At 51.7% G+C, this 230686-nt stretch carries 202 protein-coding genes, 1 tRNA gene, 14 pseudogenes, 1 CRISPR repeat array and 1 riboswitch (2 of these 219 cut by a window edge); of the genes and pseudogenes, 29 read left to right on the plus strand and 188 right to left on the minus strand.

Features of this window, described 5'->3' with window-relative positions; genetic code table 11:
• The 9 genes from eno to BJQ97_RS15045 form a co-directional block, all read right to left on the minus strand.
• On the minus strand, positions 1-589 hold the start of the coding sequence (gene eno, locus BJQ97_RS17470; RefSeq protein WP_201451704.1) for a phosphopyruvate hydratase. Its footprint begins 704 nt before the window's first position; 589 of the gene's 1293 nt are visible here — the first part of the coding sequence; it begins with the start codon at positions 587-589; its stop codon lies off the left edge, out of view.
• A gap of 30 nt (positions 590-619) precedes the next feature.
• Positions 620-2155 (minus strand): 2,3-bisphosphoglycerate-independent phosphoglycerate mutase, encoded by a 1536-nt coding sequence (gene gpmI, locus BJQ97_RS17475; protein WP_201451705.1) that lies wholly within the window; start codon positions 2153-2155, stop codon positions 620-622.
• Positions 2148-2909, minus strand: coding sequence for a triose-phosphate isomerase (gene tpiA / locus BJQ97_RS15015; protein WP_160157178.1), 762 nt, complete (start codon positions 2907-2909; stop codon positions 2148-2150). The genes gpmI and tpiA overlap by 8 nt, the downstream gene beginning before the upstream one ends.
• A 61-nt stretch (positions 2910-2970) precedes the next feature.
• Positions 2971-4155 carry a phosphoglycerate kinase gene (locus BJQ97_RS15020; protein WP_160157179.1) on the minus strand — a complete coding sequence of 395 codons (1185 nt, stop codon included), beginning with the start codon at positions 4153-4155 and terminating at the stop codon, positions 2971-2973.
• Between the two features lie 122 nt (positions 4156-4277).
• Positions 4278-5285, minus strand: coding sequence for a type I glyceraldehyde-3-phosphate dehydrogenase (gap, locus tag BJQ97_RS15025; RefSeq protein ID WP_044732591.1), 1008 nt, complete (start codon positions 5283-5285; stop codon positions 4278-4280).
• Positions 5286-5298: 13 nt separating this feature from the next.
• Positions 5299-6348 carry a sugar-binding transcriptional regulator gene (locus BJQ97_RS15030; protein ID WP_160157180.1) on the minus strand — a complete coding sequence of 350 codons (1050 nt, stop codon included), beginning with the start codon at positions 6346-6348 and terminating at the stop codon, positions 5299-5301.
• Between the two features lie 122 nt (positions 6349-6470).
• Complete coding sequence (locus BJQ97_RS15035) at positions 6471-6716, minus strand: glutaredoxin family protein (RefSeq protein ID WP_041468558.1); 246 nt, start codon at positions 6714-6716, stop codon at positions 6471-6473.
• A gap of 29 nt (positions 6717-6745) precedes the next feature.
• Positions 6746-8053 (minus strand): RNA polymerase factor sigma-54, encoded by a 1308-nt coding sequence (rpoN, locus tag BJQ97_RS15040; protein ID WP_160157181.1) that lies wholly within the window; start codon positions 8051-8053, stop codon positions 6746-6748.
• A gap of 157 nt (positions 8054-8210) precedes the next feature.
• Positions 8211-8282: transfer RNA gene (locus BJQ97_RS15045), tRNA-Arg, on the minus strand.
• Between the two features lie 312 nt (positions 8283-8594).
• Here BJQ97_RS15045 and clpP point away from each other — a divergent pair.
• A complete protein-coding gene (gene clpP, locus BJQ97_RS15050) occupies positions 8595-9185 on the plus strand; it encodes an ATP-dependent Clp endopeptidase proteolytic subunit ClpP (RefSeq protein WP_044732602.1) in 591 nt (196 codons plus the stop codon).
• Between the two features lie 79 nt (positions 9186-9264).
• Here clpP and BJQ97_RS15055 read toward each other — a convergent pair whose 3' ends face one another.
• The 27 genes and pseudogenes from BJQ97_RS15055 to BJQ97_RS15185 form a co-directional block, all read right to left on the minus strand.
• Complete coding sequence (locus BJQ97_RS15055) at positions 9265-9522, minus strand: HPr family phosphocarrier protein (RefSeq protein ID WP_011232533.1); 258 nt, start codon at positions 9520-9522, stop codon at positions 9265-9267.
• Positions 9523-9536: 14 nt separating this feature from the next.
• Positions 9537-10499 carry a DNA-binding protein WhiA gene (gene whiA, locus BJQ97_RS15060; RefSeq protein ID WP_160157182.1) on the minus strand — a complete coding sequence of 321 codons (963 nt, stop codon included), beginning with the start codon at positions 10497-10499 and terminating at the stop codon, positions 9537-9539.
• A 112-nt stretch (positions 10500-10611) separates the two neighbouring features.
• Entirely contained in the window at positions 10612-11565 is a 954-nt protein-coding gene (locus BJQ97_RS15065; RefSeq protein WP_160157183.1) for a gluconeogenesis factor YvcK family protein, read from the minus strand.
• Positions 11562-12458, minus strand: a complete 897-nt coding sequence (gene rapZ / locus BJQ97_RS15070) for an RNase adapter RapZ (protein ID WP_160157184.1) — start codon at positions 12456-12458, stop codon at positions 11562-11564. The genes BJQ97_RS15065 and rapZ overlap by 4 nt, the downstream gene beginning before the upstream one ends.
• An 18-nt stretch (positions 12459-12476) precedes the next feature.
• Positions 12477-12953 carry an NUDIX hydrolase gene (locus BJQ97_RS15075; protein ID WP_160157185.1) on the minus strand — a complete coding sequence of 159 codons (477 nt, stop codon included), beginning with the start codon at positions 12951-12953 and terminating at the stop codon, positions 12477-12479.
• Between the two features lie 333 nt (positions 12954-13286).
• The gene (gene trxB, locus BJQ97_RS15080; RefSeq protein ID WP_160157186.1) at positions 13287-14243 is read right to left on the minus strand and encodes a thioredoxin-disulfide reductase; all 957 of its coding nucleotides are present in this window, start codon (positions 14241-14243) and stop codon (positions 13287-13289) included.
• A 75-nt stretch (positions 14244-14318) separates the two neighbouring features.
• Complete coding sequence (locus BJQ97_RS15085; RefSeq protein ID WP_160157187.1) at positions 14319-15791, minus strand: tetratricopeptide repeat protein; 1473 nt, start codon at positions 15789-15791, stop codon at positions 14319-14321.
• A 152-nt stretch (positions 15792-15943) separates the two neighbouring features.
• Entirely contained in the window at positions 15944-16591 is a 648-nt protein-coding gene (gene hisIE / locus BJQ97_RS15090) for a bifunctional phosphoribosyl-AMP cyclohydrolase/phosphoribosyl-ATP diphosphatase HisIE (RefSeq protein ID WP_160157188.1), read from the minus strand.
• Positions 16588-17346 carry an imidazole glycerol phosphate synthase subunit HisF gene (gene hisF / locus BJQ97_RS15095; protein ID WP_160157189.1) on the minus strand — a complete coding sequence of 253 codons (759 nt, stop codon included), beginning with the start codon at positions 17344-17346 and terminating at the stop codon, positions 16588-16590. The genes hisIE and hisF overlap by 4 nt, the downstream gene beginning before the upstream one ends.
• A complete protein-coding gene (hisA, locus tag BJQ97_RS15100; RefSeq protein WP_160157190.1) occupies positions 17343-18080 on the minus strand; it encodes a 1-(5-phosphoribosyl)-5-[(5-phosphoribosylamino)methylideneamino]imidazole-4-carboxamide isomerase in 738 nt (245 codons plus the stop codon). The genes hisF and hisA overlap by 4 nt, the downstream gene beginning before the upstream one ends.
• Entirely contained in the window at positions 18080-18721 is a 642-nt protein-coding gene (gene hisH, locus BJQ97_RS15105) for an imidazole glycerol phosphate synthase subunit HisH (protein ID WP_160157191.1), read from the minus strand. Before hisH ends, hisA begins: the two co-directional genes overlap by 1 nt.
• A 197-nt stretch (positions 18722-18918) precedes the next feature.
• Positions 18919-19506, minus strand: a complete 588-nt coding sequence (gene hisB / locus BJQ97_RS15110) for an imidazoleglycerol-phosphate dehydratase HisB (protein ID WP_160157192.1) — start codon at positions 19504-19506, stop codon at positions 18919-18921.
• Positions 19506-20789: a histidinol dehydrogenase gene (hisD, locus tag BJQ97_RS15115; protein ID WP_160157193.1), complete on the minus strand. Its 1284-nt coding sequence runs from the start codon at positions 20787-20789 to the stop codon at positions 19506-19508. The genes hisB and hisD overlap by 1 nt, the downstream gene beginning before the upstream one ends.
• Positions 20790-20881: 92 nt before the next feature.
• Entirely contained in the window at positions 20882-21505 is a 624-nt protein-coding gene (gene hisG / locus BJQ97_RS15120) for an ATP phosphoribosyltransferase (RefSeq protein ID WP_160157194.1), read from the minus strand.
• A 314-nt stretch (positions 21506-21819) separates the two neighbouring features.
• The gene (locus BJQ97_RS15125; protein ID WP_160157195.1) at positions 21820-22995 is read right to left on the minus strand and encodes an ATP phosphoribosyltransferase regulatory subunit; all 1176 of its coding nucleotides are present in this window, start codon (positions 22993-22995) and stop codon (positions 21820-21822) included.
• A 239-nt stretch (positions 22996-23234) separates the two neighbouring features.
• Positions 23235-23366: pseudogene (locus tag BJQ97_RS18195) on the minus strand (hypothetical protein); the annotation flags it as partial.
• Between the two features lie 454 nt (positions 23367-23820).
• Complete coding sequence (locus tag BJQ97_RS15135) at positions 23821-24318, minus strand: acyltransferase (protein ID WP_160157196.1); 498 nt, start codon at positions 24316-24318, stop codon at positions 23821-23823.
• A gap of 20 nt (positions 24319-24338) precedes the next feature.
• On the minus strand, positions 24339-24983 hold the full coding sequence (gene ppaX, locus BJQ97_RS15140; RefSeq protein WP_160157197.1) for a pyrophosphatase PpaX: 645 nt from the start codon (positions 24981-24983) through the stop codon (positions 24339-24341).
• Positions 24980-25918, minus strand: coding sequence for a nucleoside recognition domain-containing protein (locus BJQ97_RS15145; protein WP_160157198.1), 939 nt, complete (start codon positions 25916-25918; stop codon positions 24980-24982). Before BJQ97_RS15145 ends, ppaX begins: the two co-directional genes overlap by 4 nt.
• Positions 25919-25985: 67 nt before the next feature.
• Positions 25986-26795 (minus strand): prolipoprotein diacylglyceryl transferase, encoded by an 810-nt coding sequence (lgt, locus tag BJQ97_RS15150; RefSeq protein ID WP_160157199.1) that lies wholly within the window; start codon positions 26793-26795, stop codon positions 25986-25988.
• A 68-nt stretch (positions 26796-26863) separates the two neighbouring features.
• Positions 26864-27799: an HPr(Ser) kinase/phosphatase gene (hprK, locus tag BJQ97_RS15155; RefSeq protein WP_011232552.1), complete on the minus strand. Its 936-nt coding sequence runs from the start codon at positions 27797-27799 to the stop codon at positions 26864-26866.
• Between the two features lie 204 nt (positions 27800-28003).
• On the minus strand, positions 28004-28366 hold the full coding sequence (locus tag BJQ97_RS15160) for a phage holin family protein (protein ID WP_160157200.1): 363 nt from the start codon (positions 28364-28366) through the stop codon (positions 28004-28006).
• A gap of 115 nt (positions 28367-28481) precedes the next feature.
• Positions 28482-28808, minus strand: a complete 327-nt coding sequence (locus tag BJQ97_RS15165; protein ID WP_066227764.1) for a magnetosome magnetite crystal formation protein family — start codon at positions 28806-28808, stop codon at positions 28482-28484.
• Between the two features lie 125 nt (positions 28809-28933).
• A complete protein-coding gene (gene uvrA, locus BJQ97_RS15170; RefSeq protein ID WP_160157201.1) occupies positions 28934-31792 on the minus strand; it encodes an excinuclease ABC subunit UvrA in 2859 nt (952 codons plus the stop codon).
• A 5-nt stretch (positions 31793-31797) separates the two neighbouring features.
• A complete protein-coding gene (gene uvrB, locus BJQ97_RS15175; protein WP_160157202.1) occupies positions 31798-33774 on the minus strand; it encodes an excinuclease ABC subunit UvrB in 1977 nt (658 codons plus the stop codon).
• Positions 33775-34015: 241 nt separating this feature from the next.
• A complete protein-coding gene (locus tag BJQ97_RS15180; RefSeq protein WP_044732624.1) occupies positions 34016-34240 on the minus strand; it encodes a CsbA family protein in 225 nt (74 codons plus the stop codon).
• Between the two features lie 13 nt (positions 34241-34253).
• The gene (locus BJQ97_RS15185; protein ID WP_160157203.1) at positions 34254-35426 is read right to left on the minus strand and encodes a PDZ domain-containing protein; all 1173 of its coding nucleotides are present in this window, start codon (positions 35424-35426) and stop codon (positions 34254-34256) included.
• Between the two features lie 218 nt (positions 35427-35644).
• On the opposite strand from BJQ97_RS15185, the gene BJQ97_RS15190 reads away from it, so the two are divergent.
• From BJQ97_RS15190 to BJQ97_RS15200, 3 genes are all read left to right on the plus strand, one after another.
• On the plus strand, positions 35645-36187 hold the full coding sequence (locus tag BJQ97_RS15190; RefSeq protein ID WP_160157204.1) for a MerR family transcriptional regulator: 543 nt from the start codon (positions 35645-35647) through the stop codon (positions 36185-36187).
• Between the two features lie 214 nt (positions 36188-36401).
• The gene (locus tag BJQ97_RS15195) at positions 36402-38075 is read left to right on the plus strand and encodes a DUF6044 family protein (RefSeq protein WP_160157205.1); all 1674 of its coding nucleotides are present in this window, start codon (positions 36402-36404) and stop codon (positions 38073-38075) included.
• Between the two features lie 16 nt (positions 38076-38091).
• Entirely contained in the window at positions 38092-39084 is a 993-nt protein-coding gene (locus BJQ97_RS15200; protein ID WP_160157206.1) for a glycosyltransferase family 2 protein, read from the plus strand.
• Positions 39085-39188: 104 nt separating this feature from the next.
• On the opposite strand, the gene BJQ97_RS15205 is transcribed toward BJQ97_RS15200, so the two are convergent.
• The 3 genes from BJQ97_RS15205 to BJQ97_RS17480 all read right to left on the minus strand — a co-directional run bounded on the left by BJQ97_RS15205 (position 39189) and on the right by BJQ97_RS17480 (position 41542).
• Entirely contained in the window at positions 39189-40637 is a 1449-nt protein-coding gene (locus BJQ97_RS15205) for a S41 family peptidase (RefSeq protein WP_160157207.1), read from the minus strand.
• Between the two features lie 391 nt (positions 40638-41028).
• Complete coding sequence (locus BJQ97_RS15210; RefSeq protein ID WP_236567288.1) at positions 41029-41175, minus strand: hypothetical protein; 147 nt, start codon at positions 41173-41175, stop codon at positions 41029-41031.
• The gene (locus tag BJQ97_RS17480) at positions 41153-41542 is read right to left on the minus strand and encodes a hypothetical protein (RefSeq protein ID WP_201451746.1); all 390 of its coding nucleotides are present in this window, start codon (positions 41540-41542) and stop codon (positions 41153-41155) included. The genes BJQ97_RS15210 and BJQ97_RS17480 overlap by 23 nt, the downstream gene beginning before the upstream one ends.
• On the opposite strand from BJQ97_RS17480, the pseudogene BJQ97_RS18255 reads away from it, so the two are divergent.
• Positions 41505-41813: pseudogene (locus tag BJQ97_RS18255) on the plus strand (IS1634 family transposase); the annotation flags it as partial. The gene BJQ97_RS17480 and the pseudogene BJQ97_RS18255 overlap by 38 nt on opposite strands.
• A 370-nt stretch (positions 41814-42183) precedes the next feature.
• Here the strand turns inward: BJQ97_RS18255 and BJQ97_RS15225 are convergent.
• The 24 genes from BJQ97_RS15225 to hpf all read right to left on the minus strand — a co-directional run bounded on the left by BJQ97_RS15225 (position 42184) and on the right by hpf (position 65745).
• Positions 42184-42801: an FMN-binding negative transcriptional regulator gene (locus tag BJQ97_RS15225; RefSeq protein ID WP_160157208.1), complete on the minus strand. Its 618-nt coding sequence runs from the start codon at positions 42799-42801 to the stop codon at positions 42184-42186.
• A gap of 295 nt (positions 42802-43096) precedes the next feature.
• A complete protein-coding gene (locus tag BJQ97_RS15230) occupies positions 43097-43396 on the minus strand; it encodes a hypothetical protein (protein ID WP_160157209.1) in 300 nt (99 codons plus the stop codon).
• The gene (locus tag BJQ97_RS15235) at positions 43389-44636 is read right to left on the minus strand and encodes an MFS transporter (protein ID WP_160157210.1); all 1248 of its coding nucleotides are present in this window, start codon (positions 44634-44636) and stop codon (positions 43389-43391) included. Before BJQ97_RS15235 ends, BJQ97_RS15230 begins: the two co-directional genes overlap by 8 nt.
• A gap of 166 nt (positions 44637-44802) precedes the next feature.
• The gene (locus BJQ97_RS15240) at positions 44803-46461 is read right to left on the minus strand and encodes an IS1634 family transposase (protein WP_160157211.1); all 1659 of its coding nucleotides are present in this window, start codon (positions 46459-46461) and stop codon (positions 44803-44805) included.
• Between the two features lie 115 nt (positions 46462-46576).
• On the minus strand, positions 46577-46837 hold the full coding sequence (locus BJQ97_RS18200) for a hypothetical protein (RefSeq protein ID WP_160157212.1): 261 nt from the start codon (positions 46835-46837) through the stop codon (positions 46577-46579).
• Between the two features lie 479 nt (positions 46838-47316).
• Entirely contained in the window at positions 47317-48117 is an 801-nt protein-coding gene (locus BJQ97_RS15250) for an ExeA family protein (RefSeq protein ID WP_160157213.1), read from the minus strand.
• The gene (locus BJQ97_RS15255) at positions 48110-49360 is read right to left on the minus strand and encodes an IS481 family transposase (RefSeq protein WP_160155169.1); all 1251 of its coding nucleotides are present in this window, start codon (positions 49358-49360) and stop codon (positions 48110-48112) included. Before BJQ97_RS15255 ends, BJQ97_RS15250 begins: the two co-directional genes overlap by 8 nt.
• Positions 49361-49502: 142 nt before the next feature.
• Positions 49503-50066, minus strand: coding sequence for a DUF6431 domain-containing protein (locus BJQ97_RS17760; RefSeq protein ID WP_236567073.1), 564 nt, complete (start codon positions 50064-50066; stop codon positions 49503-49505).
• Positions 50067-50125: 59 nt separating this feature from the next.
• Positions 50126-50686, minus strand: coding sequence for a cytochrome c biogenesis CcdA family protein (locus BJQ97_RS15260; protein ID WP_160157214.1), 561 nt, complete (start codon positions 50684-50686; stop codon positions 50126-50128).
• 1 nt (position 50687) lies between these two features.
• On the minus strand, positions 50688-51176 hold the full coding sequence (locus BJQ97_RS15265) for a TlpA family protein disulfide reductase (protein ID WP_160157215.1): 489 nt from the start codon (positions 51174-51176) through the stop codon (positions 50688-50690).
• A 308-nt stretch (positions 51177-51484) separates the two neighbouring features.
• Entirely contained in the window at positions 51485-51922 is a 438-nt protein-coding gene (locus tag BJQ97_RS15270) for a MerR family transcriptional regulator (protein WP_160157216.1), read from the minus strand.
• Positions 51923-52128: 206 nt separating this feature from the next.
• Entirely contained in the window at positions 52129-53769 is a 1641-nt protein-coding gene (gene merA / locus BJQ97_RS15275; protein WP_160157217.1) for a mercury(II) reductase, read from the minus strand.
• A gap of 71 nt (positions 53770-53840) precedes the next feature.
• On the minus strand, positions 53841-54131 hold the full coding sequence (locus BJQ97_RS15280; protein WP_160157218.1) for a transporter: 291 nt from the start codon (positions 54129-54131) through the stop codon (positions 53841-53843).
• 157 nt (positions 54132-54288) lie between these two features.
• Entirely contained in the window at positions 54289-55080 is a 792-nt protein-coding gene (gene bioC / locus BJQ97_RS15285; RefSeq protein WP_160157219.1) for a malonyl-ACP O-methyltransferase BioC, read from the minus strand.
• A complete protein-coding gene (locus BJQ97_RS15290; protein WP_160157220.1) occupies positions 55073-55765 on the minus strand; it encodes an alpha/beta fold hydrolase in 693 nt (230 codons plus the stop codon). The genes bioC and BJQ97_RS15290 overlap by 8 nt, the downstream gene beginning before the upstream one ends.
• Before the next feature lie 267 nt (positions 55766-56032).
• Positions 56033-57331, minus strand: a complete 1299-nt coding sequence (locus tag BJQ97_RS15295; RefSeq protein ID WP_160157221.1) for a murein hydrolase activator EnvC family protein — start codon at positions 57329-57331, stop codon at positions 56033-56035.
• A 29-nt stretch (positions 57332-57360) separates the two neighbouring features.
• Entirely contained in the window at positions 57361-58254 is an 894-nt protein-coding gene (gene ftsX, locus BJQ97_RS15300) for a permease-like cell division protein FtsX (protein WP_160157222.1), read from the minus strand.
• On the minus strand, positions 58235-58930 hold the full coding sequence (gene ftsE / locus BJQ97_RS15305) for a cell division ATP-binding protein FtsE (protein ID WP_160157223.1): 696 nt from the start codon (positions 58928-58930) through the stop codon (positions 58235-58237). The genes ftsX and ftsE overlap by 20 nt, the downstream gene beginning before the upstream one ends.
• 492 nt (positions 58931-59422) lie before the next feature.
• The gene (gene cccB, locus BJQ97_RS15310) at positions 59423-59758 is read right to left on the minus strand and encodes a cytochrome c551 (protein WP_160157224.1); all 336 of its coding nucleotides are present in this window, start codon (positions 59756-59758) and stop codon (positions 59423-59425) included.
• Between the two features lie 61 nt (positions 59759-59819).
• Positions 59820-60683: a YitT family protein gene (locus tag BJQ97_RS15315; protein WP_160157225.1), complete on the minus strand. Its 864-nt coding sequence runs from the start codon at positions 60681-60683 to the stop codon at positions 59820-59822.
• 118 nt (positions 60684-60801) lie between these two features.
• Positions 60802-61906, minus strand: a protein-coding gene (prfB, locus tag BJQ97_RS15320; protein WP_128733406.1) for a peptide chain release factor 2 whose coding sequence is annotated in 2 segments (ribosomal slippage) — positions 60802-61830 and positions 61832-61906 — 1104 coding nt in all. Because the reading frame shifts where the segments join, the coding sequence is not laid out codon by codon here.
• 92 nt (positions 61907-61998) lie between these two features.
• Entirely contained in the window at positions 61999-64512 is a 2514-nt protein-coding gene (gene secA, locus BJQ97_RS15325; RefSeq protein ID WP_160157226.1) for a preprotein translocase subunit SecA, read from the minus strand.
• Between the two features lie 107 nt (positions 64513-64619).
• Entirely contained in the window at positions 64620-65114 is a 495-nt protein-coding gene (locus tag BJQ97_RS15330; protein ID WP_160157227.1) for a hypothetical protein, read from the minus strand.
• A gap of 82 nt (positions 65115-65196) precedes the next feature.
• Positions 65197-65745, minus strand: coding sequence for a ribosome hibernation-promoting factor, HPF/YfiA family (gene hpf / locus BJQ97_RS15335; RefSeq protein WP_160157228.1), 549 nt, complete (start codon positions 65743-65745; stop codon positions 65197-65199).
• Between the two features lie 173 nt (positions 65746-65918).
• On the opposite strand from hpf, the gene BJQ97_RS15340 reads away from it, so the two are divergent.
• Positions 65919-66998, plus strand: coding sequence for an HD-GYP domain-containing protein (locus tag BJQ97_RS15340; protein WP_160157229.1), 1080 nt, complete (start codon positions 65919-65921; stop codon positions 66996-66998).
• 36 nt (positions 66999-67034) lie between these two features.
• Here BJQ97_RS15340 and fliT read toward each other — a convergent pair whose 3' ends face one another.
• The 4 genes from fliT to flaG form a co-directional block, all read right to left on the minus strand.
• Positions 67035-67388, minus strand: coding sequence for a flagellar protein FliT (gene fliT / locus BJQ97_RS15345; protein ID WP_160157230.1), 354 nt, complete (start codon positions 67386-67388; stop codon positions 67035-67037).
• Positions 67388-67789, minus strand: a complete 402-nt coding sequence (fliS, locus tag BJQ97_RS15350; protein ID WP_160157231.1) for a flagellar export chaperone FliS — start codon at positions 67787-67789, stop codon at positions 67388-67390. Before fliS (BJQ97_RS15350) ends, fliT begins: the two co-directional genes overlap by 1 nt.
• A gap of 201 nt (positions 67790-67990) precedes the next feature.
• Positions 67991-69502, minus strand: coding sequence for a flagellar hook-associated protein 2 (locus tag BJQ97_RS15355; RefSeq protein WP_160157232.1), 1512 nt, complete (start codon positions 69500-69502; stop codon positions 67991-67993).
• A 15-nt stretch (positions 69503-69517) separates the two neighbouring features.
• Positions 69518-69877: a flagellar protein FlaG gene (gene flaG, locus BJQ97_RS15360; RefSeq protein ID WP_160157233.1), complete on the minus strand. Its 360-nt coding sequence runs from the start codon at positions 69875-69877 to the stop codon at positions 69518-69520.
• A 703-nt stretch (positions 69878-70580) separates the two neighbouring features.
• Here flaG and istA point away from each other — a divergent pair.
• Both istA and istB read left to right on the plus strand, forming a co-directional pair.
• Positions 70581-72086 carry an IS21 family transposase gene (gene istA / locus BJQ97_RS15365; protein WP_160157234.1) on the plus strand — a complete coding sequence of 502 codons (1506 nt, stop codon included), beginning with the start codon at positions 70581-70583 and terminating at the stop codon, positions 72084-72086.
• Positions 72083-72835 carry an IS21-like element helper ATPase IstB gene (gene istB / locus BJQ97_RS15370; protein WP_021322668.1) on the plus strand — a complete coding sequence of 251 codons (753 nt, stop codon included), beginning with the start codon at positions 72083-72085 and terminating at the stop codon, positions 72833-72835. The genes istA and istB overlap by 4 nt, the downstream gene beginning before the upstream one ends.
• Here istB and BJQ97_RS18105 read toward each other — a convergent pair.
• The 37 genes and pseudogenes from BJQ97_RS18105 to BJQ97_RS15555 all read right to left on the minus strand — a co-directional run.
• A pseudogene (locus BJQ97_RS18105) lies at positions 72759-73277 on the minus strand (RNA-guided endonuclease InsQ/TnpB family protein); the annotation flags it as partial. The gene istB and the pseudogene BJQ97_RS18105 overlap by 77 nt on opposite strands.
• Positions 73278-73389: 112 nt before the next feature.
• On the minus strand, positions 73390-74571 hold the full coding sequence (pseC, locus tag BJQ97_RS15380) for a UDP-4-amino-4,6-dideoxy-N-acetyl-beta-L-altrosamine transaminase (RefSeq protein ID WP_160157235.1): 1182 nt from the start codon (positions 74569-74571) through the stop codon (positions 73390-73392).
• 41 nt (positions 74572-74612) lie between these two features.
• Entirely contained in the window at positions 74613-75560 is a 948-nt protein-coding gene (locus BJQ97_RS15385) for a dTDP-glucose 4,6-dehydratase (RefSeq protein WP_160157236.1), read from the minus strand.
• 12 nt (positions 75561-75572) lie between these two features.
• Positions 75573-76628: a pseudaminic acid synthase gene (gene pseI / locus BJQ97_RS15390; protein ID WP_160157237.1), complete on the minus strand. Its 1056-nt coding sequence runs from the start codon at positions 76626-76628 to the stop codon at positions 75573-75575.
• A gap of 4 nt (positions 76629-76632) precedes the next feature.
• The gene (pseG, locus tag BJQ97_RS15395; protein WP_160157238.1) at positions 76633-77682 is read right to left on the minus strand and encodes a UDP-2,4-diacetamido-2,4,6-trideoxy-beta-L-altropyranose hydrolase; all 1050 of its coding nucleotides are present in this window, start codon (positions 77680-77682) and stop codon (positions 76633-76635) included.
• 22 nt (positions 77683-77704) lie between these two features.
• A complete protein-coding gene (locus BJQ97_RS15400; RefSeq protein WP_160157239.1) occupies positions 77705-78892 on the minus strand; it encodes a glycosyltransferase family protein in 1188 nt (395 codons plus the stop codon).
• A 23-nt stretch (positions 78893-78915) separates the two neighbouring features.
• Positions 78916-79641: a cytidylyltransferase domain-containing protein gene (locus tag BJQ97_RS15405; RefSeq protein WP_160157240.1), complete on the minus strand. Its 726-nt coding sequence runs from the start codon at positions 79639-79641 to the stop codon at positions 78916-78918.
• Positions 79642-79653: 12 nt separating this feature from the next.
• The gene (locus tag BJQ97_RS15410) at positions 79654-80610 is read right to left on the minus strand and encodes an ATP-grasp domain-containing protein (RefSeq protein ID WP_328718839.1); all 957 of its coding nucleotides are present in this window, start codon (positions 80608-80610) and stop codon (positions 79654-79656) included.
• Positions 80611-80667: 57 nt separating this feature from the next.
• A complete protein-coding gene (locus BJQ97_RS15415; RefSeq protein ID WP_160157242.1) occupies positions 80668-81336 on the minus strand; it encodes an HAD family hydrolase in 669 nt (222 codons plus the stop codon).
• 20 nt (positions 81337-81356) lie between these two features.
• The gene (glf, locus tag BJQ97_RS15420; protein WP_160157243.1) at positions 81357-82517 is read right to left on the minus strand and encodes a UDP-galactopyranose mutase; all 1161 of its coding nucleotides are present in this window, start codon (positions 82515-82517) and stop codon (positions 81357-81359) included.
• A 4-nt stretch (positions 82518-82521) separates the two neighbouring features.
• A complete protein-coding gene (locus BJQ97_RS15425; protein WP_160157244.1) occupies positions 82522-83013 on the minus strand; it encodes a glycosyltransferase family 9 protein in 492 nt (163 codons plus the stop codon).
• A gap of 61 nt (positions 83014-83074) precedes the next feature.
• Positions 83075-83983: a glycosyltransferase family 2 protein gene (locus tag BJQ97_RS15430; RefSeq protein WP_160157245.1), complete on the minus strand. Its 909-nt coding sequence runs from the start codon at positions 83981-83983 to the stop codon at positions 83075-83077.
• 24 nt (positions 83984-84007) lie between these two features.
• The gene (locus tag BJQ97_RS15435; RefSeq protein WP_160157246.1) at positions 84008-85342 is read right to left on the minus strand and encodes a glycosyltransferase family 2 protein; all 1335 of its coding nucleotides are present in this window, start codon (positions 85340-85342) and stop codon (positions 84008-84010) included.
• A gap of 106 nt (positions 85343-85448) precedes the next feature.
• A pseudogene (locus BJQ97_RS15440) lies at positions 85449-86545 on the minus strand (IS701 family transposase); the annotation flags it as partial.
• A gap of 177 nt (positions 86546-86722) precedes the next feature.
• Positions 86723-87985 (minus strand): hypothetical protein, encoded by a 1263-nt coding sequence (locus tag BJQ97_RS15445; protein WP_160157247.1) that lies wholly within the window; start codon positions 87983-87985, stop codon positions 86723-86725.
• A gap of 141 nt (positions 87986-88126) precedes the next feature.
• Positions 88127-90430 (minus strand): motility associated factor glycosyltransferase family protein, encoded by a 2304-nt coding sequence (locus tag BJQ97_RS15450; protein ID WP_236567289.1) that lies wholly within the window; start codon positions 90428-90430, stop codon positions 88127-88129.
• 30 nt (positions 90431-90460) lie between these two features.
• Positions 90461-91465: a UDP-N-acetylglucosamine 4,6-dehydratase family protein gene (locus BJQ97_RS15455; RefSeq protein ID WP_160157248.1), complete on the minus strand. Its 1005-nt coding sequence runs from the start codon at positions 91463-91465 to the stop codon at positions 90461-90463.
• A gap of 28 nt (positions 91466-91493) precedes the next feature.
• Positions 91494-92078 (minus strand): hypothetical protein, encoded by a 585-nt coding sequence (locus BJQ97_RS15460; protein WP_160157249.1) that lies wholly within the window; start codon positions 92076-92078, stop codon positions 91494-91496.
• A 271-nt stretch (positions 92079-92349) separates the two neighbouring features.
• Positions 92350-93333: a flagellin N-terminal helical domain-containing protein gene (locus BJQ97_RS15465; protein WP_160157250.1), complete on the minus strand. Its 984-nt coding sequence runs from the start codon at positions 93331-93333 to the stop codon at positions 92350-92352.
• A 192-nt stretch (positions 93334-93525) separates the two neighbouring features.
• Positions 93526-93765: a carbon storage regulator CsrA gene (csrA, locus tag BJQ97_RS15470; protein WP_160157251.1), complete on the minus strand. Its 240-nt coding sequence runs from the start codon at positions 93763-93765 to the stop codon at positions 93526-93528.
• Positions 93766-93778: 13 nt separating this feature from the next.
• A complete protein-coding gene (gene fliW, locus BJQ97_RS15475; protein ID WP_160157252.1) occupies positions 93779-94213 on the minus strand; it encodes a flagellar assembly protein FliW in 435 nt (144 codons plus the stop codon).
• Between the two features lie 21 nt (positions 94214-94234).
• On the minus strand, positions 94235-94789 hold the full coding sequence (locus BJQ97_RS15480) for a DUF6470 family protein (protein ID WP_160157253.1): 555 nt from the start codon (positions 94787-94789) through the stop codon (positions 94235-94237).
• A gap of 42 nt (positions 94790-94831) precedes the next feature.
• On the minus strand, positions 94832-95725 hold the full coding sequence (flgL, locus tag BJQ97_RS15485) for a flagellar hook-associated protein FlgL (protein ID WP_160157254.1): 894 nt from the start codon (positions 95723-95725) through the stop codon (positions 94832-94834).
• Positions 95726-95734: 9 nt separating this feature from the next.
• Positions 95735-97330: a flagellar hook-associated protein FlgK gene (gene flgK, locus BJQ97_RS15490; RefSeq protein ID WP_160157255.1), complete on the minus strand. Its 1596-nt coding sequence runs from the start codon at positions 97328-97330 to the stop codon at positions 95735-95737.
• A gap of 11 nt (positions 97331-97341) precedes the next feature.
• Positions 97342-97809, minus strand: coding sequence for a flagellar protein FlgN (locus BJQ97_RS15495; RefSeq protein ID WP_160157641.1), 468 nt, complete (start codon positions 97807-97809; stop codon positions 97342-97344).
• A 15-nt stretch (positions 97810-97824) separates the two neighbouring features.
• Positions 97825-98091, minus strand: a complete 267-nt coding sequence (gene flgM / locus BJQ97_RS15500) for a flagellar biosynthesis anti-sigma factor FlgM (RefSeq protein ID WP_160157256.1) — start codon at positions 98089-98091, stop codon at positions 97825-97827.
• A 71-nt stretch (positions 98092-98162) separates the two neighbouring features.
• Entirely contained in the window at positions 98163-98573 is a 411-nt protein-coding gene (locus BJQ97_RS15505) for a TIGR03826 family flagellar region protein (protein ID WP_160157642.1), read from the minus strand.
• 132 nt (positions 98574-98705) lie between these two features.
• A complete protein-coding gene (locus BJQ97_RS15510; RefSeq protein ID WP_160157257.1) occupies positions 98706-99143 on the minus strand; it encodes a YaaR family protein in 438 nt (145 codons plus the stop codon).
• Between the two features lie 79 nt (positions 99144-99222).
• Positions 99223-100050 (minus strand): flagellin N-terminal helical domain-containing protein, encoded by an 828-nt coding sequence (locus tag BJQ97_RS15515; protein ID WP_160157258.1) that lies wholly within the window; start codon positions 100048-100050, stop codon positions 99223-99225.
• A gap of 22 nt (positions 100051-100072) precedes the next feature.
• Entirely contained in the window at positions 100073-100495 is a 423-nt protein-coding gene (fliS, locus tag BJQ97_RS15520; RefSeq protein ID WP_160157259.1) for a flagellar export chaperone FliS, read from the minus strand.
• A gap of 56 nt (positions 100496-100551) precedes the next feature.
• Positions 100552-100848 carry an EscU/YscU/HrcU family type III secretion system export apparatus switch protein gene (locus tag BJQ97_RS15525; protein WP_160157260.1) on the minus strand — a complete coding sequence of 99 codons (297 nt, stop codon included), beginning with the start codon at positions 100846-100848 and terminating at the stop codon, positions 100552-100554.
• The gene (locus BJQ97_RS15530; protein ID WP_160157261.1) at positions 100845-103055 is read right to left on the minus strand and encodes a hypothetical protein; all 2211 of its coding nucleotides are present in this window, start codon (positions 103053-103055) and stop codon (positions 100845-100847) included. Before BJQ97_RS15530 ends, BJQ97_RS15525 begins: the two co-directional genes overlap by 4 nt.
• 526 nt (positions 103056-103581) lie before the next feature.
• Positions 103582-104274 carry a ComF family protein gene (locus tag BJQ97_RS15535; protein WP_160157262.1) on the minus strand — a complete coding sequence of 231 codons (693 nt, stop codon included), beginning with the start codon at positions 104272-104274 and terminating at the stop codon, positions 103582-103584.
• Positions 104271-105662 (minus strand): ATP-dependent helicase ComFA, encoded by a 1392-nt coding sequence (locus BJQ97_RS15540; protein ID WP_160157263.1) that lies wholly within the window; start codon positions 105660-105662, stop codon positions 104271-104273. Before BJQ97_RS15540 ends, BJQ97_RS15535 begins: the two co-directional genes overlap by 4 nt.
• Positions 105663-106511: 849 nt before the next feature.
• A complete protein-coding gene (locus BJQ97_RS15545; RefSeq protein ID WP_160157264.1) occupies positions 106512-107357 on the minus strand; it encodes a DegV family protein in 846 nt (281 codons plus the stop codon).
• Positions 107358-107612: 255 nt separating this feature from the next.
• Complete coding sequence (locus tag BJQ97_RS15550) at positions 107613-108287, minus strand: response regulator (RefSeq protein WP_160157265.1); 675 nt, start codon at positions 108285-108287, stop codon at positions 107613-107615.
• Positions 108284-109465: a sensor histidine kinase gene (locus BJQ97_RS15555; protein ID WP_160157266.1), complete on the minus strand. Its 1182-nt coding sequence runs from the start codon at positions 109463-109465 to the stop codon at positions 108284-108286. The genes BJQ97_RS15550 and BJQ97_RS15555 overlap by 4 nt, the downstream gene beginning before the upstream one ends.
• 218 nt (positions 109466-109683) lie before the next feature.
• Between BJQ97_RS15555 and BJQ97_RS15560 the strand changes: the two genes are divergently transcribed.
• The 5 genes from BJQ97_RS15560 (at position 109684) to BJQ97_RS15580 (ending at position 116289) form a co-directional block, all read left to right on the plus strand.
• Positions 109684-110325: a YigZ family protein gene (locus BJQ97_RS15560; RefSeq protein WP_160157267.1), complete on the plus strand. Its 642-nt coding sequence runs from the start codon at positions 109684-109686 to the stop codon at positions 110323-110325.
• 226 nt (positions 110326-110551) lie between these two features.
• Positions 110552-111364, plus strand: a complete 813-nt coding sequence (locus BJQ97_RS15565) for an LCP family protein (protein ID WP_236567291.1) — start codon at positions 110552-110554, stop codon at positions 111362-111364.
• 240 nt (positions 111365-111604) lie between these two features.
• Complete coding sequence (locus BJQ97_RS15570; protein WP_160157268.1) at positions 111605-114052, plus strand: SH3 domain-containing protein; 2448 nt, start codon at positions 111605-111607, stop codon at positions 114050-114052.
• Positions 114053-114276: 224 nt separating this feature from the next.
• The gene (locus tag BJQ97_RS15575) at positions 114277-114954 is read left to right on the plus strand and encodes an SH3 domain-containing protein (protein WP_160157269.1); all 678 of its coding nucleotides are present in this window, start codon (positions 114277-114279) and stop codon (positions 114952-114954) included.
• A 3-nt stretch (positions 114955-114957) separates the two neighbouring features.
• Complete coding sequence (locus tag BJQ97_RS15580; RefSeq protein WP_160157270.1) at positions 114958-116289, plus strand: SpoIID/LytB domain-containing protein; 1332 nt, start codon at positions 114958-114960, stop codon at positions 116287-116289.
• Positions 116290-116394: 105 nt separating this feature from the next.
• Here BJQ97_RS15580 and BJQ97_RS15585 read toward each other — a convergent pair whose 3' ends face one another.
• From BJQ97_RS15585 to BJQ97_RS15645, 13 genes are all read right to left on the minus strand, one after another.
• Positions 116395-117651 (minus strand): glycosyltransferase family 4 protein, encoded by a 1257-nt coding sequence (locus BJQ97_RS15585; RefSeq protein ID WP_160157271.1) that lies wholly within the window; start codon positions 117649-117651, stop codon positions 116395-116397.
• A complete protein-coding gene (locus BJQ97_RS15590) occupies positions 117648-117911 on the minus strand; it encodes a hypothetical protein (RefSeq protein WP_160157272.1) in 264 nt (87 codons plus the stop codon). The genes BJQ97_RS15585 and BJQ97_RS15590 overlap by 4 nt, the downstream gene beginning before the upstream one ends.
• Complete coding sequence (locus BJQ97_RS15595; RefSeq protein WP_160157273.1) at positions 117908-118990, minus strand: glycosyltransferase; 1083 nt, start codon at positions 118988-118990, stop codon at positions 117908-117910. Before BJQ97_RS15595 ends, BJQ97_RS15590 begins: the two co-directional genes overlap by 4 nt.
• Positions 118987-120102: a glycosyltransferase gene (locus BJQ97_RS15600; protein WP_160157274.1), complete on the minus strand. Its 1116-nt coding sequence runs from the start codon at positions 120100-120102 to the stop codon at positions 118987-118989. The genes BJQ97_RS15595 and BJQ97_RS15600 overlap by 4 nt, the downstream gene beginning before the upstream one ends.
• On the minus strand, positions 120103-121491 hold the full coding sequence (locus BJQ97_RS15605; RefSeq protein ID WP_160157275.1) for an O-antigen polymerase: 1389 nt from the start codon (positions 121489-121491) through the stop codon (positions 120103-120105).
• Between the two features lie 12 nt (positions 121492-121503).
• Complete coding sequence (gene wecB / locus BJQ97_RS15610) at positions 121504-122562, minus strand: non-hydrolyzing UDP-N-acetylglucosamine 2-epimerase (RefSeq protein ID WP_160157276.1); 1059 nt, start codon at positions 122560-122562, stop codon at positions 121504-121506.
• A gap of 32 nt (positions 122563-122594) precedes the next feature.
• Positions 122595-124043 carry a lipopolysaccharide biosynthesis protein gene (locus BJQ97_RS15615; protein WP_160157277.1) on the minus strand — a complete coding sequence of 483 codons (1449 nt, stop codon included), beginning with the start codon at positions 124041-124043 and terminating at the stop codon, positions 122595-122597.
• Between the two features lies 1 nt (position 124044).
• Entirely contained in the window at positions 124045-124776 is a 732-nt protein-coding gene (locus BJQ97_RS15620; RefSeq protein ID WP_160157278.1) for an acyltransferase, read from the minus strand.
• 17 nt (positions 124777-124793) lie between these two features.
• A complete protein-coding gene (locus BJQ97_RS15625; protein WP_044732695.1) occupies positions 124794-126107 on the minus strand; it encodes a nucleotide sugar dehydrogenase in 1314 nt (437 codons plus the stop codon).
• Between the two features lie 16 nt (positions 126108-126123).
• Entirely contained in the window at positions 126124-127137 is a 1014-nt protein-coding gene (locus BJQ97_RS15630; protein ID WP_160157279.1) for a Gfo/Idh/MocA family protein, read from the minus strand.
• Positions 127134-127871 carry a GumC domain-containing protein gene (locus tag BJQ97_RS15635; protein WP_160157280.1) on the minus strand — a complete coding sequence of 246 codons (738 nt, stop codon included), beginning with the start codon at positions 127869-127871 and terminating at the stop codon, positions 127134-127136. Before BJQ97_RS15635 ends, BJQ97_RS15630 begins: the two co-directional genes overlap by 4 nt.
• A gap of 118 nt (positions 127872-127989) precedes the next feature.
• The gene (locus BJQ97_RS15640; protein WP_160157281.1) at positions 127990-129108 is read right to left on the minus strand and encodes a DegT/DnrJ/EryC1/StrS family aminotransferase; all 1119 of its coding nucleotides are present in this window, start codon (positions 129106-129108) and stop codon (positions 127990-127992) included.
• A gap of 234 nt (positions 129109-129342) precedes the next feature.
• A complete protein-coding gene (locus BJQ97_RS15645; protein WP_160157282.1) occupies positions 129343-130425 on the minus strand; it encodes a glycosyltransferase family 4 protein in 1083 nt (360 codons plus the stop codon).
• 270 nt (positions 130426-130695) lie between these two features.
• Here BJQ97_RS15645 and secA2 point away from each other — a divergent pair, with 270 nt between their 5' ends.
• Entirely contained in the window at positions 130696-133089 is a 2394-nt protein-coding gene (gene secA2 / locus BJQ97_RS15650) for an accessory Sec system translocase SecA2 (RefSeq protein WP_160157283.1), read from the plus strand.
• Between the two features lie 38 nt (positions 133090-133127).
• A complete protein-coding gene (locus BJQ97_RS15655) occupies positions 133128-134030 on the plus strand; it encodes an accessory Sec system S-layer assembly protein (protein WP_160157284.1) in 903 nt (300 codons plus the stop codon).
• Positions 134031-134203: 173 nt separating this feature from the next.
• Here BJQ97_RS15655 and BJQ97_RS15660 read toward each other — a convergent pair whose 3' ends face one another.
• The 5 genes from BJQ97_RS15660 to BJQ97_RS15680 form a co-directional block, all read right to left on the minus strand.
• Complete coding sequence (locus tag BJQ97_RS15660) at positions 134204-135616, minus strand: S41 family peptidase (protein ID WP_160157285.1); 1413 nt, start codon at positions 135614-135616, stop codon at positions 134204-134206.
• 31 nt (positions 135617-135647) lie between these two features.
• Complete coding sequence (locus tag BJQ97_RS15665) at positions 135648-136388, minus strand: hypothetical protein (protein WP_160157286.1); 741 nt, start codon at positions 136386-136388, stop codon at positions 135648-135650.
• 165 nt (positions 136389-136553) lie between these two features.
• Entirely contained in the window at positions 136554-136955 is a 402-nt protein-coding gene (locus BJQ97_RS15670; RefSeq protein WP_044732703.1) for a hypothetical protein, read from the minus strand.
• A 211-nt stretch (positions 136956-137166) separates the two neighbouring features.
• Positions 137167-139125 carry a phosphodiester glycosidase family protein gene (locus BJQ97_RS15675; RefSeq protein ID WP_160157287.1) on the minus strand — a complete coding sequence of 653 codons (1959 nt, stop codon included), beginning with the start codon at positions 139123-139125 and terminating at the stop codon, positions 137167-137169.
• Positions 139126-139382: 257 nt separating this feature from the next.
• Positions 139383-140615, minus strand: a complete 1233-nt coding sequence (locus tag BJQ97_RS15680; protein ID WP_160157288.1) for a CAP domain-containing protein — start codon at positions 140613-140615, stop codon at positions 139383-139385.
• 222 nt (positions 140616-140837) lie between these two features.
• On the opposite strand from BJQ97_RS15680, the gene BJQ97_RS15685 reads away from it, so the two are divergent.
• Positions 140838-141581: a hypothetical protein gene (locus tag BJQ97_RS15685; protein ID WP_160157289.1), complete on the plus strand. Its 744-nt coding sequence runs from the start codon at positions 140838-140840 to the stop codon at positions 141579-141581.
• 51 nt (positions 141582-141632) lie between these two features.
• Here the strand turns inward: BJQ97_RS15685 and BJQ97_RS15690 are convergent.
• The 4 genes and pseudogenes from BJQ97_RS15690 to BJQ97_RS15705 form a co-directional block, all read right to left on the minus strand.
• Positions 141633-141968 (minus strand): annotated as a pseudogene (locus BJQ97_RS15690) (bifunctional 2',3'-cyclic-nucleotide 2'-phosphodiesterase/3'-nucleotidase); the annotation flags it as partial.
• Between the two features lie 144 nt (positions 141969-142112).
• Positions 142113-143024, minus strand: a complete 912-nt coding sequence (locus tag BJQ97_RS15695; protein WP_160157290.1) for a nucleotidyl transferase AbiEii/AbiGii toxin family protein — start codon at positions 143022-143024, stop codon at positions 142113-142115.
• The gene (locus tag BJQ97_RS15700; protein ID WP_160157291.1) at positions 143024-143632 is read right to left on the minus strand and encodes a type IV toxin-antitoxin system AbiEi family antitoxin domain-containing protein; all 609 of its coding nucleotides are present in this window, start codon (positions 143630-143632) and stop codon (positions 143024-143026) included. The genes BJQ97_RS15695 and BJQ97_RS15700 overlap by 1 nt, the downstream gene beginning before the upstream one ends.
• A 674-nt stretch (positions 143633-144306) precedes the next feature.
• Positions 144307-149274: a pullulanase X25 domain-containing protein gene (locus tag BJQ97_RS15705; protein ID WP_160157292.1), complete on the minus strand. Its 4968-nt coding sequence runs from the start codon at positions 149272-149274 to the stop codon at positions 144307-144309.
• 362 nt (positions 149275-149636) lie between these two features.
• On the opposite strand from BJQ97_RS15705, the gene amyS reads away from it, so the two are divergent.
• Positions 149637-151286, plus strand: coding sequence for an alpha-amylase (gene amyS / locus BJQ97_RS15710; protein WP_160157293.1), 1650 nt, complete (start codon positions 149637-149639; stop codon positions 151284-151286).
• Between the two features lie 98 nt (positions 151287-151384).
• Here amyS and BJQ97_RS15715 read toward each other — a convergent pair whose 3' ends face one another.
• The 9 genes and pseudogenes from BJQ97_RS15715 to BJQ97_RS15755 all read right to left on the minus strand — a co-directional run bounded on the left by BJQ97_RS15715 (position 151385) and on the right by BJQ97_RS15755 (position 162710).
• A complete protein-coding gene (locus BJQ97_RS15715; RefSeq protein ID WP_160157294.1) occupies positions 151385-153712 on the minus strand; it encodes a bifunctional 2',3'-cyclic-nucleotide 2'-phosphodiesterase/3'-nucleotidase in 2328 nt (775 codons plus the stop codon).
• A 504-nt stretch (positions 153713-154216) separates the two neighbouring features.
• Positions 154217-154942, minus strand: a complete 726-nt coding sequence (locus BJQ97_RS15720; RefSeq protein WP_160157295.1) for a hypothetical protein — start codon at positions 154940-154942, stop codon at positions 154217-154219.
• A gap of 27 nt (positions 154943-154969) precedes the next feature.
• Positions 154970-155052: riboswitch (cyclic di-GMP riboswitch) on the minus strand.
• Positions 155053-155318: 266 nt separating this feature from the next.
• Positions 155319-155612: a hypothetical protein gene (locus tag BJQ97_RS17765; RefSeq protein WP_236567296.1), complete on the minus strand. Its 294-nt coding sequence runs from the start codon at positions 155610-155612 to the stop codon at positions 155319-155321.
• 81 nt (positions 155613-155693) lie between these two features.
• Complete coding sequence (locus BJQ97_RS15730) at positions 155694-156188, minus strand: hypothetical protein (protein WP_236567299.1); 495 nt, start codon at positions 156186-156188, stop codon at positions 155694-155696.
• A gap of 113 nt (positions 156189-156301) precedes the next feature.
• Positions 156302-156496 (minus strand): annotated as a pseudogene (locus tag BJQ97_RS15735) (JAB domain-containing protein); the annotation flags it as partial.
• Positions 156497-156723: 227 nt separating this feature from the next.
• A complete protein-coding gene (locus tag BJQ97_RS15740; protein ID WP_160157296.1) occupies positions 156724-159507 on the minus strand; it encodes an Ig-like domain-containing protein in 2784 nt (927 codons plus the stop codon).
• Between the two features lie 363 nt (positions 159508-159870).
• Complete coding sequence (locus BJQ97_RS15745) at positions 159871-160650, minus strand: hypothetical protein (RefSeq protein WP_160157297.1); 780 nt, start codon at positions 160648-160650, stop codon at positions 159871-159873.
• A 43-nt stretch (positions 160651-160693) separates the two neighbouring features.
• Positions 160694-162046 (minus strand): C40 family peptidase, encoded by a 1353-nt coding sequence (locus BJQ97_RS15750; protein WP_160157298.1) that lies wholly within the window; start codon positions 162044-162046, stop codon positions 160694-160696.
• A 154-nt stretch (positions 162047-162200) separates the two neighbouring features.
• The gene (locus BJQ97_RS15755; RefSeq protein ID WP_160157299.1) at positions 162201-162710 is read right to left on the minus strand and encodes a hypothetical protein; all 510 of its coding nucleotides are present in this window, start codon (positions 162708-162710) and stop codon (positions 162201-162203) included.
• A 209-nt stretch (positions 162711-162919) separates the two neighbouring features.
• Here BJQ97_RS15755 and BJQ97_RS15760 point away from each other — a divergent pair, with 209 nt between their 5' ends.
• On the plus strand, positions 162920-163327 hold the full coding sequence (locus tag BJQ97_RS15760) for a helix-turn-helix domain-containing protein (protein ID WP_160157300.1): 408 nt from the start codon (positions 162920-162922) through the stop codon (positions 163325-163327).
• A 119-nt stretch (positions 163328-163446) separates the two neighbouring features.
• On the opposite strand, the gene ssb is transcribed toward BJQ97_RS15760, so the two are convergent.
• Entirely contained in the window at positions 163447-163806 is a 360-nt protein-coding gene (gene ssb / locus BJQ97_RS15765; protein WP_201451706.1) for a single-stranded DNA-binding protein, read from the minus strand.
• A gap of 268 nt (positions 163807-164074) precedes the next feature.
• Here ssb and BJQ97_RS15770 point away from each other — a divergent pair, with 268 nt between their 5' ends.
• Complete coding sequence (locus BJQ97_RS15770; RefSeq protein WP_160157301.1) at positions 164075-164515, plus strand: YwpF-like family protein; 441 nt, start codon at positions 164075-164077, stop codon at positions 164513-164515.
• A gap of 56 nt (positions 164516-164571) precedes the next feature.
• Here the strand turns inward: BJQ97_RS15770 and BJQ97_RS15775 are convergent, their stop codons facing one another.
• The 4 genes from BJQ97_RS15775 to BJQ97_RS15790 all read right to left on the minus strand — a co-directional run bounded on the left by BJQ97_RS15775 (position 164572) and on the right by BJQ97_RS15790 (position 168560).
• Positions 164572-165201, minus strand: coding sequence for a class D sortase (locus BJQ97_RS15775; RefSeq protein ID WP_160157302.1), 630 nt, complete (start codon positions 165199-165201; stop codon positions 164572-164574).
• A 6-nt stretch (positions 165202-165207) separates the two neighbouring features.
• Positions 165208-166119: a processed acidic surface protein gene (locus BJQ97_RS15780; RefSeq protein WP_160157303.1), complete on the minus strand. Its 912-nt coding sequence runs from the start codon at positions 166117-166119 to the stop codon at positions 165208-165210.
• A 365-nt stretch (positions 166120-166484) separates the two neighbouring features.
• Complete coding sequence (locus BJQ97_RS15785; protein ID WP_160157304.1) at positions 166485-167861, minus strand: aspartate kinase; 1377 nt, start codon at positions 167859-167861, stop codon at positions 166485-166487.
• A 264-nt stretch (positions 167862-168125) separates the two neighbouring features.
• A complete protein-coding gene (locus BJQ97_RS15790; RefSeq protein ID WP_160157645.1) occupies positions 168126-168560 on the minus strand; it encodes a DUF1284 domain-containing protein in 435 nt (144 codons plus the stop codon).
• Positions 168561-169013: 453 nt separating this feature from the next.
• Here BJQ97_RS15790 and BJQ97_RS15795 point away from each other — a divergent pair, with 453 nt between their 5' ends.
• From BJQ97_RS15795 to BJQ97_RS15805, 3 genes are all read left to right on the plus strand, one after another.
• Positions 169014-169601: a hypothetical protein gene (locus BJQ97_RS15795; RefSeq protein ID WP_160157305.1), complete on the plus strand. Its 588-nt coding sequence runs from the start codon at positions 169014-169016 to the stop codon at positions 169599-169601.
• Positions 169602-169815: 214 nt separating this feature from the next.
• Positions 169816-171336 (plus strand): aldehyde dehydrogenase, encoded by a 1521-nt coding sequence (gene adh, locus BJQ97_RS15800; RefSeq protein ID WP_160157306.1) that lies wholly within the window; start codon positions 169816-169818, stop codon positions 171334-171336.
• A gap of 206 nt (positions 171337-171542) precedes the next feature.
• Positions 171543-171902 carry a DUF779 domain-containing protein gene (locus tag BJQ97_RS15805; RefSeq protein WP_160157307.1) on the plus strand — a complete coding sequence of 120 codons (360 nt, stop codon included), beginning with the start codon at positions 171543-171545 and terminating at the stop codon, positions 171900-171902.
• 235 nt (positions 171903-172137) lie between these two features.
• Here the strand turns inward: BJQ97_RS15805 and BJQ97_RS15810 are convergent, their stop codons facing one another.
• The 12 genes and pseudogenes from BJQ97_RS15810 to BJQ97_RS15860 form a co-directional block, all read right to left on the minus strand.
• Positions 172138-173754 (minus strand): MDR family MFS transporter, encoded by a 1617-nt coding sequence (locus BJQ97_RS15810; protein WP_160157308.1) that lies wholly within the window; start codon positions 173752-173754, stop codon positions 172138-172140.
• A complete protein-coding gene (locus BJQ97_RS15815; RefSeq protein WP_160157309.1) occupies positions 173739-174662 on the minus strand; it encodes a TetR/AcrR family transcriptional regulator in 924 nt (307 codons plus the stop codon). The genes BJQ97_RS15810 and BJQ97_RS15815 overlap by 16 nt, the downstream gene beginning before the upstream one ends.
• Positions 174655-174795, minus strand: a complete 141-nt coding sequence (locus BJQ97_RS17485; protein WP_201451707.1) for a hypothetical protein — start codon at positions 174793-174795, stop codon at positions 174655-174657. The genes BJQ97_RS15815 and BJQ97_RS17485 overlap by 8 nt, the downstream gene beginning before the upstream one ends.
• A 418-nt stretch (positions 174796-175213) precedes the next feature.
• On the minus strand, positions 175214-176086 hold the full coding sequence (locus BJQ97_RS15820) for an ROK family protein (RefSeq protein ID WP_160157310.1): 873 nt from the start codon (positions 176084-176086) through the stop codon (positions 175214-175216).
• A gap of 161 nt (positions 176087-176247) precedes the next feature.
• The gene (locus BJQ97_RS15825) at positions 176248-177069 is read right to left on the minus strand and encodes a carbohydrate ABC transporter permease (protein ID WP_044732732.1); all 822 of its coding nucleotides are present in this window, start codon (positions 177067-177069) and stop codon (positions 176248-176250) included.
• A complete protein-coding gene (locus BJQ97_RS15830) occupies positions 177069-178040 on the minus strand; it encodes a carbohydrate ABC transporter permease (protein WP_160157311.1) in 972 nt (323 codons plus the stop codon). Before BJQ97_RS15830 ends, BJQ97_RS15825 begins: the two co-directional genes overlap by 1 nt.
• Positions 178041-178100: 60 nt before the next feature.
• Positions 178101-179396 carry an ABC transporter substrate-binding protein gene (locus BJQ97_RS15835; RefSeq protein ID WP_160157312.1) on the minus strand — a complete coding sequence of 432 codons (1296 nt, stop codon included), beginning with the start codon at positions 179394-179396 and terminating at the stop codon, positions 178101-178103.
• A gap of 336 nt (positions 179397-179732) precedes the next feature.
• On the minus strand, positions 179733-181274 hold the full coding sequence (locus tag BJQ97_RS15840) for a response regulator transcription factor (RefSeq protein ID WP_160157313.1): 1542 nt from the start codon (positions 181272-181274) through the stop codon (positions 179733-179735).
• Complete coding sequence (locus BJQ97_RS15845) at positions 181249-182721, minus strand: sensor histidine kinase (protein ID WP_160157314.1); 1473 nt, start codon at positions 182719-182721, stop codon at positions 181249-181251. Before BJQ97_RS15845 ends, BJQ97_RS15840 begins: the two co-directional genes overlap by 26 nt.
• A gap of 156 nt (positions 182722-182877) precedes the next feature.
• Entirely contained in the window at positions 182878-183891 is a 1014-nt protein-coding gene (locus BJQ97_RS15850; protein WP_160157315.1) for a sugar-binding protein, read from the minus strand.
• A 486-nt stretch (positions 183892-184377) separates the two neighbouring features.
• Positions 184378-184651, minus strand: a pseudogene (locus tag BJQ97_RS15855) (DUF4351 domain-containing protein); the annotation flags it as partial.
• Between the two features lie 81 nt (positions 184652-184732).
• Entirely contained in the window at positions 184733-186076 is a 1344-nt protein-coding gene (locus BJQ97_RS15860; protein WP_160157316.1) for a 6-phospho-beta-glucosidase, read from the minus strand.
• A 122-nt stretch (positions 186077-186198) separates the two neighbouring features.
• Between BJQ97_RS15860 and BJQ97_RS15865 the strand changes: the two genes are divergently transcribed.
• Positions 186199-186966, plus strand: a complete 768-nt coding sequence (locus BJQ97_RS15865) for a MurR/RpiR family transcriptional regulator (RefSeq protein WP_160157317.1) — start codon at positions 186199-186201, stop codon at positions 186964-186966.
• A gap of 312 nt (positions 186967-187278) precedes the next feature.
• On the opposite strand, the pseudogene BJQ97_RS18260 reads toward BJQ97_RS15865, so the two are convergent.
• The 10 genes and pseudogenes from BJQ97_RS18260 to BJQ97_RS15910 form a co-directional block, all read right to left on the minus strand.
• A pseudogene (locus BJQ97_RS18260) lies at positions 187279-187503 on the minus strand (IS1634 family transposase); the annotation flags it as partial.
• A 336-nt stretch (positions 187504-187839) separates the two neighbouring features.
• Positions 187840-189771 (minus strand): ABC transporter ATP-binding protein/permease, encoded by a 1932-nt coding sequence (locus BJQ97_RS15870; protein ID WP_160157318.1) that lies wholly within the window; start codon positions 189769-189771, stop codon positions 187840-187842.
• Positions 189772-189786: 15 nt separating this feature from the next.
• Complete coding sequence (locus BJQ97_RS15875) at positions 189787-190137, minus strand: hypothetical protein (RefSeq protein ID WP_160157319.1); 351 nt, start codon at positions 190135-190137, stop codon at positions 189787-189789.
• Positions 190138-190610: 473 nt separating this feature from the next.
• On the minus strand, positions 190611-191972 hold the full coding sequence (locus BJQ97_RS15880) for an FAD-binding oxidoreductase (protein ID WP_160157320.1): 1362 nt from the start codon (positions 191970-191972) through the stop codon (positions 190611-190613).
• Between the two features lie 207 nt (positions 191973-192179).
• Positions 192180-193157, minus strand: a complete 978-nt coding sequence (locus BJQ97_RS15885) for an alpha-ketoacid dehydrogenase subunit beta (RefSeq protein ID WP_160157321.1) — start codon at positions 193155-193157, stop codon at positions 192180-192182.
• Complete coding sequence (gene pdhA / locus BJQ97_RS15890; protein ID WP_160157322.1) at positions 193158-194237, minus strand: pyruvate dehydrogenase (acetyl-transferring) E1 component subunit alpha; 1080 nt, start codon at positions 194235-194237, stop codon at positions 193158-193160. It lies immediately after the preceding gene.
• A 101-nt stretch (positions 194238-194338) separates the two neighbouring features.
• A complete protein-coding gene (locus tag BJQ97_RS15895; RefSeq protein ID WP_160157323.1) occupies positions 194339-195631 on the minus strand; it encodes a dihydrolipoamide acetyltransferase family protein in 1293 nt (430 codons plus the stop codon).
• Positions 195632-196153: 522 nt separating this feature from the next.
• A pseudogene (tnpB, locus tag BJQ97_RS15900) lies at positions 196154-197221 on the minus strand (IS200/IS605 family element RNA-guided endonuclease TnpB).
• A gap of 593 nt (positions 197222-197814) precedes the next feature.
• Entirely contained in the window at positions 197815-198195 is a 381-nt protein-coding gene (locus tag BJQ97_RS15905) for a hypothetical protein (RefSeq protein ID WP_156133423.1), read from the minus strand.
• 1 nt (position 198196) lies between these two features.
• Positions 198197-198562, minus strand: a complete 366-nt coding sequence (locus BJQ97_RS15910; protein WP_160157324.1) for a hypothetical protein — start codon at positions 198560-198562, stop codon at positions 198197-198199.
• 129 nt (positions 198563-198691) lie between these two features.
• Here BJQ97_RS15910 and BJQ97_RS15915 point away from each other — a divergent pair, with 129 nt between their 5' ends.
• On the plus strand, positions 198692-199678 hold the full coding sequence (locus BJQ97_RS15915) for a Gfo/Idh/MocA family protein (protein ID WP_160157325.1): 987 nt from the start codon (positions 198692-198694) through the stop codon (positions 199676-199678).
• A 224-nt stretch (positions 199679-199902) separates the two neighbouring features.
• Here the strand turns inward: BJQ97_RS15915 and arsC are convergent, their stop codons facing one another.
• The 13 genes and pseudogenes from arsC to BJQ97_RS15980 all read right to left on the minus strand — a co-directional run bounded on the left by arsC (position 199903) and on the right by BJQ97_RS15980 (position 210892).
• Positions 199903-200322 carry an arsenate reductase (thioredoxin) gene (arsC, locus tag BJQ97_RS15920; RefSeq protein ID WP_160157326.1) on the minus strand — a complete coding sequence of 140 codons (420 nt, stop codon included), beginning with the start codon at positions 200320-200322 and terminating at the stop codon, positions 199903-199905.
• Positions 200323-200337: 15 nt separating this feature from the next.
• Positions 200338-201405 carry an ACR3 family arsenite efflux transporter gene (gene arsB / locus BJQ97_RS15925; RefSeq protein ID WP_160157327.1) on the minus strand — a complete coding sequence of 356 codons (1068 nt, stop codon included), beginning with the start codon at positions 201403-201405 and terminating at the stop codon, positions 200338-200340.
• A gap of 21 nt (positions 201406-201426) precedes the next feature.
• Positions 201427-201774, minus strand: coding sequence for an ArsR/SmtB family transcription factor (locus BJQ97_RS15930; protein ID WP_160157328.1), 348 nt, complete (start codon positions 201772-201774; stop codon positions 201427-201429).
• Positions 201775-202003: 229 nt separating this feature from the next.
• A pseudogene (locus tag BJQ97_RS15935) lies at positions 202004-202291 on the minus strand (DUF1360 domain-containing protein); the annotation flags it as partial.
• A 26-nt stretch (positions 202292-202317) separates the two neighbouring features.
• Positions 202318-203415 carry a hypothetical protein gene (locus tag BJQ97_RS15940; protein WP_160157329.1) on the minus strand — a complete coding sequence of 366 codons (1098 nt, stop codon included), beginning with the start codon at positions 203413-203415 and terminating at the stop codon, positions 202318-202320.
• Between the two features lie 564 nt (positions 203416-203979).
• Positions 203980-204915: a ribose ABC transporter substrate-binding protein RbsB gene (rbsB, locus tag BJQ97_RS15945; RefSeq protein ID WP_160157330.1), complete on the minus strand. Its 936-nt coding sequence runs from the start codon at positions 204913-204915 to the stop codon at positions 203980-203982.
• A 32-nt stretch (positions 204916-204947) separates the two neighbouring features.
• On the minus strand, positions 204948-205892 hold the full coding sequence (gene rbsC, locus BJQ97_RS15950; protein ID WP_160157646.1) for a ribose ABC transporter permease: 945 nt from the start codon (positions 205890-205892) through the stop codon (positions 204948-204950).
• A complete protein-coding gene (locus tag BJQ97_RS15955) occupies positions 205889-207382 on the minus strand; it encodes a sugar ABC transporter ATP-binding protein (protein WP_160157331.1) in 1494 nt (497 codons plus the stop codon). The genes rbsC and BJQ97_RS15955 overlap by 4 nt, the downstream gene beginning before the upstream one ends.
• Positions 207383-207405: 23 nt before the next feature.
• Entirely contained in the window at positions 207406-207804 is a 399-nt protein-coding gene (gene rbsD / locus BJQ97_RS15960) for a D-ribose pyranase (protein WP_160157332.1), read from the minus strand.
• Positions 207804-208697 (minus strand): ribokinase, encoded by an 894-nt coding sequence (rbsK, locus tag BJQ97_RS15965; RefSeq protein ID WP_160157333.1) that lies wholly within the window; start codon positions 208695-208697, stop codon positions 207804-207806. Before rbsK ends, rbsD begins: the two co-directional genes overlap by 1 nt.
• Positions 208694-209683, minus strand: coding sequence for a LacI family DNA-binding transcriptional regulator (locus tag BJQ97_RS15970; protein WP_160157334.1), 990 nt, complete (start codon positions 209681-209683; stop codon positions 208694-208696). Before BJQ97_RS15970 ends, rbsK begins: the two co-directional genes overlap by 4 nt.
• A gap of 155 nt (positions 209684-209838) precedes the next feature.
• The gene (locus tag BJQ97_RS15975) at positions 209839-210069 is read right to left on the minus strand and encodes a putative holin-like toxin (RefSeq protein WP_160157335.1); all 231 of its coding nucleotides are present in this window, start codon (positions 210067-210069) and stop codon (positions 209839-209841) included.
• A 370-nt stretch (positions 210070-210439) separates the two neighbouring features.
• The gene (locus BJQ97_RS15980) at positions 210440-210892 is read right to left on the minus strand and encodes a VanZ family protein (RefSeq protein ID WP_160157647.1); all 453 of its coding nucleotides are present in this window, start codon (positions 210890-210892) and stop codon (positions 210440-210442) included.
• 358 nt (positions 210893-211250) lie between these two features.
• Between BJQ97_RS15980 and BJQ97_RS15985 the strand changes: the two genes are divergently transcribed.
• Together BJQ97_RS15985 and BJQ97_RS17770 are read left to right on the plus strand one after the other, a co-directional pair.
• Complete coding sequence (locus BJQ97_RS15985; protein ID WP_157068373.1) at positions 211251-211421, plus strand: hypothetical protein; 171 nt, start codon at positions 211251-211253, stop codon at positions 211419-211421.
• A gap of 6 nt (positions 211422-211427) precedes the next feature.
• Entirely contained in the window at positions 211428-212150 is a 723-nt protein-coding gene (locus BJQ97_RS17770; RefSeq protein ID WP_236567304.1) for a type II toxin-antitoxin system VapC family toxin, read from the plus strand.
• Positions 212151-212329: 179 nt separating this feature from the next.
• Here the strand turns inward: BJQ97_RS17770 and BJQ97_RS15995 are convergent, their stop codons facing one another.
• The 11 genes and pseudogenes from BJQ97_RS15995 to BJQ97_RS16040 form a co-directional block, all read right to left on the minus strand.
• On the minus strand, positions 212330-213514 hold the full coding sequence (locus BJQ97_RS15995; protein WP_160157336.1) for a M20 family metallopeptidase: 1185 nt from the start codon (positions 213512-213514) through the stop codon (positions 212330-212332).
• 25 nt (positions 213515-213539) lie between these two features.
• On the minus strand, positions 213540-214769 hold the full coding sequence (locus BJQ97_RS16000; protein ID WP_160157337.1) for a hydantoinase/carbamoylase family amidase: 1230 nt from the start codon (positions 214767-214769) through the stop codon (positions 213540-213542).
• A gap of 466 nt (positions 214770-215235) precedes the next feature.
• Positions 215236-216198 (minus strand): annotated as a pseudogene (gene tnpC, locus BJQ97_RS16005) (IS66 family transposase); the annotation flags it as partial.
• 207 nt (positions 216199-216405) lie between these two features.
• A complete protein-coding gene (locus BJQ97_RS16010; RefSeq protein WP_160157338.1) occupies positions 216406-217206 on the minus strand; it encodes an ExeA family protein in 801 nt (266 codons plus the stop codon).
• Positions 217199-218279 (minus strand): annotated as a pseudogene (locus tag BJQ97_RS16015) (transposase). The gene BJQ97_RS16010 and the pseudogene BJQ97_RS16015 overlap by 8 nt, the downstream one beginning before the upstream one ends.
• Positions 218280-218422: 143 nt before the next feature.
• On the minus strand, positions 218423-218968 hold the full coding sequence (locus tag BJQ97_RS17775) for a DUF6431 domain-containing protein (RefSeq protein WP_160157339.1): 546 nt from the start codon (positions 218966-218968) through the stop codon (positions 218423-218425).
• Positions 218969-219123: 155 nt separating this feature from the next.
• Positions 219124-219237: pseudogene (locus BJQ97_RS17780) on the minus strand (hypothetical protein); the annotation flags it as partial.
• A gap of 5 nt (positions 219238-219242) precedes the next feature.
• A CRISPR array of direct repeats spans positions 219243-221016; the repeat unit is 30 nt; unit sequence GTTTCAATCCCTCATAGGTACGATAAAAAC.
• 304 nt (positions 221017-221320) lie between these two features.
• Entirely contained in the window at positions 221321-222670 is a 1350-nt protein-coding gene (locus tag BJQ97_RS16025; protein WP_160157340.1) for a UDP-glucose dehydrogenase family protein, read from the minus strand.
• A 187-nt stretch (positions 222671-222857) separates the two neighbouring features.
• A pseudogene (locus BJQ97_RS16030) lies at positions 222858-223037 on the minus strand (branched-chain amino acid transport system II carrier protein); the annotation flags it as partial.
• An 11-nt stretch (positions 223038-223048) separates the two neighbouring features.
• Positions 223049-224389 (minus strand): N-acetylmuramoyl-L-alanine amidase family protein, encoded by a 1341-nt coding sequence (locus tag BJQ97_RS16035; RefSeq protein ID WP_160157341.1) that lies wholly within the window; start codon positions 224387-224389, stop codon positions 223049-223051.
• A 21-nt stretch (positions 224390-224410) separates the two neighbouring features.
• Positions 224411-224608 carry a hypothetical protein gene (locus BJQ97_RS16040; protein WP_160157342.1) on the minus strand — a complete coding sequence of 66 codons (198 nt, stop codon included), beginning with the start codon at positions 224606-224608 and terminating at the stop codon, positions 224411-224413.
• Between the two features lie 304 nt (positions 224609-224912).
• Between BJQ97_RS16040 and BJQ97_RS16045 the strand changes: the two genes are divergently transcribed.
• Positions 224913-225629 (plus strand): plasmid pRiA4b ORF-3 family protein, encoded by a 717-nt coding sequence (locus BJQ97_RS16045; protein ID WP_160157343.1) that lies wholly within the window; start codon positions 224913-224915, stop codon positions 225627-225629.
• Positions 225630-225749: 120 nt separating this feature from the next.
• Here the strand turns inward: BJQ97_RS16045 and BJQ97_RS16050 are convergent, their stop codons facing one another.
• Positions 225750-226280 carry a hypothetical protein gene (locus BJQ97_RS16050; protein WP_236567306.1) on the minus strand — a complete coding sequence of 177 codons (531 nt, stop codon included), beginning with the start codon at positions 226278-226280 and terminating at the stop codon, positions 225750-225752.
• Positions 226281-226427: 147 nt separating this feature from the next.
• The gene (locus BJQ97_RS16055) at positions 226428-227717 is read right to left on the minus strand and encodes an SEC-C domain-containing protein (protein WP_160157344.1); all 1290 of its coding nucleotides are present in this window, start codon (positions 227715-227717) and stop codon (positions 226428-226430) included.
• 213 nt (positions 227718-227930) lie between these two features.
• Between BJQ97_RS16055 and BJQ97_RS16060 the strand changes: the two genes are divergently transcribed.
• A complete protein-coding gene (locus tag BJQ97_RS16060) occupies positions 227931-229577 on the plus strand; it encodes an SWIM zinc finger family protein (protein WP_160157345.1) in 1647 nt (548 codons plus the stop codon).
• Positions 229574-230686, plus strand: the 5' end (the start) of a protein-coding gene (locus BJQ97_RS16065) for a DEAD/DEAH box helicase (protein ID WP_160157346.1). It continues 1650 nt past the right edge of the window; only the first 1113 of its 2763 coding nucleotides appear in the window; it begins with the start codon at positions 229574-229576; its stop codon lies beyond the right edge, outside the window. The genes BJQ97_RS16060 and BJQ97_RS16065 overlap by 4 nt, the downstream gene beginning before the upstream one ends.

Consider the following 230686-nt stretch of genomic DNA (forward strand, 5'->3'; position numbering starts at 1 on the left):
CTTTCGCTTTCAACACCGCTTTTAAGCTGTGGAAAATTTCCGCCCCCATGCGCAGCGCTTCGCGGAAGCTTTCCGCGCCGACCGGCATGATCATAAATTCTTGAATGTCGACGTTGTTGTCGGCATGCGCGCCGCCGTTTAAAATGTTCATCATCGGCACCGGCAGCGTTTTGGCGTTAAAACCGCCCAAGTATTGGTACAATGGCAAACCAAGTTCATCCGCCGCTGCGCGCGCGACCGCAAGCGATACGCCTAAAATCGCATTCGCGCCAAGCTTGCTTTTGTTTTCCGTGCCGTCGAGTTCAATCAATTTGCGGTCGATCGCCACTTGGTCGGTCACTTCTAGGCCGATGATTTCCGGCGCGATGATTTCGTTCACGTTTTCGACCGCTTTTAACACCCCTTTGCCGAGGTAGCGGTGTTTGTCGCCGTCGCGCAGTTCGACCGCTTCATATTCCCCGGTCGAAGCGCCGCTCGGCACCAAAGCGCGGCCGAAGCCGCCGTCTTCCGTATACACTTCCACTTCCACCGTCGGATTGCCGCGCGAGTCAAGCACTTCGCGGGCGTAGACGTCAATAATCGCAGACATCAACATGCACTCCTTTTCCTTGTATCGTTGTTATTGGACAATGAGCGATTTTCCGGTCATTTCTTTCGGCTGCGGCAAACCGAGCAAATCAAGCATCGTCGGGGCCAAATCGCCCAAAATGCCCCCGTCTCTCAACTTGATGCCTTTTTTCGTCACGATGACCGGCACCGGATTGGTCGTATGCGCCGTTTGCGGCTTGCCGTCGGGCGTCAGCACTTCATCGGCGTTGCCGTGGTCGGCGGTGATGATGGCGACGCCGCCTTTTGCCAAAATGGCATCAACGACTTTGCCGAGGCATTCGTCGACCGCTTCGACCGCTTTGATCGTCGGTTCGAGCTTGCCGGAGTGGCCGACCATATCCGGGTTGGCGTAGTTCAAGATGATCGCATCGTACTTATCGGCTTCAATTTCCTTGAGCAAAGCATCTGTCACTTCATAGGCGCTCATTTCCGGTTTTAAGTCATACGTCGCTACTTTCGGCGAGTTGATTAAAATCCGATCTTCGCCGGGGAACTTCTCCTCGCGGCCGCCGCTCATGAAAAACGTCACGTGCGGGTATTTTTCCGTTTCCGCGATGCGCAGCTGGCGCAAGCCGTGCTGCGACAGCACTTCCCCGAGCGTGTTGTCAAGGTTCGTCGGCTTGAACGCCACGTATCCTTTCACCGTTTCGCTGAAGTGCGTCAAGCAGACGAAGAACAAATGCTTCGGATGTTTCGGGCCGCGGTCAAACTCGCGAAAATCTTCGTTCGTAAACGTGTTCGAAATTTGAATCGCACGGTCGGGGCGGAAGTTGTAGAAAATAATCGCGTCGTTGTCTTGGATCGTCGCCACCGGCGAGCCGTCTTCACGGACGATGACCGACGGCAGGACGAATTCGTCGTAAATGCCATGCTTGTACGAGTCCTCGATGCACTCGAGCGGATCCCGGTACGTCGGACCTTCCCCGTACACCATCGCCCGGTACGCCTTTTCGACCCGGTCCCAACGCTTGTCGCGATCCATCGAGTAGTAGCGGCCGGACAATGTCGCGATTTCGCCGACGCCGTACTCCTTGATTTTTTCTTGCAGCTCTTTGATGTATTGCGGAGCCGTTTGCGGGCCGACGTCACGGCCGTCCAAAAAGCCGTGGATGTACACGCGCTTGACGCCTTCTTTCGCCGCTAAGCGCAAGAGGGCGTACAAATGGTGAATATGGCTGTGCACGCCGCCGTCAGAAAGCAAACCGAACAAGTGAAGGCTCGTTCCGTGCTGCTTCACATGGTTCATCGCCGCCAAAAACGTTTCGTTCCGGTCAAACTCACCTTCGCGGATGGCGATGTTCACTCTCGTTAAGCTTTGGTACACAATGCGGCCGGCGCCGATGTTTAAATGCCCGACTTCCGAGTTGCCCATCTGTCCTTCCGGAAGTCCAACCGCCTCGCCGCACGCCTTGAGCGTTGTGTGTGGGTATTCGTTCCAATAGCGGTCGAAGTTCGGCTTGTTCGCTTGGGCGACCGCATTGCCGTACGTTTCGTCGCGCAGCGCAAACCCGTCCAAAATGATGAGAGCCACTGGTTGTTTACTCATGGCGGCCCGCCTCCACCAATTGCAAGAATGAAGCCGGCTCGAGGCTCGCTCCGCCGACTAAGGCGCCGTCGATATGTTCTTGCGCCAAAAAGTCGCGGATGTTGTCCGGTTTGACGCTGCCGCCGTATTGAATGCGGATCGCTTCCGCCGCTTCCCGGCCAAACAGGCGCGAGACGACCGCGCGAATATGGCCGCACACCTCGTTGGCGTCTTCCGCCGTCGACGATTTGCCCGTTCCGATCGCCCAAATCGGTTCGTAAGCGATGACCGCTTCCTTCACTTGATCGGGCGTCAAGCCGGCGAGCGCTTTTTCCACTTGCAACGCGACAACGGCGTTCGTCTGCCCGGCTTCCCGCTCCTCGATCGTTTCCCCGCAACAAACGATCGGCGTCAAGCCGCGGGTGAAGGCGGCCAACACTTTTTTGTTCACAGTCTCATCTGTTTCGGCGAACATTTGCCGGCGCTCCGAATGGCCGAGGATGACGTACGTGACGCCGAGATCTTTGAGCATGACCGGGCTCACTTCGCCGGTGTACGCCCCTTGGTCGGCAAAATGCATGTTTTGCGCCCCGATTTTTAAATCCGTTCCTGTTGCCGCTTGCACCAACCGATCCAAAAAGAGAAACGGCGCGCAAACGACACAATCGACTTCGTCCGCCGGCGGCACGTGCCCTTTTACTTCCTCGACAAATTGAACAGCTTCCGCCAATGTTTTATGCATTTTCCAGTTGCCTGCAATGATGCGTTTTCTCATCGTTCACCCTTCCTTTCAATCGGCGGCATCAGCCGCCATGCGCCCAATCCGACGCCGTGGGTCATTTGTCTTGCAGCGCGACAACCCCTGGCAGCTGTTTCCCTTCCATAAATTCGAGCGACGCACCGCCGCCGGTGGAGATATGATCCATTTTGTCGGCTAAGCCGAATTTCTCAACCGCCGCCGCCGAATCGCCGCCGCCGATGACCGAATAAGTGTCGGGCGCTTCCGCCAACGCTTGTGCGACCGCTCTTGTCCCATGGGCGAACGCCTCCATTTCAAAGACGCCCATCGGGCCGTTCCAGACGACGAGCTTCGATTGACGAATGACATCGCGGTACAATTCGCGCGTTTTCGGGCCGATGTCAAGCGCCTCCCAGTCGCCCGGAATGGCGTCAATCGGCACGACTTTTGTATTGGCGTCGTTCGCAAACCGGTCGGCGACGACGACGTCCACGGGCATATAAAAACGGACGCCTTTTTCTTTCGCCTTTTCCATAAACGATTTGGCGAGTTCGATTTTGTCCTCCTCAAGCAGCGACTTACCGACATCATGGCCGAGCGCTTTCACAAACGTGTACGCCAGCCCGCCGCCGATGATCAAGTTATCGACTTTTTCAAGCAAATTGTCGATGACGCCGATTTTGTCTTTCACTTTCGCGCCGCCGATGATGGCCGTAAACGGGCGGTCCGGATTCGAGAGCGCTTTGCCGAGCACTTCGAGTTCTTTTTCCATCAAAAACCCGGCCACCGCAGGCAAGTAATGGGCGATGCCTTCCGTCGACGCATGAGCGCGGTGGGCGGCGCCGAACGCATCGTTGACATACAGATCCGCGAGCTCCGCAAACGCTTTGGCCAGCTCTGGATCGTTTTTCTCTTCGCCAGGGTAAAAACGGACGTTCTCAAGCAAGAGCACGTCGCCTTCGTTCAAACGGGCGACCGCCGCTTTCACTTCATCGCCGACCGCTTCATTCGTTTTCGCGACCGGCCGTTCAAGCAGCTCGCCGAGCCGCTTCGCAACGGCATCCAAGCGCAATTCTTCGACCACTTTTCCTTTTGGACGGCCGAGGTGGCTCGCCAAAATGACTTTCGCCCCGTGCTCGATCAAATAGCGGATCGTCGGCAGCGCCGCGCGGATGCGCGTATCATCAGTGATCGCGCCTTCTTCCATCGGAACGTTGAAATCGACGCGGCAAAAGACGCGCTTTCCCCTCACCTCAACGTCGCGGATCGTCTTCTTGTTCATCGTTCGTGCCCCCTTTTGGCTGCAGTTTCGACAAAGGAAAAGGAGTGGGGATCATTTCCCCGCTCCCCTCCATTTCCCTATTATAGACTTGAACGGATGGAAAACTCAACGCCAAGCTAGTTTTACAGCCCTTTCGAGGCGATGTAGGCAGCCAAGTCGACGACGCGGTGCGAGTAGCCCGTTTCATTGTCATACCACGAAACGACTTTCACCATTTTGCCTTCAATGACCATCGTCGAAAGCGCATCGATCGTCGACGAAGCCGGGTTGCCGTTGTAGTCGCGTGACACAAGCGGTTCTTCGCTGTAAGCCAAAATGCCTTTCAGTTCACCTTCCGCCGCGGCTTTCAACGCGGCATTCACTTCTTCGACCGTCACTTCTTTTTCCAGCTCCGCCACCAAGTCGACAACCGATACGTTCGGCGTCGGCACACGCATTGCCATGCCATTCAATTTGCCTTTCAATTCAGGCAGGACAAGCGCAACAGCTTTCGCCGCCCCGGTCGTCGTCGGGATGATCGATTCCGCCGCCGCCCGTGCCCGGCGCAAGTCTTTATGCGGCAAGTCCAAAATTTGTTGGTCGTTCGTGTACGAGTGAACCGTCGTCATCATGCCGCGGACGATGCCGAATTTTTCGTGCAGCACTTTGGCAAACGGCGCCAAGCAGTTCGTCGTGCACGACGCGTTCGAAATGACATGGTGGCTTTTCGGGTCGTATTTGTCATGGTTGACGCCCATGACGATCGTAATATCTTCGTTTTTCGCCGGAGCGGAAATGATCACTTTTTTCGCGCCGGCTTCCAAGTGTTTCGCCGCATCTTCCCGTTTTGTGAAGCGGCCGGTCGACTCGACGACGATCTCAACGCCGATTTCGCCCCACGCCAAATTCGCCGGGTCGCGTTCCGCTTTGACGATGATTTCTTTGCCGTTGACGACCAAGTTGTTGCCGTTCACCGACACTTCCGCGTCAAGCTGGCCATGGACGGAGTCGTATTTCAACAAATGCGCCAGCGTATTCGCATCCGTTAAATCGTTCACCGCCACCACTTCAATGTCCGGGTTTTTCAATGCCGCGCGGAACACGTTGCGCCCGATGCGGCCAAATCCGTTGATCCCGATTTTTACTGCCATCGTTGTTTCCTCCTTATGATTTGGATTGTATCGGCAAGGGACTTGACTCCCCTACTAACGCTTTCGCGGCGCCTTCGTCCGTCACCAACAGCGAACGGGGGGCCTGCTTCATGTAGGCGCGAATGGCTTTCGCTTTCGACGCCCCTCCGGCGACGGCGATGACATGTTCGACATGCGGGAGGTGTTCGAGTTGAATGCCGACCGTTTTCACCTTATGGACAACGTCGCCGCGTTCGTTGAAATAATAGCCGAACGCCTCGGCGACCGCATGGCGGGCGATGATGTTCTCCATCTCTGCAGGCGGCGTCTTCCGCCGCTTCGCCATCGTCACCGCTTCGCCGATGCCGTGGACGACCATGCGGCACGATTGGATGAGCTCAAGCACTTCCTTCACCGCCGGTTCTTCGACGAGCGACGCGTACGCTTCATCGCTTAAGTGATCGGGCACGTGGAGCAAGCGATAGCGGCCCATCGCTTTTTCCGCCATCTTGGCGCAAATCGTGTTCGCCTGGTTCCCGACATCCTCGCCGAGGCCGCCGCGCGCCGGTACGAACAACACATCGCGAATCTTCGAATCCGGCGTCATCATCTCCGCAACCGCCGCCATCGTCGTGCCGCCAGCCACGGCAACGATGTCCCCGGGTTCAAGCAGTTCCTTCATGCAGGCAACACACGCTCTTCCCATTTCTTTTTTTACCCATGGGAAACGATCGCTATCCCCGGCGACGACAATCACGCGCGGAATGCCGAGCTTTCGCTGCAGCGCGGATTCCAGCTCTTTGAGCCCGAGCGCTTCCCGCATCAAATCATTGAGCGCATGAAGGAGCTCTTGGCCTTCCTCCGTCAGCCGCATGCCCGACACATCGGCGGAGAGCAAGTTTTGCCCTTTCAAAAACTCCGTTTCCGACCGGAGCACCCGCTCGCTCATGCCGAGGCTCGCCGCCAGCGCCCGCCGTCCGATCGGCGCCATGAGCGAAATGGAATGCAAGATTTCGTATCGCTTTTGCATAACGTCAAGAAAGTCGGGCGATAATTTTTTTAATGCCTCTAATAACGATTGCATCGATCCTTCTCCTCAGCGGAACATAGGGACATTTTTTGTCCCGGTATGACATATTATGTCCCACAAGTCGATAAAAAATTCCTCCCGCGTCAATTTCATTATAGCAGGAGGAAACAAACGGTTCAACTTTTTCGCGCCTGCCGCAACCGCTTTCTTATCGTTTCTTTTTCAATCATCCCGTATCCGATTTCTTCGCCGTCCAGCTCGACGACCGGAATCATCAATTGGTATTTCTCAAGAAGCGCATCGTCTTGGTAAATGTCGATTTCTTCCATTGTAAACGGATCATCCGCCTGCAGTTCTGCCAAAACCGCTTTTGCTTTGTCGCAAAGCGGGCAGTTTGTTTTCGTGTACAACCGAATGTGCATCACGTTCTCCCTTTCCTTCACCGTCCGCATCAAGCTCCGGTATATTGCTTTCGCTTCGCCGAAGAGGGAATGCGCAGCTGCTCGCGGTATTTGGCGACCGTACGGCGTGAAATGGCGATGTGGTGCCGGTCGCGAAGCAACTCGGCGAGCTGCTGGTCGGAAAGCGGCGCCCGCCGGTCTTCCGCCGCGATCAGCTCTTGGATGATCGCTTTCACCTGGGTCGAGGAAGCCGCCTCGTCTGTTGCAAGGACTGTAGCCGCGCTCGAAAAAAAGCGGCGCAGCTCGATCGTGCCAAACGGCGTTTGCACATATTTATGACGCACCGCGCGGCTCACCGTCGATTCATGCACCCCAAGCTCCTCGGCCACCTCGCGCATCGTCATCGGTTTGAGCGCGGAAAGCCCGAACTCCAAACACAGACGCTGGCGCTCTACGATAACCGCCATAAGCTGAAGCAACGTCTGCTTTCGCTGCTCGAGGCTTTTCGCGAGCCACGTAAACTGCCGGTATTTTTCCTTGATAAACTGTTCGGCATGCCGGTCGCCGGATGCGGCAATGCGCCGCTCGTACTCCCGGTTCCATCCGAGCTCCGGATGGATGTCATCGTTGTAGGCGACCATCCAGTCCCCATCCGCTCCCCGGGTGACGATGACATCCGGCACAACGAAAGGCGGTGTGTCGCTCGAATAGTGAATGCCCGGACGCGGTTCGAGCGAGCGGATGAACTCGAAGACGCGCTGCAGTTCGCCAAGGCCGACGCCAAGCTGCTTGGCCAACGTTTTCCACGACTTTTCCGCAAAGGGAACAAAATGGTCGCGGACGATCGTTTCCGCCAGCTCGTCGCGCTCCGGAAGACGCTCAAGCTGCAACAAAAGGCATTCCGCCAAATCACGGGCGCCGACTCCCGGCGGGTCGAACGACTGGACAAGGCGCAGCCCCCGCTCCATCTCTTGTTCCGATGCGGAAAACCGCGCCGCCAGCTCTGCAAGCGGCACGCGCAAATAGCCGTCCTCATCGAGCGAGGCAATGAGATAGCGGACGATGCGATCTTCCCGATCGGCCAGCTTCAACGAAGGCAGCTGAGAAAGCAAATGGCCAGCAAGCGTCTCTGCGCGGGCGCCGATGTTCTCAAGCCACTGCTTTTGGTCCCGTTTCGCCCGATTGGACCGCTGCCGCACCCGGCTGCGGCGAATTTCCAAAAACGGGTTTTCCAACGACCGTTCATATAAAAACGCTTCCAAATCGACCGCGGAATACTGCAACAGTTCAATCGCCTGCACAAGCTCCTTTGTCAGCGACAACTGCAGCCGCTGCTCTTGCCATAACTCCGCCCTCATCGTCACGCCTCCTTTCTTTCTATTGTACACGACGGCGGGGATGGGGGGTAGGAGAAATTTTTGACGGTGCTTCCGAGATGGTGAAGCTTGGCCGTGCAATGTCGCTCCGAAAAAAAAACGAAAAACGGCTGCCAATGCAACCGTTTCCCATGTGAAGCGCCCTCGGCAGGATTCGAACCCACGCTAAGAGAACCGGAATCTCTCGTGCTATCCACTACACTACGAGGGCATGGCAGTTCATTATTTCTCTGTTTCGTTCCGTCGCATGTTCTATTATAGCAGGATCGTACAAAAATGCAAGGGGAAAATGCAATAAAAAACAGGAAAAATGAGGCCTTTGCTCCTTCCACATCAATGCCACCGCCACAGGCAACTGGTTAAAAAAATGAAAAAGCGGTTATGATGAAAAGAGGGATGTTCCCGCTAGCCGCGAATATGTTATAAAGAATGAGGAAGGTCGTTTTTTTTGACCTTCATTGACCATTCATGTATGATTAAGGCGTACATATTGATCCATAGGATGGAAAAGGAGGCGTTTTTCATGTATTTGATTCCGACTGTCATCGAACAGACGAACCGCGGGGAGCGAGCGTACGACATTTATTCGCGCTTATTGAAGGACCGAATCGTGTTCCTTGGCAGCCCGATCGACGACCAAGTGGCCAACTCGATCGTGTCGCAGCTGTTGTTTTTGGCGGCGGAAGACCCGGACAAAGATATTTCCTTGTACATCAACAGCCCGGGCGGCTCGATCACAGCCGGCCTGGCGATTTACGACACCATGCAGTTCATCAAGCCGGACGTATCGACGATTTGCATCGGCATGGCGGCATCGATGGGCGCGTTTTTGCTTGCCGCCGGTGCGAAAGGAAAACGGTTCGCCTTGCCAAACAGTGAAATCATGATCCACCAACCGCTCGGCGGCGCCCAAGGGCAAGCGACGGAAATCGAAATCGCAGCGAAACGCATTTTGTTCTTGCGAGACAAATTGAACCGCATTTTATCGGAAAACACCGGCCAGCCGATCGAGGTGATCGAGCGCGATACGGACCGCGACAACTTTATGACCGCGCAAAAAGCAAAAGAATACGGCATCATTGACCGCGTGCTGACGCGCGCTGATGAAAAATAAAATGAAAAGCAAAAGGCTGCTTCCGGCAACAACGGAGCAGCCTTTTCCATTCCTTTCCCCGCCAGCCCCACATGCTGCTTTACTTCTCCTTTTGCACATAGGCGGCGAGCTTTTCGATCGCTTCTTGCTCGTCCGGACCGTCGGCAATGAGCGTGATCACCGCTCCATGGCCGATGGCGAGGCTCATTAAGCCCATAATGCTTTTCGCGTTGACCCGTTTTCCGTCTTTCTCCAAAAAGACGTCTGCCGAGAAACGGTTCGCTTCTTGGACGAACAACGCCGCCGGGCGCGCTTGCAGCCCGGTTTTTAATTTCACTTCCACTTGTTTTTCAACCACTCTCCATCTCCCCTTTACAGCGATTTATGGAAATCGACCGGCTTTCCCGCCCGCAGCCGCTCCGCGATTTCGTCGATTTTGCGAAGCCGGTGGTTGATGCCGGATTTGCTGATTTTTCCGCCGGCAACCATCTCGCCGAGCTCTTTCAACGTCACGTCTTGATGCTCGATGCGCAGCTTCGCGATTTCCCGCAGCTTGGCCGGCAGCGAATCAAGACCAATCGTCTCGTCGATGTAGCGGATGTTCTCCACCTGGCGAAGCGCGGCGCCGATCGTCTTGTTTAAATTGGCCGTCTCGCAGTTGACGAGCCGATTGACCGAGTTGCGCATGTCGCGGACGATGCGAATGTCCTCAAAGCGAAGCAGCGCTTGATGGGCCCCGATGATGTTCAAAAACTCGGCGATTTTTTCCGCCTCTTTTAAATACGTAATAAACCCCTTTTTCCGTTCCAACGTTTTCGCATTTAGAAAAAAGTGACTGTTCATCAATTCGCATAACGACCGGTTATGCTCCTCATACAGCGAAAAAATCTCCAAATGGTAGGACGACGTCTCCGGGTTGTTGACCGAACCGCCGGCCAAAAATGCACCTCGCAAATACGAGCGCTTGCAGCATTTTTTCTTGACGAGCTCCGGGGAAATGTCATGGATGAGCGAAAAATCGCCGTTGACAATGTGAAGTTCACGAAGCAAAGAGGCCGCACCGTCGGTCACGCGGACGATGTAGACGTTATTTTTTTTCAGACGCATTTTCTTGCGGACAAACAGCTCAACGGCGACATCGTAGCCCTTTTTCAATAACGTATAAATGCGCCGAGCGATCGCCGCATTTTCTGTCTGGACATCGACCGCCATCCGCCCGCTGGAAAACGACAGCGAACCGTTCATGCGCAAAAGCGCGGACAGCTCCGCGCGCAAGCAACAAGGCTTCACCTCTAAATGGGTCAATTCCTTTTTCGTTTCCGATGCAAAAGACACGATTGCCTCACCTCCATTCGTTCCCCGCATCCGGCCGGTTGGAGGTGCCTAATCTTCGGCGCGGCCATAGGAAGCGGCGCCGCCCCTTGCGCGGCCTGCTCAACCCCTGCCTTTAACCGCGAGGGAGGAGCCCGAGAAGGAGGGCGGCAACTTTCGCCGTATTATGGCGAATCACCCCATCTTCATACGCAACAATATCGTCGCGGATGACTTGCAACGAAAGCCCGCTGCTGTCGTCACGCACCGGCTCGGCCCGTTCCGCCTCGTAGCGGCGGCGGATCGCTTCCGGGATCGCTCCGCTGTTGATGATCACCGCGTCCAAAAACGGGCCGCCAAGATGAGCATGAAGCGCCTCCACATGGTCGCTCACCGTATAGTGCGGCGTCTCGCCGGCCTGAGTCATAATGTTGCATATATATACTTTTTTCGCCTGCGCCTTGCATACTTCCTGCCCGATTTTCGGCACGAGCAAGTTCGGCAAGATGCTTGTGTACAAGCTGCCCGGCCCGATGACGATCAAATCGGCGCGGCGGATGGCATCAACCGTCTCCGGCAGCGGCTCAATGTCTTCCGGCGTTAAAAACACCCTCTTAATTTTTTTTCCCGCACTCGGAATTTTTGACTCGCCGGAGACGATGGAGCCATCTTCCATCTCGGCGTGCAGCACAACACTTTTGTTCGCCGCCGGAAGCACTTGGCCGCGCACGTTCAACACTTTGCTCATCTCGCGGATCGCCTTGACAAAATCGCCGGTAATCGATGTGAGCGCCGCCAAAATCAAATTGCCGAGCGAATGGCCGGATAAGCCGTTACCGTTTTGAAAACGGTGCTGGAACAGCTCGACAATGAGCGGTTCGACGTCAGACAGCGCGGCCAATACGTTGCGGACATCCCCGGGCGGCGGAATGTGCAGCTCATCGCGCAGCCGCCCGGAACTTCCTCCATCATCGGCGACCGTGACAATGGCGGTCAAATCCAATTCATGCTGCTTCAGCCCCCTTAGCAGAACGGGAAGCCCGGTGCCGCCGCCGATGACGACCAGTTTCGCTGCTCGTTCGTTCCTCATCGGTGTATGTCCTTTCTCCTCTCCATGTCCCGGTGCGAGACAACGGTTTTATAGTCATCCGAAAAATGGCGGGCAATGTATTCGGCGAGCGCCACCGAACGGTGCTGCCCGCCCGTGCAGCCGATGGCGATCACCAGCTGGCTTTTTCCTTCGCGCTGGTAATACGGCAGCATAAACGACAACAAGTCAATGAGCTTTTCCAAAAACTTTTGCGTTTCCCCCCACTTGAGCACGTAGGACGATACTTCATCATCCAACCCGGTTTTCGGCCGCATATGTTCAATGTAATGCGGGTTCGGCAAAAAGCGGACGTCAAACACCAAATCTGCATCAATTGGAATGCCGTACTTAAACCCAAACGACATGACGTTGATGGTAAACCCGGATTGAGCATGCGATGAGAACTGGCGGATGATTTTCTCCCGCAGCTCGCGCGGCTTCAGTCCGGTCGTATCGTAAATGATCTGCGCCCGCCCTTTCAGTTCTTCGAGCAGCTTCCGTTCCAAACGGATTCCTTCAAGCGGGGGCTCGTTCGGCGCAAGCGGATGCGTCCGCCGCGTTTCTTTGTAACGGGCCACCAACGTCGAATCTTGAGCGTCCAAGAACAACACCTGGGGGACGACCCACGCCTGCTCAGCCAACTCATCGAGCGCAGCGAACAAATGATCGAAAAAGTCGCGGCTGCGCAAATCCATGACAAGGGCGACTTTGTTCATTTTATTCCCGGACTCTTTGACGAGCTCCAAAAATTTCGGCAGCAGCGTCGGCGGCAAGTTGTCAATACAAAAAAAGCCGAGGTCTTCGAAGCTTTGAATCGCCACCGTCTTTCCCGCGCCGGACATGCCGGTGATAATGACGAGCTGAATCGGCTGCAGCGCCCCGTTTTGCCCCATCTCCTTCCCTCCTCTCCCTCAGCTCGGATCGAGCCGATATGAAAGCAGCTCGAATTCCTCTGTATAGACAAACACCCCGTACATGACCCCTTTTCCTTTCAAGGCGTAGTCCAAAATATGGTAGTCGCCGGGAGCCATCGGCAACGTCGAAAGCGTCTCCACTTTATGCCAGGCGAGCGTCCCCTCTTCGGAAGACGGCACGTTTTCGCCAATGAAATCGTCGGCGAAAAACGTAAACATCATCCACTCGGATGCTGTTTCGTCCCCATTTTTCATCACGATCGTAAAGACGCCTTTCAGCTCCGGATTCTTCAAGTAGATGCCCGTCTCTTCCCGGTATTCGCGAATGCACGCTTCGCGCACCGTCTCGCCGGGCTCCATTTTGCCTCCCGGGGCGACCCACCAGCCGCGCTTCGGTTTTTGCAACAGCAGCACTTGGCCGTCTTTATATAATACGCAGTTTGTCACCCGTTGCAATTCATTCACCCCAACCATCCGCAAACACGCACGTGATCCATTTTTATTTTACCATAAATAGTTAGGCCGCTCCACCTTCAAACCGTTGGAAACCATCCTCTTTCCCGCCTGCAAAAAGCCGCCGGGCCCCAACACTCCCTCCACCCAAAAGACGCCCATCCCCAGCCGTTTTAAGAGCGCGGCGAGATGCAAGCGCAAAACAAAAAAGAGACGCGGACAAACGCCCGCGCCAAAAAGGATCTATATAAAAGGGGGTCAATTACTTACTGATAGCATACGACATTTCTATTGCATTCGTGTTACATCTGGGTTAAATCACCATTACCATTTTGTTGCGATTTCGTTACTGGCTCAGCTGACCCCTTGCTTATGGAGCTTTTCTTTCAGTTCCTCGACGTAATGCTGGGCGCTTTGCGCGGCGATGCTGCCGTCGCCGGTCGCCGTCACGATTTGCCGGAGCGTTTTTTCCCGTACATCGCCGGCGGCGAAAATACCCGGCACTTTCGTCTCCATCTTTTCGTTCGTCACGATATAGCCGTTTTCATTCGTGATGCCAAGATGGACAAATGGCTTCGAGAGCGGCACCATCCCGATGTAAATGAAGACGCCGTCGCACGGAAATTCGCGCTCTTCTCCCGTTTGCGTATGCACAAGCGTCACACTGCCGACTTTTCCGTCCTTCTCGTTGATTTGTTTCACCGTATGGTTCCAGATGAAATCAATTTTTTCATTGGCGAACGCCCGGTCTTGCAAAATTTTTTGCGCCCGCAGCTTGTCGCGGCGATGGACGATCGTCACTTTATTGGCAAAGCGCGTCAAATAGACGCCTTCCTCGACCGCAGAGTCCCCCCCGCCGACGACGACCAAGTCTTTTCCTTTGAAAAACGCCCCGTCGCACACCGCACAGTACGAAACGCCGCGGCCGCCGAGCTCCGCCTCGCCCGGAACGCCAAGCTTTTTGTACTCCGCCCCGGTAGCGATGATGACCGCGCGCGCCTTGTACTGTTTGTCGCCGACGATGACCGTTTTGTACGCCTCGCCGTCGATGATTTCTTTCACGTCGCCATAGGCGTATTCCGCTCCAAATTTTTTCGCATGTTCAAACATTTTCGTCGCCAATTCCGGTCCTAAAATCGTCTCAAATCCCGGATAGTTCTCGACTTCCTCGGTATTGACCATTTGTCCGCCCGGGACGCCGCGTTCAATCATCAGCGTCGACAAATTGGCGCGCGATGTATAGACAGCCGCCGTCAGCCCAGCCGGCCCGGCTCCGGCAATAATGACATCGTAAATTTTTTCCTCTGCCACACCGTCCACTCCCTCGCTTGATAATCCTTTCATTTTCATCGTATAGAAGTCGATTCGCCGTGTCTATTGATTTGCTCATGTATAGAGCCGGCGCGCTTTTTGCACATATTTTCCCACCGTCGCCGCTGAGACGCCGTACTTGGCCGCCATCTCCCTTTGCGTCACACGCTCTCCTTGCTGTCGGCGCCACATGTATTCGATCGCCGCCGCCCATGCCGCCTCATTTGCAAACCGTTCACCGCTGGCGAGCGGATGGACGGCCATCGCGAAGGCGAATCGGCAGAGCGCTTCCTTTTCCTCATTATGCGCCGAAAGCGCATCGACCATGCGGCCGATGTTCGCCGCCCAAGCAGACGGTCCGTCAGTTAAGCCGAACAAAAAGCAGTCGATAAACGGGCGAAGACGGGGATCGGACGGCAAGAGGCGGCATACCGCAAGCGACATCGATGCCTCTTTCGCCTGCGGCGAACGGCTGAACAAGTACAATCCGTACAGACGGTCGGCCAGCTCGTCGCCCTCCAGCCAAGCCATCAAGCGGATGAGCGCCTCATCCACCGGCGCTGAAACGGCCCACGGCTCCTCACCGCGTTTTTCCGGATGAAGCGTGGTGAACATCTCCCACATTTGCCGAGCGAGCGGCTCATGGCCAGTATAGTAAGCAGCGCAAGCGAGCCAATAATAAAATGGCCCATCCCCATCAAAGCCTTGTTTATACAGACGGTGCAGCCAACGGAACGCCAAATCAAATCGCCCGACAAGCGCGAACGTCGCCCCGAGCTTGTATTGGTGCTCGCGAAAAAACGGATACAAACCGGCCAGCGTCTCGCAAAGTGCGGCCGCCTGTTCTTCCTCACGCAAGTAATAAGCGAAGACAAGTGCATTGCAAAGCGCATGCAAATTGCCGGGATCGCACTTGAGCACTTCACGCACTTTCTGTTTCGCTTTGTCGGCATCGCCGCTGTAAAAATAGGCAAGCGCCAAATTGTTATGCGCCGACCAAACGTCCGGATAGCGCGCGACGATCTCCTCGAGCGCCTCAATCGCTTCCGCAAACCGCTCCTCTTCAAGCAAACGGCGGGCGCGATCCTCGAGCGCCATGAGGTCTTCCTGCTCTTCCGTCCATTCCAGGCCATCGAGCCGAAGCAGCTCAAGCAAGTCGGCGGCATCGTCGGCAAACTCCCCGTCCGGCTCATGCGCCAAATAACGCTCCGCGTATTGCCTCGCTTCGCGAAACAAGCCGAGGCAGGCGAAATTATTCGCCAAAAAATACAAACAGTCGTCCATCGTTTCATCTAAATCGTGAATGATTTTAAACAGCCACTGGTTGGAAAATTGATATTCACCAAGCTCCGACAGCACAAGGGCGAGCTGCAAGGCAAACGCGGCATCGCGCTCATCCAAGCGGACGGCGCGCTCAAAATATTTCCTTGCCTTTTCTAAATCGCCTCGGTCGTATGCTTTCATTCCTTTTTTAAAAAAGTAATCCCCGCTTTGGATGAACGGTACAATCGTCGCTTTTCGTGATGATCGCTTCAGTTGTTTTCCCATTCTGTCCTCCGTCGTCCGTAAAATTCGTCGAACAACAGTATACCATATCGGCGGCGAAAACAAGCAAGAAACTTCAGGAATCCGGTTTTTCCGTGCAAAAAAGGAACGCCGGCGCGATGGCAGACGTTCCGTTTTCTCCCCTAACCATCTTATTATTTTTTGTCGCCCGCTCCCGCCTTTTGCGCGTGCCGCTCGGCAAGTGTTTCCAACACCGCATCAAGCGGCAGCTTTTGTTCGCGCAACAAAACGAGCAAATGATACAGCAAGTCAGCCGCTTCCCATTTCAGCTCGTCATGACTCCGGTTTTTCGCCGCGATAATGACTTCCGCCGCTTCTTCGCCGACTTTTTTCAAAATTTTATCGACGCCTTTTTCAAACAAATACGTCGTGTACGCCCCCTCCGGCCGTTCGGCGTCGCGCTTGGCGATGATCTGTTCGAGCTCGTTCAAAATAGCGAATCGGTCAGCCCGCGGTGTGCGCGCCGCGCCGTCCAGCGAGTGCGCAAAACACGAATACGCCCCCGTATGGCACGCTGGACCGGCCGGCTCGACGAGAACGAGCAGCGCATCGGCGTCGCAGTCGTAGCGGATATCGATGACACGCTGGACGTTCCCCGATGTCGCCCCTTTATGCCATAGTTCTTGGCGCGAGCGGCTGTAAAACCATGTTTCACCGGTCTCCAGCGTTTTCTCGAGCGACTCTTTATTCATATAGGCGAGCGTGAGCACTTCCTTGCTTTGCGCATCTTGGACGATTGCGGGCACGAGCCCGTTGTCGTCAAACCGAATGTCCGCCGTCACCGCACGTTCACCCCTTTTTCTTTTAAGTACGCTTTCACTTGTCCAACCGACGTCTCTTTGTAGTGGAAAATCGATGCCGCCAGCGCCGCGTCCGCTTTCCCCTCTTCAAAAGCTTGAAGGAAATGCTCCGCCTTGCCGGCGCCGCCGGACGCAATGACCGGAACGCTGACCGCTTCGCTCACTCTTCGTGTCAACTCAATATCAAAGCCGTTTTTGCCGCCGTCGGCGTCCATGCTCGTTAACAAAATCTCCCCGGCGCCAAGGCGCACCGCTTCCTGCGCCCAAGCGACGACTTCCCATTCCGTCGCGTTGCGGCCGCCGTGCGTATAGACGCGCCATGAGCCAAGCGTTTCATCGTATTTCGCGTCAATGGCGACGACGATGCATTGCGAACCGAAAAAGTCCGCCCCTTCGGTGATCAAGGTTGGACGGAGCACTGCGGCGGTGTTGAGCGACACTTTATCGGCGCCGGCGCGCAACATGCGCTTCATATCGTCGAGCGAATGAATGCCGCCGCCGACCGTAAACGGAATCGCAAGCTCGGCGGCAACGCGCTCGACGACATCGACCATCGTCTTCCGCCCTTCGTGCGAGGCGGAAATATCCAAAAACACGAGCTCGTCCGCCCCTTGTTCATCGTACGCCTTCGCGAGCTCCACCGGGTCGCCGGCATCGCGCAACTGGACAAACTGCACCCCTTTGACGACGCGGCCGTCTTTCACATCGAGGCACGGGATGATGCGCTTCGTGATCATCGCTCGTTCACCGCCTTTAACGCTTCCGCGAGCGTAAATTGGTTGGTGTACAGCGCCTTGCCGACGATCGCGCCGCCGATGCCGCGCTCAGCCTGTTCATGAAGCGCGCGCAAATCATCAAGCGAGCTGACGCCGCCAGACGCGATCACTTCTTTCCCCGTCGCCTCGGCCAACCGGACCGCGGCCGCGATGTTCGGGCCCGACAGCGTGCCGTCGGTCGCAATATCGGTGAAAATAAACGTCTCCGCCCCCGCCTCGGCAAGCATTTGCCCGAGTTCTTCCGCTTTCACGTTTGACGTCGCAATCCACCCTTCTGTCGCCACGAAGCCGTCGCGGGCGTCGATGCCGATGGCGATGCGGCGGCCGTATTTTTTCAGCATCTCTTTCACAAACGGCGGATCGGCAATGGCCGCGCTTCCTAAAATGACGCGGGCGACCCCGTTTTCCAAATAATACACAATATCCTCTTCCGTCCGGATGCCGCCGCCGACTTGCACATAGACGGAAAGCGTCCGCGCCGCTTCGACAACAAACCGGTCGTTGACGCGCCTCCCTTCTTTCGCTCCGTCCAAATCGACCATATGAATCCATTCCGCCCCTTGGGCAGCGAATCGCTCGGCCATCGCGACCGGCGAATCGCCGTACACCGTTTCTTTATTGTAATCGCCTTGAAGCAAACGAACGCACTTGCCGCCGCGCATATCGATCGCCGGATAAATCGTAAACGCCGCCATCAGCCATTCCCCCTTCCCGTGACAATGCCGACATAATTGTTCAAGATGCTCATGCCGACCGCGCCGCTTTTTTCCGGATGAAACTGCGTGCCAAACACATTTCCGCGCCCGACGACCGCCGGAACGTCAACGTCATATTCGCTGCTCGCGAGCACGACATCTTCCTCCCCCGGAACGACATAATACGAATGGACAAAATACACATGCCCTTCCTCAACGCCCCGAAGAAGCGGCGACGGACGATGGAAGCGGAGCCGGTTCCAGCCCATATGCGGCACTTTGTACGGCTCGCCGGTTTTCGTGACGCCCGGAAAGCGGACGACGCGGCCGTGCAGAAGCCCAAGCCCTTTTGTCGGTCCATTTTCCTCGCTTTCGTCAAACAACAGCTGCATCCCTAAGCAAATGCCAAGCAGCGGCATGCCGCCTTGAACCGCTTCGCGAATGAAATCCGCTAATCCTGTCTCGTTCAAACTATGCATCGCATCGCGAAACGAACCGACGCCCGGCAAAATGAGCCCGCGCGCCTGCGCCAACACCTCTTTGTCGCCGCTGACCATATACGGGCAGCCGAGCCGCTCAAGCGCTTTTCGGACGCTGTATAAGTTGCCCATGCCATAGTCGATGATCCCGATCATCGTCATCCCATTCCTTTCATTGCAGTGCGTGTCAACCGATCATTCAGCAAACGCCGTTCATCCTTTTGCCGTCGGCCCACGTTTCGCACGCAGACGCCCCTTGGCGCCAGGTGCATTCCCTTTGCCGCGGAACGTTTTCCGCACAAAGACGCCGTATTCCGGCTCAATTATCCCGTTCCGCCGATCCCGCCGCTCACGGAGCCCTACAGCATCCCTTTCGTCGACGGCACGCCTTTGACGCGCGGGTCGATCATCGTCGCTTCATCCAACGCCCTCCCGAGCGCCTTGAACACCGCCTCGATCATATGGTGCGTATTGCGCCCGTAATGGACGATGACGTGCAAGTTCATGCGCGCTTCAAGCGCCAGCTTCCATAAAAATTCATGCACGAGCTCGACATCAAACGCGCCGACTTTCGATGACGGAAACTCGCCGCGAAACGCAAAATGCGGGCGGTTGCTCAAGTCGATCACGACTTGGGCCAAGGCGTCATCCATCGGCACAAACGCGTTGCCGTACCGCTTGATTCCTTTTTTGTCGCCAAGCGCTTCTTTGATCGCCTGTCCAAGGCAAATGCCGATGTCTTCCGTCGTATGGTGGTCGTCAATATGCGTGTCGCCTTTTGCCTCAATGCGCAAATCGAACTGGCCGTGTTTCGCAAACAAATCGAGCATATGGGTCAAAAACGGCACGCCCGTTTCCAGTTCCGCCTTCCCTTCGCCATCCAACGAAAGCGATAACCGAATGCTTGTCTCGTTCGTCGTTCTTGTGATCGTCGCTCCCCTTGCCATTATCGTTCCCCACTTTCTTTTTTCAGCCGCGCTTCCACCGCTCGTGCGTGCGCCTCAAGCCCCTCGAGGCGGGCGAAGGCGGCGATTTTTTCTCCATGTTGTTTCAATGCGGCTTCACTGTAAACGACCACGCTTGATTTTTTCACAAACTCATCAACGCTCAAGCCGCTTGAGAACCTGGCTGTCCCGTTCGTCGGCAGCACGTGGTTCGGCCCGGCGAAATAGTCGCCGACCGGCTCGGAGCTGAATCGGCCGAAAAACATCGCTCCCGCATGGCGGAGCCGACCAAGCAACTCCATCGGTTCGGCCGTCATCACTTCCAAATGCTCCGGCGCCAGTTCGTTCACGACATCGACCGCTTCCGCAAGCGTCTCGGTGACGTAAATGGCGCCGTAATTCTCAAGCGCCGCTTGGGCGATGTCGCGGCGCGGCAGCGTCTCCAACTGCCGTTCGACTTCACTCGCCACCGCCAAGGCCAGTTTCATCGACGGCGTCACCAAAATGGCCGACGCCCGCACGTCATGCTCGGCTTGGGACAACAAATCGGCCGCAATCTCATCTGCATGGGCCGTTTCATCCGCAAGCACAACGATTTCGCTCGGCCCGGCGATCATGTCGATCGCCACATGCCCGAACACTTCCCGCTTCGCCAGCGCCACATAAATATTGCCCGGCCCGAAAATTTTATCCACCGGCCGAATCGTTTCAGTCCCGTAAGCGAGCGCGGCGATCGCCTGCGCGCCGCCGACTTTGTATAGTTCCGTCACGCCGAGTTCATACGCGGCGGCCAGCACCCCAGCCGGGAGCGTGCCGTCTTTGTTTGGCGGCGACGTAATGACAATCCGCTTCACCCCCGCCACTTGTGCGGGAATGACGTTCATGAGCACGGACGACGGATAGGCGGCCGTCCCGCCCGGCACGTACAACCCGACCGCATCGAGCGGCGTCACCTTTTGCCCGAGAATCGTGCCGTCTTCTTTCGTCATCAACCATGATTGGCGCTTTTGCCGCTCATGGTAGTCGCGAATGTTGGCGGCCGCTTCACGAATGATCTCCAGCATTTCCGCGCTCATGGACGCATGCGCGCGCTTCATTTCCTCTTCCGTCACCTTTAGCGAATCCAAGCGGACACCGTCAAACCGTTCTGTATATTCTTTGAGCGCCGCATCACCGCGGGCGCGCACGGCGGCGATGATATCGAGCACCGCACGCCGCTGTTCCTCCGTTCCGCTTTCAATCGTGCGCCTTAGTGACACACCGCCTCGGACCCGTTCGATTTTCATCGCCTGTTCTCCTTTCCATCGCCATGCTTCTTCGACCTTTTCACCTGTTCGACATGCGAACATCGTTGGGCCTTCCACCGCCCAGCGGCAGCTTACCGCTCAGAAATCACCGCCGCCAATCGGTCGACCAACCGCTCAATTGCCCCGCCATTCAGCCGATAGCTCGCCGGATTGACGATGAGGCGCGATGTCACCTCGGCGATCCGTTCGAGTTCCACAAGCCCGTTTTCTTTAAGCGTGCGTCCGGTCGAAACGATATCGACGATCCGGTCGGCCAATCCGATCAGTGGGGCGAGCTCGATCGAGCCGTTTAGGCGGATGATTTCGACTTGCTCGCCTTGTTCGCGAAAATACGTTGACGCGACATTCGGGTATTTCGTCGCCACCCGCGGCGCGATTTCGTTCATCTTGGCGCCGGGCAGCCCGGCGACCGCCAAATGGCAGCGGCTGATTTGCAAATCAAGCAGTTCGTACACATCCCGTTCTTCTTCCATCAACACGTCTTTTCCAGCAATGCCCAAATCAGCGACCCCATGCTCGACATAGGTAACCACATCCATCGGTTTCGCCAAAATAAAGCGCATCTGTTCCTCCGCCACCTCGATCACGAGCTTGCGCGACTCGGTAAACTCCGGCGGCAGCGTATAATCCGCCCGTCGCAGCAGTTCGACCGCCTCTTCAAAAATGCGCCCTTTTGGCATCGCAATCGTCAGCATCGTTCTTCCTCCTTGCTTCTTGTCATCAGGCGGCCGGGCCGCCACCTGACTTCTCTTTCCTCACAGGCGCCTCGTTCCGAAGCCCGATGGTCTGCATAGATCAACTCCAACCGAACGCGCGGAGCGGTCTTGTCCGCCCATCGGGTTCCAACCTTTCTTTCCTCCATCCTACAGCGTCGGCGGCACACCGTCCAATGTTCCATTCGTTTTCACAAACATGTGCGCATCTTGTCGGACCATTTTCATGCTTGGGTGGAGGGCGAAACTCGTTCATGGAACGTTTCCGTCCTCGTTTTACCCGCCTTTTTCACTCCTCACTGCCCGCTGCGGCCAAGCAAATAGACGATCGACCGATAGCGCTGGCTGTAGGTGTCAATATCGCCAATGCCGGCGATATGCTGCAAGACAACGCGCTTGCCTTCCGCCCGTTTCGCTTCCGCCAGCTCCACCGCTTCCGCAAGCCGCTCCTGACTGAACACGATGCACTCGATATCGCCGCGCACATCCGTTTCCCCGATCGCCTCGATCAACCGGTCGACGCGCAAGCCAAACCCCGTCGCCGGCGCCGGTCGCGAAAACTTCGCCAATAAATCATCATACCGGCCGCCGTTGCCGATCGGGAATCCAACTTGCTCAGCGTACACTTCAAACAAAATGCCCGTGTAGTAGCTCATATGGCTGACCAACGCCATATCGAGCTTCACCGCCTCGGCCACTCCGTACGTACGAAGCGCCGCCATGAGCGCCGCCAGCTCATCGGCCGCCCGCCGTCCTTCCTCGCTCGTCACCAGCATTTTCGCCGTCTCGAGCGACGCCGCACCGCCGCGCAACGAAAGAAGATCCAACAGCCGTTTTTGATCGATCGACGAAAGCGGCAGCGACTTCACGTGTTCGCGGTAGCCGACGTAATTTTTTTCATATAAGAAACGGCGCAATACACTCGCCCGCTCTTCATTCCCTAAAATCTCCAAAAACAGCGCATTGACATAGCCGATATGACCGACCGCCACCGAAAAGCGCCCGAGTCCAGCCCGTTTCAGCAGCGAGACCATCAAACTAATCACTTCGGCATCAGCCGTCACCGTGCCGTCGCCGATCAGCTCGACGCCAATCTGTTCGAACTCCGCCGGCCGACCCCCTTCGCGCTGCTGGGCGCGGAACACATTGGCGTTGTACGCCAGCCGGAGCGGATTGCCGTCTTCATACAACCGCGACGCCGCCACCCGGGCGATCGGCGCCGTCATATCAGGTCGGAGCACGAGCGTATGCCCTTGCTGATCGAGGAGCTTAAACAGCCGATGATCGGCAATCGCCGACGCCGCCCCGACCGTTTCATAATACTCAAGCGTCGGCGTTTCCATAAACTCGTACCCCCAGCGCTCAATTTCTTCCGCCATCACCGAGCGCACTTGCTTTTTCAACTCATATAAAAACGGCAGCGTATCTCGCATGCCCAACGGTTTTTCAAACATGAACAGCTTTTTTGCCATGTCCCCACGCCCTTTATCAAAATACTTTAGTTTGCTAATATGGTAGAGAAGTGAAGTTATTAGTAGTTTACTCCTTTGCGGCCACAGCGTCAAGAGGGAACACGCCATCCACAACAAAACGGACAAGACCGCTTCCAAAACAGGAAGCGCTTGTCCGTTTCGTTCCACACGGCATAGGCGGTGATCTGCACTCTAATGAAAATAGCGGCGATCCATCTTGCCAAAATCCCCAATTCTCCTTATCTAAAAAACAAGATCACTGACCAAAAAGGCAATATAAAATAGCAGAAGAGTAACAACCCTCTATCGAAGTATCCTGTACATATGCATGAAAATTCAATAAGGCATATATGTTGAATTTTTGTTTTACATCCAGCTGATTACCTTCCACGTTATACTATATCTGCTTATATTGAGATGAAAACGGAAATGAAAAATCAGAAATTCTTTATTATACTGTGAAAATATGTGCTTGGAGTGACCATTTCAAGCCGTTCTCGGATAGGAAACCTTTTTCCTGCATCCCTTATTTCATCACTATTCCGGCTGTAGGAATTCTTGAAGGGATTTCTCTGCAAGGAGGTAAAATCAATGTTGAGGCAAAAACATAATCATGTACACCATCCACTTTCTTAATCATCGTATTTCCCTTCCATATGGATATCCAAATCAATGAAAGCCGCTGATCTCCTATCCACCTCTTTTCCAATGAATTATCTCACTTATTATTTTTCTTAATATTAAAAAATAAAAAGATAGTTTGCCAATCATTTTATTACCTTATTAAGGAAATTTTCGTTTTCCCAAAGAAAAACCCGCCTCCGTTCAATCGGAAGGCGGGTCATTCCGGCGGACGATGCGCATCGGGCAACCGGCGGCCATCGCCCCGGCCGGGACGTCTTTATGGACGACGGTGCCGGCGGCGACCACGGCGCGGTCGCCGATCACCACACCGGGCAAAATCGTCGAGTTCGCGCCGATCATCACCTCGTCGCCGATCACCACATCGCCAAGTCGGTATTCGTCCACTAAATATTCGTGGGCGAGAATCGTCGTGTTGTAGCCGATGACGCAATTGCGGCCGATTTGGATTTTTTCCGGGAAGAGAATATCCGGCATGACCATAAAGGCGAGCGCCGTTTGCTCGCCGATTTTCATGCCGAGAAAGGTGCGGTACAGCCAGTTTTTCAGCGGCAAAAACGGCGTGTAGCGCCCGATTTGAATGATGATGACGTTTTTCAGCACTTTCCAAAACGATACGGTGCGGTACAACTGCCAGAGCGAGTTCGCCCCTTGAACGGGGTATTTTGTCGTCCGTCTCACCGGGAGGACGATTCCTCCTTTCATTCGTTGATGCCGACAATGGCCAACAAATCGCTCATTTTTTCCAACATATAGTCCGGTTCATATTGTTCCAAATAGGCGCGGCCTTTAATCGCCCAGGCGACGCCGGCTGTTTTTACCCCGGCGTTTTTGCCGGCCAAAATGTCGTGGTAGTTGTCGCCGACCATGAGCGCTTCCGAAGGCGTTGACTGCAACGCCTCGAGCGCTTTATAAATGGGCTCGGGATCCGGCTTCGGCCGTTCGACGTCGTCCAAGCCAATGACGCATGAAAAAAACGGCTCTAAACGCGTTTTTCGCAAGCCCATCAGCGCGGTGTCGTGCATTTTCGTCGTCACGACGCCGAGGCGGAAGCCGTGGCGATGGAGCGTTTCAATCGTCTCATACACCGTGTCAAACTCGCGGATCAATTCATCATGATGGGCATGGTTGAACGCGCGGTAGGCGGCCACCATCTCCTCGGCTCGTTCTGGGTCAAGCGAGCCGAACGTTTCATACAGCGACGGGCCGATGAACGGCAGAACATCCTCTCGCCCGTAGCGGCCCGGGTAATACATCCCTAGCGTATGCAAAAACGACTGGATGATGAGCTCATTTGTATCAATCAACGTGCCGTCAAGATCAAACAAAATGGTGCGAATCGTCATGAAGCGGCTTCCTTTCTAGTCGGTTGTTCAAAGCGGCGCCAAATGTGCGCCACCGCCATCGTCAACAGCACGGCTGTAATCAAGCGGATCAAAAGCAGCGGCCACACGGGAATACCAAGCGGGACGAAAATGAGTGTATCTTCGACGACCGCATGGCATGACACGAGAAAAATGAACGCCAGCGTCAAGTCGCGCTTCGAGACGCCGTCTTCTTTCGCCGCTTGAATCATGACGCCAGCTCCGTAAGCGAGGCCGAACACAAACCCGGCCGCGAGCGTGAGCGACGTGTTTGCGCTCATGCCGAGCATCTTCATCGCCGGCGCCATCCAGCGCGAAACCGTCTCGATCCAGTGGCGTTCTTTTAAAATTTGAATGACCGTCATGAGCGGAATGACAATCATGACAAGCTGCACGATGCCGGCAGCCGCTTTTTTCAGCGCCGCCAAGATGATCTCTCCCCAACCGGACGGCGGCGCGGCTTCATGCGTGACAAACCCATATTGGGCGATCTCCTTCCCCCCGTCCCATAGATGGGCGATCAACAGTCCCGACACAACAGCCAGTCCGACGCGCACGACGATCATGAGCCAGACGGTCATCCCGGTTCGCGAGGCGACGGATGACTCGACGATCAAGTTATGGGAAAACGAAAGCATGACAGCGAGAATGAATACTTCTTTCACCGTAAACTCAATCGTCAGCATCGCCCCGATCGCCGCGTACAGCCCAAGCAAATTGCCGAGCACAAGCGGCACGGCCGCATCGCCCGATAGGCCGAACCATTTCATGAACGGGGTGACAAAATCAATGAGCCACGAAAACAGCGGCGTCGGCTGCAACAGCGCTAAAATGAGCGTCACCGGAAAAATGATTTTGCCAAGCGCCCATGCGGTCTTCAACCCGGCGAGCACACCGCGCTGCAACGTTCCTGTCATGTTCTCCTCTCTCCTTTGCTCATCTTCATGTTGCGGTGCGGCCGATCAGCGTCGGTAAAAACCACTGTTAATCTTGATACCGCTCCTTGGCCCATCCTTTTGCCCGCCTCACAATCCATAACACAATGGAAAGAACGATGAGCGCCACCGACATCACTTGCGCCGCGCGCAGACTGCCGGCCAGCATCAAGCTGTCGGTCCGCATTCCTTCAATCCAAAAGCGGCCGACGGAATACCAAATCAAATATGACAAAAACAGCTCGCCGCGCCGCAAGTTGACGCGCCGGAGCCAAAGCAAAAGGCAAAAACCGGCCAAATTCCAAACCGATTCGTACAAAAACGTCGGATGCCAATAGCGGCCGTCAATGTACATTTGGTTGATGATCCAATCCGGCAAGTGCAAGCTTTCGAGAAACGCGCGCGACACGGGCCCCCCGTGCGCCTCTTGATTCATAAAATTGCCCCAGCGCCCGATCGCTTGGCCTAAAATAATGCTCGGCGAGGCAATATCAGCGAGCTTCCAAAACGACAGCCCGCGCACGCGGGCGAACACCACGCCTGTTGCCACCGCCCCGATCAAACCGCCGTGAATAGCAAGACCTCCTTGCCAAACTTTTGGAATCTCGGACAAATGCTTTGAATAATAGTGCCATTTAAACAGCACGTAGTACGCCCGCGCGCATACAATGGCGATCGGCACGGCAAACAGTACTAAATCGACAAACGTCTCTTTCGGCAAGCCGCGCCGCACCGCTTCGCGCGTCGCCAGCCATAAGCCGATCAAGACGCCCGTGCCGATAATGACGCCGTACCAATAAATCGTAATCGGACCAAGATGCAAAAACACGCGGTCGAGCGGCTGAATCGTTGACTCCATCGTTTCCACCTCCTATGCTCCGTACAAAACCGAACTTGTTTTTCCAGCTACAAGAACACGGCTGACGATCAATCATAATCATGCGCGCCGTCTTCGATGGCGTCGCTCAGCCGTGCGGAAAACTCCTCGGCCGCGTTGACCCCGAGCCGCTTCAACCGGAAGTTCATCGCCGCCACTTCGACGATCACCGCCAAGTTGCGCCCCGGGCGGACCGGAATCGTTAATTTCGGCAGTTCGGTATCTAAAATTTTTACCTTTTCTTCTTCCAAACCAAGCCGGTCGTACTGCTTCTCCGGGTCCCAAAGCTCCAAGTCGACGACGAGCGAAATGCGCTTATGCGTCCGCACCGCCCCCGCACCGAACAGCGTCATCATATTAATGATGCCAAGGCCGCGAATTTCGAGCAAATGTTCAATCAGTTCGGGCGCGCTGCCGACGAGCGTGTCTTCATCTTCTTGGCGGATTTCCACACAGTCGTCGGCGACAAGACGATGGCCGCGTTTCACGAGTTCGAGCGCCGTTTCGCTTTTGCCGACGCCGCTTTTGCCGGTGATCAATACCCCGACGCCGTACACATCGACAAGCACCCCGTGCACCGCCGTCGTCGGAGCGAGCTTGCTTTCTAAATAGTTTGTCAACCGGCTTGACAGACGGGTCGTTTTCATCGTCGAGCGCATCACCGGCACCGACTGGCGCTCGGACGCTTCGATCAGCTCCGGCGGCACCTCAAGTCCGCGCGAGACGATGATGCCCGGCGTAATGTCCGTGCAAAGCCGCTCCATCCGCGACTTTTTTTCTTCCGGCGTCAACGTTTCGTAAAACGACAGCTCCGTCCGTCCGAGCAGCTGCAGGCGCTCCGCCGGATAGTAGGCGAAATAGCCGGCCATTTCAATCCCCGGCCGCGACAAGTCGCTCGTCGTAATCGGCCGATAAATGCCCTCGGCGCCGCTTACGAGCTCGAGCTGGAACTGTTCAATGATGTCTTTCGTCCGCACTTTCGGCATACGTTGCCTTTCTCCCCTTTCCTCATCTTTTTCCATTGTAGCACGTTTCGTTTCGTCATTGAATGGAAAACATTCGAGGAAACAAAACAGGGACGGCTCCCCCGTCCCGATCAAGCAAAACCGATCGAATGAAACACCGTCGTCATTCCGCTAGTCATAAACGATCAAACACCGCTTCTGCCTATGTTCGAGCATGCGCCCCCATTACGACCGGTTGCGCAACGGCTCGATGATCGCTTTTTGCACGAGCAGATGGAAAAACGACAAGACGATCGAGGCAAGCAGCGCCGTGCCGAAGCCGCCGATTTGAAACGCATCGCCCATCAGCCCTGCGGTCATCATGAGCGTGACGGCGTTAATGACAAACAAAAACAGCCCAAGCGTCAACACCGTCACCGGCAGCGTCAACAAGATGAGCACTGGGCGAACGACGGCATTTAACACCGCCAAAATCACGCTCGCTAAAAACGCTGCGCCGATGCCGCTGAAATGAATATCGTCAAAATAGCCGTCAATCACCATCAACAGCACGGTATTAATAAAGACACCGATCAGCCAATTGAGCATCTCATCACCATCTTTTCTGTAATCTTTCGCCTTGAAACGCCCTCCTCGACATATATTGCCTCGAACCGAACCGTGGCAATCAGTCATCGTCTTTTTTCAGCAGGGCTGTTGTTTTCTATTTTAACACTTGAATCCCCTTAATGACATTCCAAATCACAACAACGAAGTTCACCGCCCCGGCAACGAGGAACCCGAGCCAGACGAGCCCGCCGCCAAAAAGAAGCGATTCCTCGCCCCAATGGCCGAATAGCACCGGCGATGCGGCCAACGCAATGAACAAGAGGATCGTAACGGCCGGAATCAAATGCGACACGAGCGACCGCTTGGCATGGCGTTTGACTTCAAGATCTTCGACAACAAAATAGACGACAATCGGCAAAATGAACGGCGCAAAAAAGACGCTGAAATAACAAAGCGCGGACAACACTTTGTTCGTCGACAATCGGCAATCCCCTTTCCAAGTTTCCTTTACCCTGTATATACGACGGCCGCTAGGAAAAGTTTCCTGCCGTCGGCAAAAAAGGTTCGGCCGCCGGTGCCCAAGCAGCGAAAAAAGCAACAAAAGCGTTACGCCTTCGCCGCTTCATACCGCGCCTGCATGCGCGCCCGGTCGCGCTCGAGAATGGGTTTTAAGTAGCGGCCAGTGTGCGACTCCTCCACCTCGGCCACCTCTTCCGGCGTGCCGGCGGCGACGATTTGTCCGCCGCGGTCGCCCCCTTCCGGACCTAAGTCAATGATATAGTCCGCGGTTTTGATGACGTCCAAGTTATGTTCAATGACAAGCACGGTGTCGCCGTTGTCGACGAGCCGGTGGAGCACGTCGAGAAGCCGGGCGATGTCATCGACATGAAGCCCGGTCGTCGGCTCGTCCAAAATGTAAAGCGTCCGGCCGTTCGAGCGCCGGTGCAGCTCAGCGGCGAGCTTGACGCGCTGCGCCTCGCCGCCCGAGAGCGTCGTCGCCGGCTGGCCGAGCTTCATATAACCGAGGCCGACGTCATAAAGCGTCTCGAGCTTGCGCTTAATTTTTGGGATATGGGCGAAAAAGTCGAGCGCATCTTCGACCGTCATGTCCAGCACCTCGGCGATGTTTTTTCCTTTATACGTCACCTCGAGCGTCTCGCGGTTGTACCGTTTGCCGTGGCACACTTCGCACGGGACGTACACATCGGGCAAAAAGTGCATTTCAATTTTGATGATGCCATCGCCATGGCACGCCTCGCAGCGTCCGCCTTTGACATTGAAGCTGAACCGCCCTTTTTTGTAGCCGCGCACTTTCGCTTCGTTCGTCGCCGCAAACACTTCGCGGATGTCGTCAAACACCCCGGTGTACGTCGCCGGGTTCGAGCGCGGCGTGCGGCCGATCGGCGACTGGTCGATGTCAATGACTTTATCGAGGTGCTCCAGCCCGCGAATGCCGCGGTGCTCGCCCGGCTTTGCTTTCGCCCGGTTGAGCTTTTGCGCGAGCGCCTTATACAACACTTCGTTCACAAGCGTGCTTTTGCCCGAGCCCGACACCCCGGTGACGGCGACAAACGTGCCGAGCGGGATTTTCACCGAGACGTTTTTCAAGTTGTGCTCGCGCGCGCCGATAACCTCAAGCCAACGTCCGTCCGGACGGCGACGCTCGGCCGGAATCGGGATGAATTTTTTCCCCGATAAATACTGGCCGGTGAGCGAATTCGGGTCGTTCATCACTTCTTCCGGCGTGCCGGCGGCGACGACCTCGCCGCCGTGGATGCCCGCCCCCGGTCCGATGTCAATCAAATAATCCGCGGCCAGCATCGTATCCTCATCGTGCTCCACCACAATGAGCGTATTGCCGAGATCGCGCATGCTTTTCAACGTCGCGATCAGCCGGTCGTTGTCGCGCTGATGAAGCCCGATCGACGGCTCGTCGAGCACGTACAACACCCCCGTCAGCCGCGAGCCGATTTGCGTCGCCAAGCGGATGCGCTGCGCCTCGCCACCGGAGAGCGTTCCTGCCGAGCGGCTGAGCGTCAAATAGTCAAGGCCGACGTTTTGCAAAAAACCGAGCCGATCGCGAATTTCGCGCAAAATGAGGCGGGCGATTTGCGCTTCTTTTTCCGTCAGCTCAAGCCCATCAAAAAAGGCGAGCGCCTCGGTCACCGACATGGCGGCGACCTCGCCGATATGCTTGCCGCCGACAAGGACGGCGAGGCTTTCTTTTTTCAGCCGGTAGCCTTGGCATGTCGGACATGGTTGTTCCGCCATATACTTTTCCATCTGCTCGCGGATGTAATCGGAGCTTGTCTCGCGGTAGCGGCGCTCGATGTTTCGAACGACGCCTTCAAATTGGATGTATTGTTCACGCACTTGCCCAAAATCATTCGTATAGCGGAAATAAATCGGCTCTCCGCCGCTGCCGTACAAAATTTTATCGAGCTGCTCTTTCGGCAAATCCTTCACCGGCACGTCCATCGGGATGCCGTAATGGCGGCACACGGCTTCGAGCAGCTGGGGGTAATATTGCGAGCTTTGCGGCTCCCACGGAGCGATGGCGTGTTCTTTTAACGTCAGCTCATCGTTCGGGATGACCAAATCCAGATCCACTTCGAGCTTCGCCCCGAGCCCGTCGCAGTCGGGGCAGGCGCCGAATGGACTGTTGAACGAAAACAGACGCGGTTCAAGCTCCCCGATCGAAAAGCCGCAGTACGGGCAAGCGTGCTTTTCGCTGAACAGCAGCTCCCCCTCGCCGATCACATCGACAATCACTTTGCCATCAGCGAGCTTGAGCGCCGTTTCGAGCGAATCGGCAAGCCTTGCGGAGATGCCGTCTTTGATGACGATGCGGTCGACGACGACGTCAATCGAATGTTTTTTGTTTTTTTCAAGCTCAATGTCTTCCGTCAACTCGCGCATCTCGCCGTCAATGCGGACGCGCACATACCCTTGTTTGCGGATGTCCTCGAGCGTCTTGGCGTGCGTCCCTTTTTTTCCCGAAACGATCGGCGCCAAAATTTGCATTTTCGTCCGCTCTGGGTAAGAGAGCAGCCGGTCGACCATTTGCTCGATCGTCTGCGATTCGATTTCAATGCCGTGCGTCGGGCAGAACGGACGGCCGATGCGGGCGAACAGCAGCCGCAAGTAGTCGTAAATTTCCGTCACCGTGCCGACCGTGGAGCGCGGGTTGCGGCTCGTCGTTTTTTGATCGATCGAAATGGCCGGAGACAATCCTTCAATCGCATCGACGTCGGGCTTTTCCATCTGCCCTAAAAACTGGCGGGCATACGCCGACAGCGATTCGACGTAGCGCCGCTGGCCTTCCGCGTAAATCGTATCAAACGCCAACGACGACTTCCCCGATCCGGACAGCCCGGTCAAGACGACGAGTTTGCCGCGCGGGATTTCGACGTCAATGTTTTTCAAGTTGTGGGCGCGCGCCCCTTTGACGATAATTTTATCCATTCCGTTCACCCTTCCGCTTTCAATTCGAAAATGATATCGCGCAGCTGGGCGGCCCGTTCAAAGTCGAGCGCTTTGGCCGCCTCTTTCATTTCCGCTTCGAGCTTTCGAATCAGCTCTTCCCGCTCTTGTTTCGTCATCGCTGCCGCCGGCTTCGCCTCGTACGTCCCCGTCTCTTCCGCCGCATACGTCGCGCGGATGACGTCGCGAATGCCCTTTTTCACCGTGCGCGGCACGATGCCGTGCTTCCGGTTGTACTCTTCCTGAATGGCGCGGCGCCGCTTCGTCTCTTGAATGGCGATTTCCATCGATTTCGTAATCGCATCGGCGTACATGATCACATGGCCGTTCGCATTGCGCGCCGCACGGCCGATCGTCTGAATGAGCGAGCGCTCCGAGCGCAAAAACCCTTCTTTGTCGGCGTCCAAAATGGCGACAAGCGACACCTCCGGAATGTCCAATCCTTCCCGAAGCAAGTTGATGCCGACCAATACATCGTATTTGCCGAGCCGCAAATCGCGGATGATTTCAATGCGCTCGAGCGTTTTAATTTCCGAATGCAAGTAGGCGACTTTGATGCCGGCTTCCTTCAAATAATCGGTCAAGTCTTCGGCCATTTTTTTCGTCAACGTTGTGACCAACGTCCGCTCGTCCCGCTCGACGCGCTCACGAATTTCGCCGATCAAATCGTCGATTTGCCCTTTCGTCGGGCGGACGTCGATCGTTGGGTCGAGAAGCCCGGTCGGGCGGATGATTTGTTCGACAACGCCCGGGCTGTGTTCGAGCTCGTACGGCCCCGGCGTCGCCGAGACGTAAATAATTTGATTGATTTTTTGCTCGAACTCTTCAAACGTGAGCGGCCGGTTGTCAAGCGCCGACGGCAGGCGGAAGCCGTGGTCGACGAGCACTTGCTTGCGCGCCCGGTCTCCGTTGTACATGCCGCGCAGCTGCGGCAAGGTGACGTGCGACTCATCAATAATGATCAAAAAATCGTCCGGAAAATAGTCAAGCAATGTATACGGCGTCGAACCCGGCGGCCGCAGCGCCAAATGGCGGGAGTAGTTTTCGATTCCGGAACAAAAGCCCATCTCGCGCATCATTTCAAGGTCATAGCGCGTCCGCTGCTCAAGCCGCTGCGCCTCCAGCAGCTTCCCTTGCGCGCGCAGTTCGGCGAGCCGCTCCTCCAGCTCTTGTTCGATGTTTTGAATGGCGAGCCGCATTTTCTCCTCGCGCGTGACAAAGTGCGACGCCGGGAAAATCGCGACATGCTCGCGCTCGCCGAGCACCTCGCCGGTTAACGCATCCACCTCGCGGATGCGCTCGATTTCATCGCCGAAAAATTCGACGCGAATGCAATGTTCATCGCGCGACGCCGGGAAAATTTCGACAACATCGCCGCGGACGCGGAACGTGCCGCGCCGAAAATCGATGTCATTGCGGTCGTATTGGATGTCAACGAGCCGCCGAAGCAACGCGTTCCGCTCGATTTCCATCCCAACGCGCAGCGAGACGACGAGCTCCCGGTATTCTTCCGGCGACCCTAAACCGTAAATGCATGACACGCTTGCAACGATAATCACGTCCCGGCGCTCAAACAAGGCTGATGTCGCCGAGTGCCGCAATTTGTCGATTTCATCGTTGATTTTCGCGTCTTTTTCAATGTACGTATCCGTCTGCGGCACGTACGCTTCCGGCTGATAGTAGTCGTAATAGCTGACAAAATATTCGACGGCGTTGTGCGGAAAAAACTCTTTCAGCTCGCTGTACAATTGGCCAGCGAGCGTTTTGTTGTGAGCGATGACGAGCGTCGGTTTGTTGACTTGGGCGATCACGTTCGAGATCGTAAACGTTTTGCCCGTCCCCGTCGCTCCAAGCAGCGTTTGATGCTTCACTCCCCGGCGCAGGCCGTCAACGAGCTTGGCGATCGCCTGCGGCTGATCGCCTTGCGGTTCGTATGGCGACACTAATTGAAAACGGTCCTCCACCGTTTCGCCTCCTCCTTCGTACCATCTTTCCCCATTGTATCACATCGCTATGATCAATGCATCAAAAACGCGAACTCATATTCGCATCAATCTACACAGCGATTTCCATTCGCTAAGACGCCAAAAAGCGGACCCATTCATGCCCAAGGTCCGCATCTTCGCTCCGTTCCGTTTCGACAATCCGAGGTTCAGCCGGCGATGCCTTTTTCCAAAAACAGACGGTTGAACCGACAACGCCGCTTCATTTTTGCTTCAGATGGTCGAGCATGCGACCGGCCCAAAGAAAGCCGGCGATCGTCGATGCAATGTCAGCAACGATTTCATGCAGCTCGTCCGTATAGCCTTTAAAGTAGGAAGCGACAAGCAGCGCCGTCGTCAACAGCACCGCAATGTACCGATTGTACGTCACCCGCGCAAACAACAGCACCAATAGACACGGAATGATGAGTGCCGCTAAAAACCACATGGTCCATTCTCCTTTACGAAACAGCTTCAGACGCTGAGGCGTTCCGATCACGGACGAACAGCAGCCCGAGTTCATGATGCTCATCCTCATAGAGCGCTCCTTGGACGAAGCGGACTTCGCCGTTATGTCCGACGACATCCAACTTGCAGAACGCACGGTTGCGTTGGAGCGCCTCGTAAAACTCGGTTTCACTCCGCACCGGGACGCCGTTTGTTTTGATGATGACTTCTCCGGTCGAAAGCCCCATTTTTTCCGCTTTTGAGCCGGGAAGCACGCCGACAATCACCAAGCCGTGCGGATGGCGGGCAAAGCGGGGCGGGCGTGCGCGGTCGGCGCGATGCCCGGAAAACGCGATCCATTCGCGGCCGATGATGGCCATAGCCCCCGCCGCCACCGCCAGCGGTGGATACCATATGCCGGAAGCGGCCAATAGGGCGACAACAAACGCCAGCCAGACAACGCGCCGCCCCTCCGCGCGCGCCGTTTCCGCCGGCAGCATGTGCTGGCGGCGCTGGGAAAAGCCGAGAAGAAACGGCACGAGCCAAAATGAATAGCCGTCTCCCGTCGAAACGAACGGCCACCAAGAAGCCGGCGGCAGCGCGCCCCCTGATATAGGCAGCACAACCGGCACAAACCAAAGGCGCTGCGTCCATTGCAGGCCAACCGTCATCCCCCGCTTGCTTTTGGCGAGCTGCGGAGAGGCCGCCTCGTTTCGCGTGCGAATGATGAGCCATCCTTCCGACAGCAAAAGCAACGCAAGCCACACCGCCAAAGCCGGCGCCGCCGCCAGGCCATCGGGAAGCCAGCGGGACAACGCGCTGCTTTGCTCCGCCAAACCGAACACGAGAAGCGCGCCGCCAACCGTATAAGCAGGCGACAACAACCGCACTTCCATCGTCAAACTCAAGAGCACCGTCAGCACCGTCACCGTCCAAACCGCTTCCTGCGGCACCGCGATCCCGATGCCGACGGCCGCCGCCGACAACACCGCTCCCGCCATCCATCCTTTCGTCCAAAGCCCGCGCCATTCGTTCCATAGGTTGTAGACACGTACATGAAAATCTCGGCGCTCCCGCTTCACCCGCCGCCAACCGATGGCCAAAGCGAGCGCAGCGCCATAATAAAGAAGCGGCTGCCGCCAAACCGATGCGACGCCCTCAAACCATTCCAGCCACCATGTTGCCATCCGCTTCACCCCTTGCGTCGTTCATCATTCTTTATTTTCTATTCTACCAAATGGCATGGCCAATTCCCATGCCCACCGCCATCTTTTTTCGCGAATGGCGAATCTTCGCTGTTTTCCACTTTCTTTGCCGAATCAACACTAGTTTTGTCGGCCGGGAAGGATTTTCAAAGATGCAGAGGAAAAAGTATAAACAAGACGAAACAAGGAGGAGTGAAACGATGGAATTGAAAACGTCCGACGTCGCTGTCCGCCTTGGTGTATCGCCGAAAACGATCCAGCGCTGGGTGCGCAAATACGACATTCCGCTGCGGAAAAACGAGGCTGGCCACTACTTGTTTGATGAAAAAACGATCGCCTTGCTCGAACGGGTCAAATTTGAACAAGGCGCCGCCATGGAAGCGCCGCCAAAAGCAACACCTGAAGCGCCGCCGGCCTCTAGCCGTCCTTCGACAACGCCGCCAAACGTTCCCATTCACACTCTGTTCCAAGAATATATCGAGCCGGAAATGGACCGCGTTTCCTCGCGCCTTGACCAACTTGAAAAACAGCTGGAGCAAAAAGCAGATGACGTCGTCTCCATTCAACTGTTGCACCACCGCCGGGAGATGGAGGAAATGACCGCCCGCCTTGCCTCCTTGGAGCAGCTTGTCGCCCGCCTCGAGCAGCAGCTGAATCAACAACCGCCGGCCCCGCGCGATCCGTCAGAACAACCGAAACGGAAACGGCGCGGCTGGGGGCGCGTGATGGGGCTGTTTGCCTAAAGGGTTTAGGCGGGTTGGACCGCCAAAAGCGCCCAATATCGTCTGATGAAAGTGTTTCGCGCGCATGTTGCGGTGATCGCTGCGCGTTGGGGCACTTTCTTTTTTGTTTTTTCCTTCACTACTTCTTTACAATTTTCTTATTCTTTTTTAATCCCAGCGGTTTATAATGGATCACGTTGTGCAATCTTCCCGTATGGGAAAGGAGGCGCGCGAGATGGAACAAAGAGAACGAAAAGCGGTCGCCATCGCGTTCATCGTATTGGCTCTCTACCTTTCTCCGCTTTACATTTTAGGCGAACACGCCCATATTCGCGTGCACGACAATATGGATTCGAACATCGCCTGGTACCGCGTGCTCGTTCGCAGCGGCCAACTATTCGGCCCGCTTGATGCCGTCATCCCGCAAGTGATCAACGGGTTGCCGCGCAACGCGTTTGGCACCGAATTCAGCGGCATCGTTTGGCTGCACGCTTTGTTCCCGTCCATGACGGCGTATGCCATCAGCCAGACGATCACGAGGATATTCGCCTTTCTTGGCATGTATTGGCTGCTAAGACGACATTTTTTGCCTGCTCCCGAATCATGGCTCATTCGCGTCGGGGCGGCGCTTGCTTTTGCGCTGACACCGTTTTGGCCGTCCGGCATGTTAAGCACGCTCGGCATGCCGCTGGCGCTTTGGGCGTTTCTTTCGATCCGCAACGGAGAAGCGACATGGAAGGAATGGCTTGCGATCATCTTGCTTCCGTTTTACGCCAGCTTTGTGCTCGGGTTTTTCTTTTTCTTGGCTGCTATGACAGCTGTTTGGTTGTGGGACGGCTTTGTCCGCAAGCGGTGGAACAAGCGGTTTTTCGCCGCAATTGCCCTGATGACAAGCTTGTTTTTGGCCATCGAGTATCGCCTCGTGTACTCGCTTGTCTTCAGCGGCGAACCGACGAGCCGGAACGAGTTTCTCTCCTCGCGGCTCAGCTTCGTCCATTGCCTTCGGTTGACGTTAAAAAACTATGTGCTCGGCCATACGCACGTAATGACCGTTCATGGGCCGATCATCCTGCCGGTTCTTTGGGCGGCGTTTTTCCTCGTTTTGCGCCGCCGCCAGCGCGGGCCATTGGAGCGGCGCTTCCTTTTGCTGTTTTGGTTGAACATCGCCTTATCGGCTTGGTATGCGTTTTGGTTTTACAAAGGGTGGCAGCCGCTGAAAGAACGGATTTCACTTTTGAATACGTTCAATTTCGCCCGCTTCCATTTTTTGAGGCCGATGGTCATTTACGTCGACTTTGCCTTGGCCTTGCAAATCTTAGCCAAGGAACGGACCGCATGGCGGCGCCTCGTACCGATCGCCTTGGCGCTGCAGCTGCTTTTGCTTGGCGGGTTCAACGAGGAAATCCGCTATCGCCTCGCTGGCACGCCGTCGTTCGAGCAGTTTTATTCCGAACATTTATTTACCAAAATCAAGAAATACATCGGCAAGCCTGTATCGTCCTACCGCGTCGCCAGCGTTGGGCTTCACCCGGCCATCGCTCAATACAACGGGTTTTATACACTCGATACGTACAACAATTTTTACCCGTTATCGTATAAGCGGAAGTTTCGCGGCATCATCGCCAAAGAATTGGACAAAAGCCCGGTGCTGAAAGACTATTTCGACCATTGGGGCAACCGCGTCTATTTGTTTTCGGCAGAGCTCGGGAAACATTACATGTTCACGAAACGCTCGCATAAAGTCATCCGTCATTTCGAGATCGACACAAAGGCGTTCAAACAGCTTGGCGGCAAGTACATTTTTTCCTCCGTCCCGATTCAAAACGCCAGCGACATCCATCTCCGCTTCTTGCGGGCGTTCACTGATCGACAGTCAGTCTGGAAAATTTATGTATACGAAGTGGAGTGAAAGGGAGGCAAGAAACATGGTGGACAAACCGTTGTTAGCCATCGTCGTCCCATGCTACAACGAAGAAGACGTGCTGCCGGAAACGGCCCGGCGCCTGACCGCTTTGCTTGAGCAACTGCTCGAAGAAGGAGCAGTCGCCATCGGCAGCCATATCGTGTTTGTCGACGACGGCAGCCGCGACCGGACGTGGGCGTTCATTGAAGAAGAAAGCGAGCGCAACCCGTTTGTCTCCGGTGTGAAGCTCGCTCGCAACGTCGGCCATCAGCGGGCGCTGTTCGCTGGGCTTGACACCGTCCGCGCGTACGCCGATTGCGCCGTGTCCATTGACGCCGATTTGCAAGACGATGTCGAGGCGATCCGCGAATTTGTGCAAAAATATCGCGAAGGCTATGACATCGTGTATGGCGTGCGGCGGAGCCGAAAGACCGACACGTGGTTCAAGCGTACGACCGCCCAAGCCTTTTATCGGTTCATGCAGGCGCTCGGAATCGAACTGATTTACAACCATGCCGATTTCCGCTTGATGAGCAAGCGGGCGCTCGATGAACTGAGCCGTTACACGGAAGTCAATCTCTTTTTGCGCGGGTTGGTTCCGCTCGTCGGCTTCCGCTCGACGTGCGTCTTTTACGACCGGCATGAGCGGTGGGCTGGACAGTCGAAATATCCGCTCAAAAAGATGCTCGCCTTCGCCTTTGACGGCATCACATCCTTGAGCGTCGCACCGATTCGCGCCATTACGCTCATCGGTTTTTTGGCCTTTCTCATCAGTGGAGCGGCCGGGCTGTACGCGCTGATCGTCAAATTTCTTGGACACGCTGAATCGGGCTGGACGTCGCTCATGATTTCCGTTTGGTTCATCGGCGGGCTCGTGCTCATGAGCCTCGGCCTCATCGGGGAATATATCGGGAAAATTTATCAAGAAGTGAAACGACGGCCGCGGTTTGCGATCGAAAAAACAGTGCAGCTGCCGCTTTCGTCAGAAAGGGAGAAAACGCCAGCCCGCCTGTAGGAAGCCACGGATCATCTACGGGGAATATGATGAAAAGGGCGCCTCGTCTTTTGCAGAGGCACCCTTTTCTTTTTTGTTCCTTTTGCCCGCCATCATTGGTTTGCTTACGACGGAAACAACACGCCAAGCGCTTTTTTCAGCTGCACATCATGCTTCGGATCGCGGACGGCTTCCATGATTTTTGCCTGCAGCACATCCGCCGTCGCTTCGTCGATGCGCCCAGTGACCGGCAGCTGGTTCGCTTTTTGGAACGCTTGGACGGCTTGTTCGGTTTCTTTGCTGAAGTAGCCATCGGTGCGGCCTGGGTTGAAGCCAAGCCCTTTTAACATTTTTTGCGCATTGGCGATTTGCTCGTCGTTCATGTCATACCGAAGCGGTTTTTCCACATGAAGCGGAGCGACATGGAAGTAATCGGGCTGGGCCACAGCCACATCCGGCTTGATCCCTTTTTTATGAATCCAATGCCCGTCCGGTGTCAGCCATTTGTACAGCGTCAATTTAATGTTGCTGCCGTCGCCCATCGGAATTGCCTGCTGCACTGTCCCCTTGCCGAACGTCGTCTCGCCGACAAGCTTGTAGCCGCCCGCTTCCTTCAGCGCTCCCGCCAAAATTTCCGACGCCGATGCGCTTCCTTTGTCAATCAACACCACGATCGGGTACGGCTTTTTCTCCGCTAAATCGGAATAAAATTTTTGCTTGTCGCCGTCGCGCTCTTCAATTTGCACATACGGTTTTCCTTTCGGGATGAGCTGCTTCAAAATTTCCTCAACACTTTGCAAATAGCCGCCCGGGTTGCCGCGCACATCGATGATCAAGCCGTCAATATGCTCGGCTTCCAGCTTCGCCAGTTTCTTTTTGAAATCAGCGGCCGTGTTTTCCGAAAACGACGTAATTTGCAAATAGCCCGCCTTTTTGCCGTTGTACGTTTTGATCGAGTCATACACCGTCTGAATCGGAATTTCGTCGCGGACGACTTTGACTTTCATCACGTTTTTGACGCCGGGGCGCAAAATGTCAAGCTCCACTGTTGTTCCTTTTTTGCCGCGGATTTTCAATACCGCTTCATATAAATCAAGCCCTTCCAGGCTTTCTCCGTTGACGCGCAAAATTTGGTCATTCGGCTTCAGCCCCGCTTTTTCCGCCGGCGAGTTTTTGATCGGGGCGACGATCGTCACCTTGCCGTCAATCATGCTCACTTCCGCGCCGATCCCCTCAAACGACGAGTCAAGCGATTCGTTGAACTGCTCCGTCGTTTCGGCATCCATGTAGACGGAATACGGATCATCGAGCGTGTTGATCATCCCTTGAATGGCGCCTTCCGTCAGTTTTTCTTCATCCACTTTCTCGACGTACCGATTCTTAATGAGCTCATAAGCTTGCCGGATTTTTTTCATCTCTTCGCTTTCGCTCGTCGACTTGGACGGCTCATTCGAAACAATCGTCGAAAGCGAGCCGTCCGTCGGGCGGTCCGCCAGCTGGAGGCCAGCGTACGCCCCCCCCGCCCCAATGAGCATCGATATGGCCATCAATGCGGCCGTCGTCGATTTTTTCACGTTGCTTCCTCCTCACCCTATGCTTGACCTTCCCCACCGCTTGCCTGCAGCGGCGCAAGAAGGGGGCTTTCCTCATTCTTCCTTCGGCGAAGCAAATGGACGCCTCTTCCGCCTAAACGACGGCGGCTTCTACAAAAACGAAAAGGAAAAGCACCGCCTCACGCCGTGCCATGCCTTTATCTCCATCATATGTCAGGCTTGTACCGAGTATGCTAGTGCGTTGTCTATCCTTTACTAGTTTACACGCTCCTTGTTGATTTCTCAACTCATACAGAGCGGAAAAAAGAGGCACCCCTCGCCGTGCCGGCGAACGATGCCCCTTCTTGATCCGTCTTCTTGGCCGGATCGGAAATGGCGGCCAAGCCAAAGAGCCGCACAAAACGAAACGCTTTCACACCTCTTTTGGCAAGTCGATGAGCATCAACCGCGATCCTTTGTTCGTTGCGAGGCGAAGAACCGGCGTTTCTGTGATGCGGGCCGCATCGCGCCGTTCGAGATGAGCCTCGCCGTCGCTGTCAAACGATGAAGTAATCGCCAAAATCCAAACTCTCTTTTCCCTTGACACTCCATTCCGCCTTGAACTCGAGTGGAAATACGGAAGCGGCCGAGCGCGGAAACTTTCTGTCAAACAAGACGAGGACAAAGGAGAAAATGCTGGGCAACCCAGCGATGATCAAGATGACGATGACCAAGGCCATGATCAAAATCACGACCAAGACGATGAGGGCAACAACAGCGAATAATCGCGTCCTGAGCAGACAAGCGGCTGCCGAAAGGCCGGGAAACCGGCTAATGAGGGCAGCCGTATTTTTGTTGGAGCTTCCAACCGCTTTCTTTCCCTCGTTGCCAGCGGAAGGAGGCACAGAACTGAAACGAGCATTGGCCGAGGCCGATTCCGCCCACATCCCGTGGAGCGAACCTTTTGCCTTGGCGGAGAGAAACGGCGCCACGCACCGGGTATGGGAAACGACCTCGACCTATGAAGGCCGCCCCGTACGCTTGATCGTCGTCGAATCGAGCGCGCTCGACCAGCGAAAAGGAAAGCTTGAAAACGGGACAGGCGATTTTTCAGCTGTTTCAATACGTGAATGTCATCCTGTTCAAGCTTCCGGATGGGCGCATCCAACGCGCGTTAGGGAAACCGCTCACCTACGAGCAGCGAAGGATTCTGCAAGGGTTGGGAATGGACGAAAGCATTTACGTGTAACATTATACGGAACGACCATATATAGTAAAAAAAGGATTGCCCTCGCTCGTCGTGTTGGTCGAAAGGTTATTCTGAAAAACGAAATAAAAAATCCTTTCTTTCTACCCTGCTACCCTGTTAGGGTGCGAAATGTGAGGTAAGCTGTTTTGATAACAAATCTTTCTTGCTCTTGCCGTGCTAATTCATAACGGTGATATAACGGTCAATTCGGCACTCTCCAAGTGATAACGTCATTTCCGTCTAACTTTGGTGGTGGCAGCTGTTGGGTATGACTTTGCTATATCCGCTTTTTAGGTTGTGTTTCATTTAATATGCTCAAAAAAGAAGGTTTGGTACCAATTAAGATTTTTTTCTAAGGTTTCTCTTCATCAGAGAGGCAATTTTTTGATTATTTTCATTAGGAATTTGTTCTAATCGCTGAATAATAAGTTTTTGCCGTTCTAATGGATGGTTTTGACTCAACTTTGCCTTACCTTTGATTTTATTAATTTTGATTTTAAATCCTACAATTCCTTTAGCCATACTTTCTAAATATTTAATATCCACCTTATCTAATTTGTATGAACTATTTGGTTCTTCATATTTCAATACCATGTCACACAGAGAATTTATTAATTCTTGTTCATTGTCTACAATCTTCACTCTTCCGCATATATGAACAGCTACATAATTCCATGTTGGAACTGCTATATTTGTCTCGTACCAAGAGGGGGAGATATAGCAATGGGGACCATGAAAAATTGCTAAGACATCTTGATCTTCTATATCCTTCCATTGAGGATTAAGACGTGCAAAATGACCATATAAGTATTCTTTATTCTTATCCAATGTTAACGGTAGATGGGTTGCGAATGGATTTCCATTATGTTGAGAAAATAGTGTAGCAAAACTATTGTTTTCGATAATATTGTAAATAACATCTTCATCTTGTATTTGGAAATATGAAGGAATATACATGTTCTCGCCCCCTATTTTTGATTATAAAACAACTCTCTATCCCTTGTCCGCAGAACACGAATAGTCAACCGTCCCACCTATATAGATGCAACGAAAAAGTTTAACATATCCTTGACGGAAAAGAGGCTTGTCCATTTTTCGACTGTTGAAGGCAAGCCACAGGCTTGCCCCCGTCACGCCTTGGCGTGACGGAAGACCGAACAACCACCCGCTTCACAGACCCATACATGGGTCTGGAAGCGGGGTTGTTCGTTCGCCCCACAGTCGATCAAATGCTCGGTAAAAGCGACAAATGTTAAAGCTTCAAATTGCATCTATATAGTATTGCAGGAACAACATAGTTTGCTCCCGAACATATTTCTGTTATAACCATTCCTGGCTTCACAATTTTATTAAGTAAGTTTTCTAAGAAATAAAAATCACTCCACATATACGGTTGTAAACCATCAAAATCTGGTAGAGGTGAATAATAAAGATCTAATATTCCCTCTTCAAAACCATAAAGAATGAAGCAATTATTACAACCATATTCACCATTTTCCTCTAATTCTAAAGGAGAATGACAACGCGGACATGCGATTAAAGAATCAATCATAAGCCTTGACTTCTCCCCTCTCTACAAACTTTGATTTCATTAGAGGGTTAAAAAAAGCAACAAATCCAATAAGAGCTATTAATCCCCCTGACAACAAAAATGAACTCTTAATATCAATAACTAACAATAATAACGAAGCAGCGAGAGTAGATAAAGGGGTTACTCCCATTCCTATCATTCCGATTAAGCCAAAGATTGATCCTTGTTGAGATATAGGAACTTTTTGTTGGATAGTAGTAACAAAAGAGATTGAAACAATATTAAAAAAGAACCCGCATAAAACGAAACAAATAATAGCTACTATTAATAATGAAGTCATACCCAATATCATGTAGCTAATTCCGCCGAAAAAAATTGCACCTGAAAAAATACGCAAAATTGAAAAACGAGTTACAATCCGTTTTATTGCAATTGCTCCTAGTAGCATACCAAAAGAATAACCTGTAAGCATCGATCCATATCCTAATGAACCTTTATTCAAAATTTTTTCAGAAAGAATTGGTGGAAAGACAACAGAAGTACCATGAAATATTAAATTAACACCCGCATACATTATCAACAGTAGCAGTAGTAAAGGCATTGTGCGCATATATAGAAGCGAACCAATTAAACGCCCTTTAATTGAATGGTCTTTCTCAGACTTCTTATTTTTAGAGTCAAAATTCATATAATAAATCATTAAAGCAGAGATAAAAAAAGTAATTGCATCTACTAAAAATAAATAGTAAGGTGGCCAAGTTACCATTAATAGGCCACCTATTACTGGTGCAGCCAAACGAGCTCCCTGTTGCCAAGATGATAATAAAGAATTTGCGTTAAGTAACTCTTCACTATGAATAAATAGCGGTACTGAAGATTGTTTAGCCGGTTCGAATAATTGAGCTATGCTGCTGCTTAAAAATGTTATAGCGACTAAACACCACAAATTGACCAATTTTATACAGCTGAGTATAAATAATAGTGTGATTAATATTCCTCTTAACAAATCAGCTAAAATCATGACTTTACGCTTATCGAGCGTATCTACGATAGTTCCAGCTATCATCCCAAATAGAAGATAAGGGAGTGCAGTAGCAGTTGCCATCAAACCAACAACTTCCCCGGAATTAGTTAATTGATAAGTAAACCATAGAAGAGCAACTTGGTGTAAACGATCACCGAATTGGGATAGAGTTTGCCCAATAAGCAAAAAGATAAAATTACGATTTGTTAAAGGACCTGTAAAACCCTTTACATTCATAATTTTTCACTCTTTTTCTGTAACTATATATTTTGTAACTCACATTTCGCACCCCAGTAGTGCAGAAACAAAGGATTTTTTATTCATTTTTTTAAAATATTTTTTGAGCCAACACAACAAGCGATGGCAATCCTTTTTTTACCATCTCTCATCGTTCCTTATGAGATTAGACGTAAATGCTTTCGTCCATTCCCAACTCTTGCAGAATCCTTCGCTGCTCGTAGGTGAGCGGTTTCCCTAACGCGCGTTGGATTTGCCCATCCGGCAGCTCCAACAGGACGACTTTCACATACCAGAACAACTGAAAAATCGCCTGCCCGGTCGGACGGGTCAGCTTGCGGCCTCCTGCGCCCTTTAACGGGCACTCCGGCGTAATAAACTGACGCACCCGGCGCTGGAAGACGCGGTAAATGGCCAATGCGAGGAGAAACAAATAGCCCAACACCGCCACTCGTTCCGGTTTTTTCACGTAAATCTCGTCCGTAAAGAACGGATCTTTCAGGAAGGAGAAGTTCATTTCCACCGAGATCTGCCCTTTATACAGCTTCAAGATCTCTTTCGCGTCCATTCGTCGGTCCTTCCATTCCTCCGGCACCGTCGTGACGAGAACAAACCGGGACGCTTTCCGTCTCGCCTGTTCCCACGCGTCTTGGTCGAATTCCACGCTCAGGCGAAGCGTGTACAGCGTCTCCATTTCCGGTTCCGCCCCTTTTTTCGGCCGTCCGCGCCGTTTTTTCGGACGCACGATCTCTTCGACGACGGCCTCCACTCGATGGAACCGGGGACGAAGGGATGCCTTGAGGGATGCCAAGGCTTGTTCGGCGTCTTCCCGGCACGAAAACGGGTGGCGCTCCCAACGGGCTTGTTCCTGCGCAAGAAGCTCCGCTTCTTGTGCTCGTTCTTTTTCGAGCGTCTTTCCTTTCCGTTGGTCGAGGGCACTCGATTCGACGACGACCAGCCGAACCGGATGTCCTTCATACGTCGATGTCGTTTCCCATACCCGATACGTGGCGCCGTTTTTCTCCGCCAGCGAAAATGGATCGCTCCACGTCGTGTCCCTGGCATCGGCTTGCGCCAGCACGGTTTTCACGATCCGGAGCGACGAAGGGCCTCTGGTGATCAAAAAGGCGTTCGCCGCTTTCGTTTGCGCCAGTGTGTCCTTCGTCATCGCGGCGGAATCCGCCACATAAATCCATTCGTCCTCGATCTTCGCTTGCTTCAGCTGCTCATGGACACGGGACAGCACCTCGGGATTCCACGTTTTGTCCGGCAGGTTGCCGTCGTGCACATCTCCATAAAAAGGAACGCCATCCTCGTTGCCGATCAGTCCGAAGCCGATCTGCTTTTGCCAATGGTGTTGCCGGTTGCAGCCATGGGCAATATGCAGGGTATCCGGCGAGGCCGATTCATACGTGCCGTAAACAGATACATCGGTCGTATCGGCATGGAACACCCGAAGGGGGATGCCTTCCTCCTTGTAGATCTGCACAAGGCAAGCCGAAATGACTTGATGGATGTTGGCATCATACAGGCGATCCAGATGGCGGGCGATGGCATCGTCATTGAACCAAGAAGGCTGGAGCCCCGGCCGGATCAGCTTGGGCAAATCGATTTCATGCGCCCATCGTTCCAAATGAACCAGCGCTTGACGGCCGCTCAAGATATCCAGGATGAGCAGCCAGACCACATCGCTGGCTCGGGTTTGGCATTGGGGATCCACCGGAACTAGCCGGTCAATCAGCTGGGGGAGGCCAAGATCCTTGAAGATGGCGCTTATTATATTCAAATAGGAACTTTCATAAATAGCACGAATTCGAACGTCCATGGTGTGGAAACTCCTTTGCATTCCTTGTGTACCAAGGACCTATTCGACATCGGGATGAAAAAATCCTCCCGATTTTCGTCGGGAGGGTGCGAAATGTGAGGTGAACTACCCCCCCTTATACAATATCCCGCATCCAAAACCACATATCATCGACCCTGCTGAACAAGGAAACCGGGCAATGTGGGGTAAGGCATCGAAAGTAATCTTCCCGTTCAATAACCAAGTCCCAACTATCCTTGTTCAAAACTTTTCTCATCTCCCCTTCATCTATTGGCGACCCTGCAGCAGAGCATTTTGGGCAAATCTCCTTGTTCTCAATGAGATCTCGCCAATTGGGAGGCAAGCTACAGCATCCAGCCATGCCTTGCACCCCCATGCTTCCACATTCCCCCTACTAGCTTCAGTCCGCTTGAAGCGCCTTTTCCACATATATCAATTCCAGATTAGCGTTTATAGGACTGTCATGGTTAAGAGAATGGCCAGAACTTCACGATCAAATAGACCCCTGATCCAACCAATAACAAAGACGACGCCTTGTAAAGAAAAGGAGCCACATTTTTTATCACCCTCTCGATCAGTGCCCTCGACATGACAGCCGCCACCGAAATCGCGGTCACAACCAATCCCATGCCTAACGTATATGTAAATTAGCACATTATTTCAGAATCACTTTTTCAAATTATTTCAGATGGATTCTGAAATAATTTGAAAAATTTTTGCGGATTGTTCCGGATTTTGCACATTCTTTCGGAACGTTTGCACGCTCTTTCAAATGAAGATTTCCAGCGCGCCTGATGGACCGATGGAAAATGGAAAAGTGAAAGCACAAAAGAGGCCGATTCGGCCCCTTTCGTCCTAATACCCCATTTCCTCTGCGGCCATGCGCACCACTTCTTCGTCAATGACGTCCTTTTTCAGCTGATGCCCGTATAACAGGCACGTCGTGGCCAACGTGTTGATCACCCGAGGCCATCCCCGCGACTGCAGGGCAATCGCCTCTAACGCCGATGGAGTGAAGATCGGATGCTTCGCCCCGGCCTGTTTCATCCGATGCTCGATGTAGCCCGCTACCTCTTCCTTCTCCAGCGGCCCCATCCGGTATCGCATGATGATCCGCTGATCGAGAGGGCGGTGCTGATTGAGCCGCAGCTTCCCCTGTAAATGGGGCAGCCCGGCCAACATCAAGACAAATGGGTTGGTCGAATCCATCTCAAAGTTGAACAAGATGGCGATGTCCTGTAAAAAGGCATCCTTTGCGAAATGCATCTCGTCCAAAATGAACACCGGCGTAATCCGTCGTTCATGATACAAACGCTCGATCGCCTGCTGGATTTGGCGGAAGAGGTCTACCTTGCGGTACTTCGGTTCCTCTCCTAATCCCAAGGCCAGTCCACGGTAAAAATCCATCACGCCTCCGGTCGATAACGGGAAGTAGACCACATGATACAACGAAGGGGACAACGATTCCTTCCACGCCCGAAGGGCGAACGTCTTGCCCGCCCCCGGCTCTCCGATCAACAGCCCGATCCCCCGGGTTCGCTTCACGTACTCCAGCGCCCGCAACGCTTCCTGAAACGCCGCCCCTTGATACGCCTCGGACGGGTCGGTTTCTTTCGCAAACGGCTCCCGCGAGAGGGAATAAAACGTTTTATACATCCTGTTCGCCCTCCTTCGCCGAAACCGCCGCAAACGGCGACCGGTGGCGCTTCACATAGGCATTGTCCTCCAAACGCACCCGAATGGCTTCCGCCACCCGTTTGCCATCTTCGTACACATAGACGCCTCGTTCGTCATAGCGGAGCTCAATCGATTGCCCAATGAACCGAGGCGGCACTTCGTATAGCTGTTTATTCAGGGTGATCGTGCCATCGGCTTTCACCTTGCGGTGCTCCCGTTTCAGAAAAATCGCATCCAGCCAATCGCCATCTTCGATGAACGACACGAGATGCACTTGCGATTGAAACACCTCATGCGGCGTTTTTCCGTCCAGTGAGGCGTGCGGTTTTCGATGATACTCCTCTTCAAGCCACTTCCAAAAACGCTCGTTCAACTCGTCAAGCGATTTCGGCGGATTCAGCTCCAACAGTGGATAAAACCGTGTCTGTACGGTGCGGAAGAACCGTTCGATTTTTCCCTTGCTTTGCGGGTCATACGGCTGGGTGTGGATGAGTGTAATCCCCATCTCGGCGCACGCATACTGCAGCACCTCGGACCGATCAATTTTCCCGTTGTCCGAGTAAATGCGTTTCGGCTTCCCGCAACGAAGCACCGCTTCCTTCGTGACGATCCGCAGCCCGTCAAACTTCTCCGAAGGGAAAAATTGGGCATATGGCACTAACCGCGAGCAGTCATCGATATACGCGATCAAAAACGTTTTCTGGGTTTTCCCATGGACGCGAATCGTGGGTCCATGGGATAAGTCCCCTTGCCATAGCTCATTGATCTGGTCATACGCAAAACGCTTTCGCTCCGGCATCGGCAAGATTTCTTTTCCCACCAGGTTGTGTTTTTTCAACAATCGGTATATAGTAAAGTATGAGAGGGTGGTGGGAATGTCCCCCTGCTTGGTGAGTTGTTCGTAGAATAGGGTCACGGGCATGGTGGGATGTTCCTTCCTCAATGCTAGAATATGATCCTCATCATCGGGGGACAGACGTCTGGAGCGGCCGCGGTCCGAACGGCGCTTCGGCTTCAAGGCGTCGAAGCCCCCTTTTTTGTATCGGGCGCACCAATCCAGAATCGTCTTCGCCGCAATGGGTTTGTCCCCTTGATGGGGAATCGAGTGCACTCGCCCGCCCACCTCATTCAAATACGCTTTGGGCTCCACCTGGCCATTCACCAACGGAGCGATCAGCCCGTACCGAAACAGCGCGATGTCGTGTCTCATCGATTCATCCATCTGGATCTCCTCCCTGTCTCCCTGTGATGTTGGACCGTCCCGGTCCCCTCTACCCCCTATCTTACGAAACGACTCGAGATTCGTCGAGAGGAAGGGTTTGTGGAAACATCAACCATCTCCATTTTTGGTGTTAAGTAGAAAATCAGGAAGCAATTTGATCCGCAAACGGATGCCACCTCTCGTTTGTCCACAGGTCTTGGATGATCGAGCCCACCCCCCGTCCCTCCAAGGTCTGCATCCACCAAACCGCCCGTTCTGTTCTTGCGTTCCCCACAGGGCCGATGATCCCCCACCTTCTCGCCGCCGCGTGATGCAAGCGAGAGAGATTCCGTAAAAATCGTCGGACATAAAACAAGATGACCTCCTTGGTGGGAAAAACAACCTGTTTGGTCTTCGCTCCTCGCCTTGGCGTTTCGAACCATGCTTTGACCGCTTGCCAAATAACCGATCGTGTATATTGAACATACGGGAGGAGGAAAGAAGGCAGCACACTCACGGTTTTGCGACACTCTTGACAGCGATATCGTGCGATCCAAAGGTGATACTCCCCCTCTGCCGTCAACGCATAGCGTTGGTAGTATCCGTGACGATGCAAGGGGCGGCGGGATGGACAGTGGGGGCATTGGTTCACGTCGGGAAAATCGTTCCCTTTCCCACGATCCGTATACGTTTGAATGTCAATGCCAAAGTCGTGAAACTGGATCACACTTCCTCCCCCTCATTGAAACGAATGGAAATCTTTGTCCGAAACAATTCACAAAAAATTTAGCACATTCCTTCAGAAAAGGGGAGAGGGCTTTCTGAAAGAATGTGCAAAAAATGGGCGTTTTGTGCTGAAATAAAATGATAATTTACAGTATAGGCTGCAAAACGGGTCATTCCCCCTGCCAAGTCTCCCGCAAGCAACGCCGAGGCCACCGTTAAAAAGAACATCGGCAACGTGCAGCCTAAAGAAGTGATCGCATACGCAATGCCATACAGATAAAAAGACCATGCCGGGTGACTTCCTTTTTTCACCCTAAACGGATTGGCCATTCGGAATTCGCGGCCCAACCACATCCATATCCCGGCGAGGATGAGCAACAATCCCATCATGGTTACTGCCGCCGACAAATACCTCCCGATCACCCCCTGAAATAAGGACATCAACAGACCGATGGGAAGAAAAATGCTCAAAAAACCGAGCGTCATCATGATCCCAGCCTGAACCCCCTTCGTCCAATGCGCCTCTTCTCCCCCCATCAAATACACAATAAACGCTGGCAACAAGGCGACGCCGCAAGGATTCAATGCGGCAACGACCCCGGCACTGAACACAATCCCCATGCTAACGTCCATGGCGAATGGCCTCCTTGATCGTTTGTATGTCCGGTCGAATGCTTTTATGGACGACTTTCCCGTCTTTCACAACCACTACCGTATCAAGCGAGTTTACCCCGAATAACTTGACAAGGGAAAGATCGGCATCAAACACATGCGGCCAAGAACCCCCATACGTTCGCTGAAAGGCAGCTAAATGCTCCTTTTTGTCGATCTGCGGATCCACATCAACAGTCACTACTTGAACGTTCTTATCCTTCGCTACTTCCTTTAAACTCTGTTCGATCTCAGCGCACGAGACGCACCAGGCCGCCATAAAAAACAGGACGGTTGGTTTCTCGTCATCGATGTTGACTGTGTTTCCCTCAATATCTTTCACGCGAATGTGGATGGCATCCTCTTCTTTTGCCATCTTGTTTATACTCAACCATCCCACTGCCAAAACCGCAATGAGGAGGAGAGCCCCAGCAAGCCAATAGTATCGCTTACTTCGCATTTCCGTTCCTCCTTCCATATGATCCGTTGATCTGTCTCTCTATGAAGTCATCTGCTCTTGTCGCTAAGTTACCGAAGTTTCCCTTCGTCTTTTAGCGAAAATCTATTTTTCTTGCCCATATATCCCTTCGAGCAACATGTCAATAATCGGACAGTTGTAGAGATTCTCCTCATGGGTGTTTATTGCAAAATAAAAATGCAGAGATCTGCAGAGAATTTGGCTTAGGCCAACTTTACATGGAGTGGGGGGTGTGATAGCCTTTTTAGGCATAGCCAGTCCTTGATATTGCTGGCTTCCTAGTTTTTTAATCACGCCCCCAGAGGCTCCATGTCAAGTTGTAATTCTCTGCACTTTTCCTTGCAAAACTCTGTATTTTTTCTTTGCAGAAAACACTCATGGGGGCAACACGCCTTCAACTCAAGGAGCATCGCCTCTATTTTCATTAAGTCCTGAATCTTCTCCTTGATCTCCTCGATTTTCTGTTCCACAAATTGGTACATGTCTTTGCATCGATCGCGATCCCGATCGACAACGCCAAGCAATTTATCAATTTCCGCCAAGGTGAATCCGAGCCCTTGCAGCCGCTTAATAAACTGAATGCGCCTGACCGTTTCCTCCGTATACAGACGATATCCGCCTTCTGTCCGCTCCGTTTCTGGAATAAGCCCTTTCCGTTCGTAGTACCGGATCGTTTCTTTATTGACATGGCATTTTTCTGCCAGCTCCCCGATGCGGTAATGTTTCACATAACCACCTCATCCAAAAGGATCAACCCTGCACGATCGTACAGGGTCAAGTCGATATGAAAGTTAGGCCGGCATTTCTTCTATGATGCTTAGGGAAGCACGCCGCTAAACGGACTGCTCCCCATTCAGCTTCACCACCATCGCAACAACAATTGGCTCCAACCCCTTCATAACGCTCCACGAAACGGCGGCCTCATTGGAACGCCTCATCCCGCACAGCACGATAACTTCGAGACGTCTTGGTCAAACGTCAGCGCCGCCAGCTTCAACCCCTCCGCCATCGTTAAATACGGGACAAGCGTGTGGCGAAGGTCGTCGATCGTTAATCCGAATTGAATCGCCAACGTTGCGGCGTAAATGACCTCGCCGGCATGATCCGCAACGATGTGGGCGCCTAGCAGCTTGCCCGTATGGGCCTCAGCGACAAGTTTCAACACTCCCGTCGTTTCCCGGTTGACGATCGCGCGCGGCACCGCCTCAAGCGGCAGAACGGACGTTTTCACGTCATACCCGTTTTCTTTCGCCCGTCGCTCGGTCAACCCGACGGTGGCAATGGCCGGATGGGTGAACGTCACCGCCGGAACGACGGCCGTATCCCAGCGCTTGTTCAGCCCGCCGACGGCATTGGCCGCGGCAACGGCTCCCTGATAGGCCGCGACATAGACGAACTGCGGGCCGAGCGTGACATCGCCTGCCGCATAAATCGACGGGTTCGTCGTCCGTGTGTATTCATCGATCAAAATTTCCCCGCGCGCCCCGACTTCCACACCGGCTGCCGGCAAGTTCAACGCCGCCGTATTCGGCGTTCTCCCGGCTGCCACGAGCAGTTCGTCCGCTTCGATGACCCGGGTGCGTCCGTCTACATTCACATACACTTTTTTCGTATTCCCGTCTTGTTCGACCCGTTCAAACGAAGCGCTGGTGATGATGCGGATGCCTTGTTCTGTGAGCGCCCGCTCCACCGCTTCGGAAATTTCCGGGTCATACTCTTTGAAGAGACGCGGGCTTCGCTGCATCAACGTCACCTCCGAGCCGAGATGGTGAAACAGCTGGCCCAACTCCATCCCAATGTAACCGGCGCCGATGACGGCGAGCCGTTTGGGCACCTTTTTCATATCGAGCAGCGTCGTGCTCGTCAAGTAGTCGACATCATGAAGCCCCGGAATATCCGGCACTGCCGGGGAAGCGCCCGTCGCGATCAAAAACCGTTTCGCCGACAGCGTTTGGCCGTTCACTTCAATCGTTTGACGTCCAACAAATCGGGCCCCCCCTTGGATGAAGTCAAACCCATACTCTTTGATCAAGTCCGCATATTTCGCTCGGCGAAGCTGCTCGACCAGTTCATTTTTTTGCCTCACTAACGGCGCCAAATCAACCGGACCAGCGGATGTATGCAGGCCAAGAAACGGATGGTTTCGCGCCAATGCATTGATTTCACCAGCCCGAAGCAATGTCTTTGACGGCACGCAGCCGATATTGACGCACGTCCCCCCTACCGTGCCGCGTTCGACCATCGCCACTTTCGCCCCATATTTCACCGCTTCGATCGCTGAAGAAAACGCCGCCCCGCCGGAACCGATGACGATGTAGTCATACTCTTCTTCGCCAGCGATGACAGGGCTGGCTGTCACGGCGATCTCCTCGATGTCCCCCGGCTCGTAATGGGCGTTTTTGACCGCTTGTCTCGCCATGTCAACGTCCGTGCCCTCAGGCAGCGCGAATACCGCTTCCCCGCGCGGAAAGCTGACATCAATCTTCTCGGCCCCAATCGCCTCCAGCGCTTTGGCGACATGCTGCTCACAACCGGTGCATGTCATGCCATGGATGGTCATTCGATATGTTTTCATGGTAAAAAACACTCCTTATTAACAAATGTTTCTTTCCTATTTTGTTCAGATCCTCGATTACGAAACCGATATCACTCGTCCTCATGATTCATTCGGAAGGGGACGCAGCACGCCCCATGGCCGTTTCCCGTTTTCCCTAGGCCACCGCTTTCCGTTTCACCTGATCCCATTGGCTTTCGCTTTCCCATCATCATCAGCGAACAGAAAAACAAAACCGTAAAAAGGCTGATGGCAAGGCTTTCGTGTCGGATCAAATACGCACCGACCGATGTCCCTGCCAACAACGGCAGAATAACCGCCAGATGGCACGGGCAGCTGAGCAGTGCCAGCACGGCCCAAAACGATTTTTTGGCCATTTCCATCGTTCTCCCTCCTTGCGATGACGGGATGGAGGGTTCCCGTCTTTGCTCAACATTATAAACGATGGACTAAGGTACAGAGTCAAGGGGGAATGTGGTGCGGCCAAACCATTTCCTTGAATCGGCCAAGCAACGTCCGAAACCATAAAAAATCCCCGCCTTAACAGCGGGTCATACGGATCAATAGGCAATGGTAAGTAGCTGTGATCTCCCCGTGCGCCAAAAAGCGCTGTTCGTATTCGTGCATCATGGCTTTGAAGACAGACGGACGCTGGCAATAGCGGCCAACCATGCTATTCGTGGCACCGATATGGCGCAGCGATAGGAAAAAATCACGGACAGATGGAAATCGCTCCGTTTCCACCCATTCAAACCCGTCAATTTGAGCGGCAGGGGCAGCTTGCTGGCAGCGGCCCATCCATTCCGCCAGGGTCGGAAAAGCAGGGCCGATGCGAAACGACTCATGGATGTTCCTAGCTTTCAGCGCCAACGAAAATGAAGTATGCAATTCGTGGAACGTGCGGGCGCCGAAAGTGGAAAACACAAGGCACCCTCCCTCACTTAACGCCCGGTAAAGGCGGGCGATCGTCCTGACAGCGTCATTCAGCCATTGAAATGTTGCATTGGAAATGATCAAATCATATTGCTCATCCCATGTCATATCCTCGATATCGGCGCATATCCATGTCACATCTTCGCCGCTAAGTCGTTCTTTCGCAACGTCGATCATGCCTGGTGCAATGTCGACTGCGGTCATGCGAGCGTGCGGGAACATACGGCACAGTTTTTCAGTGAGATAGCCCGTGCCGCAGCCAACTTCTAAAATGTTGTGGGGGCGTATGCCAATGTGGACAGCCAATAGATCGGCCATTGTTTTTTGGACATTAGCAAACTGGTCATACGTTTTCGCCCGCTCGCTAAACCGTTTTCTCATGAGTTGCTTGTCAATCATCCGTCTCACCAACCCATGTCTGAATAAGATGAGCGCATGTCTCTGCTTGAGTCCAAAACGGAACATGCCCCGCATCAGGCAGCAAAGCCATGATAGCGTTGGGAGCGCGTTCAGCGATATAGCGTGCAGCGGCAGGTGGACAAATCGCATCTTGCTCACCGTGAACGATCAGCATTGGAGCGGAGATGTCCGCCAAAAACGGGCGCGCATCGGCCTCGATCAAATAATCAAGTCCGATCAGCAGATCATCAATCCGATCGCGGTAAAAGAAATCAGAAATATCCCCCTTTTCGCTCTTGGACCATAATGAAGCAAGAAACGCAGCGATCGTGTCAGCCGGCCGTACTTGCAGCTGTGTTTTCATCCGCTTGACGATCCGTGGATGCCATCCAGCTTCATACCCCTCATCGGCAATAAAACGGCTCGTGCCGCCGATCAAAATAAGGCGAGAGACCCGCTCGGGATAAGCATAGGCCAACTCGAGAGCTACAAGCGAACCGAGCGACCAGCCGATGACCGTCGCACGCTCATGAAGCACCTGTTCCGCCCGCTTTCGAAAGCAATGAACCGTTTCAATTTCCTTCCATTCGACGGCTGCCGCATTTCCCCTTAATGATAACGAATCGAGCAACGGTGCAAAAATATCCGCTTTCATTCCCCATCCCGGAATGCAGACAATATTCATGGGATCCCCCCTAACATTTGTAAACCAAAAACAAATAAATGTTTACATTAATCGTATCACAGGCAACGGATGGCCACAATCTTTTTTCATTCCCAACGAGTTGAAGAGGGGCTCCCGCATCCATTACCGCCAAAAATGGATTGAAACAGAATCAAAGTGGAATGGGCATCGAATTTACCTGATGATGATGTCGAATCAATCAAAAAAATACGCAACTTGTCCTGCCAAAAGACAGACAAGTTGCGCAATGCCACCTACTGCTCGAAATTAGAAAGGAATATAGTCAAGCGGATTGACCGCATTTGTTTTCGCTTCGTTCCAGCCGCCGCGGTGCAATTCAAAATGAAGATGCGGACCGGTCGAATTCCCTGTATTGCCCATGTAGCCAATTATTTGTCCTTTGCGGACATGCTGCCCTTCTCCGACAAGACGTGCTTCCAAATGGGCGTACACGGTCGTATATGTTTGCCCATTAATCACATGGCTGATGAAAATGACGTTGCCGTAGCTGCTAGAATAGTAGGAGCGGAATACAATGCCGTCCGCTGCAGCGACAACCGGCACAACGGGAGCTCGCTTGCCGATATCAACGCCTGGATGGAAATCAGTGCCCCCAAACCGGTAGCCAAAGCCCGAGGTGATCGGTCCGTTGGCCGGGCGGGTGAACGCTCCGCTCGATACAGGCGGCGTGCTGCCGCCGGATGGCGTTTCTCCTGATGACGCTCCTCCACCGTTTGGCGAAGCATATGTATGTCCTCTCTGTTTCGCTTCTTCTTCGGCCCGTTTTTGCCGCTCAAGTTCAGCAAGCTGCTGTTTCACCGCCGCTTCTTGCTTGGCGATCAGTTCTTTTTCTTCTTCAAGCGCCATCTTATGATCATGCTCTTCTTCCTCTTTTTGCTTCAAATCGGCCATCAGGCGGTTTTTCTGTTCCAGCTGGCCGGCGAGTTTCGATTGCAGCTGCTTCAATTCTTGCAAGTCCGCTTGCAGCTTGTTCCGCTTTTCCGTCAATTCGCCTTCCTTTTTCTCTTTTAACGCTTTATCGGCTTCCTGCTCCCGAATGATTTGCTGGTCGGCTTCCATGATCGTCGTCACGGCGCTCATCCGGTCGATGAAGTCGCTGAAGCTTTGCGCGCCGAGCAACACTTCCAAGTAGCTGACCGCCCCGCCGTTTTCCTGCAAAGAACGAAGCCGCTCCTTCAAAATTTCATTTCGCTTTTTAATCCGTTCTTGAATTTCGGCAATTTCTTGCTTCAATTGGTCAATGGCTTGCTCCGTTTGGTCAATATCGGCGCTGACGTTGCGGATTTTGCCGCTCGTTTCCTCAATGGCAATGTTCAGCTTTTCAATATCGTTGGCGACTTGTTTTTGTTGCGACTGAAGGGCCTCGATGTTTTTTTGCGCCTCGCTGATCTTGTCTTGCACCTCTGACCGCTTCGAGCGAAGCGAGTCGATTTCGTTTCGCTTTTGTTCGATGTCGCGAGTGCTGACGGCGTCCGCCGCCGGCGGCAGAACGCCAATCCCAAGCGCCGCAGCGACGGCGAGTGCCATCATGTTTTTCTTTTTCATCGTTTTCCCCTCTCCCTATGACTCTTTTTTTACACTTTCAAAAACTTGCGCACCGACATGACGCTTCCCCAAATGCCGATGCCTGCGCCGATCGCCAGCAGCAGTACGCTCAACTGCCATATAAACGGCGAAAACGGAAGAAGTTCGAAAAACGGCAAGGAAACCCGCTGTTCATACACTTGATACACATTGTAGTACACGATCGAAAGCGCCGCGATCGGGAAGAGAGCGCCAAGCACCCCAAGCCATAACCCTTCCAAAAAGAACGGCCAGCGGATGAATCCGTTCGTCGCCCCGACAAGCCGCATAATTTCAATTTCGCGGCGGCGGGCGAAAATCGTAATTTTGATCGTGTTGGAAATGAGAAACATCGCCGTAAACAACAGTCCGAGAATAAGCACGAGCCCGACGTTGCGCGCCACCTTCAACGCGTCAAACAGCTTCTCGACCGTCCCTTGGCCATAGTTGACTTTATGAACGAACGGCAATGTTTCGATTTGCTTCGCGACTTTCACCGTATCTTGCGGATGGGCCGCTTTCACGACGTATACATCGCTCAACGGGTTGTCCTGTTCAAACAATCGGAACGACGAACCCTCGTCCCCCATGCTTTTGATCAGCCGCTTCAGTTCTTCGTCCTTCGATGAATAACGCACTTCCTTCACGTTTGGAATGGCTTCAATTTGTCGGCGCAAAGCGTCTTTTTGCCGGCTGTCAGCCGTCAGCTCGATATGGACGCGAATTTCCACATCATTTTCAACTTTTTGCGCAAAATGGTTGATGTTGAACATGACGACAAAAAAGACACCGACAAGCAACAACGTGACCGTGACGGCGCTCGCGGAAGCAAACGTCATCCAACCGTTGCGGCCAAGGCTTTTGACGCTTTCCCGTACATGGCGCTTAAACGTATGAAGCGTCATAGCCGTATTCCCCCTTCGCCTCGTCGCGGACGATTTTCCCATTTTCGATGGCGATGACGCGCCGCCGGGTCGCGTTGACGATCTCTTTATTATGGGTCGCCATCACAATCGTCGTTCCCCGGTCGTTGATTTTTTCAAACAGCTCCACAATGCCCCATGAGGTTTCCGGGTCTAAGTTTCCTGTTGGTTCGTCGGCAATCACGATCTTCGGGGAGTTGACGATTGAGCGGGCGATCGAGACGCGCTGCTGCTCGCCGCCGGACAATTCGTTCGGATAAGAGCGGATTTTATGCTTGAGGCCGACTAGGTCGAGTACTTCCATCACTTTTTTGCGGATCACTTTCGGCGATTCTTCAATGACTTCCAAGGCAAAGGCGACGTTTTCGTAAACGTTGAGCTTCGGTAGCAGCTTGAAATCTTGGAACACAACACCGATATGGCGGCGCAAAAGAGGGACTTTGCTTTCTTTGAGCTTGGCAAGGTTGACGCCGTTGACCATAATGGTCCCGCTCGTCGGCTTTTCCTCGCGGTACATCATTTTAATAAACGTCGACTTCCCAGCTCCGCTGGGGCCAACGACATAGACGAATTCTCCTTGCTTGATGCGGACGTTGATGCCGTTTAACGCCACAACGCCGTTTGGATATGTCTTGTATACATCTTGCATTTCAATCATCGCAATCACCTATTTTCGACTCGTTTGCTGCCATTTCTCGAGCTGTTTCGAATGAATCTTGCAAAATTCCGCAAAGATTATTATAGCACGATTTTCTATTGTCGAATTTTACATTTATATTTCAAATGAAGGGACACTGGCGAAACTAGGACAAAAGATTCAAAAACAGAAAGCACCGCCCTGTTCTTAAGCGAACAAGGCGGTGCATCTCCTTTGGTTGAAATGTTCACAGCGGTGAACTACCCGCCACCTACACTTCGCTTAGAGGTGGAGGCTTCAAGCGACTTGTGCGTGTTTGCTGAACGGTAAGCCACACACAAGAACCCTTTACGCTTCCCTTCATTCCGAAGGTGTCCGTTCTAACCATAGACTATCATATTCGTTGGCGATTGGCAACCGAAATTCATCTCCCGCCTACTCACTGGGCTGTGCCCTTCACGTTCCTTGAGGCGGGAGACTTCTTTTGGAAATTACGTTAAAAACATATTCCCGTTATTTTTTCGCGGCCAGCCATTCCGCCACTTTGTCGGCGTCTTCCCCTTTAATGATTCCGGCCGGCATCGCTCCGCGGCCGTTGGCGATAATGTTTTTAATTTCATCTTTGGAATACTTGCTCCCAACCTTTTGCAAGTTCGGGCCGACCCCGCCCGACAAGTCTTGTCCATGACAGGACGCACAGTTTTGTTTAAAAATTTGCTCGGCAGCCGCTGCAGTATCCCCTCCGCCGTTGCTGCCGCCGTTGTTCTCCCCGGCCTTGTCCCCGCCACCGCCGCACGCGGCAAGCGCGAGCGAAACGCCAAGGAACATCGCAGCCAACTTCCATTTCATGGCGAACTCCCCCTCAAAACACAAATTTCGTTCTCCTTTATTATAACCGATTCTTTCCGTTTTACGTACGTTGAAATCCTTCGCCGAGCACCTCAGCGGCGTTCGCAACGATGACAAACGCTGTCGGATCAATGGTTCGGACCAATTGTTTCAATTTCGTGAACTCTGATTGCGCGACGACGCACATCAACACCGGCCGCTCATGTTCCGTATAGCCGCCATACGCGGGCAAGCGCGTCACTCCGCGGTCGATTTCGTGCAAAATGGCGCGGCGCACTTTTTCTTCTTCATTCGTAATAATCAGAGCGATTTTCGAATACCCAAGCCCGACTTGGACGAGATCGATCGTTTTGCTTGTCACATACAACGCGATCAACGCATAGAGCGCCCGTTCAATATCAAACACAAACGCCGCGGTCAACACGATCAAGCCATCGATCAAAATGACGCACATGCCAAGCGACAGTCCAGTATATTTATGGATGATCTGCGCTGCCAAATCGGTGCCGCCGGTCGACGCCCGGCCGCGGAAGACAACGCCGAGGCCCAATCCGACGCCGATGCCGCCAAAGATTGCGCCAAGAAGCGGATTGGTCGTCGCCGGCTCCATCCCTTTCGTCAAATAGACGACAAACGGCAAAAACACCGTCCCAACGAACGTTTTCACGCCAAACTGCCGTCCCAAAAGCACAACGCCAGCGATAAAGAGCGGAATGTTGAGCGCCCATTGGACGTAGGCAGGCTCAATGCCAAACAACGCGTGCATAATCGTGCTGATGCCGCTCACTCCGCCCGAGGCGATCCGGTTTGGCAGCAAAAACACGTTAAACGCCACAGCGACGATCGCCGCACCGATCAGAACATACGCATACTCCAAAGCCGCCTCCACCGCCGGAGGCATGGTCTTGTCTCTTCTTTTGCGCATGCTTCCCCACCTTCCTCTGTGAGTATAGCATGCCCGTTTTGGCAAGTAAATGACAGTCGGTTAACGCGATAGCGATCTGCTATGGTAAAGGAAAAAAGGACGATCCGATGATCGCCCTTTACTTCAACTTTGCCCGCAAATAGGCATCAATGAACACATCAATTTCCCCATCCATCACCGCTTGCACATTGCCGACCTCAACGTTCGTCCGATGGTCTTTGACAAGCGAATACGGATGGAAGACGTACGAACGGATTTGGTTGCCCCAGCCGATTTCTTTTTGCTCGCCGCGCAGCTCGGCGAGTTCGGCTTGCTGCTCCTCGAGTTTCTTTTGGTACAATTTCGCCTTCAACATATTCATCGCTTTTTCGCGGTTTTTAATTTGCGAGCGCTCCGATTGGCAGGTCACGACAATGCCCGTCGGCAAGTGGGTGATGCGCACAGCCGAGTCGGTCGTGTTGACGTGCTGCCCGCCCGCGCCGCTTGAGCGGTACGTGTCGATTTTCAGCTCTTCGGGGCGGATTTCAATTTCGATGTTATCGTCCATCTCCGGCACCACTTCGCACGAGACGAACGACGTATGGCGTCGGCCCGAGGCGTCAAACGGGGAGATGCGCACAAGACGGTGCACCCCTTTTTCCGCCTTTAAGTAGCCATAGGCGTTATGCCCTTTAATGAGCAGCGTCACGCTTTTAATCCCCGCTTCCTCGCCCGGTAGGTAATCGAGCGTCTCGACTTTAAACCCTTTTTTCTCCGCCCAGCGCGTGTACATGCGCAACAGCATCGACGCCCAGTCTTGCGACTCCGTGCCGCCCGCGCCCGGGTGAAGCTCCAAAATGGCGTTGTTTTGGTCGTACGGCTCGTTGAGCAGGAGCTGCAGCTCGAACTCGCTGAAGTCTTTCATCAGCTTTTTCGCTTCCTCGACGAGTTCAGCTTGGAGTTCGTCATCCGGCTCTTCCTTGAGCAATTCGTACGTCACTTCCAAGTTGTCAAACCGTTCTTCCAGCGAGGAAAATTCCTCGACGAGATCTTTGAGCGCATTCGCCTCGGAAATGACCGCCTGCGCCGCCTTTTGGTCATCCCAAAAGTTTGGCGCCGCCATCTGCTCTTCTAATTCGCGAATGCGCGCCTGCTTCGCTTCGAGGTCAAAGAGACCCCCTGATTTCCGCTAATCGCTTAGCCATTTTCTCAAGCTCTTGCTTAATTTCCACCAAATCAATCATGTTGTCCTCACCTCATCATCAATATAGTATGCCAACGATGAATGTCTGCCATTCAAAAGGGAGGCTAAGCCTCCCCTTTTATTTATAAACGGTCACACCGCTCTTCCGCAACAATGTTTATATTTTTTCCCGCTCCCGCACGGGCACGGGTCATTGCGGCCGACGCGCACCGCCTTGCGGACCGGTTTTCGCTTCGGTTCTTCTCCGTCTTCTTTCGGGTGGACCGCTTCGCCTTTTGCCACTTCCTGACGCTCGAGATTGTGATGGATTTCCGCCTTCATAATATAGGTGGCGACTTCCTCTTCAATCGAAGCGATCATGTTTTCAAACATCGCATACCCTTCCATTTGATATTCGCGCAACGGGTCGACTTGCCCGTAGGCGCGCAAATGGATGCCTTGGCGAAGCTGCTCCATCGCGTCGATATGGTTCATCCATTTCATATCGACAGCGCGCAAGACGACGACGCGTTCAAACTCGCGCATTTGCTCCGGCGGGATTTGCGCTTCTTTCTCATCATAGCGCGCCTTTACTTTCGCCCAAATGAGCTCGATCATCTCTTCGGGCTCTTTGCCGCGCAAGTCGGCTTCTGTCACATCCCCTTCCGGAAGCAGATGGGCGTTGAGATACTCCACAAGCCCTTTCAAATTCCATTCTTCCGGAACCTCTTCCTTCGGTGTATGAGCGTTGACGACGCGCTCGATCACCGATTGAATCATCTTTTCGATAATGCCGCGCAAGTTGTCGGAATCGAGCACTTCATAGCGCTGGCGGTAAATGATTTCCCGCTGCTCGCGCAGGACGTCGTCATATTGAAGCAGCTGTTTGCGGGCGTCGAAGTTGTTGCCTTCAACCCGCTTTTGCGCCGACTCGACGGCTTTCGTCACCATTTTGCTTTGAATCGGCTGCGAATCGTCCATCCCGAGCCGGTCCATCATCGCCATTAAGCTTTCCGAGCCGAATCGGCGCATCAGCTCATCTTCAAGCGACAAGTAAAACTGCGACACTCCAGGGTCGCCTTGACGCCCTGAGCGGCCGCGCAGCTGGTTGTCAATGCGCCGGCTCTCATGCCGCTCCGTGCCAATGACCGCAAGCCCGCCAAGCTCCTTGACCCCTTCGCCGAGCTTGATATCCGTCCCGCGCCCGGCCATGTTCGTCGCAATCGTCACGGCGCCTTTTTGCCCCGCTTGGGCGATGATCTCCGCCTCTTTCGCATGATTTTTCGCGTTTAAGACATTGTGCGGGATGCCGCGCTTTTTGAGCATCTCTGACAACATCTCGGATGTCTCGATCGCCACCGTGCCGACCAACACCGGCTGCCCTTTCGCATGGCGGGCGGCGATATCCTCGACCACGGCGCGGAACTTCCCTTCCATCGTCCGGTAGATCAAATCCGGACGATCTTCGCGGATGACCGGGCGGTTTGTCGGAATGACGACGACGCGCATGTTGTAAATGTTGCGGAACTCTTCCTCTTCCGTCTTCGCTGTTCCGGTCATCCCCGCCAATTTCTCATACATGCGGAAATAGTTTTGGAACGTAATCGTGGCTAAGGTCATCGACTCGTTTTGAATCTCGAGCCCTTCCTTCGCCTCAATGGCTTGATGAAGCCCATCGCTGTAGCGGCGGCCGTGCATCAAGCGCCCGGTGAACGGGTCGACGATAATCACTTTTCCGTCTTGCACGACGTAGTCGACATCGCGCTGCATCGTCACGTGCGCCCTTAGTGCCAGCTGAATGTGGTGGTTGAGCGTGACGTGTTTCAAATCGAACAAGTTGTCGATGCCAAACGCCCGCTCGGCTTTGTTTATTCCTTCTTCCGTCAGCTGGACGCTTTTCGTCTTTTCATCGTATGTGTAATCGACATCTTTGCGCAACGTGCGGACAAACGCATTCGCCTGCACATACAGCTTCGTCGACTTCTGCGCCGTCCCTGAAATGATGAGCGGCGTCCGCGCCTCATCGATCAAAATCGAGTCGACCTCGTCGATGATCGCATAATAGAGTGGACGCTGCACAATATGTTCTTTGTACAGCACCATGTTGTCGCGCAAATAGTCAAAGCCGAACTCGTTGTTCGTTCCGTACGTAATGTCGGCGTTGTACGCCGCCTGCTTCTCTTCGCGCGACATGCCGCTTAAGTTCAAGCCGACGGTCATGCCCAAAAACTCGTACAGCTTGCCCATCTCCGTCGCGTCGCGCGTCGCCAAGTATTCGTTGACCGTCACAACATGCACCCCGCGCCCCGTCAAGGCGTTCAAATAGACGGGCATCGTCGCCGTCAACGTTTTCCCTTCCCCGGTTTTCATCTCGGCGATGTCGCCTTCATGCAAGACGATGCCGCCCATAATTTGTACTTTATATGGATACAAACCGAGGACGCGCTTCGCCCCTTCGCGCACCACGGCAAACGCCTCAACGAGCAGGTCATCGAGCGATTCGCCTTGTTGATAGCGGGCTTTGAACTCCTCGGTTTTTTGCCGCAACTGATCATCCGTCAGTCTTGCCATCTCCGGACCGAGCGCATCGACTTGATCCGCCATTTTCTCCAATCTTGCCAACTGGCGCTTGTTTGGGTCAAATACTTTTTTTAAGACTCCAAGCATAGGAAACGCTCCTTATTTTTCATGGACTCACTTATTCATCATATCATTTACAGGGATCAGTGACAACTGTTGCACAGGCTTAGAGAGGGGCATGTCCAAGAGAGGGGTCACGCCTTGGACTGAAGCTGCTCAATCGCCGCTTCCGCATGATGAAGACGCCGGTTCAGCGCATAAATTTCAAAACTTTTCTCATCTACTTTTCCATGAATTTTGCGAAGCAATATTTGCACATCATCCACAAGCTGCGTTTCGACTCGATGAAGCGTCTTTTTCACTTCCGCCAATTCAGTTTCCACGCCGTCGAGCCGGGTCTGTACACCATTCAACCGCGTTTCCACACGGTCTAACCGTTCTTTCACCACACCCATTTCCTGTTCGAGGCTGGCGAGGCGTCCGTTCATCTCCGTCAAACGGCCATCGATCTGCACAAAACGCTCATTCATTTGAGCAAAGCATTCGTCAATCTGGGCAAAGCGCTTATCAATCTGGGCAAACCGTTCATCAATCTGCGCAAAACGTTGGCGAGTTTCTTCTTGAAAAGCCAAAAATCCTTTTTCCATGTTATCCAACTTGGACAAGATTTGACGCAGCAGTTCCTCCACCGCTCTCCCCCTTTTTGCTTCTTTCACACATATTATAACATCCCCTGCCAAAAAAAGCAGGGGATGCGCATAGAAGGGTTGTTCAATTCGCCTCAATCAGTCCGTACTTTCCGTCTTTGCGGCGGTAAACGATGTTCGTCCGGTTCGTCTCGGCGTTCGTAAAAATGAAGAAGTTGTGCCCCAACAAATTCATTTGCAAAATCGCCTCTTCGCTGTCCATCGGCTTCAAGCTGAAGTGCTTCGTGCGCACGATTTCAAACTCCTCTTCATTCTCCGCCGCGGAAGCGCCGATCGAGACAGGGGCAGCCAGCTTCGCCTCTTTCTCGCGGTCGCGCAGCTTCCGATTGACTTTCGTTTTATGTTTGCGGATTTGCCGCTCCAATTTATCCGTCACTAAATCGATCGCCGCATACATATCGTCATGCCGCTCCTCGGCGCGCAACAACAGATGCGGCATCGGAATGGTCACCTCGATTTTCCCTTGTCCATCGTTGTAGACTTTTAAATTGACATGGACATTTACGTCATCGGTGCGGTCGAAATAGCGCTCCAATTTGCCGACTTTTTTCTCCACGTACTCGCGCAACGCAGGAGTCACTTCGATGTTTTCCCCGCGAATGTGATACATCATCGCTGACCACTCCTTATCTTCAAACTGTAAATCCCTACACTTTTTTATTACCCATCCAATCCGTGTTTCAATCAAAAATATTTTTGAAGATTTTGTGAAAAACATAGAAAATATGGTAAGATAGACATAGGTGTTTTTTCTTAATGATGTGGAAGGTACGGGGTGTGTGAACAATGCGAAAGGTCCATATTTCCCATGCGAAAAGCGGCGATGTGCTCGCCGTCGACTTATTCGCCGCCAACGGCAGTGTGCTTTTGTCGCGCGGCGTGCGGCTGACAAGCGGCTACATCCGTTCTTTAGCGCAAAAAGGAGTTCAATACATTTATATTGACGACAAGCAAACATATGACATCCGCCCGCTGCCATTGATCAGCGCGACCGTGCGCCAGCAGGCGGTCAAGAAAGTGTACGAGACGATGACCGCTTTGATCGAGCAAAAAAAGCTACTCCGCCGCGCCTCCTCGTTCGATTTAGGAAAAGAGTACGAGAAGGTGTTCAAAGACATTTTGGATTACTTGCTGAAGCAGGAGAACTTGCTCATCAATTTGTCGGATTTGGTCATCTCAAATGGATATTTTTTTCACCATTCGGTCAACGTCGCCACCATCGCCGGCGTCATCGGCATCGCCAAAGGGTACAGCCCCCAACAGCTGCTTGACCTCGGCGTTGGGGCGCTTCTGTTTGACATCGGCATGACCCAGCTGCCCGATGGCCTTTGGCGGAAAAAAGGGGAACTGACCGAAGAAGAAAAGGAAATCGTCCACCGCCACACCTATCTCGGCTTTGAGCTGCTTCGGCGCCAGCGCAACATTTCGCTCTTTTCCGCCCATTGCGCCTTGCAGCACCACGAGCGTTGCGACGGCAGCGGCTACCCGCGCGCCTTATCCGGAAACGAGATTCACGAATACGCCCGCATCGTCGCCATCGCCGACGTCTTTGACGCTTTGACATCCGCGCGCTACCACCGGAAACAATACTCGCCGCACGAAGCGGCCGAGTACTTATCCGCCGCCGGCGGCCTTTTGGACTATGAACTGATCAAGCTGTTTCTCTCCTACATCGCCGTCTACCCGGTCGCCGCGACCGTCAAGCTCAACACCGGGCATATCGGCGTCGTCTCGCAAGTGTTCCCGGGCTTCCCGCTCCGCCCCGTCGTTCGGATTATTAAAAATCCGGCGGGCGAAGAGTTGAAAAGCCCATATGAGATCGACTTGCGAAAAGAGATGAACGTCACAATCGTCAAAGCCGTCTGAAGCGAAAAGGGCAGCGCGCCGCTGTCCTTTTCTTCCCTATCTCCGTTTGTCGTAAAACATCCCATCGAACGAAAGCGGCTGCTCGTATGGATGAACGTAGCGGGCGTTCGCCTGCCGCTTCGCCCCCGCCATTCGCAAGTCGCGGCCAATCTCTTCGCACACCCGCCGCAGCCGTGCTTCAATCTCTTGATTCCAAACGATGATCTCACAGCCAAGCTCCTGTTCTTCCTCGCTGTATGGCGGCCGCAGCTTCGGAAGCAGCGCCTCACGCCGCCTCAACAGCTCATCGACCACTGCCATCCGCGCCTCGCGCTCCTCAGGGGGCCATGGCGCCATCACCGCCTCAAGCAGCTCCTTCGTAACAAGCCAAACGTCGCGCACCACCTCCATTATACTTGCCCGCCTTCCCCGTATTGCCGCTGCCGGTTCAGCTGAATCACTTGCTTCCACGTATCACGAAACTCGACGACATACCCCTCGACCTCGTCCAAAATCGCCGCATCGTTTTTCACATTCGCCTCGACGAGCCGGCGGTAAATGTAGTCGTACATCGTCATCATCGATTTGGCGACATCATACTCCATTTTCAACGTCTTCATCAATTCCAACATGATGTTTTGCGCTTTAATCAAGTTTTCATTGCGCGCCGCAATGTCACCGTTTTCGATCGCCTGGCGCGCAAGTTTGATAAACTTCAAGCAGCCGTTATAGAGCATCAGCGTCAACTCCCCAGGCGACGCTGTCTGCACGGCGTTCGCTTGGTAGTGTTGATACGGATTGTTCGTTGCCATCCCGATCACTCCTTTTCCACGTCAACTGCTGCACACGTTTCAAGACTGATGCAAAAACGTTTTTTCAGCCAAACCGCCCCCTTCAAGAGGCGTCGCTCCGTTTCAGTTGCCTCAACCCAAAATCGCCATCATCGGGAAGCAATCCTCTTCCCACTCATGGCCCCACGCCAACGGCCGCCTGCAGTCCCCATCCGGTGATCGTTATCTTTGCATGCCGCCGCCAAAGGCGTTCATCAAATACATGCTTTGCTGGTTGGCGCGCTGGATCGCTTCTTCCATCGCTGTGAATTGGCGGTAGTAGCGGTCTTCAATTTGTTTCAAGCGGTCTTGGAAGCGGTCAATTTGGTCATTGATTTGAATTAAATCGCGCCCGATCGCAAACTGCTGGTTCGTCCAAATCGTCTTCCCCGCCTTTTGTTCGATTTTCCCGATCGTTTCCTTAATCGTATCGCGCAGGCGGCGGGCGATGCCTTTTTCCGCATCCGTCGCGCCGTTTTGATTGAACAGCTGATACACGGCATCGGGGTTTTCTTTGATTTTCTCCCGCAGCTTCGTCTCGTCAATGATCAGCTTCCCGCCGTCGAGGTAGTTCGACGATGTCGTAATCCCCATTTGCGCCAGCTGCGAAAATCCGCTCGGGATGTTCGCCCCTTCGACTTTTATGTACACGTTCATGCGCATTTTGCTCAAGGCGCTTGACAAAATCGAATCGCCGCGAAGCATGCCGCTTTTTGCCTTCTCTTCCCACAGCTCGATTTGCTTTTCCGTCATCGCCTCTTTTTGCTCGTCGGTAAGCGGCGGATAGTCGCGATAGCGCTCTTCTTTCAGCTTGGCGTTGATTTTGTCGATCGTTTCGTTGTATTTGTCGACAAACCCTTTAATCGCATTGAACATCGCGTCTACATCCGTCGCCACCGACACCGTCGCCGTTCCTGTCCCTTTGACCGTATACGTCACGCCGTTGATTGTAAACGTGTTGGACGAACGGGTCGTTTGCAAACCATTGATCGTGATGTCGGCGTCCGTTCCCGCCGTTTTTCCGGTCAGCTCCTGATTCGCTTGATCCGCCGTCAACTGGGTAAACCCAAGATTCCGGAAAAAGTTCACCGTTGCCGCGTCAGCTAAAACAAGGCTTGCCTGCGCCCCCGTGTCTTTTTTCATGATCGAAATGCGCCCGGTTTGCTCGTCATAGAACGCACTGACGCCAAGGTCTGCGTTGTTATTGAGCTGGGCGATCACCCCATCCAGCGTCGTTCCCTGCTTTACGGTAATGGCTGCCTGTTTCGTGCTCCCATCCCCGTTCGTCACGTTGATTGTGAGCGTCACATCGGCAGCTACGGAGAAAGTCGCTTTGTCCACCCTTGTCGCCGCATCGGACAGCCAAACGGCTGACGTCGCCACTCGATTCACCTGAATCGTCGTCGCCACGTTCGCCGCGCTCGAGCCCGCCGTCGCCGTGATGACGCCCTCATTGGAACTGGAGACGGTTTTTTTCATCATGCCGCTTTGGAGCGTCACATTGGAAAACAAATAGTCGTCAAGCCCTTGCAGCAGCGTGTTCATCGATCGGTAGTCATCGCGCTGCCACTCAAGCAACTGCTTTTTCTGCTTCAATTTATCAAGCGGCGCCCGCTCCACTTTCATCAAATCACTGACGATTTTGTCAATGTCCATCCCGCTCGCGAGACCGCTGATGCGCAACGTGTTCGCCATTTTGACTCACCACCGTTAAATTTTTTTATCCACCAAAAGCCCGACAAACTCCATCATCGCCGCGTACATATCCAACAGCTTTTTCGGAGGAATTTCGCGGATCACCTCATGCGTCTTTTCATCAATCACTTGCACGTAATATTCGTGCAGCTCTTTATGCAGCTCAAACCGAACCGACGTATGGCTCGGCTGCACCAGCTCATTCAAGCCATTGACCACTTTCTCAAGCGTTTCCTCCGATGGCAGCCTCTCAAGAGGAGACGACGCCTCTGCCTCCTGCGGCCGCGCCGCCGAGATCTCGACTTTTGGATTAGCCTGTTCATTTCGCATCGGCTCATATGAAAGGAAAGAAGAAGACACCCGTTCAATCGTCATACGACCCGCTCCTTTGTTTTAGACGCTTTCTACCGTTTATATCGGATGAGAGGCAGGAAGTGTGAAGGGGGGAAGCTGACAAATGCAATGAATAAAAAGAAAAGTGAACTTCCCGAGAAATTCGATGTATAATGAAAGGCAGCGAAAAGCAAAGGAGATGAGTACGTTGGGGGTGGAGCATTTAGAAGGCGGGTGATTTAATGAGAAAAAGCGGTTCAAAACCAGCTCTTCTCAAATTGAGAAGTCTTGTAAAATCGGCTCTTATTTCCCGACGAACTCCATCCATTTGGCAAACATAATCGTTTTTCACCGGCCTTTTAGAGCAGTTTCATAAAAGTCAACAATGATTCGATTGATCTCCCGCACATCGTATGGGATCGATGTTTCCATTTCACGCCCATCTTGATAATGAAATAAAAATATTGATGTTGTTTTCAAAAAGTTCAAACCCCAATTGACACTCCACACGCCTAAAGGGCGTGGGATTCTTGGGTCGTTCGCGTCCTCATCCATTTCTGGTTCAGACAACGCCCAAGTTCAGAGGTGTGTCATCACCCCGTCTGTTTAGTGCAAAATAAAAATACAGAGTTCTGCAACGAAACGTGCAGAGCCTAAGGCAAAGAAAAAAGGCTTGCCAGCCCCTAACATTTCCTCTACTGTGGAAGTTGTGAACACATAAACCAAACAGTGGAGGAGCGAAAGGATGCTGGCAATGCCCGAAATTAATCGTATCAGAAAACTGCGTGAAAAGAAAGGGTTATCGATTGCGGAAATTTCCCGCGAAACGGGATATAACTGGAGAACGGTCAAGAAATACGCGGATGGCGGCATTTCTGTCCAACCAACCATCAAACGCAAAAAGGGGATGATGGAGGAAGAAGGATACGGGCAAATCATTGATGACTGGTTGGAGGAGGATGCCAAGCTGCCGAGAAAACAACGGCGAACGAACAAGACGATGTTTGAAGCGCTTTGTCGTGACCATGGATTTCAAGGCTCGTATCGCACCGTTTGCGCGTACGTGCAAAAACGAAGACCGCAGCTCAAACTCGAGAAAGAACAGCGCTATGAACGACTTGAGCACCCGCCAGGCGAGGCGCAGGTGGATTTCGGGAAGATGACGGTGGTGACGAAGGAGGGGAAGGAAGAAGAACGATCGGTTTTGATCGTAAGCTTCCCGTATAGCAACGCTGCGTTTGCTTATCCGCTGCCGGCGGAAAACAGTGAATGCTTCCTCCATGGGTTGACGCAGCTGTTTCGTCAGGCTGGGGGAGTGCCAAAGGCATTGCGCATTGACAATTTGTCCGCGGCCATCGTGTCGATTCGAAAAGGGGGAGAACGCCAATTCACCGAGGCTTTTGAGAAATTTCAACTCTACTATCGGTTTGATGTACAAGTGTGCAATCCATACAGCGGACATGAGAAAGGAAATGCGGAGCGAAAAGTCTATTACACTCGCAACCTTTGTTTCGTCCCGGCTCCGTTGATCGAGTCGGATCCGGAGCTGGTGGAGTGGCTGCATCGCAAGATGGTCGAGGACCGAAACCGCCCTCATTATGAAAAGGGGCGGTTGATAGAGGAGCTATGGCAGGAAGAGCGGCCGGAGCTGTTGGCGTTGCCGGAACAAGATCTTCCGATCTTCTCCCTCGATCACGCTTACGTGAATAAGTACGGAGAAGTGATGGTGGATGGGAAGGCGTTCGTCGTCCATGGCCTGTCCGTCCCCAACCGGGTATTGGTGAAAAAAGAGTGGGATCGTTTCTTTGTGCTCTCTCCTGACGGAGGCATACATCTTGAGATGCCAAGGCCGTATACGAACGTGAAACGCGAGATCCCTTGGAAAGAGATTTTCGCTGAGTGGGAGACCAAACCCCGGGTTGTCGGGCATTCCCGATACCGGGCGTACTTGCCGGAAGCGATCCGAACGTATCTGGCTGGCACCCCGCCCCAGGTGGCGGCCCGTTTGAAAGGGCTGCGAGCGCTGTTGGATCGTTGCACGCTTTATGAAATCGCCCAGTGGCTCGAGGAGAGTCAGCGATGGGACTTGGCTCCTCATGAAATCGGGGTGTTGATGGAAGCCGAGCAATCCCATTACCCGGCCAAGTGGGAAGAATCGTACACCCCTTCCGTCCTGATCGACTATGAAACGGATTTAACGGTGTATGATCAACGTCTTCACCCCGTTCGGGAAGGGGGTGTCCAGGGATGAGAGCAGAGGTGAAAGAGATTTGTAAAGCGCTGCATTTGGCCTATATCGCGGATCGATTCGAGGAGGTGATGTTCGAAACGAAAGAGCAGTTTTTGCGGGATGTATTGGCGCTGGAGCTGTCGTGCCGCCAGCAGGCGAAACAGGCCCGGCTGATCAAGAAAGCCAAGTTTCGGGAGTTGAAATGGCTGAAGGATTACGAATGGTCGGATCACATCCACTGGCCGACCACGACATCGAAGAAGGAATTGTGTGACCTTCGCTTTTTGGAGCGAAAGCAAAACGTTCTGCTTTTAGGCTCGCCCGGGACAGGAAAAACCCATCTCGCCACAGCGCTCGGCATCCAGGCGTGCCAACAAGGCCATGAGGTTCGGTTTTTCCGCGTCGCGGATCTCGTCGCCCAGCTGGAAGAGGCATTGAAAAATGGCACGCTCGGGCGGCTGAAACGAAGCATCGATGCGTGCGAACTGTTGATATTGGATGAACTCGGCTATGTGCCGTTTCAAAAGCAAGGATCGGAGCTGTTGTTTCATATTATCGCCGACTGTTATGAGCGAAAAAGCGTCATCGTGACGTCGAATCTGGAATTTGGACAGTGGAATCGGGTGTTTGGGGACAACCGCTTGACAGCTGCGCTGGTGGATCGCTTGGTTCACCATGCCCACATCCTGGCCTTTACGGGAGAGAGCTATCGACTGCGGAACGCTCTCTCCGCGATCCAGCCGTCCTCTTCCCCCGGTCTGGAACCTTAAGTCTTGAGCTGGCAAGCCTATGTATTTTTTCTTGCACTTCTCTGCATTTTTTGCTTGCAAAAAACACCCGTCCCATCGGGTTAAGTTGTACCCCAATGGGCGGCGCACCTGTGACCAGTGCGCGAGGTTAGACGGCGAAGCCCGAAATCGCTTTGGCGATGTTGATCGCGCCATTCAAGTCGGCGTGGATGGTGTATCCGCACTTTTGGCATCGGAAGTGGATGCCGTTTCGGTTCGCTTTCTCCCGATGCCCGCATCGGCATGTTTGACTGGTGTAGGTCGGATTCACCCACTCGACCCGAATGCCCGCCATTTCCGCCTTATAGGCAATCATCGTTTGCAGTTGATGGAACGCCCATGAATGAAGACTTCGTCCTGCTTCTTTGGCCGATTTTGCCCGTTTCCGAATCCCCGCCAAATCTTCCATCCGAATCACGCCTAAATCATGAAACCGTATTTTTACTTTCTCCATTCCCATGGCAACTTCCTGCCGTGATCACCAATAAAACTCAGAAAGCTGCTTCCGTAAAATGAAAACGAGGTGGCAAACCTCATTATCTTCGATAAAAGGAGAGCACTTTGTTCACCCCTTCCATAACTGTTCGAATATCATATTCGCTCATTTTCGGAAAAAGGGGAATCGTTAACACCGCTTCATACCACTTTTCGGCAACCGGACAAATTCCTTTCTTATATCCTAATTGTTGATAATAAGGGTGAAAATAAACCGGAATGTAATGAACGTGCACTCCGATATTTTCTGCCCGCAACGCTTCAAATATCTCTTTGCGTCCCACCCGAAAATTCTCTAATTGCAACTGAAGCACGTATAAATGCCAGCTTGAGTCCACATACGGAAGCTGATAAGGAATGCGCACCCCAGGAATGCGAGAAAACGCCTCATGATACATCGCGGCAATTTCCCGCCGTTTCTGCACAAATGCATCAAGCTTTGTCAACTGGCTGAGCCCGAGCGCTGCCTGCACATCCGTCATTCGGTAATTGTAGCCAAGATCCACCATCTCATAATACCAAGGCCCTTCATTCTTCCTTACATTCTCCGTTGTAATCCCATGCGTACGAAAACGTTTTAATTTAAGGTAGTATTCTTCATGATCAGTGACAATAACGCCACCCTCACCCGTCGTAATAGGCTTGACAGGATGAAAGCTGAACATCGTCATATCTGCTAACGAGCCTACTTTTTTTCCTTTATAACAAGCTCCTAAAGAATGAGCGGCATCTTCGATGAAGACGAGACCATATTTTCTGGCAATTTCCCGGATCGGATCTAGATCGGCAGGCTGGCCTGTAAAATCAACGGCAATAATCGCCTTTGTGCGCGGAGTGACGGCCTTCTCAATCAGATTCGGATCGATATTGTACGTTTTTTCATCAATATCCACAAACACAGGCGTGCCGCCAACATACAGCACGCAGTTGGCGCTGGCCGCGAAGGTAATCGGGGTCGTCACGACCTCATCTCCTGGCGAAATGCCAGCGGCAAAGCAAGCGCCATGCAGGGCGGCTGTCCCATTGGCAAACGCCACCGCATATTTCGCCCCGACATAGCGGGCGATTGCTTCTTCAAATTGCTCAATTTTCGGCCCTTGTGTAATGAATGGGCTTCTTAATGTTTCCACCACCGCTTCAATATCTTCTTCATCAATCCATTGCTGTCCGTAAGATAAAAATGATTCTCGTACAGGAGTTCCCCCATTGATCGCTAACTTCATGCTCCATTTCCTCCTTGATATCCTAAAGAAAAGCCACCCGACTACATCAGGCGGCTCGTTTTGATCCATTCTTCCGTCTTTTGAATCCCCTCTTCAAGAGACACTTTCGGCTCCCAGCCTAACAGCCGTTTTGCTTTTTCATAATTGCATAACAACTTTTGAATCTCACTCTGCGGATGAATATGAGGAACATGCTCAATCCGCTTTTCATCGCCCACGATGAGCTTAGCTAAATCATTAATCGAAATATCCCTGCCTAATCCAGCGTTCAAGATTTCCCCGTTCACCTTATTTGAATAACCAGCCTGAACGACAAACCGTGCACAATCGTCGACATACAATAGATCTCGTGTTTGTGTACCATCTCCATAAATTTGCAATGGTTCGCCGGTCAGTTTCTTCCGAATAAAGATTGCGACAACTCCACCTTCACCGCTTGTCTTTTGATAAGGACCATAGGTATTAAACGGCCGTACAACGACAACCGGCAGTTGATAGGCATGAAAATAAGACAGCACCATATTTTCCGCCGCAATCTTCGCCCCTGCATACGGAGAGGCCGGCTTTGTCGGATGAGTTTCGGTGATGCCTGTTTCCTGATAGCAGCGGTCATACACCATGCAGGTGCTCATAAACACCAGTTTTGTTTGATGCGCTCGACATTGTTCAAGGAGATAAAAGGTTCCAATCGTATCGTTGTAAAACGTCGTTCTTGGATCATCAATGGAATCTTGCACATTAATCGACGCCGCTAAATGATAACAAAGCTCATATCTATTTTCATGAAAAAGTTGTGCCAGCAAGTTCTCGTCTTTGATGTCACCGACGATAAACTGCTTTAAATTTGGATGATGGCGAAACTCAGCAATATTTTCTTCTCTCCCGTTGGAAAGATCATCGAGAATCCAAACATCGTGACCGTCCTCAAGCAACTGTTTGGCCACCGCACGACCGATAAACCCCGCGCCGCCTGTCAATAATATTCTCATACGGATCACTCCTTACAATAATAAATCCCATGTCACCGGCGTTCCTTTTTTTACATCACGTTTCACCGTTTTTCCAAGCAGCTGGTCGAAATATTTCGGAGGCAATCCACTTCCAGGACGAATCGCCCGAACGGTTTCCTTCGTCAGCGTCTCTCCTGCTTTCATATCGCGCACAATGTATAACGACCGCCGATGTTTCAGCGAGGCTTCTTCCGTTTTCGTGGGGCCGTATTGAACCCGCCCGATGCTTTGCCATGCCCGTTCCGTTTCGACAACTAAGGAAGCCATTTCATGGGGTTCCATTGAAAACGCCGCGTCCACCCCTCCTTCGGTGCGTGAAAGGGTAAAGTGCTTCTCAATGACAGTGGCCCCTAACGCAACGGCAGCGACACTGACACCGACCCCCATGGTATGGTCAGACAACCCGACTTGACATTGAAACAACTCTCTCATATGCGGAATAGTAGCCAAATTGGAGTTCTCAGGTGTCGCCGGATACGTGCTTGTACATTTTAATAAAATCAAATCTTGGCATCCCGATTCCCTTGCTGCTCTGACCGTTTCATCCAACTCGGCCGCCGTTGCCATTCCTGTTGAAATAATCAATGGTTTGCCTGTCGATGCCACCTTGCGAATTAAAGGCAAATCCGTGTTTTCAAACGAAGCGATTTTATAGGCTGGAACATGGAGTTCCTCTAAAAAATCAACAGCCGTTTCATCAAAAGGGGTGCTGAACGCAAGAAGCCCTAATTCTTGACAACGTTGAAAAATCGGCTCATGCCATTCCCAAGGGGTGTAAGCTTCCTGATAGAGCTTGTAAAGCGAATTCCCTCGCCAAAGGCTATCCGGGTCATCAATAAAAAAATCACCTTCATCAATATCAAGCGTCATTGTATCGGCCGTATACGTCTGCAATTTCACCGCATCGACGCCTGCTTGCGCCGCGGCTTCCACGATGGCCAACGCTCTCTCTAACGATTGGTTATGATTGCCGGACATTTCCGCAATAATAAATGGTTTATGGTTAGGCCCAATGAGACGATGGCCAATTTGAATGTCTTTGATCAACGAATCATCCCTCCAATAATGCCTCGACGATAGGGTGTACAGTATATTCTCTCATACTTCCCGCCAATTCGAATGCTTTGCGGCTCATACGCTTCAGTTGTTCCGATGAAGTCATCGCTCTATATACAATATCGGCATAGTCATCCGATTTTACATCCGCATGCCAGCCGACATTCCACACCGCTCCGTATGCAGCGGCATCTTCCGTCGATTGCCTCTGATTTTCCGCCACCACCGTCACCGCAGAGGGCAAGCCGAGAAAGCAACGTTCCCACATCGCTGCGCCGCCAGCTCCAATCGAAAAATCCGCCTTTGCCATCAGTTCGGCAAGGTAATCAATTTGACAATAATAGTGGAATCCCATTTCCCGACACCTTGATTCTATGTGAACGCGATTCAAGTTGGCTTTCCCTACCACAACATCAACGTCCAAATGGCGAAAATCAAGCTCCTTTAAAGCATGCAACGCTTTCTCCGTTTCATTCGTCGGATCGCTCCCGCCAAAAAACAAGAGCAACCGCCGAACTTGTCCGTTGCGAATCGGTGCATATCGTCTAGCCTCATCAAATTCCGGCCGCAACAACATATATTGTGGGCCTAAAAACAGACGGCAACCGGACGGCACAAGCCCATGATACCGCTGTTGCGCCTGTTGGTAATAGTTTTGATCCAACAAAATATCACATTGATGAGGTCGGTTCGCTAAATCATCAATCACCATCACACGACCGACATAGGCTTTCACGTTTTCTTCCCAGCGGCGATCAAGCTCATAATGATCGACAATGCACCAGTCGATCGGTTGGAGCAACCGCCGAATGACATCCATCGTCCATTGTGCATCCACTTCCTGAATCACAGGCCCATCGTAAGCAAGACGGAACACAGGAAACCCCTCGTGTTCCACCTCATCACACAAATCCCCTGGCCCCACCCTCATCGCAAAATACACCGTACAACCGGCTTCTTTCAGCATCCTCGCCAATATCAAACAACGCATAACATGGCCGGTGCCGATCGCAAACGATGAGTCGACACGGAATAAAATATTCATGATCCTATTCGCCTCTGCCCATTCAAGCCATAAAATGTTTATGATAAATAACCGTTTCAATGATTTTTTCCGCTCTTGCCAACCAAGTATGCTTTTCCATCACTTTCTTTCTTCCATTCTCAGCAATCTTCTGCAACGTTACTTTATCGTCCAAAAATGACTGTATCCTAGCATGAGGATATCGAGTAAAAGAGTACAAAAGAAGATCCTCTCCATCCTTAAATTCACTTTCCAAAAATAGATTGTTGTCTGTCAAACTAACGGATCCATTTAGCATAGTCGTAAAAATTCTCTCATGACCACCGTGAACGAAATTGGGCAAAACATTCAGAACAAGTTTGGAGTCCTTCATCTTCTCATATACATCTCCAAAACCAATAGCTCGATTCAACTTTATAGAATGATGATTAGTGAATAAATGTTCCCATCCATTTCCGTATACTTCAAATCTGGCATCCAACTTGGCAGTTTCCAAAACAGCTTCCATTCTTCGTTTGTTTCGTATATACAGATCTATATTCACAAGATGACTCCAGAAGTTAAAGTGATGCATATATTCATGATCAATTCCATAATCGATAAATACACTTTCAGCTATATCTATTAACGTTTGATTATGAGTATATAAATATTTTTCCATAATTGTATCAAACAGTTTACTGATATGCTTATCGCAGTCTGTCCACTGTTTTCGGAAGCAATCTGGATTTGTAAACGTCCCCACAAATAAAATATCGATCTTTCTCTCTTCCATTGTCTTACTTGAGACAGAAACCTCATTATACGAAGAACCATGAGGAATAAAAACTTTGGAATATGCTCCATTCAAAAATGTCCTTAGAAATGAAAGATGGGTTTGATCGACAGTCGAAACAATGAGATTTTTTACTCCTTGGTTTAATCTATTTATATGATACATAGGATGGTCAACTAAAAAGGCAAATAACGGAATATTTAAATGGTCATATAACGACTTATCTCCAACCTTTATGTCAATCCCTATGGCATTCATTGATAAGAAGAAAAATACCTCTTTTTCTTTTAAAACTCTTTCAAGTTCTGCTATCCATGAAGATGATAGAAGATCTATAATTTTCACTTCAAAACCGAGTTGTTGAAAAGATACAGCGAGATCTTGAATAAAATATCGAAGCACACCATACTGACTTTGCCCATTATAAAGGACAATCGTTTTATTTTGATGACTCATAGCTTCGCCTCCACGTACACATTTTACACCACCGGCTTTTGCTGAACATGGGCGTTGATTTGTGCTACATCAGGATGATCAAGCAAAAAACGAACGACCTCGCGTGAACGAACAAGTCGGTCTCCTTTGAAATGTTCTGCAATCGCCCTGCATAATTGATAATCTTCTTCCGTATCGAGTGTGATGCGCAACTGAGGATGCTGAATCTCCCTTGGCGCTTGAATATATGTGCGCTGAAATTCATCCGGAAACTCATACGCATAATACGTCACATGCTCCCGATGGCGCGGCTCTTTTCCATGATGGTATATGTATTTGAGAGCTGAGAATGACATCATTTCAACCACTAGGCCCCGAGGCAAATTTCCTTCCACAATCACGATATCAGATGGTTCAGACTTCATCACGTCAATAATTTGACCCGCCAGCTCATAATCAACAAACGGGCAATCCGCCGTCACGCGAATGACATAATCAGGACCATGAAGTTTCGCACACTCGTAATAGCGGGCAAGCACATCGTCCTCTGAGCCGCGGAAGCACGGAACATGATGCTGTTTGCACCACGATTCAATCGCATCATCCTGCGGCAGAGTGGACGTGGCGACGATCACTTCATCAATTTCCTTTACTTGTTCGCACCGCGAAACAACATAGTCCAATACAACATTGTTTCCAAGCGGCATGAGCACTTTGCCCGGCAGCCGCGACGATCCCATGCGGGCCTGGATGATGATGAGCGTTTTCAACTTGATCCCCCTTTACAAATCGATCACGAAATCGGCTGGATATCGAATTTGTTTCTTTTCATTCGTTGAACGGACAAATGGATAATCGTCCAAGTTCATCCCTTGCGATTCAAGAAAAAACCAATAAAAACTATCTAAACCGACTTCTATACTTAACGTGGAAGCTCCTCCGAAACGACTATTGCACTCTATAATATGAAAATCTCCTTTATTATCCATTATAACTTGCATTACAGCATGACCATATAATTTTAAACATTTAGCAACATCACTGCACATACGTTCTAATTTTTCGTTTTTTATCGTTGTCGTTACTTGCGATTCCCCGTTTACGACATTGTCCCTTGTTCGCGCTACTACTCCTTTAACGTCCCCTGTACGAGTAACATAAAGATCAACACTGATTTCAATGCCTTGAATAAATGGTTGGAAAATAGGGTCTTCTAATTTCTTAGCGTGCAATACCGCCTCTTCTCTTGATAAATTAATCCCTATGCTTCTCGCTCCAGCTCCGTAACGTTCTTTTACGACATAATTATTACATCTTAATTCTTGAGCGGATAAGGAAGTCGGAATCGCAGGAAAACCATTTTCAGTTAAAACTTTGTAAAAGCGCAGTTTATCAAGACAAGCTTTAATAGCTTCTGGCTCAGAAATCATGACGGAAATCCCATGTTCCTCAAACAATCGACGATGGAACGCAAAATAAAGAAGTTCGCCATCCCTTGTCGGTATAATAAAACGAATATTTTTTTTCTTACAGACTAAAATAAATTCTTCGATTTCCACCTCTTTAAAAGAAGGCATTTCCCAAAATTCATGAACAAAATATCGACCGATACAATTTGGATTCATATCGGCGCCAATCAAAACCATAGAAGAATCCATTTTCAGCATCGCTTGTTGAACAGCTTGCAGCATCGGTATTTTCTTCGAAATGCTTGTTACTAATACATTAATACATATCACCCCTTCGCTTTATAGAAAAAAGAGCTAATGACAATTCTATCATCAGCTTGTTTATTTTTATTTAATTAATTCAGTTAACGAATAAATTAAATAATCCGCTTCATATTCTCTGGAAAGCCTCGTTTGCATATGATCACCAACATCGCGAACGATACGAACGGTTCCCATGCCTAGTTTTTTAGCGGTAATAAAATCTTTGTTTGGATTATCTCCTATATATACACAATCGGCAAAATCTAAATGCAAATGTTTAACCATTTTTCGATACGGAGTCTCGCTAGGTTTCCAATGTTCCTCTCCTAAATCGCCAGTGACAATAATATAGTCAAACAGCTTCTCTAAATGAAGCGCCTTCACTTTGGCCCATTGCATCGTTGAATTTCCATCGGTAATAATCCCTAACTTTTTTCCTTTTTCTTTTAAATAGAAAATTAATTTCTTAGCATCATCATATAAAGAAATGTTAGGAACATGTCCACGATAAAGACAAACTAAATGTGAAATATCCATATGGATATCTAATCGCCTACATACTTCATCAAACACTCGACCGCGACCATTTCTTTTCCACTCATCAATGAGCATTTCGTAAATTTCACTTACATCTATATCCAATCGATAATTCGCCAACTCATTCGCCACAACCCAAAATCCTGATTTTACGTAATCATGTTCACAATATAGGGTATCGTCGAGATCAAATATATATCCTTTGAAATCTCTCATTAAAATTCACCATAAATACTTTACGTAGAAATTTTATCTTTGAACACTTTAAGAGCTCTTGCTATAACAGCATCCATATCATAATATCGATATTCGGCAAGCCGCCCAACAAATAGGACATTAGAAAATTGTTTTGCTTTCTCTTTATATCTTGCATACAACTCTAAATTTTCTTTTCTGGGAATTGGATAGTAAGGAATATCCTTTCCTTTTACATTTCGTTCATAGGCTTGAGGATATTCTTTGACAATCGTCGTCGATTGATGTTTTTGGCCAGTTAAATGCTTAAATTCTGTAATCCTCGTAAATTGATATTCATTCGGATAATTAACAGTACCGACAGGCTGCACAAATTCCTTTTGAATGTTTTCAAATTCAAAACGAAGAGAACGGTAAGGAAGTTCACCAAATTCATAGTTAAAAAATTCGTCGATTTTCCCTGTATAAATCAATGTTCCTTTAAATTCTTGTCCAAATAAACTTATATTCCCATTATTAAGGTCAATTTGTATAACTTCTTTATAATCCGTATTCAACATAAGCTTAATATTAGAGTGAGATAATAGCTTTTCAAATATTTTCGTATAACCTTCTTTCGGCATTCCTTGATAAGCGTCCTGAAAATAGCGGTTGTCCCTAGAGATATATACCGGCACTCTTCCAGTAACCGTTGGGTCCAATTCCTCCGGTTTCATTCCCCATTGTTTTGTTGTATAGTTCAGAAACACTTTGTCATAAACAAAATCCGCTAAAAACTTCAAATCTTGATCATCCGTTTCACGCAACTTTAAAATCGGGACTTTTACGTTATACCCAAATTTATTTACTAACTTCTCTTCCAAAGGTTTAGCAAGTGATTCGGGTAACAATTCATATAATGTATTTAAATTAAACGGAATCGGAACTTTTTTTCCATCAATTGAACCGAGAACATGATGATGATATAAATACCAATCTGTAAATTGTGATAAATAGTCCCATACTTCTTTGGAACGAGTATGGAAAATATGTGGCCCATACTTATGAACTAAAATGCCATTTTCATCATAATGGTCATAAGCGTTACCACCAATATGATTTCTCTTTTCAATAACTAACACCTTTTCGTTTAATTGAGTAGCGATTCGTTCAGTTATCACTGCTCCAGCAAATCCCGCACCAACAACAACATAGCTAAACATTTTGTTACTCTCCTTTTTTTTCAAGCCTTTTTAACTTTATCGGCAATAGCAAAAGGACAAATAGCCCAGCAACCACCGCGCCAGCCATAGATATAATGGACATTATGATATGCTTTATTCTCATCCATCGAATTTGTCCAGGCGTAATATCCCATAAATCGGAAACAAGGTTGCAAACCACTCTTTTTTTTGCCTTTAATGACAGTGAGAATTGGAAAACATTAAAAAATCCAGCCCCAGTCAGATTAGCAACAGGAATGATAACAACATCATAAGTTTCGTTTTTTAATTCTGGTACCCGTCTTTTTATCGAAAAGGATTCTTTATAAGGATATACGATGATTTTTTTTATGACATCATATTTTTCTACAAGTTTGACACTATGTTCATGTGTCAGCATATGATATTCGTAATCAGGGAATTTTTGTATAATAGTTTTTAGATTTTTATCTAATTGCTGCATGCTTGCTGACCGAACAATTAATAATTTTTTCATACTACGATGTACTCCCTAACCATGCATAGGTGTTTAATTTGCTCGATTTAGTATCGACATTTTACCGATAGAATGTAAAAGAAATATTAAACGGAACACGCAGTTTTTCCGCGATAGCCCGATTGACCGCCTTTCGCTTTCCTTTTAATTTGTATGCTTCGCGAAAGGCTGACCACATCGCCTTTAAGTAAACAGTAGTTTTCTGTTCCATGGAATAATAAAAGCAATCATATATTAGTCTAAGCGTTATTTTTAACGCCATGTCCGTAGGGTAATGTTTCCAAACAAGCCAAAATGCATTTCTTGTATAGTAGAATGGCGCCCTCCAAGAGGCGCGATTTTTAGGAGAATATTTATGATAAGAAACAATGTTAGAATAAAATTCAATGCGATAACCCGCATCCCAGATTTTAAATGCACAATCCATTTCGTTATTGTAAAGAAAAAATTCTTCAGGATAATATCCAATTTTTTTAAATAAATCCTTCCGAATACCTACACCCGCACCGTTAAAAGACATCAAGTAATCGCTGGCTACGGCCTTCACTTCTGCTGTCTCATCGGTATGCTCTAATTCGTTTTTTATCTCATCGTAATTATAATAATTGCGCACATCAAAGGCCACCACACCAAGCCGTTCATCCTCTTCAAATACTTGAACCATTCTCCGGATCGCATGTCTCGCAGGGAAAGAATCATCGTCAATAATAACGATGTACTTTCCCTTAGCATTTTCAAATCCAATATTATACGCCTCAATTCCGATATTTTTAAACATTCTTATCAAACGAACATCGGGAAATTCGTTTTCAATCATTTCGGGCGTACCATCTGTGGAAGCATTGTCCACCACAATCACTTCAATTGGCGTATAATCTATTTCTTGAATATGCATTAAGCTTTCACGCACATCATCTTTACGGTTCCATGCAAGCATGACGATGCTGACAAGAGGAAATTGATCTTTCATTTTTGCTCCTTTCCTTAACTAATCTTATTTTTCTCTCCAGTCTAAAAAGCGTTGCTTTAAAACAGGGAAATAAATATTTTGATAAATTTGATACATCGTTTTGTAGTTCGCCATGTAGTGCCGATCTTCTTCAGATTGAACAACATTAAAATATTGGTCTACATATAAATCTATATCATTCGTAAAATCTGCATCTAATACATGATTATACACAGCAATAGAAGGGAGAGTTCCCTTCTCATAAACTGAACGAATATTTATTGTGGGAAATTGCAACTCTAACAACTCTTTATCCTCATTATTTGCAACTATAGCTTCTATTTTCGCTTCTCCAATGTGTCCAACTATTGATTGAAGTACTCTAAACTCACACTGAGGAATTAATACAATACGCTTTTCATTATTCACAAATTTAGCGAATTGATCAAAAGTATTGGTTTTTTCACGTTCGAAAATGCGGCCTTCAGGAGCTTTACCTCTCAATCCCTTTAATGCATCTTCAATAGCTAGTAATATTGTCTTGGCAACATTATATTGCTTATTATAGTTACACATATAAACAGCTTGAAATGTTTCTTTTATAATTTGCTTAGCAAAGCTCTCCAACAACTCGTCATCAAGATAGTTTAAAAAGAAATTTATACGATTACGCCAAAAATAGTAAGTTGAAAATGTATTTGTCTTATTAGCCGCCCCCATCTTATGCCATACTTTTGATCTAGAATTAGCTACAATACGATACCCGGCTAACTTCATTCGATAAAACCATTCAATATCATCCCAATAGATAAAAAACGATTCATCCATTAAACCTGCTTTTTTAATCGCTTCAGTTCGAACCATTACTGAACATGCAGGAACATAATCACACTCAATAAGTTCTGGTATCGTTTCATCATCAATATATCCTTTGTAGTTAGGTCTTATATTAAATTCGTTCCAATTAATTGATGCTCCCAACTCTTGAAGCTGATTAGGCTGATCAAAACTATATATTTTTGATCCTGCTGCTGCTACATTCGAATTTTTCTCCATAAAGTAAAATAACTCTTCTATTGCTTTAGGATGCACAATTACATCATTGTCTAATAAGTGAATATATTTATACCCTTTTTCTAATGCAATACGAATCCCTGTGTTAAAGCCGCCAGAACCTCCCTTGTTTTCTTTATTAGCAATTATTTTAATCTTATCCCCAAATTGCTCTATAATCGCATCCACAGAGCCATCTGTAGATGCATTGTCTACTACAATTAATTCAAAACTTTCTAAACTAGAACTGAGCAAAGATCTTATGCATCGTATCAACCAATCTTTCCCATTCCAATTACAAATAACAACTGCCATTTTTACCTTCATAATATAGATACCTCTCGATAAATCTTCTTAATTTTAACTATATACTGTAGATGAACATTTTTCGTTACAATAATTCCCATGATTAGAGAGACAAACAGGGTACCCCTTATGCGATACGGAGCTGTTTTTTGATCACATCAATGGGAATATCTTGCTTGGCAGCATCATAAATGAACTCGACGACGCTGTGGCCTTTCCGCGACTGAAGCAACTCCAGTCCAGCGGAAAGGGTTTGTTGAGATTCGGCGATGCTGTACACGCAGGAGGGCAGCACCACCGCCCAATACCGTTTCACCGCCCGAATGTGGCGAACGCAATATCCACCTAGCTTCAGCTGGTCTTTCGCCTGCCGGAAAAAGCATTCGATCGTCCAACGCTGGACGCAGCAACGCAAGATCTCTTCATCGCTCAGCTTCCGGTCGGTGCTCAAGACGACATGAAGATGTTCCGGTGTCATCGGCTAAGCAGCCTTCCAAGCAAGCAGCACCACCGCATCATCAAGACCGTTGAGCGCGCCTTCGCAGCGGTAGACACGATAGCGCTCGTTCCCCACCGTGACGAGGCGGGTGTCTCGCGGTTCGAAATAGCAGGCAAACTGCTTGGCTTGGACCGCGACGCCGTTCGGGTAGAGAATCCGGTTCGTCTTGAGCATCGCGATGATAGGGAATCCTTTTTCAGACAGGCTTCGATGAGCTGTTTGGACGGATACCAAGAGTCCATCAGCACATACACCTGCTGATCCAGCTTCACCTTGATCGAGGAAAGTATCTCGATCGCCAGGTCGATTTTGCTTCTTCCCGCCTTCTTGTCATACAAGCGGAACGCGAACGGAAACGCTTGCGTGAAGGTGTGCACCATCAGCCAAACGAGCGAATGCCCCCAAACCGATTGATGATCCTTGTGCGAGTAGTGCCAGTCGCACCCTTCGATGGCGTGCGTTGTTGCCCGTGACGAAGGCTTCGTTTTTTGGCAAATCGTATCATCGATCGAAACAAAAAGGGATTGATTTTTCTGTTTGGCGATCCGTTCGACACGATGAAGCATCCATTGCTGGAGTTTCCGAAGCAGCGTCTCTTCATCCCAAGGGCTTTTCGTGAAAAAATGGCTGAGCGTTGTTCGATGGTTGGGATGAAAACTCCAGTGATGGACATCGGTCAGCGTTCCTGAAAATCCTTTGGTCGTCAAGGCATCGACGATATGAAGATGCAACGAAGAAGTTTAACATATCCTTGACGAAAAAGAGGTTTGCCCATTTTCGGCTGTCGGAGGCAAGCCACAGGCTTGCCTCCGACAGTCGATCAAATACTCGGGAAAAACTACAAATGATAAAGCTTCAAATTGCATCTATATAAGATTAGGTGCTTTACCATCTCAAAAATGTCACAAAAAAAGTTCCTTATGTCTTTCTAAAAATCTCTTCATACTTTCTTCTTGTAAAAAAAAGGAAAAGTGTCCGCAAAAAACATTATGCACAACGCACATCACACGCGAGTGCTCCATACATTTTCGGCATAAATCTTCTTCATCACCTCCTAATATACCTTCTTTAGTGCCTATCTTAAATCCTCCGATTTTCTCCCAATATTCCCGCTTTAACAAGATCGCTCCTATGCTGAAGCGATGAGGGACCGTAGAATAATGAAAAGCCTGGCTAGCAATTTTTCGCGCAGCCTCATCTAGCGGCAGACTATGTTGCCAAATCCATTGAGCAGCCTCGGGATCGGAATGACACTTAATTCCATTTGCCGCATATCGAAGTTCCCCGAAAATCTGTTTATACTTCTGGTCTAATCCCATGCTTTTAAGAAATTCTATATAAGTATACCCATTCACATTGATAATGGGCGCAACAAACCCTGGGTTAAACAGTCCTTCTTCCTCAATATGTTCATATCCTGAACGCAAATGTTCAAAATATTGATCGGTAATAAAAATATCTTCATCCAGTTTATAAATCCATTCTGCTTCAGGATGCTCCGCTATGGCTAGATTTTGAGCTAGAGAGACTTCATTGATCATAGTGGACAAGTATGACCAATGATGATGCTCTGCCCAATTAGCCAACTCCTCTGAGTAAAGACCGGAAGATACTAAGCAAATATCTAGGTTAGAAGGAGCATGCCTTGCAATTCTTTCAAGGGTAAATGGCCAAAGATACGGTTTATATCCAGCAAGCACAATCAAAAGCTGATCGCTGTTTTTTCTTCTATCGACGAAAGTATAAATATTTGACTCACAAGCCATCGTTTGAATTTGTTTTATGGCATCCTTCTTGCTCTTATCTATTGTCTCTTTCGCGTATAATCGAATCACTTCAACCCCTTGTTGCACAACGTGCTTAATCCGCTCATAGATGATCTCCTCAAACGTAGAAGAAATAACAATTGCTTTCACTCCAGCCATGATCGCTTCATCTAATTTTTGAACAGGCAATCCGAATTTCAACTTCCCTACTGCACTTGCATCACGGTCAAGCAAGCAAGAAATTTTGTTTGCAAGCGGACCCAACTCATCCAATATCCATTCTGTATGTTTTCCTGTACCATAAATAGCTACTTCTTTATCATTATATTGGTCTAATGTTTCAATAACGGTTTGAATTCGCCAATCCCTTTGTTGAATGTCATGAAAACGACGAAGCATTGCTCTCTTGTCTCCTTCGCAGTTGTTAAGTTAAAAGCATTTCCATCATGTTCTTCAATAACAATAGGTCTGATGAGTGGTCGCTCTCCGGCAACATTTTTCAAGTTGAGAAACTTTACAAAATCGGGTTCTCGAGGGTCATCATTGTTCATCCAAAACTATTTCAAGTTGTCCATCAGCATTTAATTCAATGCTTTGGAAAAGAAACCACCTATGTTCCAACAATGTGACTTCAACCTCATGTATTTCGTCTCTCAAACCGACTTTCTCAAATAACACTTGTTGGAAATAAGGGGGAAATGAATCAGAAATGCGTGGATCTATCATCGAAAAATTTTCTCTATAGCCATCAATGGTGATTCGCACTCTCTCGGCGCAATTGGCATGCCTTGCCCCAATCACCCGAATCGCCGTCCCTTTAAACTTGAATTTTATGGTTGCATTTGCTTGATTCGTCTCGTAATACGCGGCGATCACATCAGATTCCATTGACGGCTGTTTTTGAAGTTTGATTTCTTTTTTGCGCCATTGGCCGCTATAGTGAAATGCGCTAGACGTGCTTTCATATCTCTTCCATCCAGAGTCCTTTCGCTTCAATGCGGGATGCAGATACGTTTGCACGAATGGCGCGATTTCGTTATACGCTTGCTGGCATGTATGCAAATAGCGGCGAAATGACCGAACCACTTTGTTTGCTTTCATCTTCGGATCTTGTTCTTCTCGAATCGCCTGTGCTTCTTTTTGCAATAGTTCGGTATCGACGCGAACGACAGGTCGGACGTATACGTCAAAAAAGTCATTTTTCGTCCAACGGCGAAACTGCTCATCAAAGCGGGCGAATAATTTGGGCAATTTCTCTTCTTTCTGCCGTTGAGCGGCTTGTTCCAATTCATGAAGCATCGCTTCAATTTCTTGGTATCCTTTGATGAAGTCAACCATGGCTCGATTCATGTTCTCGATCTTGGCTTCCACCGCTTGGGCTGTGTTGGATGGCTGACTGGCATGCCAGTTCGCATCCACGACTTCGTCTGTCAAACGGGTTTGAATGACGGCCTCCAGCGGGATAAAGGGAGCTCCCGAGATCTGGGCGCCGCCTTTTGTTGTGTTGATGACTTCGATATGGGAATACGTCTGAATATAGTGTTCCATTAACAGCCGCATTTGGTTAAGCGATTCATTCGTTGTAATCAGCTGACCGTATACGTCCTTCACTTGCATGAGGCCGTGTCGCTCATGTTCGAGCACCTCAGCGGTTTGTTTTTCTCCGCGTTTAATCTCCTTCGCATAATAGTAGTTGTCGCGGAAGGCAAAATTTTGCCCGACGAGAATGACAGGATTCGCCTCCAACTTCGCCAATATTTGCAATGTAATGATGGCGATCGAGAAGGCATCATCGATGATTTCGCTTCGGTCCAAATGGTCCAAATAATATGGCGTTACCGTATCTTGGGATGTGACGGCGTAAAATTTTGGTCCTTTATATTTTTGAATCGTTTCATAGCCGACGCTGGTACCGTAAATCATCGGCACGTTCGCGTCAATCCCTTTGTCAATCATGTCCCAAAAAACGGCAAAGTTATGGGCCTGAGGGTCGTACGTGCAAACGGCGTCGGGAAGGATGCCATTGGCCACCAAGGCCCGATTGGCCGATCCGACGGCAAAAATGTAAGCCAACCCCTTTTCTTTGATATAACGGAGGTTGTCATATTCGTCTTGCAACGACGGGCCGGCGGCGACGAGCAAGACCGGTTTGGAGCGGAAATACTCTTTTTTGCTGAAGATGCTGGCCGACCGCAGCGTTGTCGGCAAATTCATGACGCTATTTAATGTCCACCGTTTGCTGAAGGCCCATTCTGTTGCCAAATTGATCCGCTTGGACTGTATGAGGTCACGAAACTGGCGAACAAATTGTTGAAATGGATGAGCGAAAATGCGCTCATAACTCGGCAGCGTAATGAGCAATACGTTCGTCTCCAGCGCGTTCGCAAACTCAGCAAAAAATTGCTTACGCGAAGTCTCGTCCGCTTCCACATACAGATAGCGAAGCCGTTGCAACGGCCATTCCGTGAGCCGTTTATACGATAAAAAGTGAAAAAAGACCCATGGATTCGGTTCATAAATCGTAAATACCTTATTGGGAAACATGGACAAGATTTTTTCAACATGATACCCGAGACCGATGCCGTAAAAGAACAGGTGGTCATGCTTCTCGATCTCGTCTTTCCATTGTTGAACAAGCCGCTCTGCCTCTTGCTCTGGGTTGTATTTGCTGTGCAAATACAGAGGGCGGCCGTTTGCCTGAACTTGGATCGTCGGCAACCCGACATGGGATGGGATCATTTCATATGGCTGCCCCGCTTGCTCATGTACGATGCGATTCCATAGTCGCCAAATGGCTGGGTAGTTCGTTTGCAAAAATTGCCGATTCTCTGCCAACAACATCATGTTCATCTCCCGATCACTCACAGTTTCCCCTCATATTAAGCCTTCTGCCAAAATCCAACGGCGCAACGTTTCTTTATCAATCATCTCGCCTTGAAACGGATTGTCGCACGGACGGATGTTCAGTTCCTTCGGATAGGCATGCGGTTTCCATCCGAAAGGAGGACCAATCACATACATGTCTTCTGTCTCCCATGCCGTATGTGCTTCATCTTCCGTCATGAGCTCTTCGTACATTTTTTCCCCTGGACGCAACCCAATTTCTTTGATTTTAATCGTTTCGGTAATGTGATATTTTTTTGAGACTTCCTCAATCATCACCTCAACTAAATCCCTTAGCGCCACCACTGGCATTTTCAGCACAAACACTTCTCCGCCCACGGCCAGTTCATTGGCTTTTAAAATGAGAGAAATGGCTTGCGACGGCGTCATCATATAACGAAGCATGTCCATATTGGTGACGGTCACTTCTCGATCCTCTAAAATCTGCTTTTTAAATAACGGAATGACCGAACCGCGAGAGCCCATGACATTTCCAAACCGCACTGCTGAAAAAATGGTTTGCTTCGGTCCTTTTTGATACTCTGTCGCCGCGATTAAACGTTCTGCCGCCAATTTCGTTGCACCGTACGTGTTCGTTGGCGAAATGGCCTTATCCGTGCTTGTAAATAACACTTTTTTTACCCCTGCGTTCAAAGCAGCTTGAATGACATTTTGCGTGCCGATAATGTTCGTTTTCACGGCTTCAAACGGATTGTATTCACAAGCGGGAACATGTTTCATCGCGGCAAGATGAAACACATAGTCAATATCTTCCATCGCACGCAGCACGCGCGCTTCGTCGCGAACATCACCAATTAAATAACGAAGCACATTAGAATGTTTAAACTGCTGCGCCAGTTCAAACTGCTTATGTTCATCGCGGCTAAAAATGCGAATGACTTTTGGCTCGTAGTGTAGCAGCGTTTTTGTTAAATGTTGTCCAATCGTTCCTGTACCGCCAATAATCAAGATCTTTTTTCCGGTGTAGATGCTCAACTCGTTTCACTGCCTTTGCTGTCTGCGTTTAGTTCACTACATTGACTTTAACGTGTTCCATGATGTCCTTCAATAACGGCTTGATCTCATATTGAATCAGATCCGCTATAAAAATCGCATCGTCTGCTTCTACAGCTTGAAGCAATTGCCGCAATGACTCCGCCAACGTCTCCCGCATGCAGACGAGCGTCTGACGATCAATCGTATCATTCCGATGTTCGGCAAGCCAATAAAGCGCTTGGTCGATCCATTGGATTCCTTCCAGCATTTGCTCAAATCGAACCCATGTATCTTCGGAAGGGGTTTGATAAAATTCATCGATGATGCGCTCAATCTCTGGCAAGGAGCGCGTCAAATACGAATGCATCGTTTGGAACACATCGCGTATGTATTCTTCCATCGTCACCGCCACGACGTCAATGGTGCGGATGGAATCGATTCGCTCTTCGATATAGGTCTCAACATCGTCATACACTTCGACGCCATCGATGACGAGATGACTCAATTGCCTCCCCGCCTCGGAAACCATGCGGGAAATTTGTTGGAACATCGCGTCAAGCTCTGTGCGATCATTCCGATATTCAAATGTTTGTCCGAAAATGTTGAGCTGCATGTCGCGCACTCTCCTAAACGAGATTTGTCGGTCATGATTCGACATCTTCTACCATTATTATCGGACGATTTTTGTCAATCTGAAGCGAATGGTAGGAGAAAATAATGCCAATCGATATCTTTTAAAAAAATCCCATTTTTACGAAATCGATGATTAGAGAAGCTTCCTGCGTGAGGGGGTGGAGGATTAACGACATGTTCCATTCAATCGCCAGCCTTAAAATAAAGAAGGCCCCTCTCGATCGACCGAGAAGAGGCCTTGATTTTTTCGATTATCGCAGCAGCTGAAGCACGCTTTGCGGCTGTTGGTTCGCTTGAGCCAACATCGATTGGGCCGCTTGGGTGAGAATGTTTTGTTTTGTGAATTCCATCATCTCTTTCGCCATATCGACATCGCGGATGCGCGATTCCGCCGCCGTCAAGTTTTCTGCCGACGTTTCCAAGTTGTTGATCGTATGCTCTAAACGGTTTTGGTACGAACCGAGGCGAGCGCGCTCCGTCGAAACCGTGTTGATCGCGATATCGATTTTCGAAATGGCTGCTGTCGCACCGCTGAAGGTCATAATGTCTAGAGCATATTCATCAGTGCCTGCATTGCTGACATCTGTTAACTTGTTAGCATCTCCTCCGGCAAACTTAGCATTCGCGATGCCTCCAGACAATACAGAAGATACCGATGTACCATTGGCATTCGTAGCCGCTCCAATCGTATTGGCGCTGCCGCTTGATGTCGTGCCAGCCAATCCAAGCGCTTGGGCGCGCATGTCGAAAATTTTAATTTCAAACGACTGGCTGGTATTCGCACCAATTTGAAGTTTAATCGGGCTCGCACCGCTCACATTGCCGTTCAGCAATTTTTGCGTGTTGAACTCCGTCGTATTGCCGATCCGGTTGATTTCGGACGTCAGTTGGTTGAATTCTTTTTGCAATTGCTCGCGGTCTGCTTGTGTATTGGTGCTGTTGGCCGCTTGCGTCGCCAGCTCGCGCATCCGTTGAAGGATGGAGTGAACTTCATTTAACGCTCCTTCTGCCGTCTGGATGAGCGAGATCCCATCTTGAGCGTTGCGGCTTGCTTGCTCCAACCCGCGAATTTGACCGCGCATTTTTTCCGAGATGGCCAAGCCTGCCGCGTCATCGCCCGCGCGGTTGATGCGGAGACCAGAAGAGAGTTTTTCAATCGATTTGGATGCGTTTGTCGTATTGACGGTCAATTGCCGATACGTATTCAACGCCGCGATGTTGTGGTTGATTCGCATGTTCTCTTCCTCCTTGAAATGATTTTTCTTCCACGTCCTTGTGGAAGTTGTCGGCACGGGGCGAAAGTCGGCCGCCTTTCGCCTGATGCCGCGCTCACTTTTTATATCGGCGCGTTTGTTGGAAGTTTAATAGGGAAATTTAAATTTTTTGTCGATGGTGACAAAAAAGCGCCGCTTGGGCGCTTGGTCGGGTTATGGTGTGTTCCATTGTTTCCATTTGGCGGTCAGTTCGGCAAGCGACGTTTCAGATGCTTGGGAGGCGGCGTTGTTTTCCGCTTGAATGGCAAGATACACTTCTTTGCGGTGGATGTCGATCGATTTTGGCGCGCTGATGCCGAGCTTCACCTGGTCGCCTTGGATGGCGAGGACGGTGATTTCGATGTCATCGCCGATTTGGATCGCTTCTTTGATTTTGCGCGTTAGGACAAGCATCGGGCCGCCTCCTTTACGTCGCCACTTTTTCCGGGAAGAGGCGATGTTTCGTTTTGTATGGGGTGTTGGTTAAGATCACTTGCTTGCCAGTTCGTTTTCGGACGTTGATAACCACCGGCGCCTGCAAGTTGGCCGTTGTCTCGTGGAACGGTTCGGCGACGGTGAGGATGACGTACACGGCGATGTCGCGTTCGCTTGAGATCGCTAGCTGTTCGGCTGTTGCGTCATCCAGTTCAAATTCGTACGTCGGAAAGTACGAAAACGGTTCAATCAAAACAAATCCGAGCGCGGGCGTCTCTACCGACTGCAAGATGACAAACGGCGAGTCGGCAAGCGGCAAAAGGACGAACCGCTTCTCGTCCGCGAATCCGGGCAATCCGTGGGGAAAGTGAACGATGTCTTGCTCGTTCACCGCCACCGTTCCGTGGTATTTCGTGTCGATGTTCATGGCTTGTTCCTCCTGTTTTCGTCAAATGACGACGTCTATGTGAAGCGACGGGCGCTGGGCGAGATCGATCTTGATCGCACCTTGCTGGTAGCGGATGATCGGCGCATGGGTGTTCACATCAATGCGCGGCTTTTGAATGTGCCAGTCGATGTCGAGCTGCCCGGGTTCGTAGTCCACCTTCACGCTAAACGGCGGTGGGACGAGGGCGATGTTGAACTCCAACGGCGGGCCTTCGCTGTTGGCCGCGGCCTGATCGGCGAGCGGATCGCCGCCGTTTTCAATGCGCATGAGCTCATCGCCTTGGACGGCGGTGCGGTCAATATAATCAAGCACCGCCTGCCGCCCGCGATCAGCGGCGTCTTTGATCAACTGGAACACATGCTTGTTGTTCATCGATGCCCACGCCTGCGACTGGTCGATCGTCAGGCGCGCGGGAATAGAAGCGACGCTCATTTCGGCAGACGGCTGTTCGATCGTCATCTCAGCTGGCGGCTGGGTGATGTCAAGCTTTGCAGGAACGGTTGAGATCGCCAGCTTGGCGTACGTCGCTTCCATCCTGAGCTGCGGAATGCGCATCTTCTTCCTCCTTTCGGTGAAAAAAGCTAGCGGGAAGCTAGCTTAGCGCAAAAAGTCGACCAATGTCGGCTGGATGACGCGCGCGCCGACCGCCAACGCCGCGCGGTGGACGCTTTCTTGCGTTTTCAAGTCGGTGATGACTTTTTCGAGATCGACGTCTTCGTTGTCCGACAGCATTTTTTCCGCGATCACTTGTTGGCTGTCGATGCGGTCTTCCATCAGCTCGATCCGATTCATGCGCGCGCCGAGTTCGGCGCGGACACCGAGCAAGTTGGTGAGATGGGTGTCGAGCTTGTCTAAATAGCCCGTTAGGTCATCCCCTGTCGTGCTTGAATTTTCCAATGAAGCGGCCAAATTTTGCAAGTCGGAAAACAATCCGCTGCCTGCCCCAAACGCCGCACTAGGAGGAATGTTGACCGGGATGTAAATGCCTTTGGCCAGCTCGATGTTCAACTGTTGATCATTCGTCGACACCGAAATCGTGCCATCGGCATTCACCTTGACTGGCGGTTCGGTCGTTTTCGCGCCGTTGAAAATGTATTTGTCGCCGACTTTCGTATTGGCGATCGTCACCAAATGCTCCGTCAGCTGCCGCACTTCTTTGGCGATCGCCTGGCGCTGCGTTTCTTCGTATGTATCGTTGCTCGCCTGCACGACGAGCTCGCGGATGCGCTGCAGCGCCTGCGTCGCCTTGTCAAGCGCCGAATCGGAGTTCTCCACCCAGTTGTACGCTTCGGAAAAATTGCGTTTGAACTGCTCGACTTCCGCCAAATTCGAGCGATAGGCGATCCCTTTCATCGCCACGACCGGATCGTCGGACGGGCGGGTGATTTTTTTTCCCGTCGACAGTTGGGTTTGGTATTTGTCCAAATTCTCGTAGCTTCGGCTGATTTGTTTAAGCATATTGTTCGCTAACATGCTTTGCGTGATGCGCATGATATCCACCTACCTTCCAACCACGCCCATGCCGTTGATGATTTTATCGAGCATCTCGTCAATCACCGTGATTTGCCTTGCCGCGGCGTTGTAGGCGTGCTGGAATTTGATCATGTTCATCATCTCTTCGTCAAGCGACACCGAGCTCACCGACTGCCGTTTTTCTTCCACCGACTGGCGCAGCGTTTCGCTGTTGCGTTTCATTCGATTCGCCTGTTCGCCGTCCACGCCAAGCTGCCCGATCCAGCCTTGGTAGTTCGTTTCGACCGTTCCCGAGGAAAGCGGGAGGCTGAGTGAGGCAAGGTCGACCGATATTCCGTCTTGCAGCGAAACGGTTGCGTTGGACAAAAGCAGACTGCGGACGTTGGCCAGGTTGATGGCATTGTTGCCATTTCCGGGTTCCCCGCTTTTCGTCGCCGCGGCGATGTTCGCTAAATCGTCTATGTCGGCTGCGAGCGTGATCGTTTTCGCCGCGCCGTTCACCCCGCCCAGCCCGGCAAAAAACGGGTGATTCGTGCTTCCGTTCAGGCCGTAGCCTTGTTGATGCACGTTGTTGAACACCGTGCCGAACGTGTAGGCGAGCTTGTCCAAATTGGCGAGCATGTCGGGATAAAGCCCCTTGATGATCGGTTGGCCGTTGGCATCTGTTCCGTTTTGGTAGCCATATCCTTCGATCAGCCCGCGCAGTTTGCCGTTCGGGAGGGCGGAAAACGCGACAGTGTTCGCGCCGATCGTGATGTTCCCCACCCCCGTCTTAGGAGGCATTTCCTTCACGCCATCGCCGTCGACATCGCTGCCGTCGGGAAATGACACGGCAGACGCGGTGCGTCCTTGAACGAGATACACTTTCGCGCTCCCGTTCATCACGTAGATGTCGTACGTTCCTTCGGCTATGGGCAAAGCATTTCCGCCGGTTGGATGCTTTTCCACACCGATCTCCATATATTGCGACAGCTGGTCGATCAATCGATCACGCTCATCGTACAAATCATTGGGCAAATAGCCGTTCGGCTCGATTTCGGCAATTCGTTCGTTTAAGGCGCTGATTTGGTTGAGAAGCGAGTTGATTTCCGTCACCGCCACCCCGATTTGCGAACCGATGTCCTCACGGATTTGCGTGAGTGAATTGGATAAGTAATGGAACGTCTCCACAACTGCCAATCCGCGCTGGCGGACGACGGAGCGCGCCCCCTCGTTTTCCGGGTGGGTGCTCAAGTCTTGGAGGGCTTGCCAAAACTGGTCCATCGTTTTCGCCAGTCCGCTGTCGGACGGTTCGTTCATAATATCTTCCATTTTAGCGACCGCATCAGCCCGCGCTTCCCAATAGCCGAGTTTGCTGTTTTCGCCGCGGTATTGGACGTCCAAAAAGTATTCGCGCACCCGTTCAACCGACGACGCTTCGACCCCTGTCCCCATTTGCCCAGGGATGTTCGGGCGGTTGAGCCCAGGCGTTGGGAACGGCGGCGTCGGCCGCAATTGGACGCGTTGCCGTGTGTACCCTTCCGTATTGGCGTTGGCGATGTTATGCCCTGTCGTATACAAGGCGGCTTGTTGGGCCATCATAGCGCGCCGGGCGGCTTCAAGGCCATGGAATGTCGAGAGCATTGTCCCCCTCCTTACGCTTTTGATTCAAACAGCGGGCGCTCAGGCGTCGGCGTGTATTGTTGCGTGCGGCTGTAAGTGGACGGCGTCGGAGCGAACGTCTCGATCATGGCGGTGACAAACTGAAGCGACTGCTCAATGAGCTGACGATTCAACTCATTCACCTCGGCCACCGCTTCCACCGTCGCTTTGAGCCGCTTATAGCACTCGCTTAGCTCCTCGCGCTCCTTGCCTTTTGCCATCGCGATGCATCGGACGACGGTCGCCGCCTCGTCGCCGAGCGCCTCCTTCAGCCAGCGCTGCCGCCGTTCTTCGAGTTGGCGAATGGCCAATATATGTTTTTGCTCGTCCGCAAGCAAGGCCGACAGCGCCTCGATATCGTTTTTCTTCAATGCTTCCGTTTTCCGCCGCGAAAGCGCCAGCAAGCTTTCATGCAGCTCGATGTGCGCCCGCAAAAGACGGATGAGTGCCGCAAACGTCATCATGACCCGCTTCCTTTATCGGTTGTTTCGGTAATAGTCGATCATCCGCGTCGCGACCGCCTTCAGGTCGACTTGGTATGTGCCGCTTTCAATTTGTTGCCGCAGCTCTTCGAGTTTCGCCTGCCGCGCCTGTTCCCAGCCTGCCGCTTCTTGCAGCTCTTTCGCTTCTTTCGAAATTTCCACTTTATCGCTAGACGCCTTCCCCGCCGCCAGCCGCTCTGTTTTTGCGAGCTGGCGCTGGTATGGATTGACGCTCATCGGGCCGATATGATGGATTTTCATTTCGTTCACCTCGCTTGACCGATGCTCTTCGCTTCGCGCTACTATTTGTATCGGAAAATTGCCGGAAATGTTTAGCGTTCTCGATGGTCTTGGGTGTAATAAGTGGCATGGCGGGAGCGGGCTTCTTTTTCCGTTTCTGCCTCCGCACGGCGCAAATCGGCTTGCAGCTGGCTTAGACACCTCGCACACAGCCGTCCTTCGCGGATGGTCGCCCCACAGGAATCACACGGGTAGCCGAGGTTCGGGAAATGGACGAGCTGCAGCCGCCCCGCGCGAATCCATTTGATGATCAGCTTCTCCTCCACGCCCGTCGCTTCGACGACTTGCGCCATCGTCGCCGTGCGGTTTTCCCGCTTGCGCAAAAACGCGTAGACGCGCTCAAACTGCCTCTCTTCCTCTTGATAGCACGATTCACATACGTCGCGGACAGAGTGTTTGACAAACAACCGCCCGCACTTCGCGCAATTGGACAACTCTGCCATCATTATCCCCTCCCGATTGTCGGCATCAAACGGCTTGGTCTGATAGATAAGCTCTCCTGCTTTTTCGTGCGGCCGCACAGCAGCATGTTGGACTCACTATGGCCAATGGAGGCGTTTCAGCCTGCCGATGGGTCATGTATAGATATTGATGATCAGTCCTTGAATTTCGCCAACGAGCCGCAAAACCTCAAGCCCGCGCTGTTCTTTTTGCAGTACTTCGTTCGTCAGCTCGATCAATTTTTGGTCCACTTCTTTCACGAGTTTATAAATGCGCGCTCGGCCGCCGCGGCTGAATCCGCGTTGTTCCTCGAGCTGGAGGCTGTTTTTCACCGCGTCGTCCAAAAACGACTTGACGAGCTGCTTATATTTTCGCAAGTCTTCCACCGTCCGCGACTCGGCGAGCTTTTTCCCTTGCTCCTCAATTTGTCGGACTTGTTCGTTGATGCGCTCCCACATGACATCGCGGCGCGTTTTCGCCATGACCTCGGTGAAAGACACCGACTCCATCGGGGCCTCTTCCTTGCGTCTTACGCCTATCAACCCGGCGCGCGTCACTTTTTGCACGTCCATCGCGATCACCTCTCGTTACTACCATTATCGCATAACGATAGGAAAAGGGCGAGGCTTTCTTGCCCCGCCCAGTGTAGCATTAGCTTTTCAGCAACTGCAAAATTCCTTGCGGCAGCTGGTTGGATTGCGCGAGCATCGCCTGCGCCGCCTGGGTCAAGATGTTGTTTTTCGTAAACTCGGCCATCTCCATCGCCATATCCGTATCGCGGATGCGGGATTCGGCAGCGGTCAAGTTTTCGTTCGCTGTCGTTAAGTTGTTGATCGTATGCTCGAGGCGGTTTTGATAAGCCCCCATCTTAGAACGGGATTTGGATACAGAGATGATGGCATTATCCAATGTCGTGATCGCATTCTGGGCATCAGTAACCGTTTTAATATTTAAATTGCTAATGTCTTCAGCGTCCTCGCCAAGGGAGCCTTTTAACTGCTGTTTCCAAGATAATGTCAACGTTTGCCCGTTGTTGGCTCCGAGTTGGATATCGATATTTTGATCAGCAGCAAGAATATTCATTTTGTTAAATTGCGTATCTTGCCCGATGCGATCAATTTCTTCAATCAACTGCTGAAACTCGCTGTCAAGCGCCTCGCGATCGGTATCTTGGTTCGTCCCGTTCGCCGCCTGCACGGCAAGCTCCCGCATCCGTTGGAGAATGCTGTGGACTTCGTTTAACGCCCCTTCCGCCGTTTGAATGAGCGAAATCGCATCAAGCGCATTCCGTTCCGCCATTTGCAAGCCGCGGATTTGCGAGCGCATTTTTTCCGAGATGGCGAGCCCAGCCGCATCGTCAGCCGCACGGTTGATGCGCAGACCGGACGAGAGGCGCTCCAAGTTTTTCGAAATGCTTGCTTGGTTGGCAGCTAAGTTGCGATAAGCGTTCAGCGCCTGAATGTTATGGTTGATCCGCATGAACATCCGCTCCTCTTTCTTTTTATTCCTCATATGCAACAAACTGTTCGTAGACTGCTGTTTTTGGCTTGAGCGCCGTCTTCGTGGAGGAGGCGCCGCTTTTCAGCGCCTCGTTCCACGCCGTGGCGATCGTGGCGGCTAGCTGCAGCACTTCCCGAACAATCTTGGCGTCTTTTTTCATATTTGCCTCAATCAGGCGATCTGCCATATAGTTATAGAGCGCATCCAACTGATGAGCGATAATGCCCGCGTCATAGCGCAAGCCAACGCCGAGGCGGTGGAGGATGTCGTTTCCTTTTTGCAACTGTTTGTTCGCTCTCCAATGGTCTTTTTGTTCAATGGCCGTAATGGCTTCTTCCAAGCATTCGATGAGCCCCTCATATAACAACGCCGTCAACTGCTGCGAGTTTTTTTGATAAATCCACTCTTCCGTTAAAAAATCCAACGCCGTGCACCCCCATTTGCCCTCTCCCACTTATATCGGCGATAAGCTGACCATGTTTAATCATTTTTTTCAATTTCCTCAATCAAAATCAAAATTTCGGCAATCACCGCGTACAACTGCGGCGGGATGCGGTCGCCAAGATCAAGCTGAAGCAAGTTTTGCACGAGCAGCGGATCTTCTTGAATAGGGACGTGGTGCTGTTTCGCCAGTTCAATGATTTTTTGCGCCACCCGTCCGCTCCCTTGAGCAATCAATGTCGGCGCCTGGCCGCTCGCTTCGTCATAGCGGATGACGGCCGCTGTCGGGCCGTTCATTGTTTTTCGCTCCTTTTGATTGAAATACGCTGTCATCATATCGTGATATCATACCCTCTTTCGGTAAATGTTCGATATGGGGGAACCGAGGGGGTCACCTGTTCTCCTTTCTTCTCTATGTCATTGGTCAGCCTCGTCACGTTGATCCCTGTGACGTGGTAGCCGATTTCTTTCAATCTCTCTTTTGCCACATCAAGAAAGGGCTTTGCTTTTTCGGCAAAATCATCGCGATCGTTGCGAAGGGTGATCGACAAGTTTCGTTCATTGGCTTGAAGCAAAATGCCAAGATCTCCAAGTTTCTTTGTTTCCAGCAAGAAATACAACTGGCAGTTTTCCCAGTCGATTCGCTCGCCGTCTTGGCGAGCGTTGACATACACGTTGACGTTCCGCCTTTCGTTGTGCCATAACAGCGGCAAGGAGAAGAAAAAGCCTTGCACGCCTGCCCCAACGTCCCATTTATTGAGCAGCTGCTGGCCGGTCAAATTCGTCAACGCTTGTTCAGCCTGCCGCGCGACCGATTCATTTCCGCTTTGCGCCAGCCGCAACAGCGCCTCTTTCATATTGATGGGAGCTGCTCTCTCCTCGTTGCTGTTTAATGCGAGCGATTGGGCCGCCTCGTACTCATGCGTCAAGCCCAATCGGCGAATTGCGTCAAACAAGTGCCGCGCCGATGGCCCATCAGCCGGCGGACGCATCACTCGGTTCACTTGCTCAAGAAACGCTTTAGATGGATCCAGCTGCATCCCGCTTTGTCCCACTACAAGGTGTTTCACTTCCACATCAGACGGTTTAAACACGAGAGTGGACAACATGCTCTTCACATCGCTCACGATTTTCCGCGCTCCGGCCACATCTCCTTGTTGGAGCCGCTTTTTCGCCTCGGTCAGTTCAGAGCTTGCTTTCATCAGCTGCTTTTCCGTGGTCATATCGGTAAACAGCATGATGTCGCTTTTTAAAATGGCGTTGTCGAGCTGTTTGATTATCGCCTCCACCATCGATTTCGCCTGGAGGCGGGCGGCGGGCCCGCTTGTTTCTGCCAGCTTGAGCGTTGTTTCTAATTGGCGCATCACGTCGCGTTTGACCGTTTGAAAATCACGAGCAGCCTGCGCCATTTTTTTCGTCACCGTTCGCACGAGAACATCTTTTGTTTCGAGCGGCAAGCTCGTTTGCCATGCATCGTCAAACGGGCGATCGTTCGTCGGCGAAGAGAGTGACACTTCCATTTCGTTCAATGTTTCAAGCACCGTTTTCCTTGCGGCAAACTCCCTTCCTTTTCCCGCAAATTCCCGTGCTTTGACCAATGCTTCAGCGAGTGTCTGCCCCCAGTGAGGATGAGCCCGGATCGCCTCTCCGATCTCTGTCTGAACCGCACTTAACGCTTTTTCTAAATGAGGTTCTTGCTTCAACAGCTTGATCGCCCGGCGAACAGCTTCATGCAACTGCTCGATCTGCTGGGCAAAGTGGCCCGCATTGTCCGTCGCTCCACTTGGTGCCGGAGAAAAGACGAGCCGTTCCTCACCACCCCCCATGTCCTCTGCACGCTGTTCTAACAGCAGGGCGGCCAAACGTTGAAACAACACTTGTTCGCGCGTTTGTTGGGTTTTTTCTATCCCACCTGAAACATCCGCTGTCGCGCCTATGCGGCGTCCAAATGCGGCTTCCTCCGCCATGCTTTGTTGTTCTTGGCTGGCCCACGTAAATGTTGGATCCAATGTGTTGGCAATGGCCGCCAACTGCTCGCCAAACGATTGTCCATGCAAGGCCTCATGAACAGCCGCAAGGTGAGTGCTTGTTAGTTCCAACTGTTTATTCATGACAGCGCGGACGGTGTCCAATTTTTGTTCTACTGTGCCCGGAGCTTCCGCGAAAAACATCCGCAACGTGGAAAGGACCTCTTTCGTGAGCGGCTGTCCTTGCTGTTGCAGCCACGACTCGATTTGTTTCAGTTCAGGAGGCAGCGCCTCAAAGGCGGCTGGGCGGGACACCCTTCCGGCCGCTTCTTGTTGCGGGCGGGGAACGATTCGCGCCACAGGAAGTCCGTCTTGTTCACCGACAATCTTGATCGTTGCGCGCCCTTCCTCCGGCCACGTGCCTTCCGTCCGAACACGCACGTCTGTCCCTTTGATGTTTACGACTGCTTCGCCGCCTTTGACTTCTTTGATCGCTGCCTCGTATGTTTGGCCTTGTTGCAACGGCTGTTCCGAACCCGCGATCGTACGTCCCATGAACACACCGCGAATTTCCATCCCCGTTCACTCTCCACTCAATGGGTTGCTACTGTTTATATCGGCACGTTTCGCCCAAATGTTTATGGTCCTCAACTGAGAAAGCTCCCACGTTAAACATGTCAGCCACATGGAATCGGGCAAAAAAGATGTTGTGTTCAGTCCTGTGTCCGCCAAACTACCCGCGAAACGCATAGTGACCGCTTGATCCATCACACGCCTAAAAGGTCGGTGATTTAGTCAAAAAGGCTGCCGGTCCTAATTATTTTTCAATTAGATAAACCTTTCTAAACCGACTTTCCTTTCCAGATGAAAGCTGCCAATTTGCACGCGTCATCCATTTTTCACCGGTCTTCTAAAGAACTGATGAAAAATAACGGGTTCCCCTGATAGATTGGTGATCGTGCGAAAAAAGAAACAGATGTGACAAGGTTTCTCATTAAGAAACACTGTGAAGCCGCATATTTGGCGAAATCACCAGCCTTCTAAGCGCGCGCTCCTCAAAACCTCCCATCATGCGTCGTATGCCGAGACATGTTTGTCTCTCTCATGCCCGCACAAGCGTCAACGCCCCCACCTCGGCCGCCCCCGCCTCAAGCAAAACGCGGGCGGCGCGGCGGACGGTGATGCCGGTTGTGTAAATGTCGTCGATCAGAACGATGCGTTTCCCCGAAAGCGGCGGATGACCGGAGAGGAAAAACGGGTTTCCCGTTTCGAGCCGTTCGCGGCGCGATTTTTTTGATTGTTTTTCTGAATGCTTGCGAGAAAGCCAAGGGAAAGACGGGAACGGAAGCAGCCGGGCGAGCGCCTCAGCTTGGTTGAAGCCGCGCTCACGCAGGCGTTCGGGGCTTAACGGGATCGGAACGATGTGCCAACCGCGGCCGAAATGCCGACGAAACGATTGGGCGAACGGGCGGCGGAACGCTTCAACGAGCGCGTAGTCGCCGCGGAACTTCCATAAGGCGATGACATCCTTCATCCAGTCGTTATACGTGTATACGGATCGATTTTTCACGAGCACCTTCCCCCACTGTTCATCTTCCTGCCAGCGGAGGCAGTCGGCGCACAACGATGGCGCCGCCTCCTCAAGCAGGCGGCCGCATATCTCACAAAGCCGGCCGTCAATGAGTTTGAATGACCCGCGGCAGCGCGGGCAAAGGACGTCAAAGTCTTCGAGGAAAAGAAGCTGGCGCCAGCTCGCAATCGGGTTGTACGGAGAATGGCAAAGAAGGCAGTTCATGTACGCAACAGCCCCCTTTTTCGCGCTTCTTCATTCATGCGGAGGATGTGGCGGCGCGCCCGCACCATCTCCTGCGTTTTTCCATGGTGAAAAAAGCGGACATCCCCATCGGGAAACGCCGCGCTTCGACCGACGCGGCCGGCGATTTGCACGAGGGCGCTTTCCGTGAAGATGCGGTCTTCAGCGCCGAGAACCGCGACATCGATGTTCGGCACCGTCACCCCGCGCTCAAGGATCGTCGTCGTCACCAACAACGGAACGCGCCCATCGCGAAACACCTGAACATGTTCCGCACGATCTGGGGCTTCGGCATGAACGCCGACGATGCGGGAATCGACGCGCTGCAAGAGGCAGGTGACGGCTTCGAGCTCATCGATATGGGGGACGAACAAAAACGCTTGTTTTCTTTGCTCCAGACGGTGGTGAACCCACGAGAGGACGTTTTCGGGCAAGCGGCCGCGCTCTAACCGTTTGCGCCAGTTTCCGCACCATTCGAACGCAGGGACAGGAAGCGGATGGCCGTGGTAGCGGGCGGGGATGACGGCGGCTTGCCGCTTGCCGCGCGCAACGTCAAGCTGCCAAGCGCGGGATGGGGTGGCGGTTAGATAGATGAGGCTTGACCGTTCTTTCCGCGCTTGACTGACGGCGTATTCGAGCATCGGCTCGACTGAATACGGAAAGGCGTCGACTTCATCGACGATCATGACGTCAAAGACGCAGTAAGCCCGCAGCAACTGGTGGGTGGTGGAGAGAACTAAGGAAGCAATCCGTCCGCGCTCGTCGCTTCCACCATGCCACGCGGCGAGCGGAACGCGCGGGAACGCTTGGCGGAAGCGCGGGGCGAGCTCGCGGACGACATCGGTCCGCGGCGTGGCAAGGCAGACGCGCCAGCCCTTCTCAAGCGCGGCGGCGATGGCAGGAAACAATATCTCGGTTTTCCCCGCACCGCATACGGCCCAAACAATCAGTTCACGACTATCCAATACTGCTTGTTGCACGGCCATAGCGGCTTCCGCTTGGGCGGCGGACAGTTCTCCGTCCCAAGCGAGCGGCGCTTCATAACGGGCGGATGGAAGCGGCAGCGCCGCATGAACAAGGCGGGTGCAAGCGCTGATGCGCCCCATCATCAAGCACTTTCGGCAATACGCGCAATCCGATCCACAGCGGGCGCACGAAAACGAGGCAAAAAGACGCGCGTCTTCATTCCCGCAGCGCACGCAGCGCCAGCCGCGTGCTGTTTTGATGAGCCCAGGCTGTTCGTGAAGCGAACCGCTCTGGATGGCGGCGTCGATTTCTTCATCGGGAAACAGCAACTGCTCCCGTGGAAGACGCTGGCCGTTCAGCCACTCGACGAGGGGCGAAATAGCAGAAGATGGGAGAATGTACAATCAACATCACTCCTTTCGAAATTCAAGAAAAACACGTTCCCTAGTCGGGAGTCAAAAAAGAGCGGGCGACACGGCGATGCGGCAAACACGTCATGGAAAACTCCCTCTCTCCAAGTTGAGAGACTTGGATGCGCATAAATTGGACACTATTAGAGGGGTGCAGGAAGAGCGATTTGACGGTGCTCTTTTTCCTAAAAAGTTAGAAAGGTGGTGAAAAATGGTCGTCATGCACAAAACGGCAGCATTCGATTCAGAAAAGAAAGTGGAGGCGAAACGGCTTTTCGAAACGGAATGAGGATGTGGTTCGACCGTTTTTTTCACGACATACCGGCCTTCGAAAGAAATGGATGCAGCGTAATCCGGCGCCAACGAAGATTCACAAGAGGACCATGGAGTCGGTCGGCAACGTGTTTCGACAACATTCCCAGGGAAATAGCGACAAATTTTTCAGGAAAGGAAAACCGTTCGACAAGTTCGGCCAGCCCTACATCTCCGGTCTCGTTCCATAAAGCGGAGAGAGGAGAAGAAGGCGCAACCAACGAATGCGACTGCTGAATTCGGCAGCTGCGAACGGTTATGGAGAATACATCCGAAGGACAACGGCTCACGAAATGGCGGTGCATCGAGGTTGGACGAGGAAACTGGAAACATTGTGTATGAATAAGTTCAAAACTGCAAAAACTCATTCGGATCATTTCGTCTCATGAAAGCCAAACAGCCAAGGCCAAAACATCATGATCGGCCATATAGCCAAAACGACTATACCACAAATTCGCCGCCGCACAAGGCGGAGCGGATCCACCTTGCGCTCGGCTATAGAGACTTGAGACGGCGCTTTGCGGCCCCGGCTTACGGCTGATACCACGTCAACCCAAGCGCTCCTTCGCCGACGTGCGTGGCGATGACCGGACCGAAATAGCTGATCCAAAATTCGACGTGCGGATAGCGGGCAGACAGTTCGTCGCGCCAGCGGGCAGCTTCATCGGGCTGGTTGGCGTGGATGATGGCGGCTTTGAGCGGCACGCCTTTGTCCGCGTCTTCAGCGAACAATTCCTCGATGCGTTTCACCGCCTTTTGGCGCGTGCGGATTTTTTCAAACGGCACGATCACTTTGTTCTCAAAATGGAGGAGCGGCTTGATCTGCAGGAGGCCGCCGATGAACGCTTGGGCGCCCGACAGGCGACCGCCGCGCTGCAAGTGGGCCAAGTCGTCGACCATAAAGTAGGCGCGCAACGTCCGTTTGATGGCGTCCAATCGGGCGATGATGTCTTCTGGAGGCCGCCCCGCCTGCGCCATTTCAGCCGCTTCGATGGCGTAAAACCCTTGCGCCATGCAGCTGATTTCTGAGTCGTACGCGTAGACGCGCAAGCCATCCACCATTGTTCCTGCGGTGACCGCCCCTTGGTACGTGCCGCTGATGCCGCTTGAGAGATGGATGCTGATAACGGCGTCATACCCTTCCTCGCGAATGGCAGTGAACAACTCAACGAACTCGCCGACCGACGGCTGGGACGTCGTCGGCAAGGCGGGGTGCTGTCTGATTTTAACGAAAAATTCATCCGTTGAGATGTCCATTTCCTCGCGGTATGTTTCATCTCCAAAAATGACGCTGAGCGGAATCATCCGGATGCCGAGCCGCTCGCGCACCTCTTTCGGCAAGTAGGCTGTGCTGTCAGTGACAATTGCCGTTTTCACGGGCGCCATTCCTTCCTGATTTCGGATTTTCTTCCATTATACCAAAAAGGAGACACGCCCACTACTACCAATCCAAATGACGGATAGCACACCACCAAGGGATCAACACAAAGTCGCTTGCCGTTAACAATAAGACAGCTCGTCCTCTCCACGAACAAACCAAAAACGAGGCATCGCCGCCTCGATCCCCTCAACACAGCCGTCAAATGTCCGCCATGCCAACAGCCAGTGGAAATGGAGGGGGAATCATCGCCATTAACGCACCTCAACCCAGCCGTTTTTGATCGCCACCACAACGGCTTGCGTCCGATCGTTGACGTTTAATTTTTGCAAGATGCTGCTGACATGGTTTTTCACCGTTTTTTCGCTAATGTAAAGCTCCTCGCCGATGGCGCGGTTGCTTTTGCCGTCCGCCAACAGCTGCAGCACCTCGCACTCGCGTCGCGTCAGCAAATGAAGCGGACGGCGCACCTCTTGTTTGACCGCCGCGCCGCCTTTTTCCGTCGTCAAGCGGCGGTATTCGCGAATCAAGTTGTGCGTCACTTTCGGATGCAAGTACGAACCGCCTTCGGCGACGATTCTCACTGCTTCGATGAGCGTATCCGCGTCCATCTCCTTCAACAAATACCCAGTCGCTCCCGTCTGCAAGGCGCGCATGACGTAGTTTTCATCGTCATGAATCGACAACACGACGACTTTCGTATCAGGGTAAGCTTCGATCAGATGTTTCGTCGCCTCAACACCGTTGATGTCCGGCATGTTGATATCCATCAGCACCAAATCGGGGCGGTATGTTTCGACGATCGAAAGCGCTTCGCTTCCGTCGCTTCCTTCCGCCACGACTTCAAAATCGCCTTCAAATTCCAAAATGCGCTTGATGCCCTCGCGAAACAGCTGGTGATCATCGATAATCGCGATGCGTGTTTTCATCGTTTCCTCTCCTCCTTGTTCGTTTCGTCAGTCGAACGGTCGAGCGGAACGCGAATGAACACAGTCGTTCCGCTGCCAATCTTTGAGCGGATGACGAGCGTGCCGCCGAGCAGCTCCACGCGCTCCCGCATTCCGATCAAGCCGAACGCATTTTCTTTTTTGACCGATGGATCAAATCCTTTGCCATCGTCCTTGACGCTGACAAGCAGATGGCCGCACGTCACTTCCATTTTGACGTCGATATGGCGCGCTTCGGCATGCTTCAAGGCGTTTTGCACCGACTCTTGGACAAGCCGAAACACGGCCGCCTCCATCCGCGACGGCAGCCGAATTTCTTCGCCGATATGTACAAAGGAAATATGGACTCCGTTATTATATTCTTCGGTCGTTTGCAAATATTTTTTTATCGTCGGAACCAGTCCTAAATCATCAAGCGCCATCGGCCGCAAGTCGTATATGATGCGGCGCACTTCGGACAAAGCGGAGCGCACCATTTTGCGAAAATCGCGAATTTCGGCGATCGCCGCCTCTGGCCCTCGCTCTTTGATCACCTTTTCGACAAGGTCCGACCGGAGCAACACATGGGCGAGCAGCTGCGCCGGGCCGTCATGGATTTCCCGCGACAGGCGACGCCGCTCTTCTTCCTGGGCTTCGATGATTTTCAACCCAAATTCCTGCTTTTGCTTCGCTCCTTCAATGAGCTCGCCGACCTGGCGGAAATCGCTGTTTAAGTAGTGGAGCACGACCGTAATTTGTCCAACTAAATAATCGGCGCGTTCGATAATTTGCGCAAGGCTCGCCAATCTCCGCTCAAGCTCGTCGCGGCGCAGCCGCAACTGTTTCTCCCGCTCGCGCACCATTGCCAGTTTCATATGCAGCCCGTGCGCCTGTTCATACGCCTCGCGAATATCTTGCTCCGAATGGGTGGAAAAGTTTTGGCTCACTTCCGACAGATGACGGCGCGCCTCACGCGCTTTCATTTCCAGCTGATCCGCTTCTTCGATCGCCTGCACTGTCAGCCGCTTCACCTCCTCGAGTTCGCGAAGCAAATGGTCGTGCTCTTGACGCGACTGCTCCCCGATGCGGAAAATTTCGTCTTTGCTATGTTGAACAGTGTCGATCATTTTTTCGACAATCTGATCTAACTGCTTCACATCCCATTGTTTTGCCTCAGCCATTTGCCAACCTCCAACAGCGCTGCCAAGCGGTGCGCATGGGCGCCAGCAAAATTTGTTTGAAGGAAAAAAGTTGTCGATTTATAATAATAGAAGCATGCGCTATCTATTGCTCTTTTATTTTCAGTTTACCATAATTAGAGTAGAGCGCTAGCCATTCATGCAAAAAAATAAGCAACATTAAACCGTTTTCGCGTTTTTGTATATTGAGGTGTTTTGCTTTGTTACAAAAATATTACACCGTCAAAGGATACGGTGAACGCGAGATCGTGATTGAAAAATCACGGTTCATCTGCTATATCAATCGCGCTGAAACGGAAGAAGAGGCTGTCGCCTTTATCCAACAGATCAAGAAGAAACATTGGGACGCCACCCACAACTGCTCCGCCTATTTGATCGGCGAGCATGACCAAATCCAAAAAGCGAACGATGACGGCGAGCCGAGCGGCACCGCAGGGGTGCCGATGCTTGAAGTGCTGAAGAAAAAAGGGCTGAAAGACACCGTCGCCGTCGTCACCCGCTATTTCGGCGGCATCAAGCTCGGTGCGGGCGGGTTGGTGCGCGCCTACAGCCGCGCCGTCTCCGAGGGCTTGAACGCCGCCGGCATCGTCGAGCGTCGGCTCATGCGCGTCATGCATGTGACGATCGATTATCCATGGCTTGGGAAAGTGGAAAATGAGCTGCGGTCTTCCGTATATACTATTAAAAATATCCAATATGCCGAGCGCGTCACGTTTGACGTTCTCGTTCCCGAGGAAAGCCAGTCTTCGTTCGGCAAGTGGATGACCGAACTGACAAACGGAAGGGCGAACATTCAGACGGGAGCGATGGAGTATGCCGAACAGCTGCTTCCGTCTTCCTGAAACGACACCGTAAAGGAAAGAAGGGTTAAATGATGAATCATACAAGAAAAACGGTGAAAAAGAGAAAGAAAAAAAAGCGGCTCCGCCGACTATTTTTGCTCGTGTTTCTTCTTTTGCTCGGGGAATCGGCGCCTTTGGCTACAATATTTACTCCGAGACGAAACAGGCGTCAAGCAAAATTTATCAAGCCCTCAATCCATCGGGAGAGCCGCCGAAGGATATTGAAATGAACAAAGATCCGTTTACCGTGCTGTTGGTTGGAGTGGAAAATCAGTACCACGACGAGGAGGGGCGGTCTGATGTCGTCATGTTGTTGACCGTCAATCCAAAAACGAACAAAGTGTATTTGTTGAGCATTCCGCGTGACACGCGCGTTTACATTCCAAGCGAAGGGCGGAAAGACAAAATCACCCACTCCTACAGCCATGGAGGAATTCAGTCGACGATTGCAGCCGTCAATGAGCTGATCGATGTTCCGATCGACTATTACGTGACGACTGATTTTGAAGGGTTCGAAAAAATTGTCGATTCCCTAGGCGGCGTCACAGTGGACGTTCCGTTTACATTCAAAGCCCAGCTGACAGGTTCTCTCAAATGGCATACGTTCCATAAAGGCAAACAAGAGTTGAACGGCAATGAAGCGCTCGCCTATGTGCGGATGAGAAAATCGGACCCCCGCGGCGATTTTGGTCGAAACGAACGGCAAAAACAAGTCATTCGCGCCATTATTGACAAAAGCACGTCCATCACCTCGCTGCCGAAACTCGATGACGTCATCGCTGATTTAGGGGATCACGTGCGGACGAACATTCCTCCGTCCGATTTGTTGTCGTTCATCTATGTCTATCAAAAAATGAAACACGCGGATGTAGAAAATTTGCATTTGAAAGGATACGACGAAACGATCAACGGCGTGTACTACTACATCCCTGACGAGCAATCGGTCAGCTCAATCAATGAAACGCTGCGGCAAGCGCTTGAGACGTCCAACGCCTCCCTCACGCGCAGCGATTCACCGTCCACACAAAGCCAAAATTAACGATCGCAGAGAAGGCGTTCCCAGAAGCAATGGGGCGCCTTTTTCCATTTATATCGTACATCATGCCGCAATGATGATGAAAGAACCGAACCTTTCATGTCCTCTGTTTTTTTCTCTCTTTTTCAACAAAACTTTTCATTTTTTCTCATAATAGGACTGAATTCGGGTTGGATAAAACGGCAAAATTCGCTATGATAGTATAGAAAACGCAAACTTCAGAAAAAAGGGGGGATCGAATCTTTGAAAAAAACGCTTCTTTCCGTCTTGTTGGCGACTTGCCCGCTATGGCCGTCAGCCGCCTTGGCCGCTGATGGAAGTCCGTCCTCATCCTTACCGACTCTCATGGTCGCTGAGCATAACGCTTTGCTGAGGAGAGGAGCGACGGATTCCTATCAAGTCGTCGAATCCATTTCTGCTGGCCAACAAGTGAAGGTAATCGACAAGTTCCAAAACGCTGCTGGCGAAACGTGGTATCGCATCGAGTACAAGGGCATCACAGGCTGGGCGCGTGCAGACGACTTTTCTGAAACGCACATCTCTTCCGCCTTCCCTAACGTGATGTTCGCCCAGCAAGACTCATTGCTGAGAAGAGGGGCAACCGATTCATATCGGGCCGTTGGTTCGATTCCCGCTGGCCAACAAGTGAAGGTGATCGACAAGTTCCAAAACGCTGTTGGCGAAACGTGGTATCGCATCGAGTACAAGGGCATCACAGGCTGGGCGCGTGCGGACCGCTTTTCCAACCAACCGCCTTCTATGCTCGTCGGAAAGCAGGCGGTGATCGCCGCCAACGACATCGTGATGCGCAAGGGGGCATCCCCTTACTATCCGGCCGTAAAAACACTATCTAACGGCGATATCGTCTCCATCATTGCCGAGTTCACCAATTCGCTCGGGGAACAGTATGTGCGTGTGGAATGGGCGGGAGTCAAAGGATGGGTGAAAACGGAGCAGATCTACATACCAGAACAGCTTCCGACACTTTTGCCGACATTCATGAACGTTGTGCAGTCCTCGCCGGTTCGCCGCGGGGCGAGCATCCATTACCGCACCGTCGCCACAGTGTCACGCGGTCAATCGGTCCAAGTGATCGATTTGTTCGTCACAAATGGCCAGGAGCTGTGGTACCGCGTTGATCTCGGACATGTCCGGGGATGGGTGTCGGAAAAAGTGTTGACGATGTCATCAACCATTTCGGTTCCAAGCGGTGTCTCGGATACATCCAGCATCTCAAGCCAGCCGCTGATGGTCAGCGTGTCGGTCGCCAATGTGCGGCAAGCTCCTTCTTTAAAAGCAAAAGTCGTCACCCAACTGAAAAAAGGAACTAAACTGAACAGCCTGTCAAGCGCCAAAGATACGTCAGGAGCGCTTTGGTACAAAGTGTCCCTCAATGGAAAAACGCTCGGCTGGGTGCACGAGACGGTCGTAACCAAATCTTTCCTTTCCCCACCAGCCATCCAAGGGGAGCAAAAACAGGTGACAACCGCTAATGCGGCGTTGTTTTCCGAACCTTCGTTGAGCGCCGCAGTCATCGAACGGATTGCGAAAAACAGAACGGTCACAGTTTTGAAGACGACAGAAGCGTTTCCGTTCGACTGGGTGCAAGTCGCTTCTGCATCGGGGAAAACGGGATGGATGCCGGCGTTTGAAGTAAAAGCCCCATCCTACGTATACGTCAAACAGGCCAACACTCCGCTGCGCCGAGGTGCATCTTCGAACTATCGATCGTTGAAGGCACTGGCAGCGAATGAACGGCTTGCTGTCCTTTACGAATATCATGGGTGGCTGAATGTCGAAACATCCGATGGCGTCCGCGGATGGGTGGAGGAATCGAGAACATCTACCGTCGCCTTAAATAGTCTCATCGAACCGACGTTTTCGACCATCAACGAAGAGGCCTATTTGACGTGGAAAAAAACTTCAAATTTCCGCGTCTCCTATTCGTTGTTGCCGGGCAATCGTCTGAAAATCACCGGCTCGTTTTCCTACGCTGAAGTCCCGTCGACCGACATTCCAGGCATACAAACTGTGGAGTGGAACGGCAACAGCCTGCTCATTACCTTTGAACCGGGGTACACGTTCACTCTTCGCCATTACAGCGACCGATTGGCGCTGAAAATTCTCGAGACCGGGCTCAAAGGCAAAAAAATCATCATTGACGCAGGGCATGGAGCGCACGACACGGGGGCGATCGGCCCTGGCGGCACGCGGGAAAAAGATATTACGCTTGACACCGCCTTATTGCTAAAAGAAGAATTGGAGCGGGCCGGAGCGATCGTGAAATTGACGCGAAGCACCGACATCTTTTTGGAGCTGTCGGAACGAACATGGATCGCCAACAGTTCCGACTACGACGCCTTTATCAGCATTCACGCCGACTCGTACTCGCGAACATCCCGCGGAACGACAACGTACTACAACGTATCGAGCAACTTCAATGGGCCAAAAAGCGAGCAGTTGGCCGCCATCGTGCAAAAGCATCTTGTCCAACAACTCGGAACATATGATCGCGGCCATAAAAAGCAAGACTTTTACGTCAACCGGAAAAACGAGCTTCCAAGTATTCTCGTTGAGCTCGCCTTCATCTCCAATCCGAATGAAGAGGCATTGCTCAAAACGAAAGCGTTCCGTCAAAAAGCGGCCATCGGCATTCGCGAAGGATTGGAAGAGTATTTCAGCCAATTCTAGTTTGTTCGCGTTCGGAGAATAATAGCATGGAAAAGCTATTATTCTCCTTTGTTTCCGTAATTAGGTAGGTAGCATCAAAAGTTTTATGAAAACTCCACACAGACCATCGCCTTGAGCATCGTAGGGATGCTCAAGGCCGAATTCGCCCTTGACCAACACCCGCCAAAGGTGCGAAAGGGACGTCAAGGGCGACGGGGACAAAAAAGAAAACGGGGGAGATGAACATGATGAAACGAAAAGCCAAATGGGCCGTTGCTGCCAGCCTAGCGGTCGGCATGACGGCAGGCGCCCTCTTGTTTACGCCATCGGCGATGAAAGCATCGGAAGAAGTCGTGTTAGCGAGCGTCGACTGGGTGACTTCCCAACTCAACCCGATGAAAAGCGACATTGCCAATTTGAAAACGCAATTGGCTGCCCAGCAACAACAAATTCAACAACTTCAACAACAACTTGCCAGCAAACCCGCTTCGCCTTCTTTGCCTTCTGTCGTCTATGTGGCGAAAAACAATTCGGCCGTCCGCAGCGGTGCATCCACAAGCTACCGCGTCATCGCCTATAAGCAGGCGGGAACTTCACTGCAAGTCGTCAGTGCATACCTTACTTCCCAAGGACTGTGGTACAACGTCGTCCTCTCCTCATCGCTGAAAGGATGGATCTATTCAGGCGATGTCTCAACATCCGCCGTCAGCAGCGACAGCACCAAGCACGTCATCGCCACGGCCGCAGTCAATATTCGAAAAGGAGCATCAACCTCCTACCCCATTGTGACGACAGTTCCGAAGGGAACACAAATGACCTATATCCAGCCGTTTACCAATAGCAAAGGAGAGAAATGGTACAACGTGCAGCTGTCTGACGGGCGGCGGGGTTGGATGGCCGCTGAATTTGGTGAGGTGAAGTAGACGGTGAAAAAATTAGCGTGGTTGGCCGTCGGCCTGTTTTTGCTCATCGTCTCTCCTTCCGCCTCAAACGCCGCTGGGGTGAAAACGTACAACAATCCCGTGCAAGTCCTTTTATATAAAGGGACATCGGTCACAGTCGCCGTCGAAGGAAATTACCAAATTTTCAATAAAGAGACGTTGACGATCACCCCGTTGGCAAGCGGGACAACCTTGACATTTCGTTCTTCCTCTTCGGCCGTATTGGCCACGTACAACGGAAAGACGGATTTTTCAAGCACCGGATTTACCATTCAAGAAACGATCGGCGCTGCGCCGTTGTCGCTTGTGAAAGTGAATCAAACGCGCTACCGCGGCAGCGTCGACATTCGCCTGCAAAACAGCGCCTTGCATGCTGTCAATATTTTAGACATGGAAGATTATTTAAAAGGAGTCGTGCCGAGCGAGATGCCTGCCTCTTGGCCGCTTGAGGCGCTGAAGGCGCAAGCTATTGCGGCCCGAAACTACGCCTATAAACATAAAACAAGTTTGACAACCAATCCAAACACACAGACCTATAAAGGATATGACGGGGAATCTCCTCGATCGAGCGAGGCAGTGGATGCGACAAGAGGATTGTATCTGAAATATAATGGCAGCGTCATCGAAACGTATTACCACTCGACAAGCGGCGGCAGAACCGCCAACGTAAGCGACGTCTGGAACTCGTCGCAAACCGCCTACCCATATTTGGCGAGCGTCGATGACCCGTATGAATCATCGCCGTACAGCCGTTGGTCGTTCACCTTCTCCCCGTCTGTGCTGTTGCGTTCGTTCGGGCTCACCGATCCATCGGTTGTTTTATACGACGTCTCGATCGCCAAAACCGGCGCGAACGGAGAAGTGGGGGCCGTCACGATTGAGACCTCGGCAGGCGAAAAAACAGTGAAAGGCAATGAAACAACCATCCGCAAACTGTTTCCGCTAGACGGCAATCAATTTTACGGCATCTTGCCGTCCAACTGGTTTGACATTCAGGTAGAGAAAAACGGTCCGTCGGTGTCGATTCAAACGGTCAATGGCAATATCGCCGCTTCCTCCTTGTCGTCCTACTCCGTTCAAACAGGAAACGGAACGATTTCACTTGCCAACGTCGAAGAAATAAAAGTGCAAACAACCGCCGGAGTCACGCCGCTTTCCGCCTCGCCGTCAGGGGTTAACTCGATCATCGTCACTGGAAAAGGATGGGGGCACCGGATCGGCATGAGCCAATACGGAGCGAAGGCATTCGCCGAGCGCGGATGGACGGCGGCGCAAATTTTGGAGCACTACTTCCCCGGAGCGGAAGTCTCGTTCTAGTGGCAGAGGCGATGATTTCATACGGGATTTTGCTCTCCACCTGAGCATGACACGGAAACAAAAAGGGCGTCCTTCTCTGCGAGCGGAACGCCCTTTTTTCTTTTTCTATTTTTCTGTCCATCCGACGGATTCGCGTTTTGTTTCATCACCAAGGGCGTGAAGCAAATCGTCGACAATGCGGATCCATGAGTATTGCTCCACCGCCAACTTGCGCCCGTTTTCCGCCATCTTCTCGTATTCCTCTCTCGGAAGGCAAAGCAACTCAAGGACCGCCGCAGCGATCTGTTCAGGATTTTCTGGAGGAGCGATTTTTCCGCAATGGTATGTTTCTAAAATCGCTGCGCTCTCCCCTTCGCCGCAATACAGCACCGGGGTTCCGGTGGCGATCGCCGGGAAAATTTTCGACGGCCTTGCTCCTTTAAACAAATCGATATTGCGCAAGGAAACGATGCTATAGTCGGTGATGGAGAAAATCTCCGGCATCTTCTCAACCGGAACCGATCCGTAAAACGTCACATTGTCAAGACCGAGCTCTTCTTTTAGCGCCATCAGCTTTTCCCGTTCCTGGCCATCGCCGACAAACAGGAAATGCGCCCGCTCCTCTTTCTCTTTGACAATGGCCGCCGCCCGCAGAACAGAATCGAGCCCTTGCGCGTATCCCATCGTTCCGGCGTACGTAAAGACGACTTTTCCTTCGAGCCCCAATTCCGCAAGCAACTCTCTGTTTTTCGGCAACGGGCGAAACACATCGGTGTTGACGCCGTTCGGCAACAAAAAGACGTCCTCTGGCGCCTTTCCCTGCTCAATCATATAATCGCGAATGCCTTCCGTCGCGGCGGCGATTTTCCACGCCTTCCGGTATAAAAACAGCTCGAGCCATCTCGCCATTCGGATGAACAGCTGATTTTTCAAAATGCCAAGTTCAACGGCGGATTCCGGCCAAATGTCGGCGACATTGAAGACAAACTTCGCTCGCTTCAGCTTGGCGCCAATATATCCCGTGATCCCCAAAAACAACGGTGGAGAATTGCAAATGATCACATCCGTCCGCTTCGCTTTCACAAGCAGCGAATAAAACGAGCTGAACGTAAACGAAAAATAGGAAGCGAGCCGTTTCCAAAAGCTTCCCTTTGGCGACGGATAAATCCATGTCCGATGAACGGGAATGCCGTCCCATTGTTCGAACAAATAAAACAGGCCGCGGTATGGCTCCGGGATGACGCCGTGCGGATGATGCGGGAACGCCGTGAGCACTTCCACTTGATGCCCCCGTTTGATCAGCTCTTTGCTCACCTCATACACACGAATTTGCGGTGCACCTGTTTCCGGTGGGAAGTGTTGGCATAGGTAAATGATTCTCATGGTTGGCTCCACACCGCTTTCCTACCGAATGGCAAACACACGTTCCACCTCAAGCGCCAAGAGGCGAGCGCAAACGAAGCAGGGAAAGGGGCAAATGCTTCATCGACATCGTGCCGATGTCCGCGGATGGATAAGCGTTGCCGTGAATGGATGGCCATCACAACCTTGCCAGCGTCCGGCCACCGGTTTTCCAGCTTAGCCTCCGCCGGCGACAAGCGGGCGCCCATCGCGGCGGCCGATATGACGGTTTGGTTCCTCATCGACTCCCTCCACCGCCTTTCAACGTTTGTTCATACAATCGGATCATGCGCATCGCATTTTCTGTCCACTCATAATGTTCATGGACATGGCGGACACCGTTCTCTCCCATTCGCCGCCTTAGCTCTCCATCAAGCAGCAGCCGTTCGAACGCCTCCGCCAGCTTTTCCGGGCTATTTTTCGGCACGATCAATCCCGTTGTTCCCTCACGGACGACCTCCGGCAACCCGCCGACGTTGGAGACGACAACGGGGACGCCGCACGCCATCGCCTCGACGGCGGCAACGCCAAAACTTTCGCTGTCTTCCGTCGAAGGCACGGCGAAAATGTCCATTTGGTTGATATACACAGGCACTTGTTCGTTTGGGACTTTGCCAGTAAACGTCGTCACCGCTTGAATGCCGAGTCGGGCGCTCAGCTCCTCGTATTCGCTCCGCTGCGGCCCATCGCCGACGATCAACAGCTCCGTTTGCGGATGGCGCTCATGCACGATGGCAAAGGCCTGGATCAAATCGGCGATCCCGTACTTGTCGGAAAGAGCTTTCACCGTGCCGATCGTCACAGTCCGCTTCGGTTGTCTCGGCAACGGTTTGAAGCGGGCGACATCGACCCCAAACGGCGTCACCTCAATCGGCTTGTCCGTATACTTTCCGGTTTCTTCCGCCATCACATGGCTTGTCGAACAAATGACATCAGCTTTCCGCAACGTATATTCCAGCATCCGCCGGTTCCAGCGGTTGACGTTTGGAAACTGGTACACGTCGCGCCCCCAGACGGAGACGTAAAACGGGTGGTACCCCGCAAGCGCCCCGATCAACCCATAGCTTGAGGCGTAATGGGCGTGCAAAATATCGGGCTGAAACGAGGCGAGCAGCCGCTTTAACGAAAACACCGTGGAAAAATACGACAACTTCCCCGGCAGCCATTTCGGCAGCACGACCGTCTCGACTTCTTTCGCTTGTTCCGGCCCGTAATGATCTTTGAACGTGACGACTTTCACATCGATGCCTTGCGTTTGGTAAAAGCGGGCCCACTTATGCGTATGGATCGATTTGCTTGGAGCCAATAAGGCGATTTTCATCGGAGGCCCTCCACCAACGTTTCTTTCACCTTTTCCACTCTCGCTTCCCATGAATGTTTCGCCATAAACGTCTCCGCAATGCGCGAGCGGCATTCCTCGAGCACGTCAGCCATCTTGGCAATCGCTTCTGCCATCGACGACGGGTTGTCGTCGCAAATGACGCCGTACCCGTCCGCTTCAATCAACCGCTTTTGCGCCGAACAAGCGGTGGCGACGATCGGTAAACCGCTTGATAAATAGTCGACAAGCTTGACCGGGACGGAAAAATCGTTGTATTCGCTTCTACGGCGCGGGATGAAGGCGAAATCCATCTCCGCATACAAACGGTCGAGCGCTTCGCCGCTGACGTGCTCGACGCGCACTTGCAAGACGGCAAGCTCCTCTTTCACCGCCAGCGGCTGTCGCTCGTACTCGTCTTTTCGGCAGACGACGGTGAGCGAAACAAGCGGCGTAGGGCGGTTGACCAAGCGAATCGCTTCCAGCAGAAGCGGAAGCCCATAGTCGGCATTGTTGATGCCGCCAACATAAATGGCATTCAGCGGCTGTTTCGCCTCTTGAGTCCGCTGCAGTTGCTTTTGTTTCCCCCCCGGCGGCAAATCAACCATCGGACGCCGGATCGCGACGTATGCTCCCATTTCGAGGCTCGGCAAAAAGATGACATCGCAGTACCGCTCGTAAAACCGCTCTTCCCAACGGTACATCATTTGCATGGCCGCTTTTTTCCAACCGCGGAGCGGATACAAATCAGGGAACTTCCAATACACATCGCGGTAAAAAATGCCGATGGGAACGTTGCGGGCTTTCAGGTAGCCGAGCACGTCCCGGTCGATGAACGGGCGTTGCGGCCGGTGCCCTGGGTCGGTCAGCCAAAGGGGAATCGTCTGGTTTTCCATATAGCAAAACCAGACGTCATCGAGCTTGCCTTGGCCGCGAAGCTCTTGAAATTGCTTCTCCCGCTCGGCTGACGTGCCAGCGATCAATAGAACATCTACTCCCTGCTTTGCTCCCCAGCGCAAAAACGCCTGATGCATTTCATACGGCCGCAGCTTTGACCCGCTGTTTCGTTCTGACGCGAGCGAAAAAGGATAATAAATCAATACCGTTTTCATCATTCATCCCTCATCGGTTATTCGCCTTTTCGTTGCAAGCCATGTCCTCACATCTCCCTGCACGCGCAGCCATAACGCCATTCCGCCAAACAGCGCCACAAGCAGCACCCAGGTCGGATTGAACAAAAAGTCGGTAAATCCACCGACAAGCGTGCGGGGAATGTTGATGGAAAAATAAACGAATAAACTTAAAAACAACGGATTTTTTGGAAGTCGAAGGAAAGCTATATACAACAGCTGTGTCACGACGGCAACATAGAGCGTGCCGACGACGATTCCCACATAGCCGAAGTTCGCATACGCCTCAGCGACAAAAAGCGTGTTGAGCACTCCTCCTGTCCCGTCTTCGATCCGCTCCGGAAACACGTGCAACATCACTAGGCGGGCGGAACGGACGTTCTCGACGTCAAACAGCCCCGTCAACATCGAAGGCAAGCTTTTTCCGTAAAGGAACGGCAGCGCTTCGCCGAACAAATTCAAATGAAGAAACGTCGGCGCGATTTGCGCCAAAATCATGCGGCCGATCGGGCCTTTGTTGTAGGACAAAAAAGTGGTGACATCCTGAACCCCTTGAATGACAATATACATGCCGACGAGCGCTGCCGCCCCCACCCCGCCGTACAGCGCCAGTTTCGCTGCCGACAACTTTGTTTTTCCAATGTAAATGCGAATAAGCAAAAACATCATCATGTAAAAGAAAATGGGCGATTTGGCCAAATCGTACACATTGACAAACACCGCCCCGACGAATAAGCAGGCGAACAACAGCTTCCACCGCCACTCGTTCGTCAGCACGGCAAACAAATAGGCAGCAAACGACAAAAGCGGCGTGAGCGTGATGGCGAAAATGTTGCGAAACAGCACGTTCCCGGCAAAATGGCGCGACGCCTCAACGCGCAGCGCAGCCAAGCTCTCGTCCGTCCCTGTCAAGAGCGCAAACAACGGAATCGTCGGCGTTTTCCAAATCATATACGCAATGGCGGCAAAACTGAGCAACGACAGCGCCAAAAACGTATAAAACACTTGGCTGCCCATCGCTCCGGCCAACGGGGACAGCGGCTTTTGCAAGTAGGCGCGAAACTCCTGCCTGGCTTCAAATCCGCACAGCCTTGAAACGACCACCATCGACAGCGGAAACACGATCATAACGAAGCAGACGACGAGAAACCCGATCTGCCGGTATTCCTCGGGCCGAAACAACTTGCGAATCATGTAGTAATCGTCAACCCCAAGCGCGATCAGCAGCGCGCCGATGAAGCTCGACAGAAGGAACGAGTAATAGTACACCATCGACACTAAGTTGGGCGCCGTCCACGAAAGCGTCCCCGCTGCATAGCGAAACATCAAGGTGGAGGCGACAAAAACCGTCAGCCAAATCAACACGTCCAACATGCCGACGCACCCTTATCGCTGTCCGATCGCCGCCACGATTTTCTCCGCCGCATGCCCATCGCCAAAGACGTCCGCATAAACAGGGGCGACTTCCTTATAGACTGCCGCGACGATCTTCTCGCGGTCCGTGCCGGTTAAGATGTTCGCACCGCCTTCGAGCGTTTCCACCCATTCGGTTTGTTCGCGCACCGTCACGCAAGGCACGCGGAGAAAATATGCCTCCTTTTGCACGCCCCCCGAATCAGTGATGATTTTTTTCGCTCCGCTCTCAAGCCGAAGCATGTCCAAATAGCCGACCGGATCGATCAGCTGAAGCCCCGGAATCGCCGAAGCATCCAAGCCGTATTCCTCGAGCTTATGCCGCGTCCGCGGATGAATCGGCCATACTTTCGTTCCTTCGATGTCGGCAAAAGCAGCCAAAATGGCTTTCAATTTGTCGGGGTCATCGGTATTTTCCGCCCGATGAATCGTGATCAAGTAGTACGATTTCTCCGCCAGCGACAAATCATCCAAAATCGTCGATTGGCGCTGCGCGAGCTCTTTGTTGTACAAAATGGCGTCATACATGACGTCGCCGACGTTCCAGACGTTTCGCGTAATATTTTCATTTCGCAAGTTTTCTACGGCCGTCTCCGTTGGGCAAAATAAGAGCTCAGACACATGGTCGGTCATGATGCGGTTGATTTCTTCCGGCATTTGCTTGTTGAAGCTGCGCAGCCCAGCTTCGACGTGGATGACCGGAATGTGCAGCTTCGCCGCGACCAACGCGCCGGCGAGCGTCGAGTTCGTATCACCATAGACGAGCACATAATCCGGTTTTTCCTGCATGACAATTTCCTCAATTTTGATCAGCATTTCCCCCGTTTGCTTTCCATGGCTGCCTGAACCCACCCCAAGATAGTAGTCAGGCGTCGGAATGTTCAACTCCTCAAAAAAAATGGCCGACATATTCGGGTCATAGTGCTGCCCGGTATGGATCAGCACTTCGGTGTATTGTTTTCGCAAGACGCGCGAGACGGGGGCAGCTTTGATAAACTGCGGTCTGGCGCCTAAAACGGTCGCGATTTTCATCCGAAACACCTCCTAGATCAGATGAACGGTTATCAAGTATTTTGCGCATTTTCGCCCTCGATCGTGCGCATCGGACGGCGCAAATCACGATCCACCCGGCTGGCAAAGAGCACGGCAATAAACAACCCCCAACCAGCGAGCACCCAGCCGTCAGCAAGCGGCGCATGCTGGACGTAGACGATGACGATGAGGGCGAGCAATGTACCGACCAAAACCAAAGCCATCTTTTTCCACGACACCGGCACAGGATGCACTTGCTGGCTTTTGCGAAAAATGAAGGCCACAGCGACAATATACGTAATGAGGCTGGCCGCGACCGCCCCCCAGCTGAGCCAAAGCGGCACCAAAACGGCGTTCAACGCCAAATGAAGAAGCGCCGCTAGCGTGAACACCCTTGAAATATAGCCGGTTTCCTTTGTCAAGAACAAGCCGGTGGAAACAATCAAATAATAAAAGTTCAAAAACGTGACGGCTGATAAAAACGGGATATAGGACGCTGCCTCTCGATATTCCGGTTTGAAAAACGTCTCTACAAGCCACGGGCTCACAGTGGCGATCAAAAGCAACCCAAACGCTCCAATGAGCAAAAGCGCCATATACACTTTCGCAAACAGCGCACGGCTTTCCGGCCGGTCTTTCATCGACATCGAATACGGACGCCACGCCATCTGCACGCCGCTCGTGATGAGCGTAATCACGGTCGCAAGCCGCAAGGCAACCCCAAACACCCCGACTTCCTCGAGCGACGCAAACCGTTGGATGAAAAACGTGCTGACGTTGGCGATCACCCAAAAGGCAAGCGAAGTCGGCACGAGCGGGGCGGCGTAGGCAAGCAGTTCCTTTAACACGTCAAGGCGCACCCGCCACACCATATACTTGAGAGTCAAATGCAGCATCAACAAAAACACGAGCGCGCTGCTTATGAGCCGGCCGATGAGCAGCCCTTCCGGCGTCGCTGCGAACCACCGAAGCGCCGCATACGACAGCCCAGCGACAAGCAGCATTTTCACGAGCGTCCAAATCACCACTTTTTTCGTTTGAAATTCAAACCGCAGCACCGTTGTCGCCATGACGAAAATCGTATCGAGCAACAAGGTCGCTATACTGATGTACAGCAAATCGACATAGCGAGGTTCTTCAAACAGCGCACCTGCGATCCACGGACCGGCCAAAACGACGGCCAAAAACAAGAGCGCGACGACAAACAGCCGGAAGTACATGACGTTGCGCACATACAAAAGGCGCTTCTCTTTGTCGTCCGTGTCGTAATAGTAAAAAGAGAGCGCCGAATCCGTGCCGAAAATGACGAGAAACGTCAGCATCGACGTCCATTGGTCGATCAAGTAGACCGCCCCGTACTGCGCTTTGGACAAATAGCTTGTATAAATCGGCAGCATCAAAAAGGCAATCAGCTTCGTGCCGACGTTCATAAACGCGTAAAGGAGCGAATCCGCTCCTAAACGCTTGAATGCCGAGAACAATTTATAACAACTCCCGCTCGTCGACCATTTTGCTGAAGCGCGCCGGGAATCCTTTCACGACCGTCTTCGGTTCCGTATCTTTCGTGACGAGCGCCCCAGCGGCGACAAACGTCTCTTCCGCCACCGTCACGCCCGGCAGCAAAATCGCCCCTCCCCCGACGCGCGCCCCGCGCTTGACAGTCGCCCCTTTGATTTTGGCGAACCGTTCTTCCGTCCGCCCCATGTAGTTGTCATTGGTCGTCGTGACGCACGGGGCGATGAACACATGGTCTTCGAGCGTCGTGTAGGCAGTGATGTAGGAGTTCGACTGGATTTTCGTCCGATCGCCGATTCGGACGTGGTTTTCCACGCACACCCCGCGCCCGACGATCACATATTGGCCGATGTGCACGTTTTCGCGCACGCTCGCCAAATCAGCGATCAATGTGTAGGCGCCGATCGTCGCTCCTCGATAGATGACGGCGTTGACGCCGATCGTGCAATGGTCCCCGATGACAAGCGGCGGCAGCTCGCCCGACAGCTTGACGGTGCTCGTTTTCGCCGGCTTCGGCGGTTTGCCGAGCACCGCGCCGTCGGCGATCGTCACGCCGTCGCCGATGACAGTTCCTTCATGAATCGTGACGCGATGGCCGATTTTGACGTCGTTTCCGATTTTCACATTCGCCTCGATGACAGTGAAATGGCCGATTTCGACACGTTCACCGCAAACGACAGAGGGATCGACAACGTTCATGGTTTCGTCTCCTTCGCTTACAATTTGACGTATTTCACTGGCTTCGACACGTCTTTCATGGCGTTGCGCGTATCAAAGACGACCCGGCTGTGGCGAGCAACCATCTCATAGTCAATGTTGGAGTGGTCGGTCGTGATCAAGACAAGATCTGACTGCTCAAGCAGCTCCGGCGTCAGTTCAACCGTCTCAATGACGCGGTTGCACGCCCGGAACGACGGCACATACGGGTCGACGACGGCAAATTCCGCCCCGTATTGTTCGAGCAGCTCGACGATTTTCAACACCGGCGATTCGCGCACATCGTCAATGTCTTTTTTGTAGGCGACGCCGAGCACCGTCACTTTCGAGCCGCGCAGCGCCTTCCCTTCTTCGTTCAAAATGAGCATCGCGCGGTTGACGACATATTCCGGCATCGCGTTGTTGATTTCGCCGGCCAGCTCGATCAAGCGTGTATGGTAGTTGTATTCGCGCGCTTTCCATGTCAAATAAAACGGGTCGATCGGAATGCAATGGCCGCCAAGCCCCGGGCCCGGGTAAAACGCCATAAATCCGTACGGCTTCGTCTTCGCTGCATCGATCACTTCCCAAACATCAATGCCCATCCGTTCACACAAAATGGCCATTTCGTTCGCCAATGCGATATTGATATGGCGGAACGTGTTCTCAAAAATTTTCTCCATTTCCGCAACCGCCGGGCTGGACACTTCGTGCACGTCTCCTTCGAGCACAGCGCGATACATCGCCGCCGCCACTTTCGTGCACGTTTTCGTCACGCCGCCGACGACTTTCGGCGTATTTTTCGTCTTAAACTGCTTGTTGCCCGGGTCGACCCGCTCCGGTGAATAGGCAACAAACACCGTTTCCCCGACGACAAGCCCTTTCTTCTCCAACGCTGGTTTGACAATTTCTTCGGTTGTCCCCGGATAGGTCGTCGATTCCAAAACGACAAGCATCCCTTCATGGGCGTATTTGGCGACTTCGTTCGCCGAGTTTTCGACGTAGGACGTATCCGGCTGGTGATGCTCATCGAGCGGGGTCGGCACCGCGATCGCCACGGCGTCGACTTCCGCGATGCGGGCGTAGTCGGTCGTCGCCACGAGCCGCCCTTGTTTGACCATCTCATGCAAATCTTCATCGACGACATCGCCGATGTAGTTAATCCCGTTGTTCACTTGATCGACGCGGCTTTGTTGGATGTCAAAGCCGATGACATGAAACCCTGCTTTCGCTTTTTCGACTGCCAGCGGCAGCCCGACGTAGCCAAGCCCGACCACGCCGATGACCGCGTCGCGTTTCTCAAATTTTTGCAACAGCCGTTCCGCGTAGTTCATTCGCTCCCATTCCTTTCTATTCAGATAGTTGCACTCTTGTCCCCGTTTCCGCTGAACGCAAAATCGCTTCGATCAGCCGAACTGGAGCCAATCCGTCCAAACCCGTGACGATCGGCTCGCGGTCTTCGCGAATCGCTTGCACCATATCTTCAATGATCCATTGGTGCCCCGGCTTGCCAAACGGGTCGGCATTGATCTCATCGATAAGCTTTGCCCGTTCTTCCTCGCTCACGCCTTCCGCTTCCCACGTTTCGATAAAGTTGGCCGTCCGGCCGCCGATTTTCACCGATGCCTTTTCGCCGAAAATGGCAATCGATTCTTCCAAGTTTTGCGGATAAATCGTCGTCGCTGCCTCAATGACGCCAAGCGCCCCGTTCTCGAACTCGACGACCGCCGCCGCGACGTCTTCCGTCTCAATCTTGCGCAGCCTTGTCGCCGCCATCGCTTGCACCGCCTTAACCGGCCCCATCAGCCAAAGCAGCAAATCCAAATTGTGAATCGCTTGGTTCATCAAGACGCCGCCGTCAAACTCTTTCGTCCCCCGCCAAGCCGCCTGATCATAATAGGCTTGATTTCGATTCCAGCGCACCGTGGCGTTCGCATGGCTCAGTTTCCCGAACATTCCGCGCTCCATCGCCTCTTTCAGCTTCCGAATCGCCGGACGGAAGCGGTTTGGATGGACGACCGCAAGCTTCACGCCATATTCCGTCGTCGCGCGGATCATCTCTTCAGCGTCGCTTGTGCGAAGGGCCATCGGTTTTTCCACGATGATATGGCGGCCATAGCGGGCCGCCAGTTTGGCCAGCGGCGCATGCAAGCCAGACGGAACGCAAAGGTTGACGACATCGATCTGTTCGTTCTCCTTCAACATCGTCTCCATATCAGTATAAACAGGAACGCCCGACACATCGCGCAAACGTTCGGGGTTCGTGTCGCAAACCGCCGCCAGTTCAGCGCCGTCCACCTTTTCAATGGCATCAATATGTTTTTTGGCGATATGCCCCATGCCGACAATGGCAAAACGGATCATGAAGAATAGTACCTCCTCGCGTCCAATATATACTTCCAAAGCACGAGCCAAACGACCGTCAAAAACAGGCCGAGGACAAGGCCGATCGCCGCGAGCTGCGCCGTATACGTTTTCGATTTCGCCACCGTTTCCGACAAAACAGCAGGTTTTTCGTAAAAGACAAGGTTGCCGCGGATGCGGTTGACGCGCTCCATCACTTCGGTCAAATCGTTTTCCGACTCGACCAATAAATCGCTGATGTCATTGAGCTGTTCCGGATTCAAGCGGCCCGACTGTATTTGCTCGCTATAATAATTGACTTTTTGCTGCAATGCGCGTTCCCGTTCTTCCAGCGCACGCAAGTATTTCGCTGTGACATCAATCCGCTCTTGCGAATGGCGCTCGAGCTCCTTGCTGTATTCCGACACCACCCGCTTCAATTCGCGGTTTACGTCTTGTTCATCGTCGCCTTTGACAGTGATTTGCACGTACTGCTCCTCCGGAACGACGACATCCAAGTTTTTCACCTCAGGAAACTTCGCTTCTATATTTTTCGGATCCGTCAACTCTTTGACGTCAATCGATCCGGTAAACACGACAGCTTTCCCCGTATACTGTTCCCCCTGCAGCAAAAGCCGCCCTGCGATGACGGTCAAAACGATCGTTGCAAGCGGAACAACAAGAAACCACCATTTTCGCTGCCAAAAAAAGCGCAAATATTCGTATAGTACAAACGGTCGTTTTTCCGCCGTCAATCCGGCCACCATCCCTTATCATAAAATAACAAAGTGCTGGGAACAAAACAAATGATCCAACGCCAAAGAAAACGCCATTGCTGTACGCAAGTGACGTTTCCTTTAGCCGATTGGGCGATCAAGCAAAATGGCGATAAAATTCCGCGATTTTTTCCACGACGTACTGTTGCTGCTCCTCTTTCAGCTCTGGGAACATTGGCAGCGACAGCGCTTCTTTCGCCGCTTTTTCCGCCTCCGGCAGTTGTCCTTCTTTATACCCGAGCGAAGCAAACACTGGCTGCAAATGCAACGGCAGCGGATAGTACACCATCGTCGCGATCCCTTGTTCTTTCAAAAACGCCTGCAATTCGTCGCGTTTCGGCGCCCGAATCGTATATTGGTGGAACACATGATAGCGCCCGTCGACTTCTTTCGGCGTCACAACAAGGTCGCCGACCGCCTTCTCTAGCAGGCGCGTATACGTCGCCGCATGCTTGCGCCGCAATTCCGTCCACCGGTCAAGATGCGGGAATTTGACGCTTAAAATCGCCGCTTGCATCTCATCGAGGCGGCTGTTGTAGCCGAGCACATGATGATAATATTTCGGCTTGCTGCCATGGACGCGGATGACCCGGCATTTTTCCGCCAGTTCGTCATCGTTCGTAATGATCATGCCGCCATCCCCGTAGGCGCCCAAGTTTTTCGTCGGGAAGAAGCTGTACGTCGCCGCCGTCCCAAGCTCGCCAACGCATTTCCCGTTGTATTTCGCGCCGATTGCCTGGGCGGCGTCCTCGATGACAACCAATCCGTTCCGCTTGGCAATCGCCACGATCGCCTCCATATCCGCCATTTGCCCGTACAAATGCACAGGGATGATGGCTTTCGTCTTCTCCGTCACCGCCGCTTCAATTTGCGCTGGATCGATGTTGAACGTCACCGGATCGATATCGACAAACACCGGTTTGGCGCCGGCGCGGGCAATCGATCCCCCAGTCGCGAAAAAGGTGAACGCCGTCGTGATCACTTCATCGCCCGGCCCAACACCGGCCGCTTGCAAAGCAATATGTATCGCATCGCTTCCATTGCCGCAGCCGATCCCGTGTTTCGCCCGGCTGTAGGCGGCAATTTCCGCTTCCATCTTTTTTACATAGCTCCCCAAAATAAAGCGGGAGGAGCGCATCACTTCGTCCAATACGCGCATGATCTCCGGCTTCAATTGTTCGTACTGTTCGCTTAAATCCAACATTGGCACGTTCATCGCAAGTTCCTCCAAACTCCAAAAAATATAATAAACATGTTTAGTTTATCACATTTGCGCCAATATATAATGACAGTTTTGTGGCAATGTTGATTGCACCGTCAAAAAATAAGCGAAGATGTTGCATAAACAGAGAATGAAAAGGGTATAATTTTCCAAAGACAAACAATTCCTCAAAAAAGCCGTTTGTCCCTAAAGTGACACAAACGGCCCATTTTGCTGAATTTTGCTTTTTTAACGGTCGTTCCCGTACACTTTCCGGCCTCCGCGCAACAGTTTGCGGAGGAAGGTCATAAACGGCTTGTACTGGTCATTGACCAACCCGATCAGCTCGGCCAACAGTTCCCCGATGACGATGAGGACAAACACGATGAGAATGGATTGCCATAACGTCGAGGCGGAGAACAAAATGGCGCTGATGGCAAACATAAGACCAAACGCATAAATGAGCAACACCGTGTTGCGATGGGAAAAGCCAAGAGCCAGCAGTCGATGGTGAAGATGCGATTTGTCCGGCGCCGAAATTGGCCTTTTATTGACAATGCGGCGAATAATGGCAAACGTCGTGTCGAAAATCGGGACGCCCAAAATGATCACCGGAACGACGAAGCTGAAGAGCGTTACGCTTTTGTAAAGCCCCAGCACCGACAAGACGGAAATCGCATATCCTAAAAACAACGCGCCGGTATCCCCCATGAAAATTTTCGCTGGGTGGAAGTTGTAAAACAAAAAGGCGAGGACGCTGCCCAAGATGATCAGGCAGAGCGTGAAAATGAGCATTTTGCCCGCCATGCCCGCCATGACGGCAATGGCAGCAATCCCAATGGCAGAAATGCCCGCCGACAGCCCATCGAGCCCATCGATCAAGTTGATGGCGTTCGTAATGGCGACAATCCAAAATATGGTGATCGGGTAGCTCCACAGCCCCAACTCAAACGTGCCGACAAACGGGACGGTCAAAAGATCGACCTTCAGCCCGGAAGCGACAACAACGAGCGCCGCCAGCAGCTGGCCAGCCAGCTTCACTTTTGGCGACAGCTCGTACAAATCGTCGAGCATCCCGACAAGCACAATGATGATGGCGCCGACCGTCATCCCCGTGACTTGCTCTTTATACACCCCGCCGACAAAATAGCCGACGGCGACACCGATAAAAATGGCCAATCCACCAAGCCTTGGCATGACTTTTGTATGCACTTTTCTCCCGTTCGGCCGATCGACCGCGCCAATTTTAATGGCGAGCTTGATCACGAACGGGGTGATGACGAGTACTGTCAAAAATGAAGCCAAACATGCGGCAAATGCTTCCACATTCATATGCAACCACCTTGGCCTTATAAAATCGCGGGAACACACATCATCTTTATGTTACCATATACGATGAGTAAATCAATCTTTTTTTACACCCCTTTTTTGTCCCCAAGGATGGAAAATTTCTTTTTCCGCTTGCCGTGAGAAACTCCGAGCGCCAATCCGCCGGATGATTCCACATTTTACATCTTCTCTCCACAGGAAACATCTTGTGCTATAATTAGGTTTTAGAGCACTTGGTGCGAATCATGCCTGTCTTAGGAGAGGAATGGACATATGTTTGCAAAAGTAAAGCAACTATTTGACGAAAGCGCGCGAGAAGTGCAGCGCCTTGCCAAGCTGGCGGCGCAAATCAATGAATGGGAACCAACCATTTCTTCGCTGAGCGATGAACAGCTGCGCCAAAAAACGGTTGCCTTCAAAGAACGGCTCGAAAGCGGCGAGACGCTCGATGACATAAAAACCGAGGCGTTTGCCGTCGTACGGGAAGCGGCGCGGCGCGTGCTCGGTCTGCGCCATTACGACGTGCAACTGATGGGCGGATTGGCAATGCATGAAGGAAACATCGCCGAAATGCAGACCGGGGAAGGGAAGACGTTGGCGGCCACTTTGCCAAGCTACTTGCACGCCCTCCTTGGAAAAGGCGTCCACATTATTACGGCCAACGAATATTTGGCGCGCCGGGACTGCGAACAAATGGGCCGTGTGTTCCGCTTTCTCGGCTTAACCGTCGGCCTCAATGTGTCGCAAATGACGGCCAGCCAGAAAAAAGAAGCGTACGCGGCTGATATCACATACGGCACCGGCACCGAGTTCGGCTTCGATTATTTGCGCGACAACATGGTGTACCGCCTCGAAGATAAAGTGCAGCGCCCGCTGTATTACGCCATCATCGATGAAATCGACAGCATTTTAATCGACGAAGCGCGCACCCCGCTCATTATCGCCAATAAATCGGGGATCGGAGCCGAATTGTTCCCGATTATGGCGCGCATCGTCCGCACCTTCGAAGAAGGAAAAGAGTACGAACGGTCCCCGGAGACGAAACAAATTTTCCTCACCGAAGAAGGAGCGCAAAAAATTGAGCGGGCGTTTGGCATTGACAACCTATACGACTGGGAGCATCACGTGTTGCTCCATCACGCGATGCAGTCGCTGCGCGCTTGGTTTATCATGCAGCGGGATGTCGATTACATCGTCAAAAACGGCAAAGTGATGATCGTTGACCCGTTCACCGGCCGGGTGATGGAAGGACGCTCGTTCAGCGACGGCCTGCATCAAGCCATTGAAGCGAAAGAAGGCGTGGAAATCACCGAAGAAAACGACATCCAAGCGACCATTACGATCCAAAACTATTTTCGCATGTATGAGAAGTTAGCCGGGATGACGGGCAGCGCCACGCCGTCGAAAGAAGAATTTTGGCAAACGTACCGGCTGCGCGTCATTACGATTCCGACGAACCGCCCGTCCCGCCGCATTGACTGGGACGACCTCGTCTATGACACATACGAGGCAAAAGTGAAAAAAGTGATTGAGGAAGTCAAAAAAATGAACGCCATCGGCCGACCCGTTCTCATCGGCACGACATCAATCGCCCAATCGGAACGGTTGTCGGAAGAGCTTTCGAAAGCGGGCATTCCCCACCATCTGCTCAACGCCAAAACGGAGGAAGAGGAAGCGCGCATCATCGCAACCGCCGGGCAAAAAGGGCAAGTGATGATCGCCACCAATATGGCCGGGCGCGGGACCGACATTTTGCTTGGGGAAGGCGTCAAGGAACTTGGCGGGCTGCATATCATCGGCACAGAGCGCCATGAAAGCCATCGCATTGATATGCAGCTGCGCGGCCGGGCGGGACGCCAAGGGGATCCTGGGTCTTCCCAGTTTATCATTTCGCTCGACGACGATTTATTCCGTTTGTATGATCAAGACGAATTGAAAAAATGGCGAAGCAAAGTCGAGACGGATGAAACCGGGCGCATCGTATCGCCTGACCCGATCAAGTTCGTCCAAAAGGTGCAAAAGACGATCGAAAACGCCCATTATTCAGCGCGGCTGCATTTATTGAAACTGGACACGGTCATCGACCAGCAAAGCAAAGTCATCTACCATATGCGCGACCGCGTTCTGGCGCTAAAGCATGAAGACGTGCTGTCCGAGCTCCTTCAGCACATCCAGCGCCATATCACGCAAACGATCGACCGTTATTGTCCGGAGGACATCTTTTTTGAAGAGTGGAACATCGAAGGGCTGCACAACGAGCTGCGCCGTGCATTCTTCCAGTTTACCCATCCGCTCGATGATCTTCGCCATAAGCAAAAAGAAGAAATCGCCCAGCTTGTTTGGGACGAATACAAAACGCTTGAAGCGGCGCTCGCCCACCTTCCGTGCGACGAAGAGCAAACGATGCGGATTAAGCATTTGATGGTGGAAACGATCGACACCCATTGGATTCGCCACTTAAATCAACTGAATGTATTAAAAGAAGGGATTCATTTGCGCAGCTACGGACAAGAGGATCCGTACCGCGCCTTTGAAATGGACGCCTACCGCGAATTTGTCGCGCTGCAGCAAGCGATCGACGCCGGCATTTGCACCACAGCCATGAACTATTTGAAAAGCCAGTTTGTCATCGATGACGAAGCGGCCGCCGCCGCGAACGAACCATAACCGCGGCGCAACATGCCGCCCCGTAAAGGAGGTTCTCCATGATTTTCCGAAGAAAACAACGCACAGAGCTAGAGGCCAAGCCGCCGGCGCTACACGCTGAACAGCCGAAACAGCCGGAGGCCGGGACGAAGACGACGCTGTCGTTCCATCCGGACTGGCAGCTGTCTCCAGAAGAAATGTACGTCTATCGCTTTTACCACGAGCAGCTGCCGCCGCTTCAGCCAAACCAAATTTCCATTTCCGGCGTCAAGCTGGTCGAATACAACGATGGGTTTGTCGCTGTCGCCATTTTGCGAAACACGCTGCCGAAGCCGGTTCGCTTTGAACGAATCCGCCTGTTGCTGCTTGGCGAGGATGGCACAGCCATGGCCCGCAAGGAGTTTGATATGAGCCCTTTCGGCGAACTGCCGCCGATGACGGCCCGCCCGTGGCGGTTTTTGTTCGCCGCCGAGGACAAGCTCGTCGATCAGTTGCCTGCAGATGGATGGAAGATCGCATTTGAACTGACACCGCGGCATCGGCTCGACCTAGAGGAAAGCTGGGGACAGGCGCTGTCGGCCGAGCAGCGCCAACAGCTGCAAGCCCTCGTCGACTCGGCTCCGCCTCCCGCTCCCGGAGAGGTAAACTTCATGGGCATTGAAGCGAAACAGCTGCCTTCCGGTGAACTGGGCGTCACATTGCTCATTCGCAACGGCAGCGACAAACATATCCATTTTGAACAAATCCCGCTTGAAGTGCGGGATCATACTGGCGACATAGTCGCCCGCGGATTATTTCCCTGCCATCTGGAAGTGAAAGCCTACACGAGCAAACCATGGACGTTCCTCTTCCCGCCGGAATTGTTGCACAAAGCCGAACCGGATTGGACGTCCTGGAAGGTGACGATCCCCTCCTCCCCGGCACAGAGCGAAAAGCAAGAAACGCCGTCAAGCGACGAATAACCTACAAAAAGCTGGCGCCCATGGTCGCCAAACGACCAATGGAAGCCAGCTTTCTTTGCATCGTTCCGTTCAAAACGGCCGCGCTCCCGCTGTCGGCCGAGCCTTAGGCGAAGCAGCCGAACTTTGCACCATCAAGAGCGGACGGCTATCCAACGCATCTCGACGGGAAGGCCTTATTTCGTAGAAGCAGCGGTTTGAATCTCCATGTAAGCGCCTTTTTTCATCGCCACGCCGTCTTTGCTTTTTAACACCGGCGGAATAAGCAATAAATAGCTCTGCCCTTTGGCCAGCTTCGCTGACGGTTTGATCACCAGCTCCGTCCCCTGGCGGATTTGCGCCGTCACCGCTGCTTCCTGTCCGCCTAATTGATACAATTTCACTCCGCTTACTGCGGTATTGGCGAGCGGACGAGAGAAACGGACGACAAACGTCTTATCGACCGGCGCATCGCGCAGTTTGCCGAGCGACTGATACCCTTTCAGCTGACCAATAAGCAAATCGCGGTGAGCGGCGTACAGCTCTTTGCCGACAACCGTCGGCACATCCGGCTTCACCCCAACGTTATGAATCGGTGTCCCTTTTGGCGAGAAAAAGTGGGCGACGGTCAACTTCAACATGCTGCCGTCTGACAGCTCAAACATTTCCTGCATCGACCCTTTGCCAAACGTCCGCTGTCCATACAAAACAGCCGCCTTTTGCTCCTTCACTGCCGCCGCCAACATTTCCGACGCGCTCGCGCTCGACGCGTTGACAAGCAGCCGGATCGGTCCTGCCATTTGCACCGGCTGTTTGACAGCGGCATACACTTCCGGGTGATTCGAACGGTCGCGCAGCTGAAACGCCTGTTTCACATTCGGGAAAAAGCCGGCGATTTGCTGAGCGGTTTCGACATATCCCCCCGGATTGTTACGGAGGTCAAAAATCCACCCTTTCACCCCGCTTAACGAGCGGATGGCGCGTTCGATCTCACCGGGCGCTGTCTCATCAAAACTATATAGCTGAATATAGCCGATATTCCCCGCCAGCCGTTTGAACTCAACGTTCGGCCAGTCGATTTTTTCCCGCTTGATGGTGACGCTGACGGTTTCCTCAGTCGATGGCCGCCAAACGGTTACTGCCACCGTTGTTCCTTCTTCTCCTGCAATCAAGCTCAATACTTTTTCCATTGTCTCATTCGTCACCGGCTGCCCGTCAACAGCCTGAATCACATCGCCCACCTGCAGTCCGGCGCGGGCAGCTGGCCCATTGTCCAAGACAGACATGATGCGGACGCCGTCTTCGTCTTCCTCGATGATAATACCGATGCCGACAAACTCCATATTGATCGATTCCAAAAACTCTTTATACTCTTCCGCCGTCATATAAGTCGAATACGGATCAAGCTGCTTGACGATCTCCTGCGGGGTGCTCGCTTTCAGTACGCTTTCATTCACCGGATCGACGTAATACTGCCGAACAAGCTCCCGCACTTCTTCGAGCACCTTCGTTGACGCCGGAGCCGTCGCCGCCTCCGCCGGCGGACTCCAAATCGAAAACGAAGCCGCAAGCAACATAAGAGCCGCCGCCCATCGCTGAATCACGTTCATATTTGTCTCTCCTCTCCCGACATGCACCGGTTTATTCAATATCGACATCTAAGACAACCGGCGCTTTAAAATCGTCGATATACACCGCCAACTGCTTGCGCGTCGCCGCATCCGCCACTTTTGGCAGCCACCGGTCGCAAAGCGACAGCAACCGCTCCGCCCGCGCGTTATCCCCTTCATCATACGCATCAAGCAGCTTGTCCATGGCTTGCATAATATTGATCGGATAATACGCACGCCGCTGAACAGCCAAAGCCGGGCGTTGAAACCATCCTTCCATCTTTTCGCGCAGCGCTGCTCCCGGAACGCGGCCGATGAGAATCGCCGTTTTGCGAATTTGATATTGCAACGGGGCATAGGAATCATACACGACATCCACATCCCCCGTCCGCAGCGCCCGGTCGACGTTGGCCGTCAAGGCGCGCAGCCGCTCGCCGCTTTCGACAGCGCTGATATAGGCAGAAGCCTTTTTCATCGTCTGTTCTCCAACAGCGATCCGTTTTTCCAGCTGCGCCCTTGCCGCTTGTGGACGCACGCGCGCCGCTTCTTTTTTCGCCGCCTCATAATCATTTTTGACTTGATTCAAGAGACGGTACGGCTTGGACCATTGATCCGCTTTCATCGCCCGCTCAAGCTGGGCGGCATGTTGCTCAAGCCGCTCCACATTCGGGAACGGGGCCGCTTCCGCCTGAACGGCCAACAGCGAAAACGATAAACAAAACCCCGCCAGCCATCCGATGATTGAAAATGCTTTTCTCCGTTTTCTCCTCACACTTTCACCTGCTATCTATGAAAATATAAAACTGTATTTCAATTTTACTGGAAAAGGAACAAAATGAAAATATGCTCTGAAAAAAATCCAACTTAATCCCTTCAAGGCATGAAATAAGGCCGACTCTTCAGCCTCCTTTCCATTGACTGTCAGAGTCAGCCTTGATCAACTAAAGTCCGGCCAATGGGTTTGCTGCTTGTCCCCGTCAATTTTGCTTAGCGTCCGGTAGCGAAACGGAACGACTTCCTGTTCCGGTTTGCCAAGAAACTCTTTTGCCCATTCGAACGGAATCAAATCGAACTGCTCTTTATTTTCTGCAATGAAATAGACGCCGACCACTTTTCCTTTTTCGTTAAGATCAATCGTCAAAAAAGCCGGATAGTACGTGCCGTCTTGCGCCCGCAGCACCGCTTTGGCCGTCACCCGGCCGCCCCCTTCGTCTTCCACATCCGGATTGGCGATTCGCTCCAACACTTTGATCGCCCATCCTTGTTTTTTATATCCTCCAACCAGCTTCGGAGGATGTTTCCGAAACTGCTCCAACAACGTTTGCTCATCCATCGTCAAGCTTTTGCCTCCCTTGCGGTTTGCCTATCCACTCGTTTTATAATATAACAATACTTTTCAGAGAAATGCAAATGCCTAGAAGGACGGCGAAAAACTAGAAGCTTCTTCGAAATTGTTGCTCTTGGATCAAAAGAAGAGCAGCATGCAAGGACTTTCTCGATTATCGATAAGCAATCGCCATCCTTCTAGACAATCAGGGAAGGCGAATGCATCAACGGAAGATGGCGCGAAGGTCGTCGATGTAAATCGCCCCGGCGTTTTTCCGCCCCGCTTCCGTTTCCATATAGCGCACCGGCATCTCCAGCATGAGCGGCAGCGCGACATCGTCAGGCACAGCGGCGCTCACATATTTCCAACCGGTCCAATCGACATGGCGGGCAAAATCGATCCAGATGCGGCGCCCGCTTCCATCCCGCAGCTGGGCGCGAAGCCAATGGCCGCTTCCGTCACCGTACACCCACATACCGATCGTTTGCGGCCGCTTCGAAATCCAAATCGCTTCCTCCCGACTAGCGTAGACGCCGGATGTCCCTGGCATCCCGCGGAAATCGTATGAAATTTTCAGCGCCTGCTTTCCTTCTCTCACCTTCTCCATCGTCCGCTCGACCGCCGCAGACACATAGTTGACACCCGATGCATTCCACTTTGACTCCGTTTCAAAGTCGTCAAGCACTTCTTCGCTTTCCCCGTTCTCTTGCGTCTCTTTGTACACAACAAGAAGGGCATTCGAAACCGGACGGGCAAATCCATCAGACGGTTTGTTTTCGACTTTGAGCTGCCCGTTCGGCTGGCGGACGACAAATGTCGAAGATCCCCCGCCATCGAGCGTCATCGCATCGACCGCGCCAAGCTCATGCATCAGCTTGGCCATCTCGTTCAATGTCATTCCTTGGCTATGCGCACGTTGACGGCCATCGACAACGACGAGCATGACGTTTCCGTTCTTGTCAATGCCGACCGCTGTGCGGGGATGCGCTCCGGCAATGGCGAACGACTGCACTTGCCCATCCGCCACCAACCGGTAGCGGCCGCCAAGCGCTTCTTTCACCCCGCTCCATTGGGGCTGATCGTATTGAAGCGAAATTTCCACCGCATCCCCTTCTTTCGCCTGCCGCAAATAGTCGCTCGCCCGACCATGGCCCGACAACACGAGTTCTCCGGGTTGAAGCGGTTCATTGCCTTGACCGACCACCACTTTCTTCACCGTTCCGGTGACCGTTCCATTTCCGTTCAACACCCCCTGCACATTCGTCAGCACGACTTCCGTCCCAAGGGCGTTCGTTTTGGTGGAAGCGGCGAAATACGGGGTGTACAAAATCAACTGGTGGGCGCGCCGCGGCTTATTGATGCCGTCGACGGGGTATGCGCTTCCTTGTCCAATTCGAACATCAATCTGAACGTCCGGATTGCCGATCATCGGCTTCCCATCCGAACCGATGCCAAAAATCGTCCGTTCCGCCGCCGGCGTCGTATTCGTCATCACGATTTCCCCGCGATGCACCATCAAATCGGTGGGCGAACCGTCTTCTTTGAAATAATCACCGTTCACCGCCGCCAGCACCGTCCCGTCGCGGCCGTCGTACCGCTCTGCCTGCTCAAGCACCGGCTCGATGCCAAGCACTTGATCATTGGACAGCGCCGTCTCAATGGCCAGCTTCTCATTGGACGTGTCAATGTCCAACTTGTACACGTGCTGCTTGCCGCGTGTTCCCACAATTTCCATCTCTTCTTTTTCTACCCCAGGCGCCACGCGCGCCGACGCCTCCTTCACCACTGTGCCGATCGCCAGCCGCCTCGCTCCATACCGACCCGGATTGACAAGCTTCAACTTCTCTTTGGAGGGCGTTTTGTACAAAACGTACCCTTTCATGTTCGTGACGTAATACCCGCCGCCGACCCCGTATTGTCCCCCGAACGCTTCATCATACGAATACACCCGGTACTGTTCTCCAGGCTGCAGCACGCGGACAAACGTCAGCGCCCCGTTTTCCCGTTTCCATAGATTAATAGGTTTCACGATCTCTAATTTTCCAATTTGCCCCTGCACAAGGCGCATGCCTTCCCAGTAGACAACGTTCGCCCCGGCGTCCGCTTCGGTTGCTTGCAACGCCGTCCATGCAACCAATACCGCCCCGACCCCGATGCGGATGATGTTCTTTGCTTTTCCCACTGGTCCTATTTTCCTCTCTTTCTATCATTTTGTTGCAACCGATTCTATTATACGACAAACTTCTACAAAAAAGGGGAATTCTTTCCCATTTATCTGGTCAAAAAAATGGGGGTGTCCCAAAAGGATCGGGACACCCTTGCTCATCACCATATATCGCCACGAAACAATGAATCATGCGCAATATGTTGTATTTCGTTTGAGAGGAATGACGCTTTTGGGTCAGCCCCGCTCTTGAGAAGCGAAAGGGTCACCCACGGTCACGGAGTATAAAACTCTTGAGAGTAGTAGGGTTGATGAAAGGAATTGAACGCCACCCCGACGCCAAGGCAGGTAAAGTCCGGGTATAAAAGATTTTGCCGATGCCCAAGCGAGTGCATCCACGCTTCATGGACAAAAATCGCATCGTATTGCCCGTAGGCGATGTTCTCCCCCGCCACCCGATAAACGATGCCATGGCGCTTCAGGCGGTCAAACGGCGACAATCCTTGCAAGTTCGTATGAGAGAAATAGTGATGGACCGCCATATCTTCGCTATGTCGACGGGCGGCCGCCGCCGCCTTCGCATCCCACGCGAGCGCCGGAAGTCCGTGCAAGCGGCGCGCAGCATTCGCCAGATCAAAAATTTGGTATTCATAGGCCGTGCGCAGCTCCTCTGTCGGCGTTCCATAAAATCCAGGTTTTTCATCTTCCAGTGCACGATTCACCACCAGCACGCCATCGACCCGATTGTTGTCATACCGGTCATAAAAGAACGTGACATAGCGGCCATTGACAAGATACGTATCGTACTCATCATTTTGGATGCTGTAAAGGCCATCCTTTTTTTGAATCACCGCAAGCGCCCGGCCGTAGCGCGCTTCCACCACCGTTTTCGCCGTTCCGATGCCCGTTCCTTTTTTCGTTTGGACGATCGGCTGGTTCGTGTACATCGCCGCCACCCGATCGCGGTCGTAGCTCACCATCAAAAAGTTTTTGTAACCACCTTGATCATACGTCTCCCAATATAAGCCGTAGGCATTTTTCGTCTTCCTTTTTGCCTTGCCGTATATCACTTCAACCTTGACGCGCGGGTCACCGATGGCCACCCCGTTCATCGTAACATCAGCCAGGTGAACCCTCGCCCGCTGTACGCATAAAGCAGCGGTCAACTTCTCTTTTGACGGCGTTTCATAGCGGACACGGGCATCGTTCTTGATCGCATATCCTCCGCCGACATCGAAATAGCCGCCGCGCAACGCATACACGCGGTACACCGCGCCGCGCGGCAACATCTTCACTGCTTTGTTCGACAACCATAGCTCTGTCGGCGCTATGACCGTCAGTCGGCCGATTTGCCCGGGCTTCAGTTCAGCGCCGTCCCACCACACTTTTTCCGTTCCGACAAGCTCCCCGCAATCCTCCGCCTTGACCATTGGTGAACTCGGCATCAAAAGCCATCCAGCCGCACCCAACAGCATTCCGATTGCCACCGCCTGCACCCATTTCCTCACTTCCGCCCGCTCCTTTCTTTGCCTCTTTTTCTTTCATCATAGATGTCTTTCCATCAAAAGAAAAGAGAAAAAAGAATGATTTCAAAGAAAAAGAGGCCGCTTTGGTTGTACAAATTTCAAAATTTCGTCAAACAAGCTTCTCGCCCACTTGGCTAAGGGGCGAAATATAGGTTAAAATGGATCATATTATTCTTCCATTTTCGTGAGAGAGGAGCATACTTTATGAAGATCATGAAAAAATTCCTAACAGTTTCAGCGCTAAGCGCCGGAATCCTTCTGTCACCATTTCACGCCCACGATGCGCAAGCAAAAGTTTGGTGGAATGGAATGGAATTGGTACAGGGGCAAATCGGCAAGTTGACCGTTTTAAAAGACACAGAGCTTTATAAGTTACAAGGAGAGAAGAAAGTTTACATAAAAACGTTAAAAGCCGGTGGAGTGTACCGCATTTACACGTTTAAACCGGGCATGTTAGGGTTAGGCGGCGGATATTATGTCGCCCGCGACGCTCGGGTAAAATACGAAACTCCTTCCAAAGCGAAACTCAATCAAGTCAAAATGGAACAGCTGTTCCGTGGGGTAAAACTCGGCATGTCCGCTTCTCAAGTCAAGAAATTGGAAACCGCAACATTTCTCCTGCAAGAAAAGATAGACGGCGGCCAAGCCTGGGTCTACTCTACTTCTCTTTTCGGGTATCATACGCTGCTCGTCTATGGATTTGAAAACGGAAAGCTGGCCTTTTACGGCTACTCGTTCGATGCTGGGCAGGAGTATACAAACGATCAGCTCACCGCTATTTATAACAATCTGAAACAACAGCTCATCGCGCTATTCGGCAATCAGTATGAACAGTCTGATTCTGGACAAGGCTATCCGCCTGCACTCGTCTTTCACCATGACGGCCTTGTGATCGCCCTTTCCTACGATGCGGACGGGTTGGCTGTCACGGTCACTAGTGAACAATAACATGCCAAAAGCGAGGCTGTCCGAATGAATCGGACAGCCTCGCTTTCTTGTTTACTCCCCATTCACCAGCTTCAACTTTTCCTTCGACGGCGTTTCGTAGCGGATGTGCGTGTCGATTCCAGTCACGTAATACCCGCCGCCGACCGCGTACTGCCCGCCGAAGCGCGCGTCATACCCGTAGACGCGGTACACTTCCCCAGGCTTTAAGATGCGGACGAACACAAGGCGTCCATCCGCCGTCCGTTTCCATAGATTGATCGGCTTTTGCACCGTCAAGCGGCCGATTTGCCCTTTTTTCAGCTCCACGCCATCCCAGTAGACTTTTTTCGCCTGGCCTGGAGGAATGGGTGGCTTCTCTGGCTGCTTTGGCGGGTTGGACTCCCTATCTGAAGTATGCAGATTTCATGGCAATTATTGTAATGAAAAATACTCATCTACAGTTATCTAGTTTTTATCAGGCTCTCAGACATTGCTGTGCAATTCATTTCGTCTACCCTATGCTTTTCTAATTTTGGAGCTGTTGTCTTCTTATCACTCCCATTTAAGAGTCCGGCTATTCCACATTTTCCAATATTCATTTTCTTTTAAAATTGAGTCATATACAGGCAAAAGAAAATCCCGAATTTTCTCCATGACGAAGGGAAACTGTAGATCTTCTTTTATACCCGTTCTTTGCAAAAATGCCTTCCACTGTTTGTTTCGGCTTTCATCTTCTGCAAAAGAAGGTGAAAACACAGGATGTTCTTTTTCTAAATTCGTTCCACGTCTTTGAAAGGTTTCAAATATTGCTTCCCATAAAACACGTCCATCAAAATTCTCGGTTGATAAAAGCGTGAAAACATCATAAAAATCCTTCATTCTACTGTTGACAACAGATAGTGAGATCATCGCCTCAAACTTTTCAGCTATTACTGAATAAGTTGAGTAGACTCGAATTTCTGGGGGCTTCATATTTAATAAAGTAGGATACTGTATCTCTTGTGGTTTTGGAATCACGACATCACCAAACCCAATATCCAGTTGCAATTGCTTTTTTATTTTGCCAAGTGATGCCAGAATTTTAATACGAATCCCTTCATAATCAGCACCCTCTTTAATTCGTTCAGCCGTAATGCCGTTTACATCAAATTCGACTCCATCTTCTTCAACGGTTAAAGCACAAATTGACTCAAACGCAGCCTTAATATATTGTATATCATTCGAAATTTGTTTGGCTAAAAAGTCAATATCTTTTGTTGGTCTAGATTTAAATTGTGTTAAGGAAAATAAAAAGAGCCCGCCTTTTAGAACAAATTTATCCCGATAATTAGAAATGGAAAGGCGATATAGCAACCTTTCTTGAAAATACAACAATAAAATAAAATCAAAGGTTTTGCCGCTTTGTTTGGCAATATTCTTTAGTCTTTCTCCAACTGAAGCAGGTATATTTTTAACATTTCCCATTATAAAAGCACCTCTAAGTATTTTAATAAAACGGTCTTGATGCGCATTTTCTCAGCACATTCCACCAATTTATTTATGTTTTTTTCAGGACTTTGTAAATAATTTCGCAAACCTTCTTTCATTAAATCGATTCCTATTTTTTCTCTGTATCGAATAATGTCGCAAATCGTTTTTTCACGATTATAAATGCTTACTTTATGGCCGCCTACTTCCACTTCTTCAATTCCATATTCAAACTGTTTTTTTGAAAAATAGAAAATTTTAATTGGTGGATAATCAGGTAAACTGGGTTTCCTTGATTTTCTTTCAATAGCAATTTGGTACTCCCACGGGTTATAAGTTGTTAACTCATAAAAAGACAATGCCGACAAAAGACAAAGAACACCATTCGGGATCACTTTTGATACTTCAACCATTTCTTCATTTTGGTCATTTTCAAATTCAGCATAACGGTACAGCCCACGTTTTATCCTAATGATTTCTCCATTTTGCTCGAACTTTCGAATATAATATTTGCTCACTCCTTCTCTGGTTAAGTCTTCTGTCTTCGCAAATCCTTTTTGACGCACAAAAATATCTTTTATTATCTTGCTTACTTCTTTATTCATTCATTATCACCACTCTTTTCACCTAAACGTCGGCATTTATCATTCATTGCAAACGTTTAATATACTTATTCTCGATTATTCACAAATATCCCTCTTTTTTCACCTTAATGCATTCACTTATTATTATATGCCGACAATAAGTAAAATTCCCGCCGTTATTTTCACATATCATATTGAACCATTTGGCTCATGAAAACATGATCCACTCCCGGAAAGACATCGTGTTAATCATGGAGGGAGTGGTTGCCTCTCGAAATATCTTCATATATCATCATTCGAGCAAAATAATGCCTATGGAGGCTCCATATCATACTGACTGTACTCCATACATTGTCCTTGGTCAACCGCAATGTCTATGGCTATAGCAGCGACGTCACTGCCACTGACTATTACTCCGTTAAATGATTTGAACTGTGAACATCATAACACCTTCATTAATTACCACTTAACTTGAACGCTCTCCCCATGCGCTTAGAGGGGGAGATTCTTGGGAACCCCGCGGCAGGCTATGAACCAAGCCATCCCCGTGCGTCCCACGGCTGGGCTGTCTTGCGAAGACAGCGATTCATCCCCCACTTATGCTCAGGCGTATAAGTGAGGGCTTCTCGGTTCGGAATGATAAACATGCCAAAAGCGAGGCTGTCCGAATGAATCGGACAGCCTCGCTTTCTTGTTTACTCCCCATTCACCAGCTTCAACTTTTCCTTCGACGGCGTTTCGTAGCGGATGTGCGTGTCGATTCCAGTCACGTAATACCCGCCGCCGACCGCGTACTGCCCGCCGAAGCGCGCGTCATACCCGTAGACGCGGTACACTTCCCCTGGCTTTAGGATGCGGACGAACACAAGGCGTCCATCCGCCGTCCGTTTCCATAGATTGATCGGCTTTTGCACCGTCAAGCGGCCGATTTGCCCTTTTTTCAGCTCCACGCCATCCCAGTAGACTTTTTTCGCCTGGCCTGGAGGAATGGGTGGCTTCTCTGGTTTCTCTTTTGGTTTCGATGGAGACGGTTTTTGCCGCGGTGCTGATGGAGGCGCTCCGTTTCCTGGAGGAGCTGTGCCGCCCGGCGGAATGCTCCCGCCAGGGGATGTGCCATCCGATGGACCACCGCTGCCCGGAGAGGTGCCGTTGCCTGGTGTTGCCCCTCCGTCACGGGACGGCGTGTCGCTGCCTGGCCAACCGCTTCCTGGAGAATCGCCGTTGCTTGGCGGCGTTGTCAACGTCCCTTCGCGCAATTGCTTTGTTTCTAAATTCAGCACGTAATCTTTCGTGTTTTTCGCAATCGCTCCGCCGTCATTGTTGAAAATGGCGGTTTTGCTTTCGGCCGATGGTTCAATATGGATCGACACTTCTTTTTGATGGTTGGCCGGCGTAAACGCGTACGAGAACATCATCCGACCATCAATCGGCACCCGCTCGCCATTGATCGTCAAAACACCGTTTTTAATGGCATTGCCCTTGATCGTCACTTGCCCCCCTTGTTTTTGCACCTCTTCGATGACGACCGGCATATCAATCCAACGTAAAATGCGGTCTTGCACAACCATCGTATTGTTTCCTTCATTGTGGACCGTCACTTTCAAGTCGGTGCCAATCGATCCGTAGCCGTAGTAGCTTACATCATCATCGCCGACATCATCACGCGTATGGTCAGCGAGCCCTTCCTGATCCCATGAGCCCCCTTTGACATACTTATACGTAATCGTTTCCCCTTCTTGCACCTCGACGGTAAATTGCCAATCGGGCGTCACCGCACCGTTGCGCGACATCTCCCATGCTCCTGTGTTCCAGCCGTTCAAGCTGTTCGGAATCGTAATTCGGGCATCCAACGGTGTGTAATCCGGCGCTCTCACTTTAAAAATGACTTTCACCATCACAATGTCCGGCTTCACCTTAACCGTGTTCGACGCCACAACATTGCCGGAGCGGTCATACAACTTAACAACATACGTGTACTCGGTGCCGTTTTCGACATCATAGTCCGTAAATGAATTACCGATCGAAGTGGTTGTATGCACGGTATCACCGTTGCGCTCGATGGCTAACAAATAAGCATCCCCGTCTTTTTTCCCAACAAACATCCATGATAAATTCACTTGTCCCGATTCAACCGCAGGTTGCCGCAGCTCGATGGCTTTCGCCGGCGCTATTTGGTCGCTGTTGTCTGCCGCAAACGTCACTTGCTTCTCTTCTGTATACACCCACTCCTCGCCGAGGTTGGTCGTCAACGCATAACGATACGTATACGTCCCTGCGGCAAGCGGAGTGAAGGCAGCTCGGAACACGTTGGCGTCGCCGTCTTGTCCTTGGTAAGTCGCTTTGTATTCTTTCCATGTTTCGTCATGCGGACCTTTCACTTGCAACACCGCTTGCAACCCATCGGCAGCTCCTTTGCTTGTCACATTGTCGATGTTGACATTGACATCCACTTGCTGCGGCTTTGACAAATCCAGTGTGGCATGGCTTAACGTTGTCACGAACTGGACATTGCCGCTCGTCAGCGGATAATGAGGAACGACGCGATTCGTTTCGACCTTCGGCGATTCATTCCCGTTTTCATCGACCGCCGCAACGGCAAAGTAATAGGCTGTTCCGTTCGTCAACGAACCGATCGTGGCCGAAGGTGTTTCCGTCTCTTGCACCATCGTATAACCGGCCCCTTTTAACGTGGATTCGTAAATTCGGTATTTCGGCGCATTCCCTTCCCACGTTAACGTCACACGGCCATCCGAAGCGCTCGCCTGCAACTTTATGACTGGTGCCGGCATTTCCGCCGTCACCGTTCCAAACATCATCCGTCCATCCAGGGCCGGAATCGTGACCGTCAACGTTCCGCTAGCGACCGTGGCTTTCCCGCCATCATGCAACTCATCCGTCAGCACGGTGCCGTTCGGAAGCAACGAAGCGACGTCAAGCGCCACCGTCCTGTCCTCATTGCCGCGGTTGACGGCAATGAGCGCCACTTCACGCCCGTATTGGCGGGCAAATACGTATACATCCCCTTGCGCATACACCGTCTTGATGTCGCCATAGGCCAACAACGATTGATGGTGCTGGCGAATGTGCCCCACTTTCTGATAATGGGCCAACAGATTTTGATCTTCTTTGCCCCACGGATACGTGCGGCGGTTGTCCGGGTCTTTTGAGCCTGTTACTCCCGCTTCATCGCCGTAATAAATTGTCGGCGCTCCCGGGTATCCCATCTGCAAAATCGCCGCCAGCTTGAGCCGCTTTTTCCCAAGTTCTTCATTATAATTCGGATCAAACTCCGCCCGCTCGGCTGAATCCGTTCCGTTCCCAAGCAGAAAGACCGCCCGCGCCGTGTCATGCGAACCAATTAAGTTCATCAGCGCATAAAACGCTTCACTTGGGTAGTCTTCCCGTATGGCCGTCAGCCGTTTGTCCGCCTCTTCTGCATTTCCGTTTTTCAAAAAGTCAAGCACCGCCCCGCGGAACCGGTAGTTCATCACGGAATCGTACTGATCGCCTAGAAAATATTTCGATGCGTCATCCCAAATTTCCCCCAAAATGAGCGGCTGCTCCCCCTCTTTTAACGTCGGACCGCGGTCGTACGACCTTTGAAGCAATTCTTGGCGAAACTCGCGCCAAAACGCCGGATCCACCTCATTGGCCACATCCAACCGCCAGCCGGAAGCGCCGCGGGCAATCCAGCTTTTCGCCACCGAATCCGATTCACGGAAAATGTAATTCGCGAGCGCATCGTTGTTCAATTCACTCGGATGCGGCACTTTCTCCCCCGTCACTGACTTAAACTCCGGCAGGCTGTCATAGCCCCACCATGATTGGTATTGATAATGGCCCCCCACTTTTTTATTTTCAATATTGAACCAAAGGTGAAACCCATACGGACTGAACGTCTGCCCCTCTTGTTTGAACTTCTCTTCCGCTTGTTTCCGTGCTTCCCCCTCGCTCACTCCTTTTTCATTCATCAAATCGTAAACCGCTTCCCAGTATTCATACGCGCCGACGGTCGGATAGCGGTGGTAGCGGTCAAAGTAAATCGAATCGTCGGATACGTGGTTGAACACCCCGTCTAAGATGAGATGCATCCCCCGGTTGGCAAGCGCCTGCACAAACGACTGGAATTCTTCCGGAGAACCGAACATCGGATCCAATTCTTTGTAATTGCTCGCATCATATTTATGGTTCGATGGCGCATTGGCGATCGGATTTAAGTAAATCGTATTCACCCCAAGCGACTGCAAATAATCCAACTTTTGTTCAATTCCAGCGATGTCTCCGCCGAAAAAGTCATTCGACCATTCGCCGTCGCCCTCGTAGCCGCGCGTCCCTTTCAGGCGCGGATTATCGGGCAAATCCGACCAATCGCGATGCTCAATCGGCTGCGCCCCGCGTGCCTGCTGCTTGCTGTTGTCATTTGAAGGGTTGCCGTTAAAGAACCGATCCGGGAAAATTTGATACACAACCGCTTCTTTCATCCAATCCGGTGTTTTGTAATTCGGATCATAAACGGTCAGCTGAAACAGCTCCGCATTTTTGTCGAACGCCCTCCCCCATTGCCCTTCTTTCGCATCTTCGCCATATTCCGCCTTCATCCCGGCATCGACAGCGATAAATTTATAACCGTATATCCCCGGCGCAGAAGGGGTAAACGCGGCCTCCCAATATTCATCATCCCCGAGCACACCGACTTTTTCCATCTTGTAGACTTTGGCGGTTCCGGTCATCGCATTTTTCACATACACATCCGCTTTCGTCAAATCGCCTTTTTTCGCCGCAAGACGAAGCGTCACCTTCGTTCCCGCTTTCACCGCGCCAAACGGCTGGCGGTACAGCGCATCCCATGTATTGTGTTTTAATCGGTCTTTCTGAACAACACCGTCAGAGCCATTGGGGTTGTAGTCGGTGTACACTTCTTTTGTTTTCGCATTGAAGAAGAATGTAATGGTCGTCGTTTCCAAAACGTTTAAGCGTGCATTCTCTTGTGGGTAGCTCTCATTCCAATTGTTTCCGAGGGTAATTTTATATTCATACGATCCTTTCGGCACCTGAGCCGCAAACGTGTACACCGAGTCAAAATCATCATCGGTCAACAGCGCCGTCGATGTCCCTGGGGTCCATCCGTTGTTCTCCCCCTCATAGCCGATGGCCGGCAACACCGTCCCGACAAGACGCGGTTGTTTCTCCTTCGCAATCGCCGTATACCATGTCGAATCCGCAATCGCATGCGTCCGGTCATTGTAGTAAAACGTCACATCAGTTTGCCGATCCAGCTTCAACACCAGATTTGCGCCATTGCGGCCACCGGCGCCGTAATTTTCATCCCAACTGCCATTGACCGCAATTTTGTACTCATAGGTCCCGGCTGGCAGCGTCCCGGTGAATGTATAAAGCCCATTCCCTTCATCATGCATCCTCGTCGCCAATGCCGCCGGATCCCATTCCGCCGTATGGCCCAACTCGTTTTGCAAATTACCGACTAGCGTGATGGTTCGTGGTTGCGAGGTCGTGGATTCGGCCGTCCACCGATGCGCTCCATTCCCTAGAGTGCTAGAACTTCCCGCCCCGTTCGCAGCGCCAACCGCTTGGAAAGGAGTCAATGCCAGCAACAACACCGATGCCAAAACCAATGATAACGTTCTCCTCGCTCTCTTGATCATCCCCCGCTTCCTTCTCCGTTTTGTCAACTTCCTTCTCTCCTTTCCTTTTTATACTTTTGAGCAATCGTTTGCACAAAACGATTGATGCAAACGATTTCACCAATCTTTATCTTATACGAATAATCACAATATTTCAACTACTTTTTTGTGTTGAAAAACGAATCGTTCTGTTGTTCTATTTTCGATCTTTGTCAAACTTAAAATTGTTTGTTAGGCATTGAAATCGCTTACAAATAAGAATTATAATAGATGTAAACTTTCGAGGTTTTGCTTCCTTTTTACTCTTTTTATGCAATCGTTTCCCTTTATTTTTTGGAAGCCAAACCGTCGAATGTAACATTTAATTAAGGGGGAAGGGAATTGTGCTAACGTTTCACCGCATCATTCGAAAAGGGTGGACTTTCCTGCTCGCGTTTTTGCTCACCGCCTCGCTGTTCTGCCCAACAGAACAGCCCGCCAAGGCTGCCGCACCGTTTAACGGCACCATGATGCAATATTTTGAATGGTATTTGCCCGATGACGGCACGCTATGGACCAAAGTCGCTAACGAAGCAAAAAACTTATCGAGTCTTGGCATCACTGCCCTCTGGCTTCCTCCCGCCTACAAAGGAACGAGTCGAAGCGATGTAGGGTACGGGGTATACGATTTGTATGATCTCGGTGAATTCAACCAAAAAGGAACCGTCCGCACAAAATACGGGACAAAAACGCAGTATCTTCAAGCCATTCAAGCCGCTCATGCCGCCGGAATGCAAGTATATGCCGATGTGGTATTCGACCATAAAGGCGGCGCCGATGCGACAGAATGGGTGGATGCCGTCGAAGTCAACCCATCCGACCGCAATCAAGAAATCTCAGGCACTTACTCCATCCAAGCATGGACTAAGTTTGACTTCCCTGGCCGAGGTAACACCTATTCTAGCTTTCGTTGGCGATGGTATCATTTTGATGGCGTCGATTGGGATGAAAGCCGAAAACTGAATCGGATTTACAAATTCCGCGGTACCGGTAAAGCATGGGATTGGGAAGTCGATACGGAAAATGGAAACTATGACTACTTAATGTATGCTGATCTGGATATGGATCATCCCGAAGTCGTTGCCGAGCTGAAAAACTGGGGAAAATGGTATGTCAATACAACGAACATTGATGGGTTTCGACTCGACGCAGTCAAGCATATCAAGTTCAGCTTTTTCCCAGATTGGCTTTCGTACGTGCGTTCGCAGACTGGCAAGCCGCTATTTACCGTTGGCGAATATTGGAGCTATGACATCAACAAGCTGCACAATTACATTACCAAAACAAACGGAACGATGTCTTTGTTCGATGCCCCGCTGCACAATAAATTTTATACCGCCTCCAAATCAGGCGGCGCATTTGATATGCGTACGTTAATAACCAATACTCTCATGAAAGATCAACCGACATTGGCCGTCACCTTCGTCGATAATCATGACACCGAACCTGGTCAGGCGCTGCAATCATGGGTGGATCCATGGTTCAAACCGTTGGCTTACGCCTTTATTCTAACTCGGCAGGAAGGATACCCGTGCGTCTTTTACGGTGACTATTATGGCATCCCACAATATAACATTCCTTCGCTGAAAAGCAAAATCGATCCGCTCCTCATCGCGCGCAGGGATTATGCTTACGGTACACAACATGATTATCTTGATCATGCTGATATCATCGGATGGACAAGGGAAGGCGTCAGCGAAAAACCAGGATCCGGACTAGCCGCACTGATCACCGATGGACCAGGCGGAAGCAAATGGATGTACGTTGGCAAACAACACGCCGGAAAAGTGTTCTATGACCTTACCGGCAACCGGAGTGACACCGTCACCATCAACACTGATGGATGGGGAGAATTCAAAGTCAATGGCGGTTCGGTTTCGGTTTGGGTTCCTAGAAAAACGACCGTCTCTACCATCGCTTGGCCGATCACAACCGGATCGTGGACTGGTGAATTCGTCCGTTGGACTGAACCACGGTTGGTGGCATGGCCTTGATGCCTGCGATCGCGTTGTGAAGACATGCCGCTCTATCATTGAGACAAAAAAACACTGCCTTGCCCGCCATGAATGGCGGCGCAAGGCAGTGTTTTTTGTTACCATCCATTTACTTGCTTCAACTTTTCCTTCGACGGCGTTTCGTAACGGATGTGCGTGTCGATTCCAGTCACGTAATACCCGCCGCCGACCGCGTACTGCCCGCCGAAGCGCGCGTCATACCCGTAGACGCGGTACACTTCCCCAGGCTTTAAGATGCGGACGAACACAAGGCGTCCATCCGCCGTCCGTTTCCATAGATTGATCGGCTTTTGCACCGTCAAGCGGCCGATTTGCCCTTTTTTCAGCTCCACGCCATCCCAGTAGACTTTTTTCGCTTGGCCTGGAGGAATGGGTGGCTTCTCTGGCTGCTTTGGCGGATTGGGCTTTTCTTCCTTCCAAAGCGGCAAGGCAAATTCATATTGGGCAAATCCGCTCGGCAAAGTGGCGACATAGCGGATGCTGCCGTCTTGCGGCAAGTATTTTTGCGCTTCCGGCGACGATTCAAAGGAAACAGTCACCGACGCTTTTCCTTTCACCGGCGCAAACCGCCAGTTGCCATCCGCCGACGGGTTGATCGTTCCGTTTTCCCGAATGTAATCGATGATCACTTGCCGGTTTTCATCCGGCGCGGCCAAAATCGTGTTTTTCCCGCCCGGATTGATGAGCCGGTTCGTCGTCGCCCGATAGTTGTTCGTTGCGACGATAAATTCCATGTTCGGCGTCACTGGCTTGCCTTCGAATTTCAAATTTTTAATCCGGTTCGCGTTCGGATGGATCACATTTTGGTTTTTGTCGTATTTCGCCGGTTCGTTCACATCGATTTCATACGTTACGCCGTCAATAATATCGAAGTTGTACGTTGGGAAATCATTGTTGACGAGCGGTTGAACGTCTGTCTTGTTCGGGTCAATTTGGTTGAATTGCCCCGCCGACCACTCAAGCCATTCTTTCAACTCGGCTCCCGTAATTTTCAGCGCATACACCGTGTTCGGATACAAGTACAAATCGGCGACGTTTTTAATGGCGATTTCCCCTGCCGGGATGTCGGTATAATAGCTCGCCCCGCCGCGTCCGCCTGCTTTGAACGGAGCGCCGGCCGACAGCACCGGAAGGCCTTCATATTTCGTCCCTTTCAACATCTTTTCGACATACCATTTTTGCGCGTTCGTGACGATTTGCACCGACGGATCGTCTTTGATGAGCGCAAAATAGCTGTTGATCGGGCTCGTCGTTTTCCCAACCGGGCTGCGGACGTACTGAATCGTCGCTTCATGTTCCGCCTGGATCGCCTGCTCAACAGCTGGGTCGCTGTCGACAAGCGGCGTTTTCGTCGCCTTGTCATACACTGGACGGAGCTGGGCTTTCGCTTGCGTCACTTTCCATTTTCCGTCGACTTGCTCGACCGTCAAGTCGATCACGCCGAGCGCATCACCCCATGAACCCGGCATCGTCACTGGAACACCGTTAATCGTTCCGGTTTCATTGTTGATTCCGTTTCCGTCCGGAAAATCTGGTGTCGTGCCTGGAAGGGCCGGGAATTTTTTATGCTGGTGGCCGGTCAACACGGCGTCGACCCCCGGAATTTGCGTCAAATAATACGATGCATTTTCCATGTTCGGGCTGTTTCCGCCTGTCTCAATGCCCGAGTGCGATAGCACGACGATCAAATCGGCCCCTTCCGCTTTCATTTTTGGAATATACTTTTGCGCCGACTGCACAATGTCTTTCGCAATCACTTTCCCTTGCAAATTCGCTTTGTCCCAATCCATAATTTGCGGCGGCACAAAGCCGATGACGCCGATCTTCAGCGTATGTTTCTCCCCGTCTTCATCAACGACTTCTTTCTCTAAAATTTGATACGGCGTAAAATAGTTGACATCGTTATCCGGATTTTGGTCATGATCGTCACGGTACACGTTCGCATTCACGATCGGTAGCTTGGCATCGTCATACACTTCATTGAGGAAATCCAAGCCGTAGTTGAACTCATGGTTCCCAACCGTTGCCGCATCGTACTTCAACAAGTGCAGCAACTTCACCGCCGGATGCACTTCTCCGTCTTGCAGCGGCTTCACTTTGGCCACATAGTCGCCAAGCGGAGTTCCTTGAATCAAATCCCCGTTGTCAAACAGAAGCGTGTTTGGCTGCTCAGCGCGCGCCTGCTCGATCAAACGCGCCGTTTTCGACAACCCGAACTCATTCGTCGGACTGTCTTTGAAATAATCGTAGTTGACGAGATTCATATGTACGTCTGTCGTCTCTAAAATGCGCAGCTTGACGACATCTCGGTCTTCCGCGCCCGCTGCTGTCGGCAACACAACCGGAGCAAGCAACCCCAACGCCAACACCACGCTCGCCGCCGAGTATTTCTTCCGTGTTTTCAATGCCCATCCCCCTCACTCAGATCAAATCATTGTCATCTCTACATCATATTACCATAAAAGCGACAAAATTTTGATAGAAAAAACAAAGAAATAGAGGAAAGAAACAGACAATATCGAAAGAGAGAGATAGAGGAAAGCACAATGTCCTATTCTTGGGGACGGTTGATCTTTCCAATCTTCCTTTCCACATTCATGCTGTATATGATCCTTGAAACCGCCGTCCGACGAGCGATGGACAGCTCAACATTAGCAGAACACATCAAAAAACCGTTGGAAGATAGGAAAAGAAGGAATGACAGCCGACATTAAAGGCATAACACGCATCGTTAAGAGGAGTAGATAAGGAAGCAGAAAAGCTGTTCAAATAATCCATTATCCGCAGAGAGAATACGCCTTTAAGAACTGCCTTTTCTAAAAGAGCAGGAAGAAGCAACCCAAACAAAAACAGAAAATCGCCATTGCAATACAAAGAAGAGCGCCCTCCACTGGCGCCCTTCCTTATCCCTATAGCAAATTGAGCAACGCCTTTTTGTTCGCTTGCACTTGTTCGTTCAACGCCTTGACTTTTTCTTTTACCTTCTGAATGTCTGCGTTGTTGGCGCCGACTTTCTTTTCAAGGGCGCGAATTTCATTCGTCACCGCCCGCAGCTGGTTGGACAACGCGATGAGCTGGCCGATGAGGCCATCGATTTGCTCTTGTTTTTCCTCATCGAGCTCCGCTTGATCCTCATCAACAGGCTGTTGAGAAGTCGGAGACGGCGCCTCTGTTGCAGTTTGCCCGCTGGCAGCCGGAGCTGCAGCATCATTGGCCGCTACGGCTTGTCCGCTCGGAGCGTCAGTTGCCGCTGTGGCTTCTGTCGGTTGAGAAGTGGACGGCTCGCCCGTTGACGCCGAATCAGCAGACCCCGGCGAGGCTTGCGTGTCCGTCGCCGGTTCCGCTTCACTTAACGCTTGAATGCGAGCGGTCACTTTGTCTAGCCGCTCTTCAATTTGGCTCACTTTTTTATGTAACTGCGCCAACTTTTGCGCAAGCATTTTTTGCTGCTTGGACGATTCCTGTTTTTTCTTCGCCTCTGTTTCCTTTTGTTCCGTCTGCTTCTTGATGACGATTTCCACTTTCTTCACCGTCATCTCGCGTTCATGCGCTTTGCCTGCAGGTTTGGCGGCCGCCCACGTCGGAGAGGCGACGAGCATCGACGCCACCAAAATCGGCCATCCTTTCTTTAACATTACCAATTCCTCCTTTATTTTTTTGGTAATGGCAGCTGGCTGGCATAGGTTTCCCCTTAGCCCCTGTAGCTTTGTGACGCTAAGTTTCCTTAGCTGTACCTTTATCATGATTGTACCATGATTTTCTTCGCGAAGAAGTGAGACGAAATGACTATTTTCGACCGTTGAACCATTTCATATATGTCTCAAACATTCCTGGTTCACCATTAAATCCCTAGTTGAAGTTCGTGTACAGTATATTTGCTTTTTGTCACAACTCCCGGGTTCCGCAATGTTTCATGCACTTTCTCATTATACAAGCGAACGTTTTCATTCATGACCTTCCACTCAACCGACCGTTGATGGCAAAACCCATCGTTATCATTGTCAAGATGTTTCACGTAGCGATAGGGGCCGACGATCCTGATGCTGAGCAATGCTCCATTACGAACCAACACGATATCCCTTGTTCCATCGTGTTTACAAATGCCCAGATCGCGCCAAGAGCGTTGCCAAGCTTCGCCCCCGAATAATGGTACACGTTGCGCAATCGCTCTCTCAATTCATCTTTGCTTATACCGTCCAACTTGCCAATCAGCGGCCAACCAATCCCAATGACCTGGTCACGAATAAATTCGTCGTACCGCTGAAACCCATGCGGTTTTGTTTTGATTTGAAATACATGCGCCATTCCTAATCCCCCGTTTCCCTTTCAATCTCCGCCTTAGCCACACCGTCCCATCCATCGAAAAGCGACAGGCACGTAACCATTTCAACTTCTTGCATGCTTCTTAAGAACGGAAGTAATCGCCTCAATCGTTTCTTTGGCGGCATCCGTCAACGCTTCAAACTTAAAGGCTATCGACTGGGCGCTTGGATTGATGGACGGGCCTTCGTTTTGATCTCTGCGAAACGCGGTGATCGCCTCTAAGTCTTGTTTGAGGCCATCCGGAAGCGACGCTCGTTCGAACCTCCAACTGACGATGTGGGGCTCTTTCGTTGTGTAATCGTTGCTTCCTTCATATTGTATGGCCCCGATGCGCTTCTTTCCTTTCTCGGAAGCCGTATCATTCATAAACAACTGCACTGTTTGTTTCGCATTGCCATCACATAAATGCAAGCCTGCTTCCATCGATTTGTTTGCAATCAAATGAAAAATGGGTGCAACGGCAAAGGGGTACTCGAGCACCTTCATCTTTTCGTCTCCTTTCTTTTCATTCATTACATTTCCAATACCCCGAAAACTCCCTTTACTGAGTTTCATCATCTATCATTTTATTACGTTTTCATAAAAGTGGAAATATCCCTCTTGTTCGTCAGGACCAAATATTAGTATTTTCCTCCTCCAATCATTAACACAAATCGCTGGAAGAAGCGGTACACGTTGATCACCGTCAGCCGGTTTTTCGTGTCAAGGCAGACAACGACAAACTTCTCCCTGTCGGCTTCCACGAGAAACGGCTTCAGCAGCTTGTACGCGTCTTCCGGCGACTTGATTTGTCGCTCCCTGTACAGCACGCTCGACTCCCGAACGAGCCTCAAGCTGACGATATTCACGCGCTTCGCTGGTTGCATCTGACTCCCTCCTAAAACAAAAATAGCCCCAATTCCCCGAAAGGAATGGAGGCTTTATGATTGTAGGTTCAAAATCATAATATATATTTGAAATCAAGCTTGATACAGATTCGGGCAAAAAGAAAAGCCCCGCAGAGTTTTCTCTCCAAAGGACCTTTCGCTATGATAGATACTTATAGCTAAAAAGAGTGACCACTAAATATGGTCACTCTTTAGAAGGTGCAATATTATTTTGCTAATGTTACAGAAACATCGCCCTTAACAGTTACACCGTTAACGTCTTTGATATCTCCGTCACCAGTACCAAGAGTCTTCACTGTTACTGTAGGCGAAGATGTTACTGTAGACCAGTTAGAATTTCCTGGCGTCACAGTAATAATTAAATCTTTACCAGATACAGATGCAGTTGCTGTAGCATCTCCAGCTGTAAATGTAGTAGTGCCATTAGAGATTTCGATATCATCTAAGATATCAGCGATATTAGCAAATGAAGCGCTAATATTCTCATTAAATGTAAGTTTAAGGATATTATTTCCTACTAATGTTGCACTTTGCAACGTAGCTGGCGTGTTATCTTTTACTTTTACAGTTCCAGATGTAGCAACAACTGTTTTACCAGTTGAAGTTTGAACATTTTTAACAGCTAGTACAGCATTTGCAGGTGTAGTAGCTGAACCAATGTTAATTGAGTTGCTTGGCAATTCGATAACTACTGTTCTGTTTGCAGCACCGTTTTTGAAATAGATATCAGTTCCGCTTGGTAAAGCTGCTCCATCCAATGTATAGTTAGCAGGATTTAATGCTGAAGCAGCTGTTACATCTTCGCTAAATGTTACTTCAAAAACGTTAGGAACTGCAGAACTAGAAACTGTTTGGTTAGCAATGGTAGCAGTTAAATCAGTCGTAGTAGCACTAATAGAAACAGTTGCAGTAGCTGCAGCATTAGTATTAGTATGAGCGTCTTTAACTGCACCAGCGTCTAAACGAACTGTATATGTTCCAGCTGGTAACTTACCTGAAACAAGGTCTGCAGTAGCTGGAGTAATTACAAGGACTTTAGCGCCATCTCCAGTAGCCGCTTTTTGAGTAGCGTTAGCAACTGCACTCAACGCAACTCCATCTTTGCGTAATACGATTTTGCTTGTATCAATATCACCAGCAGCACCAGAAATTGCTTCATCAAATGTTACTTCAATGTCTTTTCCGTTAGAAGCAACTTTCGCTGAAACTACTTTTGGACCAGTAACATCTTTAGTCATAGTAACGCTTTGAGTTGTAGCAGCAAGTTTTTTGCCGAATACATCTGCAATTGCGTTATCAGCAAATACTAATGTTACCGCTTTTGAATTTGCACTACCATAGAAATAGTTAGGTGCAGTACCACTAAATGTTACGATAACCGTTTTATTAGAAGTATCAGTTGTATCAAGAGCAGCTGTTACGTTATTTGAGCTCACTACAGTTCCATCGATAACTGCAGTTAGAGCACCATCAATAGTAGCACTGTCGCTCGCAAGAGATTTATTGAATACTACTTTCAATTGGTTAGAGCTAATTTGTGTAACAGATGTTACTTGCAATGCAGAAGCATCGTTAGTAATTGTTACATTACCAGTGTATGGAGTAAGTATATTATTTGCTGCGTCTTTCGCTCCAGCTACATATAAAGTTGCTGTAGAGCCAGCAGCTACTGAAGAAGGCTTAGCAAAATCAATTTTTGTTCGATTTGTACCTACTACAAATGAAGCACTTGTTACAGGTTCACCATTTAATCTTACAACGTCTGGAACTGCAGTAATAGGTTCTGAGAATGTAACTTCGATTTTGTTTGTAATTGTATTATAGCTTACATTTGATACTGTTGGACTTGTTTGGTCCTTAGTTGTAAATGTACCAGCATATGCTGTAAGTGCTTTACCATCAGTAGCTTTAACAGCATCAGAAACAGTTACCGCATAAGTTCCGTCGAAGTACTTAGCACTAGTAGCATCAACAGTTAATGTTAATGTTTTACCATCAGCACTTAAAGAACCTGTAATTGTATCAGAACTTGAATCAACATTCTTATTAGCGTCTGTTGTATCATTTACTGTACGTTTTACTGTTACTACACCAGCATTAAGTGTTCCTGTTGTTACGTTAGAGAAGATTGTAGACTTGTCAACAGCTTTGTTGAATTTAATTTCAATTTGTTTAGCGTTAATCGCACTTACACTCTCAACCTTCGGCGTCAATGCCGCTTCATACGCCGCGTTGGCGTCTTGGGCTGCTTTTTGCAGTTCGGCTTTGAATGCATCGGTGACTTTCGATACGTATTGGTTGACTTGGTCAAGAGCAGCTTTCGCTTTGTCCAAGTTGCCGGCTTTGATGGCGTCTTGCGCTTCACGCGCTTTCATCGAAACGGTGATGTCGTAGACTAAGCTGTCGCGCAGTTTTTGTGCTTCGGCTTTGAATTGCGAACGAAGCAGGTCGCGCGTCGATTGGCCGTATACGCGGTCGAGAATGACCGTGCGCGTTTTGAGCTCGTACGAAATTGTGTGGTAGAGATCTTCGGCTTTTTTCAGGTCTTTCGCATCGATGGCTGCTTTGAGTTCTTGACGCATCGCGTCTAACTTTGTCGCATAGTTGTAAGCGTCGATGTACGTAGCGACGCGCGCTTCGCCCGATTTCGGGTTGGCTTTGAATACATACGTTTCGTATGTAGCTTGCAAGTCAGCCAAATACGCGTCTTTTTTCGCGCCGCCGGCTTTGTTTACAACAGCGACAGCGTTCGCATATGCCTGTTTCGCTTGGTTGTACGCAGCGTAAACGTCGCTGATGTTCGGCAGTTTACCCGTTTCCGTTACCGTATGGCTGTACGTATAGTACGCTTCTTTCATTTGCGCTTTCGCCTGGCTGACGACCGTTGCCACGTCCGTCGCCGCTTGGGAAGCGTGCGGGTTGGCGGCAACGAAAGCGCTCGCTGCTACAGCGCTGGCTGTGGCGAGTTTGACTGCTTTCTTTTTGTCCATAAAGCTCAAAATCCCCCTTCGTTTTTATGAAACTTTAGGACAATGGGTACTAAACGTTTCCGCTTAGTAGATTCATTGCCTAAAAGGTGCTAACAAGAACCAACATCATCCTTTGCGGCTAGATGCTGGACCGATTGGCAGTCCGCGCATCCAGTGCTAGCACTTGCACATCATTCCTTAATGCTCCACGTCTCCTATAATAATACATTTTTCTTCTAAATTCTAGCCCTAAATACAAATTTTTTAGAGAATATGACATTGAAATTATTTCCATCAGTGACGGCATTGATATGAATATGATGGAAATCAGAATGTTAGAACGATATTTTTGCAGATTGATGGGTTTCGTTTTGTAAAAAAACATCAATCGTTTTTCTTCACCGTGACGTCCATCGGTTGGCCGAGCGTCATTTTGACGACATCATAGCGGTCATTCAAGTACAAGTCGAGAAAGCGGAACTGGCCGGAGAATTGCTCCGGGCTGTTGGTGACGGAAAATTGCAGCTGCATTTGGTAATCTCCGCTGTTGGCAAGCTGCTCGGCAATTTTTTCGATTTCGTCTTTCGGCACATTGTACGCCTTCAAGTAAGAGATCGAATCGGCAATGGCCTCAACATTGTCGTTAAAGTAAATGTCAAGCGTCACAGCGGAGTCGCTGATGCGCCCTTCGATCGGCAAGGACATATTTTTGCCGTATAAGTACCAGCCAAACAGACGGCTGCCTTTTTGCCGCTCGATGACGAACGGGACGGATTCATTTCCTGCCTGCAGAATGTACTGGCCTTTCCATGAGCGGGTGACAAGAGCGAGAAGCTCGTCTTTTGTGAACGGCACGTACTGGATGGCGTCCCCTTGTTTGGCATACAACCCGCCGCCGAGGCTGTAATAGACGGCGCCGCCTGCCCGTTTTTGGCTGTAGACGCGATACTCGCGCCCTTGTTTCGCTGTCATGGCGGGCTGCCATGTCGTTCCGTTCAGGCGGTACAGGGACGTGTCGCGCAAAATGACGACTTTGCCGATCATCCCTTGTTTCCATTGGACTTGCCCCCATTGGACGGCGGCGTCAGCCGTTTGTCCATTTCCTCCGAGGGCGATGGCGGCGGCGAGGCAGACGGCGGCCGCCATTCGCGATGCATGCTTCATTTTCTGTTCCTCCTCACTTGATCATCGTGGCCGTTTTGGCATGCTAGAACAATCGTTTCGCCCCTAAATACCGCTGCTTCCAATACGATTGGTCCAGGCGGCTGATCGTCACGCCTGTCGAGGCGCCGCTATGGACGAACTGGCCGTTGCCGATATAGATGCCGGCGTGCGATGGGCCGCTCACGGTCGTGGCGAAAAAGACGATGTCGCCGACTTCCGGGGCGGAAACGGCCGTGCCCGCATTCCACATCAAGGCGACGGTGCGCGGCACGGTGACGCCTTGTTGCTGGAAAAGGTAAAAAATGAAGCCGCTGCAGTCAAATCCCTCTTCCGGCGCATCGCCGCCCCAAACGTACGGAGCGCCGAGCAGTTCGGCCGCATCAGCGACAAGTTCGATGACGTCCACCTTCACCGCGGGGGCTTGTCCGATCAGACGCTCGTATGTTTCACTGTCAACGACGCCGGTCGCTGGGAGTTTGGCCGCTTGTTGGAAACGACGGACGGCATCGGCGGTGGCGGTGCCGTAGTAGCCCGTGGCTTCCGGATGTGTAAAGTAGCCGAGCTCTTTCAGCTTCGTCTGAATGCGCTTGACGTCGTCGCCGCGCGCGCCGATCGAAAGGCGAATCGTTGAGCGTTCGGTCGCAGCGGGCGGGGTTGCCTTCGCTTTCACGGCATTCGCAAGGCGGGCGGCGGTTTGGTTGTCGACCGCGCCGGTCACTGGCAGACCGTTGTCGCGTTGGAAGCGGCGGACGGCGTCAGCCGTCAGCACCCCGTAGTAGCCGGTGATATCCGGATATGTAAAGTAGCCAAGCTGTTTGAGCTGCTGCTGCAGCTCGCGGACTTGGTCGCTGCGGGCGCCGACCGTCAGTACGTCAGACGACGGGGCCGTCTGGCTTGTTTCTTTTTGCTTTAGCCGCTCCATCGTCGCGCGATCCGCCCGCCCGGTTTCGGGAAGCCCGTTTGCCCGCTGAAACTGCCTCACCGCATCGGCCGTCACCGCACCATAGTAGCCGGTGATTTGTGGGTAGCGAAAATAGCCGAGCTGTTTCAGCCGGCGCTGCAAATCGCTGACGGCCACGCCGCGCGAACCGACTGCCAACGCGTCGTTTGACGCAGGCGCGCTTTTGAGCTTCGCGTAGGTGGCGTCATCGACGATGCCCGTAGCCGGCAAATTCATCGCCCGTTGGAACGCTTTGACCGCTTCTTCGGTGATGGCGCCGAAGTAGCCGGTCGCTTTTGAGTATGTAAAAAAGCCTTGTTCCTTTAAACGTTGCTGGATTTGTTTAATCTCGGGGGAACTCATGCCTTTTTTCCATTCCGCCGCCTGGCTGTCATCCGGGGCAAGAAAAAAGGACGAAGCCATGACAGCGGCAAAGACGACGTGATTCGGTTTCACGGATGCGTCCTCTCCCTTCGCCGCCCTTTCGTTTTGTTGTCGTCTTGTCCTGAATGGATGTTCAAAATGAGGAGCGACAATGTTCTATATTTTCAGTATACCGTATGAAAGCCATGAAAGGAAATGATTTTTTCCATTGGAAAAGGAAAGAAGATCATGAATCTGAATGGGGTGTTCCCCTTTTCGGACGCGACAGATTGGCGAACAAGTGCGACACACGCCGATCATCGACAAGATAAATCGACTGCAGCACGTCATAAATGAGCTGTTTTTCCATCGCCAACCATTCATCTGCGCGGATCGGGATGTATTTTTGCTTCGGTTCGTTCCACTCGTAGAGGGCGACGGTAAACTTTTTTTGGCGAAGGTCGAGCTTGACGATAAACATGTACAACTGGCTCGTGCATTTAAACACAAAATAGAGCTGAGCTTCGGACGAGCACGTGATCGTGCGGAACAACACCTCGCCTTCCGTTGAAAACTGCGTCCGCCCGTCTTCATTTTTTAGCGATCGCAATGAATCAGTGAAACTGGCCGGGGCGATCGTTTTCAGCCGCACGGAAAACGGATTTTTCATTTCCTTAATATAGATATGGTACACTTTTGGGGCGTGCTTCTCCCCGTTTCGTTCACAAATGACAAAATCGGCGAGATAGATATTCACCTTGACCCCCTCTTTTTGGTTCATAATTTACCATTTTTAACTAATTGTACTATGTCCTTCCTGAGCAAAAAAAGATGCCGAACGCCGGAATCACGGACAAATCCGTTCTGATTTAGAAACAAAGAGAGAAATGGGCTGAAAAGGAACAACCATTGGCTCCATGCTTTTCTATCTTTAAAGAGTAATAATGAAAAGCGTGGTGACGAACAATGACAAACCTTGGGGAGACGCTCAAACGGCTGCGGAAACAACGGCGCTGGACGCAGGAACAGCTGGCCGCACAGCTGAACGTGTCGCGCTCGCAAATCAGCAAATGGGAAAACGGCAGCTTGCTTCCAGATGTGCAGTCGCTTGAGAAGCTATGCCAGTTATTTGACGTCAGCGCCGATTTTTTGCTTGGCGGTGAAACGCGCCAGCGCGAGCTGTTGCGCGAAGTGACGGACATGTACGGAACGGCGGATGTGCACGAAACGGCGCTCGCGGCGTTGGATTACTTGCTTCAGAACCGGGAAATGAGCGAAGCGGTGTACGCGCTCGCGAAGCTGCCGGATAAAAAGCGGAAACATGTCGAAACGATGATCGTGACGATCGTGAAAGAGTGCTCCGAGCTCATTTAGCTCCCCAATGCTGAAAAAAGCGCTAACAACGATGTGCTAGCGCCATCCATTGGGGGAGTGTTTGGGGACACGTTCTCTCTCTTGAGGATTCGCTTTGAAAGGCATGGATGGGGAAACGACTATACGTGCTCCGGCCATTCTTGTTTCTTGCCAGAGTGAAGAAATTGGACGGACTGTGCGACGACTTCGGTGACATAGACGCGTTGACCGTCTTTTTTATCGTAGCGGCGCGTTTGAATTCTCCCCGTCACCGCCACCATCGATCCTTTTCGGCAATAATTGGCGGTATGTTCCGCCGTTTTCCGCCATAAGACGCACGGAACGAAATCGGCGTCAATCCCCCCTTCTGCGTTGCGAAAATTTCTCGCCACCGCCAGCGTGACAGTTGCGACGGCAGCCCCTTCGGCCGTATAGCGAAGCTCGGGATCTTTCGTCAAACGGCCGACCAACACGACTTGGTTAATCATGTGTTGGCGCATCCCCCCTTTCCTCCACCGCACCTTTATGATAACGAATCTCGTTTTAGGTCGTAAAATCGCGATTTTTGCATTTTTTGCACACTCTATGGATATAATCCAGTGAAAAAGGCGAAATCTCCGTCGACAATGGCGGGGCAAAATGGCGTTTTTGCCATCGGGCGGAAAACATGCAGATCGTTTTTCAGCACTAGGGGCCGCATCCCGTTTTTCTTCCCTCGTCCGCCTGTGCTATAATCTTGGATAAGACAACGGTAACGAGGTGGACGAGATGAAAACGTTCAAGCTTGTCGGGCTCTCGGTCATCGACGACGACATGCACCGCCAAGACATCCCATTTATTGACGGGCTGATCATCAATAAAGAAGACGGGCAAAACCGCTGGCTCGTGGAGGCGTATTTGGATGACGACTATGAGCCGATGTTTGTGAGCCTGCAGCGGCGTCCAGAGTTTCAATTGCAAGTGACGATCACCCATACGAGCAATGACCCGGCCAACATGCTCGTCGCCGTCCGCTCGATCACGAAAATGAACGGCCATATCAGCGTCTTGATGGAAGGGCTGATGATCCCGCGGCGCACCCATTTGGCGGAAGTCGTGCTGGCCGGCCTTGTCAGGAAAGGGCTGCAAGGCGAGGCGCTGCTTCAAGAGTTTCGCCAGCAAATGCATGAGCGAATCGACGCCAAGACACCGCATGAACGAAAAAGGTAAAAGGCTGGAGAGCGCGCTTTCCAGCCTTTTTGTTTGCCTTCCTGCAGGCAAGCGGATCATCCTCTTGGAAACGCCTGGGCATCCACCCGGACCGGGCGGGCGGTGACGATGCAGCGCTTCGGGGCGCGGCCGATCAGGCGAAACGGATAGCACGTCGTCACCGTCAGCGTCGGGCGCGCTTTGTCGACCAAAACGGTTCGGTCGTCGTCATCGACGATGCGGATGTTGACGATGCGGTAATGGATGGACGCGCGATCCGTCCGAATGATCAGCGCATCGCCGATCTCCAGCTCGCCAAAGCGGCGGAACACGGTATCGCGGTGCCCGGATAACACGACATGCCCTTTTTCCCCCGGCCAATCGCTCGCCGGATAATGGCCGACGCCACGGCGCAATTCTTGTTCGCGGACGCCTTCATACACCGGAATCGCCGCCCCGAGCTTCGGAATGGCGAGTTCGCCAAGGCAGGCGCCAAGCGGCGCGTCTTTTTGCGCCGAACGTTCGGCTGGAAGGCTTGCGGTCGGCGGTGAGGAAGGCTGAGGGGCATCCCGCTTGACTGCCATCCGGCCGACGGTGTACCAATAACCGTTCCAGCCGGCCGCCGCCGTCCCGATGACGATCGCCGCCAGCGCCGCCCATCGCGCGGCCCGGCGCTTCCACGAAAACCGCGTGGGCTTGCCGTTCACGTTCCTTCACCCTTTCAGCCGCCCGACCCGCCGGTAAAGAAGGAAGCCGGCTGAAGCGAGCAGCAGCCCGGCCAATGTATAGGTCAAATACGGCGACGCCGTCTCCGGAAGTTTTTCCCCATACATCTTTCCTTTCATCTCGACCGCGAGCAGCCCAGCGTCAATGCTTTTCTCCCCCGCCCGGACGATGTAGCCTGATGTCAACATTTCCCGCGTTATGGCGATATCGGCGATCTTCTCGCCTTGGCGGTTGGACAATCGAACGCGGATCGGCTCCGCTCCGGCCGTCTTTATGCCCGACCCGTCAGATGGAAGGTTCGCCTTAAGCTCGAGCAGGCGAAGCCCCTCTTCCCATATCGCCCGCAGTTGGCGGCGCTCTTCATCCGTCCACGACCCTTCCGTCTCCGCAAACGGGCGCAGCCGCTCGCGAAGCGCCAAAAGCCGCTCGGCTAACTGCGGGTCGTCAATCGAGGCGATATGGCGGGTGAAGGCGCGCACTTCTTGTTCCGTCATCCCGATGGCCCCAAGCAAGTCGTTGATTTGCTGCATGGCAGCGTTGCGCTGCGAGTAAAAACGGATGGCCCGGTCTAAGTCTTCGACAAATGTGTAGTCTTGCACCGTTTCGCCAAACTGGCCAAGCAGCGCCTCGAGCTCCTCGACCGTCAGCCCGTGCCGGCGCAGCACGGTGTGAAGCCGCTCATGCGTGATGGGCGTGCCGAGCCATTGTTTCAGCTCATCCATCGTGCGAAAATCGGCGGCTGTCAAGCCGTATTGATCCAAATAAACCAACAGGTCGCTCACCGTCCAGCCGACGCTCTCGGCGTACTGCTCAAGCTCGCTTCGGCTGATGGCCGCCGCCTCAGCCGGAAACGAAGCGAAAGCAGCGACAAGCACAGCCATTCCTAGCCATTGCCGCATTCGTTCTTCCTCCCTTCCGCTTTCTTTGACGTACATTGGTAGTATTTTCCGAACATGCCGCTCTTATGTACGCCAACCAGCGAAAAAAGAAGAAAACTCGGCTTAGAGCGCTTGAACACCAACGCTTAGAGGGGGGAGATTCTCGGGGACACCTGCCCCACGGCAGGCTGCCAGCCAAGCCATCCTCGTCTGCCCCTGCGATTTGGCTGTCCCAACGAAGTCCTTCTTTTCAGATATTTTGGGCGGCGTTGGGGGAACATCCATGATGGAAGACGCTGATTCATTCCCCTTCCGCTGATCGCGTGAAAGTGGGGGCTTCTCGGTTCATAAGAATAGGCGCCCGAGTTTCGGACGCCTGTTTCGCGTTAGAAAAGGCGGCTCACGGTTGCCTGTTGGAAGTAGGCGTTGTACAAGGCGCGAACCGCCTCGTTGACGACTTCTTCCTTCACGCCGAACATCATGCTCACTTCAGATGAACCTTGGTTGATCATCTCTAGGTTGATGTTGGCGTTGGCGAGTGCGGTAGTCGCTTTCGCCGCCATCCCGATCGTTTTTTCCATCCCTTCGCCGACGACCATAATGAGCGCCAAGCCGTACTCAATCGTCACCTCATCGACGGCAAGCTCTTCGCGGATGCGGGCGAGGATGCGCTCATCTTTTCCGTCCGCGAGCTGATCCGCCCGCAAAATGATCGACATGTTGTCGATGCCGGATGGCGTATGTTCGTAAGAGATGCCTTCGTCTTCTAAAATTTGCAGCACGCGCCGGCCAAAGCCAATCTCACGGTTCATTAAGTATTTGCTGATGTTGATGCTGCAAAAGCCAGTGTCGCTCGCAATGCCGGCGACCGGTTCATCGACATGGTTGCGCTTGGCGACGATCCACGTGCCTGGAGCGGCCGGGTTGTTCGTGTTTTTCACGCAAACGGGAATGCCGGCGCGGTAGACCGGTTCGAGCGCCTCGTCATGAAAGACGGAAAATCCAGAATACGACAGCTCGCGCATCTCGCGGTACGTGATTTCTTTCAACTTGCGGGCATCGGCGACGATCGATGGGTTAACGCAATAAATCGAATCGACGTCGGTAAAGTTTTCGTACACGTCTGCTTTGACGCCCGCGGCAACGATCGAGCCCGTGATATCCGACCCGCCGCGCGGGAACGTGACGATATGGCCGGATCGAGAATAGCCAAAAAATCCCGGGATTACGAGCACGCCACGACGTTCACGGAGCTGACGCAGTTTTTCGTATGATTCGGAAAGCACTTGGGCGTTGCCTGGCTCATCGGTGACGATAATGCCCGCTTCAAGCGGGCTGACGTAGCTCGCATCAAGCCCACAATCTTGCAGATAGAGCGCCATGAGCCTTGCGTTATGATCTTCGCCGCTCGCTTTCATGGCGTCCAACAACCGGGGCGGCTCGCTTCGATAGGCGCTGATTTTCGACTGCAAGTCATCGACAAGCTCGGCCAAAAAGCCGTCGGCTCCCAGCCCCAGCTCATCGGCGATGTCAGCGTACCGCTTCACGATCGCTTCCATCGTTTCCTCATGCGGCTCGCCAGCCACAACTTGTTCGGCCAGCTGGATGAGCATATCGGTCACTTTCACATCGTCTTTGTACCGTTTCCCCGGCGCCGACACGACGACGATGCGGCGCTCGATATCCGAGCAGATGATATCGGCCACTTTGCGGAACTGCGCGGCGCTCGCCACCGAACTTCCACCGAATTTGGCTACCTTCATCGTTCATGACCCTTTCTGTCGAAAGTCTCTATAATTGTTTATCATATCACATTTTCCCGCCCATGGAACCATTCATTTTTTAGAAATTTCCGCGAACGCTCAAAACCGCCGCCATCGCCGGACATGATTCCCTATCACAACAGATGATTCCATGTCGGAAAGACGGTGATGCCACAGATCCCCGCCTTGACGAACAGATGATGGTTCAGCGCAGCACCGTGTTTCCATCGCCCTTCGCTACTTTTTCCGAAATTGACATCCTTCTCACGTTTGCGCCGCATTACCGCGGCGGACGTTGGCGATCCCTTCTTTGCAGACGCCGTACGGCAGCCACGAGCAGTTGCGGCATAACTCGTCCAAATCATCCGGCTTGACCCGTTCCGCCGTCCGCCGGATCAGTTCAGACTTCCAATACACGTTGCCCGGTTCCAAGCCTAAATGGCGAATGACGTTGCCATCGAGCGAACGGACATGGGCGTCCGAATTCGGACCGGCTTCACACGTTGTCTCCCCATGATGCGGGCAGGCGAGGCAAGCCTCGTCAAGCGCCGCGACGACTTCAATCGGGAAATCGTCATTTTCATCGCGAATGCGAGCCACGATCTCCCACATTTTTTCCACGAATGACGGGCTGTAGCCCATGCCACGAAATCCGTGCACACAAAGCAAATGATGGCCCCGCAAACGAACTGGTTTCATCTTCTCTCCCCTTTCTTTTTTCTCTTCAAATATATGCCGCCCCGCTTCCATGATTTCGGTCGTCTTTGCCTCCATCATACGTCAACTCTTGTCATTCAGCAATCGAAACATAGACCGCCGCATTTTTTCAACCATTGTGAGAGCGAACAACACCGCTTTTAGGCCCATGCGCGTCTGTAAAGCGATTGGTGGTTTGTCTTCGATCACGCCTTGGCTTACAAAATAGGTCAACGCTATGCAACACGTTCTTGCTTGTATGCATCATCTCTAGCCGAGAAGACCTCCTCTTTCACGCGATCCGCATAAGTGAGAACAGCAGAACCGCAGGGCGCATGGGGGGCCTGGCTGGCAGCCTGCCGTGGGGCAGATGCTCCCAAGAAGATCCCACCTCGAAGCGCAGGTGGGGAGAGCGTTCAAATAGAAAGCCGCCATGATACAATGAGAAAGGGAAGGATGTTGCGGGGAAAGGACTGGCTGATCATGACGAAAGAAGAATTGGCACGCTCCCTTTCCGTCTTGCTTCATGAACTGACGAAGTCATGGCGGAAAGAAAAAATTCATTCCGATGTGCTCGAAATCATTATGAAGCTGCGTATTCAAGCCGATGACGACGAGCGATATGTCGCCGATCTGCTCAGCAACATCGCGTTTGCGAGCGAATCGGCTCATGCGCTCAAGCAAATTTGGGGCTATATGCTGCGCGAGCAAACCTTTCTGTCGCCAGAGACGATCGAGGCAATGCTCGCGGACGCCCAGCGCAAAATCCAGCGCCGGTTGTCGGAGATGACAGCCCGCTATGAGCGTCCGTTTTTGTCCATCGACGACCCGCTCGAGCGGAAACGCCAGCTTGAGCGCTCCTACAGCGCCCTTCTTTTGTTCAACCGGATCGCCTCCGACTTTTTGCTTGAGTTCGTCCGCGAAGAAAACGAAGCGGCCGCGAGCACCTTTTTTGCCGCTGATCCGAACGAGGCGATCGAAGTGTTCCATCATCTTTGCAGCGTCTACGCAAGCCGCTGGCTTGAAGGTCTGGAAGTCGATTGATGGACAAACCGTCGATCGAAGTCCTTGAAGCCAACCAAAGGTGCCCCAAACGCAACGGGGCGCCTTTTCTCATCACCATCTATACTGCCGCACGGGCATTTTCGATTTGACAGTATTGTCCAGCCATGATATTGTATTCATTGGAAAGAATTTTTATAATATTCTTTCTATTGAAAGCGAATACAAAAAATCCAATATGGAGGAGGAATCGGGGATGATCTACGCACAACCAGGCCAGCCAGGCGCGCTTGTCACGTTCAAAAAGCGCTACGAAAACTTTATTGGCGGCAAATGGGTGCCGCCGGTCGACGGCGAGTATTTCGAAAATATCACGCCGATCACGGGGCAGCCGTATTGCGAAGTGCCGCGCTCAAAAGCGGCGGACATCGAGCTGGCGCTTGACGCCGCCCATGCGGCCAAAGACGCATGGGCACGCACATCTCCAGCCGAGCGCGCCCGTTTGCTGAACAAAATTGCCGATCGAATGGAAGAGAACTTGGAAATGCTCGCTGTGGCGGAAACATGGGAAAACGGCAAGCCGATCCGCGAGACGCTCGCGGCTGACATTCCGCTCGCCATCGACCATTTCCGCTATTTCGCCAGCTGCATCCGTGCACAAGAAGGCACGATTTCGGAAATCGATCACGACACGGTCGCCTATCATTTCAAAGAACCGCTCGGCGTCGTCGGACAAATCATCCCGTGGAACTTCCCGATTTTAATGGCGGCTTGGAAACTCGCGCCAGCGCTCGCGGCCGGCAACTGCGTCGTCTTGAAACCGGCGGAGCAAACGCCGACGTCGATCCTCGTTCTCATCGAACTCATCGAAGATTTGCTTCCACCTGGCGTCGTCAATATCGTCAACGGCTTTGGCTTAGAAGCCGGCAAGCCGCTCGCCTCGAATCCGCGCGTGGCGAAAGTGGCGTTCACCGGTGAAACGACGACCGGACGGCTCATCATGCAGTACGCCTCGCAAAACATCGTGCCGGTCACGCTCGAGCTTGGCGGCAAGTCCCCGAACATTTTCTTCGCTGATGTGATGGACAAAGATGACGAGTTTCTCGATAAAGCGCTCGAAGGGTTTACCATGTTCGCCTTAAATCAAGGTGAAGTGTGCACATGCCCGTCGCGCGCCCTCATCCACGAGTCGATTTACGATGCCTTTATGGAACGGGCGCTTGAGCGCGTCAAGCAAATCAAGCAAGGCAATCCGCTCGATACGGAAACGATGATCGGCGCCCAAGCCTCCTCCGAACAGCTCGAGAAAATTTTGTCATACATCGACATCGGCAAACAGGAAGGCGCCGAACTTTTGATCGGCGGCGAGCGGAACATGCTCGAAGGAGAACTGTCCGGCGGCTATTACGTCAAGCCGACCGTTTTCAAAGGGCATAACAAAATGCGCATTTTCCAAGAAGAAATTTTCGGCCCAGTGCTCGCGGTCACGACGTTTCAAGATCACGACGAAGCGCTTTCGATCGCCAATGAGACGCTGTACGGCCTTGGCGCCGGCGTCTGGACGCGCGACATCAACACCGCGTACCGCTTCGGCCGCGGCATCCAAGCCGGCCGCGTCTGGACGAACTGCTATCACATTTATCCGGCCCACGCGGCGTTTGGTGGCTACAAAATGTCCGGCATCGGCCGCGAAACGCACAAAATGATGCTCGACCATTACCAACAAACGAAAAACTTGCTCGTCAGCTATTCGCCAAAAAAGCTTGGCTTGTTCTAACATTGGCCCACCTGCTCTTCCACGGCAAAAGGCAGCGCGCCGGCGCTGCCTTTTACCCACTGTTGCATCCGTCGCCGCCAACACCACACAAACGCCTTTTGATGATGGAATGGAACACGACGCAGCAACTCTGTTTCATTCGACGAATCCAGCAGAGCTGCGCTAGGAGCCTGCCTTTGACCGTGATGCGAAAGGAGGTGCATCCGATGCCTGATGAACCGAAAGTCATCGCCACCAAAGCAGCGTTAGAATTGATTGAAAAATTAAAGGCGAAATACGGGCCCCTCATGTTCCATCAATCCGGCGGCTGCTGCGACGGCAGCTCGCCGATGTGCTACCCGCTCGGCGAGCTGATTGTCGGCGATTCCGATGTTTTGCTTGGCGAAATCGGCGGCTGCCCGTTTTACATCTCTAAGGCGCAATACGAATATTGGAAGCATACGCAGCTCATCATTGACGTTGTCCCCGGGCGCGGCGGCATGTTTTCGCTCGAAGGCCCGGAAGGCGTCCGCTTTCTCACCCGCTCGCGCGTCTTCGGCCAAAGCGCGGATGCGGGCGCAACGTAACCAGCCATTGCGGATCGTCACCGTGAAACCGCCATGCGCCGGGCATCACGTCGATGCGAAACCGCATGGCGAAATGGGCCGCACGGAGCGAGCCGCCGGCTTCCATTGGCACCTCGCCCCCGGATGCCTCATCGCTCCGGGGGAGTTTTGTTCATCGCCGCCAAAAAGAAAGGCGGCCCGCCGCCTGAGCGAATGAGGCGCGGTCCGCCGTTTTCTTTTCTTCACTCGCATGCCGCTAGGCCTTCTCCTTTGCCTGCTTCAACTGCTTCATCGCCTCGGTCCGATCAGACAAGGTGATCCTTTTCAAACCGAACACCAACAACAAGCCCACCGCGATAAACATGAGCCCGAACAAAAAGACGGCTTGCAGGGAATCGACAAGCGACTGCTTCAGCACCGGCACGAACATGTCGCGCAGCGGCGCTGGAATCTTGGCCATCGCTTCCGGACTGAGCAAGACAGAATACAAGCCTTGCGGGTCGGTATGAATCATATCGGCAAAGCGGTCGACAAGCCCTTTCGCCTGCGCCGGCAACGCTTCAAGCTTCGGCATAAGCCTTTCATCAAGCAAGGTGCTGGAGCGATGGTTCATGATGGCGCCGAGCACTGTCATGCCGAACGTCCCACCGATCGAGCGGAAAAACTGGCTCGACGAGGTGACAACGCCAAGCTCTGATTTCGGGAAGCTTTCTTGCAAAGCGAGCGTCAAAATCGGCATGACCAAGCCGGTGCCAAGTCCAAGAATAATCATATACAACGTCGCCGTCCATTTTGACGTATCGACATCCATCGTGCCAAGCAGCCCGAATGCTGACGCCATAATGATCATGCCGGCGACGAGCTGCGTTTTCACTCCGATTCGATACACCAAACGGCCGCCAAGGACGCTGCCGATGATCATCGTGATCATCATCGGGGTCATAATCGTCCCGGATTGGGTGGCGCTCACACCGACAATGCCTTGCATAAAAAACGGCACGAACATAATCGCACCGAACATGCCGATGCTCATGAAAAAGCCGATGCCATTGAGCAGCGTAAACGTCCGATTGCGGAACAACCAAAGCGGAATGATCGGCTCCTCGGCTCGCTTTTCCGCCCAAACGAACAAAGCGAAAAAGACAACCGCGGCCACAAAGAGAGAGACGATTTGCCACGACCCCCACGGATATCGGTCGCCGCCAAACGTCAGCCCCAAAAGCAAGCTGACGACGCCCACCGTCAACGTCGCCATGCCGGCAAGGTCAAATTTGACTGGACCCTCGGCTTTATATTTGCTTAATCCCATCGCAATCAACACCGTCGCAACAATTCCCACCGGCAAGTTGATGTAAAACACCCAGCGCCAGTTCAAATGGTCGACGATAAAGCCGCCGATTTGCGGACCGAGCACAGAGGCGAGGCCGTACAAGCCGCCGAACACCCCTTGCCATTTCGCCCGCTCCTTGCCGGTAAATACGTCGCCGATGACGACCATGGCCATCGGCATCATAATCCCGCCGCCAATTCCTTGAATGCCGCGGTAAATGATGAGCTCGGTCATATCATTAGCCATGCCGCAAAGCGCTGATCCGGCCATAAAAATGACAAGCCCGCTCACATACACAAGCCGACGGCCCAATAAGTCGGCGAGCTTGCCGGCGATCGGCACAACCGTCGTTGACGTCAACATATATGCCGTCGTCAGCCACGTCATGACGCCGAGCCCGCCGAGTTCCCCGACAATGCGCGGCATCGCCGTGCCGACGATCGTCCCGTCCAATGCCGCAAACAGCATCGCAATGATCAGCCCTGCGATGAACAGCGGGCGATGACGAATGGTGCTCGCTGGCGCTGTTATCGCTTTTTCCATAGTCCTCTCTCCCATCCATTTAGTCGTTGATACTCTTCCATTTCTTGGATCAGTGCGTCCAAAGCCGACGAAAGTTGAGGCGCCTGTTGATGCCGCAAATACAAAAGCATCGCTTCGACGATATAGGCGCGCGGCGGTTCATGGCGCCCAAGCAGCTCTTCCTCGAGCGCCGCTATGGCTTCAAGCACATCGTTCGCCTGCTTCGGATTGAGCCCGTTGGCGGCCTCCCGGACGGCGGCGAATGCCGAAGCCAGCCGCTCGCGCTGACGCTCGCGCTCACGCTCCTCCAGTTTCATCCATGGCGCAAACGACTCCTCGGTCAAAAGCGGGCGCTCATCAGCCGTGAAGCTGTCAACAATCGCATCAATGCGCCGCACGAGAAAACGAGCCGCCTCGTCCGCATCAAACGCCTCCTCGCAAAAAAAGAAGTAAAACAAATATTGCCGGATCATGCCGTTCGTCATCATGGCAACATCATACACATACGGACCGACTTCCTCTCCGTACACCTCCGCCAGACGGGTGCAATACCATAAAAAAAGGCGCCCATGCTGGCGGAACATATACCGTTCCACTTCCGGATTGACTTTCGGCAATTGCTCCGACATCATCATACGCAAAAAGTCTTTGTACTCGCGAATGTGAGAAAAATGGGCAGCCAGCTGGCGCACAAACCGCTCTTTTTCCGTTCCTTCCCCACCGTCCGCCATGAAATCAGCGACCATTTTTTCGCTGTAGTAGCGGAGCGCCGCCAGCAACAAATCTTCCTTCGAGGCGAAATGGTGATAAAACGCTCCTTTCGAAATCCCCCATGCCTCGACCAAATCTTGAATCGATGTCTCATGATACCCTTTTTCGGCAAACAATTTCATTGCCGTCTCAATAAATTGGGCGCGCCGTTCATCCATGGCAACGACTCATTCCTTTCCCATTCGCCGTCAACCATTGCCGATACGACAGCAACTCCGCGCGCGGTTTCACGAAATCAACCCGTACACCTTGCTGTTGCAGCCATTCAATCAACTGTCGAACATCGGTCATTGTCCTCGCCTCCATACCCCACATGACCATTTGGTCAAAATGATTATAAACCATCGTTTTAAAGATATGCAACTCAAAAACGATATTTTTTTGACCAAACAGTCATTTTTCAAACTAAATTTATTGAACAATTAGTCAACAACTCTGCCTTCAAACAAAAAAAACGGCCCCACCACTTGATCGAAGGCGGTGAACGGCCGTTCTATATAACATATCCTTGACGGAAAAGCGGTTTGTCCATTTTCGACTGTCGAAGGCAAGCCACAGGCTTGCCCCGTCGCGCCAAAGCGTGACGGAAGACCGAACGACCACCTGCTTCAAAGGCCCATATATGGGTCTGGAAGCGGCGTTGTTCGGTCGCCCGACAGTCGATAAAAGCTGCAAATGGTAAAACTTCAAATTGCATCTATATATATAGCTATTCGTTTGCCGCCGCTGCGAGCGCCAACGCGCCCGCGATGCCGGCGTTGTCGCCAAGCCCTGGGAGAACGATGTACTCATCGATCTTCTCAAGAATCGCTTCATGCTGAATATAGCCGCCAAGCAATTTCTGCACATGACGGCGCATAAGCGGCAACACGTGCGTCTGCTTCATGACGCCCCCGCCCGTGATCACCTTTTTCGGCGATAAAATGAGGATGTAGTTGGCGATCGCTTGGGCAAGATAAAATGCTTCCAGCTCCCATACTTCATGGCGGTCAGCCAATTCCGTCCCCTTTTTCCCCCAACGCCGCTCAATCGCGGGGCCAGACGCCATGCCTTCCAAACAGTCGCCATGATACGGGCAAACGCCGGCGAACGCATCATCCGGATGGCGGCGGACCAACATGTGGCCCATCTCCGGGTGAAGGAGCCCATGCAGCAAGCGACCTTCGACGACCGCCCCAACGCCGATGCCGGTGCCGACCGTCATGTACAGGCAGCTGTCAAGCCCCCGCGCCGCTCCCCAGCGCTGTTCGCCAAGCGCGGCTGCGTTCACGTCGGTGTCAAAGCCGATTGGCACGGGAAAATGCTGCTTCATCGCGCCGACAAAATCGAAATTTGCCCACGCCTGTTTCGGCGTGCTCGTAATGTACCCGTACGTCGGGCTGTCCGGACGCAAATCGATCGGGCCGAACGACCCGATCCCGATCGCCTCGATGCGGTGCGGACGGAAAAAGTCGATGACGTGCGCCATCGTCTCTTCCGGCGCCGTCGTCGGAAACACCGCCCGCTCATAGATGTTCCCATGTTCATCGCCGATGGCGCAGACAAATTTCGTGCCTCCAGCTTCAATCGCTCCTAGGATCATATGTACGCCTCGCTTTCTTCATCTGCTCTTTTCTTGTATCTATCTTACTAGAAAAAGGGAGAGGGCATCAATGACAAAAGCCGCTGATCAGCGGCTTTTTGAAACATAGTGCAATCGATTCTATTGTCTGCCGGGTTTGTGGATCTACACTGCTGATTGGCTCACCCCTTCACCGAACCGGCGAGCAAGCCGCGGACGAAATATTTGCCGAGGAAGATGTACACGAGCAAGGTCGGCAGCGCAGCGAGCAAGGCTCCCGCCATTTGCACGTTCCATTGCACGATTTGGCTTCCCGATAAATTTTGCAAAGCGACCATGATCGGCTGTTTGTCGGAGGTCGTGATCGTCACCGCGAACAGAAATTCGTTCCAAATGTTTGTAAACTGCCAGATCGCCACGACGACAAAGCCGGTGATCGACAGCGGGAGCATAATGTAGCGGAAAATACGGACAAACCCCGCACCGTCGATTTTCGCGGACTCAATCATTTCATCCGGTATCGCGGCGTAAAAATTGCGGAACATGAGCGTCGTAATTGGAATGCCGTAGACGACATGGACGAACACGAGCCCCGGGATCGTGTTGTACAGCCCGATTTCGCGCAAAAACTGAATGAGCGGAATAAGAATGCTTTGATACGGGATGAACATGCCGAACAAAATGAGCGTAAAGAGCGTATCCGCTCCTTTAAACTTCCATTTCGACAGCACGTAGCCGTTGAGCGCCCCAAGCAGCGCGGATAACAACGTCGCTGGCACGACGAGCAAAATCGAATTCCAAAAGTTTGGGGCGAGCTTGTCAAACGCCGTCGCGTAGCTGCTCCAGTCAATCGTTGACGGCAGCTTCCACATGTCGGCCAATGTCACTTCATCGAGCGGCTTCAAGCTCGTTGCGATCATGACATACACCGGCAACAGGAAAAACACGCTCATGGCGAGGGCCAATAAATACAAAAACGGCCGCGCCCACACGGATCTCGCCATCACGATCCCCCCTTGCGGCTTGAGATGAGATACGGAACGATGAAGATGGCGACCGACAGCAACATCACGATCGCGATCGCCGCGCCGTTCGCATAATAGTTGCCGCGGAACGTCGTTTCAAACATGTACACTCCCGGCACATCGGTGACAAAGTTCGCTCCCGGTCCGGTCATGGCGTAAATCAAGTCGAAAATTTTCAGCGAAATATGGGCCATGATGATGATGACGCTCACAGTAATCGGCCGCAACAGCGGCAAAATGATTTTCCAATACAATTGAAACTCGGTCGCTCCGTCCATCCGCGCCGCTTCCCGCACTTCATCCGGAATGGCGCGCAGGCCGGCGAGATACATCGCAACCGCAAATCCCGTCATTTGCCAGACGGCGGCAACCACGACGGCAATGATGGCCACCGGGATGCCGAATTCAATTTTGCCCCAATGAAATCCGCCGAGAATTGTGGTGTCGGTATACCATTTGGAGTCCAAGCCGAGCGGCTTTAAAAACAAGTTGACGCCGGTTGACGGGTTGAACAGCCATTGCCACACGACCCCGGTGACGACAAATGACAAGGCCATCGGGAAGAAGAAAATGTTGCGGAACAGCGACTCGCCGCGCAGCTTCTGGTCAAGCAAAATGGCAAGCAACTGTCCGAGCACAATGACAGCGGCGATAAACAACACCGTAAACACAAGCGTATTGCGCAAATCGGCTTGGAAGCGGAAATCATGAAACAAATACCAATAGTTTTTCAACCCGGCAAACGACCAATCCGGCACGAGCGAATTCCAGTTGCTCAAGGACACATACCCTGTCCAAGCGATAAACCCGTACACAAACAAGAAAATCAGAATGACTGATGGCGCTAAAAACGCTGCTGCCAGCCAATGATCGGCCGTCCATTTTCGCTTTTTCCGCACGGCGGGGACAGCCGCTGCCTTCTCGGCTGGCGTGATGTTGACCGTTTCCACTAGGATCCCTCCCTATGATGACGAAAAGGGGAAGAGAATGGCTCCCGTCCCCTTTTCCCATTACTTCTTCAGTTCTGTTGCGGCCGATGCCAACGTGTCGATGAACGTCTTCACATCTTTTTGCGTCACGAAAATGTTGACGGCCTGATTGACCTTCGTGACAAACCCTTCCGGCGCTGCTGAACCGTGCGCTAAGCTTGGCGCCAGCTCCGCTGTTTTGAAATCTTGCATCGTTTGTTTGCCGTATTCATCGTACTTGGACGGATCCGCGTCGATGCGGGCCGGGATGGAGCCTTTCAGCGGGTTAAACGCATCTTGTCCTTCCACCGAACCAAGCACGGCTAAAAATTTCTTCACATCGTCCGGGTTTTTCACACCTTTCGGCAAGCCGAACGTATCGGTGATAACCATAAACTTGCCTTCCGTATTCGGCACCGGCGCATAGCCGAAGTCTTGGTTCACCTTCAATTTCAAATCGTTGACAAAATAGCCTTTCACCCAGTCTCCCATCACGTACATGGCCGCTTTTCCTTCGGCAACGAGCTGGGCGGCGTCTTGCCAGTTGCGCGAGCTATGGTCTTCGTTAATATAGTTGAGCATTTTCTTAAACGTCTCAACGGCTTGTTTCACTTGTGGATCGTTAAACGACAATTCGCCCGTCCAAAGCTTCTTGTAGTTTTCCGTTCCGATCGTCCCAAGGAGCACGTTTTCAAACAGGTGCGTCGCAGTCCACGGCTCTTTGTCACCCAAGGCGAGCGGCGTAATGCCTTTTGCTTTCAGCTTGTCCGCCACTTGGAAAAACTCGTCGAACGTTTTCGGCGGCTTTAGTCCGTTGTCGGCGAAGATTTTTTTGTTGTACCACAGCACGTTGCCGCGGTGAATGTTGACAGGCACGGAGTAAATGTTGCCGTCCTTGCTCACCATGTCAATCAATGCTTTCGGGAATTTGTCCATCCAGCCTTCTTTTTCATATAAATCGTTAAGCGGCTCCATTTTGCCAGCCGCAACCCAGCCTTCATTGAGTTCCGCTCCGCCGTGCACTTGGAACGTCGACGGCGGATCGTTTCCTTGCATGCGGCTCGCCAACACCGCCTTGGCGTTCGTTCCGGCCCCGCCGGCGACCGCTGCGTTTTCGACTTCAATATCCGGATATTTTTCTTGGAACAGTTTGATGAGCGCTTTTAAGCCGTCTTCCTCACCGGCTCCGGTCCACCAGCTGAAAATCTCGAGCTTCTCTCCCGCTTTTTGGCCGCCTTGTTTGGCGTCATCGGATGAAGAGTTCGAGCTGCTGCAGCCCGAGAGCGCCATCCCAATTCCAAGCGCCAGCGCGAGCCATGCGGATGCTTTCTTTCTCATGATTCTCCCCCTTTGCATCTGTTTTTTTGAAACCCCTTTCAATGTTGAGTGTACCATGCGCCGCTCATCAAACTGCGGCTTGATTTCTTCACTTTTTTGCGTTTTTCTTCACTTTTTTGTTTTCCGTTCTCCTGTCGGGCAAACAAAAGGCTCTCTGGTACCAGCTAGCAGCCATTTCGCTTCCATGGCGCGAAAGAAGCCCGTCTCCCCATCAAGGGATCGGGCTTCGTTTCGGGCGCCGGAAGAGGGCGGGGCAACCCGCTTCGTTTGCGGGACTTGTCCGTTCTCCTTTTGACTCGCCATCCACCTTCTTTGTTGGAGACAGCACTCCCCTTGTCAGCGCGCCTGTACTTTTTTCCGGTATTCGCTCGGCGACAGGCCGGTCTGCTTTTTAAAGACGCGGCTGAAATAGTTGGGGTCGTTGTAGCCGACGAGAAAACAAATTTCTTTTAAGCTTTGATCAGTCTCAGCCAGCGCCTCTTTCGCCCGTTCGATGCGCACGTTCGTCACGTAGTCGATAAAGGTGATGCCAAAATGCTCTTTGAACAGTTTGCTGAAGTAGTACGGACTGATGCCCGCTTGTTCAGCCACTTCCTCAAGCGTCAGCGGCTCGGCGTAGTGGCGGTCAATATAGTCTTTCGCCTTGCCGAGTTTGCCATACGCTTGCTGCTGGCGCCAAACCTCGAGATCAGCGGCGATGCGGTCCAGTTCATCAAGCGCAGCCCGCTTCAATTCTGCCGCCGACCGGCAGGAAGAAAAGGAAGCGAGCCGCTCGTAACGAATGCCCAGCTCTGATAGAAGACGCCCGAGCCACACAAAGGTCTCTTCCGCTTTGCGACCGGCGGCCGGCAATGAATGAGAAGAGGCCAGTTCCTCTATATACGCGAGACCAATCAGCCGTGCTTGCTCGATGTCGCCAAGGCGCAGCGCTTCAAACAGCCGTTTATCCCGTTCCGCTTCCCCACCGGCGCGCGTCGCTTCCGCCGGCAGAAACCCCACTTGTGCTTTTTGCCGGTCGGCGTAATAATGTGCAGCCGACAGCGCCTCATAGTACGAGGAACGAAGTTGGTCAAGGCGGGAAAACGGGGAGCCGAGCCCGATATACAGCGCAGCGCCGTACCGGGCCGAAAACTGCCGCGCCAAATCGAGCGCCAATGCCTGGATGACGGGCTTCCAGGCCGGCTCGCCATCGTTTGGGCTGCGGAAAAACAAGACCGGCAGGCGTCGGTTCGCCATCCGCCCGATCCAATAGCGCGTTGGCGCCTGCCCGCTAAGCTGCTTGTCTAGCCACCTTCTCCATTCGTCCGCTCTCTCCGCGTCCGGGAAGTGAATGACGAGAAACATCCCCGACGCAATCGAAAACGGCAGCAGCTCCTTCCACCGCTCCCATTCATCAGCCGATGCGTCTTCTGTCATAAGGGCCGACAACCATTCACTTTCCACAAGTGTCTGCAGCCGGCGAATCTGCTCCTCGAGCTGGCGGTTGCTCTCCTCGTGTCGCCGTTTGGCCGCCACTTCTTGGCTGACCCGTTCCAAAGCCGAAATAACCTCCTCCTTCCGGCTCGGTTTCAATATATATTCCTTGACGCCAAACCGCATCGCTTGTTTCGCATAGTCGAACAAATCAAACGCCGACACAATAATGAACTCGAGATCAAGTCCGTCTTGGCGAATCGCTTCGATTGCTTGCAGCCCGTCAAGGCCGGGCATTTTGATGTCAATGAGCATCACATCCGGACAATATTGCTTGGCAATGTCAATGGCCTCGCGCCCGTTGGCGCCCTCGGCGACCACCTCGACGTTCGGAAGATGGTCGTTGATCATTTTGCAAAGCGCTCTTCGCTCCAACGCCTCATCGTCGACGATCGCCACTTTCACCGTTCATCCCCCCTTGCCATCTTGGCAGCCATAACCGCACCGTCGTTCCTTTTCCTGGTGCAGACTCGATTTCGGCCACATCCATCACTCCGTAAAACAGCTGCAGCCGGCGAATGACATTGCGCAAGCCGATGCCGGTCGAATGACCGCGCCCTTGTTCGCGGCGCGCCGGCGGTTCTTCGCCGCGGATCAACACATCAAGCTCCGCCTTCACCTGCTCATCCATGCCCACGCCATTGTCGCGCACTTCCACAACGACCCGCCCGTTTTCGGCGAAAACGGACACGGACAGCTCAGCTCCTTGCTCGTACGTCTCAATGCCATGGATGAACGCATTTTCAATCAGCGGCTGCAACGTGAGCGGCGGAAGCGGTTGATCGAGGCAAGGTGGTTCCGCCTCTAACGAAAACTTGATCCGATCAAAAAACCGCGTCTGCTGGATGAAGAAATATTCACGAGCGATGCGCACCTCATCGGCAAGCGTCACCGTCCGCTGCAAATCGCCTAAGTTGTAGCGCAAAATGGCCGCCACCGCTTCAATCAGCCGCGACGTTTGCTGGGCGTCCTCCAAGTACGCCATCTTCGCGACCGTGTTCAGCGTATTGAACAAAAAATGCGGATTGATTTGGCTTTGCAAGCTTTTCAGCTCAAACTCTTTGACGAGCCGGTCAAGTTCGGCTTTTTGCTTCATTTCTGCAATCAATTGCTTTAAATTGCGGCGCATGTCATTAAACGTCATCGTGAGCAGCCGCAGCTCATCGTTGGTCATCGGCTCAATATCCGGCCCGTCCAGCCGTCCGTCAGCGATGGATCGAGCCGCGCGCGAGAGAAGAATGATCGGCCTTGTCAAGTGGCCAGAAAAGAACACCGCCAGCAAGACGCCAAGCAGCAAGGTTGTGACAAACAATCCCACTCCCATATAGCGGAAATAACGGTTGCGCCGCTCCACTTCATCGTACCGCCGTTGGTAGGCCGTCAGCTCATCGTCAATCAAGTTTAACGTTTCCTCTTGCAAAAAGGACGCAATGCTCATCGTTTCATGCAAGTGGGACGAGTACAAGCCGATATTCCCCGCCTGAAAATGATAGAAAGTCAGCGCTGCCTCCTCTAATAAGCTTTCGATCATATATTCATAGTTTTCCGCCGCCAGCCGGTCGGACAGCACCGGCAAGAGGTCGCCGAGCTGCCGGCGGTGCTGCTGCAACCAGCGGAACTCCCGCTCATAAGCGCGCGCATATCGCCCTTCTTTTTCCGAGACGTACGCATTGAGCTGTTCCATCATTCGGTTTGCCCGCTGCGACACCTCATTCAGCAACAACAATCGGCGCATCCGTTGATCATAATCGCTCATCATCTCTTCGCTCGTCTGGTATAAAAGAAACACCGCTCCGTTGAGCAAAAGCAAAAAAACGGTAAAACAAAGCAGCATCTTCGTCCGAATGTTCATCTCGATTCCACCCCGCTGTCACCGGCGCTTTGTCGCCTGCGTCGTCCTGCCGCTTCAAACCGAACGTGTTCGAACAGCAAAGACGGCCCTCTCTCATGCCTTAGCGGCGTTCGCCAACCTTTAGCCCCCTCCCCGCGGTGGAACTGGCAGCCGCCTTCATGGCGTGTTGACCTCATAATTGCGCGCCGGGCGCAGCGGCAAGTCTTTTTTCCGAATGACTTTCGTCTCCGTATTCGTCACCGCCGGCACGTCTCTCCCGGCAACGATCTCGGCCATCATTTTGACAGCCTTGTATCCCATTTCATACGGCTCCTGCACGACCGTCGCCGCGATCGTCCCCTTTTGCAAGTACCGGATCGTCTCCGGCAGCGTATCAAACCCGATAATATACGTTTGACGCTCCCGATGGAACTGCTCGACCACCTTGGCGATGCCGATCGCATCAAGTGCGCTCGTGCCGTAAAACGCATTCACATCCGGGTGTTTTTTCAAAATCGTATACGCCTTTTCCGCAGCTTGCACACGCGTAATGTGCGACTCTTCAATGGCGACGATGCGGATGCCTTTTTCCTGTTTCACCGCATCTTCAAATCCGCGCACTCGCAACTGTTGGTGCGCCGCCGTCAAACTGCCGGTAATAATCGCGACCGTCGCCTTGCCCTTCGTATCCTCGGCTAACGCCCTTCCTGCGAGAAAACCGGCATAATAATTATCCGTTCCCACATAGGCGACACGTCGGCTCGTCGGGGCATCGGTATCGATCGTCACCACAGGAATATTCTTGTCCGCGATTTCGTTAATCACCGGGACAAATTCCGCCTCCGTCAACCCTTGGGTGATGATCCCATCGACTTTCGCTGCCGCGGCTTTTTTCAAAATGCGCAAATGCTCATCAATATTCGCCTGCCGCGGCCCGATATACTCGAGATCAATCCCCAGTTCTTTCGCCGCCGCTTTCGCTCCTTTTTCCACCAACCGCCAGTAATCATTATCGAGTTCCTCCGGCACAAGCACGAAATGGTATGCCTCTTTTGCTTTTGCCGGAACCCGCTCCTTCTCTGACTCCGGATACGCATACACGTTCCAAGCGCAATAGACGGTGAAGGAAGCGCTTGCAAGCAGCGCGGCGATGCCGCCGCCGTAAAACATCCGTTTCCACCAATCGCGCATCTTGATCCCTCCTACCGCCATTGTACATGAATGTCGGGGCGCTAGCCTAGACAAAAGAAAATGGATGCCGTGCCTCTCCCTTCTCACCGCTCCCCCTGCTTCTCAATGGCAGCAAAAGCTGTATAGATGCAACGAAGAAGTTTAACATATCCTTGACGGAAAAGCGGTTTGTCCATTTTCGACTGTCGAAGGCAAGCCACAGGCTTGCCCCGTCGCGCCAAAGCGCGACGGAAGACCGAACGACCACCTGCTTCAAAGGCCCATATATGGGTCTGGAAGCGGCGTTGTTCGGTCGCCCGACAGTCGATAAAAGCTGCAAATGGTAAAACTTCAAATTGCATCTATATGAAATACAAATAGGGATCAGTCCGGCCGGCATCATCCGGCATGCGGCGATGGCCATCCCCATCATCAAGCGCAGAGCGAGCAAAAAAACGCCGTTCCGAAACAGGCTCGCTGCATCGGAACGGCGTCTCCTCCATCTTTTTACTCTTTCAGCTTTTCCACCGCCTCGGCTGGCAACCCAGTTAGTTCACAGATCGTTGGCATATCATATCCTTTCGCCAACATCCGCTTAGCCACGTCCTTTTTCCATTCCCCGCCGCTCGTATGAGATCAGGAGATCGTTTACTTTTTTCGCTTCCTTCGTTTCCATTTGGCTCACCTCGTTTCGCAATTGAAGTTCCCCTTCCTCAGACAAGTGAAAATACGTCTCGAAAAATCCAAACAACAGCCGCTGTTTCGCTTCATCAAGCTCTAAGTGTTGTGCGGTTTTTCACGATGAAATGACAAAGCCGCCTGTCGATGGGGCGGCTTTGTCAATCGTTTTCCAAGCGTCCGTTCAGCGCCCGGCCGCTGCTTTGGTCTGTTTGAAAAACTGAGGCAAATATTCTTTATGCGCCTCAAGCATTTCATCCAAAATTTGTTTGGCGACCGTGTCAGACGGCACAAGCGGGTTGATCGTCATGGCGACAAGCGCTGTGTAATAGTCGCCGGTGACTGCGGCCTCGGCCGCGACGCGCTCGAACGATTTGATTTGCTGGACGAGCCCGCGCACCGCGACAGGCAAATCGCCGACCGCGATCGGTTTCGGTCCATCTTTCGTGATCACGCAGTTTACTTCCACCGCCGATTCCGGAGGGATGCTGGCGATGGCACCGTTGTTTTTCGTGTTGACCGGCTGGATGTCCCGCTTGTCGTTGTAAAGGGAGCTGATCAAGCTGCAGGCAGCATCGCTGTAGTACGCCCCTCCTCGCTGTTCGAGCTGCGGCGGCTTGATGGCCAAGTTCGGGTCTTTGTACAGCTCGAACAGTTCTTTTTCCAGCTGTTGCACCACTTCCGCCCGCGTCCCTTTCGTTTTCGCCGTCTCGAGCTCCTCGGCGAGCATTTTGTCCGTTTGGTAGTAATACCGGTGGTACGGGCACGGCAGCACCTTCAACCCTTTCAAAAAGTCCGGCTCCCAGCCGAGGTCGACGATGTTTTTCATCGTCACGCCGGAGCGGTCCGGGTTGGCGATGAGGTCGATCACCTGGTCGGTCACTTCATTGCCGTCCAGGTAGACGTGCAAGCCAAACACCATATGGTTCAAGCCGGCAAAATCAATGTGCACGCGGTCCGCCTCAACCCCAAGCAGCTTGGCGATGCCCATGCGCATGCCGATCGGCACGTTGCACAAGCCGACGACTTTCTCCTGCTTCGTATAGCGCAAGACGGCTTCTGTCACCATTCCAGCCGGATTCGTGAAGTTAATGAGCCATGCGTCTGGGCAAAGCTCTTCCATCTCACGGATGATGTCCAAAATGACCGGGATCGTCCGCAATCCCTTAAACAATCCGCCCGGGCCGTTCGTCTCCTGGCCGATCACCCCGTATTTGAGCGGGATGCGCTCGTCTTTCGCCCGCGCCTCAAGACCTCCGACGCGAAACTGCGTCGTCACAAAATCCGCTCCGTCAAGCGCCCGGCGGCGATCCAACGTTAAATGAATGTCAATGGGCACGCCGGCTTTTTCGACCATCCGCTTGGCGAGCGCGCCGACGATTTCGAGTTTTTCTTTGCCTTCGGGAATATCGACAAGCCACAATTCCCCGACCGGCAATTCATGATAACGCTTGATCAATCCTTCGACCAACTCCGGCGTGTAGCTCGACCCGCCGCCAATCGTCGCCATTTTCAATCGTTTCCCCATATTCCTCTTCCCCTTTCGCCCTGTTGGGCATGGTATAATCAATGTAGGAATCAACCAGTGGGTTTGAAAGCGCCATCCTTTCCCTGCTATCGCCGTTCCGTCCATGAAAGCGAGGTGTCTCGATGTTTACCCCAGAACAAATCGCCCAGTTCTCCGAGCTCGATTACGCCATTTACGACTATGTGATGAAACATTCGCATGAAGTCGCGTACATGCGCATCCGCGAGCTCGCTGAAGCCGTCCATGTCTCGCCGCCGACGGTGCTCCGCTTTTGCAAAAAGGTGGGCTGCGAAGGGTTCAGCGAATTTAAAACAAAATGGAAGCTGTATTTGCGTGAAACAAAGCGAACCGCGGTCATCAGCAGTCAAGAGGCGCTTGCGGAATTTTTCGAGCGGACGCTGACCGCCGATTACGAGCAGACCATTCTCGATGCGGCAGCCGCGATCGCCCGGGCGGATCACGTCATTTTCGTCGGGTCGGGCAGCTCCGGCATTTTGGCTGAATACGGCTCGCGCTATTTTTCCGCCTTTCAAAAGTTTTCGGTCTACATCAAGGATCCGTTCTTCCCGATTTACGGCCATTATTTCCACAACTGCGCTGTCATCGCCTTGTCGGTGTCTGGAGAGACGTCCTATACGCTCGCCCAAGTGCACCGGTTCAAAGAAAACGGCAGCACGATCATCAGCATCACCAACCGGAAACATTGCACGCTCGCGAACATCTCGGACTACAACTTGACATACTACGCCACGCCGGAGCGGATCGGGCAGACGGACGTAACGACGCAACTGCCGGTCGTCTATTTGCTTGAACGGTTAGCGAAAGAAATGTATCGGCTGCTGGGACGGAAGACGGAAACGATCGGAAAGGACAGCAGCTCAACCGTTTGAGCCCAGCTCTGCTGATCGCGGCAACGCCATCGCCTTGTTGTTGGCCGCATCTACTATTACTAAACCGCGCCTGATGGGAAAAGTAAAGGGGATGGCGCTCGGTTGTAACAAAAGGAGACCGAAAGGCAATTGTTTCTAGATTATAACAGTATGTTACATAAACAAGAATATATGTTCCTTTTTGTTGATTCTCTTACATTGACTTACTGTAGCCAAAGCATATACAACCGATGTTTTTTAGAATCACTTTTTAACCAACACGTCAAGCGATGGCCATCCCTTTTCTGCCATCGCTTGTCACTCCGTATGACGTTACAGGTGAATGCTCTCATCCATGACCAATCTCTGCAGAATCCTTTGTGGATCTGGATTGAGGAAACGAATCCGTGCGCCTTGGAGAAGTCCATCCGACAGTTTGAACAGGACCACTTTCACATACTTCAACAAAAAAACGCCTGTCGCGTCGGCCGGGTCAGCTTGCGGCCCCCAGCCCCCCTTTAGCAGGCGTTCCGATGTAGTGAACGGACATACGCAACGCCCAACCGAATCGGGCATTCACTTCCATCAGAACAGCTTTGACGATTCGGAACAGCCACAGGCCTCTGATCACAGAGCCGTCGGCTTCTCTCGTTTCTTCATACTACCATTAGGGAAATCGTTGCACTTGGATGTATACAGATTACAATGGTCTACTCTCTCTACGTTCCTTTATCAAACCAATGAAATTAGTGATGACAAGAAAAGTAGAAATGATCCACGCAGTGCTGCTAATCGTCTCCCCCGAAATCAGCTTGTACAAAATAAAAGAAAGAACCGACAGAATAAATATAACATTCATCCACTTCATCATTTCACGCTCCACCTTTTATTTTCTTACTCATGTCGCAATGCTTCCACAGCAGGTTGTTTCGCTGCTTTATTTGCAGGAACAAACGAAGCTAAAACACCTAGCAGCCCGCTAAACAGGATAAGAAGTACAACTTGAACAAAACTAAACTGAAAAAGATCCAAATTACTTTTTTTCATTACCGTCGTTACAACATAATTTGCTGCTTTTCCCACCGCGATCGAGCCTAAAATTCCAAATACTCCCCCAATAACGCCGATCAACATTCCTTCTGTGACAAATATGCGGCGAATATCTGAACGAAAGGCGCCAAGTGCTTTTAAAATCCCAATCTCGCGAGTTCTCTCTAAAACGCTCACGTATAAGACAATCCCAATCATAATGGAAGAAACGATAAGCGATATGCCTGACAACATTCCCAATGCAATGCTTGCTAAGGAAATATACTCATTTATTTCATTTTGACTTTCCTCGTCTGTTTGTACTTTATATCCCATCTTCTTAATCTCATTCTTTAAAGGCGCTATATCCTTCATGGACGATGGGATAATGGTGAAGGATAGAGCACTTGTGCTATTGCCTATCGATTCTTGCATAATCTTTTGTGACAATCCATAAGAAATCCCTACAGTATCGAGCAGAGGGATAGGATTATTTTTTACCACTCCTACTACCGTCGCATGGACGTTAACTGTCGGATAAATCTCTTTTAAAGACATTACCTGTACAACAAGCGAAACATGTTTCCCCACAGCCTCTTTAGAATCTTTAAATAGTTTCTTGGCTATACGCTCAGGCAGCACAATTTCATCGCTTTGATCATCTGGAAACCTTCCTTTCACGATATATTTTTTTCCATATATGATCTCAGCATATTTTCTAGGAGACAAACTTTCAGCTGATGATGTAGCTTTCGCTCCTTCTTTCGTTTTTATACTTATTTGAAACGGATTGTACGGATATATATCCCTTACTCCTTTGAGTTCCCTCAATTGAGCGCTGTCGTTCTCGCTCAAAACTGCAAACTGTTCATTTGCTACACTTAAGGAGGATTTTGCTGTCGCTTCATCTATGGAACTAGATAACTTTTGTTTTACGCCGTTGCCTAAAGCCATTATGATCGATAATCCAAAAATTCCGATTGATGCACCTATAGCGGTTAAAATATTTCTCCACTTTTTATTTTTTATATTTCGAAATGACAGTTTGCAAGTGGTAAACAAGTCTAGTTTTTTGCTTTTGTTTCCTATCGACTTGTCCACATCTTCAACTTCTGTTGCATGTGCAACATCCTCATTTTCAATAATTTTCCCATCTCTCATCCTTATGATTCTATCAGCAAATGAGACTAGCTCTTGAGAGTGCGTGACAACCAGCACCACTTTGCCTTGTTGTGAAATTTTCTTTAGTATTTCCATTATACGTACTGAGTTTTCTGAGTCTAACGCTCCCGTTGGTTCGTCTGCTAATATAATGTCGGGATCGTTGGCTAGCGCTCTCGCTATTGCTACACGTTGCTTTTGTCCTCCACTCAACTGATTAGGGAGATAATTCAATTTATCCTCTAATCCTACCATATTTAGAAGCTCTATCGCTCTTCTTTTTCTTTCTTCTTTCGATTTCCCTAATAAAGTCATGCTCATCTCTACGTTTTCCAGAGCGCTTAGATGAGGAATAAGGTTAAAACTTTGGAACACAAACCCGATCTTTTCTCGTCGTAAGCATGCCCATTCCTTTTCATTGAATTTCCGAACATTGATCGACTGAAAAATGTATTCACCATCATCCGCATAGTCTAACCCGCCAATAATATTTAATAAAGTCGATTTTCCACATCCTGACTCCCCTAATAAACAAATGAGTTGCCCTTTTTGAAGATGCAAAGAAACTCCTTTCAACACCTCAATGCTTTCATTACCTAATGTATAGTACTTTTTTATATTCCGAAGAATGATCAATGATTTCCATTCCCTTCAACTTAAAGATTTCCGTTTGGACAACTTATAAAGAAATAACCCAAAAAATATCAAAACTAAAAAATATGTTATTCCTTCGAAGAAAAGAATCACATATTGAAAATATCCCCCAATGTTAATGGACACATAATATATACCTCCAAACCCTGCTGCTATTGACATAAATACAAACACTATATTCAGAATACCGAAAACTTTTATAAACTTCTTCTTGAGAATCTCTCTTTCATCAAAAAGAACTTCTTCGCCTCTTCCTAAAGCCAATTTCAGAGATTTCTCGTATAAATTAGGTATCTCAACAATGTTCGATAATATCCAGTAACCGTCTAATTTATAAGTAAGAGTCATGACAAAAACACCCTTAATTTACATTTTATAGAAATAATGTTGTATCGATACCATGTAAAACTATAACAAAAAAAAAAAAAAAATCAACACTTTTTAATGTAAAATTATCTATAAAATAATAATATTAACTTAATAGGTTAATATATCCATACCCGCAACATCACATTCTCCAAAACTCACATTCCACTTCCCGAGTTTGCTCCCTGATCGAAGGAACAAAAGATTCAGCGGTATTGGCGCAACTCGCCAAAGGGCGACTGAAACAAAAAATCAGAAAGCTGCAGGACTGACGCGTGATTTTCATCCCCGGGTGGAGGGCAGACCGCTGCCCATGGACCTTTTCTGTCACCATTCATGACTGCATATCGCTTTGCACCTAAATGACATCATCCATTCCCCATCCTTGTTGCCCTGCCCGCCGATCAAAAGAAAAATCCCCGCCAACAGGCAGGGATGCAGAGCGTCCGCTATGATCAAAAAATTTTCCCCGGATTGAGAATGCCGTTCGGGTCAAACAATTGTTTCAACCGTTGCATCCAAACGACGGCGTCTCCTTTTTCTTCACGCAAAAACGCCCGTTTGCCGATGCCGATGCCGTGCTCTCCCGTGCACGTGCCGCCGCGCGATAAGGCATAGCGGACGATATGGGTGTGCACCTGTTCAATCCGCGCCATCTCCTCCGCATCGTTCGGGTCAAAGGCAAGCACCGTATGGTAGTTGCCGTCGCCGACATGGCCGAAAATGGCGGCGGTCATCTTCTGCTCGTCAACGAGCCGGCGCGTATCGGCGATCGCCCCTGGCAGTTCTGACAAGGGGACGCACACATCGGTCGACAGCATCGCCTTGCCTGGATACGCCGCTTGAATGGCGAACGCCGCATGATGGCGCGCTTCCCATAGCTTGGCGCGGGCGAGCGAGTCGGTCTCGACGATAAACGAAACAGCCCCCTCCGCTTCACACAATTCGTTGACAAGCTCTGTTCCGTCCTCGACGCTTGATGGGCTGCCGCTCAGTTCAATAAACAACGTCGGCTTCACCGGATAATCGGTTTTTTTGTACGCATTGACCGCGGCGATCGTCGCTTCGTCCACAAGCTCGATTTTTCCTGGGCCGACGCCGGCCTTCAACACCGCAAACGCTGCTTGCGCCGCTGCCTCAAGCGATGGAAAGCACACTTTGATGGCGTTCGTCGCTTCCGGAATGCCGTGCAGGCGGACGACGAGGCGGGTGAATACGCCAAGCGTCCCTTCCGATCCGACGAACAAGCCGGTCAAGTCATATCCGGCCGACGATTTCACCGCCAAGCTGCCCGTCTGAATGACCGAACCGTCAGCGAGCACCACCTCTAATCCGAGCACTTGATCGCGCATGACGCCGTATTTCACGCAGTTCGTGCCGCTCGCGTTCGTCGCCGCCATGCCGCCGATCGTCGCGTCCGCCCCTGGATCGACCGGGAAAAACAGTCCGTATCGCTTCAGCGCCTCATTTAACTGCAACCGCGTCACTCCGGGTTCGACAATGGCGAGAAAATCGTCCGGGCGAATGTCGATGATGTTGTTCATCAACGTCAAATCCAAGCTGATGCCGCCCGCAACCGGGATGACATGCCCTTCCAAGCTCGTGCCGGCGCCAAACGGCGTAACGGGAATGCGCTGTTCGTTGGCAAACGCCATCACCCGGCTCACTTCCTCCGCCGTTTTCGGAAACACGACGACATCAGGCGCATGTGGCGCATGGTAGGCGATGCCTTTGCTGTGGTGTTCGAGAACCGTTTCATTGATGCTCACCCGCTCGCGGTCGCCGATCAACGCAAGCAATGATTCATATAGATTCATCGTTCTCCCCCTCACCCGATCGGATCAAGCGGCGCGATCCGCCCATGCGCCGCCTTTTCTCTAGTAAAGATGATTGAATCGCGGAAATCAAATGGTTCTCAAAAAATCGCCCCGCTTTGTCAGCCCCAACGAACGAATGAAACGGGCGGGAGAAGCCGTTGTTTGCCGACCTTTCAGGCGACCCGCCCGGATGGAATGATCCGTTTTCTAGTATCGCAACAGCGTTTCGATCCCTTCCGCAATGCGCTCGGCGTTTGGCAGCCAGTCATCCTCGACCGACGGCACGGGGTATGGCGTGTCGTAACCGGCGATGCGCACGATCGGGGCCGAGAGAGCGAATAGCGCCCGCTCGCTGATTAAGGCCGCCACTTCGGCGCCAAACCCGCTCGTTTTCACCGCTTCATGGACGATCATCACCCGCCCCGTTTTTTCCACCGAGGCGATGATCGTGTCGATATCAAGCGGCTGCAGGCAGCGAAGGTCGAGCACTTCGGCGCTGACCCCTTTCGCTTCCATCTCGGCGGCGACTTTGGCGGCAAGCGGCACCGTCGCCCCCCAAGCAATGATCGTCACATCGTCCCCTTCTTTCACGATGCGCGCCTGGCCGAGCGGAATCGTGTACGGCTCTTCCGGCACCTCCATGCGAAACGCCCGATACAGCTTCATCGGCTCTAGAAACAGAACCGGGTCTTCATCGCGAATGGCGGAAATGAGCAGCCCTTTCGCATCGTACGGATTGGACGGCATGACGACTTTTAAGCCCGGGGAATGGGTAAACAGCGCCTCAAGCGCATCGGAATGCAATTCAGGCGTCCGCACCCCGCCGCCGTACGGGCTGCGCACAACGATAGGGCATGCAAACCGTCCGGCGGAGCGGAAGCGGATGCGTGCCGCCTGGGCCGCAAGCTGGTCCATCGCCTGGTACACAAACCCAAGAAACTGAATTTCGGCAATCGGCCGCATTCCGTTGATCGCCAAACCGATTGACGTGCCGATAATGCCCGATTCCGCAAGCGGCGTATCAAACACACGCTGGTCGCCAAATTGCTCAAGCAGCCCGTCCGTCGCCCGGAAGACGCCGCCGTTTTCGCCGACATCTTCGCCAAGCACGATGACGCGCGAATCGCGCTCCATCTCCTGGCGCATCGCTTCATTGATCGCTTCAATCATCGTCAGCTCGGCCATTTATCTCACCCCGCTCCGTTGTTTGCGCCGCATCACTTCTTCTTTTTGCTCGGCAAGCAATGTTGGCGCCTCGCTGTACACGTAATCGAATACATCGACAATCGAACCGGCCTTGCTGGCGATGGCCGCCTCGTACGCCGCCGTCACTTCGTCATTCACTTGGGCGACAAGCGCTTCTTCTTGCGCTTCCGTCCATAATCCGCGCCGTTCCAAAAGCACTCGCAGACGGTGAAGCGGATCTTTCGTCCGCCATGTTTCAACCTCTTCCGGCCGCCGGTATTTCGTCGGATCGTCCGCCGTCGTGTGCGGCCCAAACCGATAGGTGAGCGCCTCGATCAACATGGGACCCTCGCCGCGGCGGGCGGCTTCGACCGCCTGTTTCATCACGTCATACACCGCCAGCACATCGTTGCCGTCAACGAGCACCCCTTTCATTCCGTAAGCGAGCGCTTTTTGCGCGATCGTCCAGCTTGCCGTCTGTTTCCGGTACGGGACGCTAATGGCGTACTGGTTGTTTTGGCAGAAAAAGATGACCGGCACGTTGTACACCGCGGCAAAATTCATCGCTTCATGAAAATCGCCCTCTGACGTCGCGCCATCGCCAAAATACGCCACCGATACTTGCGATTCGCCTTTCAATTTCGACGCCCACGCGCAGCCGACCGCGTGAAGCGTCTGCGCCGCGATAATGATTTGTGTCGGGAAAATGTTCAATCCTTCCGGCATCCGTTTCCCCGACAGACGGCCCTGCACATAATAGAAAAACTGCTCAAGCGGCATGCCGTGCATCAAACAGACCGCCACTTCGCGGTAGCTCGGGAAAATCCAGTCGTCTTTTCGAAGCGCAAGGGCGCTGCCGATTTGCGCCGCCTCTTGACCGCTAAACGGGGCATACGTCCCGATCCGACCTTGCCGCTGCATGCGCAAAAGCCGCTCATCAATGACGCGCGCCCGCCGCATTTCCCGATAGGCACGAAGCAGCCACTCATCGGAAAACGCCGCCAATTTCTCCTCGTCGCCGTTTCCATTTTCATCGAGAATTTGCACGATCTCGACCGGCAATTTGTCCGGGTCAAACATCCGGTCCCCTCCTCATTGTTTTTTCCATCAAGGCCCAGCTGCTTTTCTTTGGCGCTCGCTCTCTCCCAACACGAAGACATGGCCTCCTAACCGCCCGCCGGTCACCTCACGTCCAACAACAGCACTTCCGGATTTTCCAAATAGTGCGCCACCGTCCGCATAAACCGCCCGGCCGGCTCGCCGTCAATGACGCGGTGGTCAAAGGTGAGCGACATCCCCATCATATCGCGGATGACAATCTCGTCGCCGACGACAACCGGGCGCCGTTTGATCGCATGAGCCCCGAAAATTGCCACTTCCGGGTAGTTGATGATCGGCGTCGCAAACCAGCCGCCGCCCGCGCCGGTGCTCGTGATCGTAAACGTGCTTCCTTGCAGCTCCTCAAGGCGAAGCGCCTGGCGGTGCGCTTTTTCCGACAGCTCAGCGATCTCAACGGCGAGCTCGCGGATCGATTTTTGATCGGCGTCACGGATGACAGGGACGACGAGCCCCGCTTTCGTCGCCGTCGCGATGCCGATGTGATAGCGCTTTTTCAGCACGATTTCATTCGTCTCTTCATCGAGCGAGGCGTTGAACATCGGATATTCCTTCAGCGCCCTTGTCACCGCTTTGATGACAAACGGCAAATACGTCAGCTTGATCTGCTCTTTGGCCAGCTCGCTGGCAAGGCTCTTGCGAATCTCGACGAGCTTCGTCACATCGACCTCATCCATGCCAGTCACGTGCGGCGCCGTGTATGCCGATTTCACCATTTTTTCGGCGATCTTTTTGCGCAAGCCGCGAAGCGGGATGCGCTCTTCTTCTTCAAACACCGCGTCCAAGCTCGCGATGGACGTCCATGCGGCTATACTCGCCTGCCGCCCTCCGGCCGCGCTGCCGGTCGGCAGGACGTCTCCCTTCGCTTCGCTCCTTGCCGCCACCGCCGCGGCCGCTTCCCGCTCCCTGACATACCGCTCCAAGTCGGCGAGCGTCACCCGGCCGCCTTCTCCCGTTCCTTCCACCTCATCGATCGGAACGCCCAACTCCCGCGCCCGCTTGCGCACCGACGGCGCGGCGATCGCCCGCTTGCGCGAAGGACGCGGCGCTTCTCCATGAGCAGCAGGCACAGGCTCCCGAACCGAATCGTCGGCTGACACCTCTTCGACCGCAACCGCCGCCTCGGTTTCCACCACAATCAACGGCTCTCCAACCTTGACCGTCGCTCCTTCCGGCCCGGCAAGCGCCACCACTTTCCCAGCGACCGGCGTCGTCATTTCGACCATCGCCTTATCCGTTTGAATTTCGGCGATCGGCTGGTCGGCTTTGACCACATCCCCTTCGCGAATGAGCCAGCGGATGATTTCCGCTTCATGCAGCCCTTCGCCGATGTCCGGCAATTTAAATTCGTAGATCATGTGATATCCCCTTCCCCTTGTATTCTCATGTATGGATGAACGCCTTGAACGATGCCTATGTTGATGGTGCCAAATGGGAGATAACGGATGTGAAGCGCTTACAAAAATGGATTTCTACAAAAACAAATGAATATTCTAAATTTTTGAATCTACAAATTTTATGATAGTATACATATCATCTCACTGTCAACTCGATGGGAGCCAAACTTGTTTCATTCTTTTCGACAATCATCGGCGGTCATCGACATTATTGCAAAATAACAAAAGATCACTAAGGAGGAAATGGACATGCGTATTGCCCGCATTCATCACATGGCCATCATTTGTTCAGGCGATGAACGGTCGAAATGGTTTTACACCGAAGAAGGTTGCGAAATATGAGTTCCATCTTCTTTGCCTATATGCATCTTTGAACGCTCTCCCACCTACGCTTGCGCTTCGAGGTGGGAGATTCTTGGGAACCCTCGCCCTACGGCAGGCTGTTCACCAAGCCATCCCCGTGCGTCCCACGGTTGGGCTGCCTTACAAAGACAGCAAACGAAGCCCTTCCTGCAAAATATTTCGGGCGGCGTTCTCGTCCCGATCATGTTCGGCTCCGCAGTTCGGGCACACCCATTCGCGGATGTCGAGCGATTTCACCTCAACATGCCGGCGCCCGCAGCACGAGCACCATGGGCTCGATGGAAACGTGCGGCCGACACGAACCAACGTCCGCCCGTACCATTTCGCTTTATACTCGAGCATCCGAAGCAAGCGCCCCCACGCGGAATCCGAAAGGCGTTTGGCCAACTTGCGATTCTTCTGCATGTTCTGCACACGCAAGTCCTCCACGCACACCACTTGGTTTTCGCGGATGAGGCGGGTGGACAGTTTGTGCAGGAAATCGTTCCGACAGTTGGCGATTGTCTCATGAAGCTTGGCGACTTTCAAGCGGGCTTTGCGCCAGTTCGAACCGCCCGGCTTCCGGCGAGCCATCCCCCGCTGCCAGTACGCCAGCTTTTCTTCATATCGGCGCCAATACTGAGGGTGTTCGATCTTCTCGCCCGTGGAAAGCACCACCATATGTTTCAACCCCAAATCGACGCCCACTTGCTTGTCCGTTGGAGGCAATGGAGGAATCTCCGTTTCCACGAGAATGGAGACAAAATACTTCCCTGTTCGGTTTCGGCGAATGGTGGCGGAGAGAATGCGGCCTTCCACCTCACGGCTTTTGGAAAACGCCACCCATCCGAGCTTCGGGAGTTTCAACCGATGGCCGTCCACTTCGATCGATGGGCGCCCTTTCTTTGGGTAGTTGCACTGGGCGGTGTACGACTGGTTCGGGTGTTTTTTGCTTTTGAAGCGGGGAGCGTTCGCCGTTCCATCGAAGAATCGGTCCAACGCCTCGGCCAACTGCTGCCATGCATTTTACAAGGCGGTCGAATCGGGCGCTTTCAGCCACGGGAGCGTTTGCTTCAATGCAGTCAACCGCTTGGAGCACTCGTTATCGCTAAGCCCCACCCCTGTTGTTTCATACGCCTGATTCCATTCGAACAAAAAGTGATTGTACACAAACCGGCAGCACCCAATCGTTTGGTGAATGAGCTCCACTTATGTTCGGGTGGGATGCAACCGAAAGCGGTAGGCTTTGTGCATGACCTTCCCTCCCTCCTTTCAGAACATTTGTTCTACCCTCTATTTTACACCTTTTGTTCGTTGAAGGCAAGAGAGAGTGATGGCGAATGCCGATTCATCCCCCACTTCCGCTCACGCGTAGAAGTGGGGGTCTTCTCGGTTTGGAATGATAAAAAACTACCTCATACGGTATAGATTGAACATTCGAAATATTTCATTCAAATGATCGCTCACTATAAACGTCTTTTAAGAAAACCAACTAACTTCATAGTCGACCAGACAATAACAAACACCACAACATAGATCGTTATAAAAATAACGACGCCTTTCAAAAAAAGAAGGGAAATGCCTTTCCATCCTTCTTTAAACCAACTTATACACAAAAGGCACACAAGAAATGCAAAGAATGCAATGTGATTTTTTTTCATAACTACTTCCTCTTTAGCTCTCCACCAAAAGTTTGGGTTTGGCTGCGTCAGAACTTGTCCTTCTTACGTCATAAGTAAAGTTCATTTTGGATACAAGTCTATACAAAACATTTGGTATATTGTGGTAGTAAACCTCCTCTTTCAAACTTTAAAATCATAAGTAGATAAAGTACCATTATCTCGGAAACCAAACGTCCTTATCTCTAAATCCCACTTGAAGTCAAAGGGCATAATATGAACCGCCCAAATACCATCTGGTTTTTCTAAATGAAGAAAAAAAGAAAAATGTACAATTGAAAATACTTTTTGTATAGCTTTTTTCTGATCAAGTTCTATCTTAACTCCAAAAATCGCTTCTCCATGCGGGTGATGCCATATCATTTCAACAAATCTATCTGTTTTTTGCACATTTGAAACAACGCAATGAACAATACAATATTTATCAAGTGGAGTGAAGACTTTTTTTATATCTAAAGGATTGCGATCACTATCAAGCTCGGCACAGCTATTTACACTACACAACTTAATAACGACCACCGCCAATTAATTTATGAAGTTTATTTTCAACCTTCGTTATGCCGTTGTCAATTGCCTTCCCTACTTTAGTGCTGTCAAACCATTTTTCTACTGCAGCGACTTTGTTCATGCTCCCGACTACATAACTTCCTGCGAAATATCCCGCTATCGTTCCCTTGGCGGCCCCTTTTGCAGTTTCGGACGCCACTTTTCTTTCTAACATAGTAAATCCTGTAGTTGCAGCTTTATACGCTCTCACTCCATTGCCTATTCCACCTGTAGCCATCCCAACAATGTTAGAAATCGTATTACTCCTCAAATCGTCCGCTATAGAACTGACTACCCAATGCGCAACTTTTTGTATTTTGTTCATCGTATCCCTCCTAGCGAAAAATTAATTCCCAAAATAATCATAAAAAAAAAAAAAAAAGCATATGTCAACTCTTTTTTTAGAATAAATTGTGCTAAAATGAAGGGCGACAAGAGCGAAAGGGGAATGATCATGGTTCGATTTACGACGATCGGCACAAACTGGATCACCGAGGCGTTCATTGATGCCGCGCGGTTGGTGGACTCGTTCGAACTCGCCGCCGTCTACTCGCGGACGGACGAGACAGCGAAGCGATTTGCCGACAAAGTCGGGGCGCCGCGCACATTTACCGACTTACAGAAGCTGGCCGAAAGCCGTGACATCGATGCCGTCTATATCGCGAGCCCGAACGCATTTCATGCCGAACAGGCGATTTGGCTCATGAATCACGGCAAACACGTCTTATGCGAAAAACCGCTCGCCTCCAACGCCAAAGAGGTAAAGGCGATGATCGACGCGGCCGAGCGAAACGGCGTCGTGTTGATGGAAGCGATGAAATCAACGCTCATGCCGAACTTCGAAGCAATCCGCCAGCACATACATAAACTCGGCCGCATCCGCCGCTATGTAGCGAGCTATTGCCAATATTCATCGCGCTATGACGCCTATAAGCAAGGAACGGTGCTCAACGCCTTCAACCCCGCTTTGTCCAACGGAGCGCTTATGGATCTCGGCGTCTACTGTCTGTACCCGATGGTTGTCCTGTTCGGCAAGCCGAAGAGCCTCAAAGCGCAAAGCGTCAAGCTCGAATCGGGGGTGGACGGCGAAGGAACGATCGTCGTGGACTACGGAGAGATGGATGGGATCGTCTTTTACTCGAAAATCGCCAATTCCTACTTGCCGGCGGAAATTCAAGGGGAAGAAGGAAGCATGATCATTGACGCCATTCATACACCGGCAAAGGCGGAAATCTGCTACCGCGACGGGCGCGTCGAGGACATCACCATGCCGCAAGACAAACCGCCGATGTATTATGAAGCGGAAGAGTTTATCCGTTTGATCGAAAACGGAGAACGCGAATCGGCAACCAACTCACACCGCCATTCGCTTTGGACAATCGAGCTGATGGACGAAGCGCGAAGACAAACCGGCATCGTGTTCCCAGCCGATCAACGATAAGCAAAAAAGGTTCCACATCGGCTCAAGCCAAGCCGGTTGGAACCTTCTTTTTGCCTAATAGCGGTTTCCCGAACATCCAGGGCGGCGTGGTTCCCGCCAGCGGGACCGGAACAGGTTGCCCGCATCGTTCCGGCCGCCGGGCAACCCCTCGTGTTCGTCCACCAACGTCCTAGCCGCTCGCTTTCACCCGTTTTCGTCAATATTGCAGTCTTGCCATATCGCCTTTATTCCCCTGTCTCGGCAAACCGGCGGATGCGCGCGCCGATTTCATCGCGGACGCGGCGGAACACAGCGAGTTTCTCCTCTTCCGTCCCTTCCGCTTTCGCCGGGTCGTCAAACCCCCAATGGACGCGCTTCACATGCTTTGGTGTGACCGGACAATGATCAGCTGCATGGCCGCACAGCGTCACGACCAAATCGGCGCGGTATAAAATGTTCGGGTCGATGACGTCAGACGTTTGGTTGGAAATATCGATGCCGACTTCCTTCATCACTTTCACCGCATTTGGATTGAGTCCATGCGCTTCAATGCCGGCGCTGTGCACTTCCCATTCCTCGCCGAGGATTTGTTTCGCCCAGCCTTCCGCCATTTGGCTGCGGCACGAGTTGCCGGTGCATAAAAAGTAAATGACTTTTTTCTTCATCGCTTCATTCGACCTTTACTTTGATGTGGGAGTGACAGAGGAAAAATACTTTCGCTGAAACACCAATGCTACGTTGACAAGCGTGAGCATCACCGGCACTTCAATGAGCGGACCGATGACGGCCGCAAACGCCGCGCCCGAATGGATGCCAAACACGCCGACCGCCATGGCAATGGCGAGCTCAAAGTTGTTGCTTCCCGCCGTAAACGCAAGCGTCGTCGACACCGGATAGCCGGCGCCCAACTTTTTCGCCAAAAAGAAGGAGACGAAAAACATCAAAACAAAATACAGCAACAACGGAATCGCGACCCGGACGACATCAAGAGGCAAGCTGACGATCATATCGCCTTTGAGCGAAAACATCACGGCGATCGTAAACAAGAGCGCAACGAGCGTCAGCGGGCTGATTTTCGGCACAAACACCGTTTCATACCATGTCCGCCCTTTCGCTTTCACAAGCCAAAACCTTGTCGCCATGCCGGCCAAAAACGGAACCCCTAAGTACAGGAACACCGATTTCGCCACTTCCGCCATCGTGATATTCACGATCGCCCCTTCAAGTCCAATCCACTCTGGAATCACCGTGACAAACACATACGCATACAGCGAGAAAAACAACACTTGAAAGAGCGAATTGAAGGCGACAAGCCCTGCCGCATATTCCGCATCGCCGCGCGCCAAGTCATTCCAGACGATGACCATGGCGATGCAGCGGGCGAGGCCGATTAAAATCAAGCCGATCATATACTCCGGCTTATCCGGCAAAAAGACAATCGCCAACAAAAACATAAGAATCGGACCGATCACCCAGTTTTGCACGAGAGACAAAACGAGCACTTTGACGTCTTTAAATACCCGCCCCATCTCCTCATAACGAACCTTCGCCAGCGGCGGATACATCATCAAAATCAACCCGATCGCAATCGGAATCGAGGTTGTTCCGACTTGCAAGCGGTTCAGCCCGCCAACAACCTGCGGAAACCAAATCCCTAAACCGATTCCGAAAGCCATCGCCAAAAAAATCCATACCGTCAAATACCGATCTAAAAACGACAACCGTTTTGGCTCACACCAATCCACCATGTTTCACCCCGTTTAAAAAAATCAGCACCCGCAGCGGGACGCCGGATTCGCTGTCTCGATTTTGCGAATGTTTTCATCTTGATCCGGGACGTATGACAACACCGCTTGCAGCAGCGGGTAATATTCACTTTGCGTCCGGAGCGAATAATACACCCACTGCCCTCTCCGCTCCTCTTGGATCAGCCCGGCATCTTTCAATTTGCGAAGATGCTGGCTGATCGCCGGCTGGCTGGTCGAAAACACCTCAAGCAGCTCACACACACAGCACTCCCGCTTATTCAAAATCGCCAAAATCGTCAGCCGCGTCGGATCGCCGAGCAGCTTCAACACCCGGGCTGTCGCTTCCATCTCCATTGCGAGTTGCGGCATATAACCCCTCCATTCATCATCACATAATTATTTGCTTATAAAAAAACGAACATACATCATGGAAACAGTCACGACGACCAACGAAATTGTTTCTGTCAATCAGTATATAATTAAATGCTTATATAAGTCAATAACGATATACCTACAAAAGCAAGAAAAGCGAGCGTGCGGCATTTTTCCGCCGCACGCTCGCAAATGTTCCCTGCTCTCTGCCCGCCGCCAACACGCTCTAGTCCATTCGTTTTTTCGCCGCCGACAACAGATCGATCGCCTTCGTCCCCACCCCGACAAACGTCTCCAAAATCGCCTGCGCCCCGACGATCGAAAAAATAAAAATAAACAGCATTGCAATTGTCGGGATGAATAAATACCCAAGCGCGAGAAACATCGCACTCCATACACCCGCGCACCAATAACAATTCAGCAAATAACCAAATTTCGATTTCGGCACTTTCTTGATTTCCGTACTCCCGTCCTCGTGTTGAATTTCCTCTTTTTTCATAAATTCCTCGTGAATAGAATCTCTGTAACATAATCCTATCTTCATTCATCTTCCCCCCTTATTCGTGCAAAAAATACAAAAATAAACAAACTTAAAGTAGCGTTTATTAATAACATAAGATGAACAGTAAGGGAAATGTATATTGTGAAAAAACTAAATAATAAAGTAGAGACTGATGTAACAACATTAATTAATTGCATTAGCTCCCTCTTGTCCCTTGTTTTATTTTTCTGAAGAAAAATCGTATTTATATAAACATTTATGCTCACACCTAGAGTGATAATAGTACTCAGTACTATAACTTGAAAAATAAGGGAGACATCAATATAATATATCGCCATGAAAAAGACAGTTAATACAAAGTAAAAGAGAGGAATATACTTACTCCAAATCCTATCTTTCAGATATCTCAGAAATAAAATATTCATTATTCCTGGTAATACAAATGGAATAAAAGATAACCTGATCATGCCTGCCTCATTAAATCTTTCTACTAAAGATGGTATCCATAGAATCGGAATGGATGATATAAGCCCAACAAATAGTAGCAAAAATAAACTATTTACTTTCTTTTTACCTGCAATAGCAACCTTGCTATACGAAAAACCGTGTTCAACATTTACACTTGCCATGACTAAAAACAAAATGAATGATAAGAAAATGTATATACTTAAAGGAATACTAAAAATGAAAGCCCCTACTCCAAATCCTATAAGTTTCGCTAAATTCCCAACTATACTGATTTTAACCATACCGCCAAATAAGCGTTTCTCCTCTTCGAATATTTTTCTTTCTAAACTTCTTCCAACATACGAAGAAGAGAAAAATGAAATTGCGTATGCAACTAATAAGATAATTCCTTGATCTTTTAGAAAAGATGACAAAAAAAATAATATCAATAAAAGAAAGCTTGTAATTGCACTAATAAACCGAGAATGTAAAGTTGAAAATTTTTTTATATAAGAGAAGTCAATAAAAATGAAAATGCTAATAATTGAATTTATAATTATAACCCAAAAAGGGGAGATGTGCGAAATAGATACAATTCTAGTTATCGTGTATGAATAAAGAATACCAGATAACAAAATTAAAAATAAGTATAGTAAAGCAATAAATTGAATTTCCTTAACATATCTCATAATACACATACACTCTTTCCACTTCTTGTGTTTTTTTGAATTCTTCGTACTCTAGTATGTGACTGAAAAAAAGACAGATGCATCCTCCCCATCTTCCGAAACATATAGCTCATAACCATCCTTGAATTTTACTAATATTCCATAATTAAAATCTCTAAAATAGCTAACCATTGTTTCTAAAATAGATCTTACTACGTCATCCATATCACTCTGATAAGTATACTTAACAACTTCTAAGAAAAAAAGAAAGAAAATGAACAATCCCTTTCAAAGTAGATTCGAAGTATGTCGGCTTGAACATTTCGAGGAAGTTCGACATTCTTAGGTAAATATTCTTTAAATATAATCATAAAGCGGTCGAGAGATTGAATGACAAATTTTTCAAAAATTTCATCCCTAGAATCAATATACATTGAGTACACATGCAAGTAAAAGCCCCCCATGGCTAGCACCTTTATGTAGCCATGGAGGTTTAACTTACCAGTCATAACAAGTTGCTTTAGCTAACCCATGGTGCTAGTTGAGCATCAGAGCTCAACTAGCACCACCGGATAAAATTCCATATTATTGCCCTTGAACCAATTCAAGCGGAACTGGGATAAATTTGTCCACTTTCTCCCCTTTATGAACACGAATGGCTGCTTCTACAGCCTTTTCGCCAATTAATGCCGGCTTTTGCGCGACGGTTGCCGCCATTTTGCCTTCTTTCACCGCTTTGACCGCATCATCTGTCGCATCGAACCCGACCACAAGGACGTTGTTCATTCCATGCGCCTGCAAAGCCTCCAACGCCCCTAATGCCATTTCGTCATTATGGGCAAAGACCGCTTGAATGTCTTTATGGCTTTGCAAAATGTTTTCCATGACCGACAATCCTTTGGCCCGGTCAAAATCAGCCGCTTGTTTGGCGACGACTTTCATATTGGCTGCTTTGTCAATCACTTGGTGGAATCCTTCTCCGCGTTCACGGGCTGCTGACGAACCAGGAATCCCTTCCAATTCCACAATGTTTCCACCGTTTTTCAAATGATCGACGATAAATTGCGCCGCCATTTTTCCTCCAGCCACATTGTCGGAGGCGATATGGGCGACCACTTTCCCACCGTCCGCGCTGCGGTCGACCGTAATGACCGGAATGTTGGCGCTGTTGGCTGATTCAATCGCAGAAGTGACGGCGCTTGAGTCCGTCGGGTTGACCAAAAGCACATCGACGTGTTGTTGGATCAAGTCTTCAATATCGTTAATTTGTTTTGCCGAGTCATTTTGGGCATCGACGACAATCAATTTTGCCCCTTCGTCCTTGGCGGCTTTTTCAGCCCCTTCTTTTAAAGTGACGAAGAACGGGTTGTTCAAGGTGGAAATGGATAAACCGATTTTGACTTCTCCATCCTGTTTCGTTTTCCCTTTGTCGCTCGATGCGTTGTTTTGGTCGAGCGAACATCCAGCCAACACGACTCCCGCAAGCAATAATGCAACTAACAGCCCTACTGCTTTTCTCATTTGGATTCCCCCTTGTTTTTTGATAAAATCTATCATGCTTCTTTGCGGCGGTCTAACAGCACCGCAAGAAGAATGACCGCTCCTTTAATGACTTGCTGGTAGAACGATGACACATTGAGCAAATTCAATCCATTGTTCAATACACCGATAATCAGAGCGCCGACTAACGTGCCGAAAATCCAGCCTCTCCCTCCTGACAAACTTGTGCCACCTAAAACAACGGCCGCAATGGCATCCAACTCGTACGCCGTTCCCGCTGTCGGCTGCGCGGAATTCAATCGGGAGGTTAAAATGAGCCCCGCCAAAGCGGATAACGTCCCTGTTAGCGCATACACATAGATTTTGAGCCGATCAACGCGAAGTCCTGATAGACGGCTCGCTTCTTCGTTCCCGCCAATCGCATACGTATGACGGCCAAAGGTCGTCTTTTTCAGGACGATATACAACACGATATAGACGACGAGCATCAATATAATCGGTACGGGAATGCCGAAGAAATAACCGCGCCCCATCATCTGAAACAGGATGTCATCAGACGCAAACCCTGTAATCGGACGCCCGTCCGTGTAAACGAGAGTCAAGCCGCGAAATGCGGTCATCGTCGCCAGTGTGGCGATAAAAGGGGCAACTTTTCCTTTGGTGACCAAGACTCCGTTCAAGACGCCCATGGCCATGCCTGCTAATAAGCCGATGAATATCGCGACAAATCCGCTGACCCCTTGCGCCATCATTCCTGCTGTGATGGCGCTTGATAACGCCAACACCGAACCGACCGATAAATCAATGCCCCCCGTTAAAATGACAAACGTCATCCCAAACGCAATCAGCGCGTTGATCGATACTTGCCGCAGAAGATTGAGCCAGTTGTCCATTGTCAAAAAGTCATCGCTCAACACGGAAAGGGCTATACATAGCAAAAACAACCCAATCAGAGGCCCTAGTTTTTTCACATCCCATTTTCGCTTCGTTTCCATTATCGATTCCCCCCTGTCGCTGCGCGCATGACGGTTTCTTGATCCAAGCCGTCGTTTTCCAAGATCGCCTGCACTTTCCCTTCATGGATGACCATGACCCGGTCGCTCATCCCTAATACTTCCGGCAATTCGGAAGACACCATCATAACGGCAACACCTTGAGCGGCCAATTCATTGATGATGTCGTAAATCTCCTTCTTTGCCCCGACATCGACCCCTCGGGTTGGTTCATCCAAAATGAGGATGCGCGGGCTCATCGCCAGCCACTTGCCGAATACGACTTTTTGTTGATTTCCGCCGCTCAATGCTTTCACCGGCAAATCTGGGGAGGAGGTTTTAATATTCAACAGATGGATGTATGTCAACACCACGTCCCGCTCTTTCGATGACTGGACGAATCCCGCTGCCGCCAATTGCTCCAATTTCGGCAAAGTCAAATTCTCATGGACGCTCATGTCGAGAACGAGCCCTTTTTGCTTTCGGTCTTCGGTAATCATGGCGATGCCATGTTCTACGGCTTGGCGCGGAGACCGGATGCGCACAGGGCGCCCGTCGATATAGATGTTTCCTTCATCGAATGATCTGGCGCCGAAAATCGCTTCCATGATCTCGGTTCGCCCCGATCCCATCAGTCCCGCCACACCAAGCACTTCACCGGCTCGCACGGAAAACGATACATTCTCAAACAACCCTTTTTTCGTGAGCCGCTCTACGCGCAGCCGTTCTTCCCCGATCGCGACATTCCGCTTTGGAAAGCGCTCCCCGATTTGCCGACCGACCATCATTTGCACAATTTCATCGAAGTTCGTTTCCTTGACTTGTTTCGTGCCGATAAACTGGCCGTCCCGGAGAACCGAAATCCGGTCGCAAATGGCAAAAATCTCTTCCATTCGGTGGGAAATGTACACGATCGCGACGCCTTGCTGCTTCAATGTGCGAATGACAGAAAATAAAGCCTGAATTTCGCGCTCGGTAAGCGCCGCTGTCGGTTCATCCATAATGAGACACTTCGCATTCGTTGAAATGGCCCGCGCAATTTCGATCATTTGCTGCTTGCCGACGGACAACCGACCAGCGAGCTCCCGCGTGTCGAGCTCGATTCCTAATCTCCGCAAATGGGAAGCGGCTTGTTTCTCCATTTCCTTATGGCGAATCAAGCCGGTTTTTCCGATTTTCGGCTCGCGCCCAAGGAAAATGTTTTCAGCCACCGTCAATGTCGGAATGACGTTCAACTCTTGATGAATGACGACAATGCCGTCGCGTTCCGCCTCTTTCGGATGGCGGTAATGCACTTCGCGCCCGTTGACAACAATCGTTCCCCCATCCCGCTCATAAATGCCAGTCAACACTTTGATGAGCGTTGATTTCCCCGCTCCGTTCTCTCCCATCAACGCATGCACTTCTCCAGGGAGCACCTCAAAATCAACGCCATTGAGGACGACGTTGTCGCCAAACGACTTTTGAATCGACCGCATTTCAATCAAGGGCTTCATCGTTTCTGCCCTCCTTTTCCTTTCTATGAAAAACTCACACCAGAACGCAGAATGATATTGGCATAGGGAGTCGCCTCCCCAGTGCGAATCACCGCTTTCGCCTGCTTTGTCATCTCTTTGAAATCTTCATGGGGGACAAATTGGACAGGAACATCCCCCATTCTTGCCTTGATGCTTTCGTATAGGTCCGGATTCTCGCTCTTGATCTCCTCAGCTAGTACGATTTCCTCAATTTCCAGCTCATCAACAATCGCATCCAAAACGGATAAGAAGGGCGGGAACCCTTTGACGATAGACAAGTCGATGCGCGCATGTTCGTTCGGAATCGGCAGCCCGCAATCGGCAATCACGATCGTATCGGTGTGCCCTAGCGAGGCAAGCAGCGTGTTCAATTCTTTATTCAAAATCCCTCGTTTTTTCATCACTGACTCTCCCTCTGTTTGAACAAAAATGACTCGACCTCTTGCCGTCTCGGCATCCCGGCCTGCGCCCCGAGTTTCGTTACCGACAAAGCCGCGGCCGCATTGGCGAACCGACACGCTTCATCAAGCGGCTTCCCTTCCGCGAGCGCCACCGCGAGCGCCCCGTTAAACGTATCGCCCGCGCCCGTCGTATCGACGACTGGAACTTGGAAACTTGGAATGAGCCGTTCTTGTCCTTCTTGCCAAATGCGCACCCCTTTTGCCCCTTCGGTGACGATGAGCCGATCGACAAACGCTTCTTCGTCCATCCCGGCAAACAAAATGACCCGCTCATGTTCGTTGGGCGTCAAGAAACTCGCTTGCTCGAGCACCGACGACGGCAACGGCTGGGCTGGAGCTGGGTTGACGATGATGCGCACGCCATGGCGCTTGGCGATGGCGACCGCCCGCTCGACGACCGGAATGGGAATTTCGAGCTGCAATAAACAAACATCGCTTTTGGCGATCGCCGATTCGCACTCGTTAATATCCTCTATCGTCAGGGCATGGTTCGCTCCCGGCACGACGATAATTCGGTTGTCTTGTTCAGAAATCGTAATCGAAGCAATGCCTGTATGTTGATGTGTAACCGGTTTCACACAGTCGACGGAAATGCCTTCGTTTTGTAACGAACGGATGAGCTCTTGACCAAACGCATCATCCCCAACCGCGCCAATCATCTGCACATTGGCGCCGAGGCGGGCGGCGGCCACCGCCTGGTTCGCCCCTTTGCCGCCGGGAGTGGTGAGAAACTGTTCGCCTAAAATCGTTTCTCCCTGATTTGGAAAGCGTGGTGCCACGGTGACTAAATCCATGTTGATGCTGCCGATCACCGTAATAACTGGTTTGTTCACGTTCGTTCCCCCCTTGACGTGGACTCGCGCACCATCAGTTGAACCGGAAGTTGATAATGGAACTTCTCAAGCGGCTTCCCCTCAATTTGTTTAATTAAAATTCTTGCCGCCATGGCGCCCATTTCATAAATGGGCTGAGACACGGTCGATAGTTCGGGTGTTGTCATTTCCGTCAGCGGGATGCCGTCATAGCCAATAATCGCAATATCATCCGGAACGCGCAGCCCGCATTGCTGAACCGCTTTCAATGCGCCGACCGCCATCACGTCGTTGCCGGCAAAAATCCCGTCGATCTCATGATCGGCCAACGCGGCCATCACCGCTTCCTTCGCCTGCTTCAACTGGTAATTGCCTTGAATGACGAGCTGCCGATCTCCCAACCCCAGCGCCTTCATTTCATCTTGATAGCCGCGAAAACGCTCTATGGCGTTCACCACGTGGGTCGGTCCTTGAATATGGGCGATCCGCCGGCAGCCCACTTCATACAAATGACGCGTCGCTAAACGGGCTCCCTCGTAATTATCCGCGACCACCGACGGATAACGTTCATGCAGCGAACGATCGAGCACGACAATCGGAACATCCCATTCCTCGACTTCTTCCGGCGCGAACTGATTCGTGGTCAAAATGACGCCGTCCACGTATTTTTGCTTTAACACCTCGATATATTCTCGTTCTTTTTCCGCCTTCTCATCGGAGTTGCATAAAATGACGGTATAGTCATAAATATTCATCACATCTTCCACCGCGCGAACGAGCTCCGGAAAGAACGGGTTGGTGATATCCGGGACAATCAGCCCGACCGTTTTGGATGTTTTTTTGAATAGCGCCCTCGCCACCTCATTCGGTTTGTAATTCAGTTCTTCCATCGCCTGTCTGACTCGCTTTTCTGTTTCCTCATTGACGTATCCGTTTTGATTTAACACCCGCGAAACGGTGGCGACGGATACACCTGCACGCTTTGCTACATCACGAATTGTTGCCATGCTCGCTTCCTTCTTTATCTGTATATGTGTAACCGGTTACACATAGTATATCCTATTTTTCGTGCGCCATCAAGCAATTTTTTGAGCACATCCTCAGGAATGTGTACGCTCTTTTCCATGCAAGCCGTATTGTGATTTTCCCTCGATTATGGTTATCATAAGAATGGAAAGGCATACGATAAAAACAGGACATTGGCAACGGCCAATGCCCTGACCAACACGCACGGTGGCTGCAAGAAGTGCAGCGGCCCAGAAGCAGGCAGAAGCAACCCACCCTTACCTAGGCCGAGCAGGTTGGGTTGCTTTTCTTTTGATACTGCAATGACTGCCACGATCAGCGATGCAAACGAAATCATTAACGTCAGTGCCTCCGCAACAGTCATCATCCAGCAGCACCCCCTTTCATCAAGGGAGTCGCCACTGCCCACCCTGCGTAAACGGTGCATATGTATTATACCACGTCCGCTCTTAGCAACAAATATGTATTGGGAAATTCAGGACGTTTTTCCATAATACAAAAAACCCCTTGCCTGACGCAAGGAGTTTTCTTTGCTATTCTTTTTCCCATCGTTCACTCGCTTCATCCGCCCGTTTGGCGGCCACCATCATGCTCATGATGACAAGCATCACGAATGAACCAACAAACATTCCAGCAATAAACGCGGCCATAGGCATCTCTCCCTTTTCTCCAAAACTGGTTATTTATCATTCTTTCCTTTTTCGTCTCGGCCTATACATGGGGAGAGTTTGTTATGATCATATGCCGCGATGGAGCGAACGATGCCTTGCTTTCAGCCAACGGCGACAAACAAAGACGATCACCAACGCAATCAGCGCCCCGCACGAGTCAATCGCCACGTCTTTCGGCGTCGCCGTCCGCCCCGGTTCAAACGATTGATGCCACTCGTCGGTTGCCGCATACACGGTCGCAAACAGCCAAGCACCGATATACGACGCCCGCCTCGGGAACAGCGCTCGCCAGACCAACACAGCCAAAATGCCGAATTCGGTCAAATGCGCCGCTTTACGAATAAGGAAGTTCAAGAAAGAAGGACCTTCCTCCTCCCCACCGCCAAACGGCAAATACGAGAGAATCACTTGCAGAACTTGAGCGGTATTCGCTCCAGTGAACCACGAAGACTCGCTAAACGTGTAAATGACTAAACACCAGAGGATGACGGGAAGCCAGCGGGAGAGAAAATCTCTCATTGTTTTCACCTGCCAACAACCTTTTTGCCAACAAAACAAGGCACTCCAAACCATGAAAGCAAAGAGCCTTGTTGGCTAAACCCGTTACCATCATAACAAGGATGGGTAGTATTTTTCCATTTTCTTTTTCTACAAGCCGCAGGAAAACAACCATCAACCATTGCTTTCAAATCATCTGCTCGTGAGCTTAGAGAAGAGTTCTTCTCCGTCCCAAACATCCTTCTCTTTCAGCCATTACCCCTTTAGGGGAGATTCTCTCCCTGTTTATGTTTTCATGAACAAGGGTATAGTAGTAAAAGAAAAATCTGTACATTTTTTCTGGCCAGCATTATAATTTTTAGAAAGGAGAATCAATGAGGTGATCGATATGCCCTCCGCTTTGGAAACGAAAATGAAGGTGACACTGTCTTACACTGAACAGGCCAACAAACCGGATAAGGATCTTTCATTTGCCGAATTACGGAAAAAAATAGCCAAACCTTCTCCCTTTGGCAAAAAATTAGTGGACATCTACAAACAAGGACGGTAGCCGATTATGTCGTTTGTAATGACATATGAAGATGCCATAGATGAACATTTTGGACAAGCGTCTATATACATCGATGCTTGTTTTATTTTGTCCTATATGGACTCCGATGACCGAAGAGGAGACAAGGTATGTGAAATCCTTCAAAAGTGGCATAACGAAGGTGTAGCGAAATTAGGGATAAGTACACATGTATTTGGAGAAGTGGTACATAACTTACTCATTCAAGAAATTCTATTACCATTAGAAATCTACCATAAAAATCAATCCAATCTACGTCCAAAGTCTCGACACAATCATCACCTTGGAGAATTGGAAGAAAGCGTATCCTTCCTGTATAACGTTTGGAAAAAACATATTCCAAGCTTCTACAAAAAGAACGTTTCTATTAATATTTCAGAACTAATCAAGTTGGTGAAAATGAATTATCCCCACCAAAGAAACAAGTTACAAGTCTTTTACAACAATTCCATTGATCGATATAATGAATTTTTATCTGTCATAAGACAAAATTTCCACATCGAATTCCTAACGGCAGATGCCAACATTCAAGATTTAGCCTTGGCTCAAATGCGGCTTTTGCAGCTCGAAGCATATGATGCCTTGCACTATGCCCTCGCAACATATTATCATTATGATTATTTCGCCACACTTGACGGTGATTTTGTGAACGCTCTTTATAGTCAGAGCCCTAACCAAGCACCGGTTACGAAAATTGTCAAAATCGCCTAGCCCTGTCGTCTTGATCGAATGGAGGCTCCAAAAATTCAGGAAGGCAGAAAAGCCCATGCCCTCCTTCATTTCTTTTCCACTCATGTGGGCTACATCAAGTCCAATCATGTGGATTGGCAACCGAAGGAGATCATGCAAAATATCAATCCGCCTTCAAGACGTACAAAAAGCGGAAGCGCCTACTCTGCTTCCGCCAACAGTTTCAACGTCGCCGCGACAAACAGTTGCACCCCGATCTCAAGCGCATCCTCATCAATCGTAAAGCGTGGGTGGTGATGCGGGTAAACGATGCCTTTTTCTTTGTTTCCAGCGCCGACGTAGAAAAAGCTGCCCGGCGCTTTTTGCAAGAAGGCCGAGAAATCCTCGCCGCCCATGTTCGGCTTCAGGCGGGCGATGGCTTCATCGCCAAACAGCTCGCGCGCTGTTTCTTCGATGACGCAGGTCACTTCATCGTAGTTGACGACCGGGCGGTATCCGTAGTCAAATTGAAACTCGTACGAAGCGCCGTGCGCTTCGGTAATGCCTTTGACAATACGCTCCATCCATTGCGGGATCGTCTGCCGCAGCTCCGCATCAAACGTCCGCACCGTCCCTTGAATTTCGACCTCCCCAGGCAGGACGTTATGCGCCGTACCGGCGACAAATTGCGTCACGGACAGAACGACTGGCTCGAGCGGGTCCACATAGCGCGAGACGATATGTTGCAAGTTCGTCACGACTTGGGCGCCGATGGCGATCGCATCGATCGTTTGGTGCGGCATCGCCCCGTGGCCGCCTTTGCCGATGATGCGGATGAAAAACCGGTCGGGTGCGGCCATCATCGGCCCATACACAATGCCGATTTTTCCGCGCTCAAGCGGCGACCAAAGGTGAGTGCCGATGACAACGTCCACCCCGTCCATGACGCCGGCCTGCACCATTTCTTCCGCCCCGCCGGGGAACAATTCTTCCGCATGTTGGAACAAAAAGCGGATTTCACCGCAGATTTGATCACGCAGCTGGGAGAAAATTTTCGCCGTTCCCAAAAGCATCGCCGTATGGCCGTCATGTCCGCACGCATGCATGACGCCCGGGTTTTTTGAAGCAAACTCAAACGTGTTTTCCTCTTGAATCGGCAATGCATCCATATCCGCGCGAATGGCGACGACTCGGCCCGGCTGTTGGCCGATGAGCCGCGCCATGACGCTTGTTTTCGTCGGCCGCGACAACTCGAGATGGCCGAATGATTGCAGCGTCTCGTACACAAACTGCGCCGTTTTCTCCTCTTGGAACGACAATTCCGGATGGGCATGCAGATAGCGGCGCCAGGCGATGACGTCCGCTTTCACTTCATCGACGAGCCGTTTGATCTCTTCCTTTGTCATCACGTTTCCCCCTGTTCTTTTTTCGTTATTCCGCTTGGGCCAGCTGCCGCACTGTATGATACAGAACAGCGGTGCCGGCAGCACAATCGTCTTTCGTGCTCCATTCCGACGGGCTATGGCTCACCCCGTCTTGGGAGCGGACAAAAATCATCCCGATTGGACAAATGGACGCCAGCTGCACTCCGTCATGAGCCGCACCGCTCGGCAGCCAAAACGGCGAGCAGCCAAGCTTTTTGCACGCCGCCTCGGCAGCACGCTTCACCTCATCGGAACAGAGCACCGGCGGCATGTCTTGCAGCAACTCCATCGTGAGACGAACGTTCCGCTCCGTGGCGATCTTCTCTGCCCGCGTTGCGATGACTTTCCAGACTTGGTCGCGCACCTCCGCGTTCAAATCACGCAAATCGAGCACAAATTCGACTCGTTCCGGAATGATATTAATGCCGCCTGGAAAGACGTACAGTTGCCCTACAGTCCCGACTGTTGTCCCTGTCCGTCTCGCTTCCTCTTCAATGACCGCGATGATTTGAGCGGCCGCCGCCATCGGATCGCGGCGCAACGCCATCGGTGTCGCTCCCGCATGTTCCGCCTTTCCTTCGATGGTGAATTTCACCCAGACGAGCCCGGCGATGCCGGTGACAATGCCAACTGGAAGTCCTGTCTCCTCAAGCACCCGTCCTTGTTCGATATGCAATTCGACATAGGCTTTCACCGTTCCTGGTTTTCGCGCTGCCTGCGGCAAGCGGTCCGGGTCAAGCCCCGCCTGTTTCATCGCCTCGGCGAGGGAAATCCCTTCCGCATCACGATAGTGGAGCACTTTAGGCGGCAATGTCCCCGCCATCGCGCGGCTGCCGATCATGCCGAAACGAAAACGCGCTCCTTCTTCATCGGTAAATGCCACGACCTCAATCGGGTGATGTGTCACAATCCCTTGCTCGTTCATCGTCTGAACGACTTCCACGCCAGCCAACACCCCGAGCGGACCGTCAAAGCGCCCTCCATTGTAGACCGAATCCAAATGCGAACCGACAAGCACAACCGGAGCCTCTGAGTTCGTTCCTTTTTTCCTCCCGATCAAATTGCCTGCTGCGTCTTCGTACACGGACAGCCCCGCTTCGCGCATATAAGAAGCGACCAAGTCTTTCGCCCGCCGCTCTTCAGCGGTGAACGATAGGCGCGTAATACCGCCGCCCGGCTGCTTGCCGATCTCTCCTAGCTCCATGAGCCGTTGCCAAAGTCTTTCTCCCGCAACCAATCAATTTCCCCTCCTCCTCGCCCGTTATTCACCAATGAATTCCATCTATGTTTCGAATATAATAAATATTTAATAAACTTTCAAATACTTTAATTTCCGAAAGAAGTCTCCCACTTCTAAACGAAGTGAAAGTGTAGGATACGTGCCTGTCACGCCCCGAGGATTGTCGAGATTCGTAGAAACAGAGAGTCATAGCATAGCTCTCTGTTTTTGCATGTGTGCTCCTCAGTATGGCAAGGTGCTGTGATCTTCGGCTCTCTTTGCTTTTTATTGTGCGAAATGCTTCACGTTTTGAAGTTTAAATCGTTTCCTTAGGAACGCCTGCTATACGATTAGGTTTGGCTGTTTTTGTTCTCGTTGTCGAAGGAAGAAGTGTATTTTGCGCTTTCACGTATCCATTCAGCCCAATACTAGTGAGATTTTCAGAATCCAGCACCAATAGGGCATTTCCCGTATCGAAAATGCCCTAGGAGGAATGGAGAATCGTTTGAAGAGACTCCCCACTTAGAAGTCTTTGCAACGATTCCCAAGCCGGCTTTCCGTGTTTTTGCAGGGTGGACATGACGCTGCGAATGACACAGAAAGCCTTGGCATCGTCTTCCTGACGAAACGTTCCGGAAATTTTTTGTTTGACTTTCACCATCCGCAAATCGCGCTCGGCTTGGTTGTTGTCAAACGGCACTTCTTTCTTTCGCAGGAAGAGAAGCGCTTCTTGCTTGCGCTTTTCTAGGCGCTGGATGAAATGTTGCGCGTTGCGGACGCCTTCATGCTTGCCTTGTCGGCAACGCTCCTCGAGTTCTCGGCGGCCATTCGCTGGAAGCTCGTCGTACACGGCTTCCCAATACCGGACTTCCTCCTTCGGCAGCGCTCCGCCCGCGTTCTCCACCGCCTGTTTCATCTTCAACAGCGCTTCGCTCATCTCTTTGGACCATGAATGACCGTAAAGTTCTGTATATGCCCGAAGCTCCCGGAGATGATGGGCGTGGCAAAGGGCATGGCTCGCCTCTGTGTACATCGGGTGCACCGAATACGCATCGTGCACCATCGTTCCTTTGTACCGTGGCAAGATCCCGATGTCGTCCGTCGCTTGCTTTCCACGGGAACGATGCAGTCCGTATCGGGTGACCTTGGCAGTGGAAGCCACGTGCACCCATTGGTTCTTTCCGTTCACACGCAGACTCGTTTCATCGACGTGCAACGTCTTGGAGGCGAGCAACGCCGCTTCCATCTCTTCAAGCGCTGCTTCGAACACAGGGAGCCATCGTCTCGTCATGTTCACGACTGTGCCTGCACTCATCGAATGATCGACTAGCGCTTTGACCATCTCCGTGACACGCTCGCACGGGATCAACTGCGCATGATTCCAGTATAAAATGAGCGAAGTGATGACCGGTCCATATTGTACATGATTGGTTGCATAGAAAGGGAATGTAAACTAGCATATTATTTCAGAATCCCTTTTTCAAATTATTTCAGGCGGATTCCGAAATAATGTGCAAAATGTTTGCGGATTGTTCCGGATTTTGCACATTCTTTCGGAACGTTTGCACGCTCTTTCAGATGAAGATTTCCAGCGCGCCTGATGGACCGATGGAAAAGAGAAAGCACAAAAGAGGCCGATTCGGCCCCTTTCGTGCTAATACCCCATTTCCTCTGCGGCCATGCGCACCACTTCTTCGTTAATGGCATCCTTTTTCAGCTGATCCCCGTATAACAGGCACGTCGTGGCCAACGTATTGATCACTCGAGGCCATCCCCGCGACTGCAGGGCAATCGCCTCTAACGCCGATGGAGTGAAGATCGGATGCTTCGCCTCGGCCTGTTTCATCCGATGCTCGATGTAGCCCGCCACCTCTTCCTTCTCCAGCGGCCCCATCCGGTATCGCATGATGATCCGCTGATCGAGAGGGCGGTGCTGATTGAGCCGCAGCTTCCCCTGTAAATGGGGCAGCCCGGCCAACATCAAGACAAATGGGTTGGTCGAATCCATCTCAAAGTTGAACAAGATGGCGATGTCCTGTAAAAATGCATCCTTTGCGAAATGCATCTCGTCCAAAATGAACACCGGCGTAATCCGTCGTTCATGATACAAACGCTCGATCGCTTGCTGGATTTGGCGGAAGAGGTCTACCTTGCGGTACTTCGGTTCCTCTCCTAATCCCAAGGCCAGTCCACGGTAAAAATCCATCACGCCTCCGGTCGATAACGGGAAGTAGACCACATGATACAACGAAGGGGACAACGATTCCTTCCACGCCCGAAGGGCGAACGTCTTGCCCGCCCCCGGCTCTCCGATCAACAGCCCGATCCCCCGGGTTCGCTTCACGTACTCCAGCGCCCGCAACGCTTCTTGAAACGCCGCCCCTTGATACGCCTCGGACGGGTCGGTTTCTTTCGCAAACGGCTCCCGCGAGAGGGAATAAAACGTTTTATACATCCTGTTCGCCCTCCTTCGCCGAAACCGCCGCAAACGGCGACCGGTGGCGCTTCACATAGGCGTTGTCCTCCAAACGCACCCGAATGGCTTCCGCCACCCGTTTGCCATCTTCGTACACATAGACGCCTCGTTCGTCATAGCGGAGCTCAATCGATTGCCCAATGAACCGAGGCGGCACTTCGTATAGCTGTTTATTCAGGGTGATCGTGCCATCGGCTTTCACCTTGCGGTGCTCCCGTTTCAGAAAAATCGCATCCAGCCAATCGCCATCTTCGATGAACGACACGAGATGCACTTGCGATTGAAACACCTCATGCGGCGTTTTTCCGTCCAGTGAGGCGTGCGGTTTTCGATGATACTCCTCTTCAAGCCACTTCCAAAAACGCTCGTTCAACTCGTCAAGCGATTTCGGCGGATTCAGCTCCAACAGTGGATAAAACCGTGTCTGTACGGTGCGGAAGAACCGTTCGATTTTTCCCTTGCTTTGCGGGTCATACGGCTGGGTGTGGATGAGTGTAATCCCCATCTCGGCGCACGCATACTGCAGCACCTCGGACCGATCCATTTTCCCGTTGTCCGAGTAAATGCGTTTCGGCTTCCCGCAACGAAGCACCGCTTCCTTCGTGACGATCCGCAGCCCGTCAAACTTCTCCGAAGGGAAAAACTGCGCGTACGGCACCAACCGCTAGCCGTCATCGATATAGGCAATCAAAAACGTTTTCTGGGATTCCCCCCTGCACGATCAGGCGTTCGTAGAATACCGTCACGGGCATGGTGGGATGTTCTTTTCTTAGGTCTAAAATATGATCCTCATCATCGGGCGACAGACGCCTTGAGTGGCCGCGGTCCGAACGGCGCTTCGGCTTTAAGGCGTCAAAGCCCCCTTTTTTGTATCGGGTGCACCAATCGAGGATCGTCTTGGCTGCGATTCGCTTGTCGCCCTGGTGGGGAACATGGTGCACTCGCTCGTTCACCTCTTTCAGATACGTCTTCGGTTCCACCTGCCTATTCACCAACGGAGCGATTAGCCCGTACCGAAACAGGGCAATGTCGTGTCTCATCGACTCATCCATTCGAATCTCCTCCTGGTCTCACTTGGAATCAGGACCGTTCCGGTCCTCCTGTACCGAATTGCTTTTTCTCCGTCGATCGGAAAGGTTTGTGGGAACCTAAATCATTTCTAATTTAGGATATGTATGTAAAATCAGGACCCCATTTAATTCGCAAAAGGGTGTCGGAATCCGTCCTCCCACATGTCTCTGATGACCGAATAGAGACCGTGTTCCTCCAACGTCCGGATCCACCAAGAAGCCCGTTCCTTTTCTTTTTTCACGATAGGGCCTATGATCCTCCACCGCCTCGCCAAAAAGCTGTGGAGGTTTGATAGGTTTCGGCAGAACCGTCGGACATAAAAGATGATGCCGTCCTTTGTCGGGAGGAACGGATCTTGGTTCGTTCCCTCGGTCAATCCCAACTGTTCTTTCACAACTTGCCATATGGCGGACAACGTATACTGAAAATACAGGAGGAGAAAGGAAGGCAGCACACTCACCGTCTTCAAACATTCCCGACAGCGGTACCGGACAATCCAAATGCGATCATCACCATGTAGGGTCAATGCGTTTCGCTCATAGTAACCGTGGCGGTGCAACGGGCGCGTGGCCCGGCAATGCGGACACTGTGTCAGAAGAGGGAAGTCGTTTTCTTTTCCACGCTCTGCATACGTTTGGACGTCAATGCCAAAGTCATGAAATTGAATCACGCCCTCCTCCCCTCCTCTGAACCGATGGATTTTCTCTTCCGAAATAATTCACAAAAAAATTTAGAACATTCTTTCAGAAAAGGGGAGAGGGCTTTCTGAAGGAATGTGCAAAAAATGGCTCTTTTGTGCCGAAATAAAGTGATAATTTACACCAATTGCACTCGATTCATTTTCCCAAGTGTCTCAATCATATGTACTGGAATTCGAATCGTTCTTGCTTGGTCCGCAATGGCACGAGTGATAGCTTGACGGATCCACCAAGTTGCATAAGCAGGTTTCAATCCCTCATAGGTACGATAAAAACTACGAAGACGGTAGATATCTCTACTTCTCGGATGGGTTTCAATCCCTCATAGGTACGATAAAAACCGGCTCGCCTCGAAACAGGCACGCGTCCGGTTCGCTAGTTTCAATCCCTCATAGGTACGATAAAAACTTCAAAACCAATCGGCTCTTCCATTTCTTCAGTTTTGAAAGTTTCAATCCCTCATAGGTACGATAAAAACTCCGATTGAAAAGACATCCATTCAAGCAAGACATAGCATGTTTCAATCCCTCATAGGTACGATAAAAACGGGATCTACAATGTCATCGACGCAGTGTTTTACCTAGTTTCAATCCCTCATAGGTACGATAAAAACAATTGCTACTATACTACACTACAAAACGCTTTGTAGGTTTCAATCCCTCATAGGTACGATAAAAACGCTCGTCGCAGTATCTCAACCGCTTGCAAGTCTATCAGTTTCAATCCCTCATAGGTACGATAAAAACCTTTATGAAGAATATGGAGATCTTGACGCTCGCGACTAGTTTCAATCCCTCATAGCTACGATAAAAACGCTCTGCGGATGCGTGATTTCTCGCCCGCAGTGGACGGTTTCAATCCCTCATAGGTACGATAAAAACTTATAAAACAGCGTAATAGGATGATTATGTGAAACTTGTTTCAATCCCTCATAGGTACGATAAAAACCGGATAAAAAAGCGGATGACCGAATCCTAGTCAAATGTTTCAATCCCTCATAGGTACGATAAAAACAATCATCCCAGCGGCAGGCAGGGGAGGAAGTGGGCGCAGTTTCAATCCCTCATAGGTACGATAAAAACTGTCCGAGCGATAGAGACAGGATTCCCCCGCGTCCGCGTGTTTCAATCCCTCATAGGTACGATAAAAACTTAGCTTGTAATGCATGCCAAAAAGAACTGACAAAGGTTTCAATCCCTCATAGGTACGATAAAAACCTTGTAATTTCTATGTCGTTTATCTCGTAGGTCATCGTTTCAATCCCTCATAGGTACGATAAAAACAAGTACGACGTATTCGTCAGTGACGGTTCTAATGGTTTCAATCCCTCATAGGTACGATAAAAACTGGTGCAATTCAATAAGTTCTTCCCGGTGTCGCCCAAGTTTCAATCCCTCATAGGTACGATAAAAACGATCGGGGTTGACTCCGCCGAAACCCCATCATAAGAGTTTCAATCCCTCATAGGTACGATAAAAACTTTAATATGAAGATTCTTTCCGTAGAATCAGAAACGGTGTTTCAATCCCTCATAGGTACGATAAAAACTGTTTGCGAATTAACGCAGATGTCATGGACATTGGGCGTTTCAATCCCTCATAGGTACGATAAAAACCGGTTACAGGGGAGAAACATCCATTTTAGGGGAAAACGGGGTTTCAATCCCTCATAGGTACGATAAAAACATGAGTGCCCTGTTTGCAAAGATACGGAGTTGGTTATGTTTCAATCCCTCATAGGTACGATAAAAACTCCTTCTTAAACTTCCCCTTATTGTTTGGTGTTAAAGTTTCAATCCCTCATAGGTACGATAAAAACCGCTTTTTTGCTGTCAACATATTTTTTTGATTTTTTTTGTTTCAATCCCTCATAGGTACGATAAAAACGATTTATTGGAATTCCGTGTACAGCATGTTCTTGTTCGGTTTCAATCCCTCATAGGTACGATAAAAACTGAAGATAATATTCTTAGCCCTTTCTAAGAAATGGCGTTTCAATCCCTCATAGGTACGATAAAAACCCCAAAAAAGCTTGTTATATCAAGCTTTCTGAGCTTGGGCTGTTTTTAGAATATCACGTCCCAAAAATTCTGTCAATTCCTTTTTTCCTCGATGGCTGTAAGGTTCAAGCGCATCAAATAATTGTCGTCGATCCCCCGGGATTTTAGCACGATTGGGGGTCGACGACATTATGGATGAATCGCTTATCCTCTGTATCTTGGCCCGGATTGTCCATGTCCATCGATGCCATGTAACAGCCTTGCTTACAATTCTTTTCACAACGCTAGTCTCCGATAAAGGATGAAGCAAATCACGGCCGATTCCTCACCGATACGGCTGCCGCTGAACATTAACAACCCCACCCTCCGCTCGCACACCCAAGCCGGCTGGCCGCCCGATCGACTCATAGATCAAGCCGGCGGCTTGGGCTGCCTTCGGTTCATAACAGTTCCGCCCATCCACCACAATCGGCGTTTTCATGAGCGTCTTGTAGCGGTAAAGATCAAATTGCAAGACGGCCGGCCACTCGGTAAAAATCAGGCAAACGTCCGCGCCGCGAACGGCGTCCTCGATCGTCTCGCAACACACAACCGCGTCACCGAAGCGGCGGGCGACATGGCGGAGGGCGGCGGGGTCCCAGACGCGCACGTTCGCTCCTTCGGCGATCAGCCGTTCGATGTTCGCCAATGCTGGCGATTCGCGCACATCGTCCGTGCCAGGTTTGAATGCGGCGCCAAGGACGGCAACAGTCCGGTTGCGAAAATCTCTGATATACGGACGCGCTTTATCAAGGAGCTTCCACTTTTGTTTCTCATTGACATCCATCGCCGCCCACACGGTTTTGAGCGAATAGCCGTAGGAAGCCGCCAATGAATAAAGGGCGTTCGCATCTTTCGGCAGGCATGAACCCCCGTACCCGACGCCGGCGCGCAAAAAGCGGAGGCCGATGCGCGGATCCATGCCGATTCCTTCCGCCACTGCCTGAACATCAGCGCCGACCAATTCACAGACGTTGGCGATCTCGTTGATGTAGGAAATTTTCAGCGCCAAAAACACATTGGCGGCGTATTTAATCATCTCTGCGCTTCTTCGATCCGTCACGACGTACGGGAGCGCAAACGGGGCGTACAGGTCCTTCATCACCCGCTCGGCGCGCTCCGATTCCACCCCCAACACGATGCGCGTCGCCTGCAGCGTGTCGCGCACGGCTGTTCCTTGTGAGAGAAACTCCGGATTGGAAACGACATCAAACTGAACCCCGCTGCGTCCGCGTTCCGCCAAAAAGCGCGCAGCCTCATCACTGGTGCCAACCGGCACGGTCGATTTGATGGCCACAAGGCAGTCTCGTTCGGCCGACGCCGCGATGCGGCGGAGCGTTTCCCATACGTCATCGAGCTTGACCGAGCCGTCCGGAAGCGGCGGGGTGCCGACGGCGATCATAATCACTTCCGCCTGCTGATACGCTTCCACATCGTTGGTCGTAAAGCGAAGGCGGGCGCTGTTTCGTTCGATGAGCGGTTCAAGTCCCGGCTCATAAATCGGAACGATCCCTTTATTTAACAAGCGAATTTTTTCCTCATCCACGTCCACGCATATGACATCATGGCCTTTATCAGCCAGACAGGCGGCGGTCACCAGCCCCACATACCCCGCCCCGGCGATCGAGATTTTCACCGTTCATCACACCTTTTCGATCCTTTGCGGATATCGTCGCTTGTCCTCATTATAGCGAATCGCCCCACAAATTTCACCGTTTCTGTCCGTCTAAAAGCGAAAACCGGGAGACCCTCGCCTCCCGGTTGATTTACGCCGCATGCTTCCGTTTGTTGGCCAATGTTCGATCCAAAGCCTTGCCGAGCGCCGCGCCGCCATCAGCGAAAAAAGGCTTCGCTCCGATTTCATAAGCGACGCTCGCCGCTCTTGGAATGCCAAAAAACGGCCCGATCGCCAAATAGACGGCAAGAGAAAAGCAAAAGCTAAACAGCGGATGAACAGCGTCCCCAAGCGAACGAAGGCCATCTTTGGCAAACGCCGCCGCCGCGAAACAGAACCTCATTCAAAATACCGAAGCATGGCATGAACCATTGCCGTCGTCACCGCTTCCCGATAGCCATCGCCCGCAACGGTCCCGGCATCGGACGGGTTGCTTAAATAGCCGAGCTCGAGCAGCACGGATGGCCGCTCGTTCTCCCGCAGCACATAATAGTCGCCAAACGCAACGCCGCGGAACGGAAGCAGGACGAATTGCGAAAACGGCTGTTCGAACGACTGGGCCAACCTATAATCCGCCAACCGGTCGTAATAGTAGACCGTGATGCCGCTCGCCTGCCGGTCAGCGGCGCTGTCGTAATGCAGGCTGATAAACGCGTCCGCCTGATACAAGCGCGCGGCGGCAACGCGCGCCGGCAGCGGCACATAATCATCGCCATCCCTCGTCAACACGACGCGGGCGCCGTACGACTGCAGCTTGTTTTTCAAGAGCTTGACGGTTTCCAACGTCAATTCCTTTTCCTTGATGCCATCGACGCTTTGCGCCCCGCTGTCTTTGCCCCCATGCCCGGCGTCAAGAACAATCGTTTTTCCAGCCAACGGTTGAACGGGGCCTGGCGTCCAGCGGCTCACGTAGCTTTGCGGGCCGCTAGGGCGAATAACAGAAGGCGGAACGGAGGCGTCCACCGCCCCTTCTTGATTTTCGGCGGCCTTTTCACTTTCCACGCCAATGTAATCAGCCGCCACCCAGCCGGCCAGGCCCGAACGAGCGATGATCTTATGCCAGTCTTGTTTTGTTTCAACAATCTTGACGCGATCGCCGCGCAACAGACGCCCGATCCGTTCTGCGTGCAATGACGGCGCCGCCCGCACGTTGAGCGAATCGGCGTCCACCACTCCTTCCGGCTGTGAAACAGAGCGATCCTCAGCTGGCGCCAAATACGAGGCGGCGACCCAACCGACGGCATCTTCCGCCACCACTTTTTTCCATCCGTCTTCTTCACCAATTACCCACACCGTCTCCCCTTGCGTCAAATGGCCGAGAATGCGGGTGTTCGCACCCGGCTCCTGCCGCAGGCGGAGCCGATCTTCTTGCACCACCTCGGCTCTTTGCACGAAGGCGACGTACGGCTCGGCCATCCACCCGGTCCGATTGTTCTCCCATTCAATTTCCACCCAGCCGTCTTTCACATCCACCACCCGGTATACTTCGCCGCGGCGGACGTTCGCCATCGGCCGATACGGCACCCCCGGTCCTTGGCGGACGTTGACGCGATCCGCCATCACGACCGCCAAGCGCTTCGTTTCTTTCGTGCCATTTTCCCCTTTCGCTCCCGACGGCCAAAGGAGTGCAAGCAAGCAAAGCAGACAAAACGATGCGGCGAGCCATCCTCCCCGCCTCATGCGCGCTCCCTCCCCGTTCTCTCATTCTACTATATGGTTCGCGCGCAATCGGCCATTTCCTGTCTGAAGGACGCGAAAACCGCTCGACAGAACGGGCGCCGCCGACATCCACAAACCGACAATGAACGCCCCATTTCCGCACAATCCCCCCTCGTGCGACAGCGGACAAAACGATGCGCCAATGCCGGCGATGGGGCAAGGCACCAATACGGCATGCATCCATTTCCAACCGTTGCCCGATCGTTCCCTTCTGAAGGACTGGTGAGGGAAAAACTATCGATTCGCGTTCTTTCTCAATTAGAGAAACTCTTGCAAAACCGACTTTCATTTTGAATGAAACGAAGCCAATTAGCACGAGGCGGCCGTTTTTCACCGGCCTTCTAAAAAACCGACTGGCTCATTCCGATACATAATAGCCGGAGGCAAGATGACCGCGATCGTGATGCTTCAATTATTTTGATTTTTGAAAAAACGGGTTAAACTATAAGTATACAAAAACAAACCGAAAAGGAGAACGATGTTCATGGAAGAAAAAAAACTCATGGATTTGATTGATGAACTGATGACGAAGCTCAGTTCAACGGAGCCTGCCCGCCCACGCGGTCGTTGGGTGGAAGCGACAAAAAGCAAAAGTTCACCGTCGAAGAAACCGCGCCGCTCCAAAACCGCCTACCAGCTGAAAATTTCATTAAACGGCATCCGTCCGCCCATCTGGCGCCGCGTCCTTGTGCCCGGGCACGCCACGTTTGACCAGCTTCATTTGGTCATCCAAGAAGCGATGGGATGGGAGCAAGCGCATTTATATGAATTCGAATTCGGCGATATCGTCATCGGCATTCCCGATGACTGGGACTTTTACGGATTTGGGAAAATGTTCGAAGACGCGCGCCGCACCACGCTCGAACAATGGCTCAAGAAAGAAAAACAAAAATTTCAGTACACGTACGATTTTGGCGACTACTGGCGCCACACCATCACCGTCGAAAAGATCGAGACGCTCCCGAAACCGCTAGAACGCGCCACTTGCCTGAAAGGAAAACGGGCGTGCCCTCCCGAGGATTGCGGCGGCGTCTATGGCTATCTGGAACTGCTCGAGTCAGCCGCAAACAAAGATTCCCTTGCCGACCCAGAACTGCGCGAACGGCTCGACTGGATGTACGAAATGAAAGGCGACGATTTCGACCCGAATGCCTTTGACGTCGAGGAAGCCAACAAGCGGCTGGCCTATATCCAATTTTGACACTCCACGCGGCTGAAACCGTGGGATGAGAGACGACCGCAACACTCTAAAGCGGCCCCTGTCCCGTCAAGCGGGCAGGGGCCGCTTCTGCATTCATCTGGGACGCCTACGGCCGGCGGATCAAACGAGCCGCCGATGCACGCACTCGCTCTTGAAGCGCGGACAGTTCTTTCTCCATCTTGTCCGGCGCTCTTTCAGCGCTTGAAGCCACGGCTCCAAGTACGGAGAGAAAGCCGGCGGGTACGCGCGGGCAAGATCGCTCACCTTGCCGTTGCGATCCACCACGGCTACTATATACATATCTGGCAAAAGATGTGGCTCTGCTCGTTCCGGAACATCCCATGTCACCGTTCGATTATGGACAAGCCAATCAAGCACCGCTTTCCCCCGCTCTACGTACTTGACGCGGAAAAAGGAGAAATCAACGGAAAGAGGAACGGGCAAGCCAAACGAATGCGCAAGTTGCCAAACCGCCAGTTTCTCATTAGCCTCGCCTCTCTCCGTTCCCCATTCATCCAGCAAAGCAAAACAATGTTCCAATTCGCTTCTGACATCTTCCAAAACGGCGCAAACGGCTTTTCGATGCTTCGTTCCATAACGGCGGTCCAGCCATCCGGCCAGCTCAGGAAGCATATCAAGCGCTTGGCTCACTGCTCCCCATGGAAGCGAATTCCATCTTGTAGGGATTTGCTCGACGATGCATTGTTTCCAATCTTCTTCTCCTACGCCCCCACGATGAAAACGACTTCAAAACATCGATCAATGCCGCACATCAAATGGTTGCTTTTCACCAGCCTTTTAGATGAATCCCCGATCGGTGAACATCTCCCACGCCAAATCACGGAGCTCCTCGCGCAATTCTTTTTCATTTACTCCCTCAAGCAGCCCTTCTTTCCGCCACGAACGGATGGCCCGGTCAATATGGCGGTTGACTCGCTTCTCGTCCCATCCTTCACGCATCAACATAAGATCCATGTCATCGATCCATTCATCGATGCGCGCATCGAGCTCATCCCTGTCCTCTTCGAACCAGTCTTCCTCCCAGTCATCGAGCCATTCCTCGTCGTCTTCATCATCGACAGCCATTAGGAAAAACTCCAACGCCGCCGACCGCACATCTTGCGGCATCACGTCATACCGATCGGCGATGTCTTCCACATCCGATCCTTCCGCCTTCATCAAATGCCCAGCCACATGGCGGAGCGCCGCCGCGTAGACGGGAACAGAATAAGGAAGGCGGGACGTTTTTCCGCAATAGAGCGCCCATATGGCGAACGCTTGGCTGAGCAGCGCCGCTGGCGCCTCCGGCTCGTTTTCATCCAGCTCGCGAATGACGTCGGCTTGTTTCGGATCATCCCATTTGAACTGTTTGACAAACTGCCACAGCCACTCCAGCAACATGGCGGAAAACACGTCGACAAACTGATCACGCATCCATGAAGCCGCCGACTGGCCGCTCCTCTCCGCTTCTTTTTGAATCGCCCGAAGCAATCGCTCTTTCCCTGATGCTGGGAACGGAAACACCGCCGTGAAATACGTGAACACTTCCTGGTACGGGACAAGGAAGCTGAACACCACATCCCCTTTTTCGATCACGTTCGGCCATTGATAAGAAGCCAATAAATGGATGTTTCTTTCCTCTTCCGTCAACAAATCCCGGACAACGGGGCGATTTTTGTCATCATAGCCGATGAACTCGCCAAACGACGGAACGGCTCCTTCCCACCGCTCGATGTGAGCTTGAACGGCTGGGCGCCATCGCTCCCAATGACGGCTTTTCCGGTAAGCGGAAAAGATCGTTTGCCCTGTTTCATCAAGCGGCCAACAGAACAACATCCAGTTCACCGCCATGATCTGCACGCCAAGCTCGAGTTCCTCCGGCATCTCTTCAAGCGGGAACTGGCCCAAAAGTTCTTCCACTTCCCTCTCATATCGTTGCAAGACAAACTGACGCATATCATTCATGCATTCGATCAACTCGCGGTCAATCAACGACGCAATCGACACCGCTTCTTTTTTCCCACAACAATGCTTGTACTTTTTTCCGCTTCCGCACGGACATGGTTCGTTTCGCGGCACTGCCGCCATATTCGATGCACCTGCTTTCTCTTAAACTTAGGCTTTGCCTATTTCCATTATACCATCATTGTTAGAAGATATATCATCGTCAGCTTTTCTACCTACACATTCCCAGCAACAAATGCAGAAGACAGGCCGCTTCCAACGGGAATCGCATAGCGTTCTTCATTTCGACATGCTATAATTAAATGATAGGGAAATGAACGGAAAGGACGAACCGACATGCTGCAAACGACCATTTCCAAACCGCTTTTGCAACAGGCGGCTGGCGAATTGCTGAAAGAATTGCCGTTTTCTATTTTCCATCATCTCATTCAAAAAGGGCGCGACTTGTCAAGAAACGGGTTGGTCTATAACGTCATGGTCATCAACAGCCACGAAGTGGAAGGGGTCGTTTCTGACATCACCCCCCATGAGGTCATGCTCGACTTAGCCAACATCACCCGCCGCCATCGCTGTCCATGCGGGACAGAAGGGTTGTGTCCGCACATTTTGGCGCTGTTTTTTTACATATACGGCAATGTGTTCGACAGCGGCGAGCTGTTCCGCCTGTGGAAAAAAGGCCAAATCCAAGCGTTGCGCAAAGAGGCGCCCGCTGCTAATGAGCAGGACCCGCTCGCTCAAAAAAGGGTGGGGAAACCGACTGCCCTTTCCATCACTCCAAATGAAACCGTCGAAGATTGGTGGAACCAATTTGAGAAACAGTATCAAGACTTTTTCTCGCGCCATCAAAACGGCCAAAACTGGCCGTACCGTTTGGCCTTCCAGCTCCTCCCGAAGCTGGGCAAAAACGAAGGGAAGCAAGCCGGCGCCCGCCCGCTGCGGGAGCTTCATGCCGCTCTCTTTTTATTGGAGAAGCTTCGGCAGTACGGGGAGGCTCAAGGTTGGAATGAAGGCGGATTCGCCTCTTACGGGCAGTTTTCCTGGCAGCAGGACGTCAACCATGTCGCCGACCGCGCCTTTGACTCCCTAGAACAATTGTCTGCCAAATCACTGCCGCGGTCGCTCAACGCATTGATCGAACAGACAATTCCGTACGTGCGTGATCTATTGTTTTTGGACGGGGCGCTGTCATCGTTCGGCTATGACTTTTACACAACCGCGTGGGAGTTGTTGTTCACCAAGCCCCCATGGCGGCAGGAAGAACGGGCCGAACTCCTTCGGCTCGCCCATGAACAAGGCAACACCCGCGCCGCCATGGCGGCGGCCCACCTTTCTTTCCTTCTTGGCGAAGATGACGAAGCGATGGCGCTTTACCGCTCGTTCCCCGAACAAGCAGGTCTGTTTTTGATTGAATGGATCGGACGGTTCATCCAAAACGGCCTCGTGAAGCGCTTTGAAGCCGTTTGGGAAAAGGGGAAGGACGATTGGCCTCTTTACCTTTCTCACTTGCCTCACCTCATTCGGGGCAGTTTTTTGGACGAAGCGGTTCATTTGTTTGAAATGTATGCCCGTCAACGAAACCGTCCGGATGCATGGGAAGACTTTTTGCAGCGAAGCCTGCCGTACAGCGTCAACTATTATACGAATTTTTTGTATCGGCAAGGACGCTATCGGGAAGTCGTTGACCTGTTCTTATGGACGAACATCACCGCCGATGAATTGCATCCGCAGCTGCTCAAAACATTGCAAGCCCGCGGAGCGGAACTGGTGATGCCGCTGTATCATCGGGCCGTGACGAAGCGGCTCGAAGAAAAAAACCGGGCGAGCTACCAAAGGGCGGTCCGCCACTTGAAAACGCTGCGGACTCATTACCGCTCGATGAAGCGGCTCGATCAATGGGAAGCCTATTTCGAACAACTGCTCTCCAAAACAACGCGCCTGCGCGCGTTTCATGAAGAATTGAAGAAAGGAAAATTGCTTCCATGAAGGCATTGGCGACGATTCAGATTTCCTGCAGATGGAATGAAGAGATTCGATGTTTCGAACTCTCGGGTTCCACCCATCCCTCATCATGGGTTTCGCCTTTATTTGCCTGGCACGAAGAAACGTTTTACGGCACCATGATCGATGTCGAGCACGACATCGTGCGGCTGTCCCCGTGGCAGGCGCTCACCCTGTTCGCGTTGCGTCCGCACTCGCGCTTTTCCGCCATTGAATGGGCAGACGAGTTCACCGCCCGCTTGGAAGAGTGGGCGAGACACATTTGGAATGGGTTGAAGGAACGCCGCTTCCTTCCAGACGCTTCCCTTTGGAAAAGCACAGGCGGCGCATGGAGTGAAGCAAAAAGCACCCGCTGGCGCGGCTCGGACGATGATCCCGATCCGTTCGTCGCCACATGGCGGTCGCTTGCGGTCGCCGACTGGCTCTCACGCGACCCGGAGCTTCGCGGCATTTGGGAAGAAATCGTCCGAACGTATCCGTTGATCACATCCCGTGGCGACCAATGGAACGGAACGGAAGACGACTGGCTCGAACAAATCGGCTGGCTCGGCGACCGGCCGCCGTTTGTCGTCGGGCTTCGACTCGTCGAACCGCCCGAGGACAGCGACGTATGGACGCTTGAGCCCGTGCTGATGGCCATCGATGACAGCGTCATCGCCTCCGCACGCGACATTCCGCGCGCTTGGCGGCCGTATGAATCATCGGTCGCCCGCGCCATCCGCCGCATCCGCGCGATCGTGCCGTGGCTTGGCGATGAAAATGATTCTTTGCTTCATGAACTGTCCGACGAACAAGCGTGGCGCTTTTTATCCGAAGAAAGCTTAAAGCTTACAGAAGCAGGCGTGCGCCTGTTGCTCCCTGACTGGTGGCACGACATCCGCCAGGCACAGCTGTCGATCAAAGCGAAGCTGGCGCCTTCCGTCAACGCGGAATCGCTGTTTGGCCTTGAGCGCCTGACTGACTTCGATTGGCGCATCGCGACCAACGGCATTGAGCTGACGGAAGAGGAGTTTGCCGCTCTGGCGGAACAAAAGCGGCGCCTCATCCGCCTGCGCGGCCAATGGCTCATTCTCGATCCCGCTCTTGTCCGCCGC

It is taken from the genome of Geobacillus sp. TFV-3, from assembly GCF_009901865.1.
Taxonomy (GTDB): domain Bacteria; phylum Bacillota; class Bacilli; order Bacillales; family Anoxybacillaceae; genus Geobacillus; species Geobacillus thermoleovorans_A.

Coding starts and splice junctions, on each gene's coding strand:
- BJQ97_RS15145 (WP_160157198.1), bottom strand. CDS start 25,918: ATGACAGGAACGTTGCAGCGCGGTGTGCTCGCCGGGTTGAAGACCGCA.
- fliT (WP_160157230.1), bottom strand. CDS start 67,388: ATGGAGGTGGTGCGCGACGTTTGGCTTGTTACGAAGGAGCTGCTTGAG.
- BJQ97_RS15820 (WP_160157310.1), bottom strand. CDS start 176,086: ATGATCCTAGGAGCGATTGAAGCTGGAGGCACGAAATTTGTCTGCGCC.
- BJQ97_RS17765 (WP_236567296.1), bottom strand. CDS start 155,612: ATGGCGCATGTATTTCAAATCAAAACAAAACCGCATGGGTTTCAGCGG.
- hisF (WP_160157189.1), bottom strand. CDS start 17,346: ATGATCACGAAGCGCATCATCCCGTGCCTCGATGTGAAAGACGGCCGC.
- pseG (WP_160157238.1), bottom strand. CDS start 77,682: ATGAATATTTTATTCCGTGTCGACTCATCGTTTGCGATCGGCACCGGC.
- BJQ97_RS15030 (WP_160157180.1), bottom strand. CDS start 6,348: ATGCAATCGTTATTAGAGGCATTAAAAAAATTATCGCCCGACTTTCTT.
- secA2 (WP_160157283.1), top strand. CDS start 130,696: ATGTTTGCAAAAGTAAAGCAACTATTTGACGAAAGCGCGCGAGAAGTG.
- BJQ97_RS15620 (WP_160157278.1), bottom strand. CDS start 124,776: ATGAACGTTGTCGATCCCTCTGTCGTTTGCGGTGAACGTGTCGAAATC.
- BJQ97_RS15785 (WP_160157304.1), bottom strand. CDS start 167,861: ATGAAGGTAGCCAAATTCGGTGGAAGTTCGGTGGCGAGCGCCGCGCAG.
- BJQ97_RS15645 (WP_160157282.1), bottom strand. CDS start 130,425: ATGAATGTGGAAGCATTTGCCGCATGTTTGGCTTCATTTTTGACAGTA.
- BJQ97_RS15415 (WP_160157242.1), bottom strand. CDS start 81,336: ATGAGAGATTTCAAAGGATATATATTTGATCTCGACGATACCCTATAT.
- flgL (WP_160157254.1), bottom strand. CDS start 95,725: ATGCGCATCACGCAAAGCATGTTAGCGAACAATATGCTTAAACAAATC.
- BJQ97_RS16060 (WP_160157345.1), top strand. CDS start 227,931: ATGCTGCAAACGACCATTTCCAAACCGCTTTTGCAACAGGCGGCTGGC.
- BJQ97_RS15290 (WP_160157220.1), bottom strand. CDS start 55,765: ATGAATATTGTCTGCATTCCGGGATGGGGAATGAAAGCGGATATTTTT.
- gpmI (WP_201451705.1), bottom strand. CDS start 2,155: ATGAGTAAACAACCAGTGGCTCTCATCATTTTGGACGGGTTTGCGCTG.
- BJQ97_RS15180 (WP_044732624.1), bottom strand. CDS start 34,240: ATGTGGTTTTTAGCGGCACTCATCATTCCGTGTCTATTGGTGCTGTTG.
- BJQ97_RS15760 (WP_160157300.1), top strand. CDS start 162,920: ATGACAAACCTTGGGGAGACGCTCAAACGGCTGCGGAAACAACGGCGC.
- BJQ97_RS15450 (WP_236567289.1), bottom strand. CDS start 90,430: ATGATGTTGTTGGCAGAGAATCGGCAATTTTTGCAAACGAACTACCCA.
- istA (WP_160157234.1), top strand. CDS start 70,581: ATGCTGGCAATGCCCGAAATTAATCGTATCAGAAAACTGCGTGAAAAG.
- BJQ97_RS15255 (WP_160155169.1), bottom strand. CDS start 49,360: ATGGATGAATCGATGAGACACGACATCGCGCTGTTTCGGTACGGGCTG.
- BJQ97_RS15595 (WP_160157273.1), bottom strand. CDS start 118,990: ATGAAAATCGCCTTATTGGCTCCAAGCAAATCGATCCATACGCATAAG.
- flgK (WP_160157255.1), bottom strand. CDS start 97,330: ATGCTCTCGACATTCCATGGCCTTGAAGCCGCCCGGCGCGCTATGATG.
- BJQ97_RS15085 (WP_160157187.1), bottom strand. CDS start 15,791: ATGGGAAAACAACTGAAGCGATCATCACGAAAAGCGACGATTGTACCG.
- BJQ97_RS15515 (WP_160157258.1), bottom strand. CDS start 100,050: ATGCGGATCAACCATAACATTCAGGCGCTGAACGCTTATCGCAACTTA.
- uvrA (WP_160157201.1), bottom strand. CDS start 31,792: ATGGATAAAATTATCGTCAAAGGGGCGCGCGCCCACAACTTGAAAAAC.
- glf (WP_160157243.1), bottom strand. CDS start 82,517: ATGTTTAGCTATGTTGTTGTTGGTGCGGGATTTGCTGGAGCAGTGATA.
- rapZ (WP_160157184.1), bottom strand. CDS start 12,458: ATGGGGCAAAACGGGGCGCTGCAGCCGATTCAGCTCGTCATTATCACC.
- BJQ97_RS15720 (WP_160157295.1), bottom strand. CDS start 154,942: ATGTTAAAGAAAGGATGGCCGATTTTGGTGGCGTCGATGCTCGTCGCC.
- BJQ97_RS16040 (WP_160157342.1), bottom strand. CDS start 224,608: ATGCATGCCGTATTGGTGCCTTGCCCCATCGCCGGCATTGGCGCATCG.
- BJQ97_RS15640 (WP_160157281.1), bottom strand. CDS start 129,108: ATGAACGTGCCAATGTTGGATTTAAGCGAACAGTACGAACAATTGAAG.
- hisB (WP_160157192.1), bottom strand. CDS start 19,506: ATGGCAAGGGGAGCGACGATCACAAGAACGACGAACGAGACAAGCATT.
- BJQ97_RS15260 (WP_160157214.1), bottom strand. CDS start 50,686: ATGGGGATTGTGTTCAGTGCCGGGGTCGTTGCCGCATTGAATCCTTGC.
- BJQ97_RS15795 (WP_160157305.1), top strand. CDS start 169,014: ATGTTGCGGGGAAAGGACTGGCTGATCATGACGAAAGAAGAATTGGCA.
- hisA (WP_160157190.1), bottom strand. CDS start 18,080: ATGGCGGCGTTTACGATTTATCCGGCGATCGATATGCGCGGCGGCAAG.
- BJQ97_RS17770 (WP_236567304.1), top strand. CDS start 211,428: ATGTCGTTTGTAATGACATATGAAGATGCCATAGATGAACATTTTGGA.
- BJQ97_RS15955 (WP_160157331.1), bottom strand. CDS start 207,382: ATGAAGCCCTTGATTGAAATGCGGTCGATTCAAAAGTCGTTTGGCGAC.
- BJQ97_RS15850 (WP_160157315.1), bottom strand. CDS start 183,891: ATGCGCGATTGGTGGAAACGGATGTTTTACGGCGGCGGCATCGCCGCG.
- BJQ97_RS15240 (WP_160157211.1), bottom strand. CDS start 46,461: ATGGACGTTCGAATTCGTGCTATTTATGAAAGTTCCTATTTGAATATA.
- BJQ97_RS15250 (WP_160157213.1), bottom strand. CDS start 48,117: ATGTATAAAACGTTTTATTCCCTCTCGCGGGAGCCGTTTGCGAAAGAA.
- BJQ97_RS15185 (WP_160157203.1), bottom strand. CDS start 35,426: ATGGCAACATGGTGGCTGGAATGGTTTGAGGGCGTCGCATCGGTTTGG.
- BJQ97_RS15585 (WP_160157271.1), bottom strand. CDS start 117,651: ATGAGAATCATTTACCTATGCCAACACTTCCCACCGGAAACAGGTGCA.
- istB (WP_021322668.1), top strand. CDS start 72,083: ATGAGAGCAGAGGTGAAAGAGATTTGTAAAGCGCTGCATTTGGCCTAT.
- BJQ97_RS15480 (WP_160157253.1), bottom strand. CDS start 94,789: ATGCGCATTCCGCAGCTCAGGATGGAAGCGACGTACGCCAAGCTGGCG.
- pdhA (WP_160157322.1), bottom strand. CDS start 194,237: ATGTTTGACCCGGACAAATTGCCGGTCGAGATCGTGCAAATTCTCGAT.
- BJQ97_RS15065 (WP_160157183.1), bottom strand. CDS start 11,565: ATGAGGAACGAACGAGCAGCGAAACTGGTCGTCATCGGCGGCGGCACC.
- BJQ97_RS15530 (WP_160157261.1), bottom strand. CDS start 103,055: ATGGAAATTCGCGGTGTGTTCATGGGACGTACGATCGCGGGTTCGGAA.
- arsC (WP_160157326.1), bottom strand. CDS start 200,322: ATGAAGAAAAAAGTCATTTACTTTTTATGCACCGGCAACTCGTGCCGC.
- BJQ97_RS17485 (WP_201451707.1), bottom strand. CDS start 174,795: ATGACCGATGTTCGACAGTTGATTGAATGGCTGCAACAGCAAGGTGTA.
- BJQ97_RS16010 (WP_160157338.1), bottom strand. CDS start 217,206: ATGTATAAAACGTTTTATTCCCTCTCGCGGGAGCCGTTTGCGAAAGAA.
- hprK (WP_011232552.1), bottom strand. CDS start 27,799: ATGCCGAAAGTGCGGACGAAAGACATCATTGAACAGTTCCAGCTCGAG.
- BJQ97_RS15195 (WP_160157205.1), top strand. CDS start 36,402: ATGGAACAAAGAGAACGAAAAGCGGTCGCCATCGCGTTCATCGTATTG.
- BJQ97_RS15655 (WP_160157284.1), top strand. CDS start 133,128: ATGATTTTCCGAAGAAAACAACGCACAGAGCTAGAGGCCAAGCCGCCG.
- BJQ97_RS15535 (WP_160157262.1), bottom strand. CDS start 104,274: ATGAACTGCCTTCTTTGCCATTCTCCGTACAACCCGATTGCGAGCTGG.
- BJQ97_RS15630 (WP_160157279.1), bottom strand. CDS start 127,137: ATGATCCGTTTTGCCATTGTCGGCATGGGGCATATCGCCAAAAAACAT.
- ftsE (WP_160157223.1), bottom strand. CDS start 58,930: ATGATTGAAATGCAAGATGTATACAAGACATATCCAAACGGCGTTGTG.
- BJQ97_RS15385 (WP_160157236.1), bottom strand. CDS start 75,560: ATGAGAATATTATTGACAGGCGGCGCGGGGTTTATCGGTCGTGCGGTG.
- ftsX (WP_160157222.1), bottom strand. CDS start 58,254: ATGACGCTTCATACGTTTAAGCGCCATGTACGGGAAAGCGTCAAAAGC.
- BJQ97_RS15355 (WP_160157232.1), bottom strand. CDS start 69,502: ATGGCGAACACGTTGCGCATCAGCGGTCTCGCGAGCGGGATGGACATT.
- BJQ97_RS15425 (WP_160157244.1), bottom strand. CDS start 83,013: ATGAAAAAATTATTAATTGTTCGGTCAGCAAGCATGCAGCAATTAGAT.
- BJQ97_RS15590 (WP_160157272.1), bottom strand. CDS start 117,911: ATGAGGAACCAAACCGTCATATCGGCCGCCGCGATGGGCGCCCGCTTG.
- BJQ97_RS15315 (WP_160157225.1), bottom strand. CDS start 60,683: ATGCGCAAAAGAAGAGACAAGACCATGCCTCCGGCGGTGGAGGCGGCT.
- BJQ97_RS15875 (WP_160157319.1), bottom strand. CDS start 190,137: ATGACTCTTACTTATAAATTAGACGGTTACTGGATATTATCGAACATT.
- secA (WP_160157226.1), bottom strand. CDS start 64,512: ATGCTTGGAGTCTTAAAAAAAGTATTTGACCCAAACAAGCGCCAGTTG.
- BJQ97_RS15940 (WP_160157329.1), bottom strand. CDS start 203,415: ATGAGATATGTTAAGGAAATTCAATTTATTGCTTTACTATACTTATTT.
- BJQ97_RS15400 (WP_160157239.1), bottom strand. CDS start 78,892: ATGAGTCATCAAAATAAAACGATTGTCCTTTATAATGGGCAAAGTCAG.
- wecB (WP_160157276.1), bottom strand. CDS start 122,562: ATGAAAATCGCGACCGTTTTAGGCGCCAGACCGCAGTTTATCAAAGCT.
- BJQ97_RS15730 (WP_236567299.1), bottom strand. CDS start 156,188: ATGATGAAACTCAGTAAAGGGAGTTTTCGGGGTATTGGAAATGTAATG.
- BJQ97_RS15805 (WP_160157307.1), top strand. CDS start 171,543: ATGCCTGATGAACCGAAAGTCATCGCCACCAAAGCAGCGTTAGAATTG.
- rbsD (WP_160157332.1), bottom strand. CDS start 207,804: ATGAAAAAACGAGGGATTTTGAATAAAGAATTGAACACGCTGCTTGCC.
- BJQ97_RS15625 (WP_044732695.1), bottom strand. CDS start 126,107: ATGAACTACGCGGAACGGCTGTTGCAAAAATTTGAGAAACGCGACGCG.
- flaG (WP_160157233.1), bottom strand. CDS start 69,877: ATGACGATTGAACGGGTGTCTTCTTCTTTCCTTTCATATGAGCCGATG.
- BJQ97_RS15980 (WP_160157647.1), bottom strand. CDS start 210,892: ATGAGAGATTTTCTCTCCCGCTGGCTTCCCGTCATCCTCTGGTGTTTA.
- fliW (WP_160157252.1), bottom strand. CDS start 94,213: ATGAACATCGACACGAAATACCACGGAACGGTGGCGGTGAACGAGCAA.
- BJQ97_RS15465 (WP_160157250.1), bottom strand. CDS start 93,333: ATGCGAATCAACCACAACATCGCGGCGTTGAATACGTATCGGCAATTG.
- BJQ97_RS15895 (WP_160157323.1), bottom strand. CDS start 195,631: ATGATCTACGAATTTAAATTGCCGGACATCGGCGAAGGGCTGCATGAA.
- BJQ97_RS15835 (WP_160157312.1), bottom strand. CDS start 179,396: ATGAGAAAGAAAGCATCCGCATGGCTCGCGCTGGCGCTTGGAATTGGG.
- pseC (WP_160157235.1), bottom strand. CDS start 74,571: ATGAAGTTAGCGATCAATGGGGGAACTCCTGTACGAGAATCATTTTTA.
- gap (WP_044732591.1), bottom strand. CDS start 5,285: ATGGCAGTAAAAATCGGGATCAACGGATTTGGCCGCATCGGGCGCAAC.
- bioC (WP_160157219.1), bottom strand. CDS start 55,080: ATGATTGACAAGCAACTCATGAGAAAACGGTTTAGCGAGCGGGCGAAA.
- BJQ97_RS15845 (WP_160157314.1), bottom strand. CDS start 182,721: ATGAACATTCGGACGAAGATGCTGCTTTGTTTTACCGTTTTTTTGCTT.
- BJQ97_RS15745 (WP_160157297.1), bottom strand. CDS start 160,650: ATGAAGCATGCATCGCGAATGGCGGCCGCCGTCTGCCTCGCCGCCGCC.
- BJQ97_RS15525 (WP_160157260.1), bottom strand. CDS start 100,848: ATGATGACAGCGTATTTCAATCAAAAGGAGCGAAAAACAATGAACGGC.
- BJQ97_RS15880 (WP_160157320.1), bottom strand. CDS start 191,972: ATGAATCTATATGAATCATTGCTTGCGTTGATCGGCGACCGCGAGCGG.
- BJQ97_RS16055 (WP_160157344.1), bottom strand. CDS start 227,717: ATGGCGGCAGTGCCGCGAAACGAACCATGTCCGTGCGGAAGCGGAAAA.
- rbsB (WP_160157330.1), bottom strand. CDS start 204,915: ATGAGAAAAGCAGTAGGGCTGTTAGTTGCATTATTGCTTGCGGGAGTC.
- BJQ97_RS15685 (WP_160157289.1), top strand. CDS start 140,838: ATGAAGATCATGAAAAAATTCCTAACAGTTTCAGCGCTAAGCGCCGGA.
- BJQ97_RS15970 (WP_160157334.1), bottom strand. CDS start 209,683: ATGGCAACAATTCGTGATGTAGCAAAGCGTGCAGGTGTATCCGTCGCC.
- BJQ97_RS15930 (WP_160157328.1), bottom strand. CDS start 201,774: ATGCCGCAACTCGCAATGGAGATGGAAGCGACAGCCCGGGTGTTGAAG.
- BJQ97_RS15035 (WP_041468558.1), bottom strand. CDS start 6,716: ATGCACATTCGGTTGTACACGAAAACAAACTGCCCGCTTTGCGACAAA.
- flgM (WP_160157256.1), bottom strand. CDS start 98,091: ATGAAAATCCATCATATCGGCCCGATGAGCGTCAATCCATACCAGCGC.
- merA (WP_160157217.1), bottom strand. CDS start 53,769: ATGAAAACATATCGAATGACCATCCATGGCATGACATGCACCGGTTGT.
- BJQ97_RS15815 (WP_160157309.1), bottom strand. CDS start 174,662: ATGGATGAACGGCGCGCCCAATTTATTGAGACGGCAATGAAATTGTTT.
- tpiA (WP_160157178.1), bottom strand. CDS start 2,909: ATGAGAAAACGCATCATTGCAGGCAACTGGAAAATGCATAAAACATTG.
- BJQ97_RS15445 (WP_160157247.1), bottom strand. CDS start 87,985: ATGCTTCGTCGTTTTCATGACATTCAACAAAGGGATTGGCGAATTCAA.
- BJQ97_RS18200 (WP_160157212.1), bottom strand. CDS start 46,837: ATGGGGGTGCAAGGCATGGCTGGATGCTGTAGCTTGCCTCCCAATTGG.
- BJQ97_RS15565 (WP_236567291.1), top strand. CDS start 110,552: ATGAACAAAGATCCGTTTACCGTGCTGTTGGTTGGAGTGGAAAATCAG.
- BJQ97_RS15125 (WP_160157195.1), bottom strand. CDS start 22,995: ATGGCAAAAAAGCTGTTCATGTTTGAAAAACCGTTGGGCATGCGAGAT.
- clpP (WP_044732602.1), top strand. CDS start 8,595: ATGTATTTGATTCCGACTGTCATCGAACAGACGAACCGCGGGGAGCGA.
- BJQ97_RS15460 (WP_160157249.1), bottom strand. CDS start 92,078: ATGCAGCTCAACATTTTCGGACAAACATTTGAATATCGGAATGATCGC.
- BJQ97_RS15915 (WP_160157325.1), top strand. CDS start 198,692: ATGGTTCGATTTACGACGATCGGCACAAACTGGATCACCGAGGCGTTC.
- BJQ97_RS15020 (WP_160157179.1), bottom strand. CDS start 4,155: ATGAACAAGAAGACGATCCGCGACGTTGAGGTGAGGGGAAAGCGCGTC.
- BJQ97_RS15700 (WP_160157291.1), bottom strand. CDS start 143,632: ATGAATAAAGAAGTAAGCAAGATAATAAAAGATATTTTTGTGCGTCAA.
- BJQ97_RS15295 (WP_160157221.1), bottom strand. CDS start 57,331: ATGAAAAAGAAAAACATGATGGCACTCGCCGTCGCTGCGGCGCTTGGG.
- BJQ97_RS15225 (WP_160157208.1), bottom strand. CDS start 42,801: ATGTATATTCCTTCATATTTCCAAATACAAGATGAAGATGTTATTTAC.
- BJQ97_RS15235 (WP_160157210.1), bottom strand. CDS start 44,636: ATGAATGTAAAGGGTTTTACAGGTCCTTTAACAAATCGTAATTTTATC.
- BJQ97_RS15825 (WP_044732732.1), bottom strand. CDS start 177,069: ATGGCGAGATCCGTGTGGGCGCGGCCGTTTTTGTATTTATTGGCCCTC.
- ssb (WP_201451706.1), bottom strand. CDS start 163,806: ATGCGCCAACACATGATTAACCAAGTCGTGTTGGTCGGCCGTTTGACG.
- BJQ97_RS15860 (WP_160157316.1), bottom strand. CDS start 186,076: ATGGGGAAACGATTGAAAATGGCGACGATTGGCGGCGGGTCGAGCTAC.
- BJQ97_RS15810 (WP_160157308.1), bottom strand. CDS start 173,754: ATGGAAAAAGCGATAACAGCGCCAGCGAGCACCATTCGTCATCGCCCG.
- csrA (WP_160157251.1), bottom strand. CDS start 93,765: ATGCTTGTCCTAACGCGCAAAATCAAAGAAGCGATCCAAATCGGCGAT.
- hpf (WP_160157228.1), bottom strand. CDS start 65,745: ATGATGTATCACATTCGCGGGGAAAACATCGAAGTGACTCCTGCGTTG.
- BJQ97_RS15555 (WP_160157266.1), bottom strand. CDS start 109,465: ATGGCTGAGGCAAAACAATGGGATGTGAAGCAGTTAGATCAGATTGTC.
- BJQ97_RS15975 (WP_160157335.1), bottom strand. CDS start 210,069: ATGATGACTGTTGCGGAGGCACTGACGTTAATGATTTCGTTTGCATCG.
- BJQ97_RS15160 (WP_160157200.1), bottom strand. CDS start 28,366: ATGCTCAATTGGCTGATCGGTGTCTTTATTAATACCGTGCTGTTGATG.
- hisH (WP_160157191.1), bottom strand. CDS start 18,721: ATGACGATGATCGGGATCATCGACTATGGCATGGGCAACTTATACAGC.
- BJQ97_RS15605 (WP_160157275.1), bottom strand. CDS start 121,491: ATGTTGGACGTGTTGATTTGGCTGACGGTTTTTGTCGCCTCCACCTTG.
- BJQ97_RS15495 (WP_160157641.1), bottom strand. CDS start 97,809: ATGACGTTTGCGGCACTCATCCGTCTTTTGCGGGCGCACATCGAGCTG.
- BJQ97_RS15695 (WP_160157290.1), bottom strand. CDS start 143,024: ATGGGAAATGTTAAAAATATACCTGCTTCAGTTGGAGAAAGACTAAAG.
- BJQ97_RS15705 (WP_160157292.1), bottom strand. CDS start 149,274: ATGATCAAGAGAGCGAGGAGAACGTTATCATTGGTTTTGGCATCGGTG.
- BJQ97_RS15790 (WP_160157645.1), bottom strand. CDS start 168,560: ATGAAACCAGTTCGTTTGCGGGGCCATCATTTGCTTTGTGTGCACGGA.
- BJQ97_RS15740 (WP_160157296.1), bottom strand. CDS start 159,507: ATGGACAAAAAGAAAGCAGTCAAACTCGCCACAGCCAGCGCTGTAGCA.
- hisD (WP_160157193.1), bottom strand. CDS start 20,789: ATGAAAATCGAACGGGTCCGAGGCGGTGTGTCACTAAGGCGCACGATT.
- BJQ97_RS15200 (WP_160157206.1), top strand. CDS start 38,092: ATGGTGGACAAACCGTTGTTAGCCATCGTCGTCCCATGCTACAACGAA.
- BJQ97_RS15435 (WP_160157246.1), bottom strand. CDS start 85,342: ATGAAGGTAAAAATGGCAGTTGTTATTTGTAATTGGAATGGGAAAGAT.
- BJQ97_RS15995 (WP_160157336.1), bottom strand. CDS start 213,514: ATGACAAAGGAAGAGATCAAACGGCTCGTCGATGAAGTGAAAGCGGAC.
- BJQ97_RS15660 (WP_160157285.1), bottom strand. CDS start 135,616: ATGAACGTGATTCAGCGATGGGCGGCGGCTCTTATGTTGCTTGCGGCT.
- arsB (WP_160157327.1), bottom strand. CDS start 201,405: ATGGTGGATTGGTGTGAGCCAAAACGGTTGTCGTTTTTAGATCGGTAT.
- BJQ97_RS15910 (WP_160157324.1), bottom strand. CDS start 198,562: ATGAACAAAATACAAAAAGTTGCGCATTGGGTAGTCAGTTCTATAGCG.
- BJQ97_RS15230 (WP_160157209.1), bottom strand. CDS start 43,396: ATGATTGATTCTTTAATCGCATGTCCGCGTTGTCATTCTCCTTTAGAA.
- lgt (WP_160157199.1), bottom strand. CDS start 26,795: ATGGAGTCAACGATTCAGCCGCTCGACCGCGTGTTTTTGCATCTTGGT.
- BJQ97_RS15600 (WP_160157274.1), bottom strand. CDS start 120,102: ATGATGAAAACGGTATTGATTTATTATCCTTTTTCGCTCGCGTCAGAA.
- cccB (WP_160157224.1), bottom strand. CDS start 59,758: ATGAAATGGAAGTTGGCTGCGATGTTCCTTGGCGTTTCGCTCGCGCTT.
- BJQ97_RS15265 (WP_160157215.1), bottom strand. CDS start 51,176: ATGCGAAGTAAGCGATACTATTGGCTTGCTGGGGCTCTCCTCCTCATT.
- BJQ97_RS15885 (WP_160157321.1), bottom strand. CDS start 193,157: ATGGCCGAGCTGACGATGATTGAAGCGATCAATGAAGCGATGCGCCAG.
- hisG (WP_160157194.1), bottom strand. CDS start 21,505: ATGCTGACGATTGCGATGCCAAAAGGGCGCATTTTTGAAGAGGCGGTC.
- BJQ97_RS16045 (WP_160157343.1), top strand. CDS start 224,913: ATGGAAGAAAAAAAACTCATGGATTTGATTGATGAACTGATGACGAAG.
- BJQ97_RS15430 (WP_160157245.1), bottom strand. CDS start 83,983: ATGAAAGATCAATTTCCTCTTGTCAGCATCGTCATGCTTGCATGGAAC.
- BJQ97_RS15075 (WP_160157185.1), bottom strand. CDS start 12,953: ATGGTTGGGGTGAATGAATTGCAACGGGTGACAAACTGCGTATTATAT.
- rpoN (WP_160157181.1), bottom strand. CDS start 8,053: ATGAGGGCGGAGTTATGGCAAGAGCAGCGGCTGCAGTTGTCGCTGACA.
- BJQ97_RS15575 (WP_160157269.1), top strand. CDS start 114,277: ATGATGAAACGAAAAGCCAAATGGGCCGTTGCTGCCAGCCTAGCGGTC.
- BJQ97_RS15550 (WP_160157265.1), bottom strand. CDS start 108,287: ATGAAAACACGCATCGCGATTATCGATGATCACCAGCTGTTTCGCGAG.
- BJQ97_RS16035 (WP_160157341.1), bottom strand. CDS start 224,389: ATGAGGCGGGGAGGATGGCTCGCCGCATCGTTTTGTCTGCTTTGCTTG.
- fliS (WP_160157231.1), bottom strand. CDS start 67,789: ATGGCAACGAACAATCCGTATCAACACTACCAAGCGAACGCCGTGCAG.
- BJQ97_RS15280 (WP_160157218.1), bottom strand. CDS start 54,131: ATGGAAATGGCCAAAAAATCGTTTTGGGCCGTGCTGGCACTGCTCAGC.
- BJQ97_RS15865 (WP_160157317.1), top strand. CDS start 186,199: ATGTTTACCCCAGAACAAATCGCCCAGTTCTCCGAGCTCGATTACGCC.
- adh (WP_160157306.1), top strand. CDS start 169,816: ATGATCTACGCACAACCAGGCCAGCCAGGCGCGCTTGTCACGTTCAAA.
- BJQ97_RS17480 (WP_201451746.1), bottom strand. CDS start 41,542: ATGTGGGCGGAATCGGCCTCGGCCAATGCTCGTTTCAGTTCTGTGCCT.
- BJQ97_RS15190 (WP_160157204.1), top strand. CDS start 35,645: ATGGAATTGAAAACGTCCGACGTCGCTGTCCGCCTTGGTGTATCGCCG.
- BJQ97_RS15780 (WP_160157303.1), bottom strand. CDS start 166,119: ATGCGGCAATGGCTAGGAATGGCTGTGCTTGTCGCTGCTTTCGCTTCG.
- BJQ97_RS15505 (WP_160157642.1), bottom strand. CDS start 98,573: ATGGCAGAGTTGTCCAATTGCGCGAAGTGCGGGCGGTTGTTTGTCAAA.
- BJQ97_RS15770 (WP_160157301.1), top strand. CDS start 164,075: ATGAAAACGTTCAAGCTTGTCGGGCTCTCGGTCATCGACGACGACATG.
- ppaX (WP_160157197.1), bottom strand. CDS start 24,983: ATGACGATTCGCACCATTTTGTTTGATCTTGACGGCACGTTGATTGAT.
- BJQ97_RS15340 (WP_160157229.1), top strand. CDS start 65,919: ATGCGAAAGGTCCATATTTCCCATGCGAAAAGCGGCGATGTGCTCGCC.
- BJQ97_RS15510 (WP_160157257.1), bottom strand. CDS start 99,143: ATGGACGTGCAAAAAGTGACGCGCGCCGGGTTGATAGGCGTAAGACGC.